The 230,686-nt window shown below is 63.5% G+C and carries 205 protein-coding genes, 3 tRNA genes, 1 other RNA gene and 1 riboswitch (2 of these 210 cut by a window edge); of the genes, 69 read left to right on the forward strand and 140 right to left on the reverse strand.

Annotated elements, in window-relative coordinates; translation table 11 throughout:
- Both RI444_RS13705 and RI444_RS13710 read left to right on the forward strand, forming a co-directional pair.
- A protein-coding gene (locus RI444_RS13705; RefSeq protein WP_021470933.1) for an LLM class flavin-dependent oxidoreductase crosses the window boundary here: on the forward strand, nucleotides 1-379 show its 3' portion. Its footprint begins 746 nt before the window's first position; the window shows 379 of its 1,125 coding nt (coding positions 747-1,125); the start codon falls outside the window, past its left edge; its stop codon occupies nucleotides 377-379.
- Nucleotides 379-873 (forward strand): MarR family winged helix-turn-helix transcriptional regulator, encoded by a 495-nt coding sequence (locus RI444_RS13710; protein WP_062097106.1) that lies wholly within the window; start codon nucleotides 379-381, stop codon nucleotides 871-873. Before RI444_RS13705 ends, RI444_RS13710 begins: the two co-directional genes overlap by 1 nt.
- Here the strand turns inward: RI444_RS13710 and RI444_RS13715 are convergent.
- Entirely contained in the window at nucleotides 870-1,676 is an 807-nt protein-coding gene (locus tag RI444_RS13715) for a transglutaminase-like domain-containing protein (protein WP_021470935.1), read from the reverse strand. The genes RI444_RS13710 and RI444_RS13715 overlap by 4 nt on opposite strands.
- Before the next feature lie 146 nt (nucleotides 1,677-1,822).
- Between RI444_RS13715 and RI444_RS13720 the strand changes: the two genes are divergently transcribed.
- On the forward strand, nucleotides 1,823-2,494 hold the full coding sequence (locus tag RI444_RS13720) for a DUF1684 domain-containing protein (protein WP_062097107.1): 672 nt from the start codon (nucleotides 1,823-1,825) through the stop codon (nucleotides 2,492-2,494).
- A gap of 10 nt (nucleotides 2,495-2,504) precedes the next feature.
- On the opposite strand, the gene RI444_RS13725 is transcribed toward RI444_RS13720, so the two are convergent.
- A complete protein-coding gene (locus RI444_RS13725) occupies nucleotides 2,505-3,707 on the reverse strand; it encodes an SLC13 family permease (protein WP_207604474.1) in 1,203 nt (400 codons plus the stop codon).
- Nucleotides 3,708-3,809: 102 nt separating this feature from the next.
- Between RI444_RS13725 and RI444_RS13730 the strand changes: the two genes are divergently transcribed.
- Together RI444_RS13730 and RI444_RS13735 are read left to right on the forward strand one after the other, a co-directional pair.
- Nucleotides 3,810-4,658, forward strand: coding sequence for a fumarylacetoacetate hydrolase family protein (locus tag RI444_RS13730; RefSeq protein WP_207604472.1), 849 nt, complete (start codon nucleotides 3,810-3,812; stop codon nucleotides 4,656-4,658).
- A gap of 17 nt (nucleotides 4,659-4,675) precedes the next feature.
- Nucleotides 4,676-5,173: a GtrA family protein gene (locus RI444_RS13735; protein WP_021470939.1), complete on the forward strand. Its 498-nt coding sequence runs from the start codon at nucleotides 4,676-4,678 to the stop codon at nucleotides 5,171-5,173.
- Nucleotides 5,174-5,237: 64 nt separating this feature from the next.
- Here RI444_RS13735 and RI444_RS13740 read toward each other — a convergent pair whose 3' ends face one another.
- From RI444_RS13740 to RI444_RS13765, 6 genes are all read right to left on the reverse strand, one after another.
- Nucleotides 5,238-6,401, reverse strand: coding sequence for a cysteine desulfurase family protein (locus tag RI444_RS13740; RefSeq protein ID WP_021470940.1), 1,164 nt, complete (start codon nucleotides 6,399-6,401; stop codon nucleotides 5,238-5,240).
- Nucleotides 6,398-7,294, reverse strand: coding sequence for a carboxylating nicotinate-nucleotide diphosphorylase (nadC, locus tag RI444_RS13745; protein ID WP_179011570.1), 897 nt, complete (start codon nucleotides 7,292-7,294; stop codon nucleotides 6,398-6,400). The genes RI444_RS13740 and nadC overlap by 4 nt, the downstream gene beginning before the upstream one ends.
- Nucleotides 7,287-8,987 carry an L-aspartate oxidase gene (nadB, locus tag RI444_RS13750; RefSeq protein WP_207604471.1) on the reverse strand — a complete coding sequence of 567 codons (1,701 nt, stop codon included), beginning with the start codon at nucleotides 8,985-8,987 and terminating at the stop codon, nucleotides 7,287-7,289. The genes nadC and nadB overlap by 8 nt, the downstream gene beginning before the upstream one ends.
- A gap of 47 nt (nucleotides 8,988-9,034) precedes the next feature.
- The gene (gene nadA / locus RI444_RS13755) at nucleotides 9,035-10,342 is read right to left on the reverse strand and encodes a quinolinate synthase NadA (RefSeq protein ID WP_207604470.1); all 1,308 of its coding nucleotides are present in this window, start codon (nucleotides 10,340-10,342) and stop codon (nucleotides 9,035-9,037) included.
- Nucleotides 10,339-11,058: an NUDIX hydrolase gene (locus RI444_RS13760; protein WP_062097119.1), complete on the reverse strand. Its 720-nt coding sequence runs from the start codon at nucleotides 11,056-11,058 to the stop codon at nucleotides 10,339-10,341. Before RI444_RS13760 ends, nadA begins: the two co-directional genes overlap by 4 nt.
- 100 nt (nucleotides 11,059-11,158) lie before the next feature.
- Nucleotides 11,159-11,632: an Lrp/AsnC family transcriptional regulator gene (locus tag RI444_RS13765; protein ID WP_021470945.1), complete on the reverse strand. Its 474-nt coding sequence runs from the start codon at nucleotides 11,630-11,632 to the stop codon at nucleotides 11,159-11,161.
- 173 nt (nucleotides 11,633-11,805) lie between these two features.
- On the opposite strand from RI444_RS13765, the gene RI444_RS13770 reads away from it, so the two are divergent.
- The 5 genes from RI444_RS13770 to RI444_RS13790 all read left to right on the forward strand — a co-directional run bounded on the left by RI444_RS13770 (nucleotide 11,806) and on the right by RI444_RS13790 (nucleotide 16,597).
- Nucleotides 11,806-13,203, forward strand: a complete 1,398-nt coding sequence (locus RI444_RS13770) for an amino acid permease (RefSeq protein WP_021470946.1) — start codon at nucleotides 11,806-11,808, stop codon at nucleotides 13,201-13,203.
- A 154-nt stretch (nucleotides 13,204-13,357) separates the two neighbouring features.
- Nucleotides 13,358-14,395 (forward strand): thiamine pyrophosphate-dependent enzyme, encoded by a 1,038-nt coding sequence (locus RI444_RS13775; protein WP_316963819.1) that lies wholly within the window; start codon nucleotides 13,358-13,360, stop codon nucleotides 14,393-14,395.
- A complete protein-coding gene (locus tag RI444_RS13780; protein ID WP_207604468.1) occupies nucleotides 14,388-15,443 on the forward strand; it encodes an alpha-ketoacid dehydrogenase subunit beta in 1,056 nt (351 codons plus the stop codon). The genes RI444_RS13775 and RI444_RS13780 overlap by 8 nt, the downstream gene beginning before the upstream one ends.
- The gene (locus RI444_RS13785) at nucleotides 15,436-15,765 is read left to right on the forward strand and encodes a biotin/lipoyl-containing protein (protein ID WP_062097124.1); all 330 of its coding nucleotides are present in this window, start codon (nucleotides 15,436-15,438) and stop codon (nucleotides 15,763-15,765) included. Before RI444_RS13780 ends, RI444_RS13785 begins: the two co-directional genes overlap by 8 nt.
- 1 nt (nucleotide 15,766) lies before the next feature.
- Nucleotides 15,767-16,597, forward strand: a complete 831-nt coding sequence (locus RI444_RS13790) for an alpha/beta fold hydrolase (RefSeq protein WP_242703040.1) — start codon at nucleotides 15,767-15,769, stop codon at nucleotides 16,595-16,597.
- Nucleotides 16,598-16,619: 22 nt separating this feature from the next.
- Here RI444_RS13790 and RI444_RS13795 read toward each other — a convergent pair whose 3' ends face one another.
- Nucleotides 16,620-17,033: a MarR family transcriptional regulator gene (locus RI444_RS13795; protein ID WP_062099238.1), complete on the reverse strand. Its 414-nt coding sequence runs from the start codon at nucleotides 17,031-17,033 to the stop codon at nucleotides 16,620-16,622.
- An 88-nt stretch (nucleotides 17,034-17,121) separates the two neighbouring features.
- Here RI444_RS13795 and RI444_RS13800 point away from each other — a divergent pair, with 88 nt between their 5' ends.
- A complete protein-coding gene (locus tag RI444_RS13800; RefSeq protein ID WP_062097126.1) occupies nucleotides 17,122-17,778 on the forward strand; it encodes a phosphoribosyltransferase in 657 nt (218 codons plus the stop codon).
- Between the two features lie 75 nt (nucleotides 17,779-17,853).
- On the opposite strand, the gene RI444_RS13805 is transcribed toward RI444_RS13800, so the two are convergent.
- Nucleotides 17,854-19,188: an MFS transporter gene (locus RI444_RS13805; RefSeq protein WP_021470953.1), complete on the reverse strand. Its 1,335-nt coding sequence runs from the start codon at nucleotides 19,186-19,188 to the stop codon at nucleotides 17,854-17,856.
- Nucleotides 19,189-19,313: 125 nt separating this feature from the next.
- Between RI444_RS13805 and RI444_RS13810 the strand changes: the two genes are divergently transcribed.
- On the forward strand, nucleotides 19,314-20,051 hold the full coding sequence (locus tag RI444_RS13810; protein WP_062097131.1) for an IclR family transcriptional regulator: 738 nt from the start codon (nucleotides 19,314-19,316) through the stop codon (nucleotides 20,049-20,051).
- Between the two features lie 21 nt (nucleotides 20,052-20,072).
- Here RI444_RS13810 and RI444_RS13815 read toward each other — a convergent pair whose 3' ends face one another.
- From RI444_RS13815 to RI444_RS13840, 6 genes are all read right to left on the reverse strand, one after another.
- Nucleotides 20,073-21,434 carry an MFS transporter gene (locus RI444_RS13815; RefSeq protein ID WP_207604467.1) on the reverse strand — a complete coding sequence of 454 codons (1,362 nt, stop codon included), beginning with the start codon at nucleotides 21,432-21,434 and terminating at the stop codon, nucleotides 20,073-20,075.
- Between the two features lie 86 nt (nucleotides 21,435-21,520).
- Nucleotides 21,521-24,628 (reverse strand): AAA family ATPase, encoded by a 3,108-nt coding sequence (locus RI444_RS13820; RefSeq protein ID WP_207604466.1) that lies wholly within the window; start codon nucleotides 24,626-24,628, stop codon nucleotides 21,521-21,523.
- Complete coding sequence (locus RI444_RS13825; protein ID WP_179011565.1) at nucleotides 24,625-25,797, reverse strand: exonuclease SbcCD subunit D; 1,173 nt, start codon at nucleotides 25,795-25,797, stop codon at nucleotides 24,625-24,627. Before RI444_RS13825 ends, RI444_RS13820 begins: the two co-directional genes overlap by 4 nt.
- Nucleotides 25,798-25,865: 68 nt before the next feature.
- Nucleotides 25,866-26,771 (reverse strand): MIP/aquaporin family protein, encoded by a 906-nt coding sequence (locus tag RI444_RS13830; RefSeq protein ID WP_062097139.1) that lies wholly within the window; start codon nucleotides 26,769-26,771, stop codon nucleotides 25,866-25,868.
- Between the two features lie 105 nt (nucleotides 26,772-26,876).
- A complete protein-coding gene (locus RI444_RS13835; RefSeq protein WP_021470959.1) occupies nucleotides 26,877-27,236 on the reverse strand; it encodes a DUF202 domain-containing protein in 360 nt (119 codons plus the stop codon).
- Between the two features lie 2 nt (nucleotides 27,237-27,238).
- Nucleotides 27,239-27,595, reverse strand: coding sequence for a YidH family protein (locus RI444_RS13840; protein ID WP_021470960.1), 357 nt, complete (start codon nucleotides 27,593-27,595; stop codon nucleotides 27,239-27,241).
- Between the two features lie 80 nt (nucleotides 27,596-27,675).
- On the opposite strand from RI444_RS13840, the gene RI444_RS13845 reads away from it, so the two are divergent.
- Nucleotides 27,676-28,734: an ADP-ribosylglycohydrolase family protein gene (locus tag RI444_RS13845; RefSeq protein WP_207604464.1), complete on the forward strand. Its 1,059-nt coding sequence runs from the start codon at nucleotides 27,676-27,678 to the stop codon at nucleotides 28,732-28,734.
- On the opposite strand, the gene RI444_RS13850 is transcribed toward RI444_RS13845, so the two are convergent.
- The 5 genes from RI444_RS13850 to RI444_RS13870 all read right to left on the reverse strand — a co-directional run bounded on the left by RI444_RS13850 (nucleotide 28,724) and on the right by RI444_RS13870 (nucleotide 32,508).
- A complete protein-coding gene (locus RI444_RS13850) occupies nucleotides 28,724-29,293 on the reverse strand; it encodes a DUF4395 domain-containing protein (protein WP_082694397.1) in 570 nt (189 codons plus the stop codon). The genes RI444_RS13845 and RI444_RS13850 overlap by 11 nt on opposite strands.
- A gap of 76 nt (nucleotides 29,294-29,369) precedes the next feature.
- Nucleotides 29,370-30,383 carry an exonuclease domain-containing protein gene (locus RI444_RS13855; RefSeq protein ID WP_069695139.1) on the reverse strand — a complete coding sequence of 338 codons (1,014 nt, stop codon included), beginning with the start codon at nucleotides 30,381-30,383 and terminating at the stop codon, nucleotides 29,370-29,372.
- A 108-nt stretch (nucleotides 30,384-30,491) separates the two neighbouring features.
- Nucleotides 30,492-31,178 (reverse strand): hypothetical protein, encoded by a 687-nt coding sequence (locus tag RI444_RS13860; RefSeq protein WP_207604463.1) that lies wholly within the window; start codon nucleotides 31,176-31,178, stop codon nucleotides 30,492-30,494.
- The gene (locus RI444_RS13865; protein ID WP_043427314.1) at nucleotides 31,175-32,101 is read right to left on the reverse strand and encodes an ABC transporter ATP-binding protein; all 927 of its coding nucleotides are present in this window, start codon (nucleotides 32,099-32,101) and stop codon (nucleotides 31,175-31,177) included. The genes RI444_RS13860 and RI444_RS13865 overlap by 4 nt, the downstream gene beginning before the upstream one ends.
- Before the next feature lie 5 nt (nucleotides 32,102-32,106).
- On the reverse strand, nucleotides 32,107-32,508 hold the full coding sequence (locus RI444_RS13870) for a GntR family transcriptional regulator (protein WP_031216060.1): 402 nt from the start codon (nucleotides 32,506-32,508) through the stop codon (nucleotides 32,107-32,109).
- Between the two features lie 128 nt (nucleotides 32,509-32,636).
- Between RI444_RS13870 and RI444_RS13875 the strand changes: the two genes are divergently transcribed.
- Complete coding sequence (locus RI444_RS13875; protein ID WP_031216061.1) at nucleotides 32,637-33,401, forward strand: DedA family protein; 765 nt, start codon at nucleotides 32,637-32,639, stop codon at nucleotides 33,399-33,401.
- A gap of 103 nt (nucleotides 33,402-33,504) precedes the next feature.
- On the opposite strand, the gene rdgB is transcribed toward RI444_RS13875, so the two are convergent.
- The 6 genes from rdgB to clpS form a co-directional block, all read right to left on the reverse strand.
- A complete protein-coding gene (rdgB, locus tag RI444_RS13880) occupies nucleotides 33,505-34,167 on the reverse strand; it encodes an RdgB/HAM1 family non-canonical purine NTP pyrophosphatase (RefSeq protein ID WP_207604462.1) in 663 nt (220 codons plus the stop codon).
- Nucleotides 34,164-34,922: a ribonuclease PH gene (gene rph / locus RI444_RS13885; RefSeq protein WP_207604460.1), complete on the reverse strand. Its 759-nt coding sequence runs from the start codon at nucleotides 34,920-34,922 to the stop codon at nucleotides 34,164-34,166. The genes rdgB and rph overlap by 4 nt, the downstream gene beginning before the upstream one ends.
- Nucleotides 34,923-34,964: 42 nt before the next feature.
- On the reverse strand, nucleotides 34,965-35,762 hold the full coding sequence (locus RI444_RS13890; RefSeq protein WP_207604459.1) for an MBL fold metallo-hydrolase: 798 nt from the start codon (nucleotides 35,760-35,762) through the stop codon (nucleotides 34,965-34,967).
- Complete coding sequence (gene murI / locus RI444_RS13895; RefSeq protein WP_021470971.1) at nucleotides 35,759-36,754, reverse strand: glutamate racemase; 996 nt, start codon at nucleotides 36,752-36,754, stop codon at nucleotides 35,759-35,761. Before murI ends, RI444_RS13890 begins: the two co-directional genes overlap by 4 nt.
- Before the next feature lie 106 nt (nucleotides 36,755-36,860).
- Nucleotides 36,861-37,427, reverse strand: coding sequence for a DUF2017 domain-containing protein (locus RI444_RS13900; protein WP_021470972.1), 567 nt, complete (start codon nucleotides 37,425-37,427; stop codon nucleotides 36,861-36,863).
- Nucleotides 37,420-37,782 carry an ATP-dependent Clp protease adapter ClpS gene (gene clpS, locus RI444_RS13905; RefSeq protein ID WP_021470973.1) on the reverse strand — a complete coding sequence of 121 codons (363 nt, stop codon included), beginning with the start codon at nucleotides 37,780-37,782 and terminating at the stop codon, nucleotides 37,420-37,422. Before clpS ends, RI444_RS13900 begins: the two co-directional genes overlap by 8 nt.
- Nucleotides 37,783-37,859: 77 nt before the next feature.
- Between clpS and RI444_RS13910 the strand changes: the two genes are divergently transcribed.
- Nucleotides 37,860-39,149, forward strand: a complete 1,290-nt coding sequence (locus RI444_RS13910) for a nicotinate phosphoribosyltransferase (protein WP_069695140.1) — start codon at nucleotides 37,860-37,862, stop codon at nucleotides 39,147-39,149.
- Entirely contained in the window at nucleotides 39,149-39,775 is a 627-nt protein-coding gene (locus RI444_RS13915) for an isochorismatase family protein (protein WP_021470975.1), read from the forward strand. Before RI444_RS13910 ends, RI444_RS13915 begins: the two co-directional genes overlap by 1 nt.
- A gap of 231 nt (nucleotides 39,776-40,006) precedes the next feature.
- Here RI444_RS13915 and RI444_RS13920 read toward each other — a convergent pair whose 3' ends face one another.
- The 8 genes from RI444_RS13920 to RI444_RS13955 all read right to left on the reverse strand — a co-directional run bounded on the left by RI444_RS13920 (nucleotide 40,007) and on the right by RI444_RS13955 (nucleotide 49,445).
- Complete coding sequence (locus RI444_RS13920; protein ID WP_062097147.1) at nucleotides 40,007-41,779, reverse strand: DEAD/DEAH box helicase; 1,773 nt, start codon at nucleotides 41,777-41,779, stop codon at nucleotides 40,007-40,009.
- A gap of 115 nt (nucleotides 41,780-41,894) precedes the next feature.
- Nucleotides 41,895-42,221 (reverse strand): DUF3039 domain-containing protein, encoded by a 327-nt coding sequence (locus tag RI444_RS13925; protein ID WP_062097149.1) that lies wholly within the window; start codon nucleotides 42,219-42,221, stop codon nucleotides 41,895-41,897.
- 8 nt (nucleotides 42,222-42,229) lie between these two features.
- Nucleotides 42,230-43,012 (reverse strand): glucosamine-6-phosphate deaminase, encoded by a 783-nt coding sequence (nagB, locus tag RI444_RS13930; protein WP_062097151.1) that lies wholly within the window; start codon nucleotides 43,010-43,012, stop codon nucleotides 42,230-42,232.
- A 99-nt stretch (nucleotides 43,013-43,111) separates the two neighbouring features.
- Complete coding sequence (locus RI444_RS13935; protein WP_207604457.1) at nucleotides 43,112-44,683, reverse strand: transporter; 1,572 nt, start codon at nucleotides 44,681-44,683, stop codon at nucleotides 43,112-43,114.
- Nucleotides 44,665-45,531, reverse strand: a complete 867-nt coding sequence (locus RI444_RS13940; RefSeq protein ID WP_242703039.1) for an ABC transporter ATP-binding protein — start codon at nucleotides 45,529-45,531, stop codon at nucleotides 44,665-44,667. Before RI444_RS13940 ends, RI444_RS13935 begins: the two co-directional genes overlap by 19 nt.
- A 39-nt stretch (nucleotides 45,532-45,570) precedes the next feature.
- Entirely contained in the window at nucleotides 45,571-46,671 is a 1,101-nt protein-coding gene (locus RI444_RS13945; protein ID WP_207604456.1) for an NADH:flavin oxidoreductase/NADH oxidase, read from the reverse strand.
- Nucleotides 46,671-47,657 carry a tetratricopeptide repeat protein gene (locus RI444_RS13950; protein ID WP_207604455.1) on the reverse strand — a complete coding sequence of 329 codons (987 nt, stop codon included), beginning with the start codon at nucleotides 47,655-47,657 and terminating at the stop codon, nucleotides 46,671-46,673. Before RI444_RS13950 ends, RI444_RS13945 begins: the two co-directional genes overlap by 1 nt.
- A gap of 36 nt (nucleotides 47,658-47,693) precedes the next feature.
- On the reverse strand, nucleotides 47,694-49,445 hold the full coding sequence (locus RI444_RS13955) for a hypothetical protein (RefSeq protein WP_021470983.1): 1,752 nt from the start codon (nucleotides 49,443-49,445) through the stop codon (nucleotides 47,694-47,696).
- A gap of 218 nt (nucleotides 49,446-49,663) precedes the next feature.
- Between RI444_RS13955 and RI444_RS13960 the strand changes: the two genes are divergently transcribed.
- Entirely contained in the window at nucleotides 49,664-50,956 is a 1,293-nt protein-coding gene (locus RI444_RS13960) for an AI-2E family transporter (RefSeq protein ID WP_021470984.1), read from the forward strand.
- A gap of 31 nt (nucleotides 50,957-50,987) precedes the next feature.
- On the opposite strand, the gene RI444_RS13965 is transcribed toward RI444_RS13960, so the two are convergent.
- Both RI444_RS13965 and RI444_RS13970 read right to left on the reverse strand, forming a co-directional pair.
- Nucleotides 50,988-51,782 carry an alpha/beta hydrolase gene (locus RI444_RS13965; RefSeq protein WP_207604454.1) on the reverse strand — a complete coding sequence of 265 codons (795 nt, stop codon included), beginning with the start codon at nucleotides 51,780-51,782 and terminating at the stop codon, nucleotides 50,988-50,990.
- Between the two features lie 19 nt (nucleotides 51,783-51,801).
- The gene (locus RI444_RS13970; RefSeq protein ID WP_021470986.1) at nucleotides 51,802-52,134 is read right to left on the reverse strand and encodes a hypothetical protein; all 333 of its coding nucleotides are present in this window, start codon (nucleotides 52,132-52,134) and stop codon (nucleotides 51,802-51,804) included.
- Between the two features lie 48 nt (nucleotides 52,135-52,182).
- Between RI444_RS13970 and nucS the strand changes: the two genes are divergently transcribed.
- The 3 genes from nucS (at nucleotide 52,183) to RI444_RS13985 (ending at nucleotide 54,646) form a co-directional block, all read left to right on the forward strand.
- On the forward strand, nucleotides 52,183-52,878 hold the full coding sequence (gene nucS, locus RI444_RS13975) for an endonuclease NucS (RefSeq protein WP_031216065.1): 696 nt from the start codon (nucleotides 52,183-52,185) through the stop codon (nucleotides 52,876-52,878).
- Nucleotides 52,879-52,923: 45 nt separating this feature from the next.
- A complete protein-coding gene (locus RI444_RS13980; RefSeq protein ID WP_207604453.1) occupies nucleotides 52,924-54,168 on the forward strand; it encodes an N-acetylglucosamine-6-phosphate deacetylase in 1,245 nt (414 codons plus the stop codon).
- A 274-nt stretch (nucleotides 54,169-54,442) separates the two neighbouring features.
- Complete coding sequence (locus RI444_RS13985; protein ID WP_017199737.1) at nucleotides 54,443-54,646, forward strand: cold-shock protein; 204 nt, start codon at nucleotides 54,443-54,445, stop codon at nucleotides 54,644-54,646.
- A gap of 192 nt (nucleotides 54,647-54,838) precedes the next feature.
- Here the strand turns inward: RI444_RS13985 and RI444_RS13990 are convergent, their stop codons facing one another.
- The 25 genes from RI444_RS13990 to argS form a co-directional block, all read right to left on the reverse strand.
- The gene (locus tag RI444_RS13990) at nucleotides 54,839-57,355 is read right to left on the reverse strand and encodes a bifunctional lysylphosphatidylglycerol flippase/synthetase MprF (protein WP_207605883.1); all 2,517 of its coding nucleotides are present in this window, start codon (nucleotides 57,353-57,355) and stop codon (nucleotides 54,839-54,841) included.
- The gene (locus tag RI444_RS13995; protein ID WP_207604452.1) at nucleotides 57,337-58,635 is read right to left on the reverse strand and encodes an alpha/beta hydrolase; all 1,299 of its coding nucleotides are present in this window, start codon (nucleotides 58,633-58,635) and stop codon (nucleotides 57,337-57,339) included. Before RI444_RS13995 ends, RI444_RS13990 begins: the two co-directional genes overlap by 19 nt.
- A gap of 4 nt (nucleotides 58,636-58,639) precedes the next feature.
- Nucleotides 58,640-59,071 carry a DUF2550 domain-containing protein gene (locus RI444_RS14000; protein WP_021470991.1) on the reverse strand — a complete coding sequence of 144 codons (432 nt, stop codon included), beginning with the start codon at nucleotides 59,069-59,071 and terminating at the stop codon, nucleotides 58,640-58,642.
- A 10-nt stretch (nucleotides 59,072-59,081) separates the two neighbouring features.
- On the reverse strand, nucleotides 59,082-59,366 hold the full coding sequence (locus RI444_RS14005; RefSeq protein WP_021470992.1) for a F0F1 ATP synthase subunit epsilon: 285 nt from the start codon (nucleotides 59,364-59,366) through the stop codon (nucleotides 59,082-59,084).
- A 1-nt stretch (nucleotide 59,367) separates the two neighbouring features.
- Complete coding sequence (atpD, locus tag RI444_RS14010; RefSeq protein ID WP_021470993.1) at nucleotides 59,368-60,819, reverse strand: F0F1 ATP synthase subunit beta; 1,452 nt, start codon at nucleotides 60,817-60,819, stop codon at nucleotides 59,368-59,370.
- Between the two features lie 82 nt (nucleotides 60,820-60,901).
- Nucleotides 60,902-61,792 (reverse strand): F0F1 ATP synthase subunit gamma, encoded by an 891-nt coding sequence (locus RI444_RS14015; protein ID WP_021470994.1) that lies wholly within the window; start codon nucleotides 61,790-61,792, stop codon nucleotides 60,902-60,904.
- A gap of 76 nt (nucleotides 61,793-61,868) precedes the next feature.
- Nucleotides 61,869-63,506 carry a F0F1 ATP synthase subunit alpha gene (gene atpA, locus RI444_RS14020; RefSeq protein ID WP_021470995.1) on the reverse strand — a complete coding sequence of 546 codons (1,638 nt, stop codon included), beginning with the start codon at nucleotides 63,504-63,506 and terminating at the stop codon, nucleotides 61,869-61,871.
- Nucleotides 63,507-63,589: 83 nt separating this feature from the next.
- Entirely contained in the window at nucleotides 63,590-64,417 is an 828-nt protein-coding gene (locus tag RI444_RS14025) for a F0F1 ATP synthase subunit delta (protein ID WP_021470996.1), read from the reverse strand.
- Nucleotides 64,417-64,971, reverse strand: a complete 555-nt coding sequence (locus RI444_RS14030; RefSeq protein ID WP_021470997.1) for a F0F1 ATP synthase subunit B — start codon at nucleotides 64,969-64,971, stop codon at nucleotides 64,417-64,419. The genes RI444_RS14025 and RI444_RS14030 overlap by 1 nt, the downstream gene beginning before the upstream one ends.
- Nucleotides 64,972-65,024: 53 nt before the next feature.
- On the reverse strand, nucleotides 65,025-65,228 hold the full coding sequence (gene atpE / locus RI444_RS14035; protein WP_009356484.1) for an ATP synthase F0 subunit C: 204 nt from the start codon (nucleotides 65,226-65,228) through the stop codon (nucleotides 65,025-65,027).
- Between the two features lie 78 nt (nucleotides 65,229-65,306).
- Nucleotides 65,307-66,107: a F0F1 ATP synthase subunit A gene (gene atpB / locus RI444_RS14040; protein ID WP_021470998.1), complete on the reverse strand. Its 801-nt coding sequence runs from the start codon at nucleotides 66,105-66,107 to the stop codon at nucleotides 65,307-65,309.
- A gap of 81 nt (nucleotides 66,108-66,188) precedes the next feature.
- Nucleotides 66,189-66,524 carry a hypothetical protein gene (locus RI444_RS14045; protein ID WP_021470999.1) on the reverse strand — a complete coding sequence of 112 codons (336 nt, stop codon included), beginning with the start codon at nucleotides 66,522-66,524 and terminating at the stop codon, nucleotides 66,189-66,191.
- Nucleotides 66,511-67,002: a hypothetical protein gene (locus RI444_RS14050; protein ID WP_207604451.1), complete on the reverse strand. Its 492-nt coding sequence runs from the start codon at nucleotides 67,000-67,002 to the stop codon at nucleotides 66,511-66,513. The genes RI444_RS14045 and RI444_RS14050 overlap by 14 nt, the downstream gene beginning before the upstream one ends.
- A 119-nt stretch (nucleotides 67,003-67,121) precedes the next feature.
- Nucleotides 67,122-68,234 (reverse strand): MraY family glycosyltransferase, encoded by a 1,113-nt coding sequence (locus RI444_RS14055; protein ID WP_062097168.1) that lies wholly within the window; start codon nucleotides 68,232-68,234, stop codon nucleotides 67,122-67,124.
- Between the two features lie 245 nt (nucleotides 68,235-68,479).
- The gene (locus RI444_RS14060; RefSeq protein WP_207604450.1) at nucleotides 68,480-69,445 is read right to left on the reverse strand and encodes a glycosyltransferase; all 966 of its coding nucleotides are present in this window, start codon (nucleotides 69,443-69,445) and stop codon (nucleotides 68,480-68,482) included.
- A complete protein-coding gene (locus RI444_RS14065) occupies nucleotides 69,445-70,230 on the reverse strand; it encodes a WecB/TagA/CpsF family glycosyltransferase (RefSeq protein ID WP_207604449.1) in 786 nt (261 codons plus the stop codon). The genes RI444_RS14060 and RI444_RS14065 overlap by 1 nt, the downstream gene beginning before the upstream one ends.
- Nucleotides 70,227-71,117, reverse strand: a complete 891-nt coding sequence (locus RI444_RS14070; protein WP_242703038.1) for an L-threonylcarbamoyladenylate synthase — start codon at nucleotides 71,115-71,117, stop codon at nucleotides 70,227-70,229. Before RI444_RS14070 ends, RI444_RS14065 begins: the two co-directional genes overlap by 4 nt.
- A gap of 12 nt (nucleotides 71,118-71,129) precedes the next feature.
- Nucleotides 71,130-72,002 carry a peptide chain release factor N(5)-glutamine methyltransferase gene (gene prmC / locus RI444_RS14075; RefSeq protein ID WP_179011546.1) on the reverse strand — a complete coding sequence of 291 codons (873 nt, stop codon included), beginning with the start codon at nucleotides 72,000-72,002 and terminating at the stop codon, nucleotides 71,130-71,132.
- 19 nt (nucleotides 72,003-72,021) lie between these two features.
- Entirely contained in the window at nucleotides 72,022-73,095 is a 1,074-nt protein-coding gene (prfA, locus tag RI444_RS14080; RefSeq protein ID WP_021471006.1) for a peptide chain release factor 1, read from the reverse strand.
- A gap of 211 nt (nucleotides 73,096-73,306) precedes the next feature.
- Nucleotides 73,307-75,466 (reverse strand): transcription termination factor Rho, encoded by a 2,160-nt coding sequence (gene rho, locus RI444_RS14085; RefSeq protein WP_069695149.1) that lies wholly within the window; start codon nucleotides 75,464-75,466, stop codon nucleotides 73,307-73,309.
- 309 nt (nucleotides 75,467-75,775) lie between these two features.
- The gene (gene thrB / locus RI444_RS14090; protein ID WP_021471008.1) at nucleotides 75,776-76,750 is read right to left on the reverse strand and encodes a homoserine kinase; all 975 of its coding nucleotides are present in this window, start codon (nucleotides 76,748-76,750) and stop codon (nucleotides 75,776-75,778) included.
- 2 nt (nucleotides 76,751-76,752) lie between these two features.
- The gene (gene thrC / locus RI444_RS14095; RefSeq protein WP_069695150.1) at nucleotides 76,753-77,856 is read right to left on the reverse strand and encodes a threonine synthase; all 1,104 of its coding nucleotides are present in this window, start codon (nucleotides 77,854-77,856) and stop codon (nucleotides 76,753-76,755) included.
- Nucleotides 77,857-79,173 carry a homoserine dehydrogenase gene (locus tag RI444_RS14100; protein WP_069695151.1) on the reverse strand — a complete coding sequence of 439 codons (1,317 nt, stop codon included), beginning with the start codon at nucleotides 79,171-79,173 and terminating at the stop codon, nucleotides 77,857-77,859.
- Complete coding sequence (gene lysA, locus RI444_RS14105) at nucleotides 79,166-80,638, reverse strand: diaminopimelate decarboxylase (RefSeq protein ID WP_207604448.1); 1,473 nt, start codon at nucleotides 80,636-80,638, stop codon at nucleotides 79,166-79,168. The genes RI444_RS14100 and lysA overlap by 8 nt, the downstream gene beginning before the upstream one ends.
- Nucleotides 80,639-80,641: 3 nt before the next feature.
- Nucleotides 80,642-82,291, reverse strand: coding sequence for an arginine--tRNA ligase (argS, locus tag RI444_RS14110; RefSeq protein WP_021471012.1), 1,650 nt, complete (start codon nucleotides 82,289-82,291; stop codon nucleotides 80,642-80,644).
- Between the two features lie 223 nt (nucleotides 82,292-82,514).
- Here argS and RI444_RS14115 point away from each other — a divergent pair, with 223 nt between their 5' ends.
- The 6 genes from RI444_RS14115 (at nucleotide 82,515) to RI444_RS14140 (ending at nucleotide 87,144) form a co-directional block, all read left to right on the forward strand.
- Nucleotides 82,515-82,994, forward strand: a complete 480-nt coding sequence (locus tag RI444_RS14115; RefSeq protein WP_207604447.1) for an FMN-binding protein — start codon at nucleotides 82,515-82,517, stop codon at nucleotides 82,992-82,994.
- A 5-nt stretch (nucleotides 82,995-82,999) separates the two neighbouring features.
- Entirely contained in the window at nucleotides 83,000-83,872 is an 873-nt protein-coding gene (locus RI444_RS14120) for an FAD:protein FMN transferase (RefSeq protein WP_207604446.1), read from the forward strand.
- The gene (locus RI444_RS14125) at nucleotides 83,869-85,368 is read left to right on the forward strand and encodes an FAD-dependent oxidoreductase (RefSeq protein WP_021471015.1); all 1,500 of its coding nucleotides are present in this window, start codon (nucleotides 83,869-83,871) and stop codon (nucleotides 85,366-85,368) included. The genes RI444_RS14120 and RI444_RS14125 overlap by 4 nt, the downstream gene beginning before the upstream one ends.
- A gap of 81 nt (nucleotides 85,369-85,449) precedes the next feature.
- Nucleotides 85,450-85,522, forward strand: a tRNA-Arg gene (locus tag RI444_RS14130).
- A 198-nt stretch (nucleotides 85,523-85,720) separates the two neighbouring features.
- Entirely contained in the window at nucleotides 85,721-86,764 is a 1,044-nt protein-coding gene (locus tag RI444_RS14135) for a M4 family metallopeptidase (protein WP_241650848.1), read from the forward strand.
- 77 nt (nucleotides 86,765-86,841) lie between these two features.
- Nucleotides 86,842-87,144, forward strand: a complete 303-nt coding sequence (locus tag RI444_RS14140; protein ID WP_207604445.1) for a protealysin inhibitor emfourin — start codon at nucleotides 86,842-86,844, stop codon at nucleotides 87,142-87,144.
- 37 nt (nucleotides 87,145-87,181) lie between these two features.
- On the opposite strand, the gene RI444_RS14145 is transcribed toward RI444_RS14140, so the two are convergent.
- Nucleotides 87,182-88,150, reverse strand: a complete 969-nt coding sequence (locus tag RI444_RS14145; RefSeq protein ID WP_207604444.1) for a GlxA family transcriptional regulator — start codon at nucleotides 88,148-88,150, stop codon at nucleotides 87,182-87,184.
- A gap of 81 nt (nucleotides 88,151-88,231) precedes the next feature.
- On the opposite strand from RI444_RS14145, the gene RI444_RS14150 reads away from it, so the two are divergent.
- From RI444_RS14150 to hrpA, 3 genes are all read left to right on the forward strand, one after another.
- A complete protein-coding gene (locus tag RI444_RS14150; protein ID WP_021471019.1) occupies nucleotides 88,232-88,402 on the forward strand; it encodes a hypothetical protein in 171 nt (56 codons plus the stop codon).
- A gap of 165 nt (nucleotides 88,403-88,567) precedes the next feature.
- Complete coding sequence (locus tag RI444_RS14155; RefSeq protein ID WP_069695153.1) at nucleotides 88,568-89,560, forward strand: helix-turn-helix transcriptional regulator; 993 nt, start codon at nucleotides 88,568-88,570, stop codon at nucleotides 89,558-89,560.
- 13 nt (nucleotides 89,561-89,573) lie between these two features.
- On the forward strand, nucleotides 89,574-93,557 hold the full coding sequence (gene hrpA, locus RI444_RS14160) for an ATP-dependent RNA helicase HrpA (protein ID WP_207604443.1): 3,984 nt from the start codon (nucleotides 89,574-89,576) through the stop codon (nucleotides 93,555-93,557).
- 9 nt (nucleotides 93,558-93,566) lie between these two features.
- Here the strand turns inward: hrpA and RI444_RS14165 are convergent, their stop codons facing one another.
- From RI444_RS14165 to RI444_RS14175, 3 genes are read right to left on the reverse strand one after another with little or no spacing between them, the layout of a single operon-like run.
- Nucleotides 93,567-93,995, reverse strand: coding sequence for an HIT family protein (locus RI444_RS14165; RefSeq protein WP_062097201.1), 429 nt, complete (start codon nucleotides 93,993-93,995; stop codon nucleotides 93,567-93,569).
- The gene (locus RI444_RS14170; protein ID WP_207604442.1) at nucleotides 93,992-95,146 is read right to left on the reverse strand and encodes an NAD(P)-dependent alcohol dehydrogenase; all 1,155 of its coding nucleotides are present in this window, start codon (nucleotides 95,144-95,146) and stop codon (nucleotides 93,992-93,994) included. Before RI444_RS14170 ends, RI444_RS14165 begins: the two co-directional genes overlap by 4 nt.
- Complete coding sequence (locus RI444_RS14175; protein WP_179011536.1) at nucleotides 95,143-96,036, reverse strand: sulfurtransferase; 894 nt, start codon at nucleotides 96,034-96,036, stop codon at nucleotides 95,143-95,145. Before RI444_RS14175 ends, RI444_RS14170 begins: the two co-directional genes overlap by 4 nt.
- A gap of 107 nt (nucleotides 96,037-96,143) precedes the next feature.
- Between RI444_RS14175 and RI444_RS14180 the strand changes: the two genes are divergently transcribed.
- Nucleotides 96,144-97,226 carry a PLP-dependent cysteine synthase family protein gene (locus RI444_RS14180; protein WP_207604441.1) on the forward strand — a complete coding sequence of 361 codons (1,083 nt, stop codon included), beginning with the start codon at nucleotides 96,144-96,146 and terminating at the stop codon, nucleotides 97,224-97,226.
- Here RI444_RS14180 and RI444_RS14185 read toward each other — a convergent pair.
- Nucleotides 97,223-97,894 (reverse strand): MBL fold metallo-hydrolase, encoded by a 672-nt coding sequence (locus tag RI444_RS14185; protein ID WP_316963820.1) that lies wholly within the window; start codon nucleotides 97,892-97,894, stop codon nucleotides 97,223-97,225. The two genes, RI444_RS14180 and RI444_RS14185, sit on opposite strands and share 4 nt — an antisense overlap.
- 92 nt (nucleotides 97,895-97,986) lie before the next feature.
- On the opposite strand from RI444_RS14185, the gene RI444_RS14190 reads away from it, so the two are divergent.
- The gene (locus tag RI444_RS14190) at nucleotides 97,987-98,454 is read left to right on the forward strand and encodes a Fur family transcriptional regulator (RefSeq protein ID WP_062097209.1); all 468 of its coding nucleotides are present in this window, start codon (nucleotides 97,987-97,989) and stop codon (nucleotides 98,452-98,454) included.
- 30 nt (nucleotides 98,455-98,484) lie between these two features.
- Here the strand turns inward: RI444_RS14190 and RI444_RS14195 are convergent, their stop codons facing one another.
- The 5 genes from RI444_RS14195 to RI444_RS14215 all read right to left on the reverse strand — a co-directional run bounded on the left by RI444_RS14195 (nucleotide 98,485) and on the right by RI444_RS14215 (nucleotide 103,820).
- Nucleotides 98,485-99,381 carry a metal ABC transporter permease gene (locus tag RI444_RS14195; protein ID WP_207604440.1) on the reverse strand — a complete coding sequence of 299 codons (897 nt, stop codon included), beginning with the start codon at nucleotides 99,379-99,381 and terminating at the stop codon, nucleotides 98,485-98,487.
- Nucleotides 99,381-100,214 (reverse strand): metal ABC transporter ATP-binding protein, encoded by an 834-nt coding sequence (locus tag RI444_RS14200; RefSeq protein WP_170828549.1) that lies wholly within the window; start codon nucleotides 100,212-100,214, stop codon nucleotides 99,381-99,383. The genes RI444_RS14195 and RI444_RS14200 overlap by 1 nt, the downstream gene beginning before the upstream one ends.
- A 95-nt stretch (nucleotides 100,215-100,309) precedes the next feature.
- Nucleotides 100,310-101,308, reverse strand: a complete 999-nt coding sequence (locus RI444_RS14205; protein WP_207604439.1) for a metal ABC transporter solute-binding protein, Zn/Mn family — start codon at nucleotides 101,306-101,308, stop codon at nucleotides 100,310-100,312.
- An 89-nt stretch (nucleotides 101,309-101,397) separates the two neighbouring features.
- On the reverse strand, nucleotides 101,398-102,471 hold the full coding sequence (locus RI444_RS14210) for a hemolysin family protein (RefSeq protein ID WP_021471031.1): 1,074 nt from the start codon (nucleotides 102,469-102,471) through the stop codon (nucleotides 101,398-101,400).
- Nucleotides 102,468-103,820: a hemolysin family protein gene (locus tag RI444_RS14215; RefSeq protein ID WP_062097213.1), complete on the reverse strand. Its 1,353-nt coding sequence runs from the start codon at nucleotides 103,818-103,820 to the stop codon at nucleotides 102,468-102,470. The genes RI444_RS14210 and RI444_RS14215 overlap by 4 nt, the downstream gene beginning before the upstream one ends.
- 478 nt (nucleotides 103,821-104,298) lie before the next feature.
- On the opposite strand from RI444_RS14215, the gene RI444_RS14220 reads away from it, so the two are divergent.
- The 5 genes from RI444_RS14220 (at nucleotide 104,299) to RI444_RS23105 (ending at nucleotide 110,571) form a co-directional block, all read left to right on the forward strand.
- Entirely contained in the window at nucleotides 104,299-108,099 is a 3,801-nt protein-coding gene (locus RI444_RS14220) for a multifunctional oxoglutarate decarboxylase/oxoglutarate dehydrogenase thiamine pyrophosphate-binding subunit/dihydrolipoyllysine-residue succinyltransferase subunit (RefSeq protein ID WP_069695158.1), read from the forward strand.
- A gap of 135 nt (nucleotides 108,100-108,234) precedes the next feature.
- Complete coding sequence (locus RI444_RS14225; RefSeq protein WP_021471034.1) at nucleotides 108,235-108,834, forward strand: GDSL-type esterase/lipase family protein; 600 nt, start codon at nucleotides 108,235-108,237, stop codon at nucleotides 108,832-108,834.
- A 97-nt stretch (nucleotides 108,835-108,931) separates the two neighbouring features.
- Nucleotides 108,932-109,780, forward strand: a complete 849-nt coding sequence (locus tag RI444_RS14230; RefSeq protein WP_062097221.1) for a DUF4097 family beta strand repeat-containing protein — start codon at nucleotides 108,932-108,934, stop codon at nucleotides 109,778-109,780.
- Nucleotides 109,780-110,406, forward strand: a complete 627-nt coding sequence (locus tag RI444_RS14235; protein ID WP_069695159.1) for a PadR family transcriptional regulator — start codon at nucleotides 109,780-109,782, stop codon at nucleotides 110,404-110,406. Before RI444_RS14230 ends, RI444_RS14235 begins: the two co-directional genes overlap by 1 nt.
- Before the next feature lie 90 nt (nucleotides 110,407-110,496).
- Nucleotides 110,497-110,571, forward strand: a complete 75-nt coding sequence (locus RI444_RS23105; RefSeq protein ID WP_369299106.1) for a 50S ribosomal protein bL37 — start codon at nucleotides 110,497-110,499, stop codon at nucleotides 110,569-110,571.
- A 104-nt stretch (nucleotides 110,572-110,675) separates the two neighbouring features.
- On the opposite strand, the gene rsrA is transcribed toward RI444_RS23105, so the two are convergent.
- Nucleotides 110,676-110,936, reverse strand: coding sequence for a mycothiol system anti-sigma-R factor (gene rsrA / locus RI444_RS14240; protein WP_021471037.1), 261 nt, complete (start codon nucleotides 110,934-110,936; stop codon nucleotides 110,676-110,678).
- Complete coding sequence (locus tag RI444_RS14245) at nucleotides 110,933-111,724, reverse strand: sigma-70 family RNA polymerase sigma factor (RefSeq protein ID WP_207604438.1); 792 nt, start codon at nucleotides 111,722-111,724, stop codon at nucleotides 110,933-110,935. Before RI444_RS14245 ends, rsrA begins: the two co-directional genes overlap by 4 nt.
- Before the next feature lie 179 nt (nucleotides 111,725-111,903).
- On the opposite strand from RI444_RS14245, the gene RI444_RS14250 reads away from it, so the two are divergent.
- The 7 genes from RI444_RS14250 to RI444_RS14280 all read left to right on the forward strand — a co-directional run bounded on the left by RI444_RS14250 (nucleotide 111,904) and on the right by RI444_RS14280 (nucleotide 119,205).
- Complete coding sequence (locus tag RI444_RS14250) at nucleotides 111,904-112,419, forward strand: DoxX family membrane protein (protein WP_207604437.1); 516 nt, start codon at nucleotides 111,904-111,906, stop codon at nucleotides 112,417-112,419.
- A 6-nt stretch (nucleotides 112,420-112,425) separates the two neighbouring features.
- Nucleotides 112,426-113,823 carry a 3-phosphoshikimate 1-carboxyvinyltransferase gene (gene aroA, locus RI444_RS14255; protein ID WP_062097227.1) on the forward strand — a complete coding sequence of 466 codons (1,398 nt, stop codon included), beginning with the start codon at nucleotides 112,426-112,428 and terminating at the stop codon, nucleotides 113,821-113,823.
- Nucleotides 113,824-113,825: 2 nt separating this feature from the next.
- Nucleotides 113,826-114,941 (forward strand): ribosome small subunit-dependent GTPase A, encoded by a 1,116-nt coding sequence (locus RI444_RS14260; RefSeq protein ID WP_062097229.1) that lies wholly within the window; start codon nucleotides 113,826-113,828, stop codon nucleotides 114,939-114,941.
- 56 nt (nucleotides 114,942-114,997) lie between these two features.
- Nucleotides 114,998-115,810: a histidinol-phosphatase gene (hisN, locus tag RI444_RS14265; protein ID WP_021471042.1), complete on the forward strand. Its 813-nt coding sequence runs from the start codon at nucleotides 114,998-115,000 to the stop codon at nucleotides 115,808-115,810.
- A gap of 181 nt (nucleotides 115,811-115,991) precedes the next feature.
- A riboswitch (SAM riboswitch) is annotated at nucleotides 115,992-116,105 on the forward strand.
- Between the two features lie 31 nt (nucleotides 116,106-116,136).
- A complete protein-coding gene (locus tag RI444_RS14270) occupies nucleotides 116,137-117,546 on the forward strand; it encodes an aminotransferase class V-fold PLP-dependent enzyme (protein WP_062097231.1) in 1,410 nt (469 codons plus the stop codon).
- A gap of 118 nt (nucleotides 117,547-117,664) precedes the next feature.
- Complete coding sequence (locus RI444_RS14275) at nucleotides 117,665-118,468, forward strand: class I SAM-dependent methyltransferase (protein WP_242703255.1); 804 nt, start codon at nucleotides 117,665-117,667, stop codon at nucleotides 118,466-118,468.
- Nucleotides 118,469-118,494: 26 nt separating this feature from the next.
- Entirely contained in the window at nucleotides 118,495-119,205 is a 711-nt protein-coding gene (locus RI444_RS14280) for a metal-dependent transcriptional regulator (RefSeq protein ID WP_069695163.1), read from the forward strand.
- Nucleotides 119,206-119,225: 20 nt separating this feature from the next.
- Here the strand turns inward: RI444_RS14280 and RI444_RS14285 are convergent, their stop codons facing one another.
- Nucleotides 119,226-120,692, reverse strand: a complete 1,467-nt coding sequence (locus tag RI444_RS14285; protein WP_207604436.1) for an MFS transporter — start codon at nucleotides 120,690-120,692, stop codon at nucleotides 119,226-119,228.
- Between the two features lie 69 nt (nucleotides 120,693-120,761).
- Between RI444_RS14285 and RI444_RS14290 the strand changes: the two genes are divergently transcribed.
- Nucleotides 120,762-121,091, forward strand: coding sequence for a hypothetical protein (locus tag RI444_RS14290; RefSeq protein ID WP_062099247.1), 330 nt, complete (start codon nucleotides 120,762-120,764; stop codon nucleotides 121,089-121,091).
- Nucleotides 121,092-121,136: 45 nt separating this feature from the next.
- Here the strand turns inward: RI444_RS14290 and RI444_RS14295 are convergent, their stop codons facing one another.
- The 14 genes from RI444_RS14295 to RI444_RS14360 all read right to left on the reverse strand — a co-directional run bounded on the left by RI444_RS14295 (nucleotide 121,137) and on the right by RI444_RS14360 (nucleotide 132,629).
- Complete coding sequence (locus RI444_RS14295) at nucleotides 121,137-122,141, reverse strand: S1C family serine protease (protein WP_207605881.1); 1,005 nt, start codon at nucleotides 122,139-122,141, stop codon at nucleotides 121,137-121,139.
- Nucleotides 122,142-122,387: 246 nt separating this feature from the next.
- Nucleotides 122,388-122,756: a transfer-messenger RNA gene (gene ssrA, locus RI444_RS14300) on the reverse strand.
- 109 nt (nucleotides 122,757-122,865) lie between these two features.
- Complete coding sequence (gene smpB, locus RI444_RS14305) at nucleotides 122,866-123,339, reverse strand: SsrA-binding protein SmpB (protein ID WP_031216076.1); 474 nt, start codon at nucleotides 123,337-123,339, stop codon at nucleotides 122,866-122,868.
- A gap of 99 nt (nucleotides 123,340-123,438) precedes the next feature.
- Nucleotides 123,439-124,851 carry a M23 family metallopeptidase gene (locus RI444_RS14310; RefSeq protein ID WP_207604435.1) on the reverse strand — a complete coding sequence of 471 codons (1,413 nt, stop codon included), beginning with the start codon at nucleotides 124,849-124,851 and terminating at the stop codon, nucleotides 123,439-123,441.
- A gap of 50 nt (nucleotides 124,852-124,901) precedes the next feature.
- Nucleotides 124,902-125,816, reverse strand: coding sequence for a permease-like cell division protein FtsX (gene ftsX, locus RI444_RS14315; protein ID WP_021471905.1), 915 nt, complete (start codon nucleotides 125,814-125,816; stop codon nucleotides 124,902-124,904).
- Nucleotides 125,813-126,577, reverse strand: coding sequence for a cell division ATP-binding protein FtsE (gene ftsE / locus RI444_RS14320; RefSeq protein ID WP_031216372.1), 765 nt, complete (start codon nucleotides 126,575-126,577; stop codon nucleotides 125,813-125,815). The genes ftsX and ftsE overlap by 4 nt, the downstream gene beginning before the upstream one ends.
- 226 nt (nucleotides 126,578-126,803) lie before the next feature.
- The gene (prfB, locus tag RI444_RS14325; RefSeq protein ID WP_031216370.1) at nucleotides 126,804-127,919 is read right to left on the reverse strand and encodes a peptide chain release factor 2; all 1,116 of its coding nucleotides are present in this window, start codon (nucleotides 127,917-127,919) and stop codon (nucleotides 126,804-126,806) included.
- 67 nt (nucleotides 127,920-127,986) lie between these two features.
- Nucleotides 127,987-128,436, reverse strand: a complete 450-nt coding sequence (locus RI444_RS14330; RefSeq protein ID WP_069695166.1) for a pilus assembly protein TadG-related protein — start codon at nucleotides 128,434-128,436, stop codon at nucleotides 127,987-127,989.
- Nucleotides 128,433-128,861, reverse strand: a complete 429-nt coding sequence (locus RI444_RS14335) for a hypothetical protein (protein ID WP_139126771.1) — start codon at nucleotides 128,859-128,861, stop codon at nucleotides 128,433-128,435. Before RI444_RS14335 ends, RI444_RS14330 begins: the two co-directional genes overlap by 4 nt.
- Nucleotides 128,845-129,288 carry a TadE/TadG family type IV pilus assembly protein gene (locus RI444_RS14340; protein WP_062097239.1) on the reverse strand — a complete coding sequence of 148 codons (444 nt, stop codon included), beginning with the start codon at nucleotides 129,286-129,288 and terminating at the stop codon, nucleotides 128,845-128,847. Before RI444_RS14340 ends, RI444_RS14335 begins: the two co-directional genes overlap by 17 nt.
- Nucleotides 129,288-129,476, reverse strand: a complete 189-nt coding sequence (locus RI444_RS14345; RefSeq protein ID WP_031216367.1) for a hypothetical protein — start codon at nucleotides 129,474-129,476, stop codon at nucleotides 129,288-129,290. Before RI444_RS14345 ends, RI444_RS14340 begins: the two co-directional genes overlap by 1 nt.
- A 134-nt stretch (nucleotides 129,477-129,610) precedes the next feature.
- Entirely contained in the window at nucleotides 129,611-130,552 is a 942-nt protein-coding gene (locus tag RI444_RS14350; RefSeq protein ID WP_207604434.1) for a type II secretion system F family protein, read from the reverse strand.
- Nucleotides 130,549-131,406, reverse strand: coding sequence for a type II secretion system F family protein (locus RI444_RS14355; RefSeq protein WP_207604433.1), 858 nt, complete (start codon nucleotides 131,404-131,406; stop codon nucleotides 130,549-130,551). The genes RI444_RS14350 and RI444_RS14355 overlap by 4 nt, the downstream gene beginning before the upstream one ends.
- A complete protein-coding gene (locus RI444_RS14360) occupies nucleotides 131,406-132,629 on the reverse strand; it encodes a CpaF family protein (RefSeq protein ID WP_207604432.1) in 1,224 nt (407 codons plus the stop codon). Before RI444_RS14360 ends, RI444_RS14355 begins: the two co-directional genes overlap by 1 nt.
- 285 nt (nucleotides 132,630-132,914) lie before the next feature.
- On the opposite strand from RI444_RS14360, the gene RI444_RS14365 reads away from it, so the two are divergent.
- Both RI444_RS14365 and RI444_RS14370 read left to right on the forward strand, forming a co-directional pair.
- Entirely contained in the window at nucleotides 132,915-135,638 is a 2,724-nt protein-coding gene (locus tag RI444_RS14365) for a GH25 family lysozyme (RefSeq protein WP_316963821.1), read from the forward strand.
- 237 nt (nucleotides 135,639-135,875) lie between these two features.
- The gene (locus RI444_RS14370; protein WP_021471894.1) at nucleotides 135,876-137,222 is read left to right on the forward strand and encodes a neutral/alkaline non-lysosomal ceramidase N-terminal domain-containing protein; all 1,347 of its coding nucleotides are present in this window, start codon (nucleotides 135,876-135,878) and stop codon (nucleotides 137,220-137,222) included.
- Nucleotides 137,223-137,293: 71 nt separating this feature from the next.
- On the opposite strand, the gene RI444_RS14375 is transcribed toward RI444_RS14370, so the two are convergent.
- Nucleotides 137,294-137,719, reverse strand: coding sequence for a hypothetical protein (locus tag RI444_RS14375; protein ID WP_242703036.1), 426 nt, complete (start codon nucleotides 137,717-137,719; stop codon nucleotides 137,294-137,296).
- 200 nt (nucleotides 137,720-137,919) lie between these two features.
- Nucleotides 137,920-138,696, reverse strand: coding sequence for a hypothetical protein (locus RI444_RS14380; RefSeq protein WP_207604430.1), 777 nt, complete (start codon nucleotides 138,694-138,696; stop codon nucleotides 137,920-137,922).
- Between the two features lie 367 nt (nucleotides 138,697-139,063).
- Here RI444_RS14380 and RI444_RS14385 point away from each other — a divergent pair, with 367 nt between their 5' ends.
- Entirely contained in the window at nucleotides 139,064-142,363 is a 3,300-nt protein-coding gene (locus tag RI444_RS14385) for a chitobiase/beta-hexosaminidase C-terminal domain-containing protein (RefSeq protein WP_242703035.1), read from the forward strand.
- Between the two features lie 120 nt (nucleotides 142,364-142,483).
- Here RI444_RS14385 and RI444_RS14390 read toward each other — a convergent pair whose 3' ends face one another.
- The 10 genes from RI444_RS14390 to RI444_RS14435 form a co-directional block, all read right to left on the reverse strand.
- Nucleotides 142,484-143,440 (reverse strand): glycosyltransferase family 2 protein, encoded by a 957-nt coding sequence (locus tag RI444_RS14390; RefSeq protein WP_021471890.1) that lies wholly within the window; start codon nucleotides 143,438-143,440, stop codon nucleotides 142,484-142,486.
- A gap of 3 nt (nucleotides 143,441-143,443) precedes the next feature.
- Nucleotides 143,444-143,929, reverse strand: a complete 486-nt coding sequence (locus RI444_RS14395) for a GtrA family protein (RefSeq protein ID WP_062097249.1) — start codon at nucleotides 143,927-143,929, stop codon at nucleotides 143,444-143,446.
- Between the two features lie 2 nt (nucleotides 143,930-143,931).
- Nucleotides 143,932-146,043: a DUF6541 family protein gene (locus RI444_RS14400; protein WP_207604429.1), complete on the reverse strand. Its 2,112-nt coding sequence runs from the start codon at nucleotides 146,041-146,043 to the stop codon at nucleotides 143,932-143,934.
- Nucleotides 146,044-146,116: 73 nt separating this feature from the next.
- Complete coding sequence (locus RI444_RS14405) at nucleotides 146,117-146,848, reverse strand: ABC transporter ATP-binding protein (RefSeq protein WP_021471887.1); 732 nt, start codon at nucleotides 146,846-146,848, stop codon at nucleotides 146,117-146,119.
- The gene (locus RI444_RS14410) at nucleotides 146,849-147,706 is read right to left on the reverse strand and encodes an ABC transporter permease (protein WP_021471886.1); all 858 of its coding nucleotides are present in this window, start codon (nucleotides 147,704-147,706) and stop codon (nucleotides 146,849-146,851) included.
- A 2-nt stretch (nucleotides 147,707-147,708) separates the two neighbouring features.
- Entirely contained in the window at nucleotides 147,709-149,721 is a 2,013-nt protein-coding gene (locus RI444_RS14415) for a glycosyltransferase (RefSeq protein ID WP_069695173.1), read from the reverse strand.
- A complete protein-coding gene (gene glf / locus RI444_RS14420) occupies nucleotides 149,718-150,902 on the reverse strand; it encodes a UDP-galactopyranose mutase (RefSeq protein ID WP_062097255.1) in 1,185 nt (394 codons plus the stop codon). Before glf ends, RI444_RS14415 begins: the two co-directional genes overlap by 4 nt.
- A gap of 183 nt (nucleotides 150,903-151,085) precedes the next feature.
- Nucleotides 151,086-152,072, reverse strand: a complete 987-nt coding sequence (locus RI444_RS14425) for a Gfo/Idh/MocA family protein (RefSeq protein WP_021471883.1) — start codon at nucleotides 152,070-152,072, stop codon at nucleotides 151,086-151,088.
- Entirely contained in the window at nucleotides 152,072-153,163 is a 1,092-nt protein-coding gene (locus tag RI444_RS14430) for a DegT/DnrJ/EryC1/StrS family aminotransferase (protein WP_021471882.1), read from the reverse strand. The genes RI444_RS14425 and RI444_RS14430 overlap by 1 nt, the downstream gene beginning before the upstream one ends.
- Nucleotides 153,160-153,777: an acyltransferase gene (locus RI444_RS14435; RefSeq protein ID WP_031216361.1), complete on the reverse strand. Its 618-nt coding sequence runs from the start codon at nucleotides 153,775-153,777 to the stop codon at nucleotides 153,160-153,162. The genes RI444_RS14430 and RI444_RS14435 overlap by 4 nt, the downstream gene beginning before the upstream one ends.
- 177 nt (nucleotides 153,778-153,954) lie before the next feature.
- Between RI444_RS14435 and RI444_RS14440 the strand changes: the two genes are divergently transcribed.
- On the forward strand, nucleotides 153,955-158,154 hold the full coding sequence (locus RI444_RS14440; RefSeq protein ID WP_207604428.1) for an FtsK/SpoIIIE domain-containing protein: 4,200 nt from the start codon (nucleotides 153,955-153,957) through the stop codon (nucleotides 158,152-158,154).
- Nucleotides 158,155-158,175: 21 nt separating this feature from the next.
- On the opposite strand, the gene RI444_RS14445 is transcribed toward RI444_RS14440, so the two are convergent.
- Nucleotides 158,176-158,685: a hypothetical protein gene (locus RI444_RS14445; protein WP_031216359.1), complete on the reverse strand. Its 510-nt coding sequence runs from the start codon at nucleotides 158,683-158,685 to the stop codon at nucleotides 158,176-158,178.
- 237 nt (nucleotides 158,686-158,922) lie between these two features.
- Between RI444_RS14445 and RI444_RS14450 the strand changes: the two genes are divergently transcribed.
- Complete coding sequence (locus RI444_RS14450; protein WP_003804966.1) at nucleotides 158,923-159,171, forward strand: WhiB family transcriptional regulator; 249 nt, start codon at nucleotides 158,923-158,925, stop codon at nucleotides 159,169-159,171.
- 116 nt (nucleotides 159,172-159,287) lie between these two features.
- Here the strand turns inward: RI444_RS14450 and RI444_RS14455 are convergent, their stop codons facing one another.
- Genes RI444_RS14455 through RI444_RS14470 form a run of 4 tightly spaced genes read right to left on the reverse strand, consistent with a single transcriptional unit; the run spans nucleotide 159,288 to nucleotide 167,641 of the window.
- The gene (locus tag RI444_RS14455) at nucleotides 159,288-160,757 is read right to left on the reverse strand and encodes a sensor histidine kinase (protein ID WP_021471878.1); all 1,470 of its coding nucleotides are present in this window, start codon (nucleotides 160,755-160,757) and stop codon (nucleotides 159,288-159,290) included.
- A gap of 30 nt (nucleotides 160,758-160,787) precedes the next feature.
- Nucleotides 160,788-165,644: an NAD-glutamate dehydrogenase gene (locus RI444_RS14460; protein WP_207604427.1), complete on the reverse strand. Its 4,857-nt coding sequence runs from the start codon at nucleotides 165,642-165,644 to the stop codon at nucleotides 160,788-160,790.
- Nucleotides 165,645-165,701: 57 nt separating this feature from the next.
- Nucleotides 165,702-167,000, reverse strand: a complete 1,299-nt coding sequence (locus tag RI444_RS14465) for a CpaE family protein (RefSeq protein ID WP_021471876.1) — start codon at nucleotides 166,998-167,000, stop codon at nucleotides 165,702-165,704.
- On the reverse strand, nucleotides 166,997-167,641 hold the full coding sequence (locus tag RI444_RS14470) for a hypothetical protein (RefSeq protein WP_062097262.1): 645 nt from the start codon (nucleotides 167,639-167,641) through the stop codon (nucleotides 166,997-166,999). The genes RI444_RS14465 and RI444_RS14470 overlap by 4 nt, the downstream gene beginning before the upstream one ends.
- Nucleotides 167,642-167,792: 151 nt before the next feature.
- Here RI444_RS14470 and RI444_RS14475 point away from each other — a divergent pair, with 151 nt between their 5' ends.
- A complete protein-coding gene (locus tag RI444_RS14475) occupies nucleotides 167,793-168,008 on the forward strand; it encodes a helix-turn-helix domain-containing protein (protein WP_021471874.1) in 216 nt (71 codons plus the stop codon).
- A gap of 23 nt (nucleotides 168,009-168,031) precedes the next feature.
- Here the strand turns inward: RI444_RS14475 and RI444_RS14480 are convergent, their stop codons facing one another.
- Nucleotides 168,032-168,598 carry a hypothetical protein gene (locus RI444_RS14480; RefSeq protein WP_031216357.1) on the reverse strand — a complete coding sequence of 189 codons (567 nt, stop codon included), beginning with the start codon at nucleotides 168,596-168,598 and terminating at the stop codon, nucleotides 168,032-168,034.
- Nucleotides 168,599-168,732: 134 nt separating this feature from the next.
- Here RI444_RS14480 and RI444_RS14485 point away from each other — a divergent pair, with 134 nt between their 5' ends.
- Complete coding sequence (locus tag RI444_RS14485; RefSeq protein WP_062097264.1) at nucleotides 168,733-169,449, forward strand: LysM peptidoglycan-binding domain-containing protein; 717 nt, start codon at nucleotides 168,733-168,735, stop codon at nucleotides 169,447-169,449.
- A 139-nt stretch (nucleotides 169,450-169,588) separates the two neighbouring features.
- Complete coding sequence (locus RI444_RS14490) at nucleotides 169,589-170,011, forward strand: Rv3235 family protein (protein WP_062097266.1); 423 nt, start codon at nucleotides 169,589-169,591, stop codon at nucleotides 170,009-170,011.
- Nucleotides 170,012-170,092: 81 nt separating this feature from the next.
- Here RI444_RS14490 and secA read toward each other — a convergent pair whose 3' ends face one another.
- The 7 genes from secA to mtrA all read right to left on the reverse strand — a co-directional run bounded on the left by secA (nucleotide 170,093) and on the right by mtrA (nucleotide 180,673).
- Nucleotides 170,093-172,834 (reverse strand): preprotein translocase subunit SecA, encoded by a 2,742-nt coding sequence (secA, locus tag RI444_RS14495; protein ID WP_207604426.1) that lies wholly within the window; start codon nucleotides 172,832-172,834, stop codon nucleotides 170,093-170,095.
- A gap of 42 nt (nucleotides 172,835-172,876) precedes the next feature.
- The gene (locus RI444_RS14500) at nucleotides 172,877-174,166 is read right to left on the reverse strand and encodes a winged helix-turn-helix domain-containing protein (RefSeq protein WP_021471869.1); all 1,290 of its coding nucleotides are present in this window, start codon (nucleotides 174,164-174,166) and stop codon (nucleotides 172,877-172,879) included.
- 31 nt (nucleotides 174,167-174,197) lie between these two features.
- Nucleotides 174,198-174,926: a ribosome hibernation-promoting factor, HPF/YfiA family gene (hpf, locus tag RI444_RS14505; protein WP_179013782.1), complete on the reverse strand. Its 729-nt coding sequence runs from the start codon at nucleotides 174,924-174,926 to the stop codon at nucleotides 174,198-174,200.
- Nucleotides 174,927-175,103: 177 nt separating this feature from the next.
- Nucleotides 175,104-175,778, reverse strand: coding sequence for a ComF family protein (locus tag RI444_RS14510; protein ID WP_021471867.1), 675 nt, complete (start codon nucleotides 175,776-175,778; stop codon nucleotides 175,104-175,106).
- A gap of 437 nt (nucleotides 175,779-176,215) precedes the next feature.
- Nucleotides 176,216-177,895: an LpqB family beta-propeller domain-containing protein gene (locus RI444_RS14515; protein ID WP_069695242.1), complete on the reverse strand. Its 1,680-nt coding sequence runs from the start codon at nucleotides 177,893-177,895 to the stop codon at nucleotides 176,216-176,218.
- 35 nt (nucleotides 177,896-177,930) lie between these two features.
- Complete coding sequence (mtrB, locus tag RI444_RS14520) at nucleotides 177,931-179,850, reverse strand: MtrAB system histidine kinase MtrB (RefSeq protein ID WP_242703236.1); 1,920 nt, start codon at nucleotides 179,848-179,850, stop codon at nucleotides 177,931-177,933.
- 148 nt (nucleotides 179,851-179,998) lie between these two features.
- Entirely contained in the window at nucleotides 179,999-180,673 is a 675-nt protein-coding gene (mtrA, locus tag RI444_RS14525) for an MtrAB system response regulator MtrA (protein ID WP_021471864.1), read from the reverse strand.
- A gap of 223 nt (nucleotides 180,674-180,896) precedes the next feature.
- Between mtrA and RI444_RS14530 the strand changes: the two genes are divergently transcribed.
- Genes RI444_RS14530 through RI444_RS14555 form a run of 6 tightly spaced genes read left to right on the forward strand, consistent with a single transcriptional unit; the run spans nucleotide 180,897 to nucleotide 187,125 of the window.
- Nucleotides 180,897-182,132 (forward strand): glycerophosphoryl diester phosphodiesterase membrane domain-containing protein, encoded by a 1,236-nt coding sequence (locus RI444_RS14530; RefSeq protein WP_241650855.1) that lies wholly within the window; start codon nucleotides 180,897-180,899, stop codon nucleotides 182,130-182,132.
- Nucleotides 182,129-182,821, forward strand: a complete 693-nt coding sequence (locus RI444_RS14535) for a DUF4129 domain-containing protein (protein WP_031216350.1) — start codon at nucleotides 182,129-182,131, stop codon at nucleotides 182,819-182,821. Before RI444_RS14530 ends, RI444_RS14535 begins: the two co-directional genes overlap by 4 nt.
- Nucleotides 182,818-184,035, forward strand: a complete 1,218-nt coding sequence (locus RI444_RS14540; RefSeq protein WP_316963822.1) for a DUF4350 domain-containing protein — start codon at nucleotides 182,818-182,820, stop codon at nucleotides 184,033-184,035. The genes RI444_RS14535 and RI444_RS14540 overlap by 4 nt, the downstream gene beginning before the upstream one ends.
- On the forward strand, nucleotides 184,032-185,096 hold the full coding sequence (locus tag RI444_RS14545; protein ID WP_021471860.1) for an AAA family ATPase: 1,065 nt from the start codon (nucleotides 184,032-184,034) through the stop codon (nucleotides 185,094-185,096). Before RI444_RS14540 ends, RI444_RS14545 begins: the two co-directional genes overlap by 4 nt.
- A gap of 14 nt (nucleotides 185,097-185,110) precedes the next feature.
- The gene (locus tag RI444_RS14550; protein ID WP_021471859.1) at nucleotides 185,111-186,403 is read left to right on the forward strand and encodes a DUF58 domain-containing protein; all 1,293 of its coding nucleotides are present in this window, start codon (nucleotides 185,111-185,113) and stop codon (nucleotides 186,401-186,403) included.
- Nucleotides 186,404-186,420: 17 nt separating this feature from the next.
- A complete protein-coding gene (locus tag RI444_RS14555) occupies nucleotides 186,421-187,125 on the forward strand; it encodes a DUF4166 domain-containing protein (RefSeq protein WP_207605811.1) in 705 nt (234 codons plus the stop codon).
- Between the two features lie 80 nt (nucleotides 187,126-187,205).
- Here RI444_RS14555 and RI444_RS14560 read toward each other — a convergent pair whose 3' ends face one another.
- From RI444_RS14560 to RI444_RS14585, 6 genes are all read right to left on the reverse strand, one after another.
- Nucleotides 187,206-188,231, reverse strand: coding sequence for a hypothetical protein (locus RI444_RS14560; RefSeq protein ID WP_207605810.1), 1,026 nt, complete (start codon nucleotides 188,229-188,231; stop codon nucleotides 187,206-187,208).
- 2 nt (nucleotides 188,232-188,233) lie between these two features.
- Nucleotides 188,234-188,623, reverse strand: coding sequence for a chorismate mutase (locus tag RI444_RS14565; protein ID WP_021471856.1), 390 nt, complete (start codon nucleotides 188,621-188,623; stop codon nucleotides 188,234-188,236).
- 41 nt (nucleotides 188,624-188,664) lie between these two features.
- A complete protein-coding gene (locus RI444_RS14570; protein WP_021471855.1) occupies nucleotides 188,665-190,383 on the reverse strand; it encodes an ABC transporter ATP-binding protein in 1,719 nt (572 codons plus the stop codon).
- Complete coding sequence (locus RI444_RS14575; RefSeq protein ID WP_021471854.1) at nucleotides 190,380-191,348, reverse strand: ABC transporter permease; 969 nt, start codon at nucleotides 191,346-191,348, stop codon at nucleotides 190,380-190,382. Before RI444_RS14575 ends, RI444_RS14570 begins: the two co-directional genes overlap by 4 nt.
- Nucleotides 191,349-191,392: 44 nt before the next feature.
- A complete protein-coding gene (locus RI444_RS14580) occupies nucleotides 191,393-192,484 on the reverse strand; it encodes an ABC transporter permease (RefSeq protein WP_021471853.1) in 1,092 nt (363 codons plus the stop codon).
- Between the two features lie 136 nt (nucleotides 192,485-192,620).
- Nucleotides 192,621-194,249 (reverse strand): ABC transporter substrate-binding protein, encoded by a 1,629-nt coding sequence (locus tag RI444_RS14585; protein WP_062097280.1) that lies wholly within the window; start codon nucleotides 194,247-194,249, stop codon nucleotides 192,621-192,623.
- A gap of 204 nt (nucleotides 194,250-194,453) precedes the next feature.
- Between RI444_RS14585 and RI444_RS14590 the strand changes: the two genes are divergently transcribed.
- Entirely contained in the window at nucleotides 194,454-195,281 is an 828-nt protein-coding gene (locus RI444_RS14590) for a caspase domain-containing protein (protein ID WP_207605809.1), read from the forward strand.
- A gap of 74 nt (nucleotides 195,282-195,355) precedes the next feature.
- On the opposite strand, the gene RI444_RS14595 is transcribed toward RI444_RS14590, so the two are convergent.
- Together RI444_RS14595 and mnmA are read right to left on the reverse strand one after the other, a co-directional pair.
- Complete coding sequence (locus RI444_RS14595; RefSeq protein WP_179013728.1) at nucleotides 195,356-196,987, reverse strand: hypothetical protein; 1,632 nt, start codon at nucleotides 196,985-196,987, stop codon at nucleotides 195,356-195,358.
- An 82-nt stretch (nucleotides 196,988-197,069) separates the two neighbouring features.
- Nucleotides 197,070-198,191, reverse strand: a complete 1,122-nt coding sequence (gene mnmA / locus RI444_RS14600) for a tRNA 2-thiouridine(34) synthase MnmA (protein WP_242703254.1) — start codon at nucleotides 198,189-198,191, stop codon at nucleotides 197,070-197,072.
- A 176-nt stretch (nucleotides 198,192-198,367) separates the two neighbouring features.
- On the opposite strand from mnmA, the gene RI444_RS14605 reads away from it, so the two are divergent.
- Complete coding sequence (locus tag RI444_RS14605) at nucleotides 198,368-199,621, forward strand: NAD(P)/FAD-dependent oxidoreductase (protein WP_207605808.1); 1,254 nt, start codon at nucleotides 198,368-198,370, stop codon at nucleotides 199,619-199,621.
- Nucleotides 199,622-199,657: 36 nt separating this feature from the next.
- Here the strand turns inward: RI444_RS14605 and RI444_RS14610 are convergent, their stop codons facing one another.
- Both RI444_RS14610 and RI444_RS14615 read right to left on the reverse strand, forming a co-directional pair.
- A complete protein-coding gene (locus RI444_RS14610; RefSeq protein ID WP_021471847.1) occupies nucleotides 199,658-200,884 on the reverse strand; it encodes a cysteine desulfurase family protein in 1,227 nt (408 codons plus the stop codon).
- 9 nt (nucleotides 200,885-200,893) lie between these two features.
- The gene (locus RI444_RS14615; RefSeq protein ID WP_021471846.1) at nucleotides 200,894-201,562 is read right to left on the reverse strand and encodes a helix-turn-helix transcriptional regulator; all 669 of its coding nucleotides are present in this window, start codon (nucleotides 201,560-201,562) and stop codon (nucleotides 200,894-200,896) included.
- A gap of 93 nt (nucleotides 201,563-201,655) precedes the next feature.
- On the opposite strand from RI444_RS14615, the gene RI444_RS14620 reads away from it, so the two are divergent.
- Complete coding sequence (locus RI444_RS14620; protein ID WP_062097288.1) at nucleotides 201,656-202,072, forward strand: hypothetical protein; 417 nt, start codon at nucleotides 201,656-201,658, stop codon at nucleotides 202,070-202,072.
- A 12-nt stretch (nucleotides 202,073-202,084) separates the two neighbouring features.
- Here the strand turns inward: RI444_RS14620 and RI444_RS14625 are convergent, their stop codons facing one another.
- On the reverse strand, nucleotides 202,085-202,756 hold the full coding sequence (locus RI444_RS14625) for a hypothetical protein (RefSeq protein ID WP_062097290.1): 672 nt from the start codon (nucleotides 202,754-202,756) through the stop codon (nucleotides 202,085-202,087).
- 164 nt (nucleotides 202,757-202,920) lie between these two features.
- Between RI444_RS14625 and RI444_RS14630 the strand changes: the two genes are divergently transcribed.
- From RI444_RS14630 to RI444_RS14645, 4 genes are all read left to right on the forward strand, one after another.
- Nucleotides 202,921-203,859, forward strand: a complete 939-nt coding sequence (locus tag RI444_RS14630) for a J domain-containing protein (RefSeq protein ID WP_062097292.1) — start codon at nucleotides 202,921-202,923, stop codon at nucleotides 203,857-203,859.
- A gap of 35 nt (nucleotides 203,860-203,894) precedes the next feature.
- Entirely contained in the window at nucleotides 203,895-204,362 is a 468-nt protein-coding gene (locus RI444_RS14635) for a tRNA (cytidine(34)-2'-O)-methyltransferase (RefSeq protein WP_021471842.1), read from the forward strand.
- 177 nt (nucleotides 204,363-204,539) lie between these two features.
- A complete protein-coding gene (gene sigK, locus RI444_RS14640) occupies nucleotides 204,540-205,142 on the forward strand; it encodes an ECF RNA polymerase sigma factor SigK (RefSeq protein ID WP_031216344.1) in 603 nt (200 codons plus the stop codon).
- A gap of 34 nt (nucleotides 205,143-205,176) precedes the next feature.
- Entirely contained in the window at nucleotides 205,177-206,001 is an 825-nt protein-coding gene (locus tag RI444_RS14645) for an anti-sigma factor (protein ID WP_021471840.1), read from the forward strand.
- Nucleotides 206,002-206,020: 19 nt separating this feature from the next.
- On the opposite strand, the gene RI444_RS14650 is transcribed toward RI444_RS14645, so the two are convergent.
- From RI444_RS14650 to RI444_RS14670, 5 genes are all read right to left on the reverse strand, one after another.
- A complete protein-coding gene (locus RI444_RS14650) occupies nucleotides 206,021-206,554 on the reverse strand; it encodes a gluconokinase (RefSeq protein WP_207605807.1) in 534 nt (177 codons plus the stop codon).
- A 74-nt stretch (nucleotides 206,555-206,628) separates the two neighbouring features.
- The gene (locus RI444_RS14655; RefSeq protein ID WP_069695178.1) at nucleotides 206,629-207,408 is read right to left on the reverse strand and encodes a PIG-L deacetylase family protein; all 780 of its coding nucleotides are present in this window, start codon (nucleotides 207,406-207,408) and stop codon (nucleotides 206,629-206,631) included.
- A gap of 4 nt (nucleotides 207,409-207,412) precedes the next feature.
- Nucleotides 207,413-208,366 (reverse strand): electron transfer flavoprotein subunit alpha/FixB family protein, encoded by a 954-nt coding sequence (locus tag RI444_RS14660; protein ID WP_069695179.1) that lies wholly within the window; start codon nucleotides 208,364-208,366, stop codon nucleotides 207,413-207,415.
- A gap of 13 nt (nucleotides 208,367-208,379) precedes the next feature.
- Entirely contained in the window at nucleotides 208,380-209,183 is an 804-nt protein-coding gene (locus RI444_RS14665; RefSeq protein ID WP_021471836.1) for an electron transfer flavoprotein subunit beta/FixA family protein, read from the reverse strand.
- A 268-nt stretch (nucleotides 209,184-209,451) separates the two neighbouring features.
- The gene (locus tag RI444_RS14670) at nucleotides 209,452-211,140 is read right to left on the reverse strand and encodes a S1C family serine protease (RefSeq protein WP_021471835.1); all 1,689 of its coding nucleotides are present in this window, start codon (nucleotides 211,138-211,140) and stop codon (nucleotides 209,452-209,454) included.
- A gap of 333 nt (nucleotides 211,141-211,473) precedes the next feature.
- Here RI444_RS14670 and RI444_RS14675 point away from each other — a divergent pair, with 333 nt between their 5' ends.
- Together RI444_RS14675 and RI444_RS14680 are read left to right on the forward strand one after the other, a co-directional pair.
- Nucleotides 211,474-213,516, forward strand: coding sequence for a TPM domain-containing protein (locus RI444_RS14675; protein WP_021471834.1), 2,043 nt, complete (start codon nucleotides 211,474-211,476; stop codon nucleotides 213,514-213,516).
- A 122-nt stretch (nucleotides 213,517-213,638) separates the two neighbouring features.
- Entirely contained in the window at nucleotides 213,639-214,427 is a 789-nt protein-coding gene (locus RI444_RS14680) for a PspA/IM30 family protein (RefSeq protein ID WP_062097300.1), read from the forward strand.
- A 110-nt stretch (nucleotides 214,428-214,537) separates the two neighbouring features.
- Here the strand turns inward: RI444_RS14680 and RI444_RS14685 are convergent, their stop codons facing one another.
- The 5 genes from RI444_RS14685 to RI444_RS14705 all read right to left on the reverse strand — a co-directional run bounded on the left by RI444_RS14685 (nucleotide 214,538) and on the right by RI444_RS14705 (nucleotide 220,289).
- Nucleotides 214,538-215,344: a GntR family transcriptional regulator gene (locus tag RI444_RS14685; protein ID WP_062097302.1), complete on the reverse strand. Its 807-nt coding sequence runs from the start codon at nucleotides 215,342-215,344 to the stop codon at nucleotides 214,538-214,540.
- A 128-nt stretch (nucleotides 215,345-215,472) separates the two neighbouring features.
- Nucleotides 215,473-215,546: transfer RNA gene (locus tag RI444_RS14690), tRNA-Met, on the reverse strand.
- Nucleotides 215,547-215,772: 226 nt separating this feature from the next.
- Nucleotides 215,773-215,846, reverse strand: a tRNA-Met gene (locus RI444_RS14695).
- 195 nt (nucleotides 215,847-216,041) lie between these two features.
- Nucleotides 216,042-219,023, reverse strand: a complete 2,982-nt coding sequence (locus tag RI444_RS14700; protein ID WP_207605806.1) for a UPF0182 family protein — start codon at nucleotides 219,021-219,023, stop codon at nucleotides 216,042-216,044.
- Between the two features lie 126 nt (nucleotides 219,024-219,149).
- Nucleotides 219,150-220,289 carry a PDZ domain-containing protein gene (locus RI444_RS14705; protein WP_021471830.1) on the reverse strand — a complete coding sequence of 380 codons (1,140 nt, stop codon included), beginning with the start codon at nucleotides 220,287-220,289 and terminating at the stop codon, nucleotides 219,150-219,152.
- Between the two features lie 212 nt (nucleotides 220,290-220,501).
- On the opposite strand from RI444_RS14705, the gene RI444_RS14710 reads away from it, so the two are divergent.
- Entirely contained in the window at nucleotides 220,502-221,929 is a 1,428-nt protein-coding gene (locus RI444_RS14710) for a zinc-dependent metalloprotease (RefSeq protein ID WP_207605805.1), read from the forward strand.
- A 99-nt stretch (nucleotides 221,930-222,028) separates the two neighbouring features.
- On the opposite strand, the gene RI444_RS14715 is transcribed toward RI444_RS14710, so the two are convergent.
- From RI444_RS14715 to nudC, 3 genes are read right to left on the reverse strand one after another with little or no spacing between them, the layout of a single operon-like run.
- On the reverse strand, nucleotides 222,029-222,595 hold the full coding sequence (locus tag RI444_RS14715; RefSeq protein WP_021471828.1) for a M48 family metallopeptidase: 567 nt from the start codon (nucleotides 222,593-222,595) through the stop codon (nucleotides 222,029-222,031).
- Entirely contained in the window at nucleotides 222,595-224,715 is a 2,121-nt protein-coding gene (locus RI444_RS14720) for an ATP-dependent DNA helicase UvrD2 (RefSeq protein WP_031216339.1), read from the reverse strand. The genes RI444_RS14715 and RI444_RS14720 overlap by 1 nt, the downstream gene beginning before the upstream one ends.
- 8 nt (nucleotides 224,716-224,723) lie before the next feature.
- Nucleotides 224,724-225,710, reverse strand: a complete 987-nt coding sequence (gene nudC / locus RI444_RS14725) for an NAD(+) diphosphatase (protein ID WP_031216337.1) — start codon at nucleotides 225,708-225,710, stop codon at nucleotides 224,724-224,726.
- Nucleotides 225,711-225,881: 171 nt separating this feature from the next.
- Between nudC and RI444_RS14730 the strand changes: the two genes are divergently transcribed.
- Nucleotides 225,882-227,126 (forward strand): macrolide 2'-phosphotransferase, encoded by a 1,245-nt coding sequence (locus RI444_RS14730; protein WP_225740011.1) that lies wholly within the window; start codon nucleotides 225,882-225,884, stop codon nucleotides 227,124-227,126.
- A 15-nt stretch (nucleotides 227,127-227,141) separates the two neighbouring features.
- Here the strand turns inward: RI444_RS14730 and RI444_RS14735 are convergent, their stop codons facing one another.
- Entirely contained in the window at nucleotides 227,142-230,645 is a 3,504-nt protein-coding gene (locus RI444_RS14735; protein ID WP_207605804.1) for an ATP-dependent helicase, read from the reverse strand.
- A protein-coding gene (locus RI444_RS14740; protein WP_207605803.1) for an ATP-dependent helicase crosses the window boundary here: on the reverse strand, nucleotides 230,642-230,686 show its end. The gene runs 3,336 nt beyond the window's last position; only the last 45 of its 3,381 coding nucleotides appear in the window; its start codon lies beyond the right edge, outside the window — the gene reads right to left on this strand; it ends in the stop codon at nucleotides 230,642-230,644. Before RI444_RS14740 ends, RI444_RS14735 begins: the two co-directional genes overlap by 4 nt.

Here is a 230,686-nt window from a genome sequence, read left to right on the forward strand (position 1 = left end):
GAAGGAATTCCGCCCTTACTTCGACAACGCACCCGTGTACGGACACGGCCCGTCGCTGGAGGACTTCACCTCGCAAACGCCGTTGACCGTCGGCAGCCCGCAGGAAGTCATTGAGAAGACCCTGACGTTCCGTGAGTTCTTCGGTGACTACCAGCGCCAACTGTTCCTGATCGACCACGCCGGCCTGCCGTTGAAGACGGTCCTGGAGCAACTGGACCTCTTCGGAGAGGAAGTCCTTCCGGTCCTGCGCAAGGAGTACGCTGCCTTGAAGCCGGCCCACGTCCCGGACGCCCCGACGCACGCCTCCCGCGTGGCCGCAGCCCTGGAGGCCAACGTCAGCGAGTCCGCTGCCGCCGGAACCGCTGGTCGGGAGTCCTGATGTCCGGCCCTTCGGCTTCCTCCACAGTCCGACTTGCCGCCGAAACCTGGGAGTCGCTCTTCCGCTCCCAGGTGGCGGTGATGCGGAAGCTCCAAGCCGGTTCGGCGTTCAAGTCGTTGCCGGTCAACGAGTACGACGTCCTTTTCACGCTATCGCGCTGCCCTTCGGGCCAACTGCGGCTGAACGAGATCAACGACAAAGTGCTGCTGAGCCAGTCGAGCCTGAGCCGCTTGGTGGACCGCCTTGAAAAGCGGGGACTCGTGGAGCGGACAACAGCCCCCGACGACGGCCGCGGAGTCCTGCTGTCCCTCACGGAGGCCGGGCGCGAGTTGCAGAAGTCGATCGGCCGCGACCACGTGCGGGAAATCGCCCAGTTGGTAGCACCGGCGCTCACAGCCGAAGAGCAACGCGAGCTGCTTCGCCTGACGGACAAGCTGCGGGCATCCGTCGCCGGGCACCAGCAATCCGGCACGGGCGCCCGGCCGCTGGCCTAGCCGAGGGTTATCAGCTGCCCGGGGTCTTCCACGGGCAGCTCACCTTCCACGGTTGCGGCGACCTTCAGGGTCTTGAGCGTGAGGCTGCCGCCGACCGTTGAAAGGAACGCGGTGTCCGAGGAGTCCCTTCCGGCGGTGATGCGCAGCATGGCTTCGCGCGGAGCCAACCCTGTGGGGTCGATCACGTGCCACGCGCCATCGATGTACGCTTCCGCGACTGCGTGGAAGTCCATGGGGCTGAGGCCGGGGGCGTAGACGGCGGCCAGGCGTGCAGGCACGTCCTTGGACCGCAGGAGCGCGATGGCGAGGTGTGCAAAGTCCCGGCACACGCCGCGCCTGTGGAGCAGGGTCTCTACAGCCCCGTCCGTGCCCCGCGAGGACCCGCTGACGTAGCGCAATTCACCGTTCACCCAGTTGCGCACGGCCTCGAGCAATCCGGCACCTTGCATCGTTCCGAACTCTGCATAGGAAGTGGGCAGCAAACGGTCCGACTCCGCGTAGCGGCTGGGACGGACATAGCGGATAAGTTCCATCGGGTCCGCACTGTCCGCTATTCCCCGGCCAACCACGTCCGCACTGTAGTTCACCGTGACTTCACTGGGCTCGCTGAATTCCATGTATTGGAACCGCCCGCCGTGATGGTCCTGCAATTCCTTGTAGGGCACTTCTGTCCCCCCGCATTCGATGGCGAGGGTCTCGCTCAGCGACTCATAGCCAGGGTTGGCGGCTACGGCGATGGCCATGGCAACTTTGGTGTTCGCTGCTGTCTTGAAGACGAGTTGGGCAGATACGTGGCGTTCCATTGGTCTCCGGAAGGTCGCGGCGGGCTGGGTGTAGTGCCGCTGTTGGGGTCAGGGGCCAACGCAGGGCTGCGGGTTGGCCTCCAGCGACAGTAGCACCTACCGGGCACCGGGCTTTCACCGCCGTCGGCGGGGGCTAGGCTGTGGTCATGGCTCCCGAAGAAAACGAAGAATTCGACGACGGCGTCTCCACCATCTCCGCTGTGGACATCGTGGACTGGCGGCTGCGGACCTTCGCCCTGTATGACGAGGTCCGGAAGCTTGCAGCGACGGACCCTTTCGATGCCCATAACCACTGGCGGCACGAACGTGACCGCATGTTCGCCACGCATCCCGCCTCAGCGCTGACGGACGCGATGAAAGCTTCCTTCGCCGGGCTACGGACCGCCGATTATGATCCCTCCTTCCGGATGTACGCCCCGTTGCTGCCGGAAGGCGTCGGCGAGGAAATGAACGTCTCCACGGGAACGGACGGCGTGGTCCCGTTTGTACGGATCGGCACGTTCGAGTTGCCGGGCCTGGGTTCATTGGCGGCTTGGCGGCTGCGCAGCTACGGTGGCGGCATCTTCGTGCCGTTCCGTGATGCCACTGCCGGCAAGGAAGGGGGCAGCTACGGCGCTGGACGCTATCTCCTGGACACGATCAAGGGGTCCTTTCACGGACTCCGCCACGCTGGTGTGGAGCAGGAATTCATTCTCGACTTCAACTTCGCCTACAACCCGTCGTGTGCGTATGACGAAGCGTGGGCCTGCCCGTTGGCGGGACCGGCGAACAGGTTGGCGGCGGAAGTGCCGGTGGGCGAGCTATATCTTCCGGCCTAGTCCCTCAACGTCATGCCACTCGAGCCATGAGGGCCAGCAAGGCCACTGCGGCCACCAGGGTCACGGGTGCGACGATCATCCCGTACAGCGCAAAGCCCCGCCAGCTGATCAGCACGTTCATCTTGCGCAGGCGGTCATGCCACAGCAGGGTGGCCAACGAGGCCCACGGAGTAATAAGAGGCCCGGCATTGACCCCAATGAGCAGGGCCGCCGTCCGCAGTGGTGTGTCCGCGAGCGGTTCCACCAGCAAGTAGGCCGGGAGGTTGTTCACGACGTTGGACGCCAGGGCGCCCGTGGCAGCAAGCCGCAGCAGTTCGGGAAAACCCTCACCCCTGCCGGCCACTTGGCCTGCCAGCTCGGGCAATCCAAGGTAGCGGGCGGCCTCCATCACCAGGAACAGCCCTGAGGTAAAGAGCAGCAAGGACCACGGGACCAGATTTATGGTGAGTGAGCGGGGCCGACGGAACCCGAACAGGGCCAGCAGAGCGACGGCGGCGATGGAAGCCGGTAGCCACACTGGAAGCCCCGACACCAAAGCCGGTAGCAGCAGCAACAGCACCGCGGCCGTCCCCGGCAGCAGGATGCGGTCCGCCCGGTGCTTTCCAGGGATGGAGGTCCGGGAACCGGGGTCGATCATCTTCTTTGGACCAGGGGCATACCTTCGTTGCAGGTCACGACGGAAGACTAATGCGATGAAGGCTAGCGGAATGATGATGGCCGCCAGCGATGAGGCCCACATCAGCGTTGCGAACCCGGCAGGACTGATCCCGTCAAGGTTGTGCTGGGCCAAGAGGTTGGTCAGGTTCGATACCGGCAGGAGCAAGCTCGCCGTGTTTGCCAGCCACACGGTCGCCAGTGCGAAGGGAAGGACGGGCAATCCTGTCTGCCGCGTCACCGTGACCACCACGGGAGTCAGCAGCACTGCCGTTGTATCGATGGAAAGGAAGATGGTGCTCAGGACGGCCATGGCCGCCAACAGCAGCCACAAGACGTAACTGCGGCCGCCGGCCCGTCGACGGATCCGGTCAGCACCCCATTGGAAAACACCGGCATCGCTGGCCAGGTCGGTGACCACAGTCATCGCCGCGACGAAGCCCATGATGGGCCCCACGCGGGCAATCAGGACCTGCACTTCGGACCACGGAAGAATCCCTGTCACTACGGCCACTGCTCCGGCTGCCAGCAGGGCCGCCCCTATGATCGCGAGGCGCATGAACTGGATTCTATCCATGTGCTGCCGGCTTCTTTACGCGCCACGTGCGGGTCCCGTTGGTGAGTGTTCGGGCCGGCCCCGCAGAGGACGTAGGATGTCTTCATGACTTCCCCGCTTCCCCGGCGCATCGCCCGCATCCAACCTTTGGAACCGAACAGCCCCAACGAGCAATTCTTCGCCGCCAACGATGCTCCCGACTTCGACTCCGACGAAGGAAAGCGCTGGACGCTGGTGCAGTCCCCGTTCCCGGGATCCAGGGCCAACGCAGCGAGTCCCGGAAGGCCCGGCTGGGAAGTGGGCGCAGTGGTGGAGGAAGCATCGTTCCGCTTCCTGGCACCGTCCGTCCCTGTCAACGTTTTCGGCATGGCCCACAACACGGGCCAGCCCGGCCGGGACTTGCCTCCGCAGGCATTCCACAAGGCGGCTTCCAGCGTGATCGGGCCAGGCGATGCCATCCAGCTGAGCTCCACAGTGGGCTACGTCGACCCCGAAGCCGAGCTGACCGTCGTCGTGGGTTCCACCGCCCGGGGCCTGACCCTGGAAACGGCGAGGTCGGCAATCCTGGGCTACACCATCGGAAACGACGTTTCCGCCCGCGACCTCCAAAAGACCGATGAACTATGGATCAGCGCCAAGAGCCAGGACACCTTCACTCCCGCCGGCCCCTGGATCGTCACCGAACTCGACGACTCGGACCTGGAAATCAGCATCGTCCACAACGGCAACCAACTGACGCCGGCAAGTTCCGCCGACCTCGGTTGGAAGGTAGAGGAGATCATGGTCTACCTGACGTCCTTCATGACATTGCAGCCGGGCGACCTGGTGCTCACCGGCTTCCCTGCAGAGTGCGCCCGCATCCAACCCGGGGATACGGTGGCGTGCCGCGTGGAGGGCATCGGGGAGCTCCGGAACCCTGTCATCGCCGCACGATGGGAAGGTCCGCACGCATAGTGTGCAAGGCTTAAGCCATGGAGACTGCCGCGGAAACCACTGAGCCGCGGCACGCCACCTCCGGAACCCCCGCGGTACGGCACCGCCTGAGCAGGCGAAAAGGGCTCCTGCGATACCCGGTGATCCGGCAGCTCATCCGCTTCACCGGCGTCGGGATCATTTGCACCGCGAGTTCGCTGGCCATCTACGCGATGCTGCGTCCCTGGGTTGATCCGCAGATCGCCAACGCAATCGCGCTGGTCCTCACCTCGCTCCTGAATACGGCGCTGAACCGCAGGCTGACCTTCAAGATCACGGGAAGCAAGCGGCGGGCGAATGACCATTTGAGCGGCGTCATTGTGATCCTCGTAGCCTTGCTCATCACCGGCGGGAGCCTCGGCATCCTGCATCTCCTCCGGCCCGAGGCGACCGTCAGCGAGGAACTTTGGACAACGACGCTCTCCGGCTTTGTTGCCACCGCCGTCCGGTTCACCCTCCTGCGGCACTGGATTTTCCGCCGCGCCCGCCACGTCTAGCAGCGCACCCAACTGCGTCGCAATTGTGCACGTTTTGACGGGTCAAAACGTGCACAATTGCGACCTACTTGGGGTGGTTTACCAGGTTGCGGACACGCCCGACGGCGGCAGCCACCGCTGCGGCTGCATGCTCCAGTTCGGCAGCGGTGACGGCAGAGGTAAAACTGAAGCGTACGGCAGTCTGTGCCGTTTCAGGGCTGATGCCCAGTGCCAGCAACACCGGTGACGGAGCATCGGAACCAGCTGCGCAGGCCGAGCCGCTGGAGCACACCACCCCGAGCCGTTCAAGCTCCAGGAGCACGGATTCCCCGCTGGTTCCCGGGAAGCAGAACGACGCAACCGAGGGCAGGCGCCGGGACGGATGGCCGGTGAGGACGGCTCCCGGCACTGCTTCCCGTACCGCGGCGATGAAGTTGTCGCGCAGGGCAGCCACGTCCGCAGATGCGGCAGCGGCTTCGGCGTGGCTCAGGTTCAATGCTGTCGCGACCGCAACGGCACCGGCAACGTTCTCGGTTCCCGAACGCCGGCCCCGTTCCTGCCCTCCTCCGTGGATCAGCGGTTCCAGACGCAAGCGCCCCTTGGTGAAAAGCACGCCCGAACCCTTGGGCGCACCGAGCTTATGCCCGGACAGGCTGAGGGCATCCACACCGAGGGCTTTCACATCGAGGGGCAACCAGCCCGCGGCCTGGACGGCGTCCGTGTGGAACGGGATATGTAACGCGTGAGCCGCCCGGGCAAGGTCCGCCACGGGTTGGACAGTGCCCACCTCGTTGTTGGCGTACATGATGCTGACCAAAGCCGTCTCCCGGCGGAGGACCGCGCCGAGGGCTTCCACGGTCACCAGCCCGTCGCCGTCCACCGGGACCACGTCAACGGTGAAACCGTGGACGCGTTCCAAGTAGCGCGCCGATTCCTCCACTGCCGGATGTTCGACGGCGCTGATGACCACGCGGTTCAGGGACGGGTCTGCTGCCTGCCGTGCCAGGGCGATGCCTTTGACGGCAAGGTTGTCCGCTTCAGTGCCGCCGGACGTGAAGGTGATTTCTCCGGCGCGGCAGTCAAGGACCTTCGCAACGGCGGACCTGGCGTCTGCGAGCGCGGAGGCAGCGGCTTCACCCAGGCTGTGGTGGCTGGATGGGTTGCCGAATTCGCCGCTGAGATAGGGCCACATGGCTTCCAACACTTCACGGCGGACCGGAGTGGTGGAGGCTGCGTCCAGGAAGATCATGGCCGGACGGGGTCGGTTCCCGGCGCGATGTCCAGCTCGACATCCAGCCCCAGGTCCAGCGCGGCCACGCTGTGCGTGAGTCCACCGATCGAGATGACGTCAACTCCCGTCGCGGCGATTTCCGCCACCGTGTGCAGGTTGACGTTGCCGCTTGCTTCGACGATCGCCCGTCCGTCCACTTGCTTCACCCCGGCACGAAGTTCCTCGGGAGTGAAGTTGTCCAGCATGATGGTGTCCACACCCGCTGCCAGGACGGGCTCAATCTGGTCTGCCCGGTCTACCTCCACTTCGAAGTGGGTGGTGTGGCCCAGCTGTGCTTTCGCTGCCGCCAGAAGTGCGGTGAGCTTCTTCGGATCCCCGCCCGTCATGACGGCGAGGTGGTTGTCCTTGGCCAGCACGGCGTCGGAGAGGCTGTAACGGTGGTTCGCTCCCCCGCCGCAGCGGACGGCGTACCGTTCCAGGACACGAAGCCCTGGGGTGGTCTTGCGGGTGTCGGTGATCCGGGCCCGGGTTCCCTCCACCAGACGGACGAATTCGGCGGTTTTCGTAGCAATTGCGCTCATGCGCTGGACCAGGTTGAGTCCCACCCGTTCGGCCATCAGGACTGAACGCGCGCTGCCGCTGACCCGCGCCAGGTGGGTGCCGGCGTCGAACGTGTCACCGTCCCCGAGCAGGAGCTGAACGTCAGTGTCCGGGTCGATGAGTTTCATCGCGTCGCGGAAGACGGTTCCACCGCTCAAGACTCCGGGGACACGGGCGTTGAGGACTGCGGTTGCGCGGGCGTCCGCGGGGATCAACAGCTGTGAGGTGATGTCTCCGTTGGGCGCGTCCTCGGCGAAGGCACGCTCCAGGATGTCCCGGACGGCCGCCGCGGGGAGGGTGAGGTTAGTCATGGACGAGGCTCGCTTTCGGGCTCATGGAGTGTGGCTTGTCAGAATGGTCGACGACGGCGGGTGCGGCCGCTGTGTCGCTTCGGTAGTGCGCTCCCAGGGATTGCCGCCGTGCCCGTGCCGCCCGCACCAGCAGTTGGGCGGCCAACAGGAGGTTGGCATCCTCGTGCGCGCGGACATCGGTCGAAGCGGCGCCGGCTGCGGGAAGCAGGCCGTCGGCCCAGGCATCCAGGGCGGCCTCCGCCTCGGCCAGCAGCACTCCGCTGCGAAGAACCCCGGCCTTGGCCGTCATGAGCCGCTGCAAGGCGCCCCGGGAAAACGGCTCAGTCCCCGCATATTCCGACGGCGGCCGAGCCCCGTCCGCGGGTGAGGGGGTCCCGGCAGCGTGCGTCAAGGGGAGGCCGCCCGCGGCCGAGCCAGCACGCAGAGGGACCGCATCAACCGCTGCCCTAACTGCCCGCCGCGCAAACACCAGCCCCTCAAGCAACGAATTACTTGCCAGGCGATTAGCCCCCTGCACACCGGTACAGGCAACTTCACCGGCGGCATACAAACCGGGAACAGAGGTCTGCCCGTGCAGGTCCGTCACCACGCCGCCCATCCAGTAGTGGGCCGCGGGCGCCACGGGAACGGGTTCCCTGGTCCAATCGAAGCCCGCTTCACGGGTGCGTTGGGAGATGGTGGGGAAGCGCTTCTCGAGGAAGCCGCTGCCGCGTTTGGCTTCGATGACTGTGGCATCAAGGAACACGTGTCCGTTGGGGTCCCCCAGGGCAGCAAGGTGCAGGGCGATGCTGCGGGAGACAACGTCACGGGGAGCAAGTTCGGCGTCGGGATGGTAGTCGGGCATGAACCGCTGACCGAAGGCGTCCAGCAGGAGCGCACCCTCGCCCCGCACGGCTTCCGAGATCAGCAACGGCTCCGTCCCACCCGGTGCTCCGGCTGGACGGGCCAGGCAGGTGGGGTGGAACTGGAAGAATTCCAGGTCGGACACGGCTGCTCCGGCCCGCCAAGCCAACGCAAGTCCGTCGGCAGTAGCCACGGACGGATTCGTGGTCTGGGCGAACAGTTGCCCGGCTCCCCCGGTAGCAAGCAGGACGGCATCGGCTTGGACGGTGACCGGCTGACCATCCTGCACGTAGGCCACACCGGAGATCCGGCCATCCGTTTGGACCAGGGAGGTGGCGTGGGCCCGGCTCACTACCCGGATCCGCCCGGCAGACCGGAATTCGAGCACGCTGCCAATCAGCGCAGCCGCCACCCGGGCGCCTGTCGCGTCGCCACCGGCATGCAGGATGCGCGGCGCGGAGTGGGCGGCTTCGAGGCCCAAGGCGGGGTCGCCGTCGTCGTCGCTGTCGAAGCGCACGCCGAACCGGACCAATCCGGCAATATCTTCCCGCGCCTCGGTGCACAACACCCGGACCGCTTCAGGGTCGCAGTGCCCGGCACCGGCCTTGAGGGTGTCCTCGATGTGGGCTGCCACGGTATCTCCGGGGGCAGGCTCCTCCAGGACGGCTGAGATGCCGCCCTGGGCAAACCAGGTATTGCTTTCCTCCAGCCCGCCTTTGGTCAGCAGCGTCACCTGGGCTCCGGCCTCGGCTCCGAGGAGGGCTGCGTAGAGTCCGGCGATGCCGCTGCCGAGGACGATCAACGTCCGGGCGTCCGCGGGATGCGCGGCGGCGATGGGGTTCGAGGTCATGCGGGTCTCGATTCGGCTAGTCCGGGAATCCTGTGGTCTGCACCTGGTCAGGCCGGCTTGGCTGCCAGCATGCGCTCGAGCGCGATCTTGGCGTTGTCCTGCACAGCGTCGTCCACGGTGATGCGGTTGACGATCCGCCCGGCCACGAGTTCCTCAAGCACCCAGGCGAGGTAGCCGGGGTGGATCCGGTACATGGTGGAGCACGGGCAGATGACGGGGTCGAGGCAGAAAATGGTGTGTTGGGGGTTTTCCGCTGCGAGCCGGTTCACCATGTTGATCTCGGTACCGATCGCGAACGTGGTGGGTTCGGTCGCGGCAGCGATGGCCTTCTTGATGAAGTCGGTGGAACCTGCCGAATCGGCGGCGTCCACCACTTCCATGGGGCACTCCGGGTGGACGATCACGTTGACGCCCGGGAAGTCCTGGCGCGCCTTCTCGATCTGGGCCACATTGAAGCGCTTGTGCACGGAGCAGAAACCGTGCCAGAGGATCACCCGGGAGTCCACGAGCGTCTGTGCGTCGTTACCGCCCAGCTCCTTGCGGGGGTTCCACATGGGCATCTGTTCCAGCGGCACGCCCAGGGCCTTCGCTGTGTTCCTGCCCAGGTGCTGGTCCGGGAAGAACAGGACACGCTGACCCCGCTCGAAGGCCCACTCCAGCACGATTTTGGCGTTGGAGGACGTGCAGACGATGCCCCCGTTGCGGCCGCAGAAGGCTTTAAGCGCAGCCGAGGAATTCATGTAGGTCACAGGGATGACCGGGACCCGGCCGTGTTCGTCGGTGTCGGTGCCGAAGATTTCCTCCAGCTGTTCCCAGCATTCCTCCACGGAATCTTCGTCCGCCATGTCCGCCATGGAGCAACCGGCAGCAAGATTGGGCAGGATGACGGCCTGTTCAGGCGTGGAGAGGATGTCCGCGGTCTCGGCCATGAAGTGGACGCCACAGAAGATGATGGCTTCTGCATCCGGCTTGGTGAGTGCCGCGTTGGCCAGCTGGAAGGAGTCGCCCACGAAGTCGGCGTACTGAACCACTTCGTCACGCTGGTAGAAGTGGCCCAGGATCACTGCCCTGTCCCACAGCGCTTCCTTGGCGGCACGGATCCGCCGGTCCAGCTCGGCCTCGGAGGCCAGCTTGTACTCTTCGGGCAGCTGGCCCTGGCGCGGGGTTGCCAAGGGGGCGACGTCGGCGCTGGAGGCACCCGGGCCGTATGCGGGGACACCGGCCAGGGATTCGGCGAGGTCGTACTCCCAGGGACCCTTCGCCAACGCCGGGCTGCAAGTGGCTCCTGCGCCCGATGAGCCCTTTTCGGCTTCCTCGCGCGTGATCAGCTGGACGGCAGTGTTGACGCTGCTCATGGTGTACTCCTGTTATCTGGCCCAAGGCCGGGCGTTCCGGTGAAGCGGTAGAGGCGGGGTGGGCGGTGTTTCCCGCCCTGCAGGTATTCACCGGTCTCTTCAATGTCCGGTGTGCTTTTGATTTGCCGGCGGAAGTTGGCCGGATCAAGTTGGCGGTCCAGGACGGCCTCGTAGACCTCGCGGACTTGTGCCAGCGTGAAGAACTCGCCCAGCAGGTGGTAGGCGATGGAGCCGTAGGCCATCTTGTTGCGAAGGCGCCACAGGGCGTAGTCCACAATCGCGTTGTGGTCGAAGGCCAGTTCCCCGAGCCTGTCCGCCCGGAACCACCGCACGTTTTCCGATTCGTCGGCGAGCGCAGCTTCGGTCGGGCGGACCAGCGCCCAGTAGACAATCGAGACGACGCGTTGGCTCGGAGACCGGTGCAGCCCCCCGAACGCGTACAACTGCTCCAGGTACTGCGGAGCCAGGCCTGTGGTCTCCCGCAGGTTCCGCGAGGCCGCATCCTGGAGGGATTCGTCGTGGGCGAGGGGTCCGCCGGGGAGCGCCCACTGACCTTTGTAGGGTTCGCGGATCCGGCGCACCAGGGGCAGCCAGAGGGTGGGGCGTCCGGACTTTTCGCTGGGCCGCAGCGCAAAAATCACCGTTGAAATAGCCAACGACGGCGGTGCAAGGCGCCGTTCGGCGACGTTCGCGGAGTTGACGTTCACGGCGTTCACCTCGCTTCATCGCCGTACGGAGCCGGGCTCCGTTTAGTTAAAGTCAGATTGACTAGAACTAATGGTACGACTCGCCGGCCCAGGCTCAAAATGCCTTGCGTCACATAGCTTTCGCGGCAGCCTCCATCAGCGGCAGGGTGCGGCCTTGGATGTGGCTGTTCAGCACGATAACCGAGGAGCAGCGGACCACTGACTTGGTGGCGATCATGGCATCGAGCACCCGCTGCATGTCCGGGTTGGAACGGGCCGCTATGCGCACCATGAGGTCCGAGTTTCCAGTCACGGTGTGAACCTCGATGATCTCCGGAATGGCACTGAGGCTCTCGATGATCGCGTCATGGCCGATTTCCTGGGTGATGGTCACCGAACAAAAGGCCACCACGGGGAAGCCGAAGTTGGCCGGATCGGGCTGCGGCACCCAGGAACCAATGACGCCGTTCTCGATCATCCGGTCGATCCGGGACTGCACGGTGGCCCTCGCTACCTTCAGAACCCTTGACGCTTCCAGCACGGAAGATCGCGGCGAGTCAGTGAAGAAACGTACAATTTTTGCATCAAGATCATCGACCAGCATCAAAGTTCCTGTCCCCGGGGAATCATTACGCATCACTTCGCTACGGCAAAAAGTGATGTATCTTACAAACTGCGAGAATTATTCCACGGCTCTTGCCGCGTCGTCGACGCCTGCGTGCCATCCCAAGAGGAAAGCACGCCAAACCTGATGAAACCCATAGAAGGTAGACACGTATGACAATGAAGTCCATGACGGCTCCTGCTCCAACTTCCGGCCTCGGCCATTCACTCAAGCCCCGCCAGCTCACCATGATGGGCCTGGGCAGCGCTATCGGCGCAGGCCTCTTCCTTGGCTCGGGAGCGGGCGTCCAAGCGGCAGGCCCGGCCGTCCTGATCTCCTACCTTGTTGCCGGAACACTGATCATCCTGGTCATGTGGGCCCTGGGCGAGATGGCAGCCGCGAATCCCAACAGCGGCGCATTCTCGGTGTATGCGGAGAAAGCCCTCGGCAAGACCGCCGGCGGCACCATCGGCTGGCTCTGGTGGCTGCAGCTTGTAGTGGTGATCGCAGCCGAAGCGCTTGGCGCCGCGGGGCTGCTGTTCTCCGTGTGGCCGGTGGTGCCGGTCTGGGCATTGGCCCTGATCTTCATGGTGGTCTTTACCGGCATCAACCTTGTGGGCGTGCGCAACTTTGGCGAGTTCGAATTCTGGTTCGCCATCCTCAAGGTGGCCGCGATCGTGATCTTCCTGCTCATTGGCGCAGCACTGCTGCTCGGCTTGCTCCCGAGCGCCCCCTCCCCCGGACTGTCAGCATTCGGCGACTTCGCTCCGAACGGCATCGGCGGCATTGCGGCGGCATTGTTCGTGGTGATCTTCGCCTTTGGCGGCACGGAAATCGTCAGTGTGGCTGCAGCAGAAACCGAAGATCCTGCCCACAGCGTAGGCAAGGCCATCCGCACGGTGGTCTGGCGGATCCTGGTGTTCTACATCGGCTCCGTGTTCGTCATCGCCGCCATCCTGCCCGTGGGGTCCGAGGGCCTGAAGTCCCCGTTCGCCGGAGTACTGGACCTGGCCGGCATTCCCGGGGCAGGTGCAGCCATCACCCTGGTGGCAGTCGTCGCGCTGCTCTCAGCATTGAACGCCAACCTCTACGGCGCGTCCCGCATGGTGTTCTCGCTGTCCAGGCGCGGTGAGGCTCCGCGCTTCCTGTCCCGGCTTAGCCCGGCCAAGGTGCCGGTGGCCGCCGTCGGAGTTTCCGTCGCTTTCGGCTTCATTGCCACCGTCCTGGAGTTGCTCTTCCCCGACCTGGTCCTGCCTGCGTTGCTGAACCTGGTTGGTTCCACCTGCCTGGTGGTCTGGGGTATTGCCCTCGTCTCGCAACTGATCCTGCGCCGCAGGGCGGACCGTGAGGGAACTGAGCTGCCTTTGCGCATGAAGGGCTTCCCGGTCCTGACCATCGTGGGCCTGGTGCTCCTGGGCATTATCTTCGCCGTCGGCTTTGCCAACCCGGAGAGCGCGGGCCAGCTCTTCGGCACTGCCGCGCTGATCCTGGTCATTGCGCTGGGTTGTTACCTCAACGCCCGGTCCAAGGCGGGAAAAGCCCGGGCCGAAGAAACTGACGGCGCCGTGTAACCGACAGGCGGTGTAGCCGCTTGCTCAGCACATCAAAGAGGCTCCTTGCATTTTGTATTGCAAGGAGCCTCTTTTTCTTGCCAATTTGTACAAAGTGTTTGGCTTGGACGTTGCTGATTGCGCATGGGCGCTGCTGGTGATTAGTGTCACAGCCATGACATCCACTTCGGTTCTCCCCGCCGACGCTGACGCAGGCCCAACCACGCCTGAGCAGCTGCGCGAGCTGTACACACTCATGGCCGCCGTCCGCCACATTGATACCGCCGCCATAGCCTGGCAGAGGCAAGGCATCATACCTGGCTACGCCCCCCAACTCGGCCAGGAAGCAGCACAGGTGGGCAGCGCCTATGCCGTTGACCGCAGCCGGGACTTCGTCTTCCCCACGTACCGCGAAATGGGAGTGGCCCGGACCATGGGCCTGGACATGGTGAACTACATGGCCACCCACAAGGCCACGTGGCACGGCGGAATGTACAACCCCTTGGAATCCCGGTTCGCCCCCATCCAGGCCGTGGTGGCCGGCTCCGTGCTGCACGCGGTCGGCTGGGCGCACGGGCAAACCCTGTCCGGCGAAAGCGGCGTTGCGCTTACCTACTTCGGAGATGGCGCATCGTCGCAAGGTGATGTCCATGAAGCCATGAACTTCGCCGCCGTCATGAAAGCGCCGGTGGTGTTCTTCGTGCAGAACAACGGCTGGGCCATCTCCGTTCCCACGGAGCGGCAGGTAGCCGGAGGTTCGGTAGCTGCGCGGGCCGCCGGCTACGGCATGGCGTCCCGCCAGGTAGACGGCAACGACGTCGAGTCCGTATTGCATGCCACGCAGTGGGCACTTGCCCACTGCCGCGCAGGAAGCGGCCCGGTCCTCATCGAAGCCATGACCTACCGCCGCGGACCACATTCCACGGCCGACGATCCCGGCCGCTACCGCACCCTGGACGAGGAACGCACCGACGCCGGGGAGGATCCCCTGGTCCGGTTCCGCACGCGCCTGCTGGCTGACGGCACGGCCGATGAACCCTTCTTTACCGAGGCGCAGCGTAGCGCTGAACGGGAAGAGGAAACCATCCGGGCCGGTATCGAAGCGTTGGGGCCGCGTCCCGGTGCGGAGATGTTCAGCTACGTGTTCCAGGAGCCCACCCCCGACCTTCAATCCCAAGCTGCCGCTTGGCGCAAGGAGTCCGACCATGTCTGAGACGCTGATGGAAACAAGCCCCGAAGCGGCAAGCACCGTGGAGCACCTGTCCATGCAGCACGCCCTCAACCGGGCACTGGACCGCATCCTGGCGGAAAACCCCAAAGCCGTTGTCTTCGGCGAAGACTGCGGCCGGCTGGGCGGAGTCTTCCGGGTCACCGACGGGCTGCAAGCCCGTCATGGCGAAGACCGCGTCTTCGATACTCCGCTGGCCGAGTCCGGCATCCTCGGCATGTCCGTGGGGTTGGCAATGGCCGGTTTCCACCCGATTCCCGAGGTCCAGTTCGACGGTTTCGCCTACCCTGCCATCAACCAGATCGTCTGCCAGATCGGCCGGATGAACTACCGCAGCCGCGGAACGCTGCCCATGCCGATCACCCTGCGGGTTCCCAGCTTCGGCGGGATCCGGGCTCCCGAGCATCATGGGGAAAGCCTTGAGGCGCTGTTCGCCCACGTGCCCGGGCTCAAGGTGGTGTCCCCCTCCACGCCCCATGAGGCCTACCACCTCCTCACATACGCGGCCTCCCGTCCGGACCCGGTCATCTTCATGGAGCCGAAGTCGCGCTACTGGCAAAAAGGCCCGGTGGACGTCACCACCGCGGTCCCGGCACAGGGAACTGGCGACGACGGCGGCAGCCTCACCGGGGCGCGGGTGGCCCGCGAAGGCAGGCACCTGACCCTCGTCGCGTGGGGCGCCATGGTTGCCCGGTGCCTGCAGGTAGCCGAGCTCGCCGCCGAAGACGGGATCGACGTCGAAGTCCTGGACCTGCGGTGGCTCAAGCCCATCGACGCCGGGGCGTTGGCGGCCTCGGTTGCCAAGACGCGTCGCGCCGTCGTCGTCCATGAAGCGCCGCTGACCTCAGGCCTGGGCGCCGAAGTCGCGCAACTCATCACGCAGCAGTGCTTCGACACATTGAAGGCGCCCGTGGAACGCGTCACCGGTTTTGACGTGCCCTACCCCTCCGGAGACCTGGAGGACGAATACATTCCCAACATCGATCGCATCCTCTATGGGATCCAACGAGTACTGGAGTACCGCCGTGGCTGAAATTTCCTTCCCCCTCCCCGATCTGGGCGAAGGTCTCATCGAGGCAACCGTGCTGGAGTGGCTGGTGGAACCGGGGCAACAAGTGGAACGGAACCAGCCCTTGGTGGAGCTCGAAACGACGAAGTCTTCCCTCGAATTGCCCAGCCCGCAGGCGGGTAGAGTGGTGCGTATTCACGGCGAGCCGGGCGGGACCATCAACGTCGGCGAACCGCTGATCGTGTTCGAGGTACCGGATGAAACGGCCGGGATCGTGGGCACTGTTCCAAAAGACGAAGCACCCAAGCGCCGGGTCCGCCTGAGCGCCGTACTCGATGAGGACTGACATGATGACCGGCAGGCACACCGTGGAACAGCAGAGACACACCGTGGAAGGCACCGATCCCGGATTGTTCGTGGAAGTCCATGAGCCTGCCAATGACGCCGGACTGCGTCCGGTCCTCCTGATCCACGGCTTTTCCTCCTCCAGCAAGCTGAACTGGGTGGACAGCGGCTGGATTGCCACGCTTCAGGGCGCCGGCCGCCGGGTTATCACCGTTGACCTCCCCGGGCATGGCCGGAGCCACGCCCCCGAGGACCTTGATTCCTACACGCCCAGCAGGATCCGTGCCGACCTCCTGCAGATGGTCTACGACGCCGGTGCGCGGCCCCTGCAGGACGGCAACCCGGCCTCCGGCCTGGACATCATCGGGTATTCACTGGGTTCGCGGCTGGCCTGGGAGTTCGCCGCCACGCAGCCGGACCTGGTGCACCGGGTGGTGCTGGGCGGACCCAGTGCTGCCGACCCGCTGGCAGCCTTCGATCTTGCAGCCGCGCAGCGATACCTTGCCGACGGCACTCCGATCCAGGACGAGTCGACGGCCGGGCTGCTGAAAATGGCGCAACTCATTCCGAGCAACAACCTCTTCGCCATGCTTTCCCTCATCGAGGCCGTCAAGGGCGAGCCCTTCGACCCCGCCGAGGCCGCGCCCCACATGCCGCTGCTCCTGGTGGCAGGAGAGAAGGACGAACGCGCGGGCACCATGCCGGTGCTGGCGGAGATCGCGGGCAAACGCGGTGCAATGGTGGAGACCCTGGTTGTTCCCGGGCGCACGCACACGAACGTGGTCACCAGCCGGGCGTTCAAGGAAGCCGCCGTCGAGTTCCTCGCGGTGTAACCGGCTACCCGTATAGGCACGGCTATCTGGACAGTCGCTCCGCGTTGCGGCTCATGCGCTCCAGGACGCTGACGGCCATGGCGTATTCATCCAGGCCGATGCCCATGGAAAGGTCAATGCGCGTCTCTTCCACCAAACGGAGCGCTTGGTGGTAGGTCTCCCGGCCCTTGCCGCTGAGCGTGAGCCGGTCATCGACCATGGTGATCATCCCGTGCCCCACCAAGGCCGCCAGTTCGCGCTCCCGCAGCCGTACATCCCCGCCCCACAAGGGCCGCAGGGCTTCTTCGAGTTCAGCCGGCAGCAGGGGATCTTCCGCTAGCGTGTTAAGCGCCTGCCACTGCCGGCGGCTCAAGCGGACCCTGGCCAAGGTGTGGTCCAACTGCGCTTCCAGTGCTGCATCCAGGCGTTTGACCCAGTACCCGATCGGTTTACTCACAAGGCAATGCTTGCAGCGGAGGCACCACCGGGCAAGCTTTGAACTGTAGGGTTGGAACCAGCGCCGGATTGAGGAGGAACGGGGTCGGATGGGCATGCGTTTCAAGGACAGGGAGGAAGCCGGGCGACGCCTGGCCGAGGGCCTTCCCCAGTTCAGGGAACGGCCTGACACCATCATCCTTGGACTGGCGCGTGGCGGAGTCCCCTTGGCCGCCGCAGCTGCAGCTGTTCTCTACGTGCCGGTCGGTGCCGTGCTTGTCCGCAAACTGGGCATCCCGGGCCGGGCCGAAACCGCTTTCGGCGCACTCGCGTGGTGCCGGGGCGAGGTAGTCCGGATCCTCAACAAGCCCTTGAGGGAGCTTCTTCTGTCCCGCGGCATCAGTGCAGCTGCCATGGATGACGTGGAGGCTGCGGAAAGGGCCGAACTGCGCAGGCGGGCCAAGGAGTACCCGGGGATCGACCACGATCTGCAGGGCAAGGCCGTCATCCTGGTGGACGACGGCCTGGCCACCGGCGCAACCATGCGTGCCGCCGTCGAGAGTGTACGGGCCGCAGGCGCCACCACCGTCATCGCCGCCGCTCCAGTGGCCTCGCTTGAGGCCTCAACATCGCTGGGCCGTGTTTGTGATTGGGTCTTCTGCTTGCATATACCGGGCAAGTTCCACGCCGTCGGGGCCTTCTACGAGCACTTCGATCAATTGACGGACGCCGACGTCATGGACCTGCTTAAAGACCCACGGGCTTAAAACCCACGGGCCCGGGGTTGGACCCCGGACCCGTAAGCCTTCTGCAGTGCGCCGCTGGGCGTGCGCGTGAGTTCTTTAGTGGTGGGTGCTGAAACCGAGCGGACGTCCCTTGGTTTCCTTGGCGAGGATCACGCCCACGGCGGAGATGACGCACAGCACCATGATGTAGATGCCCACCGAACCGGACCATTTGGTCTGGTCCAGCAAGGCCTGCGCAATGGTGGGAGCGAAGGCTCCGCCGAGGATGGCGCCCAGTGCATAACCGATGGAGATACCGGAGTAGCGCACCTGCGGAGGGAACATCTCGGCGTACATGGCTGACATCGGGCCGTAGGACAGGCCAAGGCCGATGGTCAGGACGAACAGGGCCACGCCGTAGAGAATGATGTCCTTGGAATCGATGAGCGCGAACAGCGGGATCATCCATACGAAGACCAGGGCATAGCCGAACAGGAATGTCTTCACGCGGCCGATCTTGTCCGAAAGCCATCCGCCGACCATGGTGAAAATCAGCCAGCCAAAGGACGCGACGGTGGTTGCGAGCAGGATCTGCGGCGCAGGCATCTTCAGTGCCTTGGTTGCGTAAGAGATGAAGAAGGCGATCAGCAGGTAGCCCGCGGCGTTGTTGGCAATGAAGATCAGTGCGGCGAAGACAACTTCCTTGGTGTTGTGGCGGAACAGCTCACCAAGGGGAGCCTTGCTTTCGGCCTTGCGCTGGGCGATTTCCTTGAAGACGGGGCTTTCGCCGACAGCCCGACGGATCAGGTAGCCCACAACGATCAGGACGACGGAGAGCAGGAAGGGTACACGCCAGCCCCACGCCGCGAAGTCTTGCTTGGACATTCCCGACTGCAGGAAGAACAGCAGGCCCGTTGCCAGGATCATGCCGATCGGCACACCGATCTGCGGGTAGGCGCCAAAGAGGCCGCGCTTGTTGATGGGAGCGTGCTCAACAGCCATCAACGCCGCACCGCCCCATTCGCCACCGGCCGAGAAGCCCTGCACCACGCGGAGGGTGATCAGAAGGATCGGAGCCCACAATCCGATGGTTTCGTAGGTCGGCAGGAGACCGATCAGGGCCGTAGCGGCTCCCATCATCACCAAGGTCATCACCAGGACTGCCTTGCGGCCAACGCGGTCGCCCAGGTGGCCGGCAATGGTGGCTCCCAGGGGGCGGAACAGGAAGCTGATGCCAATGGTGGCGAAGGAGAGGATCTGCGCCACGCCGGGGTTTGACTGTTCGAGCGGCGTCAGGAACAACGGCGACAACAGCGTCGCCGTCAGCTGGGCGAAGATGAAGAAGTCGTACCACTCGATGGTGGTGCCCACCAGGGTTCCCGCCAGTACCCGGCGCTCTTCGCGCTTGCTGCTGGGCCCGGACAGGGAATCGACAGAGGAAGTTGCGGTCATTGAAACTCCAAAGGTGCGGGTGTCTGTTCGGCGCGACATTCTTTACCGACAGAACGGTCAGTTAGGAAACTGTACTACACGCTGTGATCAAAAGCACAGCCCCCCGTGGACATAGGATTGGAGCCATGAATTCCAGCAGCGGTGTCAAAGGCCCTTTGGAGGCACCCACCCAGGCCCCGCCGTCGCAAACTCTGTCCCGGGGCATCCGCGCACTGGAGATTCTGGCGGCTGCCGATCGCCCCCTGAGCATTGCCGAACTGGCCGAGGCGCTGGGCGTGCACCGCTCCATCGCCTACCGGATCCTGCGCACCTTGGAAGACCACTCGCTGGTGGTCCGTGACGAATCGGGCAGGGTCCAACCGGGCGCGGGACTGGCCGTCCTGGCGCGGGGAGTCTCCCGGAACCTGCAGGGTGCCGCCTTGCCCGAACTCACGCAACTGGCCAACACGCTGCACATGACGGCCTTCATCGCCGTATGGGACCACCAGGAATGCGTCACCCTCCTGACGGTGGAACCACGACATTCAGGACCCGCGGTAGCCCAGCATCCCGGCACCCGGCATCCCATCACGTCGGGAGCACCCGGGATAGCCATCCAGTCCGCCATGACGGAGGAACGCTGGCAGCAACTGGGCCCGGGGGTCCCCTACCGTCCTGAAGCGCTGGAAGCCAGGCGACTGGGTTACGCCGCAAGCCATGACGAAGTCATCGCGGGAGTGTCGTCCCTTGCTGCACCCATCCACATCCCCGGGGGCAGGCCCGCAGCCATCGCCGTGGTTTACATCCGGATGGACCAGGACGCAGACCGGGTAGGCCAGGCGCTGGCAGCAAGCGCCGCACGGATCGAAAGCCAACTGGCCTGAGACCTTCCCCGATGTGGCCTGCTACCCCTGCTGCCGTCCGCGCATGACGAGCCACGTCACCAGTCCGAGGACGAGCAGGCCGGCGGCCGCACCCATCGCCACGGTGAAGGCGGCTGCCGCCCCTTGGGTCTGAGCCAGTTGGCCGGCGAGGTACGCGCCCAGGGCCGTACCGGCGACGATCCCGCTGGCCAAAGCTGTCATGACAGTAGCCATGCGTCCGGCGGGAGCCACCACGCCGCCGATGCTGAACACTGTCACCATCACCGGTCCCACCGGAATGCCCAGGATCAGCAGGACAGCCACCATGGGCCAAATGCCGGCCGGAACCACCAGCAGCAGCGACAACGCCGACATGGCAAAGGCTGCCACCACCCAGCGGGCCGCCAGACCAAACCTCTGCGGCCAGAAAGCAACGGACAACGCCGCCACCGCGGAACTGAGGCCCATCACCGCATACAGCAGGCCGGCCAGCTCGGCGGTGGCGTAGTCCGCCGAGAAGGCACTGAGGGCATTTTGGGTGGCGCCGAAGAAGGTCCCCATGCAAACCATGGCCACCACGGGGACGGCCACCACGGCCGCGGCCCAGCGATTCCGGTCTCCGGAGTCCTCGGGACGTACGACGCCGGTGGCAGCGTTCCGCGGCGCAGGAACCACGGCAAGGTGGCTGGGATGGACAGCGAACGCAGGGACCAGGATGCAGGTCAACAGCGCCGCCAGCGCCAGCGGAAGCCAAGGAGTGATGAGGCTGGCCAACAGACCCACCAGGGCCGGGCCCAGTACGAACGTGATCTCGTCCGCGGTCCCTTCGTAGGACAATGCCGTATCCAGATCGGCCCGGTTGGCCGCTACGCTCCGGCCGCCGCCCTGCCCCGCCCGCAGGTTGTGCGTGGTGAGGGCCATCCAGCGAACGCGGGCCATGGGCCCCACTTGCGGTGAGCTGGCTCCTGCGATGAAGGCGGCAACCAGCACACCCAGGGCGTCAAGGCCCGAAGTGTAGGAGGGGGTCCAATACGCAGCCGCGATCACCGCTGCCACCGCGAGTGCATTCACCACGGCAGCCGTCAGCAGGACGATGCGCTGGCCTGCGCGGTCCGCGAGGGACCCCACTACGGGAGCGCCGAGGGCCGATCCGATGCCGACCGCCCCGGCTGCCATGCCGCCGATGGCGTAGGAGTGGCTGACAGCTGTGACCAGGGTCAGGGTGCCCACCGTGAGCATTGCCAACGGGAGGCGGGCAAAGAGGCCGATCGGCAGGAATCCGGCGCCTGCCAGTTCGGGCAAACGGGCGAAACGCCCGGGGAGCCGGGACCGACGTGGGTTGGGCCGTGGGCTGGCTTGGGGCGACGCGACAGGCGTGGGGGAGGCCAAAGAAGTTTCTTTCATTATTCCGGGTTCGCTAAGTGTGCGCATCGTCCCTCCTCCCGATGCGCGCGACCCGGTATAACTTTTCAATTCTATAGGATAGGACCTCAGACAGGCATCGCTTCGACCACCCGCACGGTGGAGCCACTTCGGCCCTTCACCACCTGCAATTGGCTGCTGATGCGCTGCTTCATCTCGGCAACGTGACTGACCAACCCCACTACCCTGCCGCCGTCACGCAGGCCCTCCAGAGCATCCATCACTTGTTCCAGGGCCTGCTCGTCCAAGCTTCCAAAGCCTTCGTCCACGAACAACGTTTCGATGTCCACACCGCCGGCCTCGTGTTGGACCACATCTGCCAGACCGAGAGCCAATGACAACGAGGCCATGAACGATTCGCCACCAGACAACGTGGAGGTGTCGCGTCGCTGGCCCGTCCACTGGTCAACGACTTCAAGCCCCAGGCCGGACCTGGCCCCGCGGGCGGCTTTCGCGTCAGTGTGCCGGAGGGTGTAGCGACCATCGCTCATGGCAACGAGCCGTTCCGAAGCCGCAGCTGCAACCTGCTCCAGGCGTGCGGCCAGGACATAACTGTTGAGGCTCATCCGGTAAGTATTGTCACCGGCGCCGCGGAGGGTATCGGCCAATCCACTGAGTAACCTGGAACGCTCCCGCGGTTCCCTGCCGTCCGCGGCGAGATTGAGGTAACGTCCGCGCAGACTGGTCACCGTTTGCGCAGCTTTATCCGCCAGACCGACCGCAAGGGCAAGATCCTTGGCGGACTTTGCAGCGGCCAGCGCTTCAGCCGTCGAGTTCTTGAGTTGGTCCTGGTCCTTCGGCAGTTCTCCGATAGTGGCTTCCTTGGCAGCGAGGACAAGGTCTTCGGCGGCAAACAACTCATCCAGCCGGGCAGCCTCGGTGTCGTAATCCGAAAGACTCTTCTCCAGTCCCACCACATCCGACGCTGACAGCACGTCCCGGCGGGCTTCATCCGCGGTGCTGAACCCTGCTTCCGGCAAGGCCCTCTCCAAAACAGCCAAGGCCTCCTTCGCGGCCCGCTCTGTCCCGTCCACCTCACGTGCGGCGGCTGCTGCCGTCTGCAGCAGCCCATGCTGTCCGGTCATCTCTTCGAGGCGCGCTTTCAGGCTGGTGAAACCGGCCCGAAGTCCGGACAAGTCCGCTTCGAGTTCGGCGTGCTGTTCCCCAAGAACACCCGACAGAGTGGCGGCCTCGCCGGCCGTTGCCTCAGCGGCATTGTGGTCTTCCTGCAGCTTCTCCATCCTCGCCGTGAGCCCGGCGTGCCGGGAACGCAGGGAATCAAGGCGGGCGGCCGCATCCCGTGCTTTTGCAAGCTCCATCGCTGCGTTCGCCGCTGCTTCCTCCGCGAGCGCAGGGTCCACCGCTCCGCCTTGGGCAGCCAAACCGGCCAGCAATTGCCCGGCAGATGTCAGCTTCGCCGCAATGCCTGTGAGTTCTTTTTCGCTCGTTTCAAAGTGCAGGGCCGCAGTCTCTTCATCCTGGGCAAGGGAGAGTGCGCTCCGCGCGGCTTCAGCGGGATGCGGGTGGTCCTGGCTGCCGCAGACAGGACATGGATCACCGTCAGCCAGCGCTGCGGCGAGTTCTCCCGCGGCATTGGCGAGCCGTTCTTCCCGAAGGTCCAGCCATGCTTGGCGGAGATCCTGGGTCTTTGTTCGCGCGTCCGCGTGAAGGGCTTCCAAGCCATCCCGGTCTCGGGCTGCGGCCTGGTACCGGGCGACGAGGTCCACTACCTCCGCCGCGGCTGCCGCTTCACGCTCAGCAACCTCCCTCCGGCCCGCGAGGGGCTCCAACGGCTCCATGTCCGCCAGGAGGGCGGCATCTTCGGCGCGGAGGGTTTCCAATGAGCGTGCCAAGGATTCCACGGCCAGCCCGGCGGCATCCTGTTCCCGGAGTTTCTCCTGAATCCGGACTCCAAGATCTTCCAAGCGGCGCTCGTCCGGAAGCCGCGCTTCCAGCACGGCCACGTTCTTCTTCACCTTTTCCAGGTCCTCGGCAAGCGTGGCTTCGGAAAATCCTGCAGAGGCGAGTTTTTCGCGGAGGGACTCCATGGCCGCGACGGCGGCCCGGTGTTTCCGCGCGGTATTCTCAACGGCGTCGAGGTGTCCGCCAAGGACTGATGCGCGACGATGCCGGCCGAGCCTGTCCCGGTCCTCCAGTGCGCGCGGGGCTGCCAGTTCGAGGAGTACCCTGCGCTGCGTGGCAGCAGCCAACCGCGCGTGCCGCTGCGCTTTGTCCCGGTCTTCCTGCAACGCGGCTGCCAGCCTGGCCGAGCGGGCTTCGGCTGCGTCAGCTTGTTCCCTGCGTCGACGACACTCCGTGGCAATAGCATCACCTATTGCCCCGAGCCAGTCCTCGGGCGCCAGTCCGGTCTCTTCCGAAGGCACCGCAACGCTTGAGCCCGGGGTTCCGGTGGATCCTGGCGTGCCGGTGGATCCCGGCGTGCCGGTGGATCCCGGCGTGCCGGTGGATCCCGTGGCTGCAGGCCCGGTGCTTTCCAGCCCCAGGTGCGCGGCCTCGGCGGACACGCGGTCCAGCAACATCTTCAGCTCAGCGGCATTGTCCTCGACTGCCCGGGCAGCTTCCGCCGCTTGAAGCTGGATCTGCCGCTCGACCGACTCAAAGCGGTGGGTACCAAAGAGCTTCTGAAGGAGGTCCAAGCGGTCTGACGCTTTGGAACGCAGGAAGGCGGCAAAGTCGCCCTGCGGCAGCATGACAACCCGGGTGAACTGCTCGCGGTCCATTCCCAGGACCTCTGAAAGCTCGGCGCCGGCTTCGTCGTTCCGCGACGACTTCTCCACCCACTCACCGGCCACCCGTTCCCGGAGGAGCGTCTTGGCCTGCTGGGTGGTGAAGCCCTTGCGTCCACGCGCGCTCGGCCGGTCCCACGCGGGAGACCGGGTGACTTCGAACCTGCGGCCGCGGGCGGAGAACTCACAGACCACCCGGGGCTCGGCTGTGGGCGCTGCGTGGTCGCTGCGCAGCCGTTTGCCGTCCTGCCGGGCACCGGGAACAGACCCGTAGAGGGCAAAACAGATGGCGTCCAACACGCTGGTTTTGCCTGCCCCCGTGGCACCGTTGAGCAGGAAAAGCCCCTGGGCGCCGAGTTGGTCGAAATCAATGTGCTGCGGCTGGGCGAACGGACCGAAGGCCTCGATTTCCAAGCGGTGGATTCTCACAGTTCCGCCTCCTCCAACCGGACAGCTTCGAGGGCCTCCCGGAGGGCAGCTTCCTCGGTGCCTTCCGGTCCACGGCCGCGAACGTGTTCGAGGAACCCGCAGCACACGTCAAGATCATCCGCGGCCGCGGCAAGACGGCTGCTGTAGGTGGATTCCTCCTGTGCAGCAGCGCCCTGCGGGTCAAAGGTCAGTACCAGGGTGTCCGGGAACCGGGTACGTAGTTGCTCCATGGCCTGGGCCGGCCGCTGGGCATCGGTCAGTGTGATCTGGCAGAACGACGATTCAGCCCAGGCATGATCCCGGGATTCCAGGAGCTCGCTCAGGGTGCCCCGCAGGACCGCCAAGGACCTCGGCGCTTCCCACAGCACCTCGCGAACCTCACACATGCCGGCGTTGTCCAGCTCAACCAACCAGGCTCCCTTGCGGTGCTTGGCTTCAGAGAAGGAATATGCCAAAGGGGAACCCGAGTACCGGACGTTCGGGGCAAGTTCCTGGCGGCCATGCAGGTGGCCCAAAGCCGTGTAGGAGAAGTCCTCGAAGAGGTCCAGCGGAACGGCGCCCAATCCACCGATGCTCAGGTCCCGTTCACTGTCCGAGGTGATGCCGCCGCTGGCAAAGGTGTGGGCGAGGACCACCGGGTGGACGGGTCCGGATTCTCGGCGACGTTCGACGTCCCGCCGGATCCGGTCCGTGGCTTCCTTGGTCACGGCAAAATGGCTTGCCGTTTCAACGCCCAACCGTTCGGCCACCAGCCGTGGTTCCAGATAGGGAATGCCATAGATGGCGACGTGCCCGCTCCCCTCGCTGGTCCCGGCGGGAAGCAGCACGGGAACATCGAGGTCTTCGATGCGCGTCCGGAGATGGACGCCGCCTTGTTCCATGAGCCGCGAGGCAAATCCCAAGCGGATGGCGGAGTCATGGTTGCCGCTGGTGAGGACCACCGACGCACCGGCCTGCGTAATGCGGACCAGAGCCTCGTCAAGCAACTTCACGACGTCCAGTCCGGGCAAGGCGCGATCATAGACGTCACCGGCGATCAGGACGATATCCACGGCCTCCGAGCCAACGCAGGAGACGAGTTGGTCAATGAAGCTGCGCTGGGCATCGAGCATCCCAACGCCGTGGAAGGACCGGCCGAGATGCCAATCCGAGGTGTGGAGTAACCGCATATCTTCAAGCTAACGGCGGGCACCGACAAAAAAGGGCAGGTGGGCCCCCCGTCGTCGTTCCCGTTGCGTTACTGGCCCTTCTTCCCATCAAAAAAGTCGCGGGCTTCATCTGCCGTGTCTGCCGTGCGGCTCCTGTCAACGGGCGCCTCGGCAGTAGCCGGGACGGCGGGGGCCTGAACGGCACCGGCTGCGGCAGCTCCGCCGTCGTTGCCGGCCTCCGGCACATCACCGGCTACCGGAGCGGCCGCCGGAAAGTTACTGAAACCACGGAAGACAAAACCGGCCAGGGCTGCGCCCAGCAACGGCCCCACCCAGAACAACCACAGCCCCTCCAGGGCCCAGGACGGACTGAAGAAGGCCTGGCCTGTGGCACGGGCCGGGTTGAACGGCAGATTGCCCACGATCTCGCCGAACTGCAGCAACACCGCGGTGGCCAGCCCGACAGCGATGGGTGCGAGGGCTGCAATCGCGCGGCGTCCCGCAGTTGCACCCAGGAAGACGCCCACCAGGATGGCAGTGCCGATTACTTCCGCCAGCAGCACGCCGGCCAGCTGGGTCTGGGCAGCGGAGTGCTCCCCGTAGCCGGCCGCGGCCGTGCCCAGAGCAGCCCGGGCGTCGGCCAGCACCGGCGAGGCAAGGACCACGAAGTAGACCAGGGCTGCACCAACCACGGCGCCGATAACCTGGGCCACAACGTAAGCCAGGGCGGCAACCGCCCGGATACGGCCGGCTATGAGGTTACCCAGCGTAATCGCGGGATTGAAGTGGCCGCCCGAGACGTAACCGAAAGCGATCATGCCTGCGGTCACCGACAGGCCGATGGCCAACGCGGTCGCGGGTCCGCCTTGCTGGGTGGAGAAAATCTTGACGCCCACTGCCACGAGGACCAGGAACATTGTCCCCAATGCCTCAGCCCCGAGCCGCGCAATCAGTCCCGGCGGGTGCTCGGCGGTAGCTTGCACGGAAGAGGTCATGGCTGAAGGGTCCTTACGCTGTGGGGATGGAGACGCTCAGTATCTTGCCAACGTAGTCTGGGGAGTTGCTGGGCATGACGGGCGTCCCGGGGCCTATCTCCGAGCTTAGCCGCCTACGGCAATGGCCGCGATCGCAGTACCACCGAGGCCCACCACCGCCACCGTGCACACCGCAAGCAAAGACGCCGGCACCGCGGCATTTCCCGTGTGGAGTTGGCGTGAGCGGATCCACACGACGCACGCCAGGATGATCGTGGCCGCGGCGGCCATCAAGGCGCACACACCTTGGTAGTCGAGCCCGGGCAGGCCGGGCACAAGCTGGGCGGACGTCGGTTCGCTGGTCAGCCAGCTCCGCCAGATGAAGAGATCCACCACCACCAGCGACAACAAGGTCCGCCGCCAGGCAAGGGTCGTGCGTTCCGGCTGCAGGCCGGGGTCCCGAACATCTGCGGCCTCCGCATCCATGCTCAGCGCACTACCAGGATCAAGACGGCGAAGCCGAACGCTGCCACGGCCACCACGATGGTCATGAACAAGAGGACGCGTGAGAACGGGAGCGCTTGGTCGTTGCGCATCGCAGCTTCCATCTGGCTCCAGCGGCGGTAGGAAAGGACCGCCAGGCCGGCTCCTATGAGCGCGAGCAGCACGCAAAGGACCAGGCGAACGGGTTGCGGTGCGATGTTCGGCGCCAGTTGGTCGATGGCCACCGCACCCGCCAAGAGCGCCAGGGAGGTCCGGATCCATGCCAGGAAAGTGCGCTCGTTGGCGAGCGAAAACCTGTAGTCAGGCGTCTTGCCTGTTCGTCGCCAATCCGGTTCACGCACGTTGTACTCCAGGTTTCCTCAGGCTGCGCAGCTTCCCCACCATACCAACGCGCCACCACGGGGCACGGTAAGTTACTGGCATGAGTGTTGCAGCCGGCCCTTCGTTCGAGTCCCGTGTCCACGCCACCCTGCTGGGGGGAGCCTTAGGCGATTCCCTTGGCTATGCAGTGGAATTCGACTCCATAGGAGCAATCCGCGCGCGCTTTGGCGACGGCGGCCTGAAGACTTTCGGACAGCTCGACGGCGGCACGCACTTCTCGGACGACACCCAAATGACGCTCTACACGGTCGACGGCCTCGTGGAAGCCTTGGAATGGGCCAATGACGGAGTCGCCGCCGATGAGGTCGCCTGCTTGTGGCTCGCCTATTTGCGCTGGCTGGCAACCCAGGAGGTAGCTGCCTCCCCTTCGGCGCCGGTCCCCCAGCCGCGCTGGATCGACCTGCAGGACGTCCTGCACCAACGCCGCGCTCCGGGCAATGCCTGCCTGAGCGGCCTCGCCACCGGTGAAATGGGAACTGCGGCCCGGCCCATCAACCCGGAATCGAAAGGGTGCGGGACAGTCATGCGGTCGGCGCCGTTTGGCCTGGTACCCCACATTGCTCCGGAAGCCGTGGCCAAGCTCAGCATGGACGCGGCATCCCTGACCCACGGCCATCCATCGGCCCGCTTGAGCGCCGCCGCCTTCAGCCTCATGATTCACAACCTCGTGGCCGGACAGGAACTCCGTGATGCCGCGGCCAACGCCCTGGGTCATGTGGAAGGCCTGCCGCTCAAGGCCCCCGAGCTCGTGGACAGGCTCCAGGACGCCCTCCGTCTTTCCACGGAAGCCCCCGGCCTCGGCCCGGAAGAACTGACCACCGCCCTTGGCGAGGGCTGGATCGCAGAAGAAGCCCTCGCCGTCGGGCTCTATGCGGTCCTGTCCACTGCGGGCGGCGATCCGGAAGAGCACTTCCGCGAGGCAGTGGCCGTGGCCATCAACCACAGCGGCGACAGCGACTCCACCGGCTCCATTGCCGGCAACCTCCTGGGTGCCTTCTACGGCGAACGCTGCCTGCCGGCCGATTGGATGCACGCCCTCGAAGCCCCCGACGTTATCCGGGGCATGGCGGAGCGCCTGTTGGCGGTTACTACCGGCTGACTGCGTCCGCCGCGGGCCGAAGGGCGATGTTATTGCACGCTTCGCACACGTCTTCGGGGATGAGGCCCCGGCGCTGGAGGAAGCCGAATATGGCGCAGCCGAGGCAGAATCCCGCAAAGGCTTCCAGCGATGCCGCAACAATCAGCAACGCCAGCAGGACCCAGGCAGCCGGTTGCGCGCCGAGGAAGAAAAGCACGACAGCGGCAGTCGTCAACGCCGCTCCGATGCCTTGGGCGAAGCGCTTGGGCGGACCCGGCACCAGCTTGGTGCGGCCCAGGCGCGGCGCGAGGACCTTCACGGAGAGCAGTGCCAGCGGAGAGACACGGGGACCAAACAGGACCCGGAGCCAGAAACCGACGGCCAAGGCAACCAGGCCCCACCCCCATCCGGACACCAGGGTCACGACGGCCAGCACCACCACCAGCCCGGCAGTGATACGGGCCGCGTATTCGTTCACCGGATTCGGAAAGTCGAAGAGCCGCCTTTGAACAGTGCCCTGCCCGGACTTCGTGGAAGCACGGGGCGCATCCGGTGCGGCAACGGGTAGCTTGGAGGTCATGCCCCAAGGCTACGAGCGCCGGTTGCCGGGCCGGAAGCAATGTTGCGCAGTATGAATGCCCGCCCGGGCCTGCCGCCTAGTTGCCGCCCACCATTTGGAGGAATTCTCCCTCGGACACCACTTCGATCTGCTGCCCTTTGGCGTGGAGTTCCAGGACGCGCTTTGCCTTGCCCGTGAGCCTGCCGGCACGAAGGTCCCCGGCGACGAAACCGTCCCCCACCACCAACACCGTAGTGCGGGCAGTCACCCTGCTCTCGGGACTGGCACCCAGGTCCGCGGCACGTGCCTTCGCCTCGGGGCGGGGCATTGCCAAATCGCCGGTGAAGACCACTGTCTGGCCGAACAACGGGTGGCCTGGTTCAGCACCGGGGTTGGGCAGCGGGTTGGGACCTTCCTCGGGCCAGGGCGACCACGCACGCTTGGCCGGCGGGTTTGGCGAGCCCGGCCCTGACACCCCGGTTCCCACCAAACGTGCCGCGAGCGCGGACGCAGTGGCTTTGGACAGTCCGAAGGCCGGGTCAAAGGCCGGTTGCCGCGGGAGTGCCAGGCCCAACGAAAGGTAGAGTTCGGCGATGCTGTTGGCACTGTTGCGCCGTGCAATGTCGATGAGGATTCCGGCGCACGCGCGGGCATCCTCAGTGGCGTCGTGGTGGTTGACCAATGGAACGCCGGCCTCTTCGGCAGCGTAGGGCAGGGAGTTGGAAACCAACGAGTAGCACCGGCGGGACAACATCACCGTGCAGACGTACTCGTACGCTGGTCCGGGCAACCCGGAGACTTCCAGGCCGGAGCGGATGACACCCAGATCAAATGCTGCGTTATGCGCTGCGAGGATGTCATCGCCGATGAAGGCGCCGATCTCCGGGAACAACTCACCGAACCTGGGCATGCCGGCTACGTCTTCGGCGCGGATGCCGTGGATCCGCGTGTTGTGGTACTCGAAGTGGTCATGGTTCTCCGGCGGCCGCATCAACCAGGAGGCTTCTTCCACCACCACTCCGTTGCGGACTTTGCTGAGCCCGACCGAACAGGGAGAGCCCCTGAAGCCGTTGGCCGTTTCAAAGTCGATCGCCGTAAAGTCCAATGCCACTGGACAAGGGTACAGGCGGGAAGGGCGGCCCTTTCGCCGATTTCCCGGCGGGGCGGCCCTTCCAGCCTGCGAGTGTGGCGAACGCTACATCAAGCGCGCGATGGAGGCTTAGGGCGTTGCACGCCGAAGCGTGGAGTAGGAACCGGCTGCCAGGACTACACACAGCAGGGCCGTCCACCCGCTGATGCTCAACGGACTTTGCTGGGCGAACCACGCACCAACCGAGCCCCACCATTGTTGGACGGTAGCCAGGGCCACGAAGCCCACGAGCACCATGGCCGTCCCCAAGGTGGAGATCAGCACTCCGGCGGCCCCCCAGCGCTTGAAGATCGTGGCGAACCAGAAACCGACGATGAACATCAGCATCATCACGACGAAGAAGAACGCGGCGGTGGAGTACCAAGGCCCGTCAGTGATCCACGGGATGTTGAAGAAGTATCCGGAGACCCCCCATCCATTGGTTGCCTTCTCGATAGCCCCGCCAAGGAGGTACAGCACCGACATGCCCAGGGCGATCACTGCAAACAGGCCCAAGGAACCGGCGTAGAAGGCCTTGCGGCTGATGCTGAGGCCCTGGGAGAAGGGGAACACCAGCGTCATGCTCTGGATTCCAAGGACCATGAAGTACCACAGCGGCGCCTGGCTCCCGCCGCCGTACTTTGCCTCGTCGACAGGAATCAGGGCAAAGATGGCCAATGACATCAGGAACGAGGAGGCGAGGATCACCAAGGGCCAGCCGATAAACGTCCATCTGTTGATCAGTTGCATTCGTGCAACTGCCATTGTCCGGCTCATCGGGTTGCCTCCATCGTGCCATCTGAGAATTCGGATTGGGGCTGTGAAGCCGTTGATCCCGTGCGGGCCATGGTCTTGCGTACCACCAGTTGCTGCAGCGAAACCGGGGACAATTCGAGCCCCAATTCCTCCGCTTCTGCCCTTGCCTGCCTGTCCAGCGCCTGGTCCACGGTGACCGAGGCGAGGGATCCCAAGGTTTCCCTGTGCAGGACGGGGCGGCCGGCGAGGAAAGCGTCCACTTTGTCCGCGGACCCGGACACGGTGACGGCCGAACCACGGATGTCGTCGGCGTCGGCATCCATGATGATCCGTCCGCGGTCAATGACCACCACGTGCTCCAAGAGGTTTGCCACCTCGTCGATCAGATGCGAGGAGAGGATGATCGTGCGGGGAAATTCCGCGTAATCCTGTACCAGCCGGTCGTAGAACAGCTGGCGCGCAACAGCATCGAGGCCGAGGTAGGGCTCATCAAAGAACGTGAGCTCCGCCCGTGATGCCAGGCCTATGATGACCCCCACGGCAGAGAGCTGGCCGCGGGACAGCTTCTTGATCCGGCGCTTCATCGGGAGCTGGAACTCTTCGGCCAGCAGCTCCGCAAAGCCTTGGTCCCAGTTCTTGTAGAACAGCGCAGCGGAACGGAACGCATGGCGGGGTTGGAAATCATCAGGGTACTTCTGCGACTCGCGGATGAAGCAGATCCGTGAAAGTACGGCGTCGTTCTCATAAGCCGCTTTTCCAAAAACCAGCGCATCCCCGGAAGTGGCGAAGGCCTGGGCCGTCAGGATGGACATCAGCGTGGTCTTCCCAGCGCCGTTGCGGCCCAGGAGACCGTAGATCCGGTTGGCGGCCAGGCTTAGGTTGACGTCCTCCAACGCGTTGACGTCTTTATAGCGCTTGCTCAGGTTACGGGCCTCGACGATCATCTCGTTCACAGGGCCGCGCTCCTTTCCTTGTCGTTTCCGGCATCAGGAGCCAGCCTGGCGCCGCGTTCAATCATGTGGTTCAGCTGCTCGGCCGAAATGCCCAATTTGCGGGCCTCAACGGTCAGCGGCCTGACGTACTGCTCAAAGAACTCTTCGGTCCGCCGCGCAATGAGTTGCGCGCGGGCCCCTGTGGCAACGAACATCCCGATCCCCCTGCGTTTGTAAAGAATCCCGGAGTCCACCAGCACATTCACTCCTTTGGCGGCTGTGGCCGGGTTGATGCGATGGAAGGCCGCGAACTCGTTGGTGGAGGGCACTTGCGACTCCTCCGGCATGGTTCCGTCCACGATCCCGTTCTCGATGAGTTCCGCGATCTGCAGGAAGATCGGCTTGCTGTCGTCGATCACCGGCGGCACACCATCTTTGGTTCATTACTCATGTAACTAACCATACAAGCGAGAGACCACACGTCAAGGGCTTCCTGAAAAACAGCCCACCGCAGTTCCAGTAGGCTTAATGGGTGATCTTTACTGCGATGAGCGACTTTGCCGTATCCACTTTTGGAGGCGCGGGACCGGTACGGCCACCCATGGCGTCATTCCTGCCGGACTGGCTGAACCCCCAGATCTTCCTTGCCGACCCCGCACTTGCCCCGTGGGTTGTGCTGCTGGTGTGCGGCATTGTCTTTGCCGAGACCGGGTTGCTGGTCGGGTTTTTCCTGCCCGGAGACTCCATGCTCTTCACGGCGGGTCTCCTCGTGGCAACGGACACCATCAAGTTCAATATCTGGGCACTGGCCGGTCTGATCATCGTGGCCGCGATCGTCGGCAACCAGACCGGTTACCTCATAGGCTCCAAAGCGGGCCCGGCAATCTTCAACCGGCCGGACTCCCGCCTCTTCAAGAAGGAAAACGTCGAAAGCGCCCATGCCTTCTTCGAAAAGCATGGCGGCAAAGCGCTGATCCTGGCCCGTTTCGTCCCCATCATCCGGACCTTCGTCCCCGTGATCGTCGGCGTGGCCCAGATGGACAAGCGGAAGTTCTTCCTTTTCAACGTCATTGGCGCCGTCCTCTGGGGCGGTGGCGTGACGCTCCTGGGCTACCTCCTCGGCGACCGCGTGCCGTGGGTCAGTGACAACCTTGACATCATCTTCATCGTCATCGTCCTGATTTCGGTGATTCCGGTCTTCATCGAAGTAGGCCGTGGCTTCATCGCAAAGCGCAAGGCCGAAGCCGAGGGCACGGACCCTGTAGAAGAATTCATCGAAGAACACGAACCCGAAAAGCACGGCGAGCACTAAGCGGCAGCCAGGCCTCGCCGGCACAGAAGCGAGCAGCACAGACAAGAGCAGTACAGACGAGAAAGGCGCCCCGAGGGGCGCCTTTCTTGTCTATGCCCTGAAACTAACCGCGGGGTTCGGAGAGGGCCTCAACGATCGCAGGAAGAAGGGCGCGGAACGCCTGTCCCCTGTGGCTGATCGCGTTCTTCTCCTCGAAGCCCAGCTCTGCGCAACTGCGGTCCATGCCCTTGGGCTGCAGGATGGGATCGTAACCAAAACCACCGTCGCCGCGGGGTTCGCGAAGCAGGGTCCCTTCAAGCTGGCCGTACTCAACCGTTTCACGGGAGATCCCGGCCGGGCCGGGCACTGCCAACGCTGCTGCACAGACAAACGCAGCGCCCCTGGAGGCATCGGGAACGTCGGAGAGTTGGGCAAGCAGCAATTGCAGGTTCGCAGCGTCATCACCGTGCTTGCCCGACCAGCGCGCAGAGAAGATCCCCGGCGCCCCGCCCAGGACGTCCACGGCAAGGCCGGAATCGTCGGCAATGGCAACCAGTCCGGTGGCTTCGGCAACGGCCCGGGCCTTCAGGAGTGAGTTCTCCGCGAAGGTAACGCCCGTCTCGGCAACGTCAGGGGCACCTACGGCTGCTGCATCCACCACTTGGGTGTCCACGTCCACGCCGGGCACCTGGCCGCGGAGCAGTTCCCTGAGCTCCCTCAGTTTGCCCTTGTTGTGCGTGGCCAGAACCAGCACCGGGCCACCGTCCTGCGAGTTGGTGCCGCTCACGGCGCCTCCGCCAGGGTTTCGCGCTGGATGGCTGCCAGCTGGCCCGTCCCGATCAAGGCAAGGTCCAGAAGGGCATTGAGTTCATCACGGTCAAAAGGAGCGCCTTCGGCAGTGCCTTGGACTTCCACAAACTTACCGGAGCCGGTGACCACTACGTTCATGTCCGTCTCTGCGCGGACATCCTCCACGTAGGGAAGGTCCAACATTGGAACGCCGTCGATGATCCCCACGGAAACAGCTGCAATGGTGTCCACCAGGGGTTCTGCGTGCCGGGAGATGAGCTTGTTCTCCCGGGCGAAGCGGATGGCTTCGGCAAGCGCAACGTAGGCGCCGGTGATCGCCGCGGTGCGGGTTCCGCCGTCGGCTTGGAGGACATCGCAGTCAAGGACAATGGTGTTCTCGCCCAAGGCCTTGGTGTCGATGATGGAGCGCAACGACCGCCCGATCAAGCGGGAGATCTCATGGGTGCGGCCGCCGATCTTGCCCTTGACGGATTCACGGTCGGACCGGGTGTTCGTAGCCCGGGGCAGCATCGCGTACTCGGCGGTGACCCAACCGCGGCCTTCGCCTCTGAGCCACCGCGGGACGCCTTCCGTGAGGGAAGCAATGCACAGCACACGCGTGTTGCCGAACTCGATAAGCGCGGACCCTTCGGCCTGCTTGGACCATCCCCTGGTGATGCTGATGGGGCGGAGTTGATCGGGGGTCCTGCCATCGGCACGGATAACGGGGGCGGCTGTTGCTTCTGAAGTCATGCCCCCAGCCTATCGAGGATGCAGGGCTGCGGCCCAGTTGGGCTAGACCGTGTAGTGGACCCCTGCAACAGCCACAGCGACGTCACCGCTGAACACCGGCTTGGCCTCAGCCATCACTTTCGTCTGGGACGTCCAGACGGGGATGTGGGTCAGCAGCAGCCGCCTGGCTCCAGCGTTCACCGCAGCCTCCGCGGCACGCTTCCCGGTGAGGTGGACGTCCTTGATGGCGTCATCGCGGCCTTCCTCGAAGGCCGCTTCGCACAGGAAAAGGTCCGCCCCCTGCGCCGCGTCTTCCAGGCCTTGGCAGGAATCGGTGTCCCCGGAATACGTCAACACCCGGGTCACCGGCGTGCCGTCCTTGCCCGGCTCTGTTGCGGTGACACGCAATGCGTAGCACTCTTCCACCGGATGGTTCACGCCGTACGGGGTCACGGTGAAGGGTCCGACCGTCACGGGCTTTTGCTCCGCCCAGTTGGTGAAGTCGAATTCCTCGTGCATACCGGGATCAAGGTCGAGCCCGTACGCGGTTGCCATCCGGTCCGCCGTCGCAGCGGGACCCCACACGGGAAGACGGTCACGGCCCCAACCGCCCGGCTTCCATCGGACAGCAACATGCAGGCCACAGAGGTCCATGCAGTGGTCCGGGTGCAGGTGGGTCAGGAAAATGGCGTCGATGTCCTCCAGGTCGGTGTACCGCTGGATGGCCCCCAGGGCGCCACTGCCGAGATCCATGACAATTTTCCACTCGCGCTCACCGTCGTGGGCGGTCACCAAATAGCACGACGCCGGCGAGCCGGGTCCCGGGAATGAGCCCGTGCAGCCCACGATCGTCAGCTTCATAGTCCACTCTCCGTCGCAGCCCGCGTACCGTTGTCCGGCTGGACGAAATAGGACCGGCGGGCCAAGCCCGCCCCGGCCCTGGCCGCTGCAAGCATCTCCGGCGTAATACGGGCAAGGCTACCTGTTGGATACTGGGCGGAGACATGGTCGACATGCTTGACCGAGAGAACTTCCGGCCCAAGGAACCTGCGGGCAAGGGTCTCGAATTGGGCTGCGTCACCGGTGGCAATGAACTCATGGCTGGGCGCACTTGCCTCAGTCCGCTGGATGCCGCCGTTCGCCAGGGCCCGGTAGACGTCCTTGGCGGTCTCCTCCGCACTGGAGACGAGGGTGACGTCCTCACCCATCACGAACGAGATCACGCCGGTGAGCAAGGGATAGTGCGTGCAGCCCAGGACTACGGTGTCCACGTTGGACTGCTTGAGTGGTTCCAGATATTCGTTTGCTGCCGCCAGGAGCTCCGGGCCCGTGGTGATTCCCGCCTCGACGAAGTTTACGAACGAGGGGCAGGCCACGGACGTAATCGAAAGGTCCGGAGCCGCGGCAAAGGTGTCCTCGTAGGCCCTGGAACCCACGGTGGCAGATGTCCCGATGACTCCGATGCGCCCGGTCCGGGTGGCGGACACTGCGCGCCGGACCGCCGGTTGGATCACCTCGATGACCGGAATTCCGTAACGGGCCGTGTAGCGCTCCCGGGCGTCCCGAAGCACCGCGGCCGAGGCGGAATTGCAGGCGATGGTGAGCAGCTTGACGCCCGAATCCACCAGTTCGTCCATGACGCCGAGGGCATTGGCCCGGACCTCGGCAATAGGCAACGGCCCGTAGGGTCCATGGGCGGTGTCCCCCACGTACAGGATTGACTCGTTGGGGAGCTGGTCGATGATGGAGCGGGCCACCGTCAGGCCACCAACACCGGAATCGAAAACACCGATCGGACGCGCGCCCATAAGCTCAGTGGAAACGCCTGTTGAGTTGCCCGATGCTGAAGTCATGATTATTCGAGAATAAGGCTTCCCTTGGTGCGCGGCCATTAGCTGCGTCTCCCCGCCCGTGTCTGATTTGTCACACGGGAGCGGCGGCAGCGTCCGTCCGCGCGGCTCAGGGCTTCGCCTGCCGCGCGGCCAACATCGACTGAACCAACGACTCCTGGAGCCACGTGGTGAAGTTGTAGACCAAGGCCAGGTAGCTCTCAACATCCTCGGCCTGGCTCCAGTCCTGCATGCTGTGGACATGGTCGGCGTCAGCCTCGTCCCGGATGTCGAGGCGCTCGGCCAAGACAAGGCGGACATCGTTCAGCGCCATGGACCAACGCTGGGCATCGGCCGGCGTCAGGACGAGGTCGTCCTTGTCCAACCCCATTGCCGTTGCCCGCAGGGCACCGATTTTGCTTTCCCGCACCGAGCGCTCGGTGAGTTGCCGGAATTCGAGCGAGCCGGCGTCGTCGTCCTTCATCACGTTGGGCAGCAGCCGCAGGAGGGCGCGGTCGGCAGGCTTCTTCACGTCCATGTCCAGGCCGATCATGGCCGCCAACGGATCTTCATTCTCCTTGGCCTCAGACTCGAGCATGGAAATGACGTCGTCCAGAAGCCCGCGAAGAAGATCCCGTTCGGCCGGTTCGAGGTAGCCGGTGATGCCCTTGAGTCCGTATTTGAATGCCTTAGCCACTCTGGCGGCCGCCCTTTCCGGGTGTTTCGTTGCCGCTGGCGGCCTTTTCCACGGTGGCCCACAAGCCGAAGCCATGCATGGCTACAGCGTGCTGCTCAACCTGCTCCTTGCTCCCGTGGGCCACAATGGACCGGCCTTTCCGGTGAACTTCCATCATGAGTTTGTGTGCCTTGGACTCGGAATAGCCAAAGTAGCTCTGGAAAACATAGCTGACGTAGCTCATGAGGTTGACGGGGTCGTTCCAGATCACAAGGTTCCAGGGGATGTCCGGGGCGGTCAGGACATCAGTGGCAGCCAGCTCTGAAGCTTCCGTCCGTTCATCAATATCCGTACCAAACGCAACGCTAGGGCTCATCTGTCCATTCTATGGCGGCTCGCACTAGAGTGAATTTCGTGAGTAGAGCCACGTCGTGGGACCACCCCGCAACTTCCTTGTACACAGACCATTACGAACTGACGATGCTGCAGGCGGCACTCCACTCGGGGGCCGCGCACCGCCGTTCGGTATTCGAGGCATTCGCCCGCCGCCTCCCCGACGGACGCCGGTACGGCGTGGTCGGCGGGACCGGACGCCTGCTCGAGGGGATCGCCGATTTCCGGTTCGGGGACGCCGAGCTTGAATTCCTGGCGAAGAACAAGGTGGTCAACCCGGAAACACTGGATTACCTCGCCAACTACAAATTCAGCGGAGACATCTGGGGTTACGCGGAGGGAGACGCCTATTTCCCCAACTCCCCCATCCTCATTGTTGAATCAACGTTCGCCGAAGCCTGCATCCTGGAGACCTACATCCTCTCGGTCCTCAACCACGACAGCGCCATCGCCTCGGCCGCCTCGAGGATGACCTCGGCGGCCGGGAACCGCCCGTGCATCGAGATGGGCTCCCGGCGCACCCAGGAGGAATCGGCGACGGCGGCAGCACGTGCCGCTGTCATCGCCGGCTTTGCCAGCACCTCCAACCTGGAAGCCGGCAGGCGCTACGGGATCAAGACCGTGGGCACGGCGGCCCACTCCTTCACGCTTCTTCACGACACCGAGCGGGAGGCCTTCGAGGCCCAGATCGCGGCTTTCGGCCCGGGAACATCCCTGCTGGTGGATACCTACGACGTCGAGACGGCGGTCCGCACCGCCGTCGAGCTCGCGGGCGACAAACTGGGCGCCGTGCGCCTGGACTCCGGAGACCTCGTGGCGCAGGCCCAGTGGGTCCGGCAATTGCTGGATGACCTGGGGAACGTCAACACCCGGATCGTGGTGACCTCCGATCTGGACGAGTACGCCATTGCCGCCCTCCAGTCCGCACCCGTGGACTCCTACGGTGTGGGCACCTCGCTGGTCACCGGTTCCGGAGCACCCACGGCAAGCATGGTCTACAAATTGGTCAGCCGCACCAACGACGCCGGCGAGTTCATTTCGGTTGCGAAGGCCGCCAAGAACAAGACCAGCGTGGGCGGACGCAAATATGCCCTTCGAAAACTCAACGAACGCGGCAAGGCAACGCAGGAGGTCGTGGGCATCGGACACCGGCCCGAGGATGACGGAAACGACCGTTCACTGCTGCAGCAGTTCGTGAAAAACGGCGAGGTCCTCCCCGGCTGGACTGGTCCTGAAGGCGTCATCCGGGCCAAGGAGCGCCACGCTGCCAGCATGGCTGAACTGCCCGCCGTCGTGAACCGGCTGCAGCGTGGCGAAGCAGCGATCCCCACCGTGTACGAGGAGAACTGATGTCCAAGGCACTGATCATCGTCGACGTCCAGAACGACTTCTGCGAGGGCGGCTCACTGGCTGTTAATGGCGGAGCCGCAGTGGCGGCCGCCATCAGCGAATACCTTGACGCGAACCAGCAGCAGTACGACCACATTGTGGCAACGCAGGACTGGCACATCGAGCCCGGCGACCATTTCTCCGATACTCCGGACATGGTGGACTCCTGGCCACCGCACTGCCGCGCGCGGACCAAGGGCGCCGAAATCCACGAGGACCTCGACCCCGAATTCATCCAAGCGTATTTCCGGAAGGGGCAGTACACCGCCGCCTATTCCGGATTCGAGGGAGTGCTCGCCCCGGAAGACGACGTTCCTTCCGGCGACTTGAAAGCGGGACAGGCGGTCACTGAAGTGCTGGATGAGGACGCGATCGGCCTGGATGACTGGTTGCAAAGCCACGATGTGGAAGACGTGGTGGTGGTAGGACTGGCCACCGATTACTGCGTCCGGGCCACGGCATTGGATGCCGTGCAGGCGGGGTACAACACCACGGTCATTGCGGAGCTGACAGCGGGGATAGCCGAGGACCCGGAGGAGGTCTTCGAGGAACTGGAAGCCGCAGGGGTCGAAGTCGAACGCCCCTGACGCTCTATCACATCCCACCCCACCTCCCCCAACGCTCCATCACATCCCACCTCCCCCAACGCCCTATCACCGGCCTATCAGCTGTCAGACGACGAAACGCTCCCCTTTTGGGGTGCGTTTCGTTCATTTTCTTGAAGGCACCAGTGATAGAGGAAACCCCCCAACACGTCGGGACGTGATAGAGGAAGGGCCCCAACCCGTCGGGACGTGATAGAGGAAGCGCCGGGCGGGCTACTTGCGTCCGATGAACCAGTCCTGGAGCTTGCGCAGGCGAGCCTGAAGCTGTTCTTCGTTCGCTTGCGCCACGGCCGGGCCGCCACACAATTCCCGCAGCTTTGTGTGCACCACGCCATGGGGGGTTCCGGTCCGCGCGGACCAGGCGGAGACATTCTTGGCCAATTCGTTCCGCAGATCCATCAGCATGCGGTGATCCGGTATGGCGGGGGCTGCTTCCGCTGCCGGAGCCTTCCGATTCCTGCGCGACTGCTGTTCGTGCTGGCGCTGGCGGAGGAGCATGCCCACTTGGTCGGCGTCGAGGAGCCCCGGGATGCCCAGAAAGTCGAGCTCCTCGTCCGAACCGATGTCTCCCCCGGTGCCGAACTCGCCGCCGTCGAACAGCACACGGTCAAACGAGGCCTGGGAGTCCAGGGCCTCGAACTTCCCCTTGGTGAGTTCGTCAGAGGCCTTATCCTCACGGTTGGCCTCCGCCATGAGGTTTTCCTCAGGGTTGAAAAGGCCGTCGTCGTCCTTCTCCGGCCGGTCAAGCGCGTGGTCCCGTTCGGCCTCCATCGAGTTCGCGAGGACCATCAGCGGCGGTACGGACGGCAGGAAGACCGACGCCGTCTCGCCCCGCTTGCGGGCACGCACGAAGCGACCTACTGCCTGGGCGAAAAAGAGCGGCGTGGACGTTGACGTCGCATAGACACCCACCGCCAGGCGGGGAACGTCGACGCCTTCCGACACCATGCGGACCGCAACCATCCATCGCTGGTTTCCTGCGGAGAATTCCTCGATCTTGCTCGATGCCTTGGAATCATCGGAAAGGATCACCGTGGGCGATTCGCCGGTGATCTTCTTCAACTGCCCGGCGTAAGCGCGCGCATCCTCGTGGTCCGTGGCAATGACCAGCGCCCCGGCGTCGGGAACGGTCCGGCGGACCTCGCTCAAGCGTTTGTCAGCCGCAGCGAGGACAGCAGGAATCCATTCACCTGCCGGGTTCAGTGCTGTTCGCCATGCCTGGGACGTGATGTCCTTGGTGACCGCCGCTTCGCCGAGCGAGGCCGCCATCTCATCACCGGCACTGGTGCGCCAGCGCATCTGGCCCGAGTAGGCCATGAAGAGTACCGGACGCACCACGTGGTCGCGGAGTGCGTCACCGTACCCGTAGGTGTAGTCGGCCTTGGAACGCCTGATTCCGTCCCGGTCCTCCGCGTACTCAACGAACGGAATCGGGGAAGTATCCGAGCGGAAGGGCGTACCCGTCAGGGACAAGCGGCGCGCGGCCGGATCAAAGGCTTCGCGAAGCCCGTCACCCCAGGACAGCGCTTCGCCGCCGTGGTGGATCTCGTCCAGGATCACGAGCGTGCGTGCGGCTTCGGTCTTGGCCCGATGCAACATGGGCTTGCTGGCCACCTGGGCGTAGGTCACGGCAACACCAACGAATCCGCGGCCGTGCTGGCCATCGGAATTCTTGAAGTTGGGATCAATGGCAATTCCGACACGGGCGGCGGCATCTGCCCACTGCCTCTTCAAGTGGTCGGTCGGCGCCACGATGGTCACGCGGTTGACCACGCCGGTGTCGAGCAAAGTGGTGGCAATCCGCAGCGCGAAGGTCGTCTTACCGGCACCCGGCGTAGCAACGGCAAGGAAGTCCTTGGGGCTGCGGGTCATGTAGAGGTCCAGGGCCTCCTGCTGCCAGGCGCGCAGCTTCGGGGCGGTGCCCCACGCTGCGCGTTCCGGATAGGCGGGAGGCAGGGATGGGCCACCAAAAAGTGTTTCTGTCATGCGAGGTCCCCCAGGCAAATGGCAGCGCCCGGCGCTTCCGGCCTCACGGCCGGAACGGGGCGGCAAGCCGCTAAGCGGCAGTGATCAAAGAGGGCTTGGTGTGACTTTCCGGCCACTACTTGGAATCGCCCGGGCCGCCGTCGTTGCCCGGACGGAGGCCGTCATAGATCTCCTTGCACTCCGGGCAGACAGGGAACTTCTTGGGATCACGGCCCGGCGTCCAGACCTTGCCGCAGAGGGCAATGACGGGCTCGCCGGTCATTGCCGACTCCATGATCTTTTCTTTCCGCACATAGTGCGCAAACCGCTCACGATCGCCGGGTTCCACTTCCTGGCGCGTTTCCTCGCGCTCAATGGTGGCAGTGGACGTTCCGGCTCCGGAAAGCTCTCGCATGGGGTCGTTCTCGAATGGATCCGGAGGAAGCGTAGTCATGCCATCCATCCTACCGGCTAAAGCCCCTGCCACTCCGGCTTGTTGTCGTAGGTGTGGCGATAGTAATCGGCCAACTTCAGCGAGGACGCCGCGGCTTCGTCAACCAGGATGGTGGCATGGGGGTGCATCTGAAGCACGGACGCGGCACAGATCGCCGCCACCGGCCCCTCGACGAAATCCCGCACGGCTTGGGCTTTTTGGGCACCCGTTGCCACCAGGATCACATGCTTGGCGTCCATGATGGTCCCAAGGCCCTGGGTGACAACATGGTGCGGAACTTCATCGATGTTCCTGAAGAACCTGGCGTTGTCCTTACGGGTTTGCTCAATGAGGGTCTTGATGCGGGTGCGCGAGGCAAGCGAGGAGCCGGGCTCGTTGAACCCGATGTGGCCGTCAGTCCCCACGCCCAATATCTGCAGATCCACCCCACCGGCCGCTTTGATGGCATCCTCGTACGCCTGGCAGGCGGCCACCAGATCCGCCGCGGTACCGTCCGGACTGTGGACATTCTCAGGCTTGATGTTCACCCGGTTGGTGAACTCGCGCCGAATAACCTCGCGGTAAGACTCCGGGTGACCAGCCTCAAGCCCGACGTATTCGTCCAACGCAAACCCATGGGCCTGGCTGAAGTCCAGGTTGCCGGCTTCGTAGCGTCGGGCAAGTTCGTCGTAGATGGGCAGCGGCGAAGATCCCGTGGCCAAGCCCAGCACCGCGTTGGGCTTCCTCCTGACCAGCGCCTCGATGGCGTCGGCAGCCAAAGCGCCTATCTGTTTGGTGCCGGGGAGAATGACAACTTCCATCGTCGGGCCTTTCAACGGTTGCGGATGCTTACAAATTACTCTCGAGGATATCCCATGTCCTATAACTAATCATGGTGCTGGCAGGGTTGTGACATGCGCTCACCGGTTCACGCTCAATTGCGCGAACAGTTCAGGACCACGGACGTCCAGCCATCTCCCGCCCAACCGCACACCTGTTATGAAGAGGGCGATCCCCAGCAACGGTCCTATGGCAAGGTTGACCCATCCCGCCTCCGGCCCGCCTGCGATGACTTGAACCAGTACCAATGCCAACTCGGGCAGCAGCAGGACGGTAAGGACCAGCATGCCCACGCCCTGCACCGCGAGTGTCTGGGCCACATTGCCAGGCGGCTTCTTGAACGGGCTGTCGCCGGGCAGAGGAACAGCGACGTTGTAGCGGGCAGAAATGACCGACGACAATCCGAGGCCGGAGAACAACGTTCCCACAGCGAGGCCCAGAAGATTCGGGAGCCAGATCCAGTCTCCGGTGACGGCGATAGGGCCAATGGTGAAGACCAGGACCACGGGCAAGGAAGTAACAAGGCAAGCCAGCGCGCGGCCCAGTCGGTCATCCACGCCACGGACCCCGGAAGCCAGGTGCAAGGCAAAAGCCGTGTTGTCGTAGGAGACATCGGCGGAAATGGACCAAGCCATCATGAACGCCGTCAGCGGGCCGAGGATCATCAGCATGCCATAGCTGCCCGTCTGGCTTCCGCTGAAGAAGAAGATCACCGGAAGCAGCGGTATCACCACCAAGGAGCCGGCGTATCGCGGGTCCTTCAACCAGTACACCAGTGCCCTCGCGGCCACCGCTCCGGCGGGCGTGCCGGGAAGCACCCCGAACAGGCCGAGTTTGCCGCCCTTCTTTGCGGAGCCGCCGGAATACGGAGGCGTGACCAGCGCCCGCTGCAACAGGACGTGCCAGCACCACAGCAACAACGCAAGGGTGGACAGGGCAACGACGGCCTTAAGTCCTGCAGCCGCGAAGTTCCCGGCTTCCAGGTCGCCGCCAAGGGACCATGCCGCACCCAACGGCGTCCAGGAGACGGAGCGGGCAAGTGCCTGCAGGTAATCCCCACTGCCACGGATGCCCTCCACGATCCCCATCATGATGGGCCCCAAAAGCACCAGGGGAATGAAGACGATGATGCTGCTAACGTCCTTGAACCGGCGCGAAGACGCCAGCCCGGCCGTCGCCGTCGTGACGACCTTGGACAGCACTATGCACGTCAGGGCACCCAGGAGAGCACCGATCAAGGCTCCCACGGCAGCCGGAAAACTCCGGGACCATGTCCCTACCGTGCCCAGGGCTGCCAACAGTGTTGCCAGTCCCGGTATCCCGATGAACCCGGCCAATGCCAGGCCCGCGAGCAATTGCCTTGGCGGTATGGCGTAACTGCTGAACCGCGCCGGATCCAGCGTCATGTCCGCAGCGGAAGCCACCAGCGGGATGATTCCCCAGCTGAGGATGGCCGCCGCACCTCCCAACACCACCACGGTGTGGGCAATCCCGGCATCAGCCCAGCGAAGTGCAATCAGGCCTCCGATAAGGAGCGACAGCATGCCGAGGGCATAAAGCAGGCCAAGGCCCATACCAATCAATTGAAGCGGGCTGCGTCTAAAGCCGTTCAGCAGCAGCCGCCACTTGAGCCTCAGAAGGTGCGCAACCATTCGAGCCCCTCCGTCCGGTGACCGCCACCCACAAGCTGGACAAAGCGTTCTTCCAGGGTGGAGCCTGCGCGGACCTCGTCCACGGAACCGGCAGCCAGGACCCGGCCACCGGCAACCACGGCTACGTGGCTGCACATGCGCTGCACGAGGTCCATGACGTGGCTGGAGACGATGACGGTTCCCCCGGAGGCTACATAGCCGTCCAGGATTCCCCTGATGTTGGCCGCGGAAACAGGGTCCACGGACTCGAAGGGCTCGTCCAAGACGAGGAGCCGGGGCGCATGGATCAAGGCAGAGGCCAGCGCAATCTTCTTGGTCATGCCCGCTGAATAGTCCACCACCAGCGAACCCGCATCAGCTTGCAGGTCGAAGGCTGCCAGCAGCTCACCCACCCGGGACTTAACCACGTCCCGGTCCATACCGCGCAGCAGACCTGCGTAGGTCAGCAATTGTTCGCCGGTGAGCCTGTCAAACAAGCGGACACCGTCCGGCAGCACTCCCATGAGTTTCTTGGCTTCCAAGGGACGCGCCCACACGTCCACCCCGTGTACCAGTGCGGTGCCGAAATCCGGACGGAGCAGTCCGGTGGCCATGGACAAGGTGGTGGTTTTGCCGGCCCCGTTGGGGCCAACCATTCCATAAAACGACCCGGCCGGAACTTCGAGGCTCACACCGTCGACGGCAATTTTGTCACCAAAGCGCTTGGCGAGTCCGCGGATGGACAACGCAGAAGGCTGCTGGACCCCGGGAGTTTGTGTCGCCCCGAATACCTCCTGCGGGTGGGCCGTTACCGACGGCTCCTGAGCGGGCAGGGACTGGCTGCTGTTTTCATGGTCTGGTTCCCTCATGCCTCCAGCCTAGCCGGGCACTGTCCGCCTCCGTCAGAGCTAAAAGCCGTGGCGCGGAATGGCCCGTTCGTATTGTGGAACCCACGAAATTTCGTGCCCGATCTCGTATGCAGCGCGCAACCACCAGTGCGGGTCGCGTAGTGCAGCGCGGGCCATGAACACGGCGTCGGCCCGCCCGTTGGCGACGATGTCTTCTGCCTGGGTGGGGCTGGTCAGCAGCCCCACAGCTCCGGTGGGAACACCGGCGTCGTGCTTTACCCGCTCGGCGAAGCCGGCCTGGTAGCCGGGCACGGCCTTGATGGACTGGTGGGCAACCGCGCCGCCGCTGGAAACGTCAACAAGGTCCACGCCGCGCTCTGCGGCCGCACGGGCGAGGCGGACCGAGGCCTCCACATCGACTCCCCCGTCGGCCCAATCCGACGCGGAGATCCGCAGGAGCAACGGCATCGAATCGGGGATCACAGCCCGGACGGCGTCCACCACGGAGAGCATGAGGCGGTTGCGGCCGGCTTCGTCCCCGCCCCACGCGTCCGAGCGGGTATTGATCAGGGGGCTCTGGAACTGGTGCAGGAGGTAGCCGTGGGCGCCATGGATCTCAACGGTGTCGAAGCCGATCGACACCGCTCGTTGCGCTGCGGCTGCAAAGTCGGCCACAACGCCAAGAATTTCTTCTTCCGTCATCGCCGCCGGCGCTGCGTAGCCGTCAAAAGCATCCGTTGTGGGCCCCACCGTTGGCCAACCACCGTCTGCAGGAGGAACGGTCCCGGATTTCCCGGAGAAGGGCCAGTAAGTAGAGGCCTTCCGCCCGGCGTGGGCCAGCTGTGCGCCGATCTTGCAGTCCACGGCCCCGTGGGCATGGACAAATCCGACGATACGCTCCCACGCAGCCGCCTGTTCGTCAGAGTACAGGCCGGCATCGCGCGGGCTGATCCGTCCGGCGGGGTTGACCGCTGCCGCCTCGCTCATGATCAGGGCCGCACCTCCGGACGCAAAGGAACCAAGATGCATCAGGTGCCAGTCGTTGGGCACCCCCTCCCCCGTCTCCGGCAGGCAGCTGTACTGGCACATGGGAGAAACCCAGCCGCGATGCGCGATGGTGAGCGAACGCAGCTGGAGCGGGCTGAACAGCGCGGAGGGCACTAGAACAACACCCTCGCCAACCCTTGCCGCGCCTTGGCAACACGTTCGTCGGATACACCCACTACCTCGAACAGCTCAAGGAGCCGAACACGGGCTGCTTCCCTTTCCTGCCCAAAGTTCCGCCCGATGAAGGCAATGATGCGGTTGAAGCCGTCCTCGACGTGCCCGCCGGACACATCAAGATCGGCGACGCCCAGCTGCGCGTGGACGTTATCAGGCTCCTGTGCGGCAAGTTCCCTGAGGCTTTCGGCATCTGCCGCGCTCAGTTTTTCCAGTCGGGCCATCAGCTCGACCTGGGCCAGGCCCGCCTTCGCATCAGCATCAGCCGGTTGTTCGAGGAGCGCCTGCTTGTAGGCGGCGGCTGCACCGGCGTAGTCGCCGGCTTCAATCGCGTGGATTGCGGCTTGGTGCAGCGGCGGAAGGGGTTCCGGCTCTGCTTCAGCACCCTGGGTGCCGTCGCCGATGCTTCCGGTCACGCCGTTGGCGGCTGCCACTTGGAGGAGTTCCTCCACAAGGCTCTTGATTTGGGCGTCGTCGGCAGGCCCTTGGAAGAGGGGAACCGGCTGGCCTTTGACCACGGCAACGGCCGTGGGAACGGCCTGTACCTGAAATGCCTGGGCAAGCTGCGGGAAGGTGTCTACGTCCGCAGCAGCGAGGACCAGCCTGCCCCCGAAGCTTTCCACGACGCGCTGCGCTGCGGCAAGCACGCCGGGCGAATCGGCCGCGTAGCGCGACCACAAAAGGAAGAGCACAGGCACCTGGGCGGACAGCTGCACCAGGTCCTGGAAATTTGTTTCCGTGGCGTCGACGCGCAGCGACGGGCCTCCGGCTGCAGCTTCTCCGTTCTCCGTGGGCTCCGGAGAGGCGGCCGCGACAGGCGGCTGCGGCGGTGCGGGAGGCCGGCGCAACGACGAGAGGTCGACGGCGCCACGAAGGTTAAGCTGACTGGCAGCGGCTGGAGTGGGACGGTATCCGGGCGAACTCATACCGACCACTCTAGCCGCTGCCATGCCGTGGGAAGGCTACTTGAAGCTGGCTCCCACGAGGCCGCGGGTCGCAGCCACGAGCTTCATCGGATCCGAGGAACCGGCCGGCGGAATGTAGACCGCCACCGACTCTGCGAAGTTCAGCGACATACCCGTCGTGGTTTCCTTGCCACCGGCAAAGACGGCTGAATCGTCTTCAAGGATCAGCTTGTCACCGGCGGCCTTGGGAGTTCCCTCGAAGGAGAAGTCCAGGCGGCCGACCACCAGGGCACCGCCGTCGGCCGTGCGAAGCACTACCGTCTGGTTGGTGACCGGGGTATGGGTGAATTTGAAGTTGGCGCTGGTACCGTTCTTGACCGTCTCCGCCTGGTACGTCAGGGCACCGGCGATGTAAGGCGAGGACTGCCCGTCAGCAAGCTTGCTGCGGTTGGGCGAGTCCGGCGTGGTCAGCATCTCACCAAGGATGCCCAAAGCTTCGTTGCCGCTGTAGGCAAGGCCCGTCTTGTCATCGGCAGCGGCAGGGGCGGTTCCTTCACGGGGCACCGGGAACGAGGGGAAGTTGGTGCCGGGCTGAAGGGGAGCCGTTCCCCACAGCTTGTAGTTCTCGCGCGGCGAGAGCTGGACCAAGGTCAGCACCTGCGGGACCACGTTGCCGTCGCCCTGGGTCAGTGCGAAGACCGTACGCGGCCAGTCGCGCTTGGTGCTGATAACACTGCTTTGCAGCTTGGTGGCGCGGACAGGCATGCGTGCCTCGTAGGCCGAAACCGCGGAACGGATCTTGTAGTTGGCCGTGCGGACCTGGAGTTCCATCATGTCCACGCGCGGTGCCAGCTTGGCGGCGTCCTTGGCGGCATCGGCTGCATCCACAGTGCTGGCCACCTGTTCGAGGATGCGCTGGAGCTGGGACTCGAGCATGACGGGTTGCGCGTCGCCGCCTTCGGCGGCCGGGGCGCTCGGGGAACCCGGGTTCGATGCCGGCACGGCCTGGGCCGCGACGGCCGTTCCGCCCACCAGCGTGGCCACGAGGGCGCCGGCAACGGCAGTGACGCGGAGGGCGGACCCTTCTGTACCTGGCGTACGACGGCGGTCGGCGCCGTCTGCGGGCGACTGCACCGGAAGAGCGGTGGTCTCTCCGCCATCACGGGGGGCATCGTCGTCGTTGTCCTTGCGGCGTGCGGCCAGTGCCCTGGCGACAAACGGCAGTGCCGCGCCGACAAGGATGATGATGATGCCCAGGACGATGAGCGGAACAGCCCACGGTGTGGTGGCGTTGTTCGGGAACGTCATGGAGATCGACGACGGCGCGGGCTTGGTTCCGTCGCTGGCTACCAGCAGCGACCACTCGCCGCCGGCCGGCGGGTTCCACGTGTAGTCGAGCTCGCCGCTGCCTTCTTCGGTGTTGACCCAAAGATCCGAACCTACCGGCGTGGGGGCCGTAGCCTCGCCGTCCTCCGCGGTGACTTCCAGCGACTTCTGGTCCTGCGATACCCCGGTGAGGGTGTTGTGGGCGGTTTCGCCCACCCAGGCTTCGACGTCGTCGGGCCGTCCCGTGGCGACGATGAAGTTTCCTTCACCTTGGATCTTGATCTTCACCGGACCCTCGTGGAGGGCAATCAACTTCTGGTCGATTACCGTCAACGGGGCAGCTTTAGTGTCACTGGGTACCGAGGCCGTCACGGTCTCGGAGGGGGCCCAGAAAGTCAGCTGGCCAATGCCGGCCAGCATCGTCAGCAGGCCCAGCAGCACCAGCGTGGCTGCAGTCTTCAAACGCACAGGATCACCTATCATCAGCGGTCGTTGAACTTCAAGGGTAACCGTTTTGTTATCAAAGAGTCAGATCGGGCCTCGGGCCCGGACACACCCGAATCCCCGTAACGGCGCTGTCAAAGCGCAAATACAGGCTCCTGATAGTGTGGCGATCATCATGGTACCCGGGCTGCTTTTAGGCCCGGAAATGCCGCCGAGATGACATAACCGTCGTTACCGAGCAAAGGAACCCGACCCGCGTGAAAGACCACTTGGACCCCCGGCCCGTCGACGGATCCGGTACGCCCGGCGTGGACGCCCCCGCCGAGGGGACCTCCGTGACGGTCCCGGTGCGGACGGGACGCTGGGCGGCTTTGGGCCGTAGGCTGCGCCAGCCCATACCCGGCGCCCGGACGCGCGTCCGGTTCGAAATGCCGCCCGAGGACGAATCCGATGACTACGCGGAGCGCTTAAAGGGAGAGGACGAAGGCAACTTCGGGGCCCCCGGCCCCAGGATGTCCTCGCAGCATCCCCTGTACGTCGGGTTCATGGGTACTGCCGGCGTCGGGGTCGCATTGCTGGTGTACTACATCGCCAGCAATACGACGCAGTTGTTGTTGTGGATCGTCACCGCACTGTTCATAGCCCTGGGGCTCGACCCCGTGGTGCGCTGGCTCGAATCCCGCAAGATTCCCCGCCCTGCCGGAATCCTCATCTCGGTATCCGTGCTGGTCCTCGCCGTCGCCGGTTTCTTCGCCACCCTGATCCCCACCATAGTGGGCCAGGTATCGGAGATTGTGCGCCAGGCTCCCGACTGGATCCGCGATTTCCTCAACTCCGACTTCTTCCGGACGGTGGACAACCAGTTTGGCCTCCGGGAGAGGATCACCACGGAACTGGACAAGTTCGGCCAAAACTCCGAGGCAGTCGGCGGAATCTTCGGCGGCGTAGTGGGCTTCGGCTCGTCCGTGGCCAACGGCCTGTTCGGCACGCTGATCGTCCTGGTGCTCAGCCTCTACTTCCTGGCCGCGCTTCCCTCCATGAAGCGGTGGGCCTACCGCCTGGCTCCGCGTTCACGCCGGCCCCGGGTCGAAGCCCTGTCGGAGGCCATCACCGATTCCGTGGGCAACTACGTCATAGGCCAGGCCTGCGTCGCACTCCTGAATGCACTGTTCGCGTTCATCGTGATGACTATCCTGGGCATCCCCTTCAGCGTCCTGCTGGCCTTTGTGGTGGCGTTGCTGGCGTTCATTCCGCTGGTCGGCGGCATGATCGCCGCCGTCGTGGTCATCTTGGTGGCACTCACCGCCGGATGGCAGACGGCCGTGATTTACGCGATCGCCTACTTTGCCTACCTGCAGTTCGAGGCATACTTCATCTCCCCGCGCATCATGCAGCGGGCCGTAGCCGTGCCGGGGGCCGTTGCCGTGATCTCCGTCATCGCCGGCGGCAGCCTCCTGGGCGTCCTGGGCGCCCTGATCGCCATCCCGACAGCGGCGGCCATCATGCTGCTGATCAAGGAAGTGTTCATCGTCCGGCAAGACCGGCACTGACGGGCACTGTCGCGCTGAGCGCTGCCGGGCCCTAACCCTGCGCTACCGGCCCCACCCAGGTCCGCGGCAATCCGTCCGCGCCCGCACCCGCTTCCGTGACGTCGTCGACGATTTCATCCAGGACGCGCGCCGCGTACTTCTCTCCGACCCAGAGGTGCTTGGCGCCGTCGACTCCCACCAGCCGCGCTTGCGGCACCAGGCTGAAGCGCCGGGCGGCCTCGGCAGGCTGGAGGTAATCGTCATGCTCCGGGACAAGCACCGTCAGCGGTTTGCCGGCTGCAGCCCACTCCTTCAGATGCACATCGGTGGCACGGTGCAGGGGCGGCGACAACAGGATTGCCCCTTCCACCTGTGAGGCAACCGGCTCCACGGCCCCGTACATCAGCGCCAGCTCGGTTCCGAAGGACCACCCCACCAACCAGCGGTTCGGCAGCCCGCGCTCCACGGCGAAGCGGACCGCGGCTTCGACGTCGTAGCGCTCCCCGATCCCCTCTTCGAACCCGCCGTCGCTGGTACCCCGCGGGGAACTGGTGCCGCGCGTGTTGAACCGCAGGACCGCCACCCCGGAGAGCGCCGGCAAGCGGTAGGAGGCTTTGCGGTACACGTGGGAGTCCATGAATCCGCCATGGGTGGGCAGCGGGTGGAGGGTTATGAGCGTGGCCGCAATCTCCCCGGACTCCGGCAGCGCCAACTCCCCAACCAAGACTTTTCCGTCCTCTGTGGTGAACTCCACATTCTCCCGACGGGCGGGAAGCACAGTGGAAGCACGGATTTCCGATGGAGCATCCTGGGGCGTGAAGACGAAGCTGGCGGGATCGAAAGTCATGGCATCCAGCCTAAGGGAATCAGCGGTAGCGGTAGGTCCGGGTAGTCCAGCAATTGGTGTGCCAATGCCTCCGCTCGGCCAGGCCCGCAGCTTCACCGAACAGGTGGCTGTCCGACCACACCACCAGGTGCGCGATGCCGGGCATGATGGCGGTGGAGCAACCCGGGCAGATGTATTGTTTCTCCGCTTTCCGGGCGGTCATCGTCCGGACCATCCAGTCGCCGTCGGGTGCGCTTTCCCGCCTCGCGATACCTGCCCGGGCCCTTTCAAGGTCCAGATCAGGAGGCTCGCCGGCCCATTTGCTGGAACGCATGCCGGACGCGTTGCGACGGGGCCTGTTGGAGCGGGGCATGCATCCATTCTGCCCTGCCGCTGGCACCCAAGCGGTAATGTGGGGCGGGTGCGACTTGTCATAGCCCGTTGTTCTGTTGATTATGTTGGCCGCCTTAAGGCCCATCTGCCGCTGGCCACAAGGCTCCTGCTGGTGAAGGCTGACGGCTCCGTCCTGGTGCATTCCGATGGCGGCTCCTACAAGCCCTTGAACTGGATGAGCCCGCCGGCCACCCTCCGGGTTATCTCCCCGGAAGAGACCGAGGTGGAGGAAGGCGTGGTGGAGCAGTGGACGGTCCAGTCCGCTAAAACCGATGACCGCCTCATCATCAACATCCATGAACACCTCCATGACACCTCCCACGAACTGGGAGTGGACCCGGGCCTCATCAAGGACGGCGTCGAAGCCGACCTCCAGCGCCTGCTCGCCGAGCAGATCGAGACGTTGGGACCGGGCTATTCATTGATACGGCGGGAGTACTTCACGGCAATCGGGCCTGTAGACATCCTTGCCAGGGACGCCAACGGAGGCACGGTAGCCATCGAGTTGAAGCGCCGCGGCGATATTGACGGCGTGGAACAGTTGACCCGTTACCTGGAACTGCTCAACCGCGATCCGCTTCTTGCTCCCGTACGGGGCATCTTTGCCGCCCAGCAGATCAAGCCCCAAGCCAAGGTCCTGGCCAACGACCGCGGCATTGATTGCGTCACCCTGGATTATGACGCCATGCGCGGCGTGGATGACAGTGAGTCCCGGCTCTTCTGACGCCCCTTCCCGGGTGCTGTGCCGCAGGCCACTAGAATCGAAAGCATGACTGCCGCAGAGCACACTGCCCCTCCCGCGCCCAGCCTCCAGATTCTCGCGGGAACTTTGGTCACGGACGGCTCCGTCATCGAGGACGGCCTCCTGGCCATCGACGGCGACCGCATCGCTTACGCCGGACCCGCCGCCGACTTCGACGCCGAGGATTTCCCCGGCTTCGCCACCGCGATCCGGCACGGAGTGCCAACCGGCCACCTGATCCTTCCAGGCCTGGTGGATGTCCATTGCCATGGCGGAGACGGCGGGGACTTTCCCAAGGGCGAGGAAGAGTCCGCCCGGAAGGCAGCCGCTTTCCTCCACCGTTCGGGAACCACCACGTTCCTGGCCAGCATGGTCACCGCTCCGCGGGAGGATCTGCTGCGCGGCATAGAGCTTTACGTGAAGCTTGCGGACGAAGGTCTTGTTGGCGGCATCCACCTCGAAGGACCCTTCCTGTCGCATGCCAGGTGCGGCGCACAGAACCCGGACTACCTGCTGGATCCGGACCTGGACCTGATGGAGGAACTGGTGTTCGCTGCCGCCGGCAAGCTCGCCACCATGACCTACGCGCCGGAACTCCCCGACGCTGCTGCCTTGGTTGACCTGATGACTTCCCACGGGGTGACCCCATCCCTGGGTCACACCGACTGCGACTACGCCGTTGCGGCCGCTTCCCTCGCCGCGGCCAAGGAAGGCCTGGAGTCGGCAGGGTTCGACGGCGTCAGCTCGCTGCCCACCGTCACCCACCTTTTCAACGGCATGCCTCCGATGCACCACCGCGCGCCGGGTCCTGTGGCCGCCTGCCTGCGGATGGCGCAGGAAGGCAAAGCGGTGGTGGAACTCATTGCCGACGACACCCACCTTGATCCCGCCATGGTGGCCACGGTCTTCCAGTTGATCGGCGCTCCGAACATCCTCCTGGTCACCGACTCCATGGCCGCTGCGGGGCTGGCGGACGGCAACTACATGCTGGGACCGTCCCCGGTGACCGTCACCAACGGCGTTGCCACGCTGGATGCCACCGGGTCCATCGCCGGCGGAACCTCTACCCTGCTGGGTGTAGTGCGAAGGACTGTCGCCGCCGGGGTCGGCTTGCCCGAGGCCGTGTGTTCAGCCACCTCGGTACCTGCCGCCGTCCTGGGCCTTTCCGACGAGATCGGGGGTCTCCGGCGGGGGCTCCGTGCCGACGTTGTGACGACAGACCAGGAACTGGGCCTGACCGGCGTGATGCGTAATGGTGAATGGTTGTCGTGACGCCAAACGGTGCCCCGCGAATTAGGGTGTCGCGTTACCTCCTTTTTACCGAAAATTTTCGCCAAATTGCCTAAAAGACCGTTGACCTCCGGCAGCGCTCATGAAAGTGTTGTAGCAGTCTTTGTGTAGGTGGTTTTCATGCTCGCAAGACGGGTTGCGAGCGTGAAGCTCCTGCAAATCCAACTGTGCCCCAGTCGGTTTGCGGATCTTCTCGCGGAGTAACAAAGCCGGTACGAGGTGTATCGGACTGAAGTTCCATAATGAGGAGAAATACATGGCACTGGGAACCGTTAAGTGGTTCAACGCTGAAAAGGGCTTCGGCTTCATTACCCCGGATGACGCGGATGGCGACGTTTTCGTTCACTACTCCGAGATCCAGACCGGTGGTTTCAAGACCCTCGATGAGAACCAGCGCGTTCAGTTCGAGATCGGCCAGGGCGCCAAGGGCCCGCAGGCAACCGGCGTTACCGTTGTCTAATTAGCCACCGAAATCTGCCGGGGCCCGTTTTAGGACAGGCCGAACGCAGTTTCACACCAGATTGGCCCCGGTTTCGTACCGGGGCCAAGCTGTTTTAAGACAGCACCTTTAATGCCGGATATGTCCGATCTCAACAAACCTGGTCACAAACTGCGTGGAATAGCTTGCGCACCGGGAATGGGTGTTGACAATTTAACCAACCAAAGTACGCAACAGCCTTGCAGTGTGCCGCACTGATAAACCCGGAAGGTAAGCGCGGCTTAGTGCCCTTCCCATGGCCGGGAGGTGCAACGGGTCCTGGTAATACATGTAGAGCGTGCGATAGTCGGGCTGGAAGCGTGATTTGAAGGAAGCCAGGGAACGGAAGCCATAAACCGGTTCCAAAGCCTGTCCGACCAAGTCCAGGATTCCGGCCAGCCCTTCCGGCCGCTGGTCCATCTCTTCCTTCTCTCTTGCCAGTGGAGAACCTGACAGCGAAATAACCTCCACGGAATCCCTGAGATGCAGCACGGCCGAGGCGATAAGGAATTCCATGACTCCCGGGAAGGCATCGCCACGGCGCCTCATGAAGTCCAGGGTCCAGCTCACCACCTTTCCGTCGTCGTACACGGGCAGCCAGCTGGTGACTCCGTACACCAGGCCGTTTTCATCCACGGCCACGCAACACAGGACCTCGGGGTCGTCCAGCTCGTCAAGGCTGCCCAGCGTGAAGCCCATTTCAGGCACCCGCTTCTGTGCAGCCCACTCTTCGGAGACTTCGCCGACCTGCGCCCGCAGCCCGTGCGGCAGGGTCGGGTAGCTGCCCCATACCGCAGTAATTCCCATCTTGGCCGCCCTGTTGAGGGCCGTGCGCACGTTCTGCCATTCCTTGCCGCGGAACTCCAGGCCCCGGATCCTCAGCCTTGTCTCCTGGGCTACCGCCACACGCCGGAAACCCCTGGTCCGCAGCACAGGCCACAACTCCTCCGTGCACGAGTAGAGGCAAGGGACCAACGCGTGCTGCGCGCAATAATCCAGGAAACCGAGGGCTGTATCCCTGTGGTGCTCCGACCGTCCGATGGGCCCAGCCAGGGTCAAAGCCACATTGCCGTGTTGCTGGAAGGTCACAGCCCCATGGCCGTCGTCAGTAAACCAGTACTTCCTGGGCTCCCACAGGGTCATCCATGACAGGGAGTCGCCGCCTGCTTTCACCAGTTTCCTGGCGCGTTCCCGGGACTCCCGGTCCAGGCCACCGGCGTGGTGTCCCCGGACCAGCAAAACCCACACGCCCAGCAAAGCCACCAGCCAAAAGACTGTTCCGGAGTACGAGAACAGGAAAGCTTCCAGGGCATCGCGCTCGGCAAAAACCCTCCGGTAGACCCCGGGCAGCGGAACCGGCAGGTACTGACGTGCGAGCTCGGCACCCAGACCCAGCAGGCCGCCGTCGCGCGTCATCCCGCCGGATGCGAACCATACCGCGACGTAGAGAAGCACAAGTACCCCTCCGGTGACGCCCACCACCCAGAAGATCCTGCGGCGGAGCCGCACGGAAGAGTCCACGCGGAAGTGGCCACGGTAGGCAAAGAGGAGGACAGCGAGGATCAACGGCACCAACACCAGCGGGACGATGTGCGCCACCGCTGACCCCAGCAGCCCGGTCCGGGGACGGGCGATGTTAAAGGGCATGCTCGCAAACAGTGCGAGGTAGACCGTGGACAGCGCCACCACCACCACTTGGACGCCTATGGCTATGCCCAGGGCCAGCCGACGTCCCCTGCGCATGCCGTCGGCACAGATGAGCAGCAAGGCCATGGGAACCACCGCCAAAGCCAATCCAAAAGGCCCCGTGTACCCCTGCCGGGCCAGTTCAAGGCAGGCAACATCGATGCTCCCTCCACAATTGGTCTCCAATTGGCTCAGCGTGGGCAAAGGGTTGAGGATAACGTCCCGCAGCAACGCCAGCGGACCGGACGGACCCTTCGCTACCGTCGTCAGAAGGGGTCCGACAGCGAAGATGGCAGTGGTCAACGAGAGCAGGGTCCTGACCTCGCGTGCGGTGGAACGGTGCAAATGGAGGCTGCCCTCATTGCTTTGGGCCCACCAGGCACCCACCAGGCCCACCAACGCGCCCAGGAACCCCACCACAGTTTCCGGATGCCCCACGTACAGGACCAACAGCAACGTCAAGGACAAAGCAACGGTGCGAAAACGGCGCTGCCAGAGCGCCGTGAGCTTGGCACTCGCGGCGAGGCCGGTGGCCAGGACCGCCCCGTACGGACCAATGAGCCGATGATCCACCATTGCCGAGAGCCAACCGTCGTTGACGTACTGTGCCACCTGGGTCACCAGCAGGAAGGCCGTGACACACGCGAACTGGCATCCCAAAAACAGGCCCGCGGTCCGCAGGGAGCCTAGATGGCGTTCCGAGAAGCCGAGAAAAATCAACACCATGAGCACCGCCACGATGAACGCGGGAACGTTCGTCGTGAACAGCAGGGAGGTCCAGATGGACCACCACTCCCCCGCTTTCAAACCCTCCAGGGTGACTCCGGCTATCGGCAGCAAAGACTCCGGCGGCCCGGAAAGTATACTCCCCGACAACGCGGCGACCGTGAGGAAGACAGCCACGACGAACAAGGTAAACGGTGTGGACTGCACATGCCTCACCGCTTGACGGATCACCGGTTGAAGGACACCCTGGACTGCCAGGCTCACGGGGTGAGACCCCAGCGGCCGGCAAGGAAATCGAGCGCACCTGGCATCCCGCGGACAACACTGTCCCAGGAATGCCCGGCGTGTTCAATGGAGTGGTCCTCCACGTCGAAGCCCGCGGAACGGGCAGCCTCCGCAAGCACCTGCATGTAGCCGAGGAATTCGTTGTCAGTGGCACCGGCGGTGAGGTACATACCGCTGCCTTCGTACTGTCGCTCCTGCATGAGTACCAAAGGCGTCCGGGATTCGAAAGCTGCGGCGTCGCCGTCGAACGAGTCAGCGATCGTCTTGTTTCGGTCCTTGGCAAGGGCCGGTTCCTGCTCGGCTGAAAAACCGAGCACGGAGGTGAAGAGTTCCGGATGGGCTGTACCCATTTGGACGGCGCAGGTTCCGCCGAAGGAGAAGCCTCCCACAGCCCACTGCCCGGGAGCCGTGGAGACATCCAAGGTTTTACTGATCCATGCAGGGACATCCTTGGAAAGGTAGGTATCGGCTTGGGCAATACGGCTGTCCATGCACATGGTGTTGGCATTGCCGGAGCCGTTGGGATCAACAACTATGGTCACCGGCGCGATACCGCCGTGATGCTCCGCAAACCTGTCCAGTTGCGCACGTAGCTGACCGCCCGTCAGCCAATCCGAGGGACCACCCGGCTGGCCGGAAAACAGGACCAGTACAGGAAGGCTTGGACGGGGTGGCGCCAGGTAGGCAGGCGGTAGATAGATATAGGCCTCGCGCGCGTTGAAGCCTGACTCGGTGCCCGGAATGCTCGCGCGACGAAGTATGCCGCCCTCCGGCATGCCGTCGGGGGCCTTCCACGAGGTGACGGACGGACCCGGTGCGCTGGCGGGCGCTCGTTGCAGTCTGGCTTCCAGCGGCTGGATCCGGGCGACAGCCGTGCCCAAAAGGTCGGCCACCGTGTTGTTGAGTCCGAAGTATTGATTCACTTGGACCGCGCTCAGGAGAATCACGCCCAAGGCAGCCAGGACACTTCCCGCGCGTCCTTTCCACGAAGAATGCCGAAGCCGTACTGCACACAGCAAGACGGCCGCCACTCCGGGCGCGGACCACGCCAGCACCTCAAAGGGAAGATTTTCGGAGAAGGTGGCCAGGAGGTCGACAAGAACCCAGTGCACCAGGGCCAGGATAACGACAGCCAGGACAGCTGCTCCGAGCACGACGACGGGCCACGTACGTTGCCGGCGCCACAGGAGGACTATTCCACCGGCAAGGCCGCACAACCATGCAAACCAGAAGAACGGACCATCCACGAGGCGGAGGTCGGACAGGAAGTCCATGCTTCTATCGCCAGGTGCCGACGCCGATGACCGGACCGGCCTCCAGCCAGGAAGAAAGCCCCGCGTAGGCTTCGAACTTCATGGCCAGCAGGAACTTCTTGCCCTCGTACTGAAGCTCGACCACCACCACATCGGGTTGTACTTGGACAAGCTCTTCTTCAGTGGGCTTGCGCCTGCCAAGAAGCTCAAGCGAGCTGCGCTTGAAACGGTACTTAGGTACCACGCTGAGGGACATTAAACGGAACCACTCGAGTTCCATGTCCTGATAACGACAAACCCCCATCTGCCAGCTGTTTCCAGCAATGCAAATGGAGGCGTCGACCGTGCCCAGGGCGCGCCGCAGATTGAAGCGGCGCACCCCGAAAAGGCACAGTGAAAAAACAAGCAACGCAAACGCCGCTGCCAAGGCGATGAACGGAATAAGGGAATCGTCCATCAAGGTCTAGCTATCGGATCCCCGCTGTAGCCGCTTCGCCCAAGTTGGCGTTGTCAGCAACAATGACCACACGATCGTTGTCGACGGAGAAGAACCCGCCATCGACCACTACCGCAATCCGGTCACCGGAAACCGGCTGGATTGCCAACTCGCCCTCAGCCAAAATGGCCAGAAGGGGCGAGTGGCCCGGCAGGATTCCGATTTCACCATCGCTGGTGCGGGCCTTCACCATCTTGGCCGCGCCGGACCACACGAAGTGGTCCTCCGCGACAATCTCAACCTCAAGCTCAGCCATATTACTTGGTCTGTTCCTGGATCTTGGCCCAGTTGCGCTCGACGTCATCCAGGCCGCCGACGTTGAAGAACGCCTGCTCTGCGATGTGGTCCAGCTCGCCGTCGCAGATGGCGGTGAAGCCTTCGACCGTGTCCTTGATGGAAACGGTGGAGCCCTCGACGCCGGTGAACTGCTTGGCGGTGTAGGTGTTCTGGGAGAGGAACTGCTGGATACGGCGTGCACGCGACACGACGATCTTGTCCTCTTCGGACAGTTCGTCAACACCGAGGATGGCGATGATGTCCTGGAGTTCCTTGTTTTTCTGCAGGATCTGCTTAACACGAACAGCCGTGTTGTAGTGGTCCTTGCCGATGTACTGCGGGTCCAGAATACGGGACGTGGACGTCAGCGGATCAACAGCCGGGTACAGGCCACGGGATGCGATTTCACGGGAAAGTTCCGTGGTGGCATCCAAGTGGGCGAACGTGGTTGCCGGAGCCGGGTCCGTGTAGTCGTCAGCGGGCACGTAAATTGCCTGCATGGACGTGATCGAGTGGCCCTTGGTGGACGTAATGCGCTCCTGGAGCAGACCCATCTCGTCAGCAAGGTTGGGCTGGTAGCCCACGGCGGACGGCATACGGCCGAGCAGCGTGGAAACTTCCGAACCTGCCTGCGTGAAGCGGAAGATGTTGTCGATGAAGAGCAGCACGTCCTGGTTCTGGACATCGCGGAAGTACTCCGCCATCGTGAGCGCAGACAGTGCGACCCTCAAGCGCGTTCCCGGCGGCTCATCCATCTGGCCGAAGACAAGGGCGGTGTCCTTGAGGACGCCTGCCTCTTCCATTTCAACCCAGAGGTCGTTTCCTTCACGCGTACGCTCGCCAACACCGGCGAATACCGAGGTACCACCGAAGTTACGGGCAACACGGGTGATCATTTCCTGGATCAGAACGGTCTTGCCCACACCGGCGCCACCGAACAGACCAATCTTTCCACCCTTGATGTAGGGGGTCAGGAGGTCGATGACCTTGATGCCGGTTTCGAGCATCTCCGTGGAGCCCTCGAGCGAAGCGAAGCTCGGAGCCTTGCGGTGGATCGGCCAGTAGGCGTCCGCCTTGATTTCCGACTCGTCGACGTCAAGCGGCTTGCCGAGGACGTTGAAGATGTGGCCCTTGACTCCGTCGCCAACGGGCACGGAGATCGGAGCGCCGGTGTCCTGGACAGTGGTGCCGCGGACGAGGCCGTCGGTTGCCTGCAGGGAGATGGCGCGGACGAGGTTGTCACCCAGGTGCTGGGAGGTCTCGAACGTGATGGTCTTGGTCTGGCCGTTGAGGGTAACCTCGGTGGTCAGCGCGTTGTAGATCTCGGGGATTGCGTCAGCCGGGAATTCGACGTCGACAACCGGACCAATAACACGGGCAATACGACCGGTTGCACCGGCCGTTGCTACGTGTTCGGTAGCAGTGGCAGTCATCTCTCTCACTTCACTCAGTAGATGGCGTGGGTTAAGTTTATCTGTTTGGTGCAGGTGCGGCTTCGGGCCGGATCCCTACCGGCTAGGACGCGAGGGCGTCTGCGCCGGCCACGATCTCGGAAAGCTCCTGCGTGATTTCGGCCTGACGGGCCGTGTTGCGAAGGCGCGTGTACTTCTTGATCAGTTCCGTTGCGTTGTCACCGGCCGACTTCATGGCGCGCTGGCGGGCTGCTAGCTCGGAAGCTGCGGCCTGCAGCATGGCTGCGAAGATGCGGGATTCGATGTAACGCGGAAGCAGGGCATCAAGGACCTGCTCGGTTTCCGGTTCAAATTCGTACAGCGGCAGCAGCTCGGACTCCGAGGCTGCTTCCTCTTCCACGACCTCGAGCGGGAGCAGACGGATGACCGTCGGTTCCTGCGTCACCATGGACTTGAAGCGGGTGTAGACGACGTGGATCTCGTCCACGCCTCCCTCTTCATACGCGGTGGCGAAGTCTTCGAGGAGGGCAGCACCGATTTCACGGGCGGTCCCGAATTCCGGCGCATCCGTGCCGCCGGTCCAGACGCGGGCGTATTCACGGTTGCGGAATTCGAAGTAAGCCTGCGCCTTGCGGCCGACCAGGTAAGACTTGATTTCCTTGCCTTCTTCGCGAAGCAGCTCGGTGAGGCCTTCGGCCTGCTTGAGCACGCTGGCGGAGTAGGATCCTGCAAGGCCACGGTCCGAGGTGATAACCAGGACTGCGGCCCGACGGATCTGCTCCGGCTCGGTGGTCAGCGGGTGGTCGATTTCGCTCTGAGTCGCGACAGCAGAAACGGCGCGGGTGATGGCGTTCGCGTACGGCAGTGAAGCTGCTACGCGGGCACGGGCCTTGCCAATGCGCGAGGTAGCGATCAGTTCCATCGCCTTGAAGATCTTGCGCATCGACGTCGTCGAGCTGATCTTCTGACGGTAGACCCGGATCTGGGCTCCCATACTTATCCTTTCCTAAGTTCCCGACGTACTGCCCTGCCGGGGCCCTTGCGGACCCCGGCAGAGCAGGTCATCGAAACTAGCGCTTCTGCTTGACGATCTTTTCCTGGTCGACGTCGCCGCCCGAGATCGCTTCGTACTCTTCGTGGCCGGCACCAACCAGACGGTTGTCGCCTTCACCGAAGAAGCCCTTCTTGAAGGAAACGATGGCTTCCTTCAGCGCTGCGGTGGTGTCGTCATCCAGGACGTTGGTCTGGGCCAGCGTGGTCAGGATGGAGGACTGGTGCCTCAGGTGCTCCAGGAACTCGGCTTCGAAGCGGCTGATGTCCTCAACCGGAACGTCGTCCAGGTAACCGTTGGTACCGGCCCAGATGGAGACAACCTGGTCCTCGACCGGGAACGGCGAGTACTGGCCCTGCTTGAGGAGCTCCATCAGACGTGCGCCACGGGTCAGCTGCTGACGGGAAGCAGCGTCAAGGTCCGAGGCGAACATGGCGAATGCCTGCATGTCGCGGTACTGCGCCAGGTCCAGCTTCAAGGTACCGGAGACCTTCTTCATGGACTTGACCTGTGCCGAACCACCCACGCGGGAGACGGACACACCAACGTCAACAGCGGGACGCTGGTTGGCGTTGAAGAGGTCCGACTGGAGGAAGATCTGGCCATCGGTGATGGAGATCACGTTGGTCGGGATGTAGGCGGAAACGTCATTCGCCTTGGTCTCGACGATCGGAAGACCGGTCATGGAGCCTGCGCCCAACTCGTCGGAGAGCTTTGCACAACGCTCCAGCAGACGGGAGTGCAAGTAGAAGACGTCACCCGGGTATGCTTCACGTCCCGGCGGACGGCGCAGCAAGAGGGACACGGCGCGGTAAGCTTCGGCCTGCTTGGACAGGTCATCGAAGATCACCAGGACGTGCTTGCCGCCGTACATCCAGTGCTGGCCAATGGCCGAACCTGCGTACGGTGCCAGGTACTTGAAGCCGGCCGGGTCAGATGCCGGGGAAGCCACGATGGTGGTGTACTCCAGTGCACCGTGGTCTTCGAGCGTCTGACGGACGGCAGCGATGGTGGAAGCCTTCTGGCCGACACCGACGTAAACGCAGCGAACCTGCTTGTTGACATCGCCGGAAGCCCAGTTGGCCTTCTGGTTGATGATGGTGTCAACGGCGATTGCGGTCTTGCCGGTCTGGCGGTCACCAATGATCAGCTGACGCTGGCCACGGCCGATCGGGATCATGGCGTCGATAGCCTTGAGGCCGGTCTGCATCGGTTCGTGAACCGACTTGCGCTCGGTTACGCCCGGAGCCTGGAGCTCCAGGGCGCGGGTGGCTTCGGCCTTGATCTCGCCGAGGTCGTCAATGGGCTGGCCCAGGGGGTCAACCACACGGCCCAGGAAGGCGTCGCCAACGGGCACGGACAGGATCTCACCGGTGCGGTGAACTTCCTGGCCTTCTTCAATTCCGGTGAAGTCACCGAGTACGATCACACCGATTTCGCGGACGTCGAGGTTCTGGGCGAGGCCCAGGGTGCCGTCTTCGAAGCGAAGCAGCTCGTTCGCCATGACCGAGGGAAGACCCTCAACACGGGCGATGCCGTCACTGGCGGTGGTCACGCGACCAACCTCTACGCGCTCTGCGTTACCGGGTTCGTAGGACGCCGCGAACTCGTTCAACGCATTACGGACGTCGTCGGCGTTGATGGTCAATTCGGCCATCTGCAGTCCCTGCTCTCCTGTTTTCGTGATCATCGTTGCTCACGATGACCGGGTTTTATATCAGTTAGTTGTGCTTTGCCTGGTTAGCCGGCGAGCTGGCGGCGGAGTTCGGTCAGGCGGGCGATAACGGAAGCGTCCAGCACTTCGTCTCCCACCTGTACCCGGATTCCGCCGATCAGCGATGGTTCAACGTTGACGTTGACCTTCAGTTCGCGGCCGTACAGCGCGTTCAGCCCGGCCTGCAGTCGGCTGGCCTGCGTTTCCGTCAACGGACGGGTAACGCTGACGGTTGCAATCCAGCGCTGCTGACGCTTGGCTGCAAGCTTCGCGAAGGATTCGACGAGCTTGCTCGGCTTAACACCGCGCGGCGCCGTAACGGCCTGGCCGATGAGGACCTTGGCCTCCTCGCTGATGCCTGGAAGCAGCTTCCCGACAAGTGCGAGCTTGGCTGCGTCCGTTGCCTGCGGCTCAGACAAGGCACGTTGTACTTCGTGGCTGGAAGCGACAACCTGGTTGAAGGCAAACAGATCGTTTTCCAGCTCTTCCAGCCCCGTGATTCCGGAGGCAGAAACGGCCGACTTCTTTTCAGCTACGGCAATGACGACCGTGGCGGCAAGCGTCTCGAGTGCATCGCCGATATCACGAGCAGATGCCCAGCGTGAGCTGGCCAGTCCGCCTGCGATCTCAGCAGCATCAGCGGAGACTTTTCCGCCAACCAGCTGCTTGACCAGCGCCGACTTCTCGTCTCCGCTGCGGGACGGATCAGTCAGGGCGCGGCGCAAGCCAGCCGAGCTGTCCACCGTTCCCAGGATTCCGAAGAGGTCCTTAGCCAACTGCAGCGAGGCCAGAGGAAGCTTGGCTTCCAAGTCCGCCAGCGCCGTGGTCAGCGATTCGCTCGATATACCTGCCATTAGCTAGCTGCACCTGCGTTCTGGGTCTCCAGATCAGCCAGGAAGCGGTCAACAACGCGCGCGGCACGCTCGTCATCCGTCAGTGCTTCACCAACAATGCGACCTGCCAGCGTGGTAGCCAATGTGCCGACCTCGGAGCGGAGGGACACAACAGCAGCTGCGCGCTCCGACTCGATGGCTGCGTGTGCCTGCTCGGTAATGCGTGCAGACTCGGCAGCTGCCTTTGCCTTCAGGTCCGCCAGGATCTGGGCACCTTCGGCGCGTGCTTCCTCGCGGATGCGGTTGGCCTCGGCACGGGCATCGGTGAGCTGCTGCTTGTACTCCTCAAGAGCTGCGGAAGCCTCGGCCTGGGCCTGCTCCGCCTTTGCGATGCCACCTTCGATCGCTTCGGCGCGCTCAGCGAACGTCTTCTCGAACATCGGGACAATGAACTTGACCACGATGAACAGAAGGACTGCGAAGCCGACGAGGACAACGCCCATTTCCCAGACGTTGGGAACGAGCGGGTTTGCCTCTTCGCCTTCAGTGGCGGCTGAGATGATCAGCTGATTCATATTTCACCCGTCCTATCTACTCGGTTGCGGAATTCGCTGTTCTGAAGTTGAAACTAGAGAACGAAAGCGAAGACGAGGCCGAGGATGGCAAGAGCTTCGGTCAGTGCCAGACCAAGGAATGCGATCGGCTGCAGCACGCGCTGAGCTTCCGGCTGACGAGCAACACCGTTGATGTAAGCCGCGAACACGAGACCCACACCGATACCACCGCCGATTGCGGACAGACCGTAACCTACGAGGTTGAGATTGCCTTCCATTTTTTTCCTTTCAAGATGCCACCCGTGTGGCAGGTTGTTTGGTTTACTTCAATCCCCATCAGGGGAAGACTGTGTGCCTTAGTGGCTGTCGGCGTGCAGGGCGCCTTCGATGTAGATCGCGGTCAGCAGGGTGAACACGTAAGCCTGCAGCGCCATGATCAGTGCTTCGAGCATGTACATGGCGATCGCGCCGACGAGCACCAGGACCGAGGTTCCCTTGAGCAGGATGTTCTCCTGCATGACGAGGAACTCGATGCCGGAGCCGGCGAGCATGACGATGAGGTGGCCGGCCAGCATGGTGGCAAACAGACGGAGGCTGTGCGTTACCGGGCGGACCAGGAAGTTGGAGATGATTTCGATCGGTACGACGATCGGGAGGATGTACCACGGCACGCCCGAAGGAACGGTCGCAAGCTTGAAGTACTTCAGGCCGTTCTTCTTGATGCCGATGATGATCCAGGTGAAGTACACGATGCCCGCGAGGACGTAGGCGCCGCCGACGTGGGAGAAGCTCGGGAGCTGGATGACGGGAATGGCGCCGTAGATGTTGTTCACCAGGATGAAGAAGAACAAGCTGAACAGCAGGGGCACGTACTTGATGAAGTCTTTGCCGCCGATGATGTCCTTGGCGATGCTGTTACGGACGAAGCCGTAGGCCATCTCGCCTGCGAACTGCAGCTTGCCGGGGACCAGCTGCTGCTTCCGCGCGGCGGCCACAAAGAAGGCGGCGATAATGACGACCGACAGGATCACCAGCAGCATTTGCTTGGAGAAGCCGTCCGCAGCACCCCAAGGCAGGATTGCCGGCAGGTGCATTTCTTCGATTCCGGGTGGGGTGAAGGACCCCGAATCCTGGGCTGGGAGCGCAAGCGCGATCAACGCGTTTCCTCTCTGCTGTGTCCATCATTGGGCATTGGGCGGAAAGCGGACACACTCAATGCATCCCCATTCCATGTGAAATTATTTGGCATTACTGTTCCCGTCCTTGGACGGACCGCGGTCTGCGCTACTCTCGCCAGCAGAAGTGCGTTGCTTGGTGAGGCCGTGCATATGGGAAAGATAGAACCCTCCTGCGGCTCCAAGCAGAGCGCCAAGGAGCACAATCCAGCGGGTCCCCCACAGATTATCCAGTCCCCAGCCTATCAAACTCCAGACAATGATCCCGCCAATGATGTAGCTGAAGACCGCGATGCCGGCGTTGTATCCGCCGTCGTTCGAGGCTTCCGCCGGGTCACCGGCGTCATGGGAAACGGATGAGGTGTTGTCCGGAGAGGGCTTGCGCTTACGCAGTGGCATCCGGGCCGCCCTTCGGTTCTGTGGGGTCGTTGAAAATCTGCAGGCGTGCCTTGCTGAATCCGTAGAGTTCTGCAGCCTGCCATGCCACTACGCCCACGACGGCCCCGATGAGGAACCAGCGGCCGATGATCCAGTCAGGCCTGCCGAGGGCAAAAAGCACCACGGCGAAGCCCACGACCTTGACGAAATACGTCGCAACAAAACGGCCAATGGCGCCGGAAGGATTTGCGCGGCCGACGAAGTGCCCTATCAGGAGGCTGATGGCGAAGAAGAGCATCACCAGCAAGGCACCGGCCGCCGTCGAAAGCGCGCCTTGCCCGCCGTCGATCATTGCTGCCACAACCAACGTCACGGCGGCAGCGATGCCGGAAGCCAGGGAGCTCAGCACCAGCAACCGAAGCCAAAGAGAGGAGATCCCACCAAAAATTCCATCGCCGCGGCGGCCGGACGCATGTCCGGATCGGGCGTTGGATGTCATGGGGAAACCAATCCTTGTGGCAGGGAGCCAGATTCTCAAAGCGGGGATACGGGCGAGTGACTGTCCGCACCAAGAATTCTACATGAGATAGAACTTCGGCCCTAACCGGACGTCATGGACTACTCCCCCGGCCGGGCCGTATGACGGGTAAAGTAGGGCCACGCGGTAATGGCCGCCATGACCAGGGCCGCAACGATGTCCACGATCAGGACGATCTGCCAAGGAAAGACGGCGAATGCCACGCCGCCGAAAGCAAGAATGCAGGTCCAGACGTAAAGCATCACGACGGCGGTGCGGTGCGAGTAGCCAAGGTCCACCAGCTTGTGGTGGAGGTGCCCGCGGTCGGCGGACCAGGGCGACTGGCCGCGGGCCGTCCTGCGCACCACGGCCATGCCGAAATCAAGCAGCGGCAATGACAGCACGGCGAACGGCAACAGGATCGGGATGATGGTCGGAATACCGTTGGCGCGGTCATAGAGGCCGGATTCGATCTGTCCGGTGGCCACGACGCCGGCAGAGGCCATCAGGAGCCCTATCAGCATCGCCCCGGAGTCGCCCATGAAGATCTTCGCCGGGAACCAGTTATGCGGCAGGAAGCCGATGCAGCTGCCCACCAGGATGGCCATCAGGAGCGTTGCCAGATCCGAGTTGTCGGTGGAGGGGTTGTTCCGGTGGACCCAGTACGCGGTGAGGAAGAAGGCGCCCCCGCCGATCGTCGCTACGCCGGCGGCAAGGCCGTCCAGTCCGTCGATGAAATTCACCGCGTTCATGGTGGTGACGATCAAGCCGGCCGTCAGGGCGATCTGGACGAGTTCGGACTGGATGAAGACCGGTTCCGGAATGAAGGGAACCACGGACATGCGGACGCCCCAGATGGCCACGATCAAAGCGGCCGCGGCCTGGCCCAGCAGCTTGATCCACCAGCGGATGTCCAGGATGTCATCGGCAACTCCGACCGCCACGATGACTACCGCGCCGGCCAGGATCCCCCACGGGGCATCGTTCTGCCGGAAAATGTCCTTGACGAAGAAGGAGTTACCGGCCACCACCAGGGCAGCGAAGAACCCCGCAAAAATCCCCAGGCCCCCCAGCTTGGAGATCAGCGCCGAGTGCATGTCCCTGCTGCGGATGGGCTGGTACAGGCGAAGCTTATTGCCCAGGACCCGCGCACCCCAGGTGCCCGCGTAGGCCACCACGGCAGCCGTGAGGGCCATCAGCAGGTACATAATCATGATGCGGCTCCGGAACGCAGCGTCATCGACGCCGGAAAATGGTGGGGTTCGGGGCAGCTCGGTGTGGGGATTGCTGTCTTTGGATAAATGGAACTACTCCGTCGCCATGCCTGCACCGGCTGTGCCGAATGTTGCTGGTTTTACGTGGACTCTAGTAGACGATACTAATGCCAACGGCTCCGGGCGTCGGCGTGACGCAGCCGGAACCTGGTGACTTTTCGGGGATCGCCCGCGGCGCTGTTCCCTTAGCGGGGGCCGCGCTGGAGGTCCTGTTGGACGTCCCGCAGCGGGTAGATTCCCGCAAGCACCGACGCGTTGGAGCGCGGCGGCCTGTAGCTGTCGCGAACGCCCTTGGCGAACCCGCCCAACAGCATCTTGCGGTTGGGCGATGACGCGATGGTGCGTGCCCAGTTGCGCAGCGAAGCTCCGGTGAACAAGACCTTCTCCCACGGAGTCAAGGCATTCGACCGGGTATAGACCCACAGCTTGTTCCGGACCTCGTAGTAGAAGCGGGGACCTGGATCTGCTCCGGCGTCCCCGAACACCTTGGTGTGATGGTTGGCCACGGACGCGCCGCTGGCGAGGGCCACGCCGTGCCGTGAGATGCGCGCCGTGAACTCAAGATCGTCATTCCAGATGAAGTAGTCCGCAATGGGCAGCCCGTGCCGCCTGATCTCTTCGGCCCGGATCAAGACGGAGACAAACGACGCACTGCGGATCTGCGTCGCCCCGACGCGGGATGCTGCGGCGCGCGCGGCTTCACTGGCACCGATGCGGGGCCGCATCCGGTTCATGGGATGGTCGCGACCGTCGGTCCAGACCACGCGGCTCGCGATGAAGGCAGGGAGTACTCCCGTCGCGGCGCCGTAGCCTTCGGAGACATCCAGGGCTTCCCGGAGTGCGTTGGCCTGCGGCTCAGTGTCGTCATCCATGATCCAGACGTGGTCCGCAGCGTGGTCGAGGACGGCGCGCTCCATGCCAACAACGAACCCTCCGGCGCCGCCGACGTTGCTGCTCAACGTCACAAGGTCCGTCTTCAAGGGCCCGCCGTAGGCGCGCAGGTATTCTGCGGTTCCGTCCGTCGAAGCATTGTCCACAATGACGACGACGTCGGGCACTTGGGTGCCGGCAGCGATACCCGCCAACGTTGTCTCAAGGAGCTCTCGCCGGTTATAGGTGACCACGACGGCCACCACAACGGGATTAGACATTACTTCCCTTTGCTCGGGGACGGTTGGAAGCGGCGGCGCAGCAAGATGCCTGCCAACTTCCACGGTTCGACAAATACGCGGTAGGCCACCCGTCCGGGATGCAGGACGAGCCGCCACGCCCACTCGAGCCCCACGCGGCCCAGCCAGCGCGGCGCGAGCTTTTGAACACCCGCCACCTGTTCAATCGCCCCGCCCACCGCGCAGTACACGGCGGGGGGCAACTGGTGGAGCCTGCGATTGAGGACGCTTTCCTGCAGGGGCATCCCCAGCCCGAGGAGCACCAGCTGGGGACGGAAATCGCCAAGCCAGTCCACCACGGCAGTTTCGAGGGCATGGTCCCAGTCCTCCCCGGGCATGCCGTCGACAGTCGCCGTCGGAATGATCGAACGGATCCGCGCCACGGCTTTTGTATTGGCATCCCGTCCTGCTCCAACCACGGCGACGCGTTCAAGGTTGTTGACCCTGCCGAGCTCCGGAATCCAATCCATGGAACCCAGCCGATAGTCCATGCTCCGCTGTCCACGTGACTTCAAGTGCGGCCGGCGCGCCGCTCCCCAGAGCATCGCCACGGGCGCTCCGTCGAGCAGGACAACCGCGCTCCCGTCATAGAGCGTCCGGAAATCCTGGCGCGTGTGGAAAAGGGTGACGCTGTGCAGGTTGTGGCCGAGCACCGTGCTCGTAGTGCCGTCACTGATCAGGCCTTCCAGTGCTTGGACGACGTCATCCGCGCGCAGCGGTGTTGCGTCGACGTCGAGGACGGGGACGCGCTGACGGGCCGGGATCATTCGGACTTGGCTTCGCCGGCTGCATTGGACGGTGGCGCTACGTTCGCGGTGTCCGCTTCAGCGGATCCAGCGTCCGGCCGCGCTGCGTCCACGGGCGCTGCGTCTACGGGCTTTGCGTCCACAGGCGCTGCTTCTACGGGCTCTGCATCTGCAGGCGCCGCGTTTACAGGCTCCGCCTCCGGCGCCGTACTCCCGGCTTCTGCTTCGGCAGGCGACTCAGGTGCTGTTTCGCCGAAGCCCAGCACGGAAGGCACAATCTCCCGGAGGCTTTCCAGCGGGACGGCGCCTTGGCGCACCACCCGGAACGGCGTCCGGGTTGCGTCCACGATGGTGGACGGAACTGCGGCTGTGCCTTGGAGGGGCCGGAAGCCGCCTTCAAGGTAGACCTCAACGGACTCGGCCAGCTGCATTCGTGCCTCGGAAGCCGTCTGCGCTGCTTCCTGGCCAGTGCGGTTGGCCGATGAAACCGCCAAGGGACCCGTCAGCCCAAGCAACTCCAGGGCGAGCTCATCATCGGGCATCCTGAGGGCTACCGTGCCCTTGGTATCCCCGAGGTCCCAATCGAGGGAAGGCTGTGCGTGCAGGATAAGCGTCAGTCCGCCAGGCCAAAAAGCCTGCGCCAGCGCACGTGCGTCTGCCGGGACGTCGGTGGCCAGTCCGTCCAAGGCGTTGATCCTGGGTATCAGTACGGGCGGCGGCATCTGGCGGCTGCGGCCCTTGGAAGCAAGCAACATGGTCACAGCCAGGGGCGAGAAAGCGTCCGCTGCGATCCCGTAAACGGTGTCGGTCGGCAGGACGATGCACTTCTTCTCGCTGATGGCACGCTGTGCATGCTGAAGTCCCTCAGCCCGCTGGTCATCGGAAGTGCAATTGTAGGTTGTGGTCACAGCGCTATTCTTTCACTCTTCGGTGGCCGTCTTCGCCAGCACCGCGCTCGTGGCCCGTTCCTTGCCGTTGAGGTCGAAGTGCGTGGTGATGTCCTGCCACTTGCCGGCACGCCCCAACATGCCGGCTATCCACCCGGCTTGGACTTCGGCGTGTTCCATGACGAAGTACCCCCCTGGTTTCAGCAGGCGGGCCGCCGCGGCCGCTGCCGCCGTCGGAAGTTCCATGCCGTCCGCTCCCCCGCCGTACAGGGCCTCAGGGGGATCGTGCAACGCCACTTCCGGTTCATTCGGGATAGCTTCGGCGGGTATGTAGGGCGGATTGGAGACGACGACGTCAAAGGTTCCGTCATGTTCGACCAAGGCATCCCGCAGGTCTCCTTCAACGAGGATGACTCCCAAAGGCTCGAGGTTCCTTGCGGCCCAGGCAAAAGCCAAGTGGCTGAACTCCACCGCATGGACTTCCGAACCCGGCACTTCGTGTGCAATGGAGCCCGCGATGGCACCTGAGCCGGTGCCGAGGTCCGCTACTTTGGGACGGTCAAGAGAGGCGATCCGGTCGATGACCAGCTGCACCACGGATTCAGTCTCTGGCCGGGGAACAAAAACACCGGGGCCGACGTGCAGTTCCAGGTGCCGGAAATAGGCGACGCCGGTAATGTGCTGCAGCGGGACGCGCGAGGCACGTTCGGCCACCAGGGAGGCGTAGCCCTCGGGCGCCGGGGTGGTGCCCAACAGCATGGCCCGGAGCCGCCCCAAACCGACACCGAGCAGATGGTCGGCAAGCAATTCCGCGTCGACGCGCGGACTGGGGACTCCGGCATCGGCCAGAACGGCTGTGGCCTCGCGAACCGCGTCCGCGAGGCTCTGGCCAGGGTGAAACGACATGGTTACCTGCGTCCGGCTGCTATTCGCCGATGGCATCCAGGCGCGACTGTTCATCCATCTCAATGGCGGATTGGATGACCGGTTCCAAGTCACCGTTCATGACGGCGTCAAGGTTGTATGCCTTGTAGCCGGTGCGGTGGTCGGCAATGCGGTTTTCCGGGAAGTTGTACGTACGGATGCGCTCGGAACGGTCCATGGTGCGGATCTGGGACTTGCGCTGTTCGGAGTTGGCGGCGTCGATTTGCTCCTGCTGGTGGGCCAGGAGGCGGGCACGGAGCACGCGCATGGCGGCTTCACGGTTCTGCAACTGCGATTTCTCGTTCTGCATGGCCACAACGATGCCCGTCGGCAAGTGGGTGATGCGGACAGCGGAGTCGGTGGTGTTGACCGACTGTCCACCCGGTCCGGACGAACGGTAAACGTCGATCTTGAGATCGTTTTGGTTGATCTCGATTTCCTCGGGCTCGTCCACTTCGGGAAGCACCAGGACACCGGCGGCGGACGTGTGGATGCGGCCCTGGGACTCCGTGACCGGAACACGCTGCACGCGGTGGACGCCGCCCTCGAACTTGAGGCGGGCAAAGACACCCTCAGCGGGATCGTTGGAGTTGCCCTTGATGGCCACGGAAACGTCCTTGTAGCCGCCCAGGTCCGATTCCGTGGCGGAAATCATTTCAGTCTTCCAGCCTCGGGATTCGGCGTAACGCATGTACATGCGCAGGAGGTCCCCGGCGAACAACGCTGCCTCGTCGCCGCCTTCACCGCCCTTTACTTCGAGGATGACGTTGCGGGCGTCGTCAGGATCGCGGGGAATCAGCAACCGGCGCAGCCGCTCCTGGGCCGCGGGGATCTGCTCCTCGATCTGGTCCACCTCGGCAGCAAAGTCGGGGTCCTCGGCAGCCATTTCCTTGGCCGCTTCGAGGTCATCATTGAGTCCGCGCCACTTGTTGTACGCCTCCACGATGCCCTGAAGCTGGGCAGACCGCCGCCCCAACTTACGGGCCAGCGACTGATCGGCGTAGACAGCAGGATCGCTCAACCGGGCCTGGATGGCAGCATGCTCATCCAGAAGTCCCTGTACGGACTCAAACATTCTCAAACCTCTTTCGACTTGTACAAGTCTAATAACTGCATCGTGTGGTCACTGACAGCCCATGGAGGGTGGGCCGAACGCAGACGAGCCGCTGATTCTGCTGCCCCGGGAGTGGCTTCGGGCCTGCCGGAGCCGGGCGGCTTGGGATCGAAGATCGCAAGCCACCCGGCGAAGGGGCGGGGGCAGCAGTATCAGCGGCTCATTGGAGCAGCTATTTGTCGTTGTCCGACTTCGCTCCAAGCGTCGTCTTCTGGACCTGCATGAGGAACTCGACGTTGCTTTGCGTTTCCCGGATCTTGTTGGTCAGCAGTTCAAGGCTCTGCTGCTGTTCCAGGCCGGAGAGGACCCTGCGCAGCTTCCACATGATCTTGACCTCTTCCGGGGAGAGCAGGTTCTCTTCGCGGCGGGTACCGGAGGCGTTGACGTCCACGGCCGGGAAGATGCGCTTGTCAGCCAACTGGCGGGACAGGCGCAATTCCATGTTGCCCGTGCCCTTGAACTCTTCGAAGATGACCTCGTCCATCTTGGAACCGGTTTCCACGAGGGCCGTTGCCAGGATGGTCAGCGAACCGCCGTTTTCGATGTTGCGGGCGGCGCCGAAGAAGCGCTTGGGCGGGTACAGGGCTGCGGAATCCACACCACCGGACAGGATGCGTCCGGAGGCCGGTGCTGCGAGGTTGTACGCACGTCCGAGTCGGGTCATGGAATCGAGGAGGACAACAACATCCATGCCCATTTCAACGAGGCGCTTGGCACGTTCGATCGAAAGTTCGGCGACCGTGGTGTGGTCGTCTGCAGGCCGGTCGAAGGTGGAGGCAATGACCTCACCCTTGACGGTGCGCTGCATGTCGGTGACTTCTTCAGGGCGTTCGTCAACCAGCACCATCATGAGGTGGACCTCAGGATTGTTGGTGGTGATGGCATTCGCGATGGACTGCAGGATCAGCGTCTTGCCGGCCTTGGGCGGGGAGACGATGAGGCCACGCTGGCCCTTGCCGATGGGAGCCACGAGGTCGATGACACGGGGGCCGATCTTCTTCGGGTCCGTTTCGAGGCGGAGTCGCTCCGAGGGGTAGAGCGGCACAAGCTTGGCGAATTCAACGCGGTCCTTGAGCTCCTCGGGAGTCTTGCCGTTTACCGACGTGACCCGGACCAGGGCGTTGAACTTCTGGCGGGACGACTGCTGGTTGCGGTCTTCGCCTTCGCGCGGCGCACGGATGGCACCGACCACGGCGTCGCCCTTACGCAGGTTGTACTTCTTGACCTGGGCGAGCGATACGTAAACATCGTTGGCTCCCGGAAGGTAGCCGGAGGTGCGGATGAACGCGTAGTTCTCCAGGACGTCCAGGATGCCTGCGACGGGCAGCAGCACGTCGTCTTCAGTGACCTCGACGTCGTCTACGTCCGGTCCCTGGGAACGTCCGCGGCGGCGCTCATTGCGGTCACGGAAGCGTTCGCTGCGGCTGTTGCCGTCGCGGCTGTCCTGGCCTCGGCGGTCGTTCTGCTCGTTGCGGTCGCGACGGTTGCGGCGGTTACGGCGGTTGCCGCCGTCTTCGCCGTCGTTGTCGTCACGGCGGTTGCGGGAGTTGTCGCGGCGTTCACGCTGCGGCTGTTCACCGGCTTCAGCCTGTTCGCGCTGCTCGGCACGGCCTTCACGCTGGTCGGCGCGGCTTTCGCGGCCTTCACGCTGCTCTGCACGGCTGTCGCGGCCTTCACGCTCAGTGCGCTGTTCAGCGGACCGCTGCTCGGCCTGCTGCTCCGTACGCGGTTCGGCAGCGGGTGCCTCTGCCGCCTCGGCTGCAGCGGCGGCTTCACCACGACGGCGATTGCGGGTGCGGGGCTGACGGCGCTCGGCAGGAGCTTCCGCGGTTTCGGCCGCAGGAGCGGCCGTTTCTTCGGTACGTGCGGCTTCAGCGGCGGGAGCCGATCCAGCCTCTGCCGTTGCCGCAGCGGCGGCTTCGGCCGCAGCCACGACGCCATCGCTGCTTGCCCGGCGGCTGCGTCCACGTCCGCGTCGCGGTGCTTCCTGGGGAGCTGCTTCGCCGGCGGTTTCGACTGCGGGAGCCGACTTTTCCGGCTGCTGCTCAACGGCAGGAGCTTCCTTGGGGGCAGCTGCAGCGCTTCCCTTCGACGGTGCCTTGGCAGGCGCCTTGGTGGCTGGCGTGCCGGCACGGTGGGCGGAAATTGCGTTGACAAGGTCACCCTTGCGCATCCGTGATCCCCCGGAAATGCCCAACTGGCTGGCAAGAGCCTGGAGTTGGGCGAGCTTCAAGCCGGCAAGGCCGCTGCTCTTGGTGGTTGCGGCCGTTGACGACTCGGCAGCAGAAGATGTGGTGTCCACAGCTGAAGCCAGCTCAGTGGTTTCTGTCACGAAGGATCCTTCCCCCTCGACGGCGTCCGGAGCGAGAGCCGGACGCGATGATTTGTTCCGGGCTGCAGTTCAGATCTGCAGCCTATGGTTTCGGCCGTGCCTGATGGATTGTGGCCAACAGGGCCGGATACTGATCGTCTTCACTGGATCCAGTTGCCCGGACAACCGGCTGACTTAATCAGGGAACAGAGAGAGTTCTGCGGCACCTGAGACAGGCCGGAAAGAGACGGCACCGCCAGACGTTGGTGCAGTTGACGAAAGGGTACGGCGATACTGCCGAGATCCAAAATCAGGGAACTGCCCGCGGCTTTACCGCCGGTGCACTTCCACTCTAGCACCTTCAACGTCCACAGCCAGCGTCATCACGCGCCAAGCAACGTCGGGTGTGTTGGCCGAAGTAAAGGCGTCGATGTGGGCGGTGACTGCTGCGGCCTCGGCCTCGCCGTTGGCGAGCACCATGACAGTGGGTCCTGCACCGGACACGACGGCGGCGAACCCGGCTGAGCGCAAGGAGGAAATCAGGTTGGCGCTCGGACGCATTGCCTCCGCCCGGTAGCTCTGGTGGAGGTAATCCTCAGTACCCGGGAGCAGCAGCTCCGGCTTGCTGGTCAGGGCATGGACCAGCAACGCTGCCCGTCCCGAGTTCATGGCTGCGGCATGGTGGCCCACCGAGGCGGGAAGAAGGCCACGCGCAGTTTCGGTGGAGAGCTCAAAATCCGGAACGGCCACGACGGGAACCACTGATGCCGCGACGTCCGCGCGCGTGCTGCTGTACTGCTCGCTGTCCTGCCATGACAGCGCCAATCCGCCGAAAATTGCGGGTGCGACGTTGTCAGGGTGGCCTTCAATCTCGCTGGTCAACTGCAGGATCCAGTCACGGTCCTGGCGGGCCTCGTCCGGAACCATGGCGTTGGCAGCGGTCACGGCAGCAACCACGGCGGAGGCGGAAGAACCCAGGCCACGGCCATGCGGGTTGACGTTCTCGGCAATGATCTTCAACCCGTTGCGCTGGAACCCGAGCCGGTCCAGGGCCAGGTCGATGGCGCGGACCACCAAGTGGGAGGAGTCCCGGGGAAGTGTTTCCGCTCCCTCTCCGGAGAGCTCGAACTCGAGCTCTCCGGAGGAAAGGGTTTCCACGGTCAGGGTGTCGTAGATGGACAAGGCCAGGCCGAGGCTGTCGTAGCCGGGGCCAAGGTTGGCACTCGTACCGGGCACCCTGACCGTCAGGCGCTGGCCGGCCGCGACCTCTGTTCGATCAGTCGCGGTGGGCTGCGTTGTTTCCACTCTTACTTTTCTTCCAGTCCCAGTTCTGCTGCAACAGTGACGACGTCGTTGGGCACCTTGACCGGCTGGACATCGCTGCCGTCCTCGGTACGCAGGGCCCACTGCGGGTCCTTCAGGCCGTGGCCGGTGACGGTGATGACGATCTTGTTGCCGGACGGCACCTCACCTGCGGCGTGCTTCTTGATCAGGCCGGCGACGCCTGCGGCCGAGCCGGGTTCAACGAAGACGCCTTCCTTGGACGAGAGCCAACGGTGGGCGGCGAGGATTTCCTCGTCCGTCACGGCCTCGATCAAGCCGCCCGATTCGTCGCGGGCCGCAACAGCGGTTTCCCACGAGGCCGGATTGCCGATGCGGATGGCCGTGGCAATGGTGTCCGGCTCGGTGATGGGATGGCCGGCGACGAAGGGGGCGGCACCGGCAGCCTGGAAGCCCCACATGGCAGGGGTCTTGGTAGAGACTGCGGCCAGCGTGCCGTTGGGGGTCTCGAAGGGGGCGGAGTACTCCTTGTAGCCCTTCCAGTAAGCACTAATGTTGCCGGCGTTGCCTACGGGCAGGACGTGGATGTCCGGTGCGTCGCCCAAGGAGTCCACCACTTCGAAAGCACCGGTCTTCTGGCCCTGGATACGGGCAGGGTTCACCGAATTCACCAGGAACACCGGGTAGGACTCGCCCAGTTTCCGTGCGATGTCCAGGCAGTTGTCAAAGTTGCCGTCAACCTGCAGCAGCGTGGCACCGTGGGCGATGGCCTGGCTCAGCTTGCCCATGGAAATCTTGCCCTCGGGAACCAGGACAGCGCACTTGAGGCCGGCGGCCGTAGCGTAGGCAGCTGCCGAAGCGGAGGTGTTGCCGGTGGAAGCACACACAACGGCCTTGGCCCCGGCCTCTACCGCAGCCGTCATGGCCATGGTCATGCCACGGTCCTTGAAGGAGCCGGTGGGGTTCATGCCTTCGACCTTGAGGTAGACCTCGGAGCCGGTGAGCTCGGAAAGCTTCTGCGCGTGGACAAGCGGCGTACCGCCCTCGCCGAGGGTAATGACCTTCGTGGCTTCCGTTACAGGCAAACGATCAGCGTATTCGCGGATTACTCCGCGCCATTGGTGAGCCACTTAGACCCCTTCTACCCGCAGTACGGATGTCACAGAATTGATAACGTCAAGGCCCTTCACGGCCTCGACGGTTGCTGCAAGTGCAGCTTCGGATGCACGGTGCGTCACGATCTTCAGCTCAGCCGACTCCACAGCGGACGAAGAGTCCCGGTGGATCGTCTGGCGCATGATCTCGATGGAGACGCCGTTCTCCGCGAAAATGTGGGCGATGCGGGCCAGGACCCCGGGTTGGTCGGCGACGTCGAGGCCAATGTAATAGCTGGTAGTCGAGGCTTCCACGGGAAGGGGCTGGACGTAACCGGTTGTCGTCTCCGTGCGGCCCGGGCCGCCCAGGACGAGGCGGCGCGCGGCCGACACGAGGTCGCCCAGTACGGCGGAGGCGGTTGGCGTTCCGCCCGCCCCCTGGCCGTAGAACATCAGCTCTCCAGCGTTTTCAGCCTCGATGAATACCGCATTGAAGGCACCGCGGACGGCTGCCAGCGGATGCTCGCGCGGCAGCAGCGTGGGGTGCACGCGCACTGAGATGCCGCTGCCGTTGTCCGGGGACTCGATTTTTTCGGCGATGGCCAGGAGCTTGATGACAAAGCCGGCTTCCTTGGCGGAGGCGATGTCCGAGGCCGTGACCTTGGTGATGCCTTCGCAATAGACGTCGTCCAGCGAGAAGCGGGTGTGGAAGGACAACGATGCAAGGATCGCGGCCTTCGCGGCAGCGTCATGCCCTTCGACGTCGGCCGTGGGATCGGCCTCGGCGTAGCCAAGGCGCTGGGCCTCGGCCAAGGCGTCGGCGAACTGGGCACCCGTGGTGTCCATCTGGTCCAGGATGAAGTTGGTGGTGCCGTTGACGATGCCCAGGACGCGCGTGATGCGATCGCCGGAAAGGCTGTCCCGGATGGGCCGCAGGATGGGGATGGCTCCGGCCACGGCGGCCTCATAGGAAAGCTGGACGCCTGCCTTGTCCGCTTCTTCGTACAGCGTAGGTCCGTCCTGCGCCAGGAGTGCCTTGTTGCCGGTCACGACGCAGGCACCGTTGCGGACGGCAGTCAGGATCAGCGAGCGGGCAGGCTCAATCCCGCCCATGAGTTCAATGACAAGGTCCGCGTCCTTGACGAGGGTCTCTGCGTCGGTTGTGAAGAGCTCCCTCGGCAACTCGACGTCGCGCGGGGTATCGATGTTCCGCACGGCAATACCGGACAGTTCCAGTCGGGCGCCGCTGCGGGCGGCGAGGGCGTCGGCGTCGTCAATAAGAATCCGCGCGACCTGGGCCCCCACGTTGCCACAGCCCAGCAGGGCCACCTTCAGGTTTCGCACTTCAGACATTCGCCACTCCCATGTCGCGGTTCAAGAGATCTTCTTCGGTTTCCCCGCGGACAATCAGCCTGGCGGCTCCATCGCGCACTGCGACGACGCCCGGCCGGGCAAGGTAGTTGTAGTTGCTGGAGAGGGCCCAGCAGTAGGCGCCGGTACCCGGTACTGCGAGCAAATCACCGGCTGCCACGTCCGCGGGCAGATATACATCTCTAACAACTATGTCGCCGCTCTCGCAATGTTTGCCCACTACGCGGGACAGCCGCGGCTCCTCCACAGAGCCGCGGGACGCCAAAACTGCCGAATAATCCGCGTCGTACAGCACCGGGCGGGGGTTGTCGCTCATGCCCCCGTCCACCGACACATAGCGGCGCGGATACGTAACGTTTCCGTCCCCATCCTGGCCGTTGCCGGAATCAACGCGGACGGTTTTGAGCGTACCCACCTCGTACAGGGTGAAGGTTGTGCTGCCAACGATGGCCCGGCCGGGCTCTATGGAAATCCGCGGGGCTTCCATGCCGAGTTCGGCACACGTAGCGCGGACGACGGCGGCCATTGCCTCTGCGATCTCCGCCGCGGGCCGCGGGGTGTCCACGGGCGTGTAGGCGATTCCGTAACCGCCGCCAAGATCAAGTTCAGGCATGACAATGCCGTACTTGCCCTGCATGGCGGCCTGGAAGGCGAGCAGCTTCTGCGCCGCCAGGGCGAATCCGTCCGGTTCGAAGATCTGCGAACCGATGTGGCAGTGCAGGCCCAGCAGCTCAATGCCGGGAGCGGAGACCGCAGCGGCGACTGCTTCTTCCGCCGCAGACAGCCCTGCTTCACCGGTGGTGTCCCCGGCCATCGACAAGCCGAATTTCTGGTCTTCGTGGGCCGTGGCAATGAACTCGTGCGTGTGTGCGTGCACCCCGGGAGTGAGTCGCAGCATGATTTTGGCTGCTTCTCCGCGTCCGGAGGCAATCCGCGCGATCCGCTGGAGTTCATCGAGGCTGTCCACCACGATGCGGCCAACCTTCATGTCCAGCGCGCGGTTGATCTCGGTGTCGGATTTGTTGTTGCCGTGCAGGCTCAACTTGCTGCCGGGAATCCCGGCCCTGGCAGCAACCGCCAGTTCACCGCCGGAGCAGGTATCCAGGCGGAGGCCCTCCTCCGCAACCCACTGGGCAACGGCCGTGCACAGGAAGGACTTGCCGGCATAGTAAACGTCCACTCCCCCGCAAATGTCTGCGAAAGCCGCATCGAAGGCGTCCTTGAACCCGCGTGCGCGAACGCGGAAGTCCGTTTCGCTCATGACGAAGAGCGGTGTGCCGAACTGTTCCTTCAGTTCGCTGACGGTAATACCGTCAATGGCAACCTCGCCTTCCGCAGTACGGTCGACGCCCGCCGCCCACAGGGGTGCCTGCAGGGCGTTCAGGTCCTCCGGCACGGCGAGCCACTCCGGAGCAAGCGGGGACGCGTGTGAAGCCTTGGTGGTCATCGCTTACATCCGTTCCGGCGCCGAAACGCCCAGCAGTTCGAGTCCGTTGGCCAGCACCTGGCTCGTGGCGTCATTGAGCCACAAACGGGTGCGGTTGACGTCCTGTACGGGTTCCTCGCCCTGCGGCGAGACGCGGCAGGCGTCGTACCAGCGGTGATAGGCGCCGGCAATAACTTCGAGGTGGCGTGCTACGCGGTGGGGTTCGCGCAACTCGGCTGCCTTGGCAACGATCGAAGGGTAGCTGCCAAGGTAGGAGAGCAACTCGTTCTCGGTCGCGTGGTCCAGCAGCGAGGCATCGAAAACGGACCGGTCAACGCCCGCCTCGGCTGCGTTCCTGGCTGTTCCACGGGAACGGGCGTGCGCGTACTGGACGTAGAACACGGGGTTCTCATTGCTGTTCTTCTTGAGCAACTCCGGATCAAGCGTCAGCGGCGAATCGGCAGGGAACCGGGCCAGCGAGTAGCGGACTGCGTCCTTTCCAAGCCAGGAAATAAGGTCCTTAAGTTCGATGATGTTGCCTGCACGCTTGGACAGCTTGGCGCCGTTGACCGATACCAACTGGCCGATCAGGACCTCGATGTTGGTGTCGGGATTGTCCCCTGCGCAGGCGGCAATGGCCTTCAGGCGGTTGATGTAGCCGTGGTGGTCCGCACCCAGGAGGTAGATCTTCTCAATGAAGCCGCGGTCCTTCTTGGAGAGGTAGTAGGCGGCGTCGGCAGCGAAGTACGTGGGTTCCCCGTTGGCGCGGATCATGACACGGTCCTTGTCATCGCCGAAGTCAGTGGTCCGCAGCCACACCGCACCGCCGTCGTCGAACACATGGCCCTGCTCGCGGAGGCGCGCGACGGCAGCTTCGATCGCACCGACGTCGTGGAGGTCCTTCTCGGAGAAGTAGACATCGAACTCCACGCCGAAATCGGCAAGGGTGCTCTTGATGTCAGCCATCTGGGCCTCGTAGGCGGCCGCCCGGATAACGGGCAGTGCGGCCTCGTCCGTGAGCTCCCTGATTCCCGGGTGCGCCTTCAGAACTTCGTCGCCAAGTTCCCGGATGTACTCGCCCGGGTAACCGCCGTCCGGCACGTCCCTGCCGTGGAGGCGGGACAGCACGGAATGGGCGAAGACGTTCATCTGCGAGCCGGCGTCGTTGATGTAGTACTCAGCCGTCACATCCGCTCCGGACGCGCGCAGGACACGGGCAATCGAATCACCGAGGGCGGCCCAGCGGGTGTGCCCGATGTGCAGGGGGCCTGTGGGGTTGGCGGAAACGAATTCCATGTTGATGACATGGCCTGCGAGCGCCTTGTTGGTGCCGTATTCGGCACCGGCCTCAACGATGGCCTTCGCCAAAGCTCCCGCCGCAGCGGCGTCCACTGTGATGTTCAGGAACCCCGGGCCCGCGATTTCCACCGCTGTTACGCCCGGAATCTCAGTCAGCCTGCGGCTCAGGAGCCCGGCAAATTCGCGGGGATTCGTGCCGGCCTTCTTGGCAAGTTGCAGGGCGATGTTGGTGGCCCAGTCTCCGTGATCCCGGTTCTTGGGTCGCTCCACCCTGACGTCATCGGGGACGGCGGATTCGGCCAGTGCGATTTCACCGGCGGCAACAGCGTCCTTCAGGCAAGTGGATATGGCAGCAGAGAGTTCTTCGGGAGTCACGCATCTAGCCTACCGGGGGCCCGCAAAGTCGCGGAATTCGAGGGCGCTTATGTGGGCAACCCGACGCACAGCCGCTACACAGTTCCTTCAGGGCGGCGGCACAACGTGAACCATTACGCTGATTTCGACGTTGTTGAAACCGTAGGCACGTGGCCTTTTGGGTCACCCAGCAGCACGAGCGGTCCCGCGAATCCAGAACTTGTCCACACGAAATGAGCAGACCATGACCACGCCCCTCCGCAAGACCATCTACGTCGGCCTGGCCGGTATCTCAATCGCAGGCACGGCAGCGGCCTGCGCCCCGGCCACCGAAGCGCCCGCCCAGACTCCGGCCACCCAGAACGGCGGACAGGCCGGCACGGCAGCTCCTTCGGGTTCCGGTGGCAGCTCCGCGGGCCCTGCCGGTTCACCCTACAAGGACGGCACGTACAAGGCCGACGGGACGTACACCTCCCCCAACGGACAGGAAACGGTGGGTGTGGAGCTGACCCTTGCAGGAGGCAAAGTCTCTGCTGTCAACATCACGGAGCATCCGTCCAACCCCAACACCAGGAAGTTCCAGGGTGAATTCGCCGGCGGGATTGCCGCTCAGATTGTCGGTAAGGACATTGACAAGCTCAACGTTTCAAAAGTGGCCGGTTCGTCCCTGACCTCCGGAGGATTCAACGACGCCGTCCAGCAAATCAAGTCCCAGGCCAAGTAGGGGCCATGCCACACCCTGGCTGGAGCGTTTTCCGCTTCGAGGGGATCGGCACCTCGTGGGAGATTGCTACGCCGGATCATCTGCCGGAGCAGCTCAGGGACGAATTACTGGAAACCGTCGCCGTTTATGACCGGACATATTCGAGGTTCCGTGCGGACTCGCTTGTGTCGCAACTCGCACAGGCCCCCGGCACCATCGCCCTCCCCCGGCATGCCGCCGGGCTTCGTGACCTGTACGCGGAGCTCTATCGTCTCAGCCGCGGTGCCATGACTCCCCTCATCGGTCCCAGCCTGGAACGCCTGGGCTATGGCGCCGGCTACAGCCTGGTTCCTTCCGGGAGTCCCGTTGCCGCCCGTGGTTGGGAGGAACTCCTGGAATGGAATGCAACCTCTCTGACCGCCAAGGAACCGGTCATCCTGGATATCGGTGCGGCGGGAAAGGGACAGCTGGTTGATCTCCTGGCCGGGGTCCTGCGTTCTCATGGCCGCACCGATTTCCTGGTCGATGGAAGCGGCGACATGCTGCACGGCGGAAGCCGGCCCGTGACAGTGGCGTTTGAGCATCCATACAACTCCAGGCAGGCGATCGGCACCGTGGAACTGGACAATGCCGCCCTTTGCGCCTCGGCTGCCAACCGCAGGGCTTGGGGGGACGGACTGCACCACGTCCTCGACGGAAGAACGGGGCAACCCATCAGGACCATCGTTGCTTCCTGGACCATCGCAGCAACGGCCATGGAGGCTGATGCGCTGGCCACGGCGCTCTTCATGGTGGAACCGGGCACACTCGAGGATTCCTTCGACTTCGAATGGCTCCGTGTGTTCTCCACCGGGAGTGCCACGTTTTCACCCGGTCTCGAGGGGAGACTGTTCACATGAACACCATGAAGGCCCGTTTGGACACCTGGCTGGGCCGCTTCACCATGTACCGCCTGATCCTGTGGGTCCTGGGAATCCTGGTGGCGTACAGCCTCCTGTTGAACGTGCTGGGATGGTTGACCTTCGGCCTTCCGCAGATGCTGGTGCACCTGGTGCTGTGCCTGGCCCTGAGCTACGGCTCCAGCCGCCTGCTCGCGCTCCTTTTCCGGACGAAGGCCCATCCGGATTCCTCCCTCATTACCGGGCTGCTGATCTACTTCCTTTTCTGGCCAACGTTCGTCCCCACGGACATGGCCGGTGTTGCGCTCGCCTGCGTGCTGGCCAGCGCGTCCAAGTTCGCCCTGGCGTTCCGGGGGCGGCACATCTTCAACCCGGCAGCCGCAGGTGCGTTCCTCACCGGGCTGACCGGACTGAATATCGCCACGTGGTGGGCGGCAACCCCGGCGATGCTCTGGCTCTTGGTTCCGGGAGTCCTGGCTGTTCTGTACCGCATCCGGAAATTGTTAATGGCCGGCGTTTTCATGGTGGTGGCAACAGGCGTCGTGTTTGCGGAATTGGTGAGCCGCAGCATGACCGTCGGTCAGGCGTTGTGGCAACCCCTGGCGCAACGGCCCCTGCTGTTCTTTGCCGGTTTCATGCTCTCCGAGCCGCTCACGCTGCCACCGCGCCGGTGGCAGCAACTCGGCCTCGCCGCCGTCGTCGGGATTGTTTTCGCTGTGCCTTACAACCTTGGTTTCGTGGCCAACTCTCCGGAACTGGCGCTGCTGTTGGGTAACCTCGCAGCTTTCTTCCTCGGCCAGCGGGGCCGCGTGGAACTGGTGTTCAAGGGTTCCAAACCGCTGACTCCGGGCACCACCGAGTTCCGTTTCGAGCCGCAACGTCCCGTCCGGTACGCCGCAGGCCAGTTCATGGAGCTGAACCTCCCGCATCCGGACCGCAATGGGAAGGGCATGCGTCGGGTCTTCAGCATCACGAGCCCTCCCGGGGCGCCTGAAGTAACGTTCGGCGTTGGCACCGGAGAACCGCTGTCCCCGGCCAAGAAGACGCTGCTGGGCCTGCAGCCCGGCGACACGGTGGGCGCCACCGCCGTCGGCGGCGATTTCCTGCTGCCGCGCGACCCGGGAGCCCCGGTCCTCCTGATCGCGGCGGGCATCGGGATCACCCCTTTCCTGTCCCAGCTGGCGTCCGGCGGGGAGCGGGATACCGTGGTGCTGTATTTGGCCCGGAGCCGCGCCGAGCTGGCCGCCTGTGAACAGTTGGAAAAGTCCGGGGCCCGGGTGGTTGCGCGGCTTGCGGACGGTTCGGCTCCGCCGGAGTTCATGGACGACGCCGGTACGCCCCGCATCGACGCAAGGCGCCTTCAGGAGCTGGTTCCGGATATCCGGGACCGCGCCGTCTATATTTCCGGCTCCCCGAAGAACGTCCAGGACCTGCGGGCGGTGGCCCGGGCAGCAGGGGCCAGGAAGATCCACGTGGATTCCTTTGCCGGATACTGAGGCCGGGCGGCGGTTTTCCTTTGCGACGCGCGTACTGCTAAGCTCTAGGACGTCCCACCGGCAACGGAGGGAACCCCGGTTGCCCTCGTAGCTCAGGGGATAGAGCGTCTGCCTCCGGAGCAGAAGGCCGTAGGTTCGAATCCTATCGAGGGCACAATCAATACCCCGCCAGTGCAGCTGGCGGGGTATTTTTTCTTTTCCCGCGGTGATCCCCGGCGGAAGACAACCCGGGTGGCCGCTATCACTTCAAGGCTTGCCGGAGCGCACCCGAAGAAAATGTCAGCGCCCGAACCTAGGCTGATCACAGTAGCCAACCGCCTCGCGCGGGCCGCTGACAACAAAGGGGTATACCGTGATCTGTTCCATCGTCCCTCCTTACCTGCTTCGGCGCCTTGCGGCCCAGGATGAACCGCGGCTGCGTGCCGTAGCTGTGGCAGCCAAGGAATCCCTGCTGCACATCAAGGAGCTGCAGGCAGTCAGGTCGGCGCCCGCGCCCGCAGCCCGCCCGGCGGCCCGGCAAGCCCGCCCGGGTGGTCCCCACCGGACGATCTACGATGCCCAAGGGGTGGAGCAGCTGCCGGGAAAGCTGGTCCGAAAGGAAGGCGCTGCCGCCACCGGCGATGTAGCGGCGGACGAAGCCTATGAGGGCCTGGGCAGCACGTACAGCCTTTATGCAGACGTCTTTGGCCGGGACTCAATCGACGGCGCAGGGCTCCCACTGGACGCCACTGTCCATTACGGGAGGCTGTATGACAACGCCTTCTGGGACGGGCAGCAGATGGTTTTCGGCGACGGTGACGGGGAGGTTTTCCAGCGTTTCACCAAGTCCCTCAGCGTCATCGGACACGAACTGGCCCACGGCGTCACCCAGTTCACCGCGGGTTTGGCCTACCGCAACCAGGCCGGTGCCCTGAACGAGTCCATGTCGGATGTCTTCGGGGTCCTGGTGGAACAGTACTTCAAGAAGCAAAGCGCTTCGGAAGCCAACTGGTTGATCGGCGAGGGCCTGTTCACCAACCACGTACAGGGCGTCGCGCTGCGGTCCATGAAGGCTCCCGGCACCGCATACGATGACGACGTTCTGGGCAAGGATCCGCAACCCGATTCCATGGACACCTACGTCCGCACCAGCGCGGACAACGGCGGGGTTCACATCAATTCGGGCATTCCCAACAAGGCGTTCTACGTGGTCGCTTCGGAGCTCGGCGGCAACGCCTGGGAGGCTCCGGGCCAGATCTGGTACGGGACCCTGACCAGCGGCACCCTGCCACCTGCCTGCACCTTCGGCAAGTTCGCACGGACCACGCTGGCAACGGCGGAGGAACTGTTCGGTGCGGGGTCGGCGGAGCATGACGCCGTCCGCAAGGCGTGGGACACTGTGAAGGTCAGGGTTTAGCCCAGTCTGCGGGACTTCCATCCTTGCGGCAGTCTTGCCTGGGCAACCACCGGACCGTGGAGCAGGATCAGCCGGACATGAAGATAACCGTCCAACGCAGTGGGGGCATTGCAGCCATGACCCGCGTCTGGAGCGTGGACGCGGCCTCCCCCGACCAGAAGGAACGCTGGCTCCCGATCGTGGAAGCCTGCCCGTGGGAAGAAGCCAAGAGCCGGGCACTGACAAGCAACGAACCCGACCGCTTCATGTACTCAATCCGCGCGGGCCAACACCGCGCCACCCTGCCGGAGGGCGCTGTCACCGGCCCCTGGCAGGAACTGGTGGAATGCGCCAAGGCGGAGGGCTCCGAGTCCACGGGGCACCGGGGTACCCGCCGCTGAATCAGTTGAATGGCCGGGCGCTTTGATCGGCCCCGGGTTAGACAACCCCTGCCAACTGGCCGCGGAAGGCCCTGCGATAGCTTTGCGGACTCGTGTCCAACACCTTGGCGAAGTGGTGCCGCAGCAGGACGGAATGGCCGAACCCTGCTTCGCGGGCAACTTCGTCGATATTCAACTCCGTGGTCTCCAACAGTTCCTGGGCCCGGAGAACCCTTTGGGAGTTGAGCCAGGCAGCGGGAGTGGCACCTGTCTCAGCCCTGAACTTACGGGCAAAAGTCCGCGGTGACATGTGGAGCCGTGCCGCGAGGTCATTGACACTGTGCTCCTGGTCAAGGTGTTGCACCATCCAGCGCAGGAGCGCCTCCATGGGCGCCGAACCGCACGTGGGCATGGGCCGGTCAATGAACTGCGCCTGGCCGCCGTCACGGTGCGGAGGAACCACCATGTCCCGGGCGATGGCCGCCGCAACGTTGGCGCCCAGCTCCACCCGGACCAGGTGCAGGCACGCGTCGATGCCGGCGGCCGTTCCCGCGCTGGTGATGATGTTCCCGTCCTGGACGTAAAGGACGTTCTCGTCCATCTTGGCCCCTGGGTACTTCGCAGCGAGCTCCTGCGAGTAGCGCCAGTGCGTGGTGCAACGGCGTCCTTCCAGGAGACCCGCTTTGGCCAGGGCGAACGCCCCCGAGCAGATCGACATCACCCAAGCACCGCGTGCCTGTGCCGCACGGAGCGCCTCATGGACGGACTCAGGAACATCGCGGTCCGCACCAAAGGGCGACATGATCACGAGGTCCGCATCAGCTGCCGCTTCCAAGCCCAGATTGACGTGCAGCGACAATCCGGATTTCATCCGCACATCGCCAGGCTCCGGCGCGCAGACCCTGAAATCAAACGCCGGGACCCCCGCTCCGCGGTCCGACCTGTCGATGCCGAAGACCTCGAATGCAGTCCCGAACTCAAAGAGTGAAAAGTTGGGAACCACGATCACTGCTACTGATTTCAACATATTTCCAGTGTGGCAGAAATTTGTTCTTTTGGGGCATTTCTGCCACTGTTTCTTGGTCCTCTCCAAGCGCAGGATTGAGTCATGGAAATCTTCGGAATCATCCTCTTCGTAGTCCTCGTTACCGCAGTCGCAGCGACCGTCAGCGCGCTGCTCCGGGACGGCCGCGGACACTATCCTCCGGTCAACTCCAAGGAGCCCTGGAGCGCCTTCGACGCTCCCAGCAGCCCCTACTGGAACCCGCGGATTTACTGACCTGCCGGCCGTCCCTGGCAACAGGTCACAGCCCGATCCACCCAACGCCCGCCATGGCCGGAGTACTGCAGACTTCCGGAAGGCGGGCGTTCCTATGTCCAGCGGCACCCCTAAGCGTGGGACGCCCTTGTGCGGGCCGGCGCGGCTTCGGCTAGATTCACGAGCATGATCCAAACCTCCGCCCGGCTCCTCCAACTGTTGTCCCTGTTGCAGGTGCGCCGCGAATGGACCGGGCCGGCGCTGGCTGAGCGCATGGGCGTCACGGAACGTACCGTGCGCCGGGATATCGAGAAGCTGCGGAACCTCGGCTATCCCATCCACGCCTCGCCCGGCATCGCGGGCGGCTACCAACTCGGCGCCGGTGCGCAACTGCCTCCACTGCTCCTTGACGACAATGAGGCATTGGCGGTTGCCCTTGGCCTGAACTCCGTTGCTGCCGGGCCGGTGGCCGGCATCGGCGAAGCCTCGGTGCGCGCCCTGACCAAGCTCGAGCAGGTGTTGCCCTCCCGGCTCCGTTCGAGGTTCGCCATGCTCAAGGGCGCCGTCACCGCGCTTCCCAGCAACGCCGCTTCCGTGGACCCCCAGCAGTTGACGGTCCTGTCCTCGGCGATTGCCGACCGCCGCCAGGTGTCCTTTGACTACGTCACGTCCGAGGGCGAATCGTCCAGCCGCTTGGTGGAACCGTACAGGCTGGTTGACACGGGACGCCGTTGGTACCTCGTAGCCTGGGACGTCGGGCGCGAGGACTGGCGAACCTTCCGTGCAGACCGCATTGCCTCCCTGCCCAGCGAACGCAAGCGCTATGAACCTCGGCCGCTACCGGCTGAGGACTTGGCCGCCTATGTCCAGCAGTCGATCACCCGTTCGCCGTACAGGTTCGACGTCGTCGTGCGGCTGCATGCGCCGCTCGCCGAGGTTGCCGCCGTCGTCGGTCCGCACCTTGCTTCCCTTACGGCAGAAAGTCCCACCAGCACCATCCTTCGCGCCGGTTGGGACAACCTGGCCGCACCGGTAGCCCAGCTGGCAGCCCTGGACATGGATTTCGAGATCATCGAACCCGTCGAGTTCACATCGTTCGCCCTGCGCCTGTCCCGCCGGCTCAAAGCAGCGGCCGGGAACGTGACTGACGCCGCAGAGGACACTCTCCCCCGGCAGTAGACTGGCCTGAGCCATGACAATTCATATCTCCTACCCCGCTGAGCTGCCGGTATCCGAGCGCCGCGAGGATCTGATGGCGGCCATCGCCGCAAACCAGGTGACCATCATTGCCGGCGAGACCGGTTCGGGCAAAACCACCCAGATCCCCAAAATGTGCCTTGAACTGGGCTTGGGCGAGCAGGGCCTGATCGGTCACACACAGCCCAGGCGCCTCGCGGCCAGGACGGTTGCCGAACGCATCGCTTCCGAACTCGGCGTGGAGATCGGCCAGGAAGTGGGCTTCCAGGTCCGGTTCACCGGCGAGGTCAGTGCCGCCACCAAGGTCAAGCTGATGACCGACGGCATCCTGCTCGCGGAGATCCAGCGGGACAAGCTGTTGCGCAAATACAGCACGATCATCATTGACGAGGCCCATGAACGGAGCCTCAACATCGACTTCATTCTCGGCTACCTCAAGCGGATACTCCCCCAGCGGCCGGACCTGAAAGTCATCATCACCTCGGCAACCATCGATCCCGAACGCTTCGCGAGCCACTTTGGCACCGACACCGCCCCCGCCCCGATCATCGAGGTTTCCGGGCGGACGTATCCGGTCGAAATCCGCTACCGTCCCCTGTCCCAGCCGGCGAACCCCGATGCCGAAGAGTCGGACGACGAACTCGAAGAGGACCGGGATCCGCTGGATGCGGTCTGCGACGCCGTGGATGAACTCGCCCAAGAGGCTCCGGGAGACATCCTGGTCTTCTTCTCCGGCGAGCGCGAGATCCGCGATGCCGCCGAGGCCATCAACGGCCGTATCCAAAGCAACCGCCGCCTTGCCGGGACGGAAGTACTGCCGTTGTATGCGCGGTTGAGCCTGCAGGAACAGCACAGGGTTTTCAACCCCGGTGGCAAACGGCGCATCATCCTGGCCACGAACGTCGCCGAGACATCGCTGACAGTCCCCGGCATCAAGTACGTCATCGACACCGGAACAGCGCGAGTTTCCCGCTATTCGCACCGGACCAAGGTTCAACGCCTGCCGATCGAACGTGTTTCGCAGGCCTCGGCCAACCAGCGGTCCGGCCGCTGCGGGCGAGTGTCCGAAGGTATTGCCATCCGGCTCTACTCGGAAGGGGACTTCGAGTCCCGTCCGCAGTTCACGGACCCGGAGATCCTGCGGACCAACCTCGCCGCCGTCATCCTTCAGATGACCGCCATGGGCGTTGCCCGCAGCCCCAAGGATGTGGAGAACTTCCCGTTCGTGGAGCCTCCGGAGTCGCGGGCAATCAACGACGGCGTCACCCTCCTCCGCGAGCTGGGCGCCCTCAGCGTTGCCAAGCCCGAGGGACCTGCGGCCCCGTCAGCCGGAAAGCAAGGCAAGAACCGGGGCGGACGCGGCCCGGGCCGTGATGGCGGCGGCCTGACGGCCATCGGGCAAAAGCTTGCGCAGCTCCCGGTCGACCCCCGCCTTGGGCGCATGATCGTGGAGGCCGGCAAACGTGGATGCGTGCGCGAAGTCATGATCCTCGCAGCTGCCCTGACCATCCAGGATCCCCGCGAGCGCCCCACCGATAAGCAGCAGCTCGCGGCGGAAAAGCACGCCCGCTTCCGTGACGAGAACTCCGACTTCACCGGCTACCTGAATCTGTGGAACTACGTGCAGGAAAAGCAGCGGGAGTTGTCCTCCACGCAGTTCCGCAGGTTGTGCCGCACCGAGTTCATCAACTACCTGCGGGTCCGGGAGTGGCAAGACCTCTTCACCCAGCTTCGCCAGTTGGCGAAACCGTTGGGAATCACCCTCGACACCAAACGCGAGGCCGATCCCGTAGGCCACCACGACGATATCCACATCAGCTTGCTGTCGGGTCTGTTGAGCCACATCGGCGTCCTCGACGAGCGCAAGCGCGAATACGCCGGGGCCCGCGGCACCCGCTTCGCCATCTTCCCGGGATCGGCCTTGTTCAAGAAGTCGCCGGCTTTCGTCATGGCGGCCGAACTGGTGGAGACCAGCAGGCTATGGGCACGCGTCGCGGCGAAGTTCGATCCGTTGTGGGCAGAGCTCGTTGCCCCGCACCTGGTCAAACGCTCCTACAGCGAACCGCACTGGTCATCCCGCCAAGGCGCCGTTCTGGCCCATGAAAAAGTGACCCTTTACGGCGTGCCGATCATCCCGGACCGCAGGGTCAACTACGGCCGCATTGACCGCGAACTCTCGCGCGAGCTGTTCATCCGTCACGCCTTGGTTGAAGGTGAGTGGCGGACCCACCACAAGTTCTTCCACCGGAACCGCGCGCTGCTCCAGGAAGTCGAAGAGCTGGAGACCCGCATGAGGCGGCGTGACATCCTGGTGGATGACCAGACGCTCTTTGAGTTCTACGATGCCCGGGTGGGTCCGGACGTTGTGTCCGAGCGCCATTTCGACAAGTGGTGGAAAGAGGCCCGCCAGGCCGATCCCGCGCTGTTGGACTTCGACGAATCGCTCCTCATGAACGAGGACGCCGAGGGCCTCGACGAATCCGCGTATCCCAAGGTATGGCGCCACAAAGGCTTCGAACTGCCGCTGAGCTACGAGTTCCACCCTGTGGCACCGGGATCGGCGCCCAACCCCTCCGACGGCGTCACCGCCGAGGTTCCGGTCCTGTTCCTGAACCAAATGGATGATGCCCCCTTCCGTTGGCAGATCCCCGGCCAACGCGTGGACCTGGTCACTGCCTTGATCAAGTCCCTTCCCAAGCAGATCCGCAAGAACTTCGTCCCGGCTCCGGATGTCGCCCGGCAGGCCACTGCCGCGTTGGAGAAGGACTTTGATCCCGCCACGGACGAACTTGAGCCATCCCTTGAGCTGGTTCTGCGCCGGCTGCGTGGCCACATCATTCCGCCCGGTTCCTGGAACTGGGATGCCGTCCCCCAGCACCTCCGCGTGAGCTTCAAGGTAGTGGACAGCAGGGGCAAAGTGCTGGGCGAGGGCAAAAACCTTGCCCAACTGCAGGAGACCCTGGCGCCGGCAACCCGGCGTGCCATCGCAGAATCACTTGGAGCCACGCCCGCCAGCACCCGCAAAGCGAAGGTGCCGGAGACGCCGCTGGAGAACACCCCGCACGGCAATCATGCAGGGGCAGGTGCGGCCGCCGGTGACGGAGTAGTTGCCGAGCGTTCGGGTATCACCGAGTGGGACTTCGGAACCGTTGAACGGCAGGTCACCCGCACCGTCAAAGGCCACGCAGTGACCGGCTTCCCGGCAGTGGTGGACGAGGGAAAGTCGGTGGCCTTGCGGGTGTTCCAAACCCGGCAGGAACAGGAAGCTGCCATGCGTGGCGGCGTCATCCGGCTCCTGGCACTGCGCATCCCGTCCCCGGACCGGTACGTGCTGGAGCACCTCAGCAACACCGAGAAGTTGACGTTCAGCCAAAACCCGCATGGTTCCGTGAGTGCGCTGATCGCCGACTGCGCCCTGGCCGCCATTGACAAGCTGACTCCCGCGGAACTTCCGTGGGACCGAACTGCTTTCGATGCCTTGTACGAACTGGTCCGCGCGGAACTGATCGATACCGTCTTCACGGTGACGGCCGTCGTCGAACGCATCCTCTCCAGTACCCGCAGGATCCAGAAGCAGCTTAAGGCCAGTACCAGCCTGCCGTTGATCAGCGCGCTCAACGACATGAAGAGCCAACTGGAGCAGTTGGTCTACCCCGGCTTTGTGGCACAGACGGGCTACGCCCAGCTGAGCCAGCTGCCCCGCTACCTGCAGGCCATGGAGAAGCGGTTGGACAAGCTGCCCGGCAATGTGCAGCGCGATGCCCTCAACATGGCAGTCATCCAAGGCCTCGAGGACGATTACGACGACGCCGTGGCGGCATTGACGCCCGGCCGTCGGGTGGGGCCGGAGTTAACCCGGGTGCGCTGGATGATCGAGGAGCTGAGGGTGAGCCTGTTCGCCGTGGAATTGGGGACCGCCTACTCGGTCTCCGAGAAACGGATCCGGACGGTCCTGAACCAGGCCCTGGCACCGGCCTAGCCGCCGGACTCAGTCCTCCGGCACGAACCCGGCATGGCCGGCAGAACGGAGTGCCGCCCGAAGCTTCACGGCTGTTGCGTCCATGACCGCCGGATCCGGGTTGTGGTCCACATTGTGCACCTCGAAGTCGGCCATCGAATATGCCGGCCAGACGTGGACGTGCAGGTGGTCCACTTCAAAGCCCTCCATGAGCACGCCTACACGCTTGGCGTCGTAGAGGTCTTCCTGGACCTTGCCGATCTTCTGGGCCACGTCCATGACCTTGCCCAGCAGTTCGGGGCTTGCATGGGTCCACGAATCCACTTCTTCCCGCGGTACCACCAGGGTGTGGCCGGGGGTGATGGGCGCGATGGTCAGGAAGGCAACTACGTCACTGTCCTTCCACACGAAACGCCCGGGGATTTCTCCGTTGATGATCCTGGTGAACAGCGTGCTCATGCGTCAGCCCTTTCCGATGGTTCCTGAAGAGTGGAGGTGTCCAGGACAAAACGGTATTTCACGTCGCCGGCCACCATGCGGTCGTATGCCTGGTTGAGTCCGGTGGCTTCAACGATCTCGATGTCACTGGCCACGCCATGCTCGGCGCAGAAATCGAGCATCTCCTGGGTTTCCGCGATGCCCCCGATGAGGGATCCCGCGTAGGCGAGGCGCCGGCGGATGAGCTGGCCGGGGCTGACGGGAGGCATGTCCTCAGCCGGCAGGCCCAGCTGGAACAGTGCTCCCTCCAAGCGCAGGGTGCGGAAGTAGGGATTGAGGTCGTGCGGGGCCGCGACGGTGTCGATGATGACGTCGATGCTCCTGTCGGCGGCCTCCATTGCCTCCGGGTCCTTCGAAAGCACCACACGGTCCGCCCCGAGTTCACGGGCGGCCTCGAATTTGGATTCCGAGGTGGTGAACACGGTGACCTCGGCGCCCATGGCCTTGCCGATCTTGACGGCCATGTGCCCCAATCCGCCAAGCCCTACGACGCCGACGGAATCGCCCTCTTCCACCTCGAAGTATCGCAAGGGCGAGTAGGTGGTGATGCCGGCGCACAGCAAGGGGGCGGCTGCGGCGGGGTCGAGCGCCTCGGGAATGCGGAGCACGAAGCGGCGGTCAACCACTACCAGTGTTGAGTATCCGCCTTGCGTCACGGCATCGCCGTTGCGGGGATCCTTCGCACCGTAAGTGCCCACGTTGCCGCGTTCGCAATACTGTTCAAGGCCCTCAAGGCAGCTTTCGCATTCCCGGCAGGAGTCCACGAGGCAGCCAACGCCCACACGGTCGCCGGGAGCGAAATCAGCCACGGCGGAACCCACCCGGGTCACCCGGCCAACAATTTCGTGGCCTGGTACCAACGGGTAGTGCGGCACCCGCCATTCGGCGCGGGTGGCGTGGACGTCGGAATGGCAGAGGCCGCAGAACTCAATGGCGATCTCGACATCGTCGTCCTTGGGCGCCCGCCTGGCAACGGTCAGGGGTACCAATCCGCTCTCCGGCGAGGTAGCCCCGTACGCGGCTGCCAGGGCCCCGCCTACCGGCGCGGCCCCGCTTTCCTCGACGGTGATCGGCTTGGCAAGGGGCGGGGGTACAGGTCGTCCAGGGGTCATGGTTCGACGCTACTCCCGGAAACGCGGCTCGTGCCACTTGGGCCCGCTCCGTCGAAGGGCCCGGCGCCCACTGCCACGGGATTCGCTCCGTTATTGGACCACTGGGAGAACGAGCCGGGGAACAGGGCTGCCTCGAAGCCGGCGATGCCCAGTGCCGCTATTTCGTGCGCTGCCGTCACCCCGGAACCGCAGTAGACGGCAACCTTCGCGCCCTCGGTGACACCCAGGCTGCCGAAGCGTCGCCGCAGTTCCCCGGCCGGCAGGAAGTGTCCGGCGTCGTCCACGTTGGCGGTGGTTGGTGCGCTGACAGCGCCGGGAATGTGCCCTGCCCGCGGATCGATCGGCTCAACCTCGCCCCGGTAGCGTTCACTGGCGCGGGCATCGAGGAGAATCCGGTCACCGTGCCACGCCGCGGCCTCACGCTCGGAGATGGTGGGCAAGAGGCCCTCGCCCAAAGAGACGTTTCCGACGGCGGCGGACACCTCGCCTGTCTCCTCCGGGTAACCTGCCGCGCGCCAGGCGGCCAGTCCGCCGTCGAGCAGGTACACCTCCTCAAGGCCCGCATTCCGCAGCATCCACCAAGCGCGCGCCGCCGCCATGCTGCCGCTGTTGTCGTACGCGACCACTGTGTCGCCGTCGTTGATTCCCCAGCTGCGGGCAGCTTCCTGGAAGCGGGCCGTGGACGGAAGGGGGTGCCGGCCCCGGTCCGGCTGCGCGTGGTCGGCCAACTGGGACGGGAGGTCCACGAAGACAGCTCCGGGCAGGTGCCCGGACAGATATTCCTCATGCCCGTCGGTCCGGCCCAGCACCCAGCGCACGTCCAGCAGCACAAGCCGCTCCCCCGCCGCGAGTCGTCTGTTCACTTCGGCTGCGTCCATGAGGATGGCCATCAGTTCTCCCTTGCTTGCGTCCTTGCCGTTGCTCCGCACCCAGCCTAGTGCGGCAGCCCGGCTGCCTCCTTCCAGAGCCTGCCGGGCCGCGCCGGTAGTCTTGTCCGGTGAGCAATTCAGGCATTCAGGACAGGGCATGGGCCCACGAGGCCATCCGGAAGATCGAGGCGGAGAACAACCGCTCCGCGGACACCCACCTCTACGCGGTGCCGCTCCCCGAACACTGGGGCGTGGACCTCTATCTCAAAGATGAATCCACGCACCGCTCCGGCAGCCTGAAGCACCGCCTGGCACGCTCGCTGTTCCTCTATGGCTTGGTCAATGGCTGGATCACAGAGGGAACCACCATCGTCGAAGCATCCAGCGGAAGCACCGCCGTGTCCGAGGCATACTTCGCGCGCCTGATCGGCCTGCCCTTCATCGCCGTCATGACTAAAACCACCAGTCCGGAGAAGATCGCGTTGATCGAAGATTTCGGGGGTGCCTGCCTGTTGGTGGATCACGCCTCGGAAGTCTACGCAGTGGCCGAGGAGACCGCCCGCACCTCCGGCGGCTACTACATGGACCAGTTCACCTTCGCCGAGCGGGCCACGGACTGGCGCGGCAACAACAACATCGCCGAATCGATCTTCCAGCAGCTGGCGCTGGAACGGCACCCCGTGCCTGAATGGATCGTGGTGGGCGCCGGCACGGGAGGAACCAGTGCGACGATCGGCCGCTACCTCCGCTATAACCGGCACAGCACACGGCTTGCCGTGGTGGATCCGGAGAATTCGGCGTTCTACCCTGCCTGGCTCGACGGGGACTGCGGATCCGCCAGCGGGCTGCCCTCACGGATCGAAGGAATCGGACGTCCGCGCGCGGAACCCAGCTTTGTTCCGGCGGTGATCGACCACATGATCCAAGTACCGGATGCCGCTTCGATTGCCGCCATGCGGCATCTGGCGAAGCTCGCAGGCCTTCATGCCGGGCCATCCACGGGAACCAACCTGTGGGGGGTCTGGCAGCTGATCGCCGGGATGGTCGCCGAGGGACGGCGCGGCAGCATCGTGTCATTGATGTGCGACTCAGGTGAGCGGTACGCGGGCAGCTATTACGACGCCGGCTGGCTGGCACGGCAGGGCCTGGAACCTGCCGGTTATGAGCAGGTGCTGGACAACTTTCTCGACACCGGGACGTGGAACGGCTAAATCTCCACGGTCTGCCGGGGCGCGAGGCTGGAATACGTCGTGCCGTAGCGGGCGCCAAACCGTGTCACATGCCCCTCCACCAAGCCACGGCCCACCTCATTGAGCAACCCGTCATGGACCGGGTAGGCCTGCGGGGCCCGGACGGAGATGACAAAGTCCACCACCTCGCCCACCTTCGACCACGGAGCGTGGATCGGAACGAGGAGGGTTTTGACCTGGATGCCGTCCGGCACCACGAAGGAATCACCGGGGTGGAACACATTGCCGTCAATGAGGTAGCCGATGTTGGCCACCACGGGGATCTGCCCGTGGATCAGGGCATGCTGCCCCCCGAATGTCTTGACATCAAACCCGGCAATGTCCAAAGCCGAGCCCGGGTCCACGGCCCGAATCCGCTCCTCTACGGAGTCAACCGATGCCTCAGCGGCTGCCTTGGTGGGGGTCCGCGCCACCCCCTCCGGTGCATGGACCACCAGGCGTTCGTTCATCGTCAGCGCCTCCAACAGCACGGCCTGGTCGATGTGGTCCGGGTGTTCGTGGGTGACCAGTACGGCCTGCGCGCCTTCCAAGGCCTCCTTCGATTCCGAATAAATACCGGGATCGATGACCAGGACGTTCCCGTCTTTCTCCAGGCGGACACAGGCGTGGGTGTACTTGGTGAGCTTCATGGTCACAGCCTAGGGGCGGCCGTAGAACGATTCCAAGCACCCCCTGCGGTAAAATCAGGGTTGGCCAGCACCCCAGGGAAGTGAGTTTTTCAATGCCACAGGGCACCCAATCCGCCACCGGTGGCAGGTCAACACCCACTACCGGGGGCGTCAAGGAACAACGTGTCACCAAGCAGCGACTCGCCGTCAGCGCCGCCTTGGATGAACTGGATGACTTCGTCAGCACGCAGGAGCTGTACCGGCTGCTCCAAAACAAGGGCATCTCGGTATCGCTGGCCACGGCCTACCGGATCCTGCAATCGCTGGCAGACGACGGCCTGATCGACGTGCTCCGTAATGGCGACGGCGAGGCCGTATACCGGCGCTGCGCCGTTACCGGCCACCATCACCATCTGCTGTGCCGCAACTGCGGCAAGGCCGTGGAGGTGGAGGCTCCCGCCGTGGAGACCTGGGCCGCCAGGACCGCGGCGGAACACGGGTTCACCGAAGTGGCGCACACCGTGGAGATTTTCGGGCTCTGCCCGGAATGCACGGCCCGGAAGGCCGCCGGGACACTCTAGCCCGGCGGGACACTCCAGTCCGGCGGGACACTACACCTGGACGGCGCGTGCAGGCTGGTCCCGCGACACCCTGCCGTTGAGGCCGCGGTTGGCCCGGACCCGGCCGATCACCCGGCACACCACGTAGATCAGGAATGACAAGGTTGTGACGTAAGGGCTGATGGGGATGCGGCTGCCCAGCGCCAGGAGAATTCCGCCCACCGTGGCCGAGAGTGCGAAGAGGACACTCAGGAGGACAATCAGCTTGGGCGACGTCGTTACCCTCAGCGCTGCGGCCGCCGGCGTAATCAGCAGGGCCAGCACCAGCAAGGCTCCCACGATCTGGATGGACAGTGCCACGGTGATGCCCAACAAAACCATGAAGCCGATGGCAAGTCCGCGCACTGGGATTCCGCGGGCCTCCGCCATTTCAGGATCCACGCTCGCAAAGCCCAAGGGACGCCAGATCAGAACCAAGGCAGCCATGACCACAACCGCCGTTCCCGCCAGGGTCTGGAGCTGGACGGTATCCACGGACACTATCTGGCCCGTGAGCAGTCCGAACTTGTTGGCGGCACGTCCCTCATAGAGGGCCAGGAAAAGAATTCCCAGGCCCAGGCCGAACGGCATGATGACGCCGATGGTCGAGTTTTTGTCCCTGGCCCTGACGCCCATGAAGCCCAGCAGAACCGCCGCTGCCACCGAGCCCACCAGGGAGCCAAGGATGATGTCGGCTCCGATGAGCAACGCAAAAGCAGCACCGGCAAAGGACAACTCCGAAATGCCGTGGACCGCGAAGGCGAGATCGCGCTTCATCACGAACGTGCCCACCAGGCCGCCGAGCAGGCCCAGGACCGCTCCGGCCCAGATGGAGTTCTGGACCAGTGCCAGCAGTTCGCCGTAGTTCTCGAAATTGAAGATGGTCTGCAGGATGCCATCGAGGTCCATCAGAACTCCTCCCCGGCAGCTGTGTGCGCATCGTCGTGGAAGTGCGTGGTGGCGTCCGGAAGCCCGACGACGACGAACCTGCCGTTGGTCTGGATGACCTCCACGTGGCTGTTGTACAGATCGGAGAGCACGTCGGTTGTCATGACTTCCTGCGGGGTGCCTACGCGGAAACGTCCACCGGCCAGGTAGAGGACACGATCCACGTAGTCGATCACGGGGTTGATTTCGTGCGTCACGAACACCACGGCGCTGTTCCTCTTGTGGCACTGCTCATTAATAAGGGCACTCACGCCCTGCTGGTGGTTCAGGTCCAGCGAGAGCAGCGGCTCATCACACAGCAGCACAGCGGGATCGGTGGCCAGCGCCTGGGCAACGCGCAGGCGCTGCTGCTCCCCGCCGGACAATTGCCCCACGGGGACCTTGGCGTAGTCGGAGGCCCCGACGAGTTCCAGCAGTTCATCAACGCGCCGATTGACTTTTCCGGAGCCCAGCCGGACTCCCCAGCGGTGGCCGTCGATGCCAAGGGCCACCAGGTCCCTGGCACGTAGCGGGGTATCGGCAGCAAAAGATTTTTGCTGCGGAATGTACCCGATGGTGCGGCTCCCGCGCTCCACGGGGCGTCCGCCAAGGGTCACCGTTCCGGACTGCAGTTCCTGGAGTCCGAGGAGGACCTTGAGGAAGCTGGTCTTACCGCTTCCGTTCGGCCCCAGGACCGCGAAGAACTCGCCGGGGCTGATGTCGAGGTCAAGGCCCTTCCAGAGTGTCCGCTTGCCGAACTGAAGGCTCGCTTCGCGGAGGCTCACTACCGGTGTCAAAAGTTGTCCTCGATCCATGCGCATCCTGGGTGGGCGCAACTCAGTCAGTGGTGGGCAGTTTGCCTGGCGGCATCTGTCCTGGACGGACAGCCACCTGATTATCTTAGGCGATGCTATTTCGCCAGTGCGGCCGACATTGCCTCAACGTTGGCGGTCATCCACTGGAGGTAGTCCTTGCCCTCGGGAACGGTCTCGGTGAAGTCAACCACCGGCACGCCCGCAGCTTCGGCAGCCTTCTTCACGGACTCGGTCTGTGGACCTTCCGTTTGGCCGTTGTAGGCCAGCAGGCGGACTCCGGCCACGATGTCTGTGGTTTCCTTCAGGACGGAAGCGGGCACATCCGTCCCCTCTTCCACCGCCGAGCTGTAGGCCTCGGGCGTCTTGTTGACCAGCCCTGCGGCTTCAAGGAGGTACAGGGGAACGGGCTCCGTGATGGCTACCGGGGCGCCCTGTTGACTGGCTTTCAATGACTCCAGCTTTCCAGCCAACTCCGAAAGGCCGGTTTTGAAGCCGGCGGCGTTGTCTTTGAAGGTGGGAGCAGAAGCGGCATCCAAGGCACTGAGCTTCTCCGCCACCTTGTCCGCGAGCTTGCCCATGGCGTCCAGGCTGTACCAAACGTGCTCGTTGAACTCGCCGTGGTCGTGGCCATGGCCGTCTTCAGCGTGTGCGTCCTCGCTGTGGTTCTCCCCTTCGGGAGCCAGCCCGGATACTTCCACTGCGCTGACGATGTTTTCGTGGCCGATGTTGGTGTCGTCGGCGATTTTGTGGAGGAATCCGTCATAGCCTCCTCCGTTTTCCACGACGAGCTGCGCCTTGGAGACCACCAGCTTGTCTTGGGCGCTGGCTTCGTAGGAGTGGGGGTCCTGGCTCGTCTTGGTGATGATCGCCTTCACGTCCACCCTGTCACCGCCTACGGCTTTGACGATCTCCCCGTAGACATTGGTGGAAGTCACCACGTGCAGGACACCGGACGACGCCGACGGCGACTCCCCGCCGCCGCCCGCACCGGTACTTCCGGAGCAGGACGCAAGGGCCAGGGCAGCGATGGCGGAAACAGCGGCAACGGACAGACGGGCGGCGTAGCGACGCACGGAAACCTCGGATCTACTCATTCGAGAATGGGGCACAACAACAAATGGATGTGTCCAGTGTAGCTGCTAATAGGAATGATTCCTATTAGAAAACAGGGATGCTGAATCCCTTACTGCTGCGGGTGCGGTCCGCCCAGCCTCCGGATGCCCGTGGCCTGCGTAGCGTCCCGGATCTCGCCCACGAGCTGCTCAATGACATCTTCAAGGAAGAGGACACCTTGGATATTCCCCTTGGGGCCAACCACGCGGGCCAAATGGGAGCCCGTCCGTTGCATCACGGACATGGCCCTTTCGATTTCGTCATCGGGCGAGAGGTTGGCAAAGGAACGGATGCGCCCCTCGGCAATGGGGTGCCTGCGCCCTTCCTCCGGGATAGACAGGATGTCCTTGACGTGCAGGTACCCGGCGAGTTCGCCGTCGTCGTCCACCATCGGGAAGCGCGAGAAGCCGGTACGGCTGACCGCTTTTTCCAACTCCACGGGAGTGGACGAGGTCTTGAGCATCACCAGCTTGTCCAGGGGCACCATGATGCTGGAAGCGGTGTGTTCGGAGAACTCAAGCGCGCCGGTCAGCAAACCGGCTTGGTCATCCACCAGGCCGTGCCTGGTGGACTCCTGCACGATCGACTGCACTTCCTCCAAGGTAAAGGAAGAGGAAACCTCGTCCTTGGGCTCGATCCGCATCAGGCGCAGGATGTGGTTGGCGAGCCAGTTCAAGGTCCAGATCACGGGCTTGACCATCCTGGCGATGAACACCAGCGGCGGCGCCAGCAGCAGTGCTGCCTTGTCCGCCACGGACACCGAAATGTTCTTCGGCACCATTTCGCCGAAGGTCACGTGCAGGAAAGTCACGAACAACAAGGCGATCCCAAAAGCGATCACATCGGCCAGTTCGACCGGAACACCCACCACTTCCAAGGGCCCGGCCAGCAGGTGGTGGATGGCCGGCTCTGCCACCTGCAGGATCAACAGCGAGCACACCGTGATGCCTAGCTGTGCGCAAGCAAGCATGAGAGACACGTTTTCCATGGCGAGCAGGGTAGTTTGAGCGCGCTTGGAGCCGCTTTCGGCCAGCGGCTCGATCTGGCTGCGGCGCGCGGACATGACGGCGAACTCGGCGCCGACAAAGAAGGCGTTGCCGATCAGAAGGACAACGAGCCACATGATGCCAACCCAATCGTTCACAGGGCACCTGCCTCATGGTTGCGCTCGTCGGTCCCCGCCGGGTTGTCCTGCGGTTCAGCTATGTGATGGAAACAGATCCTGTCGATCCTTCGACCATCCATCCTCGTGACCGTCAGCGTTCCGCCGTCGACCTCCACAGTGTCTCCCACCGTGGCGATGCGTCCCAGCTTGCTCATGACGTAGCCGCCAACGGTCTCGTAGGCCGATTCGTCAGGAACTTTCAGCCCAGGAATCTGCTCCGAGACTTCGTCCGGCCGCAGGAGACCGGGAAAATACCAATCCCCCGAAGCGCTCTGCAGCAATCCCGGACGAACCTTGTCATGTTCATCGGCAACCTCGCCCACAATTTCCTCCACCAGGTCCTCCAAGGTGGCGATTCCGGCCGTGCCGCCGTATTCGTCAAGGACCACCGCCAGTTGGAGGTTGCCCTCCCGCAGTTCGGCCAGCAGGGAGTCGAGGTGGATGGTCTCAGGGACACGCAGGACGTCGGTCATGATCGCACCGGCCTCCAGTTTGCCGCGGCGGTCGGCCGGGACAGCTACCGCCTTCTTGATGTGGACAACCCCACGGATGTCATCCGCTGAATCGCCGATCACGGGGAAGCGCGAATAGCCGGTCCGCCGGGCGGCATCCAGAATGTCCGACACGGGCTGGTCGGCGTCGATCGTCTCCATCCGGATACGCGGGGTCATGACATCCGCCGCGGTCCTGCCGGAGAAGTTCAGCGTTCGGGCCACGAAGTTCGCCGTACCTGCGTCAAGTGTTCCCAGTTCGGCTGACCGGCGGACCAGGGAAGCGAGCTCCGCGGGCGTCCGCGCTCCGGAGATCTCCTCCTTCGCTTCCAGGCCGAAGACGTTGAGGACCTTGTTCGAGAAGCCGTTCAACACCACAATGGCCGGCTTGAAGACCGCGGTGAAGACCAGTTGCGCAGGGGCAAGGCGCTTGCCCAAAGGAAACGCGAGGGCTATGGCCATGTTCTTGGGCACTAGCTCACCCAGGAGCATGGACAGAAGCGTGGCCAGCGCCATGGCCACAACCAACGCTACGGAGGCAGCGACTTCCGGGCTCAGGCCCAGCAGTGCCAGCGGTCCGCTCAGGAGATGACCCACGGAAGGCTCCATGACGAAACCCGTCAGCAAAGTGGTGAGCGTGATGCCCAGTTGGCAGCTGGACAACTGCGTGGACAGAGACTTGAGGCATTTAAGAAGGGCTGCGGCGGCGTGGTCGCCGTCGTCCACGGCCCGCTGCACGCTGGCTTGGTCAAGCGCTACCAGGGAAAACTCGACAGCCACGAAGAAGCCGGTCCCCAGGATCAAGGCAAAACCGGCCAGGAGGAGAATCCATTCCATCTACCGCATCCCTCCACGGAGCGCGGACCTGAATTCGGTCAGCGCATTGGCGGGGTGAGGGTCCGGCGGAGGTTGGTCGGGCGCAGCAGGAGACGACTCTGCGGGTCCACCGGCAGGGGCCGCCGGTTCATGATGGGCATGTGAACGGGTGCTGCCGGCGTGCTGGGTACGGTGTGCGGAGGTGCCGTCCAGGCTCCCCCGGCAGTACCCAGGCCGGCACCTGGATTTACTGTCCATAAGGGTTTTAGTCTACAGCCCGGGAAGCCGCGGGACCCGCGCTCCTTCCCGCAATCACAGGTGCCTGAGCATCGCTCACGAAAGCCGACATGATTTAGGTCACCACTATTGGCAGTTAACCAATGATCCTAACTAGACTGGCAAAGGTCTGAGTTCGCGGGACGCGGACCCTGGCACATCGTTGCGGAACAGCAACTGTGGCCAGCGGGAAAATAACACTCATGGAAGAGGCGTATTTCAAGTGCCAGAGCAGCCCAGCCACCGTCTACCAGAGGAATTTGGCGGAAACGAGTGGCTCGTTGACGAACTGTACGAGCGGTACCAGCAGGACAAGAATTCGGTCGACGCCAAATGGTGGCCGCTTTTCGAGTCCTTCAATACCAGCGAGGGCACTTCTTCCAACGGAAATTCTGCAGCCGCCACGGCTGCCAATCCCCCTACCCAAGTACTTCCCGTAGTAGCCCCGGCTGCAGCGGCTCCGGCACCGGCGCCGGCCGCGCCCAAGGCTGCTCCTGCCCCTGCTGCTGCCGCTCCGGCACCGGCACCGGCGAAGAAAGAACCGGCCACGGTTGCCAGGGACGGGGCAAAGAAGCCCACCGGCGGCAACGCGGCACAGCCGATCCCGGCCCAGCTGCCCAAGAACACCAAGGCGCCCACGGCGCCGGAAGAGGACGTCGTTTCAGTCCTCCGCGGCCCCGCAAAGGCCATCGCCTCCAACATGGTCACCAGCCTCGAAGTGCCCACCGCCACCAGCGTGCGGGCAGTACCGGCCAAGTTGCTCATTGACAACCGCGTAGTCATCAACTCCAACCTTGCCCGCGCCCGCGGCGGCAAGGTGTCCTTCACGCACCTCATTGGCTACGCCGTGGTCCGCGCGCTTTCCCAGTTCCCGTCGATGAACGTCTACTACGACGAAATCGATGGCAAGCCCAGCGCAGTCCAGCCCGCCCACGTCAACTTCGGCATCGCCATTGACATGCCCAAGCCCGACGGCACCCGCCTCCTGATGGTTCCCAACATCAAGAAGGCGGAGACAATGGACTTCGCGGAGTTCTGGCACACCTATGAGGACCTCATCAAGCGTGCCCGGAACGGCAAGCTCACCGCCGACGACCACGCCGGCACCACCGTGTCCCTCACCAATCCCGGGGGCATCGGCACTGTCCACTCGGTTCCCCGCCTCTCCAAGGGCCAGGCTGCGATCATCGGCGTCGGCGCGCTCGACTACCCGGCCGAGTTCCAGGGCGCGAGCGAGAAGATCATCGCCCAGAACGCCATCAGCAAGATCCTCACGCTGACCTCCACCTACGACCACCGCGTCATCCAGGGTGCAGGCAGCGGCGAGTTCCTCAAGCTGGTCCACCAGCTCCTCCTGGGCGCCCAGAACTTCTACGACGAGATCTTCGAAGCGCTGCGCATTCCGTACGAACCCGTCCGCTGGAGCCCGGACCTCCAGGTTGATCCGGCAGACGAAATCAACAAGGTTGCCCGGATCCAGCAGCTCATCCACTCCTACCGGGTCCGCGGCCACCTGATGGCCGACACCGATCCCCTGGAGTACGTCCAGCGCAAGCACCCGGACCTTGACGTCCTCACCTACGGCCTGACCCTGTGGGACCTGGACCGCGAATGGCCCACGGGCGGTTTCGGCGGCAAGCCGCAGCTGAAGTTCCGTGACATCCTCGGCGTCCTTCGCGACGCTTACTGCCGCACCACCGGCATCGAGTACATGCACATCCAGGAACCTGCCGAGCGCAAGTGGTTCCAGGACGAACTGGAGCACCCCTACTCCAAGCCCAGCCGCGAAGAACAGCTGCGCATCGTCTCCAAGCTCAATGCCGCAGAGGCTTTCGAAACCTTCCTGCAGACCAAGTTCGTCGGCCAGAAGCGGTTCTCGCTTGAAGGCGGCGAGTCCCTGATTCCGCTGCTGGACGCCATCATCTCCGATGCTGCCGACGACGGACTGGACGAGGTGGCCATCGGTATGGCGCACCGCGGCCGCCTGAACGTGCTGACCAACATCGCCGGCAAGACCTACGCCCAGGTGTTCCGTGAGTTCGAAGGCACCCAGGATCCGCGCTCCGTGCAGGGTTCCGGCGACGTCAAGTACCACTTGGGTACCGAAGGCACCTTCACCTCGGACAACGGCAAGCAGACCAAGGTGTACCTGGCGGCCAACCCGTCCCACCTTGAAGCCGTCGACCCGGTCCTGGAAGGCATTGTCCGCGCGAAGCAGGACCGCCTGGACCAGGGCGAGTCCTTCCCCGTCCTGCCCATCATGGTCCACGGCGACGCCGCCTTTGCAGGCCAGGGTGTTGTTGCTGAGACCCTCAACCTCTCCCAGCTCCGCGGCTACCGCACCGGCGGCACGATCCACGTGATCGTGAACAACCAGGTGGGCTTCACTACGGCTCCGTCCTCCTCGCGCTCGTCCACGTACTCCACGGACGTCGCGAAGATGATCCAGGCACCGGTCTTCCACGTGAACGGTGACGATCCCGAGGCTGTTGTCCGCGTGGCGCAGCTGGCGTACCAGTTCCGCCAGCGCTTCCACAAGGACGTCGTCATCGACATGGTCTGCTACCGCCGTCGTGGGCACAACGAGGGCGACGACCCCTCGATGACGCAGCCGCTGATGTACAACCTCATCGAGGCCAAGCGCTCCGTCCGCAAGCTGTACACCGAATCCCTGATCGGCCGTGGCGACATCACCGAGGAAGAAGCCGAGCAGTTGCTCCGCGACTACCAGGAGCGCCTGGAGCGGGTCTTCGCGGAGACGCATGCAGCGCAGACCTCGCCTATCCCGATCATCACTGCGGACTCTGCAGCTGTATCGGACATCGAGCGTCCCATTGCCCAGCAGGCGGACTTTGGCACCAACTCCCCCGCGTCCACGGCCATCTCGGCCGAAACCCTTGCACGGATCGGCAAGGCCCACGTGGAGATCCCCGATGGCTTCACCGTGCACTCCAAGCTCAAGCAGCTGCTGGAGAAGCGCGAGCAGATGTCCCGTGAGGGCGGCATCGATTGGGGCTTTGGCGAGATCGCAGCCTTTGGATCGCTCATCATGGAAGGCGTTCCCGTCCGCCTGGCCGGCCAGGACTCGCGCCGTGGCACGTTCGTCCAGCGCCACGCAGTCTTCCACGACCGCGCCAACGGCAACGAGTGGCTGCCCCTGGCGAACCTCTCTGACGACCAAGCCAAGCTGTGGATCTACGACTCCCTCCTGTCCGAATACGCAGCCATGGGCTTCGAATACGGATACTCCGTGGAGCGTCCGGATGCCCTGGTGCTGTGGGAGGCGCAGTTCGGCGACTTCGTCAACGGTGCGCAGACCATCATTGACGAGTTCATCTCCTCGGCAGAGCAGAAGTGGGGCCAGCGTTCTTCACTGGTCCTGATGCTGCCGCACGGCTATGAAGGCCAGGGCCCGGACCACTCCTCGGCCCGCATTGAGCGCTTCCTGCAGCTGTGCGCTGAGGACAACATGATCGTCGCGAATCCGACGACGTCCGCATCGCACTTCCACCTGCTTCGCCGCCAGGCCTACAGCCGGCCCCGCAAGCCGCTGATCATCTTCACGCCGAAGCAGTTGCTGCGCCTCAAGGGCGCCGCGTCCGCCGTCGAGGACTTCACTACCGGTGCATTCCGGCCGGTCATCGGCGAGCACGAGCTCCAGCCGGCCAATGTGGACCGCGTAGTCCTGGTGTCCGGCCGCTTGTACTACGACCTCCTGTCGAACCGCCAGAAGTCCGGCGACACGTCCACTGCGATCATCCGCGTGGAGCAGCTCTACCCGCTGCCCATGGCTGAGATCGAAGCTGAGCTCGCCAAGTACCCGAACGCCGACATCGTGTGGGCACAGGATGAGCCTGCCAACCAGGGTCCGTGGCCGTTCATGGGCCTGAACCTGGCACCGCAGCTGGATCGCAAGGTCCGCCTGGTGTCGCGTCCGGCATCGGCTTCCACCGCGGCCGGTTCCATGAAGCGTCACGCTGCTGAACAGGATGCCCTGATCAAGCAAGTGTTCGAACGTCAGTAGAAGGAAATCTGCCCGGCCCGAGGCGCCTTGTGCGTCTCAGGCCGGGCAGTTCTGTTTAATGGGACAGATACCCGGTTCGCAAACCGGCGCCGTCGTAAGCCGGGCATGGACCGTAACGAGTGTGAAGAGGTAACCGTGGAAGACAGGAAGCTGCGCATAGCAGCCGTGGGAGACGAACTGCTGGCGGGGCTCGGTGACCCGCGTGCTTTGGGCTGGTTGGGCCGGGTCCTGGCGCGTACGCCGCAGGAGGCGGTTGCGGTTGAGTCCTTCGCGCTCCCCTGCCCCATGGAGGGCACTGAGGGCCTGGCGGCGCGGTGGCAGGATGAGGCCGGACGGCGGTTCAGCGATACCCACGAGAACCGGCTGGTCATCGGCCTCTCGGGACGGGACCTTGAGTTCGGTCTTTCCACAGCCCGCAGCCGCCTGAACCTGGCGAACATCCTTGACGGTGCGTCGCACAGCGGGGTGGAAGTCTTCGTGGTTGGTCCCCCGCCCACGCTTGATCCGGCACGTAACAAGCGCCTGGCCGAGTTGAACACCGCCTTCGCTGACGTGACCACCCGGCGGAACCATCACTACGTGGACACGTTCTCCCCGCTGCTAAATCATGAGCAATGGCGTACCGACCTCGCAGCAAACGGAGGCACGCCCGGACAGGCCGGCTATGGATTGATCGCCTGGCTCGTGTTGCACCGCGGGTGGTTCCAGTGGCTTAACATCGCGCAGCCCGAGTAGGCGGTCTCCCGGCTCCGGCCCCGGCAACCATTGCCATCCGCCAAATCGCGATATATCGTGTTTTCATCAAACGCGATATATCGCAATTGGAGGGATCATGTCAGACGAGTTATGGACCGTGACCGGCCCGCAAACCATCGAGGTGGACGACGTCCGGTCGCTCAAGCTTGGAATCGTAAAAGGCCGCTTCGACGTGGTGACCCACGATCAGCCGTTCGTCCGGATCGAGGTGAGCGAAATCAGCGGGGATCCCCTCACCATAACCCTGGTCAACGGCCGCTTGGAGATCAGGCACCAGCTCCAAGGACCGCAGGGTTGGTTCCGTAACCTGATGGGGACCGTCAACAACACCAGCACCAATTCGGTGATAGTCGGCGTAGCGCTGCCTCCCGGAGTGGACGTAGAGGCCGGAACGGTCAGCGGTGACGGACTGGTGGCAGGTATCAGCGGCCGCATCCGGCTCAATACGGTCTCCGGATCGGTCATGGCCGACGGCACCAATGGAGAACTGCACGTCAACACCGTCAGCGGCGAAGTCATCGCCAGAAACCACGACGGCGTCCTGACCGCCAAGAGCGTTTCCGGTGAAGTAACCGCCTCGGGCACGTTCTCGAACGTCCGTGCATCCACCGTCAGCGGGGACCTCACCTTTGAGCTCCAGGATTTCACCAACGATTTCGGGGCCAATTCCGTCTCCGGTGACCTCACCATCCGGCTGCCGCACGACGTCGGGCTTGACGTCGTGGCCAAGTCGGCCAGCGGCTCTGTGGTCATTGATGACCGCCTGTACGCGCAGCCGGGAAGCAACGTCCATACCATTGTGGGCCCTGACGAGAAGCTTATGCTGTTGCGCACCAACACCGTCTCCGGCAAGACGTACATCATGCACGCCCCCGCGCCTGCTCCGGAAACCGACAGCCCGGTGTCCGGCGGAACGGGGCTCTGATGCCTCCGGTCTTCGCCCACGGGGCGCTCAGGCTTTACCTGCTGGCGCTGCTCGAGCCCGCGCCGAAACACGGCTACGAACTCATCAAGGCACTCGGCGAACGGTTCGGTGGAACCTATTCACCCAGCGCCGGAACCATCTATCCGCGGTTGGCCAAGCTGGAGGAGGAAGGCCTGGTGGCCACCGAATCAGAGGGCAGGCGGACCACATACTCCATCACTGACGCGGGCCGTGCCGAACTTGACCGCAGACGCCAGGAACTGGCCGACGTCGAGGAGACCATCTCCGCCTCCGTCCGGAGGCTGGCTGACGGACTGAGGGCTGATATCCGGAGCAACATGCGCGGACTCAGGGCTGATCTTGCCGCTACTGCCGAGGCGGCACGAACCACTGCGCGAACCTCTGCACGCACCCCGACCGCCGGCGAAAGCACGTACGCCTACTCCCCCGAGGGACAGCGGATCCTCAAGGAAGCCGAACTCATGGTCCAGTCCTTCCGCGATGACATCCGGATGGAGCTGCGGAAACAAGGCGCGGCGCATCCCTTGTCACCGATGGCTCTGGAGACAGTCCGGACTGTCCTGGACCAAGCCCGCATCTCCATCCGGAACTCGCTTCGAAGCTGAGTCCGGACTTCCCGGTTCGCGAGGCCCTGCCCGGATGTGCGAAACTGGAGGGCAGCTTTATTGTGAATCAATCATTGAAGGAGGCCAGCTATGAGCAAGCGTGCACGTAAGCGTCGTGACCGTAAGCGCGGCGGCGCAAACCACGGCAAGCGCCCCAACACCTAAGCCAGAGGCTTGGAGTCAAGGCTTAAAGCAAAGGCCCCGGAAACCATGCGGTTTCCAGGGCCTTTCGCGTTTAAGCGGCTTTGGTCAGCGGACCTGCGGCCGGTTCAGGCCTCCACGGGCTTGATCGAGTGGATCCTGTCAAGAATGGAGTTCTTGAGGTTCTCCGGCGCAGATTCGGTGCAGGAGCGCTTGACCATGGTGCGGATGAGGCACTCGAGATCGTACTGCTCGGAGCACTCCTCGCAACCGTCCAAGTGCTGCTTGATCTCGCCGAGGTCCTCACGGGTCAGTGCGCCGTCGAGGTACTCGTAGATACGCTGCATGCGCGTATCGTCGCAATCGCCCAATCCCTGGCAGTCGCTCATTTCTCTTTCTCCTGATTGTTGCTACCGGCCGTGGCCTGGTCTTCTGTCTGGGCCCGGAAGCCCCGTTCGGCGGCGTAGTCCGCCAGCATGTCCCGGAGCATCTTCCTGCCGCGGTGCAGGCGCGACATGACGGTGCCGATCGGGGTATTCATGATCTCTGATATCTGCTTGTACGCATACCCCTCGACATCCGCGAAGTAGACGGCCAGGCGGAACTCTTCCGGGATGGACTGCAAGGCATTCTTGACGTCCGAATCCGGGAGATGGTCGAGGGCCTCGGCTTCTGCGGAGCGCAGTCCCGCGGACGTGTGCGACTCCGCCTTGGCCAGCTGCCAGTCCTCGATCGTGTCCGAGTTGGACTGCAGGGGTTCCCGCTGCCGCTTCCGGTAGAGGTTGATGTAGGTATTGGTCAGGATCCGGTACAGCCAGGCTTTGAGGTTCGTGCCCGGCTTGTATTGGTGGAACGCAGAGAAGGCCTTGGTGTAAGCCTCCTGGACCAGGTCCTCGGCATCGGACGGGTTGCGCGCCATGCGCATCGCCGCCGAGTAAAGCTGGTCCACATACTGCATGGCGTCGCGCTCAAAGCGTGCCCGGCGCTGCTCGGCGGTTTCGGTGGAAGGATCGACGGCGGCCGGGGCCTGAGCGTCGTCGTCGGCTGACTGGTCCGTGGCCGCTGCGGCCGGTTCAATGGTGCTCATCGATGCCAAGTCTACTGTCAGCTGCAGTGAATCCAGCTGCGCGGGCGACGTGGGCCCTGGTAAATCCGTGCGGTCCCTCACCAAGGTCAAAAAACCAACTCCGTTCGTGAAGCGGCAACACCATGCCGCGGCCCGGTCTTCACCGCGCCTTCTGTTCACAACGGCCACCGGTGGGTAAATATTCCGCAAAGGTGCAAGACTAGAGCAGACTGCACCCCTTGAACACGACGTCAAACGACGCCTGTGGCCAATCATCCAGGAGGCAAGACATGTCTGTAATCCGTTTCCTCGCGCGACCCATGCTCGCATCAAGTTTCGTCATTACCGGGCTGGACAAACTGAGGAACGCGGATGACACTGCCAGGCAGTTATCGCCGGTACTTCGCCGGGCTTCCGAGTCCCTGCCTTTCCAGACAGACGAGAAAGTCCTGGCCCGCGTCATCGGTGGCGCGCAGTTGGGAGCAGGTGCCCTCCTCGGCCTGGGAAAAATGTCCCGCTTCGCTGCCACCGTGCTCGCTTTGACCTCGGCGCTAAACACCTACGTGGAGTGGCGCTCAGCGGATATCAGCACCAAGGAAGGCCGTAACGCACGCCGTGCCCAGCTGCTGAAGAACATTTCCCTGACCGGAGGCGTGCTGCTCGCTTCCGTGGACACTGCCGGACGCCCCAGCCTGGCATGGCGCGCCGAACACCTTGCCGCCGACGCAAAGAAAGTCACCGGGAAGCAGATCAAGCGCGCAGACAAAGCAGTACGCAAGGCCGTCGACCACGCAGTTGGAGCATAAGGAAGCATGACTGGTACCACCGCAGCAAACACCGGCACGGAAAGCGCCGCAGCACAATCTCTCTGGCCGGCGCCCTTTGCCAAGCAGCCGGTCGATGCCACGGTAACGGTACCGGGCTCCAAGTCCTTAACCAACAGGTTCCTGATCTTGGCGGCCCTGGCTGATGGGCCGTCAAGGTTGCGGGCTCCCCTGCACTCGCGGGACTCCGCCTTGATGGTCCAGGCCTTGCGCCACTTGGGAGCGACCGTCACCGAGGTGCCGGGCGACGGGGACTACGGTCCCGACCTCGAGATCAGCCCCATCAGTTCGACGGACACTCCCTCCGACACCTCCATCGACTGCGGCCTTGCCGGAACGGTCATGAGGTTTGTTCCCCCTGTGGCGGCCCTCCGCCGGGGAACTGCTGTCTTCGACGGCGACCCCCATGCCCGCAAGCGCCCCATGGGAACCATCATCGAGGCGCTCGTAGCCCTTGGGGTTCCGGTTCGCGCCGAAGGCGGCAGGACGCCGTCGGCCCTGCCTTTCGCGGTGGAAGGCACCGGCAAAGTCCGCGGCGGGCATCTCGTGATCGATGCCAGTGCCTCGTCGCAGTTCGTATCGGCGTTGTTGCTGGTGGGCGCGCGCTTCACCGAAGGCCTGCATCTTGAACATGTCGGCAAGCCGGTGCCAAGCCTCGACCACATCAGCATGACAGTATCCGTGCTCCGCAGCGTCGGGGTCAGCGTGGACGATTCGGTGCCCAACCATTGGCGCGTGGCTCCCGGCCCCATCCGTGCCTTCGACCAGCGCATCGAACAGGACCTGTCCAACGCCGGTCCCTTCCTGGCCGCCGCGCTGGCCACCCGCGGCACCGTCAGAATCCCCAACTGGCCCCTCCGGACAACCCAGGTGGGTGACCTCTGGCGCAGCATCCTCACCACCATGGGGGCAACCGTCACGCTGGAAGACGGCACGCTCACCGTCACGGGCGGTCCCGACATCAAGGGGGCGGACTTTGACGAGACCAGCGAACTGGCTCCCACCGTTGCCGCCCTGTGCGCTTTGGCCAGCGGACCCTCCCGCCTGACCGGGATCGCCCACCTCAGGGGCCACGAAACGGACCGGCTCGCCGCGTTGGTGAACGAGATCAACCGCCTCGGCGGGGACGCGGAAGAAACCGCGGACGGTCTCATCATCCGTCCGGCTGCCCTGCACGGCGGCGTCGTGCACAGCTATGCGGACCACCGCATGGCTACGGCGGGTGCCATCCTCGGGCTCGCCGTGGAAGGGGTGGAAGTGGAAGACATCGCCACGACTTCCAAAACGATGCCCGAATTCCCGCACATGTGGGCAGCCATGCTCGGGCAGGCTACCCGCGATTCCGGCGAATTCCCACAGGCGGGCACAACCGGGGGCAACCGCTGAGCATGGGCCGCGACGCACGCTCCTGGGACGAATCGGATGTCCGCATCCGTCCGAACAAGAAGGGTTCCAGGCCCCGCACCAAGGACCGTCCCAGCCACGACGACGCCGTGGTGGGACGAATCATCACGGTCGACCGCGGGCGCTACACGGCGATCGTGGGCGAGGACTCTGACAACGAACGCGTAGTCATTGCAGCCAGGGCCCGCGAACTCCGCCGCACGCCGGTGGTTCCGGGCGATTTCGTTGCCTTGGTGGGCGATGTCTCCGGCAGCCCCGATACCCTGGCGCGGCTGGTCCGCGTCGAAGAACGCCGGACCCTGTTGCGTCGCAGCGCCGATGACACGGACCCGATCGAGCGGGTAGTGGTGGCGAACGCCGACCAGCTGGTAGTGGTGGTGGCCGCGGCCAACCCGGAGCCGCGTACAGGTTTCATCGACCGCGCCTTGGTGGCAGCCTACGACGCCGGCATAGAGCCGCTGCTGCTCATCACCAAGGCGGACGTCAAGGATCCGGCGGAACTTCTTTCGAACTACCTCAGCCTGGACTTTCCGGTCATCATCAGCCGCACGGCGGATTCACAGGCATCCGGCATCGATGCCCGCTCGGACGACGGCTTGTCCGCCCGGCTCGACAGCGAAGCGGTGTCCCGCCTGCGGGACCACCTCGATGGAAAAGTGACCGTCATGCTGGGGCACTCCGGCGTCGGCAAGTCCACCATGGTCAATGCGCTGACGGGCGCGGAACGGGCAACCGGCGGAGTCAACGCCGTGACGGGCCGCGGCCGGCATACTTCATCGTCGGCCCTGGCCCTCAAGCTGGCCGACGCTCCTTCGGGCAGCTGGATCATCGATACTCCCGGCATCCGTTCCTTCGGATTGGCCCACGTCGACCCGGACCGGATCCTGCACTCCTTCCCGGACCTCGAGCCCGGTACCGAAGACTGCGAACGGGGCTGCAAACACGACGCCAACGCCGTCAACTGCGGACTGGACGCCTGGGTCAACGAAGGGCATGCCGGACCTTCCGGCACCGCAAGGCTGGCGTCCCTGCGCCGGCTCCTCGGAGCGGACCCACGCCTGGAGGCGAAGGAAACCAAGGAACTCGGCACCGTCAACTGAGACGGGAAAAGCACCACTTCCCGGGTGCAGGGATTGTTTCGCGATAGTTTGGTGGCATGACCCAACCCGTTTCCAGTTACAACGATGACCTGCGGCTGGCCCACGTCCTGGCCGATTCGGTGGACGCCCAGACCATGGACCGGTTCAAGGCCCTGGACCTGCAGATCGAAACCAAACCCGACCTGACGCCGGTCACCGATGCGGACAAGGCCGCCGAGGAAGCCATCCGCGGCCAGCTCTCGCGTTCGCGTCCCCGCGACGCCGTGCTGGGCGAAGAGTTCGGCAGCAGCGGCCATGGATCGCGGCGCTGGATCATCGACCCCATCGACGGGACGAAGAACTTTGTTCGAGGGGTGCCGGTGTGGGCGACCTTGATCGCCCTCGTTGACGAGGACGAGCCCGTGGTGGGTGTGGTCAGCGCGCCGGCACTCGGCAAACGCTGGTGGGCCGCCAAGGGCATGGGAGCCTACACAGGGCGGTCCCTCGCGTCGGCCACCCGTTTGAAAGTCTCCAATGTCTCTTCGTTGGCGGACGCGTCACTGTCCTTCTCGAGCCTTTCGGGATGGAAGGAGCGCGGAAACCTGGACGAATTCCTTTCCCTCACTGACGACGTCTGGCGGACCCGCGCCTTCGGGGATTTCTGGTCCTACTGCCTGGTGGCCGAAGGTGCCGTAGACATCGCCTGCGAACCGGAACTAAACCTGTACGACATGGCTGCCTTGGTGCCGATCGTCACGGAGGCCGGCGGCAGGTTCACCTCGCTTGAGGGCGAAGACGGCCCCTTCGGCGGCAACGCGCTGGCCACCAATTCCATCCTCCACTCAGAGGTCCTGAAGCGCCTCAACCCGGAGATCGACGATCTCCTTTAGCGCGCTCCGGCAACAGCCGAACCGTAATGCTGCGAATAATCGACGGCGACAAACCCACTTCAGGGTGCCATCGCCGTCGATTATTCGACCAAAACGGGATTCGGCTCTCTCCGTAACAAACCGCTTAACAAACTCCTCCCGCTTTGAATCGTCCACGGAAGGTGTCCTAGTCTCTTCTACAGGTCACGAGTGCCAGCGCTAAACCCCGGTTTGCTGGCCGGCAACCCTCCATTCGCGGTGGGGTGCCCCGGGTGACGACCAGGCCGGTCCGGAACGGATACGGCAAGCGCGGATCCCTTGGAGGGGTCCTTCTTGAGTGAGGTCCCATGAGCACTGTTACGTTCGATTCCACCGTCCTGCCCGCTTTCGGAGATGACCACGCGGCCCACGAAGCCCTCGCAGCGCGACCGCTGGCCGCCGTCACAGGAGCAGAGCTGCAGGCTCCCCTGATCCAAGGGGGCCACGTCAGGTACGCAAACCTTGACTACGGAGCGTCGGCCCCGGCACTGACCATCGTCTCTGCCTACTTGAATGAAATCCTGCCCTATTACGCCAGTGTGCACCGTGGCGCCGGTTACGCATCCCAAATCAGCACGTCCGTCTATGAAAACTCGCGGAACATCGTGCGGGACTTCGTTGGCGGCCGGCCGGATGATTCAGTCATCTTCACCCGCAACACCACCGATTCGCTGAACCTCCTCGCCGGATGCCTCCCCCAGCTTGACGGCGCACCGGCCGGTGAAGTGCTGTACCTCGACATTGAGCACCACGCCAACCTGCTTCCCTGGCAGGGCGTACCGCACCGCAGCGTCATCGCCTCCCCCACGTTGTCTGCCACCATCGCCAACCTGCGCGATGAATTGAGCCAGGGCGGAATATCCCTGCTCGCTGTGACCGGCGCTTCCAACGTCACCGGCGAAATCCTGCCGATTGCAGAGCTCGCAGCGTTGGCGCATGAGTTCGACGCGCGGATCGTCGTCGATGCAGCCCAGCTCGCCCCGCACCGGCGCATCAACATTTCCGAGAGCGACGTGGACTACGTCGTCTTCTCGGGGCACAAGCTCTACGCGCCCTTCGGCGCAGGCGTCGTGGTCGGCCGTCCCGATTGGCTCGACGCCGGAACCCCCCACCTTGCCGGCGGCGGCGCCGTTCGTGAAGCGCGCCTGGATTCGGTGAGCTGGGCAACTGGTCCGGCCCGGCACGAGGGCGGCTCCCCCAACGTCCTGGGGGCAGCCACCTTGGCGCGGGCTACCCAGGTGCTGGCCGGCTTGGACCAACAGGACTGGCACAACCATGAGGTGGCAATCCGATCCTTCCTGGTTGAGGGCTTGGAATCCATTGAAGGGGTCACCGTCCACCGGATCTTCAGTGATTCCACCGACACCATCGGCGTCGTCAACTTCTCCGTTGAAGGCTTCGACGCGGGACTGGTGGCGGCTTACCTGGCCGCCGAGCACGGCGTGGGCCTGCGCGATGGCCGTTTCTGCGCCCACCCGCTCCTGAAGCGCCTCGGCTTGCCGTCCGGTTCACTGCGCGCCAGCTTCGGCGTCGGCTCCCGGCTTGAGGACGCTGCCAGGCTGCTGGCCGGCATCCGGCAACTGAAGACCACCGGACTTGGCTGGGATTACGTCGTGGACGAGGGCCGTTGGGTCCCCGCAAACGATCACCGCAGCTACCCGGAGTGGGCGCCCAATACGCCCGGAACCGCCGGGGCCGCTCCCTGCACCGTGGACTAGGAGCCTTCCCGGCCTTGGCGCCACGTTGCTGCGGTAGATTCTTTGGGTATCCCTGACTACTGCCGCTGAAGGAGTCCCCCGCGTGTCCACGCGTTCAAGCAACGAATCCGGAGGATCACTGCCCTCCGGCCTCCCGGTTTCTTCCGGAGGTGCCGGACGCGCCGGACGCGCCGGCGGCCCAAAGCTGCACGCGCACCGACGTCGGGAGCTGGGGCAGAGCTTCCAGGACGGCGGCGAACATTATGATCGGGTCCGCCCCGGGTACCCGGCGGATTCCGTCGATTGGCTGCTGCCCCCGAACGCACGGACCGCAGCCGATATTGGCGCAGGGACAGGCAAATTCACAACACTGCTGCTCGACCGGGGCCTGCAGGTCAGCGCCGTCGACCCTTCCGCGGACATGCTGGACCAGCTGCGGAAGAACTGCCCGCAGGCGCACGCCGTTGAAGGTACTGCCGAAGTGACGGGACTGGCGGACTCAGTTTTCGACGTCGTCAGTGTCGCCCAGGCCTGGCACTGGTGCGATCCGCTCAAGGCAAGTACCGAGATTGCCCGGATCCTCCGTCCGCACGGAACGCTCGGCCTCATCTGGAACCAACTGGACACCTCCGTGGCCTGGGTTCATCGCCTTTCACGCATCATGCATGCCGGTGATGTCCATAAGCCGGGGTTCCGGCCAGTGGTGGGCCCGGAGTTCGAGAACCTCGAAAGCCACGTCACCAGCTGGCAGGACGCAGTGTCCCCCGAGGACATCATGGAACTGACCAAGTCCCGCAGCTACTACCTGCGCGCCAATCAGGCCACCCGGGAGAAAGTGATGGGCAACCTGGAGTGGTACCTCTACGAGCACTTGCACCATGCCCGCGGCGAGCTCCTCGCCTTGCCGTACGTGACGCACACCTGGCGGGCCCGCAAGGCCTGAGCCGGCGGCCACGGTAGGCTTGGAACGTGAAGACCAGCACGCCCTCCTCCTCGATCGAGGACTACGTCAAGGTCATCTACTCCTACACGGAGTGGCAGGACAAGCCGATCACTTCCTCGCAACTTGCCCAGCGGTTGGGGGTTGCCAACTCGTCGGTGTCCGAGATGGTCCGCAAGCTCAAGGACCAGGGCCTGGTAGACCACCAGCCTTACAGCGCCATTCGGTTGACCCCTGAAGGCATGCGGCTGGCACTGTCCATGGTGCGCCGGCACCGGCTGATTGAGACGTACCTCGTTGAAGAACTGGGCTATAGCTGGGACGAGGTCCACGATGAAGCCGAGATGCTGGAGCATGCCGTCTCCGACACCTTCATCGAAAGGATGTCCGCGAAGCTCGGCCATCCCGTGCGGGATCCGCATGGTGACCCGATCCCCGCGTCGGACGGATCGGTGGAGTTGCCGCATGCCTACCGCCTGATCGAACTCGACGAGGGCCATTCCGGCCGTATCACCCGCATCAGCGATGAGAATCCCGATTTGCTGCGCTACTTGGCCGCCGAGGACATTTCCCTGGATGCCCGCGTGGAAGTGGTGGGGCGCAAGCCCTTCGGAGGGGCCTTGGTGGTCCGCGTGGGCAGCGGGTCCGCCCGGCGCGAATTCGACCTTGCCGACGAAGTAACCTCAGCACTCTGGGTCCAGAGCACAGAAACCCACGAAGGCTGTGTCCTCACGCGCTGACTCAAGCGGGCACCTGGCGGTCAGCCTGGCTGGTGGGCCGTGCCGCCGTCGTCGGCCGCTTTTCCGCCTTCGCTGCCCGAAGCATCCGCCGGCTGTCCCCCCGCAGGAGGTACTTCGTTCCGGATTCCGACGGCGGAGGCCAGGCCACCCAGGAAGAACAGTCCCGCTGTGACCCAGAGAGCGGCATAGAGGCCCTCCCTGGTGAAAGCGGGACCGACGATGAGACCTGCGAAGGCAATACAAATGAGGCCGGCTATGCGGGCCACTGCGTTGTTGACGGCAGATCCTATGCCTGCCTCCTCCGTTGGCACAGCACCGAGAATGGCTGCGGTGAGCGGTGCAACCAAGGTGGCGAGCCCCACGCCGAACACCACTTGGCCGGGGAAGACCTGCGTCCAATAATCCAACGGTTCCTGGATGGACAGCGACATGAGGAACCCGGCACCGCACAGCAAAGGGCCCGCCGTCATGAACCACCGGGGCCCGTGCTTACCGGCCAGTCCGCCGAAGTACGAGGCAGCCAGCATAAGGATCACGGTTCCGGGCAGCAGGGCGATCCCCGCCGTCGTGGCACCCATGCCGCCCACCTGCTGAAGGTAAATGCCCAGGACGAAGAATCCCAGGGAAATGGCACCGTAGATGGCCAGCGTGGCCAGGTTGCCCCAGCCGAAATTCCGGATGCCGAACAGCCGCAGCGGCAGCATGGGTTCTGCGGTCCTGTTCTCATGGAGCAGGAAAAGCACCAAGGCGAGGGCGCCCACCACCAACGGCAGCCAAACCTGCGGGGCGGACCACCCCAGGCGACCCTGCTCAATGAAGGCAAAGACCGGGCCGCCAAGCCCCACCATCGCCAGGGCAGCTCCGGTGTAGTCGATCTTCTTGCTCTTGTCCCTTGCGGCATCGGAACTTCGCAGCCGCACCAGCATCGGCCAGATCACCGCGGCGGGAATGACGTTGATGAAGAAGATGACACGCCAGGACAGCAGGTCAACGGAGACGCCCCCGATCAAAGGCGCAACGATCGCCGCCGCACTCGTCCAACCGGACCATTGGCCAATGGCCTTGGATTGGGCCGGACCGGAGAACACCGTCACGATCATCGCCAGGGAACTTGGTACCAGGAGCGCGCCGGCAATCCCCTGCAGGGCGCGGGAGATCACCAGCATTTCCCCGTTCCATGCCAAGCCGCACAGAACCGAGGTGACTGCGAAGCCGGTCAGTCCCCATTCGAGGATCCTCGCCCGGCCAAAATGGTCCGACAGCGAACCGGCAACAAGGATGAGGGAACCCAAGGTCAGCAGATAGGCATCCACCACCCATTGTTGGATCACCAGGCCGCCGCCCAATTCGCGCCCGATCGCCGGCAGCGCGAGATTGACCACAAAGCCATCCAGGATGGCGATGAAAGATGCCACGATCGCCACCACCAAGACCCGCCGCTGCAAGGGTGTGCTGGGTGGCAGGGCCGCTTCAGCCGTCATGTGCACAGCCTACGCTTGCCGTATCGTTGAGTGGTGATCAGCAGACGTGATGCCGCTTTGGCCCTTGATATCTCCATGGAAATGGCCCAGCGCCACGGCATCCCGCCCCGGCTGTCGGAATCGGACCTTCGAGATCTCCAGGACAACCCGCCGCCATGGTTGGTGCAGTCCCGCGCAAACCGTACCGGCAAACGTCCGGTGTGGGTGCACCTGGACTGCGCGGTCTGCAACTATTCCGAGGCAGTCAGGCCCAAGAAATGGTGGCCGGAGTTCTCATTCGTCTACTGCGGGCATCACCGCAGCAGGGAGCTGCCCGAGTTGTTCGCCGGGGACGTACGAACCGAGTATGAGGGTATCGGCAGCCGCTTCGTGGGCGTCGTGGACGTCCGCGCCGAAGACCAATAACCTCTTCCGGTCGTCCTGGCATCTGACCGGGAAGCCAAGGCCGCCTCAGCCCATTTCCGACGGAACCGCAACCAGCCCCACCAGTTTTCCCTCCCGCAGAACCGTCAAGGGGAACGGCTGACCGATCGCCTCCTCGAAGAGAAGCTTCTGCAGGCTCTCGGCACTGGAAACGGCCCGTCCTTGGGCTTGGAGAACCACATCCCCCGGCTGCAACCCGGACAACTCGGCCGGGGAACCGGCGATCACTTCCACGACGCGCAGCCCTTCCTTCTGGCCCGTGCGCACCACCGCGCTCGCGTCGAGCGGTATGGGTGTGCTCACCAGCCCCAGATAGGCCCGGTGGACGCGACCATCCTTGAGAAGTGATGAGATGATCCGCTGGGTTGTCCTATTAATGGGAACCGCCAGGCCAAGTCCCAGCCCGGCAACGGCGGTATTGATGCCCACAATGCGTCCCTTGGTGTCAGCCAGCGCTCCCCCGGAGTTCCCGGGGTTCAGTGCTGCGTCGGTTTGGATCACATCTTCGATCACCCGCCTGTGCTCCCCTGCACGCACTGGAATGGACCTTCCGAGCCCGCTGACAACACCCGCCGTCACGGAGCCGGACAGCCCCAAGGGATTACCGACGGCGATGACCAACTGGCCCACCCGCAGGAATTCCGCGTTCCCCAACACAGCGGGAGGCGGGGTTCTGCCCAGTCCCCGAACCACGGCGAGGTCGGACAACGGATCGGCACCCACCAGTTGGACGTCGCTTTGCTTGCCGTCGGCGAAGACGGCCCGGCCGGACTCGGTCCCGGCAACGACGTGGGCGTTGGTGAGCAGGTAGCCGTCGACGGTAAAGACCACAGCCGAGCCGCTGCCCACCCGAACCCGGCCGTTGCGCCGGGTGCTGACCATCTCGATGGCGGCCACATGCGGCGTCACCGAGCCGGCCACGCGGATGACCGTTTGCGAGTACGCGTCCAGGACGTCGTCGTCGTCGGTTTCGGTCCCGTTGCCCGCTCCCGGATTGTTGTCTTCGAATGCAAACTCGCGCCCGACGTCCATCATGTTGCCTCCTGCCACCCGGCCGATGCCCCTGCGGGCCTATCCACTACAACCGATGCGCCGGGTCCCCTAGTCCTGTCCCGGCTACGCCGTGGGTGAACCTGCTGCGATGTACCGGCCGCGGTGTGGCCCCTGCCCCAGCGCAGGGCTTCCCCAGCACGGCACCGCCGGGCTGCACCAGCACGGCACCGCCGGGCTGCAGGAGGGCAAAAGAAAGCCCCCGGACGAGTGTCCGAGGGCTTTCAAGGGTGGAGATGGGGGGAATTGAACCCCCGTCCGATGTCGTGTTGTCAGGGCTTCTCCGGGCGCAGTTTGCGTCGGATTTTCTCGGCCCCAGCCATCCTGCAAACAGGTGGCTGATCCAGGCCCAGTCATCTAAAAGTCCCGTTTACCCCAATGACGAAGGCAAACAGCAGTGGCTATCTAAATGACGCCAGGAACCGGGGCGATAGCAACCCCGGGCTGACGGACTGTCTTACTGCTTAGGCAGCAAGAGCGAAGTCAGTGCGCTTAGATTCGGCACTTATTGGTTTGCAGACAGCGTTAACGAGATAATTCTGCATCCTCGGCCCGCTTCACCTGTCGCGACTAACATCGTCGAAACCGATCATCCCCGTATTTTGTTACCAAACCGGCGTTTGCTCATCACTCCCGCCGGACTACCAATCATAACGCATGTTCCCCGAAGATCATTCCCGGGAACCCGCGCGGGTTCCGCGACCCGCTACGAGCGTCGGTTACGTTCCCGCAATTCGCGCAACGACTCGCGCTTGTCCTGCTGCTCCCGCAGCGTTTGGCGCTTGTCGTAGTCCTTCTTACCGCGGGCGATCGCGATTTCCACTTTTGCCCGCCCATCCAGGAAGTACAACTGAAGGGGCACCACCGTGAACCCGGACTCGCGGATTTTGTGCGAGATCTTGTCCAGTTCTTCCCGGTGCAGCAAGAGCTTACGACGCCGGCGCGCGGCGTGGTTGGTCCAGCTCCCCTGGTTGTACTCCGGGATGTGGATGCCCTCCATCCACAACTCATCGTTATAGAAGGTGCAAAAGCCGTCCACCATGGAGGCATGGCCTTCACGGAGGGACTTCACCTCGGTACCCATCAGGGCAATGCCTGCCTCGTAGGTATCGAGGATCAGGTAGTTGTGCCGGGCCTTCCGATTGGTGGCCACTACCTTACGGCCACTTTCTTTGGGCACGGTAGAACTCCTTGCTGGTTGCGGATTCCAACCCAGTGTACGCCAGGGATGAGCCGGCTCTGTGCCGTGGCGGAATCAGTTCGCTCAGGGGAAAAGACGCTACAGGAGGGTCATGGGATCCACGGCTGCACCGTTCAGCCACGTCTCAAAGTGCGCGTGGCAGCCGGTTGAGTTGCCGGTGCTTCCCGAGTAGGCGATCAGCTGGCCTTGCGAGACCCGCTGCCCGTTTGCCACCACGATGCTGCTGTTGTGGTAGTAAATGGTGGTCAACGAGTTTCCCTGAACAACCCCATGGGAGAGCTTGACGCGCCAACCGCCACCATCAGCGGAATTCCACCCGGAGTTGAACACCTCGCCGGCCGCCGCGGCATAGACCGGCGTGCCACACGATGCACCGAAGTCGATGCCTGTGTGCATGTAGCCTCCCGTGCCGTAGAAGTCGATGGTACCCGGCGGGGTCGCTCGCCAGCCGAAGCCGGAAGTGATGGGCACGTAGTTGGCAAACGGGTGTCGCAGGCCAAAGGCCGACGGCGACCCTACCGGCGGAACGTACACCGGCTCCGGCGGGGCCGGCTTGCCCTGCGCCGCAGCGGCGGCTGCAGCTGCCGCAGCCGCTTCGGCGGCGAGCCGGCGCTGCTCGGCTTCCCACGCCTCGCGCAACTTTCGATCGCGCTCCTCGATTTCGGCTGCCACGGTGTTCTGCTCGGCCTTGACCCGTGCTAGGTCCGCCTCGATGCCGGGCTTGGCTGCTTGGAGCTGGCTGTTGAGCCGGGTGGTGTCCTCAATAAGCTTGTCGACCTCGGCCTTCTTGCTGGCCGCTTCGTCCCGAGCGGCCTTTTCGCGCTCGAGGGCTGCGTCAGCCTTCGCCTTGAGGTCCTGAATCTCAGCTTCCACTGCTGCCAACCGCGCCTGCGAGTTGACGTTGGCGGCGTTTTGCTGGGTCAGCTTGGTCATCGCAGCGTTCTGGCTGCGCATTGCCTGATCGGCAAGGTCCATGGACTCTGTCAGGCTGCCCGATTCATCCGAGCCGAAGAGCAAGGCAATGTTGGTCGGCACCCCGCCTGACTTGTAGGCCTGGGAAGCAATCTGCCCGATCAACTTCTTGGTATCGGTGATCTTCTGCTTGTCGCTCTCAAGCTGCTCGGTGATCTTGGCCTTGTTCTGCTGCGCCAGCTCAACCCTGGCCGCCAATGCCTCGACTTCCTTGACGGCACTGGCCACTCTGCCCTGGGCTTCCAGGAGCGCTTGCTGGGCACCGGGAAGGCGGCCCTGGTAGATCACCAGATCCCCGGCCGCCTTCGCGATCTTTGCGTCGACGAATTCGAGGGATGCCTGTACCCGGGCAGATTCAGCCTCAAGGGCTGCCTGCTGGTCGTCCAGATTGTCTGCTTGCGCGGCCGGAACGCCCGAAAGGAGGCTTGCAGCCAGGCCGGCCGCTACGACGGCACCAAGAATCCTTGCTTGTCCGGACGCGAGGCGCCGGCGAAGAGATGTCCGGTCCATCGTGCTCATGGGGGTTCCTTTGCGTTTGCCGGCGTCGGGGGTTTGTTCTCGATCCACGGCTAAACCTTCAAGTAGCGCCGGAGGGTCAACAACGAGGATATCCCGGCAAGGCCGCCGCCAAGTGCAATGAGCACCGGTGCCAGTACCAGAACCTGCGTCGACGAAATGAACGGTGTATTCAAGAACTGCCTGGAGAGATCGCCGTTGAGCCAGAAGTGCGCCATCAGCCACAGCGTGAGGGAGGCCAGGACAGCACCCACGACGGCGGCTATCACCCCTTCCAGGATGAACGGCAGCTGGATGACTGTCTTCGACGCGCCCACAAGCCGCATGATGCCCGTTTCCCGCCGCCTGCTGAACGCCGAAAGCCTGATGGTGGTGGTGATCAGCAGCACTGCGCAGAAGATCATCACGGCTGCGACACCAACCGCCACCACGGAAGCACCGTTCATCCAGGAGAAGATCCTCTCCAGGACCTGCCTCTGGTCGCTGACTGTCTCGACGCCCGGCTGGGATGAGAAGGTCTCGCTGATGATCTGGTACTTTTCCGGGTTCTTCATGTTGATCCGGAACGAAGCCGGCAACTGGTCCTCGGTGACCGAATCCACGATTGGCGAGTTGGAGAACTGGTCTTTGAAGTGCTTGTAGGCCTCGGCCTGCGACTCGAATTGGAAGTCGTTGACGTACTGCTTTACGGCCGGCGACTCGAGCATTGCCCGGATATTGTCCTGCTGCTCTTTCGTGGCGGGTCCGGAGGCGCAACCAACGGTGGTGGAGCCATCGTTGCACAGGAAGACGGCAACCTGGACTTTGTCGTACCAGTAGCCCTTCATCTGGTTGATCTGCATTTGGAGCATCCCGGCTGCTCCCACGAACGTCAGCGACACGAAGGTCACCAGCACCACGGAGATCACCATGGACAGGTTCCGGCGCAACCCGCTGCCGATTTCCCCGAGGATAAACAGAAGCCTCACAGCTGGGCCCCCTGGGCGCGGTTGATTTCTTCGTCGCTTGCATCACGGAGCCTCCGCGACTCCCCCACCACGGGAATCATGGACGTGTAAAGGGCCTTGGCTTCATCGCGGATGATCTTGCCGTTCTGCAGTTCCACCACGCGGCGGCGCATCTCGTTGACGATGTCGTCGTCGTGGGTGGCCATGACCACGGTGGTGCCGTTCTGGTTGATCTTGTCCAGGACGCCCATGATGCCCATGGACGTGATGGGGTCAAGGTTGCCGGTGGGCTCATCGGCCAGCAGGATTCCAGGCCGGTTGACGACCGCCCGGGCAATGGCAACACGCTGTTGCTCACCGCCGGACAGTTCATGCGGCATGCGGCGCTCCTTGCCTTCGAGGCCCACGGTTTTGAGGACTTCCGGGACGGTCTCGCGGATGATGGAGCGGCTCTTGCCAATCACCTGCATGGCGAAAGCCACGTTGGCAAAGACGTTTTTCTGCGGCAGGAGGCGGAAGTCCTGGAAGACCACCCCGATGCCGCGGCGAAGTTTGGGCACGCGCCAGCTTGAAATGTTGGCGACGTTCTGGCCGGCCACGTAGACAGAGCCGGACGTCGCTTTGTCTTCCTTCAGGATCAGCCTCAGGAAAGTGGACTTACCCGAGCCCGAGGCGCCCACGAGGAAGGTGAACTCACCGCGGTTGATCTCAAGGCTGACAGCATCGAGCGCCGGTCGCGCGTTCTGCTCGTAGACCTTGGTGACATTCTCAAATCTGATCATGACCCTTTTGACCCCGCCGGACATGACTTTTTGGCCCAGTCCAACAGCCGGAGCGCGGGCTTTCGAATGGGGGAAGTGAGAGCACCGGCCTCTCGACTATACGCAGGGGCAGGTGGCGATTCGGCCGGTTTGAGGGGCGTGTCGCCAAAACCGCACCCACTGGGGCGCTCCCCCATCACGGACAATTCCCGTTTGCCGCACTGCTACGGGCGAGGGGGGACCGGACCTACTCGGCAGCGTTGCGGTTGCCGGTACGCCAGCGGATGCCTGCATCGATGAAGTCATCGATGTCGCCGTCGAGCACCGCGGACGTATTTCCTACCTCGTGCTCGGTCCGGAGGTCCTTCACCATCTGGTACGGGTTCAGTACGTACGAGCGCATCTGGTCACCCCAGGATGCTTTGACGTCGCCGGCCAGGGCCTTCTTCTCGGCGTCCTGCTGCTCTTTCTTGAGCAACAGCAAACGCGACTGGAGTACCCTCAGCGCGGCAGCACGGTTTTGCAGCTGTGACTTCTCGTTCTGCATGGACACCACAATTCCGGTGGGAATGTGGGTGAGCCTGACGGCCGAGTCGGTAGTGTTGACGGACTGTCCGCCCGGGCCGGAAGAGCGGAAGACATCCACGCGGATCTCATTGTCCGGGATCTCGATCGAGTCGGTCTGCTCAATCAGCGGGATGACTTCCACTGCAGCAAATGACGTTTGCCGCCGGCCTTGGTTGTCAAAGGGGCTGATGCGGACCAGGCGGTGCGTGCCTGCCTCGACGCTCAGGGTCCCGAAAGCATATGGAGCCTTCACTTCGAACGTGGCCGACTTCAGTCCCGCTTCTTCGGCATAGGAGGTGTCCATGACAGTGGTCGGGTAGCCATGGCGCTCTGCCCACCGCAGGTACATGCGCAACAGCATCTCGGCAAAGTCGGCGGCATCCACACCGCCCGCTCCTGCACGGATGGTCACGACGGCTTCACGTTCGTCATACTCGCCGGACAGCAGTGTCACGACCTCGAGTTCCGCGAGCGCCTTGCGGATGGATTCGAGCTCCTTTTCCGCTTCGGCCATCGAGGCCTCGTCGCCCTCGTCCTGGCCCAGTTCCACGAGGACTTCCAGATCGTCAATCCTCGCGGCAAGCTTGCTGAGGCGTTCCACCTCGGACTGGCGATGGGACAGGCGTGACGTCACTACCTGGGCCGACGCGGGATCGTCCCATAGGTCCGGGGCTCCGGCTTGCTCGCTCAACTCCGCGATTTCGGCCTTGAGGCCCTCGACATCGCTGACGTCTTCGATGGAGCTGTAAGTGGCGCGGAGCGCGCGGATTTCTGCGGGAAAGTCAATCTCAGCCATGGTCATTCAAGCCTACGCTATTGGCGGCTCACGCCTTGTGCGGTTGAAGAAGGGCCCGGTTCGGGCGTCATTGTGTCAACCGTGACCTCGCGGCTGACGTGGCTTCCACGTAGATGCCTTCAGGAAGCAGGAAGCTGACCACCGGCGGATGGGCTACAGCGGACAGTGTCACCAGCGCAGTTCCTCCAGGACTGCTTCGTGTCCCCGGTTCGATGTGCAGCTGGTCATGATGGGCATAGGCGTCACTGGCTGCCAAGTACGTCTGGACAGCAGCGGACACCCGTTCATCGCCCAATGACACGGAAGGCGCGGCGCCACCTTCCATGTCTCCGGCCATGAAAGTGTCCGACGCTGCGAGCGCGGCACCGTCGGCCAGGGACAGAAGCTTCTTGTGCTCTATATAGACCGCGGAAACGGCCATGACTACCGAGGCCGTCAACAGCGCCAGGAGGACACATCCAATGGACAGCACTGCTATCTGCCCCTCCTCTTTGGGATGGGTTTCCTGCCGGCTCATCTGAAGCGGCCGGCCTTCTGTGTTGCAGAGGCATCCAAGTGGGCAGCATCGAGTTTCAAGACATCCCCAAACGGCACCATGGGCAGATGTACTGACAGGTGGACTGAAACGGACACCGTTGCCCCGGGCGAGGGGCATTGGGGCCTGTCGCACGAGACATCCACAGTTACTGCCTCTGCCGTGTAGCCATAGTCGCCCAACGCGACGGCCACCGCTTCCTCGGCAGCTGCCAGCGCCTGCCCGGGCTCCGGTTCGGACACAAAGACCTTGGCCGCTTGGTCGGCAGCGGCCACGACTGCGAACATGCCCGCCTGTATCTGGCCGATGGTGACAATGAAGTAGACAACAGGAACCATGAGCATGACAGACAAGAGCAGGAACTCAACCGCCGCACTGCCGGTCTCATCCTCAACCAGCCGCAGCATTCCCCGCCTTGGAACGTGGAGCCGTGATGACCGCATGGCCCGTGACCTGTAATGCGTGGCCAGGACCGATCAGGCCGAAGATCGGCAATGGAGCCTTGACGGTCACCTCGAGTGTGGACCGACCCTCAATGTCGACTTCCCTGGTACTGATATCGGATCCGAACCCGCTGTTGACGCTCGTGCCGATCAGTTCGTTCGTCCTGGCTACGGCGTCAGCCGGGGTCCGATCCGCCAGTGCGCCATATCTGGCCCCCGAGGCAGCAGCGTCAATCAGCAGGTTTCGGACATGCAGGACCAGCATCAGTTGGATGACCGACATGAACAGAAGCGTCAGCACTCCCCCCACAAGGACAAAGTCGACGACGGCGGATCCGCGTTCCCGTGCTCCGCTGTCCGTGGGAGGAGACCCGCCCGTCGCCCAAACCATCACTTGCCTACTTTGGCGATGGCCTGGTTGAAGAGGCCCTCAAGTGCCGGAGACGCCAAGGCCAGGAGGCCTGCAACCAAGATCGCTGACATCAAGGTGATCATGACCCAACCCGGAACGTCGCCCCGTTCGGGATGGTCTTCCTCGTACCCGACCAACTTTTGTCCAAGGGTCGTAGCCGCAACCATAAGGCGGGCCGCCGGGGTCCACGGTGCACGAGGGTCCGATGCGTGGTTCTCTTCGATTCTTTTCATGTCACTCCTATGAGTTGGTTGTGATGGTGATCAGTTCTGTTTGCTGCGGCTGGAGTCGTGGGGCCTCGTCAAAGACTGATGTCCAAGGCGACCACGGCCGGGAAGGCCGCAAAGATGACGGTCAGGGGCAGGACGCCAAAGACCAGGGGGACCATCATGCCGATTTCCTTGCGCCCGGCCGACTCCATGAGCTCCCGCTTGGCTGCATCGCGGACGTCGGCCGCTTGGGCCCGCAAAACCTCGGCCAGAGGCGTGCCCCGGTCCACAGCCACCACCAGACCGTCCACAAAGCGGACTACCGCCGGCACCTCGGTCCTTGCGGAGAAAGCCTGCAACGCTTCAGTGAAGGGTTTGCCGGATCGTGCGTCGGCCAACACCTCAGCGAACTCCTTGGCGAGTTCCCCGTTGGACGTCCTGCAGATCCTTTCCATCGCATTGAGTGCGCTTTCACCCGCCGCCACTGCAAGTGCCAACAGCTCGGCAACACCCGGGAACTCCGCCAAAAACGCCGCCTCGCGCCTCTTTATCCTCAGGTCCAGGACAAAGCTCCGCAGCAAATACCCGCCCGCAGCACTGCCCGCAACGGCAATCAGCGCTGCGAGGGGGAGGAACCTTCCGGAAACCGCGCTCGCCAGGACCCCGAGCACCGCAAGCAGGACTCCGCCGGTCGCCCACAGCAATTGCTCGGCCCTGAAGTCGACCACTGACTTCGCGGCACCTGCCCGGGCCAGCTTGCGCGCAAGGGCGGTCCCGCCGGGATCGAAACGAGCCAGCAAGCCGAGCCCCTCGCGAACCACCGGCCGCAGGATGCGCTCCAAAGGCCCAAAGGGTGCAACATCCCGGCCGATCGGGCGAAGGAGACGGGAGTGGAGATTATGGGCCCTTAGTTGCGGCTCCACCCTGTCCTGGAAAGTTGGCTTCCGCATGAAAGGCAACCTCACCATGACAAGCCAGGATCCTGCCCCCAACAGGAAGCCAAGAGCGACCGCTGGACCCAAAGCGGCCGTCATCGAAGCACCCTGACATCTTCTGGCAAGGCACCGATCCGTAGCATGAGTGAGTAACAGGCCACCGACACTGCCAGTCCGCCCAGAAGCACTCCGGCTCCGGTGCCGGAGTTGTACGCCGCCATTGCTTCCGGCCTCCCGGCCATCACCACCAGCACGATCCAAGGAGCCGCCACGGCGAGCCTTGCTCCGTTCACGGTCCACGACTGCCTGGCTTCAAGCTCACCCCGGGTCCGGCTGCTTTCGCGCAAGAAAGCAGCAAGGGTGCCCAGCATATGGCCCAGGTCCGAGCCACCGACTTCCCGTGTCATCCGCAGTGCTTCGACAATCCTGTCCGCAACCGGATCCGCAAGCCGCTCCTTGAGCTTGTCCAATGCAGGTTCAAAGTGTCCGCCCGACCTGTAATCTGCGGCGAAATCAACAAACAGGTGCCGTATTTCTTCGGGCCCCTTGTAGCCGAGTTGAACCAAGGCGTCGGGCAAGGACAGACCTGCCCGGATGCCGGAACGCAGGTGGTCTACGACGTCGGGCCAAACCTGCCGCAGGCTGGATCGCCGCCTCTTGGCCCGTCTCCGAACCACCGCAACGGGTAGCCATGCGCCAAAACATCCGAAGCATGCAGCAACAGCGGGCGAGCCCGTCCCTGCGAAGAACAGGAGCATGACCACCAAGCCCAACCCTGCGCAGCTGATGATGAGGCCTGCTCCCGAAACCTTCTCAATCCCCGCAGAGAGCAGCAGGAGTTCGAATCGACCCGGCCCCTTGGGGGCGGCTACTCCGGTTCCGGGGACGGACCACGCCGACCACCACATCAGGAAGACTCCCACCCCGCATGACAGCCCCAGCAACGCCGCCATCAGTTCAGTTCCAGCAGTTCGGCAACATCGAAGCCTGCTCTCGCGAACTTTTCCGGCGCGGGCATGGAGGTCCCCCTGGGGCGCAACCGTCCCTCGCTCATCTGGAAAACCGGCGAAGATTCAATCACGCCGTTCTCAACCCGCCGGCCCAGAGACAAAATCTCGGTCACTTGCCTGCGTCCCGTAGTGTGGCGGCTGCAATGAACCACAAGGTCAATGCAGGAAGCGACCGTAGGAACAACGAACGCGCTGGAGATGTTCGATCCCGCAAGGAGTGGCAAGGTACAGATTTTCGTCACGGCATCGTGCGCCGAATTGGCATGGACGGTGCACATTACGGGAAGGCCGGAATTCAGGGCTATCAACATGTCCAGGCTTTCGGCCTCCCTGACTTCGCCCACCACCAGGCGTTCGGGACGCATCCGCAGGGCTTCCTTGACCAACTTCCGCATGGGAATTTCGCCCTCGCCTTCCAGGTTCGCCTGCCGGCACTGGAGGGCGACGACATCCCGAAGGGGAAGTTGAAGCTCAAAGATCTCCTCCACCGTGATCACCCGCTCACGGGGACCGATGCCGGAGGCCAGGCAATTGAGCATCGTCGTCTTTCCCGCCTGGGTGGCCCCTGAGACGAGGATGTTGAGTCCGCTCGCTACAGCTGCTCCGAGGAACTTGGCCGCTTGGGAATTAAGGCTGCCCAGTTCCACGAGGTGTTCGAGCCTACGCGCCTTGGCAATGAATTTCCGGATATTCACTGCCCAGTGCTTCCTGGTGACGTCGGGGATGACCACGTGCAGCCGCGAGCCGTCGGGAAGGGCGGCATCAACAAAAGGCGAGGACACGTCCAACCTGCGCCCGGAGGTTTTGAGCATCCGCTCCACAAGGTCCCGGACCTGCTGCCCGGTCAGGCTTATATCAGTGAGTTCGGATTCACCGTTGCGTGCAACGAAGACTTCGTGTGGAGCGTTGATCCAGATCTCCTCGACGCTGGGGTCGTCCAGCAGTGGTTGGAGCGGCCCGAATCCTGCCACGGCATCGAAAATGTGGCGGCGTGCCACGTCCACAGGACCCATATGGGGCAACGGGGCCAGAAGCGATCTTTGGCCATAGTCATTGATGGCCGCGTCAACTAGCAGCCGCACTTCTCCGGCTTCCTCGAAAGGATCCAGCCCCTGCCTCCGGACGAGCTCGCGGACCTCACCTTCAATAATGCGCAGCGCATCCATGGAACCCCCATCAACCAGGAACGTATAAACGAGAGGCGTATCTCGAGATATTTACGCTAGGGCAGCGGCGGACCGGCTCAAAAGGGGCGTGGTGGAGCTTGTGGATAAGTGGCTGCGGCCGTCCCATGTGCAGCATCAGTCCCACTAGTCACTCCAGTTTCCCGAGTGTTAGGGTAATGCCCGATAGGAGCTGGCCTTTGGTCCCTTATGCAGGCGCCCGCCCCGGAGCCTGTTGGCAAAGCCACTACTTACCGCGGAACCGCGGTACAGGCCGGAAAAATGGATATGACGAGTAACTCAGTACGCTCTTTTCCACGCAGGTCTCTGGCCAGGACCGGGATAGGCCTCGCTTTGGCCATCGTGGCCGGGACCTTCCTCGTGGGCCCCGTTAAGGCAGTTGAGCCGGGCCCCCGGCCTGCTCCCCCCTCGCAGACCACGGAGTCGGCCGCAGTCAACCAGGAGTATCCGCCCATCGGGCCAGGCAGCCCTGAGCAAGCCGCGCCTCGGCCGGGGGCAAGCGTCGGCGGAGAACCGGCGGCTTCCACCGCCGTCGAACCTTCTGCCGCTGAAGCCCCGGACTCTGCCGCCAGACACAAGCGGGACGCGAGGACGCAGGCAGTAAACCCGGGCCAGCCCGGCGGCCCTGGGGACCCTGAAGCCATGAAAGCGGCCATGCGGGCAGCCATTCCCGCCGGAGGCGCGGAGATGGGCCAGCGATCGCCCCGCGTGGCAGCGGCGAAGGAACAGGGCAGCACGTCAACCCCATCGGGGTCACGGGGAGTCGGCAGCATCGTCCCCATGGCTCCGGATCCCGGACATTGGCGTCCAACGATCGGAGTGCAAGGCCAGGACGTCAGCGCCCACCAAGGCAACGTCAACTGGCAGAGCCAATGGAACATGGGTTCCCGCTGGGCTTACGTCAAAGCTTCAGAAGGCAACTACTACCTCAACGAGAATTACGCACAGCAATACAACGGTTCCCGCAACGTTGGCATGGTCCGGGGCGCCTACCACTTCGCGATCCCCAACTGGTCCTCCGGCGCCGACCAGGCCAGGTACTTCGTGGCGAACGGTGGCGGGTGGACGGCCGACGGTTACACGCTTCCGCCGGTGCTGGACATCGAGTACAACCCCTACGCAGGCCGGACCATCAACGGCTTTTACTTCGGCAACACCTGCTATGACATGTCCAAGGCCCAACTCGGACAGTGGGCAGCGGACTTCGGCAATACGGTGAAGGCACTGACGGGACGTTTTCCGGTCATCTACAGCACCACGGACTGGTGGAATACGTGCGTTGGCAATTCCACCTTCGGCAGCTACCCGCTGTGGATTGCCTCCTACTGGTCCAACCCCACCAACACTCCCGGTTCCATGCCGCTGAGCTGGGGCAATTACACGATGTGGCAATACAGCAGCACCGGGCCTTTCGAGGGCGACTCCAACATCTTCAACGGCAGCTACGATCAACTGCGGACTTTCGCCCGAGGTGTCTCCTACCCGTCCAATCCCGCCATCAAGTCCGGCGCGGACATCCTGACCACAAACGCCTCAGGAAGGCTTGACGCATTCAGGGCAAGCGGTACGGGCAAGATCACCGGCCCGTACACCATTGGGTCGGGATGGTCGGATGCAACAGCCGTATACGTCGTGGACTGGGACCAGGACGGCGTCCAGGACATCTTGTCCCAGTGGTCCGACGGGACGTTGAAGGTCTTCCGCGGAGCCCCGGGCGGCGGCTTCTATGGAGCCGTCCAGGTGGGCTCAGGCTGGGAGGAAATGTCACTCACGGTGGGCTGGTGGAACCTGAAGGACCCCTATCCCGGAGTCATCGGCCAAGACTATCTGGGAAACCTCTACCGCTACTCGAACACCCGGGGCGGCGCGCTTGGCAACGGAACGCTGATCGGCACAGGCTTCAGGGGGCACCAACTCAACCAGCTTGATTTCGACGGCGACGGCAGCCAGGACATGGTCACCCGTACTGCCGATGGCGCCCTCCGGCTATACCGATCCAACGGAGTCGGCGGCTTCCTCAATGAAACGGCAAGGGTCGTCGGAAGCGGCTGGTCCGGGATGAGTGCCGTCAGCTCCGCCACCAACTTCAGCGGTTCGGGTTCCCAGGGCCTGCATGCACGTGCCGTCAATGGAGACCTCTATTACTACCCCGTGTCGTCCGGAACGTGGGGCACCCGCAGTCTCATCGGCCTGGGCTGGAACGATGCGAGCCTCATCAGCGGGGCTGCATTGGACGTTGAGACAACCCAGGGCCTCGACGAAGAAGACGTGCTGGCCGTAAGGCCGGACGCCAACCTCTACCGGTACCAAGGAACCGGTTCCACGGCGCTGTCGCCCCAAGACCTTATAGGGACGGGATGGAGCGGCCTCAAAGCCGGCTTCGTCACCGACTGGAACAAGGACGGGGCATTGGACATCGTGGCGCAGTGGTCCGACGGTCGTTTGACCGTCTATCCGGGACGAAACGGCAGCGGTTTCGGTGACCCGATCTCCCTCGGCAGCAACTGGAAGAACTGGACGTTGACCGTCGGTAGTTGGAAGAAGGCCGATCCCTACCCGGGCATCGTCGGCTACGACGCGACCGGTCGCCTCCACTACTTCAGGAACCCGGGCGGGAAGACTGTGTCCACGGGCGTTTCCATCGGCATCGGCTGGTCAGGCCTGGATATCGCACAGCTGGATTTCGACAAGGACTTCAACGCGGATCTCCTGGCCAAGACCCCCAGCGGGGACCTTAAGCTGTACCGGAGCAACGGCGCCGGTGCCTTCGTTACCGAAGCTCCGCGAGTCGTGGGGACCGGCTGGGACATCATCTCCAGCTACAGCGGGGTCCGCAGCTTTGCCGGCGCCGGTTCAACCGGAATCATCGCCCGCACCACCGACGGCGAACTGCGGTACTACCCCGTCGGAGCCAAAGGTTCCTGGGGAACACCCAGCAGAATCGGCACCGGCTGGAATGGCCTGACGATCTTCTCCGCTGCGGCCAGGTAACACCGGCGCTCCGTGCAGGCCCGTCCCGGGATTAGCTCCAGGGACGGGCCTTTCGCCTTTTAAAGCGGGTCCATCCAAGGGCCCGGCATTAATCTCCTTTCAACCGCCAAATTTCCGGTATTGCGTGGTCTAATAAAGGTGGTCTCACGTTTTGGCTGTTCAGTGCATTCGGGAAACGGGCTTTGTTTGGGGGCAAACGAAGATCATCCCGCAGCGCGCAATCAAGGAGTGATTTTTATGGCGTTTAGGATAGGAACTGCCAGCGCTGACATAACGCCGTCCCTGAGCACCAATCCGTACATGGCGGGATACGGGACAACGGACGGCGGACGGGAAGCCACCAGCAGCTCCCCTTTCGAACCTCTGTACGCACGGGCCATCCTCATCTGGGAAGACACGCACCCGCACATCATCATCAGCCTGGATGTCCTGGCGCTGCCGCGGGCCATGCACCAGCGGATCAGGACCAGGATCCTTGCATTGGCCGACTGGTCCAGCAGCGACATCCTGATCCAGGCCACGCATACCCACAACGGTCCCGCACTGATTGATACCCTGCACCCCTACATGGCTTACGGGTTGTCGGACCTTGGCTTGGTGCGTTCTTACAGCGACGACCTTGAGGACACCATCGTGGACCTCGCGCAGGAAGCCCTGGACGCCGATGAAACGCCCGTGACCTTCGACTACAAGGTCTCCACACAGAATTTCTCCGCCAACCGGGTGGGCCTCCCCTACACTGAAACGGCAGTACCGGTCCTCGTCGCCCGGCGTGGGAACGGCACCCCGGCCGCAGTCATATTCAGCTATGGCTGCCACCCGATCAGCGCCGGCCTGCGTACCCTTTTCGACGGAGATTTTGCAGCGGGAGCCTGCAACTACATCGAGAACCGCAACCCCAACTGCTTCGCCATGTTTATCCAGGGGCCGGCCGGGGACCAGGATCCCGGCGGTGTCCGCAGCTGGGAACTGCGGGACCAGCACGGCGACGCTTTGGGCGCTACCGTCAACTCCGCGATGCAATCGGCAGGCCGGGCCCTCAGCGGTCCCATGGTGACCAGATATCAGGAGGTCCAGCTGCCGCTGGACATCACCGCGACGGCGGGAAACCTGGCAGCGGTCCGGGCCGCCTATGTGGCACGCCTGGGAAATCCGAACGGGCAGCCCCAGTGGTATCAGCGCCACGCGCAGGTGATGATCGGCCGCATCGACAGCAACAGCTACAAGACGGCGGTCCCGTCTCCGTTCCAAGTGTGGAAGTTCAACGGTAGCCCGCAGCTGAAGATCGCCATGATCGGCGGCGAACTGGTCAGCGGCTACGCGGCCTATTTCCGAAGCCGGAACGGCGGTACCAACGGAATCATCGTGGGCGGCTATGCCAACGAGTCCTGCTGCTACATCCCCAGCAATGAATTCTTTCCGCCCTTTATGCCCTTGGGCAGCTACGAGGGAGGGTGGGAACCGGACTTTCCTGGAATTGCCGGTGGCTCTATGACCGTTTACGGTCATCTGGCCCATTTCAAGGCAGGAGCCAACGGGGTGGAAACCACGCTCATCAATGCAATGAATTCATTATTGGCCTGAATTCCAGGCAGCCTAAAAGGGCGCGCACCTCGAAAGGGGTTCGCGCCCTTTTGCGCTGACAGGAATTACCTCTATTTCGCTCCGGCAGCTTTTAGCCACTTGGTAAAGACGGCAGCCTGCGGCGCCAAAGGAGCCAAGGCCAGGGCACCTTTCACTATCGGGACGCCGTAGGCGGCCAGTGCCGCATTGAGGGTGCGCGGGTCAGTTCGGGTGCACGCCCGGATGATCCGGAGGCACAATTCGGTCTGTTGTCCGGCGGGAGCCCCCGCCGCCACAGCGACGTTAACTGCCGCAGTTTCCTCCGCCGTCAGGACATGGGCCCCAGCACCGACGTAAGCCACCAAGCAGTCAGTGATGCGCAGGTAACGGGTAGACGCCCACACCTCTTCCAAGCTGGAGAACTTGCCGATCAGGCTCCCGTCAGCGGCCGTGCATGTGAACTGGTATCTCACCAGCGGTTCCGGTCTCTCCTTGGCAACTTTGTCATCACCTGCCACGACCGGTGCCATGTCAAGGGCGGAGGTTTGGGACGAATCAATTTTGGTTCCTGAGCAACCGGCCAAAGCAATCGTTGCAACGCCGAGCTGAAGAACACTGCGCCTGCGCATGTCCACCGAGGGATCCCCACTTCATTCGGATGCTCCCCAGCTCCGCATGCATTGGTTATTCGCCCCACGCCGTTTCCGGCTGCGTCTCCCTACATCTTCCCCCAAATTCCGCATTTGTCACTAGTAAAGTTTTGGCCGTCCTCCACCCGCACCCCTTGCGCCGCGTCTGTGGAGCCTCCACTGGCTGTCAATGCGCCGGCGTCTGTCCTCACCGACCACTCGCATTCCCCCGAAGAAGGACCGGGCTTGACCACTTGGTAGGTGCCGGATTGCAGGCCCTCCCCAACGCGGTGGCTGCCGTCCCCCACACGAGTGCCCTCTGCCCACGCGGCGATGATTTTGCCCTGCGGTGCGTCGGGGCAAAAGTCGGCCGCAGCCTTCAGCGATTCCCTGGAAGCTCCGGCAAAACCGTCGGGTCCGGCTTCGTCGCTGACCCTGGTGCAGAGACCCAGGACCCGCAGCATCACGTTCACTTCGTCCTCTGCGGCGACGTCCCGGGAAGCCACCTGGATTGCTTCGGCTTCACGCTCCGTAGGTTGAAACGGCTGCGGCCCTTGATAAGTGACTTCGCAGGAATCCATACGGGTGTAGTTCGTTGCTGCCCAGACTTCGGCAAGGCTCGACAGCTGAACCTCCGGCGAGGAATCGAGGCTGGTGCACCGGTACGCGTACCGGCCCGGAGTATCCTCCCCCGGCCCGTCGTCGCTTCCGTCGCCGTCGGGGGGCGGTACGGACGACGGCGACGGTGCGGGCGGCGTCGTCGTCTCCCCTTGGGTGAATCCCGACGGCGTTGGGCTCTCCGATGGCTGCGGCGACGGGACCACACAGCCTGTCAGCAGCAAAAGGGATAGAGCAGTTAGTGGCATGAGCCGGCGCATTGTGACCTCCACCTCCATCGTGCGTGGCGGTACATCGAGGGGTCAAGACGCGGCCGTGACGGGGCTTACCGAAGTCCACAGAAAATGCGGTAGTGACAAATGTGAAAATTGAGTCGAAGATGTACTAAGACGCAGCCGGAAACGGCGTGGGGCGAATAACCAATGCATGCGGAGCTGGGGAGCATCCGAATGAAGTGGGGATCCCTCGGTGGACACGCGCAATCGCAGTGTTCTTCAGCTTGGTTTGGCATGTCTTGCACTCGCCGGTCGCTCAAGAACCTCTCATAAAACCCTCCCGCGCCCTGATCGGGCCAACCGCGGCTACGGGCACCGCCGTCGCAGGCTCACCGCTCTGGTGGCCGCGGCCAGCCTCGCCACCGCGAGCCTTGCCGGCTTGGCGGGGGCGGGACCCGCGGCAGCCGACCAGGCGCGCCAGACCCTGGCAGTAGGCCTCACCAAGGCAGCCGGATCCATCGTCGATCCGGATGGCCGGATCTGGGTCTCCGATGCCAGGGCCGGTTTTTGCCGTGTCACGGAGACTTCCGGCGCTGTTACGGGCGGATTGGAAACCAACACCTGCCTTGGAGGCACCCTGGCCGGAAGCGATGACGGACCGAAGCTTCCGGGAGCCCCTGCCATGGTGGACCCGACGCCGGGGAATCCGGGCAGCGGTGACGAGATCGCTTTCATTCCTGATGCCGCCGTCGGAAGTTCCGAAGTGGTGCGTGCTTCGTGGAACTCCGGAAGCAGTGTCTTCGAGTACGACAGCCGCCTGACCATTTTCGACGGCGACCTTCGCCCGAATGCGGCCAGCGACGGCCCTGACGGGAATATCTACGTGTCGTTCGCCAACGCCCGGATGATCCTCAAGATCGTGGACCCCACGGCGCTGCATCCGAGTATCGAAAACATAGCCTCCGTTAACTCAAGTGCCTTGGGACTGGCCGCCACGCACCGCAACAGCGCCGGTAACGTCGTGGTCTATGTCGCTGAAACCTCGGGGCTGACAGTCTTCACCGCACCCGATGACGGGGATCTCACCAACTATATCCCCTCGCCGCTGTACAACGTCGGCAAGCCGACAGCCATCTACTACGACTGGGAGTCACCCCTCGTCCTGTACACCGGTACGGGCGGCGGCACCACAACAGCTGATGCGGGCAAAGACACGATCTCCCGGATCGACCTGAGCACAGACACGGTGGACAACCAGTGGGCTTTGGGCTTCAGCAAGATCGGCGGGCTTCACATTCGTGACGGGAAGCTGCTGGTGATGGAAGACCCCGGTCAGCTGGAGACGGCCAAGCCGACCCAAAAAGGCAGGCTCTTGAGCCTTGGCGGCGTTGTTCCGTCCATCGTTGGCGGTCCGACCGCCGCAAACGGCGGCCAGGCACCGAACCCGGCCTTCACCAACGACTCCACGCCTACCTTCACTGTGGCCTCGACGCCGCCGGGAGGAGCACTGGAATGCAGCCTCCAGTTGAGCACTGCCACCCCGGTCTGGCAGGTTTGCACCAACGGAACGTTTACGCCCCCTACCGCCTTGGCGGCAGGCGCCTACACGTTCTCCGTCCGGGCCGCTCCGTCGGGGACGCCGGTCTCCAGGTCATTCACCATCGACCTGACGGCACCTGCAGCCCCCGTCATCACATCCCCCGCTGCAGGAGCAACGGTCAATGGATCGCCGGTCCTCGGGGTCACCTCGGAAGCTGACTCCGTCCTGACTTGTTCCATCGATTCCACAACTACGTTTACGCCCTGCGCCAACGCGCAGACGTTGACCCTCTCCACTGCCGGCCAGCACATCATCAGGGTCCGGGCGACGGACAGGGCCGGCAACGTCAGCGCAGATGCCGCTGTGACGGTCACGGCGGACCTGACGGCGCCCCAGGTGAGCATCACCTCGCCGGCAGAGGGAGCAACGGTGGGCCTTTCGCCGTCGTTCGTCTTTGCCTCCACATCAAGCGACGTGGCAGGCTTCAGGTGCAAGCTGGGATCGAACGCCTTCACGGAGTGCACCTCGCCCAAGACGTACACGGATGTTCCGAGTGGCCCGGCGACGTTCACGGTCGAAGCCCGTGACCAGGCAGGGAACACCTCCACGGCCACCCGAACGGTGACCGTCTTCGCGCCGGATACTGCGGCGCCGGTTGTCACGGTGGACCCCCCGGCAGGAACGTACGGTCCCAACAGGACCATCACCCTGTCGGTCAACGAAGCCGCGAGCATCTACGTCACCACGGACGGAAGCACGCCAACAGCTTCCAGTCCCGTGTACTCAGGACCAATCCCCCTGACCACCATGACCCTGAAGTACTTTGCGCGGGACACGGCAGGCAACTCGTCAGCAGTGGCTACGCAGGCCTACGTCCTGGACAACACTGCTCCGTCGTTGACCATCACCCCGGCTAACGGAGCTTACGCCTCGGGCCAGCTGGTCACCATGACGGCCGGTGAGTCCGGCAGCACCATCTACTACACAACGGATGGGTCCAACCCAGGAACGGCGGCAGGTGGCAGCACCAAGGCCTACACTGCACCGTTCGCGATCACCGGGAACACAACGGTCAAAGCCTTGGCAGTGGACGCCTTCGGCAACTCGTCAGCGGTGGCCACGCGGACCTACACGGTCCTCGATACCACGCCTCCCGTGGTGACCGTCAACCCACCTGCTGGAAGCTACCCGGCAAACCAGCAGATCACGTTGACGGCCAACGAAGCAGGATCGAGCATCTACTTCACCACGAACGGCACGAATCCCACGGCCACGGCCGCCAACAAGTACTCCAGCCCCATCACGCTAACGTCGTCGATGACTCTGAAGTACTTTGCGGTTGATCCAGCGAACAACAGTTCCGCGATCGTCACCCAGGCCTACACAGTGACCGTGCCTCCCGCCAATACATGGAAGGACTACAACGGCGACGCCAAGAACGACGTCGTGGCACGCGACAATGGCGGCACGCTGTGGCTCTACCCCGGAAACGGCTCCGGCGGTTGGCTCACACAGCGTTCGATCGGGACCGGTTGGAACTCGCTCACGTCGATTGTGCCCACCAAAGACTTCAACGGCGACGGCCGAAGCGACATCCTGGCGCGGGATTCCAACGGCGTCCTGTGGCTCTACCCCGGCAACGGCAGCGGCGGTCTGCAGCCACGCGTCCAAGCCGGGACGGCGTGGAACGGAATGACCATGATCATCGCTCCCGGTGATTTCAGCGGCGATGGGAAGGCCGACCTGCTGGCCAGGGACTCGTCGGGCATTCTGAGGCTCTATAGGGGGAACGGCACCGGTGGTTTCGGTACTGTCTCGCAGGTGGGCACGGGATGGAACGTCATGTCAGCCATCCTGAGCACGGGTGACTTCAACGGGGACGGCAAAACCGACGTCCTCGCAAGGGATACGTCCGGACTGCTGTGGCTCTACCCGGGCAACGGCACCGGAGGCTGGCTTAGCCGTGTACAAGTGGGAAGCGGTTGGAATTCCATGACGGCGATCCTCGGACCGGGCGACTTCAACGGGGACGGCAAGAACGACGTCCTGGCCCGTGATTCCGGCGGCAGCCTCTTCCTCTACCCCGGAAATGGAACCTCCGGCTGGCTCTCAAGGAGCCAGGTCGGTTGGGGCTGGGGAGGATTTACTTCCCTTCCATGACGCCCTGGCAGGCAGTTCCCGCCGATCCGTAACCCGGCGGGGACTACCCGGCGGATAGGAAAAGGCCCGGACACACACAGTGTGTCCGGGCCTTTCGCTGTCGTGGAGCCTGTTAGGGCGTCAGGCACGTTCCTTCATGGGATGCATCGTTGGCCTGTCGGGACTTGCCTGAATGTCCAGTTGCAAGGAAACGAGCAACATCTGGACACCCAGCACAAAGGGCACCACAGCAAGCATCACCGACCCCGCCGTCGGAGAACCGACGCTGGCCGCGAGCACCCAGGCACCGACACCAAGACCCATGACGATCAGCGCCAGGCCTGCGATGAGAAGCAAGGCAACGGCTGAGAAGGACCACACCATATACTTCCACCAGACACGGCGCCAGAAGCCGCCGAACAACATGGCCAGAAGTTCGGGAATGACCTTCCGCAGCTTGATGCTGGAAACTTCATTTCCATACACAGCCGGGATGGGAACGTCGACGATCGGGACATCAAGGATGTTGAGGTGGATCAGGAGGTCGTTCTCAAAGCTGTAGCGGGCCGCCACTTTATTCATCGGAAGCCGGCGGAGGACCTCGGTCCGGATAGCCGTGTAACCGTTCTGGGGGTCGAAGATGTGCCAGTACCCCGAAGCCAACTTGGTCATAAAGGACAACACGATGTTGCCGAAGATCCGGTAACCGGGCATTCCGGCAAAGGACTCGCCGGAGAAGAAGCGGTTGGCCTTGGCGAACCCGTAGCCGTCAACCACCGGGTCCAGCAGCTGGGGCAGGTACTCCGGATCCATCTGCGCGTCGCCGGCCATGACCACGTTGATGTCCGAGCCCAATTCCATTGCGGCTTTGTGGGCCGTCAGGACAGCCCCGCCAACACCCTGGTTCACTTCATGGCGGATGAGCGTCACGCGTCCGTCATCGGCGCGCCGGGCAGCTCCCGAAGTGTCGTCGGGGCTGCAGTCATCGACAATGACGATGTGATCGACGAAATCCGGCATGGTCTTGATGACCTGCCCGATGTGGTTCTCTTCTTTGTAGGCCGGTACGACCGCGGCTATTCGAACGCCTCGATACATCGCTTATCCTTCGCTGCTCTTTGGTGTGAGGTTCTGTGGTGGTGCGTCGGTTTCGGACACTCCACCGGACTTGTGGCCGGCATCCGGCACAGGCTTCTTGTGCGGAAAGATCCAGTGCTTGTAGATGAAGTAGTTCCAGCCCATGGTGACAGCGGTCGCCACTACTTTACCGATGACGTAGCCGGCTCCCAGGAACTGGAAAAGCTCAACGATTCCCATGACGGCCAGGGTGTTGAAAACCAAGAGGACCGAGTACCGGAGCACCCCGCCCAAGGCCGTCCCGCCTCCGCCGAAGGCGAAGTGGCGCTGCAAGAAGTAATTGAAGAAGAAACTTCCCCAGAAACCTGCGCCCGTGGCGAGCCACAGCGGCCACCCGAAGACCTGGAAGCACAGAGCCAGCAGCCCCAGGTCAACCAGGAAGCTGAGCCCGCCGATCAGCAGGAACCGGAACAGGCTGGAGGTGAAGAACTTGGTGATGAAAGCCTTCATTGTCAGCAGATCCTTCCAAGCGGGGCGATGCCGTCAGGGTTCCGGTTCTCAAGGATTCCCGGAACGCCATCGACTTGGACGCGATCCTTGGCGGCCGCATCGAAGGCTTCTTTGCCACCGGGCAGCTGGGCCCAGTCGATCTTGTACAGTGCTGCATTGCCCTCGCGGGCAACGAGCTGCAGGTACGGAATAGAGTCCGGCTGGGTCAAACCCTCTTTGGGCTCATCCCACGCGCGGATCCGGCCATCGGCAATGTAGACCCATTCGATGCCGAGTTCAGCCGCAGCCTCACGCGCTGCTGCATCCGTGGCCAGCTCCGGGAGCTTCTGCAGCACCAGCAACTGCCGGTTGGTTGGCAAGATCTCAAAGTGCCGGATCATGGGCATCCGGTTTCCGAGGGCGTACATCCACACGGAGCCGTCGCAGGAGTCGTTGAGGACAGTGGCCTCTTCCGGCACGTACTGGTCCATCCTGCTCAACAGATCCACTTCGTCGACGCTCAACGTGGGACCGTCCACCTTGGTGTTGAGATTGATACGTTCGGCATTCTGCTTGAAGTATGGAATGGCAGCAATACCTGCTGCCAGCAGGACCACCGACGCCGCTGCCACAGCCACGAGGCGACTGGGCCGCCGTCGAGCATCACGTCCGGCCTCAGGGGACTGCCGGCGAGCGCGGACCCTGCGGACCACCCACTCAGTTGCCTCCGCGGCCTGGGCAACACCCAACCCCGCCAAAGGAACCAGCAGCATGACCAGAATCCCGAAGATCCGCCATTGGTCGTCATAGAACGGCGCCGTCAGGTTCAGGAAGCGGGGGCTCTCGCTACCCATCGTGTAAACCGAAAGGAAAGCGAAAGCAAGAACGGGTCCGAAATACCACCACATGCGGATCCTGAAAACGACCGCAAGACACCCCAACGCCACCAGTGCAGTCAGGACGGGCATGGCGATGGAGCCGTGGTGAAGGAAGATGATGTTTTGGATGGCGCCATTACGGTCGGTATCCGGGGCCCACATCATCTTGGAGACGCGTTCGGACTCCTTGAGCATCTGCTGGATGATGGGCACGCCCAACACAACAGCCAGCACCCCGGCGACGGCCAGGTAGACCGTGATCCCCAGAACCCGGCCCTTTCTCCTGACCAAGGCTGACAAGAACCAGAAAATCAGGAGCGGCAGGACTACGAACGCCAAGGAGGGGTGGACCGCAATGAGGCCCACGGCCCCGAAGGAGATGCCCGGGATCCAGAAGTAGCGGCGCTCAAGGGCGCCCTTGATGGCCAGGAACGCGAAGGGACCCACCAGGACCATTCCGGCAAAGAAAGGAATCAACGGCCCACGCCACAGGAGGTCATACGGGTAGACGGTGAACCAGCCTGACACCGCGCCTGCTGCAGCAACCGCGATCGGCCGCCGGGTCAGCACCATGGTCAGCGCCATCGTGCTCAAAGGCAACTGCACGGCCATCATGACCAGGACGAACACATTGAGGAAGACGGGGAGGCTGACCCCGGTAAACGGCCATACCAAAGAAAGCAGTGCATGGAAAGCTATGGGATAGCTTCGAATCGGAGCCTCCGGTATGGAGGTGTCGTAGTAGGCGAAGTTGCCGGCAATCCCCGGGTCCCATTCATGGTTTACCGAAATCAAACGAATCATGTTCGCGTGCCACGGGATGTCCCAGTCCTGGTTGATGCCCAGGAGGCCTTCCGTACCCACGGTCCATGAGACCGCGGAAACGGTACCGCCGGCTACCAGACCGGCCAGCAGGATCCACCAGGCCCCGGCGATGTGGTGCTTCCCGAAGAGCCCGGCGCGACCCGGATCGTGCGTGCCGAACCTTTCCGGGAATCTTCGCTCCAGGAAGATCCGAAGGGCGAAAAGCACGACGGCCAACAGCAGCAGGACTCCGGCAACGGGCAGGAGCTGCCAGCTCATTCCCAGGGAATGGCCGGTGACGCCAATGACTGTCAGGGCCCCCATTCCAAGCAACGGCGCCACGACGGGCAGGACGGTGCGACGAATTCCCAGTGCTTCACCAAGCAGCCAGCCCGGCCCCCACCACAACACGACAATCAGGAGTACACACAACAGCAGCGGGCCGATACCCATTCCTACGGTCGCCTTTCTTAGATGCTTCCACTAGCCATCCGTTGACAGACGACTTTTGGCGTTTGGAGGCCGGTTAGTTACGATCCCTCAGCCAGGCCACGGCCTGGTCCGCTGGACCTTCGAACTGGACGGTACCGGAAGAAAGGACCACTCCCCTGTCACAAATGCGGGAGATCATATCCAGGTCGTGGCTCACCACCACCAGTGTGCGTCCCTCATCAGATAACTGCTTGATCTTGGCCAGGCACTTGCGTTGGAAGGGCTCATCACCGACGGCCAGAATTTCGTCCACGAGGAAGATATCCGGCTGGGTGTGCACCGCCACCGCAAACGCGAGGCGGAGGAACATACCCGAGGAGTAGAACTTCACCTCAGTGTCGATGAATTGTTCAATTTCCGAGAACGCCACGATTTCATCAAACTTGGCGTTGATTTCGTCTTCGGTCATCCCAAGGATGGCTGCATTCAGGAACACGTTCTCGCGACCGGACAAATCAGGGTGGAATCCAGCGCCGACCTCAATGAGGCCCGCGACCCTTCCCTTCGTTCGGACTGTGCCCTTGTCCGGAAGGATGACGCCGGAGATCAGCTTCAGCAGCGTGGACTTGCCTGAACCATTGAACCCCAACAGTGCCACTGTCTCGCCGGACTGGATCTCGAAGCTGACGTCGTGAAGGGCGTCAAACTTCTTGGAAAGGTCCCCCTTGCGCCCCTTGGCGAGCCACACCAGCGTCTCTTTCATGGAATGCGAGTGCCGCAGATTGAAGGTTTTCTTCAGGTTCTTGACGATAATTGCGGCGCCCACTCAGACCTCCTGCGCGAAGTGGCCCTCAAGCCGGCGGAACACCAGCTGGCCGATGATAAGGAACAGGGCCGCCATGCCAAGACCGGCGAAGCCGGTCAGCAACAGGTGCGGAGGCAGCTCTACAGGCTTGGTCACCGTCGGGTACCAGAATGCCCAGTGGAACAGCTCCACGGCCACCGTCACCGGGTTCAGCTGGTAGATCGTCAGCGCCCAGTCAGGAGCCAGGCGACGGATCATGGTCCAGTCGTAAAGGACCGGAGAAGTCCACGTAACCACCATCATGAGCATGTCGACGATGTTTTCGGCATCACGGAAGAAAACGTTGATGGCACCTGCCAGCAAGCCAAGGCCCGTAGCCGTGACGGCAACAATCACAAAGCCCAGAGCGGCCCCGAACAGCTGGACCGCGTCGGGTCGCCACCCGTTGAGCAGGGCCGCGGCAAGCAGGACGACCAACTGAGGCAGGAAGTGCACCGCTGCAACCCACACTGATGCCACCGGGAAAAGCTCCCGGGGAAGGTAGATCTTCTTCACCAACGGCGCGTTCCACACGATTGAACGCGTTGCGTTGGAGAAGGCCTCCGTGAAGAAGTTGACCACAATCACGCCGGAGAACATATACAGCGCATAGTTCGGGATCTGGTCGCCCACCCGGAGAACGATGCCCAATGCCAGGAAGAGCACCACATACTGCACGAGTGGCTTGACGTAGGACCAGGCCAACCCCAGTACCGAACCCCGGTATCGGACCCGGAGTTCCTTGCGGACAATCAGTTTGAGGAGGTACCGGCGCCGGAAAACGTCCAGCAGCCCGGCACCAACCCCGGGAACAGCATATGTATCAGTCGAGTCGGCCATTGCTACTGTTTGGGCTCCGAAGCTTCAAATGTTTCACGCCAGGAATCCATGGAGGTGATCTCCGGCAAGGCATCGCGGTACTGGGCACGAAGCGTTTCCCAATTGGAGAAGAGCTGCGCGTGCAACTGTGCCGTTTCGGCGAGCATTTTGCGAACGAGTTTCGGATCGCGCCGGTACCAGGATGCGCCCGTTCCATCGGCGTTTGAGACCACTGCGCTATCCAAGTGCGCCAGGCTCCACCACTTGCCGTCCTGGTGGGCAACATGTGCCTCAGGATTGCTGTGTGCCGATTCACGCACCGGTGCGATGGTCTGCTTCAGGACAGTCTTTACTGCCCATGGAAGAAGTCCAAGGGCACCCGGCTGCTTGTACGTCTGGGGTTTCTTGGGCGGGCGCTTCCTGAAGACCTCCGGGAATGCACCGGGATCGGTCTTGACCTGCGAGTCGACGAAGTCTTCACGCATCGTCCTGAGCTTGGGCATGGTGGTGGGCAACTGCTCATGCAGTTTGGACGGGCCCTCAAGAACATCGCGCAGGGCCATGATGCGTGCCTGCTCGGGGTAGTACTGCATGGACACAAGATGCTTAATGTCCGTGTTCAGGCTTTCCCGGAAGATCCGTCCACCCTTGGGGAAAGGAGAGTGCAGCAGTGCGGCGATCAGGCGGTTCCGCTCGTGGTAATAAGCCTGCCAGTCAACCGAGTCGTCCTTGTCTGCCCAGGAGACGTGCCACACGGCAGCACCGGGAAGCGTGACGGTGGGGTACCCAGCGGCACGGGCACGCAGCGAATATTCGGCGTCGTCCCACTTGATGAATACCGGCAGCGAAAGGCCGATCTCCTCCACGACCGCCTTGGGGATGAGGCACATCCACCAGCCGTTGTAGTCCGCATCCCACCTGCGGTGCAGGAGCGGCGTCGAGCGGAGCCCTTCAGCCGAGAAATCATGGTTGCCCAGGCCCTCCACCGGTCCCCAGAGGAACCTGTAGAAGTTCACTACCTCGGCGTACGCGTGCAGGACGGACTTGTTGTACATGTCGAACATGTGGCCGCCCACAATCGTGGGCTTGCGGCAAAGGTCCGCGAAGGCGACCGCGCGCATGACGCCTTCGGTTTCCAGCTCAATGTCATCGTCGAGGAGCATGACGTAGTCGCTCTTGTCCGAGACGAGCATCTCGTACATGTTGCGTGCAAAGCCGCCGGAACCGCCCAGGTTGCCTTGGTTGATGATGCGCAGCTGGTCACCCATTGAGGCTGCCACCGAGTCGAAGCCATCCTCGTCGGCAACCTTCTTGTTGCCCTGGTCCACGATGATCAGCTCAGCGAGGATCCCGCGCAAGCCCGAATCGGCGTCAATCGCCTTGATGGTTTCCAAGCAGTAGTCGGCACGGTTGAAGGTAGTCACGCCGAGCGTGACCTTACCCTGCGGCCGGCCTTCGGAAGCAACGGCCCAGTGGGCTTTCTTGAGAGTCATCCCGTCGCCGCCGGCAATCAGGTCGAACCAGTACCAGCCACCGTCACCGAACGGTGCGAGGGTCAGCTCAAAGTCGTTCGAAGCGTTGCCCTCCACCAGGATCGAATCAACGCGCTGGGCAGCGCCCCTGGCGTTGGAGCGGTAGACGATGACTGTGCCTTCGCCCTCGGTCTCGATGTGGAGCACGGTTTTGGTGGCTATGGTCCACTTGCGCCAGTAGCTTGCCGGGAAGGCATTGAAGTAGGAGCCGAAGGAGAGTCGCTCGCCCCTGCGGACCTGGACCGAGCCGCGGTCCAGGATGTCTTCCGGGTGGAGTTTGCGGGCCATGCCCACGGCCTGCACGACGGCTGGACCGTTTTCTTCCTGCTTCCGGATCTTATTGGTATCCGGGTCCACGTACAGCGGCAAGGTATCGAGGTCGCGGTTAGCAGGAAAAACCACCCGCTGGACGATGCGAAGATCGCTCTCCCGGGGTGCTGCTTCAGCCTCGGCTTGCGTCGCCGTCATGTTCGTCTCCTGGCTTTCGTTCGTCGTGGCGGTCATGCGTCCACTCCACCGCTTTCCAACTTTGCGCCGCCGCTGAAGTGCGGCTTGATCTTGTTGTCGAACATGGACAGGGCCGAACCGATGGCCATGTGCATGTCCAGATACTTGTACGTGCCCAGGCGGCCGCCGAACAGCACTGATTTCTCGCCGCGCGCCAAGTCACGGTAGGCCAGCAGTTTGCTGCGGTCATCGGAAGTGTTTACCGGGTAGTACGGCTCGTCGCCCTTCTCCGCAAACCGGGAGAACTCGCGCATGATGACGGTGGCGTCCTTGGTGTAGTCACGCTCCGGGTGGAAGTGACGGAACTCGTGAATGCGGGTGTAGGGGACATCGGCGTCGGGGTAGTTCATGACGGCACAACCCTGGAAGTCCTCGATCGGAAGGACTTCTTCTTCGAGGTCGATAGTGCGCCAGGAAAGATCACCTTCGGCATAGTCGAAGTAACGGTCCACGGGGCCGGTGTAGATGACCGGTACCTGTCCCAGCACGGACGAGCGGCCGAACTCTCCGTCATCGAAGAAGTCCGTTTTCAGGATGACCTCGATATTCGGGTGGTCCGCCATTCGTTCGATCCACGCCGTGTAGCCATCCACGGGAAGGCCCTCGTAGGTGTCGTTGAAGTACCGGTTGTCGTAGTTGTAGCGCACGGGCAGCCGGGAAATGATTTCAGCCGGCAGGTCCTTCGGATCCGTCTGCCACTGCTTGCCCGTGTAGTGCTTGATGAACGCCTCATAGAGCGGGCGTCCAATCAACTGGATTCCCTTGTCGTTCAAGTTCTGCGGATCGGTGCCTGCGAGTTCGCCGGCCTGTTCCGTGATCAGGTCCCTGGCCTCGGCCGGGCTCATTGCCGAGCGGAAGAACTGGTTGATCGTGCCGAGGTTGATCGGCATGGGGTACACCTCGCCCTTGTGGCTGGTGTAGACCTTGTGCTGGTATTTCGTGAACTTGGTGAACTGGTTCACGTAGTTCCAAACGCGCTCATTCGACGTGTGGAAGAGGTGCGCCCCGTAGCGGTGGACCTCAATTCCTGTCTTGGCTTCGTTCTCGCTGTAGGCGTTTCCTCCAATATGGTGGCGGCGATCAAGAACCGCGACCTTCAGCCCCAACTCGGTAGCGGCGCGTTCTGCAATGGTCAGGCCAAAGAAACCCGAGCCGACGACGACGAGATCAGCGTTCACAAACTCTCCTGTGTATTGGCGTGCGGGCACAGAAGTGCCCACGTCTACTGGTCAAGGCTACCCGACGAGCCGCGGGTTCCCCGTATCCGCGGCCCTGCCGGCCGCTCACGGGCGCAGTGCCGGAACGGGAAAGGGAGGCCGGCAACAGCCGGCCTCCCCCACAACCCGAACCCGGGATAATCGCTAAAGCGCGACGACGGTACCCGACTTTGCGGAGTCCAAAACGGCCTCCGCGACGCGAAGGGTTTCAAGACCCTCGGCCATGGTCACGATGTTCAGGGACTTGCCCAGAACAGCGTCCCGGAACGCTTCATGCTCCATCTTCAGCGGCTCGCGCTTGGCAAGCGCAAAGCGCGTGGACGAACCTTCCGATACGCCGCGGAAGGCGGCGATGGAATCCCAGTCGGTCTGGAACGTGCCGTTCTCCACGAACGTCAGGTCTGCCGAGATCGTATCGGCAATGAAAGCACCCCGCTCACCGAGGACAACGGTGGTGCGCTCCTTCATGGGCGAGAGCCAGTTCACGATGTGGTTGGTGACCACTCCGCTCTTGAGGTGGCCGATCGCGGTCACCATGTCTTCATGGTCACGGCCGCTTCGGGAAGTTGTGTGCGCCACGACGTTGACGAAGTTGCTCTGTGCCAGCCAAGCCGTGAGGTCGATGTCGTGGGTGGCAAGGTCCTTCACGACGCCAACATCCGCAATACGAGCCGGGAACGGTCCCTGCCGGCGCGTGCTGATCTGGTAAACCTCGCCCAGGTCACCGTTCTCAAGCCGCTCGCGGAGGCTCTGCAACGAGGGGTTGAAGCGTTCGATGTGACCAACGGCACCGATGAGGCCCTTGGACTCGAACGCTTCAGCAATTCTGCGTCCGGACGCCGAGTCATTGGCAATCGGCTTCTCGACGAGGCAGTGGACTCCGGCCTCAGCCAGCTGCAGGGCAACTTCCTCATGCAAAATCGTGGGGACGGCGGCAACTGCCATGTCGATCCCCTGCGCAATGAGTTCCTCGACCGAGCCATGGACTGTCAAGCCGTCGGCTACGTTGTGCGGATCGCCATATGAATCTGCCACCGCGACGAGGTCGACGCCTTCGAGCTCGCGGATAACCCGGGCATGATGGCGGCCCATCATGCCCAAGCCAATGAGGCCTGCGCGAAGATTAGCCACTAGCTGCCTGCCTTCGCCACAGCGTTGACGGCAGCAACGATGCGTTCCAGGTCATCCTGGCTCAGGGAGGGATGCACGGGGATCGAGAGCACGTGGGACGCAGCCTCTTCCGTGACCGGGAGGTCGTCCGACGTCTGGAACGGCGCAAGGCGGTGGTTGGGAATGGGGTAGTACACACCGCAACCAACCTGGTACTCCTCGCGAAGGGCCTTGGCGAAACCGTCGCGGTCATCGGCAATCCGGATGGTGTACTGGTGGTAGACGTGCGCGTATCCTTCGGCGACCTTCGGCGTGGTGACGCCTTCAATATTGGCGTCGAAGAAGGCTGCGTTGTCCTGCCGGGTCTTGGTCCAGCCGTCAACCTTGGTCAGCTGGACACGGCCGATCGCTGCGTGGATGTTTGTCATACGGCAGTTGAAGCCCACCAGCTCGTTTTCATACTGGCGTTCCATGCCCTGGTTCCGCAGAAGGCGAAGGCGACGTTCGACGTCGGCCAGGCCTGTGCTGACCATGCCGCCTTCCCCGGAGGTCATGTTCTTGGTGGGGTAAAGGCTGAACATGGCGAAGTCACCGAAGGTGCCTACCTTACGGCCGTTCACCGATGCCCCGTGAGCTTGGGCGGCGTCCTCGAATACCTTTACTCCATGCTTTTCGGCGACTGCCCCAATGGCATCAACGTTGAACGGGTGGCCGTAGAGGTGCACGGGCATGATTGCCGCCGTGCGATCGGTGATCTTGGACTCAACGGAGGCTGCGTCCAGGGTGTAGTAGTCAGGGTCAACGTCCGCGAAAACCGGAGTAGCTCCGGTCAGGGCGACGGAGTTGGCGGTGGCCGCAAACGTGAACGAGGGAACAATTACCTCGTCACCGGGACCAATTCCCGCAGCCAGGAGTCCCAAGTGCAGGCCGGAAGTTCCGGAGTTGACCGCTACGGCCGCCCGCCCGTCCAAGAGAACCTGGGAAAACTCCTGCTCGAAGGATGCAACTTCGGAGCCCTGGGCCAGCTGCCCGGAGGCCAGCACCGCCTGCACGGCTTTGGCCTCATCGTCACCGATGATCGGTTTGGCCGGGGGAATGAATTCGGGGCTCATGCCTCTACCTCTCGAAGGGTTTCGTTCTGTTCAACATACGTGGCGCCGGTCTCGGGGCAGACCCAGTTTTCACCGCGGCGTTCCAACGGGAAGCCGGCCTTGCCAACCCATCCGCGCCGCCTGGCAGGAACACCTACCACCAGGGCGAAGTCGGGGACATCCTTGGCCACCACTGCCCCGGCCGCGACGGTAGCCCAGCGCCCAATGGTTACCGGAGCCACGCATACGGCGCGCGCACCGATGGAGGCACCCTCACGGATGGTGACTCCAACGGGTTCCCAGTCATGGGCACTCTTCAGGCTTCCGTCCGGGCTGACTGCGCGCGGAAAGGTGTCATTGGTGAGCACCACTGCAGGGCCTATGAAGACACCCGCTTCCAGCTCAGCCGGCTCGTAAACCAGCGCATAGTTCTGGACCTTGCAGTTATCCCCCATCTTTACTCCGGTACCAATGTAGGCGCCGCGCCCAACGATGCAGTTGGCACCGAGTTCGGCCTTCTCGCGGACTTGGGCCAGATGCCAGATCTTGGATCCATCACCAATTACCGCCTCGTCTGAAACATCGGCGGTCTCTGCAACCACTATCACCGGTGAAGGTCCTTCCTCATTGAGCACACGGGACAACGAGTTTCATCTTAGCGGAGACGTACACAGCGTTCGTATCAAGGTAGCTCCGCCGGTGCCGCCGTTCGTTTTCCACATAGCAGATGTCGTCCGTAGTGGCCTGCCGGCTGTCCGCGTAGCGTCGGGACGAGCAGGCGAACCTGCTCCGGACTACGAAAGGATCGGCCAATGCCCTTGCAGTGCACTTTGGCCCGGGGTCCCCTGGCTGCCACGCACGGGCCGCCCAAGGAACTCACGATCCACCTTCCGGAGGGGACGCCGGGAAGGAAGCTGGCGGCGCTGCTCGCCGATACCCACGGAACCGGCAGGATCCATGTTGCCGGGGAAGACTTGAGGACCTTGGTAGTTGGTGTCCCTCCATTGGTGAACGGTTCGGTCCTTGTGGACGGAGGTCAGGGCGGTCATGCACAGGCCAGCCCGCCGGCCATGCTTCTCGTGGCGCATTCCGGCCCGGCGGCAGGGGCAATGTATCCCGTTCTCCGCGGACGGAACCTCATAGGCCGCGGCACGGCCCACATTTCAGTCCCCGACCCTGACATTTCCCGCGAACATGCAGCACTGGACGTCTCTTTTGCGGACTTGACGCTGACCCGCCTGCCGGCGAATCGTTCCCCGGAGCCGAATTGCCGCCCGGCCACCCCGGAACCATCGCTCATGATCGACGGGAAACCCACGAACCTCGGCCCCGTCAACACGTCATCAACCATCCAATGCGGAAATTCGATATTCTCCCTGCTCGCCTCAAAAGCACCGGTGCCACTGCCCGGTACGGAGGCCGGCTGTTCAGTGCACCAGCCATTGGAGGTTCACCGGCCCACGGGCGGCGGCAACCGATGGGCGGGCCTTGTCACTGGCCTTCTGCCTTTGCTCCTCGGCGTCGGACTTGCCTTGGCTACAGGATCATGGATGTTCCTGGGTTTCACCGCGATCTCGGCCGTCAGCCTGTCAGTGGCGGCATTCTCCGGAAGACAAGCCCGCCGCGAGTTTCGCCGCGCCCTCGGCCAAGCCGTGAGTGAGGACATAAAACGTCGGAATCGTTCGTCGCCATCCGCTGCCGGGATTGCGACGGCGATACTCCTGGAGACGCCCCGGCCCCCGGCCTCTGCTGCTGGTCCCGGCGATTCCGCTTGTGGCGCCGCGGCCCCTGCTGACAGTGAAGGCCGTGCCCTGGCCCGCGTTGCGAAACCAGGTTCCGGCGGTCCAAGAACATCCGGTATCTGGCTGCGCCTTGGTTTGGCCTCGGTTCCGGCCAACATCCGGCTGCTTCCAGAGGACCCTCAGTTCCGCCCTCCCACTTTGGCAGGCGTTCCCCTGACTCTGCCTCCTTCCGCGGGGCAGATTCCGGTTACCGGCGACCCCCTCCACTTCGCTGGTCTGGTCCGCTTGATGCTTATGCAGCTTGCCGCGTATCCCGCAGCCGTTGGTGTCCCCGTGATCATCCTGGGCAGCGGCGCGAACGTGCCTCTTGCTGCCCGGTTCCTGAAGGACTGCCTTGTGGCGGCCACTTCTGAAGCTGCACTGGCGGGCTTGCATGCCTGCAGTGGCAGGCTGCCGGGAAGGCTCTTCGTGTTCAACGCCCCTCCCGCCGGTTCCTCCGGGGTGGAAGCATTGGTGGAGGCGGCCGTTCGAGCGGACTGGCAGGTGGTCAGACACGAAAGAGCCCACCCCGCCGGTTCCAGTGCGTGGACAATCGACATGGATCCGTCCGGAATATCGGCCACACTGGGTTCTCCCGGCGCGCGGCAAAGATTCATTCCCGACCTGGTAACCGAGCCGGTCTTTGACCGCTTCTGCCGGGCGTTATCCGCGCGACAAGCCACATCAGCCGAGGGCGGCCCGCACCTGCTGCCGGATGAGTGTTCCTTGGAGGAGATCGTCCCAAGGGGTCCACGCAGCCTTGCCTCGAGATGGCACAAAAACAGCGGGTCCGGCACATTGAAAGCCGTTCTGGGTAAGGACGGCCACGGTCCGGTGGCCTTCGACTTCCTTATGGACGGTCCCCATTTGCTGGTAGCCGGGACCACTGGCGCCGGCAAGTCCGAACTCTTGCGGACCCTGTCGCTTTCACTGGCAATGAATTACCCACCCCAGGAATTGGTGTTCCTCTTCATTGACTTCAAAGGAGGATCCGGCTTGGGGCCGCTGGAACGCCTGCCGCATTGCGCCGGGTTGATCACCGACCTTGGCGGTCAGGGCATGAAGCGCGTCCTGGAATCGCTGCGCAGTGAAATCCGGTACCGCGAAGAAGCATTCCACGCCGGGGGCGTTGCCGATATCAAGGACTACCGCCCTCCCGCTTCGGGATCCGTTGGACCGATCCCCCGTTTGGTATTGGTCATAGACGAGTTCCGGATGCTGGTGGATGAAGAGCCCGCAGCCCTCCGGGAGCTGATGCGGATAGCAGCCGTCGGCCGTTCCTTGGGCCTCCACCTGGTCATGGCCACGCAGCGCCCCCAAGGGGCACTGACGGCCGACATCCGCGCCAACGTAACCACAAGCATTGCCCTTCGGGTGCAATCAGAGGCGGAGTCAACAGACATCATCAAGACAGGGGTCGCTGCCGGGATCCCTGTGCGCCTCCCGGGTCGGGCGTTCCTGGCCAGGGCCTTTGGTGCGCCGGAAGAATTCCAATCCGCGTCCGTTCTGGTTGCACATCGCGGTCATTTGGATGAGACATGCGTGCAGCCCGCTCTCGATGGCCCTGACACCCGGGACGGCGATGATTCGGATGCCTGGGAGGAAGCTGCCTCGGGGTCGGACAATCCGGGAGTCGGCCGAAACACCCCGCAACTTGCACCCCGCGGCAGATTGGCGGAGCAGGGTCTGCCGGCGTTTGTGGCAATGATTCAAGCGGCGGCAACCACCATGGGCGCTGGCAGCGCTCCCCGCCGAATCATTGCCCCGCCCCTCCCGGCGGAGATTCCCTGGGACCCGGGGCCCGCTACCTGTGACAGCGTGACCGCTGCCCCCAAGGATGTTCACAGTGGGCACGGCACCGGCCATGGCATCGGTCTTGGCCTGGTCGACCGTCCCGGGTCCCAGACTGTTGAGCTGTTGTCGTGGACGCCGTCAGTGCATGGGCACTTCGCGATGATCGGCAGTACGGGCAGCGGCATGCCTGAAGCATTCAGGGCCGTCTCGGCACGGATCGTCACTACGGACCCCACAGTCCACAGCTACATCTTCGACGCCACTGGCACGTTCCAGGGACTGCCTGAATCCGACCGGTACGGCGCGGTGGCACACCTGCACCAATTGGCGTTCGCTGTACGGGTCCTTGAGCGGATAAAGAGCTTCATGGCGGACCGGCGCAGTTCAAGCGACGGGCCCGTTGCGAGCCAGGGAATCCTGCTCATCATCGCTGGATGGTGCACGTGGGTCTCTGCCATCAGAAACAGCCCTTACGCCTGGGCAGAAGACGTCTTACGCGACATCGTCCGGGACGGAACGCCTCTGGGCGTGACGGTATTGATTTGCGGTGAACGCGAACTCGTCAGTTCGCGGTTCTTTGCGACCATCCCGAACCGTGCTTTCTTTCCGGCCGGCGCCACCGAAGAATCCACTTTCCACTGGCCGAAGCTTCCCCCCGTCGATCCCCTCCCGGGACGCGCGGTGGCTCTGGGCAGCTTCGTTCAGGGGAAGAGTGCCGTCGCCCAGTTCCAAAACACACCTGGCGGGAAGGACTGGCCGTACGGCCCCCTGGCTGCAAAATCCCCTGCCCCTCTGCGCCTTCAGCCTCTTCCTGCCTTCCTTGGGACTAAGGAATTACCGGAGCAACCGCCTACCTGCGGTGACGCGGTGTCGGCAGCATGGTTTGGCGTAGGCGGTGACGACGCCGCGCCACTGGCTATTCCCCTCCGCCGCGGGGGCATTACCTTGGTCCTTGGCGGGCCGGGCTCCGGCAAGACCTCACTATTGCGAACACTCATGTCGGTCAACTCCGCTGTGCCGTGGCTCTCCCCGGTAGAGAACGTCGGAGATGGCGCATTCTGGACCGACCTGGCGGAAGCGGCGTCGCTTGGAGCCTTGGATAAGGACACCGTATTGCTGGTGGACAACGCCGACACCTTGAACCCCCAAGCGCGCCAGTCCTTGGCCGGCTTGGCGGGTTCAGTAGGCGCGATTGTCATGACAGCTACCACTTCCCCAACGCTCCTGCACCGTCTTCCGTTCGCCGAGGTTGTGCAAGCCACCAGGTCGGGCCTTGTCCTCAGTCCCCGCACACCCTTGGATGGCGATGTTTTTGGAGTACGGCTGAACGTTGAGTCATCTGTTCCCCCTGCCGGCCGCGGCATCCTCATCCAGGGGGCCAGCCAAATACCCTTTCAAGCGGCCTACGCCGGCGGGCGTTTCGAGGGGCGGGCTTGACCCGAGGGGCCGGAACACTGGCTAGAGGGCGCCTTCGGTGCCACCTGTCCGGGACGCGAACGAAATAACGTTTGGCTGAAACAGGAAGAGGATGGCAGCAAGGGCAGGCAGAATCATGGCAAGTCCCGGCAGGATCAAGCCGCTCGTCGCCGTGGGAAACCCAATGGTCAGGACGAACAACTGCGCCACCAAGGCAGCGGCCCTCGTCCAACGGTAGCCGCGGAACAAGAAATGACCCACCGCAAAGAGCCATGCTGAGAAGGCCAGCAGCAGACCCAAAGTGAACACTGCTCCCCAGAAGGTGAGCACAGGCGCTCCCGTCAGCAACTCGAACGCGTACCACGCAGCTGCAGTCAGCAACGCAAGAGCTTCCAGCAGTACAACAACGGAAATCACCTTGATTCCCGGAGGACGCTTGGTTTTCGGGAGGGAACCATCAGCGGGACGGCCTACGGGAGCCGCAGCTGACCGGTCCTCGTTTCCGTTGCTGTCAGGGGACGGCTGGGCGGGGTTAGCGGGAGGTCTTGACACACTGGCACACTACCCGAGATAGTCGTTTAGCAGTGAGGGCACTGGCGGCTGGTGTGATGCATCGCTCACGGATTCCGGGCATTTCAACGACGAATACCCCTTGTTTACAAGGCGTTAACATGAAACGCTTGACTCAGACGACCAAGGGGGCCCATGCGGGCCCCTTTCCTTTGAAGCCTCTCGTGAATGTTTTCACAAGGGGCCCCCTAGTTCTCACGAATGGAGTGACTGATCAGCATGGATTGGCGTAATCGCGCAGCCTGCCTCGACAAGGACCCGGAGCTCTTCTTCCCAGTCGGCAACACGGGACCTGCACTTCTCCAAATTGAGGAAGCAAAGAGCGTTTGCCGCAGGTGCCCCGTGGTGGACACGTGTCTGCAGTGGGCCTTGGAGTCCGGCCAGGACGCCGGCGTCTGGGGAGGCATGAGCGAAGACGAGCGCCGCGCGCTCAAGCGACGCGCCGCCCGCGCCCGCCGCGCCTCATAAGCACAGGAAATACGTAAGGCTCAGGCCGCGGACCGAATGGTCCGCGGCCTGAGCCTTTTTGATCCGCTCTTGCCCACCACGGTGGGGAATCAGTGCTTTTCGGGAAACGGTGTCAGTTATCCCCTGGCCAGATTCAACACGATCTCGACGGCGGTACCGCCGCCGTCCCGCGGGCTCCACTGGATAGAGCCGCCAAGCTCGCTCGTGACGAGTGTCCGAACAATCTGCAAACCCAGCCCTTCCGTGTATTGCCCTTCGGGAAGTCCAACACCGTCGTCGGCGACGGTCACCGTCAAGAACTCATCGTTGCCTTCGCCGGGAGTGCGGTCGGCCAAGAGCCACACGGTACCGGTTCGGCCCTCCAGCCCGTGCTCCACGGCGTTGGTGACCAATTCGTTGATCACCAACGCCAGCGGCGTCGCAAAATCGCTCGGAAGCTCCCCGAACATGCCTGAACGCTCCGTGCGGACATGTTGCGATGGCGAAGCGACCTCGGCTGAAAGCCGGAACTGCCTGCCAATCAGTTCGTCGAAGTCGACACTCTGGGTCAGTCCCTGCGACAAGGTCTCGTGGACAAGCGCAATCGTGGCTACGCGCCTCATGGCTTGCTCAAGTCCCTGCTTCGCCTCATCACTGACCATCCGCCGGGACTGCATCCGCAGGAGGGCAGCAACAGTCTGGAGGTTGTTCTTGACGCGGTGATGGATCTCCCGAATGGTGGCATCCTTGGTGACGAGTTCCATCTCTCGCCGCCTCAATTCCGAGACGTCCCGGCACAGGACCAGGGCACCAAAGCGATGCTGCTCATCCCGCAAAGGGATAGCCCGGAGGGACAGGCTGACGCCCCGGGATTCGATCTCACTCCGCCAAGGCATCCGGCCGGTTACTACCAGCGGGAGCGTCTCGTCCACCATCCGGCGGTCCTTGAGCAGCCCTGCCGTGACCTCGGCCAGCGACCTTCCCTCCAGGGACTCCACTTCTCCGAGACGACGGAAGGCGGAGACTCCGTTCGGGCTTGCGTACTGGACCACTCCGTCCGCGTCGAGTCGGATGAGTCCGTCGCCCACGCGCGGCGCGCCACGCCGTGACCCGGTGGGCGATGCGAAATCCGGCCAAAGACCCAGGGTTCCCATCCTCAGGAGGTCGTAGGCGCACTGACGATACGTCAGCTCAAGCCTGGAAGGCATCCTGGAACTGGACAGGTCCATGTGCGACGTAACCACAGCAAGTGTCCTGCCGTTCCGGACCATGGGAACCGCTTCTACCCGCAATGCCATCTCGCTGCTCCAGCTGGTCTCGCTGGAGCGTTCGATCGAGCGGCTGTTCCAGGCCTTCTCAACGAGGGGCCTCAGATCCGAGCGGATGCCCTCACCCACGAAGTCCGCATGGAACACCGTATGCGATGTCGAAGGACGGACGTGGGCGAGGGCAATGTAGCCCAGCTCCGGATGCGGAAACCACAGTGCGAGGTCCGCGAATGCCAAGTCGGCGACCATTTGCCAGTCACCGACCAGGAGGTGCAGCCATTCGGCATCTCCAGGCCCGAAATCAGCGTGTTCCCTGATGGGGTCCGTAAAGATTGCCACTGCACCTCCATTTTCGACGCCGGCTGACAGCTAGCGTCGGACGATTGACCTCAAGAGCCTTAATGCTACCGACAGTGAGGCCATGTCATCGGCCTCGAGTGCGTTCACTTCGTCGAACATGGTCTTCGCCCGCCCGAGTTGTTCAGCATTCTGCCCTTCCCAGGCCTTCAGCCGGTCCTCCGCAGAGGCGCCCTTTTCCGTCGACTCAAGCACCGACGTCGTCATGTCCGCAACTGTGGAATAGAGATCATCCCGCAACGCAGCCCGCGCCAGGGCCTGCCAGCGGTCATCCCGGGGCAAGGCGCTGATGCGCTCCAGCAGGGCGTCCACATGGAACCGGTTGAACACCGTGTAGTAGACATTGGCCACGTCCTCGACGTCGGCGCTACGCGAGGTGGCTATACGGGAGATATCCAGGAGGGCGTAGCTCTCGAACAGTTCCGCCCAACGGTGTGCCAGGTGGTCCGGGAGGTCCCAGGACAGGGCCTTCTCCAACCACTCGGCCACGCGGGCCTTGTCGTCTCCACGAAGGTAGTCCAGGAGCCGGGCACGCAGCGGCACCATCATCGGCTTGAAGGAATCCACGACGTCGGCGATCGGTTGGGATGCGATACCTTGCCCCAGCACCCAGCGAACGGCCCGGTCAAGGAGCCTGCGGATGTCCAAGTGGATCTCGCTCCAATGCTCCGTGGGGAAGGATGCCGGCAACGCGTTCAGCTCGTCCACCATCGAATCGAGCTCATAGATTTCCCGAAGGGCAACGAACGCTTTGGCGACGGCGGCCTCGTTGGCGGACGTCTCCTCAATGGCACGGAAGGCAAACGTGATGCCCCCGAGGTTGATGATGTCGTTTGCCACCACAGTCGCGATGATTTCCCGACGCAAAGGATGGGTATCCAGTTCCGCATCGAAACGCTCGCGCAGTTGCTTGGGGAAGTACTGGCGGATGGTGTCCTTGAACCAAGGATCTTCTGAAAGGTCGCTCTCACGCAGCGCGGATGCCAGCTCGATCTTTGCGTAAGCAGCAAGGACCGAAAGCTCGGGAGAAGTCAGTCCCTGTCCCTGGTCGAGACGCTGCCTCAGCGTGTCCGTTGAGGGAAGCGCCTCAAGATCCCGCTTGAGGTCGGCCGACTTCTCCAGCCAGTCCATAAGCCGTTCGTAACTGGGGCTCCACTCCGCCACCCGCGTGCGGTCGTTCAGCAACAGGATGTTTTGGTCGATGTTGTCCTGCAGGACGAGCCGCCCTACTTCTTCGGTCATGTCCGCAAGGAACCGGGAGCGTTCGGACTCCTCCAACTTCCCGGCGGACACCATCCGGTCGACGAAGATCTTGATGTTTACTTCGTGGTCGGAGCAGTCAACGCCGGCGGAATTGTCGATTGCGTCCGTATTGAGAATGACGCCTTGCAAGGCGGCCTCGATGCGGCCACGCTGCGTCAGGCCAAGGTTTCCGCCTTCACCGACGACCTTGACCCTCAGGTCCCGTCCGTCGACGCGGATGGCATCGTTTGCCTTGTCCCCTACGGACGCGTTGGTCTCCGTGCTCGCCTTGATGTAGGTGCCGATGCCGCCGTTGTACAGCAGATCCGCCGGTGCCAACAGGATGGCGCGGAGCAGCTCGGGCGGGCTCAGCTGGGTTGTTCCGTCGGGCAGTCCGAGTGACTGGCGGACCTGCTCGGAGACAGGAATCGTTTTCGCCTGCCTTGGGAAGACACCGCCGCCTTCGCTGATGAGCGCGCGGTCGTAATCGTCCCACGATGACCTGGGCAATTCGAACAGGCGCTGCCGCTCGGCGAATGAAGCCGCCGCATCCGGCGTCGGGTCAAGGAAGATGTGCCGGTGGTCGAAGGCAGCCACCAAGCGGATGTGCCGGGAAAGGAGCATGCCGTTGCCGAAAACATCGCCCGACATATCCCCGACACCCACCACCGTGAACTCTTCGGTCTGCGTGTCCAGGTCCAGTTCGCTGAAGTGCCGCTTGACGGACTCCCAGGCGCCGCGGGCGGTGATGCCCATGGCTTTGTGGTCATATCCAACCGAGCCTCCGGAAGCGAAGGCGTCACCCAGCCAGAAACCATACTCTGCCGCCAGCCCGTTGGCGGTATCGGAAAACGTCGCGGTTCCCTTGTCCGCAGCGACCACCAGGTAGGAGTCGTCGCCGTCGTGCCGGACAACGTCCGACGGCGGAACGAGCTTTTCGCCTTCAGGCGAGGTGACGAGGTTATCGGTGATGTCCAACAGCCCACGGATGAAGGTCTTGTAGCTTTCGATACCTTCTGCCATCCACGCGGCGCGGTCCACGGTGGGATTCGGAAGCTTCTTGGCGAAGAATCCTCCCTTTGCACCCGTGGGCACGATGACGGCGTTCTTTACGGTCTGGGCTTTGACGAGACCGAGGATCTCCGTTCGGAAATCTTCCCGGCGGTCGGACCAACGGAGGCCGCCACGCGCCACCTTGCCAAAGCGGAGGTGGACACCCTCGACCCGTGGCGAGTAAACCCAGATTTCGTACATCGGCCGCGGGAAGGGCAATCCCTCGATGCTCGTCGGATCAAGTTTGAAGCTGAGGTAGCCCTTGTTCTGGAAGTAATTGGTGCGAAGCGTCGACTCGATCAGGTTGACGAAGGTCCGCAGGACACGGTCAGCATCCAGCGTCGCAACGTCTTCGATTGCTTCGGCGAGGGCGGTGCGGGCGGCAGCCTGGCGTTCCTCGCGTTCGTCGTCTGAAACCTCGGGATCGAACCGTGCAGCAAAGAGTACAGTCAGTCCGCGGGCGACTTCAGGGTTGGACAACAAGGTGTCGGCAATGAACCCGAACGAGTTCGTGTTGCCCATTTGGCGCATGTATTTGGCATACGCGCGAAGCACCGTGACCTGGCGCCAGTGCATCCCTTCCCGGAGCACCAAGCGGTCAAAGTCGTCGGACTCGACTGCACCCGTCACCGCGGCGCCGAAGGAATCAGCCAAGAGGTTGCCCGTGGCGAGAGGATCAATACCTGTGGGGTACTTCAGGCCAAGGTCATAGAGGAAGAAGTCGCGGTGGTCGGCGGTTTCGATTTCGAAGGGCCGTTCATCGAGCACTTCCAAGCCCAGGTTGTGGAAGTAAGGAAGGATCTGACTGAGGCTCTTAGGCTCCATGAGGTACAGCTTGACGCGGGCGTCTTCTTCAAGGGACTCTCCCGCCCCCTCCGGAAGGTAGACATGGACACCCGGACGCAGGTTCGCGTTGGTTTTCCCGTTGCGTTCCGCCTGGGCGCCATACTTCTCGAAGCGTTCGATGTCCTCGAGGGCGTCCTCCACCTCGTAGTCCACGCGGTAGCCGGCAGGGAAAGCTTCGGCCCACAACCCTGACAGTACGTCCGCTTCTTCTGCGGGCCGGTTCTCGCGGAGGACTTCGGCTATGCCTTCGCTCCATGAACGGGAGGCGCGCATCAACCGGTGTTCCAGCTCCGCAACGTTCACTTCTGCCAATTCGGCTGTTCGGGGTAGCCGGATCCGGAAGAACACACGGGCTAGGGCCGACTCGGTGATCCTTGCCTCGTAGTCAATGCTTTCGGCCTGGAAGGTTTCCCGCAGCTCCTGCTCGATCCTGAGGCGGACGCTGGTGGTGTAGCGGTCGCGCGGCAGGTACACCACGGCAGACATGAATCTGCCGTAGATGTCGGGGCGCAGGAAGAGCTTGGTCCTGCGGCGCTCCTGCAGCCGCTGGATTCCCGTCGCTGTGGCAGCGAGGTCGGGAACCTCGATCTGGAAGAGTTCGTCGCGCGGGTAGGTCTCCAGGATGCCCAGGAGGTCCTTGCCCGAATGGGAGTCAATGGGGAACCCCGCGTTGCGAAGCACGGCATCCACCTTGTCCCGGACGATGGGGATGTTCCGAACGGATCCTGTATACGCACTCGTGGCAAAAAGGCCAATGAAGCGGCGCTCGCCGTTGACGTTGCCGGCGGCATCGAAGCTCTTCACGCCAATGTAGTCAAGGTATGCCGGACGGTGAACGGTCGATCGGGAGTTGGCTTTGGTGATGACCAGCGCCCGCTTCTCCCGCGCACGCTTACGGCCGGCGTCGGTAAGGTGTTGGATTTGCCGGGTATTGTCGCCTGCACGCAGCAAGCCCAGGCCGCTGTCCTCGCGAAGCTCCAGGACATCCTCGCCGTCCTCATTGATGAGGTCGTACTCCCTGTATCCGAGGAACGTGAAGTTGCCCTTGTCCAACCATCGCAGGAGGTCCTGGGCCTGGCGGAGTTCGGCAATTTGCTCCGGGTGCGAAACGGTGCCCAAAGCCTCGGCAAGTTCCAGGGCTTTGCTCCGCATCTTCGGCCAGTCCTCGACGGCGGCGCGGACGTCCCCCAAGACGCGCTGCAGGCCCTCGACCAGTTCTTTCCGCGCGTCGTCATTCACGCGGTCAATTTCGACGGCGATCCAGGATTCCATGTGCGAGGCGTTGTCGCCGTTCCCCAGCAAGTGCGCCACGCTGGGCAATGCTGCGGTGTCGCCGCTGGAGATTCCGACGTTGGAGGGGACGCGCGAAACGCTGGCCAGATCCCCGGTTTCACGGTTGCGGGTAGCCACGAACAGTGGGTGCATGACCAGGCGGATGGCGCAGTTCTGCCGCACCAGTTCAGCGTTGACCGAGTCGACGAGGAAAGGCATATCGTCCGTGACAATGTAGACGACGCTTCGATCCGCCTCCCCAACGACTTCTACTACTGCATTTCCTGGCAGGCGGGAGGACGCCAGCTCCTTGTGCTTGTTGGCCCGGGCAATCAGGACCTCAGGAGAGTAGCCTCGGGAATCCTCCTCTGCGAGGTGCTCGTAGTAGTCACCGAAGAAACCTTCGCGGACAACTGCTGCATCGGACCGATCCTCCACACTGGACCCTGACGACATCTACAAACGCCTCCATCACCTGTTGATTGCTGCGACTCTGCAGCCCACAAAATGAGCCTAGCGCTTAAGGAACCCAAGGGCTCTGGTATTTCGTCCAGCGGATTCTCGATTTTGCTGGATATCTGCACAGGACAGCTCCGCAATGGCTTTACGGAGTGCGGAGTCGGGGGCGGACTCCAGGAGCACCGTTCCCGACAGGAGCGCCGCATCGCAGGCAGCAGGGTCTGAGGGCAGGTAAGCGGAAATGGCCATGCCCGGCCCGAACCGTTCCCAGGCTTGCAGCAGTTGTTGCCTTGGTCCCCGCCCTACCGAAGATTGCCTGACCTTATTGAGGACCACCCGAATGTTGGCCTGTTCAGCGGTGTCCTTCAGCTCCCCAAGTCCTCGGACGAGCCTCGGGATGCCCACGGCATCCGCCGCTCCGACTGCAATGACCTCGTCTGCGAGCTCCATGATTTTCAATGCGGCTCCGTTCCTGCGCGGGGTCATGGAGTCGAAGCTCAATTCCTCGTCAGCCTCCAGGCAAAACCCGACATCCACCACCACAACGTCCGCAAGCTGCTTGGCCCGCTCCACTACGGCTGACAGGGCAGAAGGCCGGAGTTCGGTCCATCGATCAGCGCGGGTAACGCCCCCAAGGAGACGGAAGCTGTTACCCCGCACATGCACCTCCTCCGCTATGCGGGTGAGTCCAGCGACGTCAAGGACACCCTGATCTGCCAAGCGGCACGCCTGGGCAAGCCCAGCAGATTCATCAAGCAGACCCAGCATGGCTGATGCACTGGCACCATAGCTGTCCGCATCCGCAAGAATGACTGAGCTTCCCCGGGCAGCCAGTTCGGCAGCGACATTGACCGCAACAGTGGTCCTCCCTGGCGCTCCCACCGGTCCCCACACTGCGATGACCCGCCCTGCGCCCTCCCGGACCACCTCAGCTGCAGGCAGCTGCACCTCCGCATCCGGGAAGAGCCCGGCGAAAGCCGTTCCCGCAGCAGCACGGGGGCTCTCCCTCTGCCGGTCAACCGCACGGGAAATGCGGTCGGCAAGGTCGGCGGCGGCTATGTCCGCCCGCTCCGGCAGCACGCCGATCGCTTCCAGTCGGAGCATTTCCTCAGCGTCATCTGTCAGCACGACAACGGAGACACCCACGGCGTCCAATCTCTCCACGAGGCTGGACGAGAGGTCCGAGGTGTCGGCCGAAATGACGGCGGCCATGGCCAAGCCACTTTCGCATGCTGCGAGCAGCTCCGTCAGTTCCGTGCAGCGCCGAACGACGGTGACCGGACCGTGCAATCGCTCAAGCCCACCCACCACGAACTGTTGGTCGGGGCCGAAGGTGACTACCGGAATGCTCATTGCCGAGCGCCTGAAGGGTTCCAGACCGCGGATACCTTTGCGCCGTTAGCCTGCGCGCCCAGCAGCTCGGGCATCTGTTGATCTGTCACAAGGACCAGGAGAACTGTTGACTTGGACGCCCCCAAAGCACTGGAACCGGGCGCAACCGCGGTCACTTCCGCCCCGGGGAGCAACAGGACCGGCCTGTCGAAGCCGCGTGCAGAGTCCGGTTTCGAAACCCAGACGTCCACCCTGGCCCCGGGAACTACTTGGTCCGGCAGCGCTGTCTCCACAGGGATGGCCACGGGTTTGCGGTCCAAAGCATCGGCCCGCCCGAGGCTTTGACGAGGCACCAACTGGTGCTTTTCGATCCGCTGAAGCGCCACGTCGCCTTCTGCAAGGCCGGCTGAAACCGTTAGGTAGAACGCCTCCACATCTCCCAAACGCACATCAACCGCTTCGAAGTCATCGGCACTTATGGACTGGCCCACAGCGATTGGCTCCTTAGCCGCGTACAGCTTGTTGGTCTTGTCAGCGGAGCCGATAACGGCCACGACTCCTGACACGGACAGCAAGACCAACAGAATCCCGATGAGGAGCCTGGGGTCCTTCCATGAAGGGGCTTTCAATCGCGCCGTTCCGGTAGGTGACCCCTGCTCCATCATTCATGCTCCCCCGTCAGTTGTGACATGCGGCTGTTCCGCCACCTCATTGTCCGGGGATTCCAGCACCAAGCCCAACCGAAGAGCCATGAAAAGCATGAAACTGTGGATAACTGCACCAAAGCCTGCATTTCGATGGCAAAATGGTCCCATGCCCCGTTTCTTGACCTTGGCCGACGTTGCCGAACAACTCCAGATCAACTCGCCCCAGGCCTACGCGCTCGTTAGGAGCGGAGAACTCAAGGCCATACAAGTAGGCGGCCGCGGCCAGTGGCGGATCGAAGAAAAGATGTTGGAGCAGTACATCGAAGAGCGCTATGCCGAGGCGAGCCGGATGATCGAGAAATCCAGGTCCAAATCTGCCTGAAAGCGGCAATGGTCCACCTTCCTCTAATACTCGCGTCGCGAAGCAGAGCGCACCCCGAGCAGAGACCTAAAGGCCACGGTAGCTACAGCAGTCACGGCGGTGGCACGGCGCGCCTCTCCTCCTGTGACAGCGATCTCCAGGAAGTCCTTGCCCACCCTGTCGATGACTCCGCTGAGCACACGCCCCGCAGCGCCTGCCGCCACATGGACCTCAACACTCTGCCTTTCGCGGGCGAGGCCCCGAAGGGCACTGGCCAAGGGAAATACCAAAGCGGGCCCATTCACAGGCTTCCGGGCCAGCCTGCCAAGATTCTCGAAATAGCTCACGGAATGCAACGGAATGAGCCACTGACGGGTGGCAGTGTTGAGCACCAACCAGTCCGCCCCGACCCGCCCCAATGAACCGGCTTCCTTGCTGCCATTGTTTAGCGTGATCGAGACTTCGCGCCCGAGGGCGCCGCGGAGCCTGTCGGCGAGTTCGAACTGCGCGACCTCCACGCGGGCACGTTCGGCAACCTCCGCTTCCCGCGCCAACGTGCGGTCAGCAAAAAATTGCGCCTCCATGTCACCGAAAAGAGAGTCCCATCTCATCTGCTCAGGCTAGGCTCTGAAGAAACAAGCAGCAACACCACGGCGCGTAACAATTGGACACATTGCATCAAAGAAGTTCAAACTGAACTAATTGCATTAAATGACATCAAACTGCTGTGGGGAGCACGAGTCCGATGAGCCAGGAACTAAGACCACTTCGGAACGACGCCGCGTTGGCCATTGCCATCTTGTTCATCGGTTGCCTTTTGGTGGTTGTCGGCGGCCCTTGGCCACGTATAAAAGCGGTGCCGATTGACGCACTGACGTTTGACCAGCTCTTCGGCCTCGGCGCGAACCTCGCGGGTCTGGCTGTCGTGTCCTGGTGGTTACTTTCCTTTGTTCTCGGCCTCATGGCGAATGTCTTGAAACGAACCGGACAAAGTACTGCCGCGCGAGTCGCCTCCAAAGCCACCCCTGCTTTCATGATTCGCATCGGAGCAGCCGTTCTGAGCGTGAATCTTCTAGGAGGCACCGCGGCCTTCGCCGCTTCTGTTCCCGATCCGGGGTGGAGAAGCACGTCCACAGCACAGTCACCCGATGCCGCTTGGACGAAGACAGGCCTGAACGTGACACCCGGGTGGAAGCCCAAGGCTCCAATCATCGACCCGGGTTTACTCAGTCGGTCTTCTGCACGCGTGGCAACGCCACGAGCTTCGGACGATGAAGGCGTTGTTGTCATGCCGGGCGACACCCTATGGTCCATCGCGGCCAGCAGGTCAGGACCATTCGCCAGTGATCTCGATATCGCCCTCGAGTGGCCCAAGTGGTACGCGGCCAACAAAACAACGATCGGCGAGGACCCTGCGGTCCTCCATCCCGGACAGGTCCTGAAACCTCCGCCGCGTACCTGACCATTCGTCCCACTCCAGCAAATCTGCCCGCTCAGGGGCATTTAGATCCAATTTCACCCCTTCAGGGTCATCCCAGATAGCACTGGAGCCAGGCAAACCCCATGCCCGGCTCCCTCAAGCAACTTTCTGAGGATGGACCATGAGCGTAAGCACTACCCAACGACTGGGCGCCAGGCCAAAACCGAAACGCAGGCTGCCGGTCCGCGGCTCCGGCGGCAACAGTATCGATGTCCGGTTGGTTGCCCGCAGCATAGCCCAGGCAGTCGTGGAGGTGCTTGCCGGAACGCGTCCTATACAACAGTTGGCAGTTTCCTTGTCTGATGACTGCTATTTTTCGCTTCAACACAGAGCTGCCTTGACCCGTGAACACGCCGCGAAATCGCGCGCATCACAACGCATCCACCTCAGCCCCATGGTGCGCTCGGTACGTGTGTGCAGCATTTCCGACACCATCTGTGAGGCCTCAGTCGTGGTGGCGGAAGAGCAACGCTGCCGGGCTTTGGCAATCCGGCTGGAACTGATGGACGATGTGTGGCAGGTGACCGCGCTCGAGATTGGATGAATCGCTCGCCATCAGGCAAGAAGAAGTCCGGGATCGCTCGCATTGAACGATCCCGGACTCTCACGATTCGAACGAACCGAACTAACGCCGCTTCTTCTTAGCGGGCTTCCGCGGTTCCTGGGTGGCTGCCTTCGCCGGGTTTCCCGAACGGCCTGAAGACCTTCCCTCAATGCGCGTCTGGGTTCCTCCGTCTTCGCCGGGCGCCGTGTACTGCAGCTGAGACGGCTTCTCAGGCGCTTCGAGGCCTGCCGCCCGGATTTGAGGCTCGTGGTGCTCGGTATGCGTGCCACCAACAGAGTCGTCGGCCACCACAACGTCTTCCGCCGGGGTTACCTCTACCTCGAGGTTATAGAGGAACCCTATGCTCTCTTCGCGGATGGCCTCCATCATGCTCTGGAACATGACATAGCCCTCGCGCTGATACTCCACCAACGGGTCCCTCTGCGCCATCGCCCTCAGGCCGATGCCTTCCTTGAGGTAATCCATCTCGTAAAGGTGCTCTTGCCACTTCCGTCCCAAGACCGAAAGGACGACGCGACGTTCAAGCTCACGCATGCTTTCAGAGCCGATAGCTTCTTCGCGTGCCTGGTAGACCAACTTCGCGTCGGAGAGGATCTCATTCCTCAGGAACTCGACCGTAACCTTGGACTTGCCTCCAGCCTCATCAATGATGTCCTGGGCGGTGACCGTTGCCGGGTAAAGGGTCTTAAGGTTCGACCAGAGCTGGTTGAAGTCCCAATCGTCGCCGGTACCTTCGGCAGTCGCGGCGTCAATCAGGGCGTTAATGGTGTCTTCCAGGAAGAACTGAACCTTTTCGTGGAGATCGTCCCCCTCAAGGATCCGACGGCGGTCACCGTAGATAGCCTCGCGCTGGCGGTTCAGGACATCATCGTATTTGAGGACGTTCTTGCGCTGTTCCGCGTTGCGGGCTTCCACTTGGCTTTGGGCCGAGGCGATGGCTCGGGACACGAGCTTCGATTCCAGGGCAACGTCGTCCGGGACCGAACTGTTCATGAGCCTTTCGGCTGCACCGGAGTTGAACAGCCTCATGAGGTCATCGGTCAGGGAGAGGTAGAAGCGGGACTCACCGGGATCACCTTGACGGCCGGACCGTCCGCGAAGCTGGTTGTCGATGCGGCGGGATTCGTGGCGCTCAGTGCCCAGGACGTAGAGACCGCCCAGATCCAACACTTCCTCATGCTCATCCTTGACGGCTTGCTTGGCCGCGGCGAGCGCCTCCGGCCAAGCGGCCTCGTACTCGTCCGAGTTTTCCTCGGGGTCGAGTCCGCGCTTGGCCAACTCGGCAATCGCAGTGAACTCGGCGTTTCCGCCCAACATGATGTCCGTGCCGCGGCCTGCCATGTTGGTAGCAACAGTCACTGCGCCTTTACGACCCGCTTGTGCCACGATCGAGGCTTCCCGGGCGTGGTTCTTTGCATTGAGTACCTCGTGGCGGATGCCCTCTTTACCCAGCAACTTGGAGAGATATTCGCTCTTCTCCACGCTGGTTGTGCCCACAAGGACGGGCTGGCCCTTCTCATGCCGCTCGGCGATGTCCTTGACCACCGCGTCGAACTTCACGATTTCGTTCTTGTAGACGAGGTCAGGCTGGTCGATGCGCTGCATGTCCCGGTTGGTCGGGATGGCTACTACGCCCAGCTTGTAGGTGCTCATGAACTCTGCGGCTTCCGTCTCAGCCGTGCCGGTCATGCCGGACAGCTTGGAATACATGCGGAAGTAGTTCTGCAGGGTGACGGTGGCGAGAGTCTGGTTCTCTGCCTTGATCTCGACGTTTTCCTTGGCCTCGATCGCTTGGTGCATGCCCTCGTTGTAGCGGCGCCCGGCGAGGATACGTCCGGTATGTTCGTCAACGATCAGCACTTCGCCGTCCAGGATGACGTAGTCCTTATCCCGCTTGAAAAGCTCCTTGGCCTTGATGGCGTTGTTGAGGAAACCGATCAAAGGAGTGTTGGCTGATTCGTACAGGTTCTGGATGCCGAGGTAGTCCTCGACTTTTTCGATGCCGGATTCCAGCACGCCTACCGTGCGCTTCTTTTCGTCGACCTCGTAGTCAACGTCCGGCTGGAGGCGAAGAACAACCTTGGCGAACTCGCTGTACCAGCGGTTGGTGTCCCCCTGGGCGGGGCCGGAGATGATCAGCGGTGTACGTGCCTCGTCGATCAGGATGGAGTCGACTTCATCAACAATCGCGAAATGGTGTCCTCGTTGCACGAGCTCGCTGGCATCCCAGGCCATGTTGTCGCGCAGGTAATCGAATCCGAACTCGTTATTGGTGCCGTACGTGATGTCCGCAGCGTACTGTTCCCTGCGCAAGGCCGGATCCTGGTTGGACAGGATGCATCCGCTGGTGAGGCCCAGGAAGCGGTAGACGCGGCCCATCAGTTCGGATTGGTACTCGGCAAGGTAATCGTTGACCGTCACAACATGGACGCCCTTGCCGGTCAAAGCATTCAGGTAGGCAGGCGCCGTTGCGACGAGTGTTTTACCTTCACCGGTCTTCATTTCGGCAATGTTGCCCAGGTGGAGTGCGGCGCCACCCATGAGCTGTACGTCGAAGTGGCGCATTCCCAGGGTCCTGGACGAAGCCTCCCGAACTGCAGCGAAGGCCTCGGGGAGAAGATCGTTGAGGGTTTCTCCGTCTTGGTGACGGGCGCGGAGCCGGTCGGTCTCTTCACGGAGTTCGGCATCTGAGAACGTCTTGAATGAGTCTTCAAGGGCATTGATGGAATCGGCATAGTTCCGCAGTTGCTTCAGGGTTTTTTTGTCACCCGTGCGGAGAAGTTTTTCGATTAGTGATGCCACGTGAAATTGCTCCCAGTCTCATGCTGCCGAATTCTGGCTGTTTCAGTCTACGGGAGAGACCAAGGCCACGTAGCCTGTTTCCCCTGTCAGCGGATTGACGCGCCCGCCGAGCGGATCTTGGGAGTGGCGACGGGCCGCTATGGCCTCGTTGAGCGTCCGGGCCAAGTCTCCGACAGGTGACACCACCACTTCCTGAAGCCCAAGCCAATCCCCCATGAGGCACAGCTCTGCTGCCAGTTCCTCAGCAGTATCCGAGGGCGCCGAGGGTTCGGCATGGGCAGAGCGAACCAACAGCCTGCCCCCTGGCCGGTCAGCCTTCAGGTCTACTCGCGCAACGATCCCTTCGCGAAGTAGGAATGGCAACACGTAGTAGCCGAAACGCCGCTTGGCCGCAGGCGTGTAGATCTCGATCCGGTAGTGGAAGCCGAAGAGTTCTTCAAGGCGGCGCCGTTCGAAAACCAGCGAATCGAAGGGACTGAGGAGCGCGCGCCCTTCTGCCCGGCGCGGTATTTTTGCGTCAACATGCCGGAAAACGTCGCGGTCCCATCCCTTCACGGTGACGCGCTCGAGTCGGCCGGCCCTCTGGAGCCGTTCCACGGAGGCCTGTCCGGCTTTGGCCGGCGTACGAAAGTAGTCTGCGAAGCACCGGACCGTACCAATGCCATGAGCCTTCGCCGCTGCTTCGATCAAGCGGTCCATGGATGCGTCGGGATCCATCCACTCCGGTGTTCCTCCGGGGTACACACGGGACGTCAGGGCGTACCGGCGTTCAAACTGGGCGGTTCGGGCAGCGGCTGAAACGCGCCCTTCCTCGAAGAGATGTTCAAGAACGCGTTTGACGACGTTCCAGTTCCAACCCCAGTTCGCCCGGTCCTGGACTTCATCATGTCCCAACTTGGCTGTCAGTTCCGAGGCGGTCATCGGCCTGCTCGTCGCCAGTACTGCGAGGATGCGGTTTTCCATGTCAATTCGCACCTCCTCGTCCAACGAGTGGGCGCCCACCCAGTACCGCTTCTGCCAGGCAAGCAGATCGGGGAAATGTTCCGGCCTGATGAAACTGGCTTCATGGGCCCAGTACTCCATCATTCTTCGAGGCGCCCTCCCTGCCATCGTCTGCAGGATCGCGGTGTCATAGTTACCCAACCGGGAAAAGAAGGGCAGGTAGTGACTGCGGGCAAGGACATTGACCGAATCGATCTGCACCAACTGCAATTGGGCAAAAGTCCGGCCCACCGCCCTCGCTGTTACGGGGGTGGTGGGCCGGACCCTAGCTAATCCTTGGGCCTCCAAAGCCATCCGCCGCGCCTGTGACAGGCTCAGCGAAACGGTCATGGGAGTCCTTTCACTACAAGCAGCGCGCCGATTACCGTGCGCTTGCTGCTTGGTCGTCCGAGCGGTACGCGTGGATCTTCTCTTCGACGGCCTCCTGGCCGGGCTCACAGGTGGAATCGAGGGAGATCACACCATAGGTCCAGCCGCTTCGACGGTACACAACGGAGGGTGCGTTGGTTTCCTTATCAAGGAACAGGTAGAAGTTGTGACCCACGAGTTCCATGTTGTCGACGGCGTCGTCGAGCGTGAGCGAGGCTGCCGGGAAAACCTTCCGGCGGATAAGCACGGGGGAATCACCGGCGGGAATATCGTTTTCGATATCGTACGGCGACCGCTCGTCGGGTTCGGCTGCAGCGGTTTCGCTGTTACCGGCCACCTCGTAAATGGGAGCCGTTGTACTGGCAGGCTCCAGGGATGCCGTTGCTTCGCGAACGGCCTTGGGCGTGTGGCGCCCGTGGTGCACCTTCTTCCTGTCCTTCGCCCGCCGCAGACGCTCAAGAAGCTTGTTGTAGGCGAGATCGAAGGCAGCAAATTTGTCAGCGGCTGTGGCTTCGGCACGAATAACAGGGCCTCGGCCCAAGACTGTCACTTCAACGGTAAGCTGGCCGGGCGTCTGCCGGGGATTGGTCTCCTTGGAAACCTTGGCGTCAACCCGCTGGACCTTGTCCCCCAGGGATTCAATCTTTGAGATCTTCTCGCCGGCATATTCGCGGAAGCGGTCGGAAACTGTCAGATTTCGTCCGCTGATCATGAACTCCATGGTGCCCTCCAATAACTCAGGTGACACGACAACGACGCTTCTTGGGGCCGGTCTGACAGACAGTCGAGCCCCTTTCCGAGCCGCTATCGACAGGTACATCTGTTCTTGGTACCCACAACCGACGTTAGTTCATCGGCACGAGTTATTCATCCTTTGGCAACTTATTTTTTGATTTGGTCACAAGGACTCCGGGGACTCGTCGCCGACCGGCCCGGAGGCGTAGGCTGGTGGCCTCGTGGCCGCCAACACGATGGCTCCGCACACGATGCCGCCGGCTGCGGACAGCGCTCTGGCTGATTCGGCGAGCGTCGCCCCGGTGGTCAGAACATCGTCAATGATCAAGAGCTTTTGCCCGTTGATCTTCTTCGTGGACCGGGACGGCACCTGCATGGAGCCGGCGACCCTCCTGGCCCGTTCTCCGCGCCCCAAGCCCTTCTGTCCTCCGGCTTTCCTGATACCGCCGCTTCTTCCGAGAACGCCGGCGAGGTACTGGTAGATACTCCGCGGCGAAGCTCCCCTACGGATAAGCAGCACAGGTTCGGGGCGTTTCCGCAGGACGTCCACTACCGGAAAGTCCGGGAGCAATCGGCGGCGCCGCGTACTGGCCAGGAGGAGTTGCACGGGGCTGAAACCACGCTTCCTGAAAGCTGCTCCGCTGCTGGGCACCGGAACAAGGCAGTAGCTTGCTTTTCCACCGGCGGCAGCTCCCACCGCCCGTGCCAGGCACGCGCCCAGGACATTCGCCAAGCGCCATTGGCCAAGCCGTTTGAACGACAACAACGCCTGGCTGAGTTCCTCACGGTACGGGCCCGCTGCCACGACTTCCAACGTCGCGGTCCCATCGATGTCCACTAATGCCGGCGCCTGTTGCTCCGCACGGAAGGGCGTGGCACACAACAGCCTGATTTTCTTTGCACACACGCCGCAAATGACGGCGTCCTCCACTCCACAGCAAACACACTCAACAGGAACGAGCAGCACGAGCAACTCGCCACAAGCGCGCTGAAAGGCCGCGGCGCACCTGGCCGGCACGGCACGGTATTCGCCGCGCCTGCGGGCAACTCCGGGATCCCGGGAGTCCAGGTCAGGGTCGCGGCGGGCAAGCAAAGACGTGGCCGGACTCCGGGGATTGCGGGGACTGCGGACCGCGGACGTCACAGCAGCCACCGCCCACGGATGGCGTATGTGTTTAGCATGTCCCAAGCCTGACGCGCGGGTGGCTTAGTCGGCAGCCACCCGCGCGGCTATGTGAATAACCTTGAGCGTGAATAACCTTGAAGCGGCGGACCTCATCCCGGGAAGGAAGGCTCCGTAGGTCCTTTGAGTTGTAGCTCCCAACCGTTTCCTACGCGTTGGAAGACCCCGGCCTCGGATTGGCCGAATATTTGCTCCGGGCCATTGCCGGCGCTCAGGCTCGTGAGACCGTCCCAGGGCGCAAGCTGCTGGGGATCCCCTGATGCCAAGGACAGCAGTTCCGGAACCACGGTTGCCGTGGCGGACCCCGCCATCACTGCCACCGAAGAACCGTTGACCCACACGCCCTGGTCCGGTTCGGAAGAGGTGACCAGGTTTACGGGCACCGTAAGGTCCTTCGGAGTCCCGTCGGGATTGCGCACTATGCCGGTCACCTGTACCGCTGTCTTTCCGTTGGCTTCGGAAATAACCAGCGCCCGGGTTCCTTCCCTGGAAACACGGAAGTCCTTGACCGTCCTGCCCGACAACCAGGCCGGGGTCATGGTCACTGACGGCACAGCCATGCCTGCTGCAATGCCCGTGGGTTTGAAGGCGACCACTTCCGTGGCACCGCTGGCACCGGGACCGGCAGTCCAAACCCAATCACCGGGACTGAAAGAAGGCCCGGTGAGGGTGCTCCTGGTGGTCAGTTGCCTGGCCGTTTCCTGTCCGGGCTCTATGACGTACAGGGTGGTCTTGTCTCCGTTGAGGAACGCGATGGTTTGGGACACGGGCGACTCGGCCGGTGCATGCGGCCCCAGGCCCGCCACCGACCGAATGTCAGGCAAGGGTGAGATCCTGTTGTTCTCGTAGCGGACCAATTCCCCGTTGTTGATGGCTATTTGGCGGGCGGGAACGCTTCGGTCAACCACAGGCGGGAGGACGGAACCGTCATCGTCCACCCGGACCAGGTCCTGGTCTGCACGCAGTTGGACGTTTATCACGTCCGGTTGGCTCCTGAATGTCAAAGCCAACTGGTTCTGCATGCGTTGGCGGTCCTCGGCCGAGGCGTCAAAAAGCTCCTTCGCCGAGAGGTCCACTTGCGCGGACCCGGACACGACGGGGACCGACTCACGGGCCAGCTTCATCCCGGACGGAAAAGCGCTGACGACGGCGCCACGCAAGTAGGGTGCGGGACCGGCGAGCAAGGCGCTGGTCATCGACTTGACGGTCTTCTTCTTGATGAACCAGCGGTAGTCCGGCACCGCATAAGTGAAGGTGGGGTCGTAGAAGTAGATGGGATAGGCACCGTAGATGACCTTGAAGGTTTCCTCGGGTATGGCCGTCCCGTCCGGCACCTTGGAAATCCGCCACTCCCCTTCCACTTGGTCCAGGGTGACGGGAATGGATTCCTTGGTTCCAGCCGGGTACTGGGTTGCTATGCCGTCGGCATCCACGGAATAGGCAACATCCAGCTGGTAGACGTATTCGTTTTCAATGGCCGTCTTAACAACCTGCGCCTCACGGAACACCAAGGCACGTTTGTCAGGCTTCCAGGTGACGGACTGCGCCTGGGTGAGGTACTGGCGTGCTACAGGGTAGTCGTCCTCGTAGCCGCTGCCCGCCATGTAGAAGTCCTCGATCACGGCTTCCGGACTTGCTCCGGCGCGAGGTGCCGCCGGAAAGAAGACGGGGGCGTTGGCGTTTCCGGCGCCCTCATCCTTGCTCTTGCCAACCGGTCCGGACCGGGGAATCTGCGCACAGGAAGCCAGCAGGACCATCAGGATCGCCAGCATGGCCACGAAGGCGCGTTTGCGGGCTTGTTGGCGATTCACGACGTCGGTCCTTTCCCTTGCTCCGGCCGGTCTTCAGCGCCGGGAACGTCATGGTTCCCTGCCTCGACGTCGTCGGCGCGGGTGCCCTGTCCGGCGTCGTCAACCGCACCCGGGTTTTGATGTTCGGCAGGTACCACGCCGGCGTCCCCAAGGGGCGCACACAACTCATCCGAAGCCGGCCCGGCCGTGGGGTCGTCCGCTGCTGCGCTGAGCAACAGCACTTGCCGTTCGAGCACTGCCCCCGGCTCTATGCCGCTCACGGCGAATTCCGCGGGTTCAAGTTGGAGGGGTGATTTGAGGATTGTCCCTCCCTGCCGCAGCGGCAAGGTCAACCTGAAGTTCGAACCAACGCCCTTGCGGCCCCACGCCTGCAACCAACCATTGTGCAGCTTGGTGTCCTCGGCGGCGATGGACAGGCCCAGGCCGCTTCCCCCGGTTGTCCTGGCGCGGGCGGGGTCGGCCCGCCAGAAGCGGTCGAACACACGGGCCGCCTCTGTGGGGGTCATCCCGATTCCGTGGTCACGGACTGCGATGGCCACAGCATCCTGGTTGGCTGCAACGGAAATGTGGACCGGCCGGCCTTCCCCGTGCTCGAGGGCGTTCAGTACCAGGTTCCGAAGGATACGGTCGATGCGCCTCGAGTCCATTTCCACGATGATGCTCTTCTCACGGGCGTGCAGGAGGACCTCGGAACCATACTCCTCAGCCACCGGAGCTGCGCCTTCAATAACTTGGCCCAGGACTTGGAATATATCCTGCGGCTCGGCGTCCAGGACGGCCGCTCCCGCGTCGAAGCGCGAGATCTCCAGCAGGTCCGAAAGCAGTGACTGGAATCGTTCCACCTGGTTGTAGAGGAGCTCGGCCGATCTCTTGTTCATGGGATCGAAGTCTTCGCGGGCGTCGTACAGGACTTCCGCGGCCATCCGCACCGTGGTCAGCGGGGTCCTCAATTCGTGCGAAACGTCTGAGACGAAGCGCTGCTGCATCTGGGAGAGAGTGGCAAGCTGGGTGATCTGCTCCTGCAGGCTCGCAGCCATGTGGTTGAAGGATGCTCCGAGGCGGGCCACCTCGTCTTCCCCCTTGACCACCATCCGCTCCTGCAGTTGGCCTGCCGCGAGCTTTTCGGAAACGACGGCGGCATGGCTGACTGGGCTGACGACGTTCCGGGTGACGTACCAGGCGACGGCACCGATCATGAGCACCAGTGCTGCGCCACCGGCCAGCAGGACGTTCTGGATCTCGTCCAACGTCTTCTGCGCCGTGTTGAGGTCATAGATGAGATAGAGCTCGTACATGGTCCCGTTGAACGTGACCTTGTTGCCCACGGCGATGCCGGGACGGTCCTCGTTGCCCACCGGGAACTCCATCGAAGCCCAGAATTGTTGCTTCCCTCCTTCCTGCACCGCTTTGCGGAGTTCAGGAGGGATGACGCGGACAGTCAATTGGTCCGAAGCGCGTGACTCGACCCATCGGTTGCGGGGCTTGGTCTGTTCCGGGACGGCTTCGAAGACGTAGCGGCGCTGGATGACCGAACCCCGGCCTTCCACCGCAGTGAGGGTGTCGTACACCAGCGTGATGACGCTGGACTGATCCGTGACCTGAGCGCCGTCGAAAGTGTCCTGGACCTGCTTGACGTTGTAACGGGACTCCGATTCCGCTTGGGCGAGGCGTTCCTGGAAGAGGTTGTTGGCGATCTGGTTCGAGAGGTATGCCCCGACGATGGCAAAGGACGTCACCGCCAGCAGCAACGTGGTGAGGACAGTCCTGAACTCAAGGGACCGCCGCCACCTCTTAAGCAGTGAGCGCCAGAGGAAGCGCAGTCCCGGCCGGATCTGCCGAATGCCGATGGAAACCAGCCGCGACACCCTGAGCACCAGTATGAGGCCACGGCGCGTCCAGATACGCGCGCGCGACATCAGCCACCGCACGTTCCGCTCTTGGCGGTGGCTGGAGGAAGAGGCCCCTTCCGACGTCTGACGTTCCGCAGGCGGGACGTCCGGCTGTGTACCGGTGCCGGCGGGAGGCTGTTCGGTTTCCTCTTGGCCGGCCTTACCGGGGGACGACTCAGGAACCTGCTTTATATCCGACACCACGAACCGTCAATACAACCTCAGGCGCTTCGGGATCGCGCTCGATCTTGGAGCGCAAACGCTGGACATGAACATTCACCAACCGGGTGTCCGCGGCGTGCCTGTAACCCCAGACCTGTTCCAGGAGCAGCTCACGCGTGAACACCTGCCAAGGCTTGCGGGCCAAAGCCACCAGGAGATCGAATTCGAGGGGCGTGAGCGAAATCCTCTCACCACCGCGGGTGACCATGTGTCCGGCCACGTCAATGGTGACATCGGCGATCCGCAGCGTTTCAGGTGCCTTTTGCTCACCGGGACGGAGGCGGGCCCGCACCCGCGCCACGAGCTCGGCAGGTTTGAATGGCTTCGGCACGTAGTCATCCGCGCCGGATTCCAGGCCGCGAACCACATCCGAGGTGTCCGACTTGGCGGTGAGCATGACGATCGGAACATCCGATTCCCCACGGATCTGCCGGCACACCTCAATGCCGTCGGATCCCGGAAGCATCAGGTCCAGGAGCACGAGGTCCGGCTTTGACGAACGGAAGACATCGAGGGCCTGGCCGCCGTCTGCGCAGAACACCGGTTCGAAGCCGTCGTTGCGCAGCACAATGCCAATCATTTCCGCGAGTGCCTCGTCGTCGTCAACTACCAGAATGCGTGCCTTCATAGTTATATGTTCCCTTATCCACATGCCTTTGTCCTGCTGGGCGGGCGCACGGCATGGCGCCCCACAGGCCTCTTCCACCGTACTGCAAAGCCTTCAACAGGGCCGCCACGAAAGGCCGGAAGGTCATGCTAGGAGGTATGGCGCCGTGACTATAGGCTGGGGTCCGAAGGTCCGTTTGGGGGACGTCGATAAGCGGCGGGCCGGGTCTGATGGGGAGGAATTCGTGTCACAACCAGAGCACGGCCAGCAGCCACCTGCCGGTGCCCAGCCGGGTTGGGGTGCCCAGCCGCAGTGGGGCGGCACCCCGGTGTGGCCCACTCCCCCGGTATCCCCGCCGGCACACCAGCCGGCGGCCGGACAACAGCCTTGGCCGGCCCAGCCGCCAACGGGTTGGCCGCAGCCGGGCATGCCCCCCGGACAGCCACCCTATGGTCAACCCCTATATGTAGCACCTCCCAAACCAGGCATCATCCCGTTGCGTCCGCTGCAGTTCGGGGAAATACTCGACGGCGCGTTCCAGACCATCCGCCGCAATGCCGCGGCCATGGTCGGTTCAGCGTTGATCGTCCAAGCCATCAGCCAGACCCTTCTGGGGGCCGTTTCCTTGGGCTTGCTCCAAGCGGTCGATTCGCTGGATACCGTGGAATCACGTGCCGAACTGGACGGCCTCCTTGGCCCTTTCATCGGGATGATGGCCGGGGCGCTTGGCATCACCATGCTCATGGCATTCCTGGGGTCAGTACTCCAAGGCGTGCTGGTGGTCCCGGTATCCCGGTCGGTGCTGAACCGGAGGACAGGCTTCAAGGCCATGTGGAAGCTGGCCGCCCCACGGATTTGGCCGTTGCTGGGCGTGGCTGCCCTGCTGACCTTCGCAGCACTCCTGGCTATGGCAGCCGTCGCCGGCATTGCCGTGGTGCTGCTGATGAATTTGGGCCCTGCCGCTTTTGCTTTGGTCATTCCTTTGTGGCTTGGGGCGTTTGTCCTGTACCTCTGGATCGCCATCAAGCTCATGTTCGCACCGGCGGCGATCGTGGTTGAGCGGGTGGGAATCTACCAGGGCCTGCTGCGCTCCTGGCAGTTGACCAAGAACAGCTGGTGGCGGATTTTCGGCATCACGATCGTCGTGAACCTCTTGGTTGGGGTTATCGGCTACGTCGTCCAGATCCCGGTGCAGTTGGCTTCGGGCGCGGTCGGCTCGGTGGTCTCGCCGCATCCGGATTTCGCTTCCATGAGTTCGGCCCTGCTGGTAACCACGATTATCTCCACGGTCGTTTCAACGCTGGTAGGTTCCATAACCTTCGCCTTCCAGACTTCCGTCTCCGCCCTGATCTATATGGACCTGCGGATGCGCCGGGAAGGACTGGACGTCGAGTTGATGAGGCTCATGGAGTCCGGCGCCGACCCTGACGGGATTCCCGGTGCCCCGCGAGGGAGAAGTGCCGGGTGGCCGTCGGCATGACGGGAGCTTTCCTGCGGATTCCCAGTGCAATCGCTGTCTTGGAACCACCGGTGAGTCCGGACCGGAACGAAGCACGGCGATGGGCGGAGGAAGAACTGTCCAAGCCCAAATACCCGGACGCGCAGCCAAGCTGGCTGGAGCAGGTATGGCAGGATTTCCTGGACTGGCTGGCTTCCCTTGGCAGCGACTCCGGGTCGCCGGGCAACGGAATCGCCGTTCCCGTCATCATCGCCCTGGCCATTGCGCTCATTGTGGTGGCCGTCATCGTGGTCCGTCCCAGGCTGAACGCGCGTCGCAGGAAACCTGTTCCCGACGTCTTCGGCGATGAGCCGGTGGTGGACGCTGCGGTATACCGGCAACGGGCGGCGGCTGCCGCGGACGACGGCGACTGGCGGGCCGCCGTCGTCGAACAGTTCCGCGCTGTGGTCCGGTCCTCGGAGGAACGCGACATCATTGAGGCGAGGCCCGGCCGCACGGCCGATGAAGCAGCCGCGCAACTGGGCGGGGTCTTCCCTATCGCAAGGCTGCGCCTGACGGATGCGGCAAGAAGCTTCGACGCCGTCCTCTACGGCGGAATGCCTGCGCACAGAGCCGATTTTGAGGCCGTATGCGCCGTTGATTCCGAGCTTCTTGGCATGGCACCGGAGTTTGGCGCACCTGCGGCCACAGGATTCGCGGTGCCTCGATGAGCCGCACGGAAACCCTGGCCGAAGCCCGGACGGGAGAACCCGCGACCGAGCCCAATAAGCCGCAACACCGCGACCGGCACCCCCGGGCCGGACAGTGGTTCCGGAGAAACACACTGTGGATCATCCTGGCTTTGCTCTTCGCCGGGCTCGTCACCTACCTGGTGGTGGATCGGCAAGCAGCCGCCCAGGACTCCAGGCGGTTGTCCGCCAACAACCCCGGTCCGGGAGGTGCCATGGCCGTGGCTGAAATCCTCAGCCAGCACGGGGTGGACGTCACCAGCACCGACACCCTGGAGGAGACCACAGCCGCGCTGGAACGCGATCCGGACGCAAGCTTGCTGCTCTATGATCCCCGGGGTTTCCTCGACGGCGAACAGCTGTCCGGGCTGCGGGACTCCGCCAACCGGATGACGGTGGTTTCTCCCCGCCTGACCGTTCTGCGCGCCCTCGATGCCGATATCCGTCCGGGCGGCGCGGTCCCTGAGGACATAACGACGTTGAATCCCGCCTGCGGAGTGGAAGATGCGCAGGCTGCCGGTCCAGTCGCAGCGCGGGGCGCAGTGTATTCCGGTCCCGCCGTCTGCTATCCGATCCGTGACGGCGGACCGGGACTGTATGCGGCGGTCGAAGGGGGCAGGCTCGTGGTCTTGGGCAGCACCGACCTGCTGGACAACCAACACCTCGCCGATCAAGGGAACGCCGCCCTGGCGATTCGTACGCTGGGTACCACGGAGAAGCTGGTCTGGTACTTGCCCTCCGTGGCCGATATCCAAGCAGATCGTTCGGCCCCAACCCTCAGCGAGCTTGCCCCCCCGTGGGTGGCCGTTGCCGGACCGTGGCTTGGGTTTGTGGCGTTGCTTGCCATTGCGTGGCGGGCACGCCGGTTGGGGCCCTTGGTTTTTGAGCCCCTGCCGGTCGTCGTGAAAGCGGCTGAGACAGCCGAAGGCAGGGCGCGCCTTTACCAGGACTCACGGGCTTTGCGGCTCGCTGCGGACACCCTGCGTGCCGGCACCCTCACCAGGCTGGCCAGGCATTTCAAGCTGGGAGCTGACGCCACCCCCGATGCGGTTGTTGATGCCTTGGCGTATCGCCTCGGCAGGCCGGTACCGGAGATGCAAGCATTGCTGCTCAGCACCCATCCGGAGACTGAAGGACACCTGGTCCAATGGGCCCAGCGCATGGAACAAATCGAACAGGAGGCCATGGGCCGATGAACAACCAGCCGAGCAGCTACGCGGAAACTACCGGCGCGTACCCGGACAACGCGGTTACAGCGGGTGGTTCCCCGGCCGTCGCCCCGGAGCACCCGCACCAAGGCCATCGGGAAGATCCTGCACGGGAAGCCTTGTTGAATGTCCGTCGTGAAGTGGGCAAGGCCGTCGTAGGCCAGGACCCGACTGTCACAGGCATGCTCATCGCCCTGCTGTGTGACGGCCACGTCTTGCTGGAGGGCGTCCCCGGGGTGGCCAAGACCCTGCTGGTGAGGGCGCTCTCCACCGCTTTGAGCCTGGAGACCAAGCGTGTCCAGTTCACGCCGGACCTGATGCCGGGCGATGTCACCGGATCCCTGGTCTACGATTCCCACTCTTCGGAGTTCTCCTTCAGGGAGGGTCCGGTGTTCACCAACATCCTCCTCGCCGACGAGATCAACAGGACTCCGCCCAAGACCCAGGCCTCCCTCCTGGAAGCCATGGAAGAACGGCAGGTTTCCGTGGACGGGGTCTCCAGGCGGTTGCCCGAACCCTTCATCGTGGCTGCCACCCAGAACCCGGTGGAGTACGAAGGAACGTATCCCCTCCCCGAGGCCCAGTTGGACCGTTTCCTTTTGAAACTCACCATGCCGTTACCGGACCGGATGGAGGAAATTGAGGTGATTCGCCGGCACGCGGCGGGCTTTGATCCTCGCGACCTCGGCGCGGCCGGAGTGCGTCCGGTGGCGGGAGCCGCCGAGCTTGCCCGTGCGCGCGAGGCGGTGGCGGCGGTTTCCGTTGCTCCCGAGATCCTCGCCTACATCGTGGACGTTGTCCGCGCCACCCGATCGGCTCCATCCTTCCAGCTGGGCGTCTCGCCCCGTGGCGCCACCGCTTTGCTCAACTCCGCAAAGGCGTGGGCTTGGCTGTCGAACCGGACGTTCGTCACGCCGGATGACGTCAAGGCGTTGTCCCTGCCGTGCCTCCGGCACCGTGTGGGGTTGCGGCCTGAGGCCCAGATGGACGGTATCAAGGTCGATGATGTGTTGGGCAGCATCCTGGCCTCCGTGCCGGTGCCCCGATGACCAGGACGTCCTGAATGGCAATCACGGGCCGTTTTGTCCTGTTGGCGTTCGCCGCGCTGGCTCCCTTGGTGCTCTTTCCTGCATGGACAACAGTGCTGCTCGTTACCGGAGCGCTCCTGCTCTTCCTGGTCATCGATCTGGTCCTGGCTGCGTCACCGGCCAAAGTGACGTTGGAGCGGCGCCAGCCACCCAATGTGACTCTTGAAAGCAGCGTCACTGCCACGCTGACGGTGACTAACGGAAGCCGGCGCAGGCTCCGCGCCGTGGTCAGGGATGCCTGGCAACCCTCGGCAGGTGCGGCCAATGCCGTCCAGTCGCTGGCAGTTCCGCCGGCTGAACGCCGTCGAATGTCCGTGACGTTGTGCCCGAGCCGGCGGGGAGACTTGGAATCGCCGCACGTGACCATCCGTTCCCTTGGCCCCTTGGGGCTCGCCGCCCGGCAACGGACCCGTCCCCTGCCCGGCAAGCTGAGGGTCCTTCCGCCGTTCCATTCCAAACGCCATCTGCCCTCCAAACTCCGCAAACTTCGGGAGCTGGACGGCCGGGCAGCCGTCCAGATCCGTGGCGCTGGAACCGAATTCGACTCCCTGCGGGACTATGTGCGCGGCGACGACGTCCGATCCATCGATTGGCGGGCCACAGCCCGGCGTACCTCCGTGGTGGTTCGCACGTGGCGTCCGGAGCGGGACCGGCGGGTGGTGATCGTGCTGGACACCTCACGCACAGCTGCAGCGCGGATCGCTGATGAGCCCAGGCTTGATACGGGCATCGAAGCGGCGCTGCTGCTGGCCGTCCTGGCTGAACGGGGCGGCGACCGGGTGGACTTCCTCGCGTATGACCGGCGGCTGCGCGCCCGGGTCGAATCGGCGTCAAAGGGGAACCTGTTGGGGCAGCTCGTCCAGGCCATGGCACCGCTGGACGCCGAACTCATCGAGCTCGATTGGCAACAGATACCCGGCCAGGTGCGGGCCGTCTCGGCGCATCGCTCCCTGGTGGTGCTCTTGACCGCGCTCGACGGCGGTGCCCCCGAGGAGGGCCTCCTGCCCTTGGTGGCCCGGCTGGCCACGCAGCATGTGGTGGTGGTGGCATCCGTGCGTGATCCGCTTTTGGACGCGATGAAGGAAGAACGCACGACGGCGAGCCAGGTTTTCCGCGCCGCCGCAGCTGAACGGGCCCTCTTGGAACGGGCTGCCGTTTCAAACCAGCTGCGCCAACTTGGGGCTGAAGTAGTTGATGCGCACCCGCTCGAGCTGCCGCCCATGCTCGCCGATGCCTACATCCGGCTCAAAGCCGCCGGCCGACTCTAGGAAGGACTGACTGCACAATGAATCAACCCATCTACAAACTGGCCCTGGGCGATGCCTTCGAACAGCTGGCTCCGGAGCTTCAGGACTATTTCTCCCTTTCCGCGGGATCGGGCCAGTACGGAGTAGGACAGGGTGTTTTCGATGTTGTGGGCTGCCGCCAAAAATGGTTGCGCCCCTTCCTGTCGCTGACTACCGGCGAGGAAGCGTTCTTCCCGGAGTACGGCGAGGGCATTCCCTTCCGGATCGAAAACCACGCCCATGTGGACCCCTTCAACCGTGCCGCGCTGACAGCACGGCGAGAGATCTTCTTTCCCTCGGGAACGCGGTTGTTTCATGACACCACCAGCGCGATCCCTGAAGCCGGGGCCCACCGGCTGGTGGACCACGTGGGCAGGTACCGGCGGCTTGTCACCGACCTCGAGGTCTCTGTCACCCCGGACGGAAAGCTCCGCGGAGTTTCACAAAACAGCCGGCTGTTCCTGGGACCACTTCGGATCCCCCTGCCCAGCGCGTTGGATGCCCGCGCGTATGCCGAACAGTGGTGGGACGCCGAAGAGGGCAAACACCGCATCCAGGTGAAGGTGATCCAACCCCAGGTAGGCCTCGTCCTGGTTTACGCCGGCCGGTTCGACTACCGGCTGGTTCCCTACTTGCCCGGCAGCGCCGCCGGACAGTCGCTGCCCCGGTACGCTGAACCGGATCGCTGGGAACAGCGCATCTGAGCGAATCTGATCCCTGGCCGGTGACAACCTGGCCGCGGGCCAGTCGGTCCAGCCGAAACCGTGGGCCGGTTGTTCCCGTCCTAGCCGAGGGCCAGTTGGTCCAGTCCGTCGGCAACGTGTGTCAGTTTGGTGAGGACCGCCTGCGCTTCGGCAGGTTTCAGGTGCGCCAGGCCCGTGGCGGGCGTGACGCGCAGCCCGGACAATCCGGCGGCCGGGAGACCCAGCTGATGCCAAGGCCGCCAAATGCTGTCCACCACTTCGGCCGTCCTCGGCAACGGCTTCTCCGTGCCAAGAGCCCCGGCCCACAGGCGTTTCCCGGCTTCGACGGCAGCGGCCAGCTGTTCCCATTGGCGTGTGGTCAAAGCCTTGAGCGGCACGGCGATCCCGTCAGCCCCGGCAGTGATGATCCGTTCAAACGGCGCTTCGATCTCCGGCACCGAAATGACGGTCTCTACTGCCCCGGCTGCCTTGATCGCCTCGATGACCAGCCGCCATGCAGCGGTGACTTCTTCGCCGTCAATGGACCTGAGGGTTCGGTACCCGCTGGCGGTGGGAATGGTCCCGCCCATGACGGCTGCGATGTCCGGCTCATCCAGTTGGACCACGATTTCTGCGCCAGGAACGGCCGCACGAATACGTCCAAGGTGATCGGCCACCCCTGCTGCGAGCGACTCCGCGATATCCCTCCGCGCACCGAAATCCAACAGGGCCCGCTCGCCATTGTGGAGGTAAAGTCCGGCTGCCAGGCTCAGCGGCCCCACGAACTGGATCTTGATTGCGGACGCAGGATTCTCTTCGGCCCCCGCCACGTCGGCCAGCACATTGACGTCGGAGGCCAGCGCCGACCGCGCCCGCTGGAGGTCCTTTCCCGGGCGGTCCACCAGCCGCCAGCCGTGTGGCTGGATGTCGATCGCGAGCTCAACCAGCAAGCTCCCCGTCCGGCCGATAGGGTCCGAGCCGACGCCCCGGTCCGGCAATTCGGGGAGGAACGGCACGTGCGGGTCCCCGAGTTCTCCGCGGATGGTGCGGAGCGCTTCAGCGGGGTCGTTCGCCGGCCACGGTCCCAGTGCGGTTGCGCTGGTCCGGTGTTGCTGTACTTCTGCCACGCCTAGGCCTGCTGATTGGTGGTCTGGTGGTTCTCGGCGATGGCCTCGTGATGCCTGATGACCTCGCTGATGATGAAGTTGAGGAACTTCTCGGCGAACGCCGGATCAAGGTGCGCGTCCTCGGCCAAGCGCCGCAAGCGGGCGATCTGGGCGGCTTCCCGTCCCGGATCACCCGCCGGCAGCTTATGCGTGGCTTTGAGGATGCCTACCTTCTGGGTGGCCTTGAACCGCTCGGCGAGCAGGAACACGAGCGTGGCATCGATGTTGTCGATGCTGGAGCGGATGGACAACAGTTCGTCCATGATGGCCCGGTCCACTTGTCCGGACAGGGAACTCGCTGCCGGGTCGAAGGATTCGGAGTCATCAGGAAGGACATTGTTCTGCTCGGTCATGCCTCCCAGTCTAGGGTGTGGCACTTGGCCCCGCGTTGTTGTTACCCCGGGGTCGCTCCGCCCAGCAGCGCGCGGTGGGCCTCCCGCCGTCGGGCCTGTTCCTCCGGGTCCGGCACCGGCAGCGAGGCGATCAGCCGCTTGGTGTAGTCGTGCTGCGGCGAGCCCATGACGTGGTTGCCAATCCCCTGTTCAACCAGCTTGCCTTTGTAAAGCACCCCCACCCAATGCGACAACATATCAACCACTGCCAGGTCGTGGCTGATGAACAGCGCGGCGAACCCGTATTCCTCCTGGATGTCCTTGAAGAGATCCAGGACTTTCGCCTGGACCGAGACGTCCAAGGCCGAGGTAGGTTCGTCGGCAATGAGCAGGCGCGGATTCAGCGCGAGGGACCGGGCCAGGGAGGCACGCTGCCGCTGGCCGCCGGACAACTCGTGCGGGTACCGCTGCGCGTACGACGCCGGCAACTGGACTGATTCGAGCAACTCACCTACCCGCTTGCGCGCCTCGGCAGCGCTTGGCTTGGTATGGATCATCAGTGGTTCCGCGACGCATTCCCCAATGGTCAAGTGGGGGTTGAACGAGGCTGCGGGGTCCTGGAAGACGAAGCCGATGTCCTTCCTGAGGGGGCGGAAAGTGCGCTCCTTGAAGTCGAGCATCTCGTAGCCGAGGACCTTCAGGCTGCCCCCGGTTACCCTGGTCAGGCCCGCAATGGCCCGACCGATGGTGGATTTGCCGGACCCCGACTCGCCTACCAAGCCAAAGACTTCGTTCTCGGACACCGTGAAGCTGACGTCATCGACGGCCTTGAAGCCGTGCTTGCCAAACCGTCCGGGATACTCGATCACCAGGTTCTTCGCCTCAACCAGGACCTTGCCGTCCTGGTGCAAGCGTCCCCGGGCTCCCTCGGATGCTGAGTTCCGCCCGAGGTGGGGTACGGCGGCCAGGAGCTTCCGGGTGTACTCCTCTTTGGGTTCCGCGAACAGCACCTTGGAAGGCGCCTCCTCCACCACATCCCCTTGGTACATCACCACCACACGGTCGGCGAGATCGGCCACCACTCCCATGTTGTGGGTGATGAGGACGATCGAGGTGCCGTAGTTGTCCCGCAGATCGCGCAGGAGCTGCAGGATTTCGGCTTGGACGGTCACGTCCAACGCGGTGGTCGGCTCATCCGCCACGATCAGCCCGGGGTTCAACGCCAGGGCAGCTGCGATGACCACACGCTGCTTCTGTCCGCCCGAAAACTGATGCGGGTAGTAGTCAACCCTCGTCTCCGGGTCGGGGATTCCGACCTTCCGCAGCGCCTCCGTGGCACGCGCCTTTGCTTCCTTGGCGGAAACCCGGTGCCCGTCGGTACTGTGGGCCCGGATGCCCTCGGCAATCTGCCACCCCACCGTAAAGACCGGATTCAGTGCCGTGGAAGGCTCCTGGAAGACCATGGCAACGTCGCGTCCGCGGATACGGCGCAGGGCTGATGTGCCGAGGCTGATCACGTTGTTGCCCTTGATGAGGACAGCGCCGGAACTGATGGCTGTTTCGGGAAGCAACCCAAGAATGGTCTTGGCCGTGACGGTCTTGCCCGATCCTGACTCGCCCACAATGGCAAGTACTTCGCCGGCTCTCACGTCCAGGCTCACATCTTTGACCGCCCGGACGTCGCCGCCGTCCGTAGCAAAGGTGACCTGCAGTTTCTCAATGGACAGGACCGGTTCCCTTTGCGGTGCGTGGTCCTGGACTTCTCCGAGGTTGATGCTCATGGCGTGGGTCCTTCCGCCGGTGCGGTCCCGGTTGTGCCGGACTGTGCACCGTTGGGTTTGGTGGCGCCGGCCCGTTTGCGGCTCCGGATCCGGGGGTCGTTGAGGTCATTGATGCTTTCGCCCACCAGGGTCAGTCCAAGCACTGTCAGGACGATGGCCAAGCCTGGGAAGACACCCGTCCACCAGATGCCGGAGGAGGTGTCCGCCAAGGCCTTGTTGAGGTCGAAGCCCCATTCAGCAGCCGAAGTGGGTTCGATGCCAAAGCCCAGGAAGCCAAGGCCGGCCAGGGTAAGAATCGCCTCCGAGGCATTGAGGGTGAACATGAGCGGCAGCGTCCGGGTGGCGTTCTTGAAGATGTGACGGCTGATGATCCGCAGGCTGGAGGCCCCCAGCACCTTGGCCGACTCCACAAACGGCTCGGCTTTCAGGCGAATGGTTTCGGCCCGGATCACCCGGAAGTACTGCGGTACGAACACCACCGTGATGGCGAAGGCGCAGGAGAAGATGCCGCCCCAGAAGCTGGACTGGCCACGGCTGATCACAATGGAGACCACAATGGCCAGCAAGAGCGTGGGGAAAGCGTAGATGGCGTCAGCCACCACCACCAGGATCCTGTCCAGCCAGCCTCCGAAGTAGCCGCTCAGCAGTCCAAGGGCCACCCCAAGGAACAGAGACATCGCTACGGAGACCACGATCACGGTCACAGCGGTCTGCGATCCCCACACCACTCGTGAAAGGACGTCATAGCCTCCCACGGTGGTGCCCCACAGGTGCTTGGCACTCGGTGCCTGCTGGGTGGGGAACGAACCGGAATCATCACTGAGTTGCGAATAGCCATAGGGGGCCAGCAAGGGGGCAAAGATGCTGGTCAGCACAAAGAGGCCGCTCAGGATGACACCGGCAATCAGCATCCCCCGTTGGAGGCCGACGCTCTTACGCAGGTGGGATACCACGGGCAGCCGCATCAGGAGCGGTTGTTTGGGCGCAGTAAGTTCAGGAGTACTCAAGGTCAGTACCTCACTCGCGGGTCGATGAGGGCCGCAATAATGTCGACAATGAAGTTGGTGACGGCAACGATCACGGCCAAGAGCACCACGATGCCCTGGACGGCTACGAAGTCGCGGGCGTTCAGGTACTGCACCAGCTGGTACCCGAGGCCCTTCCACTCGAAGGTGGTTTCGGTGAGGATGGCGCCGCCGAGCATGAGCGCGATCTGCAGGCCCATGACCGTGATGATGGGGATCAACGCGGGCTTGTAGGCGTGCTTGGTGACCAGTCGGTACTCGCTGACACCCCGTGAACGCCCGGCTTCGACGTAGTCCTTGCCCAGCGTTCCGATGACGTTCGTCCGCACCAGGCGGAGGAACACACCGGCGGTCAACAAACCCAAGGCGATGGCCGGGAGTACGGCGTGGGAAACGATGTCGCCCAGTGCCGTGAAGTTTCCGCTCCTGATCGCATCAAGCCAATAGATGCCCGATGGCGCTGCAAGGTTGCTCATGGCCAACTCGGTCCGGGTGGAGGCCCTGCCCGCCACCGGGAACCAGCCGAGCCATACCGAAAACGTCAGTTTGAGGAGAAGGCCCGAGAAGAAGACGGGCGTGGCGTAGCAGAGGATCGCGAAGAGCCGCAGGACCGCGTCCGAAGCCTTGTCCCGATGCTGGGCCGCGATGAGTCCGAACGGAATGCCGACAGCGAGGGCCACGACCAGGGCGTTGATGCTCAATTCCAAGGTGGCCGCGCCGAAGGTGAAAAGTACCTCGACCACGGGACGGCGATCGGTAATGGTAGTGCCGAAGTTTCCGGTGATCAGCTGGCCAAGATACTCGAAGTATTGGACCAACACCGGCCTGTCGTAGCCGGCCTCATGGATACGCTGTGCGAGGACGTCCGGTGGGAGCCGCCCACCTTGGGCAGCGGTGATGGGGTCGCCGATGACCCGCATGAGGAAGAAGACCAGGGTCACCAGGATGAAGACCGTGGGGATGATCAGGAAGAACCTGACCACGATGTATCTGCCAAGTCCTCCCCCGGACCTGGATTTGCTTTTGGGTGTGACGACGCCGGGTTCGGCGTCAGGCACGTCAACGAGTGTTGTCATTTGCTACCTGCGATTCCTGCTTTGGTTCAGCGGAGTTTGGCTGGAGCGCCTGCCGGGCTTCGAGGAGAAGGTGGCTCAGCAAAGGGGGCGGGACACCGGATAAGTGTCCCGCCCCCTTCCCAGCGCAGAGGCGTGGTTACTTGGACACGGTTCCGAGGCGGAACTTGAAGGAAGCGTCCAACGTCTTGTCGACGCCGTTGACGCCGCTTCCGGCGATGGCCACCTGGGCGCCCTGAAGCAGTGGCAGCGTGGAAATATCCTTCGCCAAAGCGTTTTGGACCTCTTGGATGTCCTTCTCGCGCTTTGTCTTGTCGGCCTCCGTGAGCTGCTTGCTGATCAGTTCGTTCACCGTGGGGTTGTTGTAGTGGTTCTTGAGGAACCCGCCCTCGGGGAAGAACGGCGTCAGGTAGTTGTCAGCATCGCTGAAGTCGGGGAACCAGCCGAACTGGAACAGGGGGTACTCGTCGGCGCGGCTTGCCTTGCTGTACGTGACCCACTCGGTGGACTGCAGGTTGACGGTAAAGAGCCCGGACTTCTCGAGTTGTTCCTTGACCATCGCGTATTCGTCACCCGAGGATCCGCCGTAGTGGTCCGGGTTGTACTGCAGGTTGAGTGCCACCTTCTCGGTGATCCCGGCATCGGCAAGCACCTTCTTGGCCTTGTCCAGGCTGGGCTTGCCGTCCTCGCCGTAAGCATCCTTGAAGGACTGGTTTGCCCCGAGGAAACCGTTGGGGACGTTCGAGTAGAGCGGGAGGTAGGTGCCCTTGTAGACCTGGTCGGCAATGGCCTCCCGGTCAACGAGGTGTGCGATTGCCTGGCGGACCGCTGTGGCCTTGGCGGGGTCGGCGTCGGCGGCTTTGGTGCCGAAAGGCATGGTGTCGAAGTTGAAGGTGATGTAGCGGATTTCGCCACCCGGGCCGGTGACTACCTTGACCTTGGAGTCCTTCTTGAGGTCGTCGACGTCTGTGGCGCTCAGGCTCCGGAAGGCGACATCGATGTTGCCCTGCTGGATATCCAGCTTCAGGTTGGTGGGGCTGGCGTAGTACTTGATGGTCGCCTCGTCATTGGCCGGTTTCCCGAGGACTCCTTGGTAGTCCGGGAAAGCCTTGAAACTCACCAATTCGTTCTTTTTGTAGCTGTCAATCGTGTACTGCCCATGGAAAGCCTTGGCTTTGATGATGTCCTCATCAGGAAGCACAGCGTCTGCCGGGAAGACTTCGTCGTCCACAATCGGCGCGGCGGGGCTGCTCAGGATCTGCGCAAAGGTCTGGTCGTTGGCGAGCTTCAGTTTGAAGACCACGGTGTTCGCATCGGGGGCCGTGACGCTCTCGATGTTGGTCAGCAAAGATGACGGACCCGCGGGATCGGCAATCGCCACCTGCCGGTCGAAGGAGAACTTGACGTCCTTCGAGTCGAGGGTGTGCCCGTTGGCCCATTTCAGGTTGGGCTTGAGCTTGACGGTGTACTCGGTGGGCGCCGTAAAGGATGAGGACTCCGCCAGGTCCGGCTCGGGCTCCGCCCCGCCGGGTTTGGAGTTGAGCAGGAACGAATAGATCTGGTTCATCACCATGAATGAACCGTTGTCGTAGGAGCCTGCGGGATCCAAGGAGGTGACTTTGTCCGTAGTGCCATAAGCGATGGGTCCGGCTGCCGCCGGCGCGGAAGAAGATCCTCCGCCCGAGGGCCCTGTGCATGCAGTGAGTGCGAGCGCGGAAACGCCCGCGAGCGCGATAACGCCATGCAGGGCCTTCTTGTTCATTGCCATCTGTGAACCTTCTGTTCGATGGATTGAGCGCCCCATCAAGGGATGAATGTGACGGAGCGCACTCTTGATTCCACGATTCAATCAGACTTCCCACCCGAAAAAGCGGCAATTTTGTGATTCGAGATACAAAATTTACCTGCGAGTAGCTCAGGTGGAAGGGCGGGGACCATTGCCTGGCTCCCGCCCCGGGAATATCTTTGGCCCATGAGCAAGGCAGCCCTCTGCGTAGGCATCAACCAGTTCAAATTCCTGCCCCAATCAAGCTGGCTCCAAGGCTGCGTCAACGACGCCGAGGATCTGTCCGGCCTTTTGGGCTCCGCGTACGGTTTTCCCCCGAAGGAAGTCGTGGTCCTCCGGGATGCGAAAGCCACCAAGAAGAATGTCATGGCCGAACTCTCGCAACTGGTCGACAAGGCTGTGGACGGGACCGCAGACCACATCGTCTTGACGTTCTCCAGCCATGGAACCCAGATACCCGACACCAGCGGCGACGAGCCCGACCGCCTTGATGAGGCCTTCGCCTGCTACGACATCAACAATGCCGGCGATGCCTGGGATCCTGACACAGTGATCTCCGACGATGAACTGTCGGCAATTTTTGAACGCCTGCCCGATGGGGTCCTCATGGACGTCATCCTTGATACCTGTCACAGCGGAACCGGGCTTAAGTCCCTGGACCTGCTGCCCGGCAGGCGCCCGCGCTTCCTGCCGGCACCCACGCCCAGGGCCGTCATCGCCTCGGAAAACAGCGACGTCCGGACGCTCAGGGACATGGTCAAGGCGGCCAAGCACTCAAAACCCGTGCTGATGGCAGCTTGCAGGTCCGACCAAACAGCCGCCGATGCCTACTTCGACGGCCGGTATAACGGTGCCTTCACCTACCATCTGGCAAGGTCGCTCCGGAGTGACGGCTCGCTGGGACGTGCAGACCTCCTCAAACTCGTCAGCAAAGCGCTGAAAGCTGGGGGCTTTGACCAGGTGGCGCAACTGGAAGGCACGACGGCGGCCCGCAAGGCAGCGTGGGGAAGCTGACGTTGGGGGCAGGCCGCAGGAGGGCAGACATCGGTTCACGAAGGTCCGTCCAGCGCTTGTTTTCCCGGTGACGCCTACTCTCCAGTGGAGTGGAACTTGGCCTTGACTCCGGAGGAAGCGGCTTCCTCGATGTCGTGTTCCTCGTCCGAGCCGAACAGCAGCCCCTGCCGTTCCCTGTCCATGACCGGCTTCAGGGCCGCATAGACGAGGCGCCCGCCGGCGTCGAACCTCAGCAGCCCTCCCCCGCGGATGTCCACATACTCCCTGCGCGTTTTGAGGCCAAGCCGGACGAATGCTTCGCGCCTGCTCATCCGCACAGTCTGGATGAACGAGGCGCCGATTTCGGAGACAATGAACCCGTCCGGAGAGACCCTTTCCGATGTCCGGACGCGGGTGGAACTCAACGGAGTTCGGCGCTCCAAGCGGGCCGCGTCCAGGAGCCTCGGATTTTCCCAGACGAAACGCTGCACTTCCTGGGGGTCGGAGCCCAGCGCGGAAAGCCTGACGGGATACCGGAGCCCTTGGTAATTCTCCACGCCGCTGATGTTGTTCAACGACACCCGCCGAATGCCGATGGCCGAAAACTCGGCCTGCAGCGCTTCGCGGTAACCATGCGGGTCCTCGGGCACCATGTCCAGGTCCGCCGCGATGATCCCGCGCAGTAGGTCACGCCACCCGACGTCAACGGGAGGCATATAGGAGAGCCCCCTGATCACCATCCGCAATACCCTCGTGGCAACAATAGAACCGGACTCCGCTTTTTGGTGCAGGCTCTGCGCTTCCCCGAAACGGTTGTTCCGCTCGGACCACAATTTCTGCACGGCACGGAGCACGGCCCCCACTACGACGGCTCCCCTCGCATGGGGCTCCGGGAACTGCTGCCAATTCTCCGGAACTGCGCCGACAAACGGCTCCCGCAACGGCCCGCGCGCGAACAGGTCACGGGCAAAGTCGAACAGCGAGCGCAGCAATAAGGCATCATCCACCGCTTGGCCCGCTTCGAAGCCTCCGGCAGCTGCCTCCAGCTGGCGGTACACGATGTCCCGGGAAGAGAAAACGGACAATATTGCCACCAGGTCGGCCAAGGCCTCGTGCATGGCCAGCTGCTCCAACGTAGCCAGTTGGTCCGCCCAGGCCGGCCTGAACCCGTCGAGGATCGCGTGGGTCACCTCGTGGGCCACGATGTCCCGGTAGAGGGCCGTGGGCACCTTGTAACCCATACGGTCAACGGAACCGAAGCGGATGGTGTTGCTCCCGCGCTCGTAGCCGGTGTCTGTTGCCGTGACCAGGTCCCGGGCCTTGAGGATCAGCCTGCCCTCCGGGTTCCACGGCATGCGACGGCCCAAGGTGGTCTCGAAAATATCCAGGGTGTGCATGGCCACCCCGTAAACGTGCTGGGCCAGGAAGCGGGTGTCATCCAGGAGTTCGCGAAGGTCCGACGGCGGAGGCTGGGACAACAGCTGCCATGGATCGCCTTTGCTGGTCAGGGTCACCGGGGAAACGGTCGTGCCCCGCCATTTACGGATGTGGACGGCGTAGCGATTGCCTGTCGGACCGCGGCGAAGACGTTCTACGGGTATCCTGACCTGGGCGGTCAGCGGCGGCGATCCCGCTGCGCCTATGGGCCCTTCCGCGAGGACGGTCACTGAGACCGTCTGCCCCGCCTTGATGTCACCAGGGCTCTTCTTCGGAAATGCCACCGCCATCGCCGTCCCCATTGCGGACCCCACCGCAGCGGATACGCTGCTGAGGCAAGTATGGGCGTCCGCCCGCCTGTCAGGCAACCAGCTAGAGGGCGGCCCTCTGCAGTGAGCGGGCGGCGTCGATGGTTGCCTGTCCGAGAACGCGGCTGCCCTGGTACAGGACCACCGTCTGCCCGGGCGCGACTCCGCGCAAGGAATCGGTCAAGGTGACCACAAGTTCAGTCCGTTCAACACCGGCATCGTCCTGGACCGACTCGACCCGGGCCGTTGCCGGAACCGGATCACCGTGGGCCCTGACCTGGGCGTGGCACGGGAACTGCTCGCCTGTCGCGACCTCCGCGATCGGCAGGCCTGCCCACGACACCTTGATCCCCCGGATCTCATCGATGGCCAGCAACGCCTCCGGGCCAACCACAACCTTGTTTTCCTTGGGACGGATTTCAAGGACGAACCGTGGCTTGCCGTCGGCTGCCGGGGTACCCAGCTTCAAACCACGGCGCTGCCCTACTGTGAAGGCGTTGGCCCCCGGGTGCTCGCCGACCTTCTTGCCGGTTTCATCAACGATGTCTCCGGTGGTCATCTCGATTTTTTCGGCAAGCCAGCCCCGGGTGTCGCCGTCGGAGATGAAGCAGATATCGTGGCTGTCCGGCTTGTTGGCCACGGAAAGGCCGCGCCGTTCCGCTTCGGCCCGCACCTCGGCCTTGGAGGGGGTGTCAGCCAGGGGGAACATGGAATGCTTCAACTGCTCATGGGTAAGGACGCCCAGGACGTAGCTCTGGTCCTTTGCCCAGTCCGCGGCACGATGCAACTCCCGGTTGCCGTCCGCATCCTCAATGACCTTGGCATAATGGCCGGTGCACACGGCATCAAAGCCCAGGGCGATGGCCTTTTCAAGGAGCGCAGCGAACTTGATGCGTTCGTTGCAGCGCATGCAGGGGTTCGGCGTCCGACCTGCCGCATACTCATCAATGAAGTCCTGGACGACGTCTTCCTTGAAGCGTTCCGAAAAGTCCCAGACGTAGTACGGGATCCCCAGGACATCGCAGGCGCGCCAGGCATCGCGGGAGTCCTCGATGGTGCAGCAGCCACGGCTTCCCGTCCGGAGGGTTCCAGGCATGCGCGACAACGCCAGATGGACTCCGACGACGTCATGCCCGGCCTCAACTGCCCGGGCGGCTGCTACAGCGGAGTCAACTCCGCCGCTCATTGCTGCAAGTACTCGCATGCTGGCTTTCTGTGATGGGGATTGGTGGCACGGATCCGGCTCAGATCAGTCGGCGCGCCCATCTATTCTAGCCGATTCATTTGAGCGGACAGTTTTCCTTGACTGCCGTCCCCGACGCTTCTAAAGTCAAAGAGACCAGTTTTAGAATCGGAGTTGACATGGCAACTGAACCAATGGTCATAGCCGGCGGAGGCCTGGCTGGCGCTACCGCCGCCAAGACACTGCGCACTGAAGGGTTCGAAGGACCCATAACCCTCCTTGCGGCCGAGCCCCGGATTCCCTACCTCCGCCCGCCGCTCTCCAAAGAGTTCCTCCTGGGAAAGGCCGATGAGGAATCGATGCCGGTCATGCCCTCGCAGTGGTACGTGGAAAACGGCGTGGAACTCCTCACGGGCACTTCCGCGACAGCCATTGATACCAGGGAGCACTCGGTCGCCTTGGACGACGGGAGCCTCCGGCAGTACGCCAAGTTGCTGCTGGCAACAGGAGCCCAACCCCGGCGCATCCCCCTCCCCGGCTCGGAACTTGAAGGCGTGATGACGTTCCGGACCTTCGAAGACAGCGTCCGCTTGCGTTCGCTCCTGGAGCAAGGCGGACGGCGGGTGGTCATGATCGGTTCAGGATGGATCGGCATGGAACTCGCGGCGGCGGCACGGAGCTACGGCAACGAGGTCACCCTGCTTGGCCTGGAGGACATCCCGCTGAGCACAGCCATCGGCCCCGAACTGGGCACCTACTTCCGGGGGCTGCACGAAGACAACGGAGTCAGATTCCATCTGTCGGCCAGTGCGGTTTCCATCGAAGGACGCGGCGGGCACGCCTCGTCCGTCACCACCAACACCGGGGCTGAGATTCCAGCGGACCTGGCGATCATCGCCGTCGGTGTCGTTCCCGACACGGCACTGGCCGAAGCGGCGGGCCTTGAGGTGCGCAACGGCGTCGTAGTGGATGCCTCACTGCGCACCAGCGCACCGGACGTCCTCGCAGCCGGAGACGTAGCCAATGCGCTGCACCCCTTTACCGGCGAGCACCACCGCAGCGAGCACTGGGCCAACGCCCTCAACGGGGGAAAGGTGGCGGCCAAATCCATGCTGGGCCAGGACGCCGTCCTCGACGCGGTCCCGTACTTCTATACGGACCAGTTCACCCTCAGCATGGAATACTCCGGTTTTCCGTCGCTCACTACCGGCATCGAGCCCGCCATCAGGGGCTCAATGGAGGACGGGAGCTTTACCGCATTCTGGATCCGGAACGCCCAGGGCGGCACGGGTCAGGTGGTGGCAGGGATGAGCGTTAACCAGAGGCGGGTCCAGAAACCGATCAAGGCGTTGATTTCAGGGCGCGTCCCCGTGGACGTATCGCGACTCCTGGATCCGGCCAACCCCTTGGAGGAGTTTGCGGCTGCTGCATAGCAGGAGGTCCCCCAACCCATCCGCAGGCCGCGCGAGCTAGGCCCGGATACCGTTCCGGGCTTCGGTGGCGGCCGTCTGGATGCTCGATTCATGGCCGGCCATACCCGCCTGGCGTGCCCGCGCGTACGCATCCGGCAGTGCTTTCAATAGGGCTTCCACGTCAGCGTCTGTGGACGAATGGCCCAGAGTGAACCGCTGAGCGCCCCGCGCGGTGTCTTCGTCCAAGCCCATGGCGAGCAGGACATGGGAGGGCCGGGGAACTCCCGCGGTGCAGGCAGAACCGGTGGAGGACTCGACTCCGGCCAGGTCAAGCAGGAACAGCAACGAATCACCTTCGCAGCCGGGGAACGTGAAGTGGGCATTGCCGGGCAAGCGACCTTGAGCCGGAGCGCCGCGCAGCACTGCCTCAGGAATTGCCTTCTGCACGCCGGCAATGAGGCGGTCACGCAACGAGCCGAGCCGCCCGGCTTCGCCGTCCAGATTGGCGACGGCGGCCTCAGCGGCAGCAGCGAAGGCCGCAATGGCCGGGGTGTCCAGCGTCCCTGAGCGCACGTCGCGCTCCTGGCCGCCGCCATGCTGCACGGGCGTCAGGGAGACGGCCCGGCCCAGGAAAAGGGCGCCCACACCTACGGGTCCGCCGATCTTGTGGCCGGAGACCGACATGGCCGCCAGGCCGGAGGAGCGGAAGTCCAAAGGCACGGCGCCGAAAGCCTGGACGGCATCCGCATGAACCGGAATTCCGTGGCGGGCCGCGAGCCGGACGACGTCCGGGATGGGCTGGATGGACCCTACCTCGTTGTTGGCCCACATGACGGTCACCAAGGCCACAGAGCCGGGATCACGCTCAATTTCGCTCTCAACGGCGTCCAACCGGACCACGCCTTGAGCGTCAACAGGAAGCCAGGCAACCTCGGCACCTTCGTGCCGCTCGAGCCATTCCACCGCGTCCATGACGGCGTGATGCTCGATGGCGGAGCAGAGTATCCGTGTCCGCTTCGGGTCCGCGTCCCGCCGGGACCAATACAAGCCCTTGACGGCCAGGTTGTCGGCCTCCGTACCGCCGGAGGTGAAGATGACTTCGGAAGGATGCGCACCCGCGGCAGCGGCAAGCGTTTCACGGGCCTCTTCCACCGTCCGTCGCGCCCGGCGTCCCGCACTGTGCAGGGAGGAAGGATTTCCCGTCCGGGCAAGTTCGCGGGTCATGACGGCGAGCGCTTCGGCCGACATGCTGGTGGTGGCGGCGTGGTCAAGGTATACGGGCACCCTGCAATTCTATCGAGCTGCGGTGATGCGGGCGCAGCAGTGGCCGGGCCCCGGATCGGGCACCACGGAGTCAGCCGGCAGCCCGGACGACTCCGCTGCCCCCTTGAGCAACGCTCCGTTCATGGCACACACCACCTCCGCATGGTCGCGGGACAGCCGGTGAAACGGACAATTGAGCAGCCTGTATCCACCGCTGCCGTCCTCCACGGGTTCGTACCCAAGATCGGCCAGGACGGCTGAAAATTCTCCGGGCCGTCCGGATTCGCGCCCCCTGCCGTGGGCAGCCGCTTCAAGGGCCTCCGCAACGGACCCGCCGTTGCCAAGAGATGTGGAGATGGCACGCGCCATGACGTCCCCGGCAAGGTCATAGTGCCGGTCCGGAACCGAAGCGCCCACTTCATCCACGGCCGTCCGGTAGAACTTCGAAGGCCGCCCGGAACCCGGACCACTTTTGGCCGAGGTTTTCCGGAACTCAACCTGCAGCACTCCGTCACGGACCAATCGATCCAGGTGGAAGGACGCGGTACTGCGCGGGATACCCAGTGCTTCGGCCGCCTGGTCCCGCCCCACTGCATCGCCCGCGTCGCCAACATACCTGAAGAGGGCACGGCGGTTCACGTCGTCCATGGAAGCCAGCGCCGCAATCCTGGCGAGCCACGGTGCCTTTTGCTTGCTCATGGTTCAAGACTATCTCTAAAAACAACATTCGTTGATTAATCATCCCGGCGATTCTAAAATCAAGATACCTATTTATAGAAAGAGAGCATCGCCATGAAACCTTCAACTGCACACGCCGTCTCCACCACCACGGTGTTGGAGGACCGCACATCCCGTCAGGCGTTCGTCCTGCTGCGCACCATCTTTACGGTGGCGCCCATCCTGTTCGGCTTGGACAAGTTCACCAACCTGCTCACGGACTGGACCGCCTATCTGGCGCCCGCGGCGACCACCGTCATCCCGGTTCCGGCCCAGACCTTCATGTATGGCGTGGGCATCATCGAGATCATTGCCGGCATCATCGTCGCCCTGCGGCCACGGATAGGCTCGGTCATTGTGGCCTTGTGGCTTCTGGGGATCATCGTCAACCTGCTGGTGTTGGGCAGCTTCTTCGACGTCGCCCTGCGGGACTTCGGCCTCCTGGTTGGCGCCCTGGCCTTGAACCGGCTTGCTTCAAGGCACGGGAAGTAGTCCGGCAGGTGCTCAGGCGGGTGGTACCAGTACCACGCCGGATTCGACGTCGGCCCTCGCCTTGGCCAGGGCGGCGTCATCGGGGCACGTGATGGACACGTAAACGGACGCGGCCGGGCCGCTGAACAGCCGACCCAAAACCACTGCGGAAGCACCACCATTTGCCGCTGAGGATTCCAGCGCCAGCAGTTCCACTTTCCTCAGCGGCTTGTCCGTATCCTGCCCCCAACGAAGTGTCACCGGCGTCAGCCGGCCGGGGTCGATCGCGGGATTCATGTACTGGAACACGGCCTTTGTGGAGGCCTCGTCGTTTCCGGCTTCGACAAGGGGCCCTTGATTGATCGAGACGCGGGTGACCGCCACGCAGCCATCGGACTTCTTATATTCGTCCTCGCCCTGCTTTGCTGCATGGACCAACGACCATCCCGGGACTTCCTGCAACTTGGACTCCATGGTCACCGGATCCCCCGGTACCAGGCTGGCCCCGGCGCTCAACGGCAGATCCTTCGCCGCGACAGCAGCTGCATCGTGGCCGGGCGTAATAGTCGGTGTCGATAACGTGGATTCCACCGGCGACGGCTTCGGAGCGGCCGGGTCAGGTACGTTGACGCTACAGGCGCCGAGGACTGCGGCTGATGCCACGGCACCCAAGCCAAGCAGCCGTCGTCGAACATTGCGTACCACTGTTGCTCCTCACTCGCTGTCCTGCCCGACTGAGTCTAGCCGCCCTGCCGGGAACCAGAGCCACCGCTGCGAACGTTCAACTGTTGGCTGGATAAACTGGCCGAACCGCGCCCCTCCTCTGTGGATGCAAGGAGGGACGCACCAGACTAGAGAAGGGCCTGTGCTTGGCCGAGGGCAACAGTTCGCATTACCAGGTCCTTCGCGTGTCCGTCACCGCGACGGACAAGGAGATCAAACAGGCCTACCGCAAGGCCGCCAGGAAGGCACACCCGGACCATGGCGGAGACGCTGAGATCTTCCGCCGGGTTACCTTGGCCTACGAAACCCTGATCGACCCGCGCCGCCGGGCGGAGTACGACCGCAGGTACGCCGCCAATACCCCGGCCCCGGGCCGTTCCGGAGCAGCAGCTTACGAGGGACCTGCCAGCGGGTCCGCCACTTCCGCAGGAGTCAGGCGCCCGCAGTCCCCCCGCAACACCGCCGGGGACGCCCCGGTGTACGTTCCCGCGTTCGATGACCCCAACGAAGTTCCCCTCATTTCCCGGGCAGAGGCCGTGCAGCAAGTGCATGGCATGCCCCGCAGGCGGGGCATCTTCGGGGCAGAAGCCCGTATCCAGCGGGAAACGCGGACAGTCCAGCTCATCAGCAAACAGGTCCTGTCAGCTATTCCTGCGGCCAGGCTCATCAACGGGCTGCGGTCCCCGTCGGACAACAACCACATTGACCACGCCGTGCTGTCCGGATACCGGCTCGCCCTGGTCGGCTCGATGCTGCTCCCCAAGGGTGCCTATGCCTGGGACGGCCAATCGTTGCGCCACGGCGGCCGCTCCATCGCTCCCCCGCAACTGGCCCACATCGTCAGGCACATGCAGGACCTTTTTCCCGAGCTCAACGTCACCGGGTGGGTTGTCCTGCACAGCCCCGACGGCAATCTGCACGAGCCCGTGATCGACCACTACGGCAAATCCCGTTCCGGAGGCGGAGTAGAAATAGTCAACGGTGCAGGCCTGGCCCGGGGGCTCAAGCAGTTCCTCAGTTCCGGGCCGGCGCCGAACACCGTGGTTGTGCCGGTCCTGGCACGCTTGCTGCGGGGCATGCACTGACCTGCAGCCGCTCCCGGCATCGCTAGGATGGGACGGTGTTCCGCATCCTCTTCCACACTCCCGAAATTCCCGGCAATACCGGAAATGCCATCCGCCTTGCCGCCATCACCGGCGCTGAGCTCCACCTGGTTGAGCCGCTGGGCTTCGACTTCTCGGACGCAAAACTTCGCCGTGCCGGCCTCGATTACCATGACCTCGCCGTCGTGACCGTTCATCAGGACATTGACGCCGCTTGGGCTGCACTCCAGCCGCAACGCGTCTTCGCATTCACGTCCGACGGCGACACAACCTACACGGATATCGCGTACCAAGAGGGCGACGTACTGCTCTTCGGGCCCGAATCCGTCGGCTTGCCTGAGTGGTTGAAGCAGGACCCGCACGTCACCGCACGCGTCCGGCTGCCCATGCTTCCTTCCCTGCGCTCGCTCAACCTGGCCAACGCAGCGTCCATCGCCGTGTTCGAGGCATGGCGCCAGAACGGCTTCGCCGGAGCCAAACTGTAGCCATCCGGACCGGCTGCGGCTCCGAATACCTGATGCGGGAAAAAGCCGCCGAAGGCCGGGAAGGAGACGCATGTGAGTACGCTGGAGAGGGGCATGCCGCCACACAATGTTCCAGCGACAGTATCTGGGCCCGGTTGGCCTGCACGTCAGCCCTTGGACAACATATGCTTGAACGTGATGGACACCCCCAACAACCCCGCTCCCCCGGTTTTTGAAACCGCCCCGGCAACTGACGTGGGTTCGCAGTTGGCCGGTTTGCTTGAGTTGGTTGCCAACGGCGACCAGCAGGCCTTTGCGGATTTCTACCGGCTCACCTCCCGACGCGTTTACGGGATGGCCAAACGCGTCCTGATCGACCCGGACCTCAGCGAGGATGCCACCCAGGAAGTTTTCATGCAGGTGTGGCAGGGCGCTGCCAAGTTCGATTCCTCGGCGGGAAGCCCCATGGCCTGGTTGATGACCATCGCCCACCGCCGGGCCATTGACCGCGTCCGGGCAGTCCAGGCCGCCTCGGACCGCGAAGCCAGGTACAGTGCGGCAAGCCAGGATCCCGACCATGACGTCGTGGCCGAGGAAGTTGGAACCAACCTCGAAGCCGAAGCTGTGAGCCGCTGCCTGGGAACACTGACCGAAACCCAGCAGGAGTCTGTCCGGTTGGCCTATTACGGCGGCCTCACGTATCGGGAAGTCGCAGAAAAACTCGGCGCAGCCGTGCCGACCATCAAGTCCCGGATCCGGGACGGCCTCCTGCGCCTCAAGACGTGCTTGGGGGTGGGCTGACTTGAGCGAAAGCAGTGGAGGATTCATCCGCAAAATGTTCGCGAACGACATCGCAACCGACCTGGCCGAAGGCCGTGTCCTGGAGTTGGCAGAACTCTATGCCTTGGACGCTGTTACGGATTCCGAACGTGCTTTGATCGATGACTACATCAAGGACGCTCCCGAAGGACCTGAGTTCCTTGAGCGCGTCCGGCAGGCCCGGGAAACATTGGCCATCAGTTTTACCGCCGAAGAAGAGCCCCCGGCCCGCCTGTTCCACGACTTGATGGAAAAGATCGCCCACGAGCCCCGCGCCCAGGGAGTTGACGCCGAACAAGGGCCGGGCGCAGCTGTGGTGGTTGACAAACCTGCAGCACCGGCCGCCGTCGCGGATCTTGACGAAGCACGGACCAAACGCGCCGAAAGACGTCGCCTTGGGGGTGCCCGTGGCTGGTTGATCGGAGCTGCAGCCGCAGCTGTCATCGCCGTGGCCGGCGTCGGCATCGGCGGCTACATGGCAGGCCAGAACGATCCCGTCGCCCAGGTCCTCCAAGCCCAGGACGTGCAGAAGAAGACGGCCGACGTTCCCGGCGGCGGCACCGCCACCATCTCGGCGTCGTCTGCGAAAGACTCCTTCGTGGTCCTTATGGACGGCGTAGCCCCTGCCCCATCAGGCAAGGTGTATCAGCTGTGGACCCTCCCCAAGGACGGTTCGGCTCCTGTCCCGCAAGGCACCATGGATGCCGAAACCCTCTCAAAGCCTGCTGTGGTGAAGGGACTTTCCGCGGCGTCTTCCGTGGCAATTACGGTGGAGCCCACCGGCGGATCGCAGGCCCCCACCAGCGACCCGGTCCTGGTGGTACCGCTCGGCTCCGCTTGATTGCAGGCACCCGCCCGCGTCAGCCCGCGCCGGCGCCAACCGGGTGGAGACCAAGGCGTTCGATGACCTCGTCCGCCTCTTCGGCGGGCGAGGCCGAAACACACAGCGAAACGTAGTTCTCGTCCTCGGTCGGTTCTTCGAGCGCTTCGAACTGCGATTCAAGGAGGGACGTCGGCATGAAATGACCGTGCCGGGAAGCAAGCCGGTCCGAGATCCTGTCCTTGCTGCCTTGCAGGAACACGAAGACCACGCCCTCGCCCCGGAGGACGTCCCGGTACTTCTTCTTCAGGGCGGAGCACGTAATGATGGCCGGAGTGCCTGCGGCAGTGTGCGCTTTGATCCAGTCCGCGATGGTGCCGAGCCACGGCCAGCGGTCCTCGTCAGTGAGCGCCTGTCCCGCGTGCATCTTTGCCACACTTGCTTCCGGATGCAGGTCGTCGCCCTCGGCCAGGTCCCAGCCAAGCTTGCCTGCGAGCACGCCCGCTACCGTCGACTTGCCGGAACCGGAGACCCCCATGATCACCAGAACGGGCTGTTGTGCAGTCTTCGCCATCAAAGTCCGCCTTCCTCAAATAAATATGATTTAACCGAGGTCAAGCATATGGCAGGGGTTACATCAGGGCAATATCAGAACCCTGCTATGGTGCTGTTTCCGTTGACAGCCACCACGTGGAACGCCTCAGCACTCCGGCCTTCAGGGAAGCCCGCGCGTCCTCCGTTCGCGATCAGGTTGTTCCGCACCACGCGTTCCATGTGCGCCACGTCGGGATGCTGGCTCGCATGGATCCGGATGGCCGCCAGCTTCGAGTCCACGTGGTCCGTGACGTCAACAAAGTGGTTTTCCAGCGATCCGGGGCTGGAAATGAACCATAGCCAGGGCAGCTTGTAAGCCTCTAGGCCGGCCTCGGCGAGTTCCGGGTAGGCGAACGGGTTCTCTACCGCAGGATAGATTGCCCGTGTCACGGCCTCGCCCGCTGCCAGATGGTCGGGGTGGCTCTTCTGGATCCGGTCCCAGTTCCGTTCAGGGTGCATCGTCAGGACAATCTGGGGACGGATCCGGCGGATCAGTTCCACCACCCGCCTGATGACCTCGTGTGTCGGCTCCAAGTACCCGTCCCGCTCATGCAGGTAGTGGATATCCTGCACTCCTACCAGGGAAGCCGCGTGCCGTTGTTCCTCGGCCCGGAGCTCAATGATGCGCTCACGGTCCACGGGATCAAACCCGCCCGCGTCACCGTCGGTCATGATGCAGTAACTTACCTGGACGCCCGCAGCGGTCCAGGCAGCAATGGTGCCGGCAGCTCCGAAGTCGATGTCATCCGGGTGGGCAGTAAAACAAAGCACCCGCTCAACGCGCTCCGTGGAGGCATTGAACGGGCTCTTCGATGACGAAACGTCAAAAGCCAAGGAACTAGCCCTTCCGCTTCTTGATCTCGGCTGTAGCCTGGGGCAGGACCTTGAAGAGGTCTCCAACGATCCCGAAGTCGGCGATCTCGAACACCGGAGATTCGGCATCCTTGTTGATGGCCACGATTACCTTGGAGGTCTGCATGCCGGCCTTCTGCTGGATCGCTCCGGAGATACCCGCAGAGATGTAGAGCTGTGGCGAGACGGTGACGCCGGTCTGGCCCACTTGGGCGTCGTGGCCGATCCAACCGGCATCCGTTGCGGCTCGTGAAGCGCCAACGGCAGCCCCCAGGACGTCCGCCAGTTCCTCCAGCGGTCCGAAGTCGCCATCAACACCGCGGCCACCTGCCACCACGATCCGGGCCTCGCTCAGGTCCGGACGGCCGGAGGCAGGCTTGGCCTCGCGGGATGAGATGCGCGCTGCCGCCGCGGTAGCGTCGGCCGGAACTTCCACCTTGGCAACCTCCGGCGTGGTAGCGGTATCTGCAGGCTGCGGTTCAATCAAGTTCGCCTTGACAGTCAGCACGGCAACTGGCGTCGTGGCCTTGGCGGAGGTGTTGTAGGAGCCGGCCAGGACAGACTTATGGGCTGTCCCATCGGCTTCCACGCCAACAACATCCGTGATGACTCCGGCGCTGAGCTTGATGCCCAGCCGCCCGGCGATCTCCTTGCCCTCGGGCGAGTTTTCGAGGAGCACGCGGGTTGCTCCCGAAGCCGCCACAGCGGCGGCAAGGTAAGCGGCCTTGGGCCCCACAAGGTAATCGCCCAGATCGTTCGACGACGGCTGGTACACGGCAGTGACGCCATAGGCGCCCAGGGTCGCCGCGGCGTCGTCGTTCAGTTCACCGTTGACCGCCACGGCGGTCTCCCCCAGCTGGCGGGCGAGAGTCAGGAGTTCCAGGCTGCTCTTCTTGAGCGATGCTCCCGGGTTGTCAATGAAAACAAGTGCGTTTGCCATGTGTGCAGTCCTCTTAGAGCAGCTTCTGTGCGGCCAGGAAGTCGACCAGCTTGATGCCGGCGTCGCCTTCGTCATTGATGATGGTGCCTGCTGTCCGCGGCGGCCGGGCCTCTGCCGTTTCCACCACGGTCCAGGATCCGGCGAGACCCACCTGGGAGGCATCAACTCCAACGTCGGCCAGCGTCAGGGACGCGATCTTCTTCTTCTTGGCGGCCAGGATGCCCTTGAAGTTGGGGTACCGGGGCTCGTTGATCTGATCGGTGACAGAGACGAGCGCGGGCAGCTGCGCTTCCACTGTTTCCGAGTGCGTCCCCGCATCCCGGCGTGCCACGGCAGTGCGGCCGTTGACCTCCAATGTGGAGGCGAAGGTGAGCTGCGGGAGGCCGAGGCGCTCGGCCAGCTGCGCGGGAACCAAGGACGTCTCCCCGTCCGTGGAAGCCATGCCCGTCAGGACCAGGTCCACGGGACGTCCGTCGGAGGAGATGTGGCGGATGGCGGCGGCAAGGGCCAAGGACGTGGCAGCGGCGTCGGATCCTGCCAAGGCGTCATCGCTCAGGTGCACTCCGGAGTAGGCACCGATCTGCAGCGACTTCTTGACGGAGTTCACGGCCCCGGAGGGCCCCATGCTCAGTGCGATGACCTCGTTGCCGGCCTTGGCGCCGCCGCGTTCCTCAGCAAGTTGCAGCGCGGCCTCGAGGGCGTATTCATCCAGTTCGGACAAGATACTTTCGTCACGGTCCGTGGTGTTGCCCGGTCCTGTGATGTGCCGGTCGAACTGGGCGTCCGGGACGTGCTTGACCAGAACGACAATCTTCAATGTCTCTTCCACTGTCTTCGAAGCAGCCTTCCATGCTTGTGGACGGCCAACCGCAGTAAACGTGGCCGTGAAACGCCCAAACGCGTGGGCTCCCCCTAGCTAAGCATATTGCCCGCAAAAAACCATTGCGGGGTTAACTCCTGTTTCAGGATCGGTCCTCGCCCGCGGCCGACGCCCGGAGCGGGAGGGCACCATGGGTTGGTTGCCAACCCATGGTGCCCCCCGCCGTCGTACTTTACGTTGGGTCCAGCTTTACGCTGGGTCCGGCCTACTTGGCGGCGTCGAGCGTAACGTCGACTTCCTGTGACTGGCCGTTGCGTTCGATGGTGACCTTGACCTTGGCACCGGCCGGCTGTTCGCGGACGGCGGCAGTCAGCTGGTTGGGGTCGCTGATGGCGTAGTCGCCGAACTTGGTGACGACGTCCCCTACCTTGATGCCGGCCTTGGCGGCCGCCGAGTCCGCGGTCACTGAAGCGACTTCTGCGCCCACCGAGAAACCGGAATTGCCGCCCGTGGACGACTTTGACCTGACCGACACGCCAAACTGTCCGTGGCTGGCCTTCCCGTTGTCGATGATTTCCTGGGCAATCCGCTTCGCGTGGTTGATCGGCACACTGAACCCAACACCGATGTTGCCGGTCGAAGAATCGGAATTGCCGCTGCCAGCCGAGGCGATGGCGACGTTGACGCCGATGATCTCGCCCTTGCTGTTGACCAAGGCGCCGCCGGAGTTGCCCGGATTGATGGCGGCGTCCGTCTGGATCACGTTGATGGCAATCGATCCCTCGTTCGCCGAGCGCTGGCTCTGGCCGCCGTTCGGCGGAGCGAACTGGAAGCCCTCGTCGTTGCCCTGGCTGTTGTCCGGCCCGTCCTCGGGAACGGCGGAAGAGGCAACGCTGATGGTCCGGTTGAGCGTTGAGACAATACCGTCGGTCACCGTGCCGGTGAGTCCAAGCGGCGAACCGATCGCGACGGCGGTGTCCCCCACGTTGATCTTGGAGGAATCACCCAGCGTGGCCGGCACCAGCCCGGAGGCGTCGGATACCTTGATGACCGCGAGATCGGACAGCGGGTCAGTGCCCACGATCGTGGCCTTCATGACCTTGCCGTCACTGGTACGAACTTCGATCGCGGCGTTGGACGTAGCGCCGTCCAGCGTCACCACATGGGTGTTGGTCAGGATGTGGCCCTGGTCATCAATGATGATGCCTGAGCCCGTGCCACCTTCATTACCGCTGGTGGCCTTGATGGTGACAACGCTGGGTGACGCCTTTGCGGCAGCAGCCGTAATGACGTTGACGTCGTCCTTGTTGTTCACGATCAGGGTGCTGGACTGGCCGCTGCTGGAGGACGCCGTGGCAGGCTCATCCATCAGCGCACTGGTACCAGCCACCACTCCGCCGCCCACGAGGCCCGCTGCCAGGATGCTGGCAACCAGCGTCCCGACGCCGAAGACCGGCTTGGCCTTCGTTTTCCCGGAGGGCTGCTGGCCAGGGGCGTGGTAACTGCCTTGGCCCTGCTGTGCGTGGCTGCTGTTTGGGTCGTGGCCGCCGGTGGACTGTGCGCCGTAGAACGGGTGGCGCTGGGGGTACTCGGGCCGTTGCCCGGTAGCTGGGTAGCCTCCGCCGTACGGGGCCCGGTCCGAATGCTGGTAGCCTCCGGGCTGCGCTTGGCCGTGTTGGGGTTGACTGTGCTGTGACTGGCTTGTTTGGGGCTGGCCGTGCTGAGCCTGTCCGTATTGGGGCTGGGCGAACTGCGGGCCGGCGGCGGGGCGGCCTCCCTCGGCGCCCGGCTGGAACGCCGGCAAAGGGGCAGTGGGCTGGGCAGGAGCTCCGTAGCCGGAGCCGGCTGCGGGTTGCTGCCGGGTGGGGTTGGCATCGGAAGTGCCCGTACCGTCCCGTGGCGCCGAAGGCTCGCGGTTCTCCGGTGCATTTCCCTGAGCTGGGTTCTCCGTCATGGGGGTGTCCTTTCGTTCTGACCTACCTCAACTATGGACCCGTTGACTGGAACAATTTCGGACGTTTGCTGGGAGCTTACTGAAAGGCCACTTTCCTTCCCGGGAACACGCTGTCCCCACCGGCGCTGAAGGCTTCAACGCGCGGAACTTCGGGGTTTCTCCTGTATTTCGCTGGTGGCATATTCAGCCCTGTGGACGGGGTATGGGGTGCACCATAGAATCAAGAGGAATTGCCACAGCGACCTGCGGCTTTACACCATGCGTGGGGGCGCTGAGCATTCTGTGACGATTGGTTCGCCCTGTTCCAGTCGCAGACGTGCTGAAGGGTTGCACATGCGGTCAATAGTGAAACGTGTACTCGCCGTGATTGGCGTGGCTGGAGTGCTGGCCCTCCCGGCCGGCTCGGCCTGGGCTGCGGACCCGGTCACCATTCCATCCGGCACAAACATCGTCGATGACGCCAACGTCCTTGGCAGCCGGAAGGGCGAGGTCCAGGACGCCATTCAGAAGACGCTCAAGGACCACAAGTACAACCTCTACGTGGTGACGGTTAACTCCTTCGAGAACCCCTCCGATCCCAAGGCCTGGGGCGAGGCCGTGGCCGAGAAGAAGCAGATGGGCAAGGCGGACGTCATCCTGGCGATATCGACTGCCGGCCAGTACTACTTCGCCCCGAATTCCCAGAGCTCTATCTACTCCAAGCGCACCAACATCACACAGAATGCCATTGTCGCGAACCTTGCCGGCGGCAAGAAGGACTACGCCCAGGCAGCCATTGACACCGCAGCCGCCATCGGCGACGCCGCCGGCGGCGGAAGCGGCACCGTTCCCAGTGGCAACAGCGGAGCCGGCGTCCTGGTGGGAGTCGGCGCTGTGGCCGTCGCCGGTGCTGGAACCTACCTGTACCTGCGGAATCGGCGCAAAAAGGCCGGCCAGTCTTCCGACGCCGGCTATGGTCCCCAGAGCGGGCAGCTGGACCCCTTGGCAGGCCTCAGCATCCCCGAGCTTCGCCAAAAGAGCGGATCGCTGCTGATCGAGGCGGATGACGCCATCAAGTCCAGCGAGCAGGAACTCGGTTTTGCGCAGGCACAGTACGGCGATGCAGCCATCGGCAACTTCACCAAGGCCTTGCAGGAAGCCAAGAACCACATGACGGAGTCGTTCAAGCTGCAGCAGCAGCTCGACGACCATATCCCCGACACCGAGGAACAGCAGCGGAGCTGGCTCGGCGAGATCATCCGTCGTTCCGAGGCCGCGCTGGCCTCCCTCCGTGACCAGAAAGCCGATTTCGATTCACTTCGCGAACTGGAGAAGAACGCTCCCCAGGCACTCGCGGCAGTAACGAACGGGGCACGGGAAGCGGACGCACGAATTGCCAGCGCCGAACAGTCTCTCGAGGCTCTTCGGACAAAGTACGCGGACTCCGCGTCGGCGCAGGTTTCCGACAACATCCTGCAGGCCAAGGAGCGGCTCGCGTTCGTCCAGAACGCGGCGGCAACAGCCCAGGAGAAACTCGCTTCCGGCGAAAACAGCCTTGCTGCTGTTGCGGTGCGCGCCGCCGAAGAGAGCCTTCATCAGACCAACGTGCTGATCGACGCGATCTCCAAGACCGCCGGCAGCCTGGACGAAGCCCGGAACTCGCTCGAAAGCGCCGTGGCCGAAACCAGCCAGGACCTGGCGCAGGCAAGGGCAATGATCCAGTCCGGACAGCACCCCGAGCTCGCCGGACCGGTAGCTGGCGTTGAAGCAGCCCTGGCGCAGGTCAAGAATGAAATCAGCAGCGGAAAGATCGATCCCATCGCAACCCTGACGCGGGTGGAAACGGCGCATCAGGCCCTGGACCAGGCCCTCTCCGGCATCCGGGACCAACAGGAACAGGCGCGCCGCGCACAGTCCTCGTTGCAGCAGACCATCATGGCTGCCCAAGCCCAGATCAGTGCAACCAGCGACTACATCACCGCACGCCGCGGTGGGGTCGGCACCGAGGCACGCACCCGGCTGGCAGAGGCCCAACGGAACCTGGATTACGCATTGTCCATCTCCCGCAATGATCCCGTCACTGCACTGACCTACGCACAGCAGGCACACTCGCTCGCGGCGCAGGCGGCACAGTTGGCACAGGCCGACGTCGACCACTTCGGCTACGCCGACCAGGGCTACGGCCGTGGCGGCATGTTCGGAGGCGGCGGAGGCGGCGGCGGACTTGGCGGCGCCATCCTGGGTGGCATCCTGATCAACTCCATCCTCAACGGCGGAGGCGGCGGATGGGGCGGTGGCCACAGCGACGGCGGCGGAGGAGGCTTCTTCGGTGGCGACTCCGGCGGCGGATGGGGCGGCGGAGGCGACTTCGGCGGAGGCGACTCCGGCAGCTTCTAGGCAACACAAACTGGTTCCCGCCACCACGAACCAGGTGGGCCCCTGGCCCCATTCACCTAAGCGGTACAACAACTGATCACTGATTTCAGTGGCTTCCACTGAGCAGGACGAAAGGCAACACCATGGTTAAGCAGTCCATTTTCGGTCGGATCGCACAGCTCGCCAAGGCAAACATCAACTCTTTGCTGGACCAGGCTGAGGATCCGCAGAAAATGCTGGACCAGATGGTCCGCGACTACACGAACAATATTGCCGAGGCCGAGTCCGCAGTGGCACAAACCATCGGCAATCTCCGGATGCTGCAGGCCGACTACAACGAGGACGTCAAGAACGCCCAGGACTGGGGCAACAAGGCGCTGGCCGCCTCCCGCAAGGCCGACGAATACCGCGCTTCCGGTGACACCGTGGATGCCGAGAAGTTTGACAACCTCGCCAAGGTTGCCATCCAGCGCCAGATGGCAGCCGAGTCCGAGGCCAAGGCAGCGGAGCCGAGCATCGCTTCGCAGACCGAGGTGGTGGACAAGCTCAAGAGCGGCCTTGACCAGATGAAGAACAAGCTGAACCAGCTCACCGCCAAGCGCAACGAGTTGGTAGCCCGTTCCAAAACCGCAGCCGCACAGTCCCAGGTCCACGACGCCCTCAAGAGCATCGACATCATGGACCCCACCAGCGAAGTGGGCCGTTTCGAAGAGAAGATCCGCCGCGAGGAGGCCAAGGTCCTCGGTCAGCAGGAACTGGCTGCCTCCAGCCTCGACGCACAGTTCAACCAGCTCGAAGATCTGGGAGAGCAGACTGAGATTGAAGCACGCCTGGCAGCCCTCAAGTCCGGTGGCAGCAAGCCTGCCATTGGAAGCGGCGCCCCCGCCTCCAGCGGTGTAACCATCGACGAAGCAGATTTCGACAAGCTCTGATCACTGCCTCGGGTCACTGATCACTGAGTCGAGTAACTGGCCGGTCCTCTAAGGGCCGGCCAGTTTTGCTTAACGCCGGGATGATTGGGCTCCCTACCCGCCGCGCGTGCTCAGGGAACCGGAAACGCTGCCGGGTCCGTCGTGGGCCGGGCCGGGGCCGCTTCGGTGGCCACCTCGGCCCGGATCTCAAAACCGTTGGGATGGAAGTACGTCACAGTGCACTCCAGGACTTCGTCATCGGCACCCAGGGTGGTCCTCTCAAGCCGCGGCACTACCGGGAACTCCCGCACATTCAGGGCGTCAGCAAGGTGCTCGGGCGGTGCGTGCATGGTCACGGTGATCTCGGCCCGTTGCAGGGGTTTCAAGGTCCTGTCCTGGATCACCTGGTAGATGGAGTTCCGTTCTGCGTCAGCAAGGCTGATGTGCCGGCCGATATGGGACGGGATGAAGATTTCCGCTATGGCGTAGGGCCATCCTCCACTGGAGTAGGAACGGCGGATGACCAGGACAAGGTTGTCCGCGGAAACGAGCTTGGCAGGGACGGTGTTGTCTTTTTCCATCCACTTGTACTCGATCAACCCCTTCACCGTTTTCATCCCGGCAGCCGTGAAGGTCTCCATGAAGGGGGCCAGCCGGTTGAGCATGCGGGCAGGGCGCTGCGCCATGACGAATGTTCCCTTGCCCTGGCGGCGCACAAGGAGCCCCTTGGCTACGAGGGTTTCCATGGCCTTCCTGACGGTGGTGCGGCTGATTCCGTACTCTTCCATCAGCGACTCCTCCGTGGGAATCCTCGCACCCGGCTCCAGGCGGCTGACGTGGTCCGCCAGGACATCGGCCACCTGTTGGTACACGGCCACGGGACTGTTCCGCTCCAGGACCTGGCCCTCAAGCTTTTGTGTGAAGTCTTCTTCGACCATTGGCCCTTTCCGGTGATCGGCGTGCCCAGCTGTTCGGGAATCGATGCTAGCACCGCATCGGGACGGTGCTGGACACGCATAAACAAAAGATCCGGACCAGTGATTACTGATCCGGATCTTTTCTCCAGTTGCGGGGACAGGATTTGAACCTGTGACCTCTGGGTTATGAGCCCAGCGAGCTACCGAACTGCTCCACCCCGCGTCGCTGAAACAACAATACCCTAAGCGGCAGGGTGCTGATGACCATATAGCCCCGGAGTGCCCGAGATCACGTCGCGGATCTGCGTCCGCGAAAAATATGCGGTCACAAAATAATTCGGGGTTCATGAAAATATGCGGGCCGCTAACCCCAAACATGGGGTCCAAAAAAACCCCAGGGAAAACAGAAAGTCCGGATCAGTAAAACTGATCCGGACTTTCTTCTCCAGTTGCGGGGACAGGATTTGAACCTGTGACCTCTGGGTTATGAGCCCAGCGAGCTACCGAACTGCTCCACCCCGCGTCGCACCAACAACATTACCGTCCGCGGACCGGCAGTCCAAATCCTGGAGCCGTGATGTGCGTCTCCCCTGACCGGGAGCCCAGCGCCAGTCTCCTGTAAACGCTTCGGCACAGGCTTCCTTAAGAATCGGCACAGGCTTCCTTAAAAAGCGGTGCCCGCTCCTGGTGGGAGCGGGCACCGGCCTTGCTATACGGACTAGCTACTTGGGGAGGGCGACGGCGTAGCGCTGGGCGTCGCCGAAGGTGCGGGAGTTGCTCCCAGCCTGGCCTCGGCGTCGAGTGCCTTCTTCAAGGCCTCCGACAACTTGGTCTGCTGGGTTCCGTAAGCGGCGAAGTCGCCCTTGGCGAGAGCGGCCTGGCCGTCCGTGATGGCCTTGTTGGCTTCATCCAGTGCCGCCTTGAGTTCGGCCTTGGCGTCCGCCGGAGCCTCAGGCGTGGTGGTACCCGGCGGAGTCGCAGGAGTCTGGCCATTGTTATCGGAGTCCCCGGCCTTCGCACCGGAATTGCCGCCGAACAATTGGTCCAGCGCCTCATCCAGCGTTGGCGCGAAGCCGATCTTGTCGCCGAAGGCCACCAGGACGCGCTGCAGCGTCGGGTACGACGTCTCACCCGTCGACTTCAGGTAGACCGGCTGCACATACAGCAGGCCACCGCCCACGGGGAGCGTCAGCAGGTTGCCGTTCAATACATCCGAGGCTCCTTGTCGCAGGAGGTTCAATGCCTGGGACACGGTGGGATCGGAGTTGAACTTGTTCTGCGCCTGGCCGGGGCCCGGCACCTGCGTGTCAGTGGGAAGTTGCAACAGCCTCAACTTGCCGTAGCTGTCCGCCTTCACACCCTTGACGTTGCCGGCGTCGGAATCAGCAGCCAGGAAGCCATACAGGATGTTCCTCGCATTTCCGTTGACGGTCTGCGGAATGAAGGACGAGGTGAGCTGGAACGCTGGCTTGTCCTGATCGGGCATTTGCAGCGACATGTAGAACGGCGGCTGCTTGACCGGCTCCGAGACCGTGGGATCGTTCGGAACGCTCCAGGCATCGTTGTTCTGGTAGAAGCTGTCAGCGTCGGTCACGTGGTAACGGCCCAGGAGTTCACGCTGGACCTTGAACAGGTCCTCCGGGTAGCGGACGTGGCTCATAAGGTCACCGGACATCTCCGTGTACGGCTTCAGCGTCGTCGGGAAGACCTTCTGCCATGCCTTCAGGAGCGGATCCTGTTCATCCCATGCGTAGAGAGTCACCGAGCCGTCGTAGGCATCAACAGTCGCCTTGACCGAGTTACGGATGTAGTTGACCGAGCTGTTTGGCAAGGCAACCGTTCGTCCGGCAGTCGTTTGGGAGTCAGCGGTGGCGTTCTGCAGCTGCTGCGGCTGGGAGTACGGGAAGTACTGGCTCGTGGTGTAACCGTCCACGATCCACTTCACGCGACCATCCACCACAGCCGGGTAGGCATTGCCGTCCACCGTGAGGTAAGGCGCCAGCTTCTCTACACGTTCGCGCGGGTTGCGGTCGTACAGGATCTGGGATTTCTCGTTGACGCCGTCGGACAGAAGCAGGTCCGAGGACTGGAACTTGATGGAGTAGAGAATCCGGTTAAGCCAGTTGCCAACATTCGGTCCGCCGTTTCCAGTGAAGGTGTACTGGGTTTCCCCGGTGCCTTCACGCCCGGCCGGCCGGTCCTGCTCACGGTGGGGTGATCCCTCCGGAGCGCCCACAATGGAGTATTCAGGCGAATTCTCGCCGAAATAGATGCGCGGCTGGTAGGAAGTGTCGTTGCCGAGGACACCACTGGACGGGATACCGGACTGCAGGAACTCCGGCTTGCCGTCGACCGTGAACTTGTTGCCCTTGGCCGCTACTACGCCGTAACCGTGGGTGTAGACGATGTGCCGGTTCACCCAGGTTTGCTGGTTGGCGCTCAGACCATCAGGGTTGAGTTCGCGCACGGCAATCACCGTGTCCTGAACCTTTCCGTCCACCGTGTAACGGTCGACGTTCAACGTCTGCGGGAACTGGTAATACGGACGGTACTGTTCCAGCTGGGAGAACGCCGAGGACACAAGGTTGGGGTCCAGGAGGCGGATGTTCGCGGCCGTTTGGGCGTCCTTGGCAAGCGCACCGCTCTGCGCCGTCGTCGTGGCGTTGTAGGCCGATACCTCGATCTTGTCCAGACCGTAGGCGGAACGGGTCATATTGATGTTGCGGGAAATGAATTCCCGTTCCAGCGTGTTCTCCGACGGGCGTACCTGGAACTGCTGGATCACCCAGGGGTAGACGCCGCCGGCCAGGATCGCGGTGATGATCAGCATGGCGGTGCCGATGACCGGCAGGCGCCAACGGCCGATGACTGCGGCGACGATGAACAGGATAGCTACCAGGCCTGCCGCCACGGCCAGGATGGCCTTGGTTGGCACCACGGCGTTGACGTCCGTGTAGAGCGCACCGGCCCAGCGGCCGGAGGCACTCTGAACCGTCGTGTAACGGTCCAGCCAGAAGTTGACACCAAGCAGCAGCAGGAACAGTGCGCCGGTGACGGCGATGTGGATCTGGGCTGCACGGCTGGTGAAGACCCCGCGCTCCATGAGCCGGATGCTGCCGTAAAGGTAATGGGTCAGGATGCCGGCAATACCGGCAACCACCGCGATGCTGATCAGGAATCCCGTGACGAAGCCAAGGAGGGGCAATGACATCAGGTAGAAGCTGATGTCAAGGTTGAATAGGGGATCCGCCTGTCCGAAGGGTTCCTGGTTGAAGAACAGAAGAATCTTCTGCCACTGGCTGGCGGCAGCGCTGCCGGCGAAGAGCCCAAAAAGGATAGGCAGGCCGACCATGACGACCCGGCGCACAGGTTCCAGCTGCGCCTGGTAGCGGTTGAGGTTGTCGCGGGCTTCGGCATCCGGGGCATACACCGGCCTGGACCGGTAGGCGATCCGGATTGCGAAGAAGACGGCGGCGAACATCATGGCAAAGCCGACGATGAACGTGATGATCCTGGCGAGGTTCTCGCGGATGTAGACCTCGAAGAAGCCCAACTGCTGGTACCACAGGACATCTGTCCACACATTGGCGAAGAAAATGAACCCGACGACCGCCACGGCCACGACAATGAGCGTCGGGGTCAGGGCACCTCGTCTCAGCGGCGATCTTCCGGGTGGGCTGGAGCTGGCGGGACGGGACAAACTCTGTACCTCATTGGTCGTCAGTTGAAAGTCGGTATGCGGGTGTTCGACGGCCGTCCCAGCTGGGTGCAGGTGAAGCCGTCATATATGCCACGAGTGGCGGCGGAGCTAAGTTCCACGGCCAGTCTAGTTGTTTGCGCAGGTGGGGAGGCCCGATGTGTCCTGGCCCGAGCCGAGCCGCTCCACGGCGGCCTTGGCATCCGCCAAGGTCTCCACCTTCACCACTTGAAGACCATCCGGGACGTTTCCCACGACGTCTGCACAGTTCGCTGCGGGGGCGAGGAACATCGTCGCTCCATGCTGCCTGGCCCCGATCATCTTCTGCGCTACTCCCCCGATGGGCCCAACAGCCCCGTCCGCAGTGATGGTGCCGGTTCCGGCCACATGCCGGCCGCCGGTGAGGTCACCGGGAGTAAGGGTGTCGACGATGCCCAGTGCGAACATCATGCCCGCGCTGGGGCCACCCACGTTGTCCAGGGAAATCTTCACGTCGAAAGGGAAGGTGAAATCGCTGGACAGCAGAACTCCCAGGACGTAACGGTCGCTGGCATTCTTGGTTGGCGTCACCGTGACCGACGTCGTGGATCCGTTCCTGTCTATCCCGACGACCACCGGCGCCCCGGCCCCGGCGGAGAGTTCGGCCTGGACCACGCTCATGGACGTGATGGCTTTGCCATTGATGGCAAGGAGGCGATCACCCTCCTGCAGTTTGCCTGATGAAGGAGACCCGTCAGAGAGCCCCGCGACCGTCAACCGTTGCTCAAAGGGAATGTCCAGCTCACGCAGTGCCGCAGCAACAGCATTCTCCTGCGAAGTCTCCATGGCGATCTCGCCCTGCTGAACGGTTTGTTCCGCGGTGGTGCCCTTGGGATAAATCAGTTCTTCCGGATAGACAGCCTTCGATTTATCCAGCCACGCACGGAAAAGATCGTAGATGCTTGCCGGGCTCTTCGGACCACCGGCCATCAGGACAGTGGTCAGATCGAGGTTACCTTTGGCCGGGTAGGTTTCATGGCCGGACACCGTGATGACAGGTTTATCGCCGTCCTGGCCAAGGGTATTGAACGTCGGGCCTGCGGACTCCACCACGTAAGGAACCGGAAGGGCAGCGGCTCCCAAACCGAGGCCCAGCGCAACTAGGCCCGAAACAACCATCATCATGTATCGGCTGGAGCCGCCCGGAGGCGCGGGCGCCGCGGACGTGGGATCGGCATCGGGCGTTTGACGCGGGTCAACCGAACCTTCGGGGCTGGGCGAAGTAAGCATTGGTGCCTCTCTATGCCGCCACTGCCTGACGGCCAATTTTCTCTCCTGCCGCTACGGCGGCAGAGGGAACATACCAAGCATCCACACTACGCGTTCGTAAACCCGGAAGGCCTCTTTGCCTACAGCGAACGGCGCACCACGCAGGCAGACAGCCCCTCCGGCGCGCGGTACGGTGAAAGTGATCACCAGCCAGTTCGACGATCGGCGGCACCATGTCTTCAAACCCCAGCAATCCGTCAAACGACGACGAAACCCCCAAGGATCCGCTAGCGGAAATGCTGCAGAACCTGATGGGCGGCCAGGGAATGGGAAACATCGATCCGGCCGAACTGGCAAAGGCCGCCGGGCTGCCCAACGACCCCAACCTGCTGCAGCAGATGTTCGCACAGGTCCAGGCCATGATGAGTTCCACCTCTGACGGTCCTGTCAACTGGCAACTCGCCCACGATAATGCCCGGCGGGTGGCGGCTGCCGGCGGCGATCCGTCGGTGAACTCCCAGCAGGCGCGCGAGATCGATGAAGCCCTTCGACTGGCGGAACTGTGGCTGGATCCTGTGACCGACCTTCCCTCAACCGGACTGATCGGCCGCGCGTGGTCCCGTGCCGAATGGGTCGAGGCGACGTTGGGGACGTGGAAGCGCCTTACGGAACCTGTTGCCAACAGCGTCGCAAACGCCCTGTCGAACGCCCTCAGCCAGCAAATGCCCGAGGAAATGAAGTCGATGATGGGCGGCGCTTCCTCGATGCTGCAGAACATGGGTGGAGCGATCTTCGGCATGCAGCTTGGACAGGCAATCGGCGCGCTCTCCGCCGAAGTCGTCAGCTCAACGGACATCGGCGTTCCTTTGGCGGACCTGGAAATGGCGCTCCTGCCTGCCAACGTAGCGAAGTTCGGCGAAGGACTGAGCCTGCCGGAGAACGACATCCGGCTATTCCTCGCCGTCCGCGAAGCTGCCCACGCCAGGCTCTTCGTCCAGGTACCGTGGCTTCGCGGACACCTCTTGGGGGCCATCGAGGCCTACGCCCGCGGCATCCACATTGACATGTCCCGGGTCGAAGACCTCGCCAGGGACTTGGATCCGAGCAACCCGGAGGGTATCCAGGAAGCCCTGTCGCAAGGCGTCTTCACTCCCGAACGGACCCCGGCGCAGACGGCAGCCCTGGAGAAACTGGAAACCGCACTGGCGTTGGTCGAGGGCTGGGTGGACGAGCTCACCGCCGAGGCCACAGAGAAGGTCCTGCCTTCAGCGACGGCGCTGCGCGAGATGGTTCGGCGACGCCGCGCAACCGGCGGCCCTGCCGAACACGCCTTCTCTTCCCTTGTGGGGCTGGAGCTGCGGCCCCGGCGTCTTCGGGATGCCGCAACACTGTGGGCAACCCTCAAGCAAGAGCGCGGCATAGAGGGCCGGGACGCCATCTGGCACCACCCGGACCTCCTGCCCACGGGCGAGGACCTGGACGATCCCAACGGGTTCTCCGAACGGCGCCGGCTTGCTGAGGCAAGCGACAGCGAAGTGGACGATGCCCTGCAGAAACTGCTCAGCGGCGGCTACGACACCCGGGATGATGCCGCGGCCCCGGACGAGCCCAAGGCCCCTGAGGATGGAGACCCGGACTCCGAATCCGGACCAACGAAGTAACGGCTCCGCGAAGAAACCCCGGAGCCAACAGCTACGGCAGTGGCCGCCCTGCGTAAGCGGCCACTGCTTTTTGTTTGTCCGGCGTCGGGGCTCTTTAGATCACTCCGGGTTCAAGCCACGCGAGGTGGCAAAGGCGACTCCTTCGAGAAAACCCTTGGCTTGCTGGGTTTGCGGATAGGCCTCCAGGAGACGCCAGAAATCCGCCGTGTGCCCGGCCACCAGGAGGTGCGCCAGCTCGTGAAGAAGGACGTAATCGATGACCCACTGGGGCATGGGCTGCAACTTGTGGGAAAGGCGGATGGTTCCATCGGCCGGCGTCGCCGATCCCCATCGGGAGTTCTGGTTGGTAACCCAGCGGACCGACGTCGGGACTGCCCTGCCGTCCAGGTAGGTCCGGGATAGATAGTCCGCCTGCTGGGCAAGCGCCTCATCGGTGGCCGGACGGCGTTTACCCGAGCCGCCCGCACGGCGCTCCCCCTGCGTCTTCAACTTGGCCAGCATGCGGCGCACCCACTCACGTTCCTGGGCTTTGCTGAAGGAGGCGGGAATGGCCACCACTGCATTGCCGTCTTCCCAGAACGCCGCTACGGTCCTTCGCCGACGTGCGGAGCGCCTCACGAGCACCGGGGCGCCTTCCTCTGTGCGCAGCGGGATGTCGTCAGCCATCAGTGTCCGGAACTCTGTTCAATAACCTGCAGTACTGCTTCCCCATACCGCTCCAGCTTTGATGGCCCCACGCCTGCCAGCCCGGCCAACTGCTCCAAGGACCCGGGCCGGGCCTCGGCGATAGCTGTCAAGGTGGCGTCGGTGAAGACGACGTATGCAGGCACATCGGCTGATTGTGCCTCCTCGCGGCGCCACTGGCGCAATGCTTCGAAGGTCTGTTCCTCGTACGACGGCGGGCACTGGTTGCAGCGTCCGACCTTCCGTTCCGCCCCGGTTGCAAGCATGCTGCCGCAAACCCTGCACGACGCCGGGGCAGCCGCTTTTCGCCGCGGCTTACCGGCGCTGCTCCGGGCGTTGGCGGTTGCCACCGAGTCAGGACGAAGGCCGTCAAGGAACCGCGACGGCTTGCGGTTTGCCCTGCCGCCGGGCGTCCGGGCAGTGGACCAGGACAGGTTGAGGTGTTCGCGGGCCCGGGTGATCCCGACATACAGCAGCCGGCGTTCCTCGTCCACGTCCTCGGGTGAATCGGCAAAAGAAATGGGCATGAGGCCTTCACTAAGCCCTACCAGGAAAACGGCATCCCATTCCAGGCCTTTCGCGGCATGCAGGGAGGCAAGGGTAACGCCCTGCACCGTGGGAGCGTGTTGGGCCACGGAACGTTCCTGGAGCTCATTGACAAACTCAGCGAGGGTGAAGCTCTCTCCCCTGGTGGCGGAAAGCTCATCCGCCAATGCCACCAGCGCCGCCAAGGACTCCCACCGTTCGCGCAACGCCCCGCCGCTGTGCGGGGCATTCTCCGTATAACCCAGGGAAGCGATGATGTCCCGCACAACTTGGCCGAGGGTCTCCTGCGGGCCCTCCGCCACTGCCCGGGTAGCCGCCCTCAACTGGAGGATGGCGTCACGGACTTCCTTGCGTGCAAAGAACCGCTCTCCGCCGCGGAGTTGATAGCCGATTCCTGCCGAGGCCAACGCTTGTTCATAGGCTTCGGATTGGCCGTTGGTCCGGAACAGGATAGCGATCTCGCTGGCCTTGACTCCGGCGTTGAGCAGCTCCTGGATCTTCCCTGCCACGACTGCTGCTTCTGCCTCGTCGTCAGGGCACTCCACGAACCGGGGATCGGGTCCTACAGGCCGCTGGGCAACAAGTTTGAGCGGCGGCGCCCAGGCTGCATCGGCCGCAGGGCCGCCGCTCCGGCGCGAGCCAAGGAGGTCATTGGCCAGCTTGACCACTTGGGGCGTTGACCGGTAGTCGCGGATGAGCTTGACCACCGTGGCTTTGGGGTACCGCGCCTTGAAACCCAGGAGGTGTTGGGGGGAAGCACCGGTGAAGGAGTAGATGGTCTGGCTGGCATCGCCCACCACGCACAGTTCGTCGCGTTCGCCGAGCCAGAGATCCAGAAGCCGTTGTTGCAGCGGTGAGACGTCCTGGTACTCATCCACCACGAAGTGGCGGTATTGCTCCCGCACCGTAGCGGCCACCTTGGGATCTTCCTGCAGGATCCCAACGGTAATCAGCAGGACGTCCTCGAAGTCAATGACGTTCCGGTCCGTTTTGATGTCCTCATAGGCCTGGAACACGCGCGAGACGGCCGTGAGGTCCAAGCCGCCAGGAGTACCGCGGCCCTGCGCGTTTTCCAGGTAATTGGCTGGCGTCAGCATGGAGACCTTCGCCCATTCGATTTCCGCGGCGAGGTCCCTGATGGATGCGCGGTCGGTGCTCAGGCGAAGGCGGCGGGAGGCCTCCGCAATCATGTTCGCCTTGTGGTCGAGGAGGCTGGGCAGCGTGCCCCCGATGGCTTGTGGCCAGAAGAACTGAAGCTGCCGCAGCGCCGCAGCGTGGAACGTGCGTGCCTGCACGTTGGGTACGCCAAGGTCCCTGAGCCTGCTGCGCATTTCAGCAGCAGCGCGGGCGGTGAAGGTGACAGCCAGCAGCCGCTGTGGTGAGTACACGCCCGAATGCACCCCATACGCGATGCGGTGCGTAATGGCACGGGTCTTGCCGGTGCCGGCACCGGCCAGGACACAGATCGGCCCCGTCAGGGTGCTGGCTACCTCGCGTTGTTCCTCGTCCAGGCCGCCAAGGATTCTGTCCTCAAGTGTCCCGTCGGCCGGCGTCATTCCTTCGATCACGGTTGGAGGTCTTCGATCACTCCGCCGTACCAGTGCTCTATCAGGGAACGGGCAATGGACAGCCGCGTGGAAATGGTGATCTCGCCACGCAGCACGGCATCCTGCAGTTCTTCGCGACTGAACCACCGGGCGCGGGTAACCTCAACGCCGTCGGGCCGGGCAACGGCGTCGTCCGTGGTGGCAGTGAACCCCAGCATCAAGGACGCCGGAAACGGCCATGACTGCGAACCCAGGTACTGGCAGGCGGTGACCCGGACGCCAACCTCTTCGCCGATCTCCCGGACGACTGCCTGTTCCAACGACTCACCCGGTTCAACGAAACCGGCCAAGGTTGAATAGTTCTTTGCATCCGCCGGACCGCCACCGCCCAGGAGCAAGCGGCCATCAGGCCCGACCACCGTGACAATGATCGCCGGATCCGTGCGCGGGTAGTGTTCCGAGTTATCGGCGGGGCAACGCCTGACCCAACCGCCGGCCTCAACGTCGGTAGGTGTGCCGCACTGCGGACAATGCGTATGCGTGGCATGCCAGTTGCTGATGGCACTGGCCTCAACAAAAAGCGCGGTGTCGCTTGCATCCAGCCGCCCCGCGACATCCCGGAAACCTGCCCACTGCGTATCTGCCGGAGCCAGTGAACCGAGGGTCAACTGTTCACGCACGGAGAAGAGGACAACGGGGGTGCCTTCCGGAACCGACGACGGGCCCAAGGTGGTGCCCAGGTAGATCGGGAGGACGTTCCCCGGCCCGGACTGGTTCAACCCCTGCCACAGAGTGAGGGCATCGCCGAACCACAAGCCTTGGCCGTTTACCAAGGCTTGGCGTTGTGAAATCACTATGGCCTTGGCCGTCCCCGAGGCAATAAGCTCCTCCACCATTCCCGGCTTGAGCCGTGCTGCGGAGCCGCGATCCACCAGGGCAGGGCGGACCGGAAGAACAGTGTCCATAAGGTGGTTGGCCAGGGCTGGAGACTCCGTATAGCTCATGTATCTACCGTACTGACTCGCACCGACAAATAACATTTCAAGCATCCCGATGTGGACGCCCGACGGACGGAGGCCCCGTACGGCCCCGATTCGTCCTTGATTTCCGGAAGATCTGGAGACTCGCCGCAGTGCATCATGGCCATGGGCGCGACTCAATCTACCGTTGAAGACGTGAGAAGAACACCGCTTGAATTGGCCGCCATTGCAACCGCGGCGGTGCCCGGGCTGGCGCCGACGGCCACAGCCCCCTCCCCTGACGACGCCGACTTCGACTCCGCGTTGCTGATGGATGGCGAGGGCAAGCGCTGGCGCGTCAGGTGTCCGCGCCACCCGGAGGCCAGCACACGGCTCGAGACGGAGTTCATGATCCTGCGCGCTTTCGCGCCTGCCATCCGGGCCGAGCTGCCGTTCCATGTGCCTACCGTGGCAGGGACGGTCCGCCAAGGCGACCTCACGACCTTCGTTTATGCCCATTTGCAGGGTTCCACTCTCTCCATCGAGGAACTCTCCGAAGGCAGTCCGGACCTGGCACGCGAGATCGGTTCGGCACTTGCGGCGATCCACGATCTTCCCTTGGCGCTGGTCACCAATGCCGACCTCCCCAGCTATTCGGCCAATGAGTTCCGGCAACGCAAACTCAACGAACTGGACCAGGCGGCGACGACGGGAAAGATTCCGGCCGTCCTCCTGCGGCGTTGGGAACATGCGCTCGAAGACGTGGCACTGTGGCGGTTCAATACCTCGGTGGTGCACGGCGATCTCCACGAAGACAACCTCATGGTGCAGCACGACGCCGTCACTGCTGTCACCGGGTGGACCGACCTCCGCATCGGCGACCCCGCCGACGACTTCGCCTGGTTGGTTGCTTCCAATGAGGCATCGTTCATTGATGCGGTTCTGGCCCGGTACACGCAGGTCCGCCGCGAGAATCCTGATCCCCACCTGCTTCGGCGGGCAGCTCTCCTGGCCGAATTCGCGCTAGCGCAGTACTTGGTCAAGGCGATGGCCGTCGGGCACCAGGACATGACGGCGGAAGCCGAATCCATGCTGCGGTCGCTCGCCGATGACATCGAAGAGCAAGCACGGAAGGATGAAGCAGCCCGCGCCGAGGAAGGCACCACGGACGAGCGCGTGGACGCCGCTGCTCCGGCGGACGCCGGGACAGGTGCAGGGGCCGCTCAGCTGCAGGGACCGGCGCTTCCCGCCGTGAGTGTGGCGGCCATCCCTGACGCCGAAGCAGAGGCCGCTTCATCCGGTGCCGGGGACGTCGAGTCCGAACAGGACCCCGATGCCACGGGGACAATCCCCGTTGTCGCAGCAGGGCCTGCCACCGGGACCTCGGAGAAGGAAGACACCTCCACTACGGCCATCAACGTCGTCAAGCTGGCGCCGGTGCACGCAGCGGACAGGGCCTGAGCCCCACCGCCACGATTATTGCCCTCTCCCGCCACCGTTGTGGAGCAGGGCCTTGGCGATGATGCCTTCAAGCTCTTCAGCCGTTCCGAGGTCATGCGGACGCACAACGGCGTCCTCAGCGACGTAATAAAAGGCAGCGCTGACATCCTCCAGCGGAACCTGCTGGAGCCTCGCCCAGGCCAGGCGGTAAACAGCCAACTGGACCGCCCGTGCCTCCAATTGCTTTCCTGAGGGGCGCCGACCCGTTTTCCAGTCAATCAAATGCCAGCGGCCGTCTGCGTCGCGGAAGACGGCATCGATCCTGCCGCGGACCACGACGTCCCCGATCTTCGTCTCCACGGGTACTTCCACGAAGGCAGGTGCCCTGTGTGCCCACTCAGACTGTTTGAACGCCTCAGCCATTTCCTTGAGCCCGTAGGCGTCGTCGATGTGGGCGTCCGCTCCCGGGGCCTCGTCGAGGTCCAACATTCCGGTGGTTCCGAAGTACTCTTCCACCCAAGCGTGGAAGGCAGTTCCCTTCCGCGCGGACATTCCCGGTTCCCGTGGCACCGGTCTGCGCAACTGTGCCAGAACTGCCGCGGGATCGGTTCCCAAGTCGACAAACAGCGAGGCCGAGATATGGCTGGGCAGATGGACGGCTTGCTCCGAAGAGTGCCGGCCATGGCGCGCGAGCAGAAGTGCAGCTTCTTCCGACCAGCGCAGGAACCGCCCGTGCGCCGCCGTGTTTTCCTGTGGCAAGGGTGGCTCTGACCCGTGATCCCCGATGAACCCGCGAACCAGTTCCGCTGCCCTGTCCATTGCCGCACGACGACCGGGGGCCAGCCGCAGGCGGTTGCCACTACGGGGATCCGACGGCCCTTCCAAGGGATCGTAAGGAAAGAGCGCTACCTCAACTGTGGTTGTCAGCGGACTCGACTGCGGCAGTGCTTCCTCGGACACTGATTCCGGGTGGATCCCCGCTGCGCCGTGGTCTGCGAGTTGGGCCAATTCCGATAAGAAGGGCGACATCTCTGCAATACCCGCCCTGGAACCGTTCCAGGCGGCGCTTGAGACCCACAGCACAAACTTTGCCCGCGTGTAGGCAACATAGGCGAGGCGCCGCTCCTCGGCCTCGCCATGGTGTTGAACGTCGGCTTTGAAGGCCTTCTCTGCGTCGAGCCATCCCTTCTGGTCAGGCTGGTCAAGATCCCACTGTGGAAGGTCCGCGTGGTCCCCCCGCAGCGGCCACGGCAGGGCGGACGAGCCACTGCTCCAGCGCGAGTCACGGTTGCTGGGGAAAGACCCGGAATTCAGGCCCGGCACGAAGACCACGTCCCACTCCAGGCCCTTGGAAGCATGGACTGTCAGCAGCTGTATCGCTTCCCGGTTCGCCTCTACGGGAGCTGCATCCAAGCCGCCTTCCTCCGAGGCCGCGGCTTCCAACCACGACAGGAAAGCCAGCAGATCGATCCGCTGCGACGTCTGCAGGAATCCTGCGGCGGCGTCCTGGAACGCGTCCAGGTTGCGCCGGGCCTGATGAATGCTGACACCCGGCTTGGCCGCTACTTCGATGTCCAGGAGCATGGCCCGTTCCACCTCACCCAAAAGCGTCGTGAGGTCGTCACCGATGTAGCTGCGCAGCACACGCAACTCCGCGGACAGCTTTGCGAGGCGGCCCAGGGCCTCCCCGCTGATGGTCCTTCCCTGCGCCGAGGTCCACCCGGCCTGAGGCAGGTAGTCCAGGGCCTCGACGAGACTGGCCGAGTCCGTGAGATCGCTTTCCACCACGACGGCCTGCGGATCCTCATGGTCATCAGGGAAGGCCGTCTGCACCCCGGGGCTTGACCGGCGACGCGCCAGGTAGCGTGACCAGTCACTGAATGCCATGAGGTCTGCCGGACCGATCCGCCAGCGTGCCCCCGCCAACAACCGCATCAATGCATCGGAGCGTCCGGGATCGGCCAGTACGCGGAGCGTAGCCACCAGGTCCACGATCTCCGGCGTATCAAGCAGGCCTCCGAGGCCCACGATCTGGTAATCGATGCCCTGGACCTCGAACTCCCGGCGCAGGCACTCCATCTGGGCTCGACGCCGGCAAAGTACGGCCATGGTGGGCCTGACCGGCGTTCCGTCTTTCTCCTCCTCAAAGATGGTTCGCTGGTACCGGCGGACATCCCTGGCCAGGGCTGCGGCCTCCTGTTCGTCCGTCTGGAAACGGCCCATGACGACAGCGCCCTCCACCGCCGCCGGGCTGGGGACCAACGGCGGCACCTGCACTCCGCCGGATCTGGTACGGTCACCGGCCGGGCCGTCTTTGGAGGCTTCCTGATTCAACGGTGCGGCAATGGTGTTGGCAGCCGTGAGGATGTTCCGGCCGTTCCGCCACGCAGTAGTGAGGTAGGAGGTGGGCGCCGGAGCCAAGCCAGGCTCTCCGCGTGCCGGGGCTGTGAGGCGGACCGGGAACTCGTGCACGAAATGGAACAACTGCCCGGCCGAAGCTCCCCGGAACCCGTAAATGGACTGGTTGGGATCGCCCACGGCAGTCACGGCATGGCCGTCCCCGAAAAGCCGGGAGAAGAGCACCAATTGGGCGTGTGAGGTGTCCTGGAACTCGTCAAGGAGGACCACCTTGTACCGTGCCCGTTCAGTGGCCGCTGCCAACGGAATATCGCGGGCAATCCGCGCGGCCAGCGCTACGAGGTCCCCGAAGTCCAGGACGCCCCTTTGCCGCTTGGCTTCCTGGTAGCGGACCACCATATCAGCCACGCTGGCCCGCGTGCGCAGCATCGCTGCCATGTCCAAGGCGCCTTGGGTTGGATTCTTTTTGGAACCGGCAACGTAAGGCAACCGGGTCAGGACCCCGACCTTTTCCAGGATCCATTCCCGCACCGCGTCCGGCTCCCGGAGATGCTCGGCACATTCACCCGCGAGCTGGATGACGGCATTGACAAGAGTGGACTTAGCGGCCGTGAAATGCTCGAAGGTACCGTCGTAAGCCTCAACGGTCTGGCTGGCCAATTGCCACGACTGGGCGCTCCCCAGCAGGACGACGTCCCGTTCGATGCCCAGGCGCAATCCGTAATCGGACACGATGCTGCTCGCATAAGAGTGGTAGGTGGATACCTTGGGCTCGAGGTCGTCGGCGTTGGCCAGGCTCTCCGGAAAGCCAAGCCGGCCATCATCTTCGGCAGCAATGCGTTGAAGCGTAGCGAGCTTGGCCCGGATCCGGCTGGCCAACTCACCGGCAGCCTTGCGGGTAAACGTAACCCCCAGAACCTCTTCAGGACGCACCCAGCCGTTGGCGACCAGCCACACCACCCGGTCCGCCATGGTGGCGGTCTTGCCGGAACCCGCGCCGGCGATGACCAGCCGGGGAGTCAGCGGGGATTCAATGATGCTTGCTTGTTCCGGAGTTGGCCTGTTCTTCTCGCCAAGGATGCCCGCAAGCTCAGAAGGCGTAAACCGGACCGGGAGCCGTTCATGGGAGCGGGGATCGGTTGCAGCAGTTGTGCCCATCCCGTCCAGAAGATCGATCGTCATTCCGTGACCTGCTTTCCTCTGGCACACAACGGGCAAACATC

The sequence above is a fragment of the Paenarthrobacter sp. AT5 genome (assembly GCF_032764245.1).
GTDB lineage: Bacteria > Actinomycetota > Actinomycetes > Actinomycetales > Micrococcaceae > Arthrobacter > Arthrobacter ureafaciens.

Coding starts and splice junctions, on each gene's coding strand:
- RI444_RS13710 (WP_062097106.1), top strand. CDS start 379: ATGTCCGGCCCTTCGGCTTCCTCCACAGTCCGACTTGCCGCCGAAACC.
- RI444_RS13715 (WP_021470935.1), bottom strand. CDS start 1,676: ATGGAACGCCACGTATCTGCCCAACTCGTCTTCAAGACAGCAGCGAAC.
- RI444_RS13720 (WP_062097107.1), top strand. CDS start 1,823: ATGGCTCCCGAAGAAAACGAAGAATTCGACGACGGCGTCTCCACCATC.
- RI444_RS13725 (WP_207604474.1), bottom strand. CDS start 3,707: ATGCGCCTCGCGATCATAGGGGCGGCCCTGCTGGCAGCCGGAGCAGTG.
- RI444_RS13730 (WP_207604472.1), top strand. CDS start 3,810: ATGACTTCCCCGCTTCCCCGGCGCATCGCCCGCATCCAACCTTTGGAA.
- RI444_RS13735 (WP_021470939.1), top strand. CDS start 4,676: ATGGAGACTGCCGCGGAAACCACTGAGCCGCGGCACGCCACCTCCGGA.
- RI444_RS13740 (WP_021470940.1), bottom strand. CDS start 6,401: ATGATCTTCCTGGACGCAGCCTCCACCACTCCGGTCCGCCGTGAAGTG.
- nadC (WP_179011570.1), bottom strand. CDS start 7,294: ATGACTAACCTCACCCTCCCCGCGGCGGCCGTCCGGGACATCCTGGAG.
- nadB (WP_207604471.1), bottom strand. CDS start 8,987: ATGACCTCGAACCCCATCGCCGCCGCGCATCCCGCGGACGCCCGGACG.
- nadA (WP_207604470.1), bottom strand. CDS start 10,342: ATGAGCAGCGTCAACACTGCCGTCCAGCTGATCACGCGCGAGGAAGCC.
- RI444_RS13765 (WP_021470945.1), bottom strand. CDS start 11,632: ATGCTGGTCGATGATCTTGATGCAAAAATTGTACGTTTCTTCACTGAC.
- RI444_RS13770 (WP_021470946.1), top strand. CDS start 11,806: ATGACAATGAAGTCCATGACGGCTCCTGCTCCAACTTCCGGCCTCGGC.
- RI444_RS13775 (WP_316963819.1), top strand. CDS start 13,358: ATGACATCCACTTCGGTTCTCCCCGCCGACGCTGACGCAGGCCCAACC.
- RI444_RS13780 (WP_207604468.1), top strand. CDS start 14,388: ATGTCTGAGACGCTGATGGAAACAAGCCCCGAAGCGGCAAGCACCGTG.
- RI444_RS13790 (WP_242703040.1), top strand. CDS start 15,767: ATGATGACCGGCAGGCACACCGTGGAACAGCAGAGACACACCGTGGAA.
- RI444_RS13800 (WP_062097126.1), top strand. CDS start 17,122: ATGGGCATGCGTTTCAAGGACAGGGAGGAAGCCGGGCGACGCCTGGCC.
- RI444_RS13805 (WP_021470953.1), bottom strand. CDS start 19,188: ATGACCGCAACTTCCTCTGTCGATTCCCTGTCCGGGCCCAGCAGCAAG.
- RI444_RS13810 (WP_062097131.1), top strand. CDS start 19,314: ATGAATTCCAGCAGCGGTGTCAAAGGCCCTTTGGAGGCACCCACCCAG.
- RI444_RS13815 (WP_207604467.1), bottom strand. CDS start 21,434: ATGAAAGAAACTTCTTTGGCCTCCCCCACGCCTGTCGCGTCGCCCCAA.
- RI444_RS13825 (WP_179011565.1), bottom strand. CDS start 25,797: ATGCGGTTACTCCACACCTCGGATTGGCATCTCGGCCGGTCCTTCCAC.
- RI444_RS13830 (WP_062097139.1), bottom strand. CDS start 26,771: ATGACCTCTTCCGTGCAAGCTACCGCCGAGCACCCGCCGGGACTGATT.
- RI444_RS13835 (WP_021470959.1), bottom strand. CDS start 27,236: ATGGATGCGGAGGCCGCAGATGTTCGGGACCCCGGCCTGCAGCCGGAA.
- RI444_RS13845 (WP_207604464.1), top strand. CDS start 27,676: ATGAGTGTTGCAGCCGGCCCTTCGTTCGAGTCCCGTGTCCACGCCACC.
- RI444_RS13850 (WP_082694397.1), bottom strand. CDS start 29,293: ATGACCTCCAAGCTACCCGTTGCCGCACCGGATGCGCCCCGTGCTTCC.
- RI444_RS13860 (WP_207604463.1), bottom strand. CDS start 31,178: ATGAGCCGGACAATGGCAGTTGCACGAATGCAACTGATCAACAGATGG.
- RI444_RS13865 (WP_043427314.1), bottom strand. CDS start 32,101: ATGATCGTCGAGGCCCGTAACCTGAGCAAGCGCTATAAAGACGTCAAC.
- RI444_RS13875 (WP_031216061.1), top strand. CDS start 32,637: ATGAGCGACTTTGCCGTATCCACTTTTGGAGGCGCGGGACCGGTACGG.
- rph (WP_207604460.1), bottom strand. CDS start 34,922: ATGACTTCAGAAGCAACAGCCGCCCCCGTTATCCGTGCCGATGGCAGG.
- RI444_RS13890 (WP_207604459.1), bottom strand. CDS start 35,762: ATGAAGCTGACGATCGTGGGCTGCACGGGCTCATTCCCGGGACCCGGC.
- murI (WP_021470971.1), bottom strand. CDS start 36,754: ATGACTTCAGCATCGGGCAACTCAACAGGCGTTTCCACTGAGCTTATG.
- clpS (WP_021470973.1), bottom strand. CDS start 37,782: ATGAGCCCTAGCGTTGCGTTTGGTACGGATATTGATGAACGGACGGAA.
- RI444_RS13915 (WP_021470975.1), top strand. CDS start 39,149: ATGTCCAAGGCACTGATCATCGTCGACGTCCAGAACGACTTCTGCGAG.
- RI444_RS13920 (WP_062097147.1), bottom strand. CDS start 41,779: ATGACAGAAACACTTTTTGGTGGCCCATCCCTGCCTCCCGCCTATCCG.
- RI444_RS13925 (WP_062097149.1), bottom strand. CDS start 42,221: ATGGATGGCATGACTACGCTTCCTCCGGATCCATTCGAGAACGACCCC.
- nagB (WP_062097151.1), bottom strand. CDS start 43,012: ATGGAAGTTGTCATTCTCCCCGGCACCAAACAGATAGGCGCTTTGGCT.
- RI444_RS13935 (WP_207604457.1), bottom strand. CDS start 44,683: ATGGTTGCGCACCTTCTGAGGCTCAAGTGGCGGCTGCTGCTGAACGGC.
- RI444_RS13940 (WP_242703039.1), bottom strand. CDS start 45,531: ATGAGGGAACCAGACCATGAAAACAGCAGCCAGTCCCTGCCCGCTCAG.
- RI444_RS13950 (WP_207604455.1), bottom strand. CDS start 47,657: ATGAGTTCGCCCGGATACCGTCCCACTCCAGCCGCTGCCAGTCAGCTT.
- RI444_RS13955 (WP_021470983.1), bottom strand. CDS start 49,445: ATGATAGGTGATCCTGTGCGTTTGAAGACTGCAGCCACGCTGGTGCTG.
- RI444_RS13965 (WP_207604454.1), bottom strand. CDS start 51,782: ATGACTTTCGATCCCGCCAGCTTCGTCTTCACGCCCCAGGATGCTCCA.
- RI444_RS13970 (WP_021470986.1), bottom strand. CDS start 52,134: ATGCCCCGCTCCAACAGGCCCCGTCGCAACGCGTCCGGCATGCGTTCC.
- RI444_RS13980 (WP_207604453.1), top strand. CDS start 52,924: ATGACTGCCGCAGAGCACACTGCCCCTCCCGCGCCCAGCCTCCAGATT.
- RI444_RS13985 (WP_017199737.1), top strand. CDS start 54,443: ATGGCACTGGGAACCGTTAAGTGGTTCAACGCTGAAAAGGGCTTCGGC.
- RI444_RS13995 (WP_207604452.1), bottom strand. CDS start 58,635: ATGGACTTCCTGTCCGACCTCCGCCTCGTGGATGGTCCGTTCTTCTGG.
- RI444_RS14000 (WP_021470991.1), bottom strand. CDS start 59,071: ATGGACGATTCCCTTATTCCGTTCATCGCCTTGGCAGCGGCGTTTGCG.
- RI444_RS14005 (WP_021470992.1), bottom strand. CDS start 59,366: ATGGCTGAGCTTGAGGTTGAGATTGTCGCGGAGGACCACTTCGTGTGG.
- atpD (WP_021470993.1), bottom strand. CDS start 60,819: ATGACTGCCACTGCTACCGAACACGTAGCAACGGCCGGTGCAACCGGT.
- RI444_RS14015 (WP_021470994.1), bottom strand. CDS start 61,792: ATGGGAGCCCAGATCCGGGTCTACCGTCAGAAGATCAGCTCGACGACG.
- atpA (WP_021470995.1), bottom strand. CDS start 63,506: ATGGCCGAATTGACCATCAACGCCGACGACGTCCGTAATGCGTTGAAC.
- RI444_RS14025 (WP_021470996.1), bottom strand. CDS start 64,417: ATGGCAGGTATATCGAGCGAATCGCTGACCACGGCGCTGGCGGACTTG.
- RI444_RS14030 (WP_021470997.1), bottom strand. CDS start 64,971: ATGAATCAGCTGATCATCTCAGCCGCCACTGAAGGCGAAGAGGCAAAC.
- atpE (WP_009356484.1), bottom strand. CDS start 65,228: ATGGAAGGCAATCTCAACCTCGTAGGTTACGGTCTGTCCGCAATCGGC.
- RI444_RS14045 (WP_021470999.1), bottom strand. CDS start 66,524: ATGCCACTGCGTAAGCGCAAGCCCTCTCCGGACAACACCTCATCCGTT.
- RI444_RS14050 (WP_207604451.1), bottom strand. CDS start 67,002: ATGACATCCAACGCCCGATCCGGACATGCGTCCGGCCGCCGCGGCGAT.
- RI444_RS14055 (WP_062097168.1), bottom strand. CDS start 68,234: ATGATTATGTACCTGCTGATGGCCCTCACGGCTGCCGTGGTGGCCTAC.
- RI444_RS14060 (WP_207604450.1), bottom strand. CDS start 69,445: ATGTCTAATCCCGTTGTGGTGGCCGTCGTGGTCACCTATAACCGGCGA.
- RI444_RS14065 (WP_207604449.1), bottom strand. CDS start 70,230: ATGATCCCGGCCCGTCAGCGCGTCCCCGTCCTCGACGTCGACGCAACA.
- prmC (WP_179011546.1), bottom strand. CDS start 72,002: ATGTCGTTTCACCCTGGCCAGAGCCTCGCGGACGCGGTTCGCGAGGCC.
- prfA (WP_021471006.1), bottom strand. CDS start 73,095: ATGTTTGAGTCCGTACAGGGACTTCTGGATGAGCATGCTGCCATCCAG.
- RI444_RS14100 (WP_069695151.1), bottom strand. CDS start 79,173: ATGTCTGAAGTGCGAAACCTGAAGGTGGCCCTGCTGGGCTGTGGCAAC.
- lysA (WP_207604448.1), bottom strand. CDS start 80,638: ATGACCACCAAGGCTTCACACGCGTCCCCGCTTGCTCCGGAGTGGCTC.
- RI444_RS14115 (WP_207604447.1), top strand. CDS start 82,515: ATGACCACGCCCCTCCGCAAGACCATCTACGTCGGCCTGGCCGGTATC.
- RI444_RS14120 (WP_207604446.1), top strand. CDS start 83,000: ATGCCACACCCTGGCTGGAGCGTTTTCCGCTTCGAGGGGATCGGCACC.
- RI444_RS14125 (WP_021471015.1), top strand. CDS start 83,869: ATGAACACCATGAAGGCCCGTTTGGACACCTGGCTGGGCCGCTTCACC.
- RI444_RS14140 (WP_207604445.1), top strand. CDS start 86,842: ATGAAGATAACCGTCCAACGCAGTGGGGGCATTGCAGCCATGACCCGC.
- RI444_RS14145 (WP_207604444.1), bottom strand. CDS start 88,150: ATGTTGAAATCAGTAGCAGTGATCGTGGTTCCCAACTTTTCACTCTTT.
- RI444_RS14150 (WP_021471019.1), top strand. CDS start 88,232: ATGGAAATCTTCGGAATCATCCTCTTCGTAGTCCTCGTTACCGCAGTC.
- RI444_RS14155 (WP_069695153.1), top strand. CDS start 88,568: ATGATCCAAACCTCCGCCCGGCTCCTCCAACTGTTGTCCCTGTTGCAG.
- hrpA (WP_207604443.1), top strand. CDS start 89,574: ATGACAATTCATATCTCCTACCCCGCTGAGCTGCCGGTATCCGAGCGC.
- RI444_RS14165 (WP_062097201.1), bottom strand. CDS start 93,995: ATGAGCACGCTGTTCACCAGGATCATCAACGGAGAAATCCCCGGGCGT.
- RI444_RS14170 (WP_207604442.1), bottom strand. CDS start 95,146: ATGACCCCTGGACGACCTGTACCCCCGCCCCTTGCCAAGCCGATCACC.
- RI444_RS14175 (WP_179011536.1), bottom strand. CDS start 96,036: ATGGCCATCCTCATGGACGCAGCCGAAGTGAACAGACGACTCGCGGCG.
- RI444_RS14185 (WP_316963820.1), bottom strand. CDS start 97,894: ATGAAGCTCACCAAGTACACCCACGCCTGTGTCCGCCTGGAGAAAGAC.
- RI444_RS14190 (WP_062097209.1), top strand. CDS start 97,987: ATGCCACAGGGCACCCAATCCGCCACCGGTGGCAGGTCAACACCCACT.
- RI444_RS14195 (WP_207604440.1), bottom strand. CDS start 99,381: ATGGACCTCGATGGCATCCTGCAGACCATCTTCAATTTCGAGAACTAC.
- RI444_RS14200 (WP_170828549.1), bottom strand. CDS start 100,214: ATGGATCGAGGACAACTTTTGACACCGGTAGTGAGCCTCCGCGAAGCG.
- RI444_RS14205 (WP_207604439.1), bottom strand. CDS start 101,308: ATGAGTAGATCCGAGGTTTCCGTGCGTCGCTACGCCGCCCGTCTGTCC.
- RI444_RS14215 (WP_062097213.1), bottom strand. CDS start 103,820: ATGGAATGGATTCTCCTCCTGGCCGGTTTTGCCTTGATCCTGGGGACC.
- RI444_RS14230 (WP_062097221.1), top strand. CDS start 108,932: ATGTCAGACGAGTTATGGACCGTGACCGGCCCGCAAACCATCGAGGTG.
- RI444_RS14235 (WP_069695159.1), top strand. CDS start 109,780: ATGCCTCCGGTCTTCGCCCACGGGGCGCTCAGGCTTTACCTGCTGGCG.
- rsrA (WP_021471037.1), bottom strand. CDS start 110,936: ATGAGCGACTGCCAGGGATTGGGCGATTGCGACGATACGCGCATGCAG.
- RI444_RS14250 (WP_207604437.1), top strand. CDS start 111,904: ATGTCTGTAATCCGTTTCCTCGCGCGACCCATGCTCGCATCAAGTTTC.
- aroA (WP_062097227.1), top strand. CDS start 112,426: ATGACTGGTACCACCGCAGCAAACACCGGCACGGAAAGCGCCGCAGCA.
- RI444_RS14260 (WP_062097229.1), top strand. CDS start 113,826: ATGGGCCGCGACGCACGCTCCTGGGACGAATCGGATGTCCGCATCCGT.
- hisN (WP_021471042.1), top strand. CDS start 114,998: ATGACCCAACCCGTTTCCAGTTACAACGATGACCTGCGGCTGGCCCAC.
- RI444_RS14270 (WP_062097231.1), top strand. CDS start 116,137: ATGAGCACTGTTACGTTCGATTCCACCGTCCTGCCCGCTTTCGGAGAT.
- RI444_RS14290 (WP_062099247.1), top strand. CDS start 120,762: ATGGAAATGGCCCAGCGCCACGGCATCCCGCCCCGGCTGTCGGAATCG.
- RI444_RS14295 (WP_207605881.1), bottom strand. CDS start 122,141: ATGGACGTCGGGCGCGAGTTTGCATTCGAAGACAACAATCCGGGAGCG.
- RI444_RS14310 (WP_207604435.1), bottom strand. CDS start 124,851: ATGAGCACGATGGACCGGACATCTCTTCGCCGGCGCCTCGCGTCCGGA.
- ftsE (WP_031216372.1), bottom strand. CDS start 126,577: ATGATCAGATTTGAGAATGTCACCAAGGTCTACGAGCAGAACGCGCGA.
- prfB (WP_031216370.1), bottom strand. CDS start 127,919: ATGGCTGAGATTGACTTTCCCGCAGAAATCCGCGCGCTCCGCGCCACT.
- RI444_RS14330 (WP_069695166.1), bottom strand. CDS start 128,436: ATGAGCCGGCAGGAAACCCATCCCAAAGAGGAGGGGCAGATAGCAGTG.
- RI444_RS14335 (WP_139126771.1), bottom strand. CDS start 128,861: ATGCTGCGGCTGGTTGAGGATGAGACCGGCAGTGCGGCGGTTGAGTTC.
- RI444_RS14340 (WP_062097239.1), bottom strand. CDS start 129,288: ATGGTTTGGGCGACGGGCGGGTCTCCTCCCACGGACAGCGGAGCACGG.
- RI444_RS14345 (WP_031216367.1), bottom strand. CDS start 129,476: ATGGTTGCGGCTACGACCCTTGGACAAAAGTTGGTCGGGTACGAGGAA.
- RI444_RS14350 (WP_207604434.1), bottom strand. CDS start 130,552: ATGACGGCCGCTTTGGGTCCAGCGGTCGCTCTTGGCTTCCTGTTGGGG.
- RI444_RS14355 (WP_207604433.1), bottom strand. CDS start 131,406: ATGGCGGCGTTGCTGGGGCTGTCATGCGGGGTGGGAGTCTTCCTGATG.
- RI444_RS14360 (WP_207604432.1), bottom strand. CDS start 132,629: ATGGATGCGCTGCGCATTATTGAAGGTGAGGTCCGCGAGCTCGTCCGG.
- RI444_RS14365 (WP_316963821.1), top strand. CDS start 132,915: ATGACGAGTAACTCAGTACGCTCTTTTCCACGCAGGTCTCTGGCCAGG.
- RI444_RS14370 (WP_021471894.1), top strand. CDS start 135,876: ATGGCGTTTAGGATAGGAACTGCCAGCGCTGACATAACGCCGTCCCTG.
- RI444_RS14380 (WP_207604430.1), bottom strand. CDS start 138,696: ATGCCACTAACTGCTCTATCCCTTTTGCTGCTGACAGGCTGTGTGGTC.
- RI444_RS14390 (WP_021471890.1), bottom strand. CDS start 143,440: ATGTATCGAGGCGTTCGAATAGCCGCGGTCGTACCGGCCTACAAAGAA.
- RI444_RS14395 (WP_062097249.1), bottom strand. CDS start 143,929: ATGAAGGCTTTCATCACCAAGTTCTTCACCTCCAGCCTGTTCCGGTTC.
- RI444_RS14400 (WP_207604429.1), bottom strand. CDS start 146,043: ATGGGTATCGGCCCGCTGCTGTTGTGTGTACTCCTGATTGTCGTGTTG.
- RI444_RS14410 (WP_021471886.1), bottom strand. CDS start 147,706: ATGGCCGACTCGACTGATACATATGCTGTTCCCGGGGTTGGTGCCGGG.
- RI444_RS14415 (WP_069695173.1), bottom strand. CDS start 149,721: ATGACCGCCACGACGAACGAAAGCCAGGAGACGAACATGACGGCGACG.
- RI444_RS14430 (WP_021471882.1), bottom strand. CDS start 153,163: ATGAGCCCCGAATTCATTCCCCCGGCCAAACCGATCATCGGTGACGAT.
- RI444_RS14440 (WP_207604428.1), top strand. CDS start 153,955: ATGCCCTTGCAGTGCACTTTGGCCCGGGGTCCCCTGGCTGCCACGCAC.
- RI444_RS14450 (WP_003804966.1), top strand. CDS start 158,923: ATGGATTGGCGTAATCGCGCAGCCTGCCTCGACAAGGACCCGGAGCTC.
- RI444_RS14460 (WP_207604427.1), bottom strand. CDS start 165,644: ATGTCGTCAGGGTCCAGTGTGGAGGATCGGTCCGATGCAGCAGTTGTC.
- RI444_RS14465 (WP_021471876.1), bottom strand. CDS start 167,000: ATGAGCATTCCGGTAGTCACCTTCGGCCCCGACCAACAGTTCGTGGTG.
- RI444_RS14470 (WP_062097262.1), bottom strand. CDS start 167,641: ATGGAGCAGGGGTCACCTACCGGAACGGCGCGATTGAAAGCCCCTTCA.
- RI444_RS14475 (WP_021471874.1), top strand. CDS start 167,793: ATGCCCCGTTTCTTGACCTTGGCCGACGTTGCCGAACAACTCCAGATC.
- RI444_RS14480 (WP_031216357.1), bottom strand. CDS start 168,598: ATGAGATGGGACTCTCTTTTCGGTGACATGGAGGCGCAATTTTTTGCT.
- RI444_RS14485 (WP_062097264.1), top strand. CDS start 168,733: ATGAGCCAGGAACTAAGACCACTTCGGAACGACGCCGCGTTGGCCATT.
- RI444_RS14490 (WP_062097266.1), top strand. CDS start 169,589: ATGAGCGTAAGCACTACCCAACGACTGGGCGCCAGGCCAAAACCGAAA.
- RI444_RS14500 (WP_021471869.1), bottom strand. CDS start 174,166: ATGACCGTTTCGCTGAGCCTGTCACAGGCGCGGCGGATGGCTTTGGAG.
- hpf (WP_179013782.1), bottom strand. CDS start 174,926: ATGGAGTTCATGATCAGCGGACGAAATCTGACAGTTTCCGACCGCTTC.
- RI444_RS14515 (WP_069695242.1), bottom strand. CDS start 177,895: ATGCTGGCGATCCTGATGGTCCTGCTGGCTTCCTGTGCGCAGATTCCC.
- mtrB (WP_242703236.1), bottom strand. CDS start 179,850: ATGTCGCGCGCGCGTATCTGGACGCGCCGTGGCCTCATACTGGTGCTC.
- mtrA (WP_021471864.1), bottom strand. CDS start 180,673: ATGAAGGCACGCATTCTGGTAGTTGACGACGACGAGGCACTCGCGGAA.
- RI444_RS14535 (WP_031216350.1), top strand. CDS start 182,129: ATGACGGGAGCTTTCCTGCGGATTCCCAGTGCAATCGCTGTCTTGGAA.
- RI444_RS14540 (WP_316963822.1), top strand. CDS start 182,818: ATGAGCCGCACGGAAACCCTGGCCGAAGCCCGGACGGGAGAACCCGCG.
- RI444_RS14545 (WP_021471860.1), top strand. CDS start 184,032: ATGAACAACCAGCCGAGCAGCTACGCGGAAACTACCGGCGCGTACCCG.
- RI444_RS14550 (WP_021471859.1), top strand. CDS start 185,111: ATGGCAATCACGGGCCGTTTTGTCCTGTTGGCGTTCGCCGCGCTGGCT.
- RI444_RS14555 (WP_207605811.1), top strand. CDS start 186,421: ATGAATCAACCCATCTACAAACTGGCCCTGGGCGATGCCTTCGAACAG.
- RI444_RS14565 (WP_021471856.1), bottom strand. CDS start 188,623: ATGACCGAGCAGAACAATGTCCTTCCTGATGACTCCGAATCCTTCGAC.
- RI444_RS14570 (WP_021471855.1), bottom strand. CDS start 190,383: ATGAGCATCAACCTCGGAGAAGTCCAGGACCACGCACCGCAAAGGGAA.
- RI444_RS14575 (WP_021471854.1), bottom strand. CDS start 191,348: ATGCGGCTGCCCGTGGTATCCCACCTGCGTAAGAGCGTCGGCCTCCAA.
- RI444_RS14580 (WP_021471853.1), bottom strand. CDS start 192,484: ATGACAACACTCGTTGACGTGCCTGACGCCGAACCCGGCGTCGTCACA.
- RI444_RS14585 (WP_062097280.1), bottom strand. CDS start 194,249: ATGGCAATGAACAAGAAGGCCCTGCATGGCGTTATCGCGCTCGCGGGC.
- RI444_RS14590 (WP_207605809.1), top strand. CDS start 194,454: ATGAGCAAGGCAGCCCTCTGCGTAGGCATCAACCAGTTCAAATTCCTG.
- RI444_RS14595 (WP_179013728.1), bottom strand. CDS start 196,987: ATGGCGGTGGCATTTCCGAAGAAGAGCCCTGGTGACATCAAGGCGGGG.
- mnmA (WP_242703254.1), bottom strand. CDS start 198,191: ATGAGCGGCGGAGTTGACTCCGCTGTAGCAGCCGCCCGGGCAGTTGAG.
- RI444_RS14605 (WP_207605808.1), top strand. CDS start 198,368: ATGGCAACTGAACCAATGGTCATAGCCGGCGGAGGCCTGGCTGGCGCT.
- RI444_RS14615 (WP_021471846.1), bottom strand. CDS start 201,562: ATGAGCAAGCAAAAGGCACCGTGGCTCGCCAGGATTGCGGCGCTGGCT.
- RI444_RS14620 (WP_062097288.1), top strand. CDS start 201,656: ATGAAACCTTCAACTGCACACGCCGTCTCCACCACCACGGTGTTGGAG.
- sigK (WP_031216344.1), top strand. CDS start 204,540: ATGGACACCCCCAACAACCCCGCTCCCCCGGTTTTTGAAACCGCCCCG.
- RI444_RS14645 (WP_021471840.1), top strand. CDS start 205,177: ATGTTCGCGAACGACATCGCAACCGACCTGGCCGAAGGCCGTGTCCTG.
- RI444_RS14650 (WP_207605807.1), bottom strand. CDS start 206,554: ATGGCGAAGACTGCACAACAGCCCGTTCTGGTGATCATGGGGGTCTCC.
- RI444_RS14660 (WP_069695179.1), bottom strand. CDS start 208,366: ATGGCAAACGCACTTGTTTTCATTGACAACCCGGGAGCATCGCTCAAG.
- RI444_RS14670 (WP_021471835.1), bottom strand. CDS start 211,140: ATGACGGAGAACCCAGCTCAGGGAAATGCACCGGAGAACCGCGAGCCT.
- RI444_RS14675 (WP_021471834.1), top strand. CDS start 211,474: ATGCGGTCAATAGTGAAACGTGTACTCGCCGTGATTGGCGTGGCTGGA.
- RI444_RS14680 (WP_062097300.1), top strand. CDS start 213,639: ATGGTTAAGCAGTCCATTTTCGGTCGGATCGCACAGCTCGCCAAGGCA.
- RI444_RS14685 (WP_062097302.1), bottom strand. CDS start 215,344: ATGGTCGAAGAAGACTTCACACAAAAGCTTGAGGGCCAGGTCCTGGAG.
- RI444_RS14705 (WP_021471830.1), bottom strand. CDS start 220,289: ATGCTTACTTCGCCCAGCCCCGAAGGTTCGGTTGACCCGCGTCAAACG.
- RI444_RS14710 (WP_207605805.1), top strand. CDS start 220,502: ATGTCTTCAAACCCCAGCAATCCGTCAAACGACGACGAAACCCCCAAG.
- RI444_RS14715 (WP_021471828.1), bottom strand. CDS start 222,595: ATGGCTGACGACATCCCGCTGCGCACAGAGGAAGGCGCCCCGGTGCTC.
- RI444_RS14720 (WP_031216339.1), bottom strand. CDS start 224,715: ATGACGCCGGCCGACGGGACACTTGAGGACAGAATCCTTGGCGGCCTG.
- nudC (WP_031216337.1), bottom strand. CDS start 225,710: ATGAGCTATACGGAGTCTCCAGCCCTGGCCAACCACCTTATGGACACT.
- RI444_RS14735 (WP_207605804.1), bottom strand. CDS start 230,645: ATGACGATCGATCTTCTGGACGGGATGGGCACAACTGCTGCAACCGAT.